The sequence below is a fragment of the Paenibacillus anaericanus genome (assembly GCF_003994475.1).
Classification (GTDB): domain Bacteria; phylum Bacillota; class Bacilli; order Paenibacillales; family Paenibacillaceae; genus Fontibacillus; species Fontibacillus anaericanus.
Genome location: NZ_RZNY01000008.1, coordinates 1 through 207,275 on the forward strand (window position 1 = coordinate 1; position 207,275 = coordinate 207,275).

Here is a 207,275-nt window from a genome sequence, read left to right on the forward strand (position 1 = left end):
ATTCATAAAGAAGGCTGTCGAGACTTTCTCGACAGCCTGAAGCCCTATCTAAGATAGGGCTTTTTGTCTTTTTAATATATGTTTGTTGTCCTGTTGCATTGAGAAAGAGATACTTGATGTAATAGAAAACAAAGTGCTAAAGGACATATACTTTCATCTGAGAATAATACTATAGTAGTACTAACTATAGTTTTCTAGAGGGTGGTATGCTATATGAAAGAGTTTAGTTATGAAAAGTCGGTAAATCTGATTGTCAGTATCATGAGTTGGGTTATGGTCCTCATATTATCGGCCGGATTTTTGATTGAGTATAGTAAAGGTAATCGAACCCTTGAATTTGTCATTTCTATTCTATCTGTAGGCTTTATTTCCGCCATAGTGGGATCTATTTCGTTTATAAAGAATCCGACTAACCGAATTTTACGCTATATCAGCTTTACTGGCTTTTTTGTTATGTATGTATTTTCGCTTATGACTGCAACGACTTCTGTTACCTTTACGTTCGTATTTCCGTTAGCAGCCTTATTTTGTATGTATCTTGATCGTTGGTTTATGACGATTATCTGTTCATTGATTGTTATTCTGAATGGGGCTTATGTAATAAATAGATTCAGAACTACGGATAAGCTAATTATTGGTGAAGTAGCATATAGCGAATTCTTGACAACGATGCTGATTCACGTCTTTGTAGTTATCTTATTCTTAAATAGTCTGCTTGCAGTTGTCTACATATTTAACCGAATGAAAAATGCGATGGATCTAAAAATGAAGGAAGTAGCTCATGCTCGCCTTACAGAACAAATGCTCAATCAGAAAATGAAGGAAACAGGAACTGTTCTTGAAGGTAATTCTAGGAAGGTATATGAAATTGTTCAAGAGCAACATCATTCTTCTCAGTCCGTGTTCTCGGCCATTCAAGAAATTAATCAGGGTGCTAATCAGAATGCGATATCCATTCAAGAGCAGACGGATTTCGTCCAATCGATCCAGTTAAAAGTGAAGCAAACATCACAGCTCTCCAATCTGATGGAGCAAGAAGCTGATTTGACGGCACAGAATGCTTCTGACGGTCTGGAGCTCATTGATCGTCTGCAGGAAAAGTCGACCGAAGTAGAAGAGAATACGGTGATTGCATCTGACTTGATACATTCATTACATAAGCAAACAGTACTTATCCAAGAAATATGCCAACATATTTCGAGTATTGCACATCGCACCAATATTTTGTCGCTTAATGCTTCAATCGAAGCTGCGCGTGCGGGTGACGTGGGTAAAGGATTTAACATTGTCGCCCAGGAGGTTCGTAAGTTAGCTGAACAGACGATGACGTTATCAACGAATATCGAACAGATTACTTCAGATTTAGCTAATAGTTCTCTCGATTCCGTTCAGGCGATGGAGAAGTTACAGGTGATCAATATTGATCAATCCTCACTTGCCAAAGAAAGTGGAATGATGTTCCATACGATCAACCAACATTTACATAGTGTGAAAGAGCAAATATTTTCTGTACACTTCAATATTAAAGATATTTTGGATGCCAACTTCAAGATGAATGAAGCGATATCTAATATCTCGGCAGTGTCCGAGGAGACGCTTGCTAACACAGAAGAAGCAGCGGCTATTATGGAGTCTCATGCGAGAGGGGCCGAGCGAACCGAAGTATTAGTGGAAGAATTGCTTCATACCTCAGCTGACTTAATAAAATTAAACAATTCTTAGAAAGTTAAAATTAGAAAAGTTAAAGATTAGAGGCTATTTCACTCGCTGAAATAGCCTCTTTCATATTTCAATACTTCCTCGACGTCGTCCATTTGGAGTATGAGAAGATGAATCTCGGTTCCATGACGCTTTGCGATACTAGGGAGATGGATACCGATTACAGGGGTGGAACCTGGTTGGCGTACCATATCCTCCAGAAGTACCGATACCCCGGTAACATCACCAAATTCCTCGGCTTCAAAAGGATCGAACGGACTTGATAGAGGAATATATAGTGTTCTGGACCAATCCAATTCACCCGGGTGAACTTGAATAATTAATTGTAATGGTCGCATCGCTTCTCCATAGAAGTCTGAATATGCTGCGATCCGCATGATTTATAGAGCCTCCTTACCAGACAGTTGATGCGATAATTGCGCCAGAACACGATGGGTTTCATTTGTCCACATAGGTTCTTGCTGCTTCTGTTGACGTTGCCGCTTGCTGGCCTCCTGCGCTGCTGCGATCAAACTTCCTTGGAGAACTCGGCGCTGAATTTGATCCAGTCTTTGCTCGGCGAGAGATAGAGGAACATGAAATTTATCGGCAAGGTAAGGAATCGCTTCGTTCCGCTGATCTGGAATATTCAATTTAGCAACCAAATAAAAGGGGATAGCCGCATATAAGACAAACTGATCCGCCTCAATCTCCTGAGCGCTTTTAAAGAGAACAGACATATTTCGCTGATCCCCTGCATGCCGGAGCACATGACACAATTCATGAAAAAAGATGACCCGCGCGGTAACATCATCCGCATGTTTGTTTAGGAAGATCACCCCATCTTCGTTATCGGAGAAAGAGGGGCATATATCATAAACGAGTGCCACTTCAAAGGCTTCAGCAATTCGTTCGATGTCATGGTTGATGGTGGTCATAATTCCACGAGCTAAAAACTTTGTATTGATCCATTGTTCCAAAGGGGTTTCTTTATAGTAGGAAAATAACATAACAATCACCTCTTATGAGAATGTATGTTCTATTTTTGTTTGAAAATAAGGGCCCTTGAAGTAAGGGCCAAGTTGTTTACTCTTAATTTTATATATTCGCCAGCACTTATGTAATGTCCTGCTTGTGATTTTAATTCTTCTTGTTGTCTCTTTCCAAAAGCTTCTTCTTCTGCACACGGTAAGCCTTTAGCGCTGCTTCCATCATGGCAATTTCATCTGCTGTATAAGACTCTGGGCCACCATAGAAAGACATGCTTGTCGCCTTCTCGTCTGAAGGAGAGGGATCTTGCGTACGCCCAAGCAGATAATCCCCGTTCGTATCTAGCGCATCGACAATTCGTCTTAACGATTCAGGATCTGGTTTTCTATCGTTGGTTTCGTATCTGGACAATTGTACGATGGTTAAGTCCGCTTTGGTAGCTAGATCCTTTTGGGTCATATTCTTTTTTTCCCTAAGATATTTGATTCGATCGCCCAAAGTTTCCATAACCGCTCCTCATTTGTCGTTTGCATAAATATATCATATCATTACCAGATTGGTAAAGCGATTAGGTTACCGAAACGGTAATTATTTTGGTTGACATTACCAAATTGGTAAAATATAATCGGAGTATCTTACCCGTGAGGTTGAGGTAAGCCTAGCCTTTATTTTTCTCTCACTTGGTTCCACGCTGAACTTCGGTGAGTGGACGAACACAAAGGAGCAAAGTAGCAAAGTTGCAATGTAGCAATGTAACAAAGCGGCAAAGCGGCAAAGCGAAGTCGCTAGCCGGACATCAGATACCTTATTTTCAAGAAAGATGCCCTTTTGGGAGGTTTATCGGACATCAGTTCCGCTATTCGGTGATATAGCCCCCTTTTTGCCACCATTTCTGGTCAATAACGGATCCTATGTCCGCAACAACACGAAATATGAGGCATTTCAGGTAATTAGCGTACTCCAGGTCCGGCTAAGCTAGTGACTTTATGAGGGCCAAAGTCAGATCGAGTCATTCTAAGTTAGCTCAAGTCGGCTAAGTTCAAAGAAAATTCAAACCAAGTACAAACCAAGTACAAACCAAGTACAAACCAAGTACAAACCAAGTACAAACCAAGTCATTCAAAATTAGTCCAAGGCAGACCAAGTAAAACCAACGCAGAATAAGGCAGTCCAAGCTATCCCAAGTTATCCCAAGCCAGTCCATGTTAGCCCTAACTATCCATGAACCACGATCGAGTCTCGTTACTGTCTGATCAGAAGGTAACCCAAGTCGCAGAGGTATTCCAATGTTTATTATATGAGTGAGCCGACAAAGAAAGTGTGCTTTTCGAAGTAAGCGGTAGAGTGCTAAGAATAGAAATTTTTTTGCTCTCGAGGTTACCAATTTGGTAATATTACGACTTTATGTAGATAGCGAGCGGAGGGAATATGATGAAGAAACGTAAACACCCTATACAAATTGTTTTCAATACAATACCTATAGACCATGCAGCAACACGGGCAGCCGTAGAGGAGCGCCTAGAAGAGGTTCGGCAGTACAGACAAATAGGATTTATCCGTCAGGAAGCTGTGATCACTGCAAGCTACGAGCCCAAGTTCCATGGACCAACAAATGCAATCAGTAAACCGACGGAGACAATCGCGATTAGGAACGTAGATAAGGAAGCGGAATTACGTGAAAAGTCAGAATTGCTCGATAAGGCGATGAGTAAACTGTCGAGCCCTCAAAAGGAAGTCATCGAAAGAAGCTTCTTAGATAATGAAGGCGAGTACGATTTCATCAGCTGCGGAGAAATGGGAATCAGCGACCGCACGTATCGCCGGATTAAGGCGAGTGCAATTCAGATATTGGCTGCGGCCATGAGACTTGAAGTGGTTGTGTTGGATGAAGAAATGGAGAGTTGCGAGCACTCAGTCGGCTAATAGCCGGCTTTTTTTTGTGGGAAAGAAAGTATGTGAGTATTGAAATGATAGGTAAGGATTTTCGTCTAAATATGCTTGTCCTTCTATTGTCCGAAACATGTCAGCGGCTTGTCCGTTCATTAGACTTTACCCATGTTAAATTTGTATTGTGGGAATCGGACGAAGCGAGAGAACACAGCTTACTGAAGCCGGGTAGCCACGGTACAGTGAATACGGAACTAGTAATCATGAGCCACGGATAACGGATCACTAATAACGAACTAAGGATTACGGAACCAAGGATCATGAACCAGAACACAAATCAAGGATCATAAACAAAGGATCACGAGTCATGAACCACGACTCACTGTCCAGGATCACGAACCACAGATCACAAATAGAAAATGCAAAAGTCGCTGATACTCTCGGCGGCTTTTTTTGTTGGGGGAATTCATTTGAGGAAAAAGAATAAGCTCCTGTCACCAACTACCGAATGGATACAGCCGGAGTTTTGCAAGGGTTGTATTTGGGGGCGGTGGGAAGGGACAAAGCAATTTTGTAGTCGACCGCGATGCGTGTTGGATGTAACAAGAGCTGGAAAGGAGGTGAATACCATTGTTGAAAAGAGAGAATCGTCCGCGTGAAAAACTGACACAGATGCGATATTGGGATACGACAAGGGAACGGGACAAAGAACCTGTCAGCATACCCCAGAGGTCTTGCCATGAGTAGCTTAATTGAATCAACTCAGAGTACGGTTGACTCTTGGCTCACAGCAATCTGCGCATGGACGCAAGATGTTGTTGGGAGCGAATGGTCTCTGTATAACGGAGTTTGGCCGACAAGTTACATCAAGCCCGCGATTATGTGGCGGGTAACTGGTATGGATGTACGAGTGCTGGGGTTATCGTCTTATGAGATTGAAAAGCGGTTGACGGCAACAGTTCTTGCAGATGATCCAACGGATCAGAATGCAGTAATTTTACAGCTAATTGAGGAACTTGGAGCAGCGGTCAAAATACCACTTCATGCCGCAGAACGGCGCTTTCTTAGCATCAGCGAGCCGAAGGGGAATTTGAACGCTAACGTTAACACAACCGGCACGGCAGAGGCGCAGATAACGGTCACTTGTACTCAGCGAACGGGACGACGTCCTGTGAAGGAAATTTCATTGATGCAATCCGTAAATTACAAATCAAATATGAGGTGAGGAACTTGGCAGAACGAAAGGGATTTTTTAAAGGGGCAGCTAAGGAAGTAAGCATTACGTCCCCGGCCTACTCGGTCACGGAGATTACGGCGAACGCTGAAGTTATTGCAGGTGTGAAATCCGAAGTGATGGCTGGCGCTTTTCATGGTATCGATACAGAGGTGCTGACGGTTAAGGAAGCAAAAGATTTGGTACAACAATTCCTAGAAAAGAAGGTGAAGTAACATGGCAGGAGGCAATTGGAGTTTGACTAATCAACCGGTGTTACCCGGTCTGTACATGAACTTTGTAGGTGCGGCGGAAACTGCGATTCAATCGGGAGCAAGAGGTGTAGTTGTTGCCCCGGTAAAAGCACATTGGGGACCGATCGGGCAATTTGTTGAAGTGGCAAATGAAACAGCGATTAATGAATTGTTTACAAGTGATGAATCCGATGGAGCGACGGCTTTTACAACGCTGTACCTTGCTTTATTGGGCGGAACTAAGAAGCTACTTGCATATCGGTTGGCAGATAATTCAGCTACTGAGGCCGTAGTTACATTGAAGAATACAGCGGTGACCCCTGCGGACGCCTTAATTGTTAGAGCAAAATATAAAGGTGAACGTGGCAATGATTTCAAGGTGACGATTCAACCAAGCCTTGCAGTAGCTAGCCTGAAGGAATTGAAACTGTACGAAGGCAATACGCACTTACGCACGATTGCTATTGGAGATGGCACTGTTGAATCTACGGTTGCAGCAATCAATGAAGACTCCGGTAACAAGTGGATTGTTGCGGAGAAGGTTGGTACCGGGACCTTGGCAGAGGTGTCAGGTGTAGTGCTCGCCGGGGGTGAAAGTGGGATCTCAGGTATCACGAATGCTGATTATATTGCGGCAACTGAAGCTTTTGAGACACAAGACTTTCATGTTCTAACACTCGATGGAGTCAGTGATGCGGCACTTCGTACCAGTCTGGTTGCCTGGGTGAAACGTGTACGTGGAGAGGGCAAAGGTATTATTGCAACACTTGGTGGGCCTAAGGCAGAGGATATCGCTGCGGATGCAGTGAGCAAAAGTATCGCTCGTAGTATCGCTACTGATTTCGAAGGCGTTATTAATGTTGGTACGGGCGGGAAAATGAACGGCAAGGAATACTCATCTGCTCAAGTAGCAGCTTGGGTAGCTGGATTGATTGCCGGACAGGCGCTCAAAGAATCGACGACTTATGCGGTGACGCCATTTGAAGACGTTACGCGTCGTTGGACCCGATCTGAACAGGAACAAGGAATTCAGAACGGTGTATTTTTACTGGTACATGATGGACGTAGAGTTAAAGTACTACGTGGAGTGAACAGTTTGATCACACCTCGTCAAGGTCAGAACAATGGATGGAAGAAAATCCGGAAAATTCGGGTTATCGATCAGATTAATTCTGATTTGCAGCGTCAGGCTGAGGACCATTATATCGGCAAAGTAAACAACACAGAAGAGGGCAGGCTTGCGTTGATTGCCGCAGGGAAGCAATATTTGCAGACGTTAGCGTCTGAGAGTGTAATCGAAGCAACGGGTTTCAATGTGACGTTGGACTCGCGGTTTTATGGTAATGCTCCACAATTTCAACCCGCTGATGATCAGGTGTTCCTGGCATGGACGGCGGATGCTAGTGATGTTATGGAACAAATTTTTGGCACGTTCAACGTGCAATAAATAAGAGGAGGAATAGTCAATGGCACAATATCTTGATCCTGGTCGCGTAATTATGGGAACGTTCGGTCAGATTTTTATCGAGGGAATCTGGCAGTCTAATTTGAATCATCTGGAAGCAAATGTAGAGGCCGACAAACGGGAGCTTAATCTCGTTGGCACAGAGTACACCGTATTCAAGCTGGGTCGTAAAAAGGGAACCGGCACGATGAGTGGGTACAAAGTGACTTCGGAGATGATTAGCAGAGGTTTTCAGAAATTTAACATTATTCATAAACTTGAGGACCCGGAAGCTTACGGCTTTGAGCGCATTCAATTGAACGGTTGTATGGTCGATAAGATTCAATTGGCGAATTGGACAGCGGGTGAAGAGGTCGTTGAGGAAACGGCGTTTACTTTTGAATCCTATGAGTTGCTTGACCCGATTGTTGCATCTTAATTTGAGGAGGAATGTTAAATCATGAGTCAACATGAACAATTTAATGAACAGGATATTCTGGACGGTCTCTTCGAGACGGCAGCTAATCTGCCGGAAGAGGCTATTTTTATTGGGCGGCTTAGTCTGCGAGTCACATTGCGGGGTCTAACATCAAGTAAGGTGGATGGAATTCGTGAGCGCTGTACGGTGCGCAAGACGACCAAAGGTCAAGTGACAGAGAAAATCGACAGTGAGTTGTTCAACGCTGCGTTGATCAAAGAAGCTACCGCTTTCCTTGAGGTCATTAAAAAAGCGAGCGAAGGTGCGGAGCAAAGTGTGAAGCTGAGCGGTTGGGGCGATGATCGTCTTACGAGTCGGTTGAAGCTATCCGGTGGCGAAGAGGCTATACGCCGACTTCTGCTAGCGGGGGAGCTTGACGCTGTGGGCGACAAGGTGCTAGAAATCTCCGGCTTCGGGGTGGATATCGAAGACGTAAAAAACTAATAAGCTCCGGTGGCATGACGACTTTGCTATTCCATATGTGGAGTAAGCATAGTCTACGCCCCGGGGTGTATTGGTCACTTCCCAAAGGCGAGCGCTTGCTGTTAAAAGCTTTTTCAATGAGGGAGCTGGAGATGGTATCCTCTCCTTCCCCTTCAGGCTCTAATAGGGTGCCGCGCGGAGAAAGGAGGTAAGACATGTCCGATAATGAAATTTACGAATTAGATGTTGAGATTGATAGTCGCGACATTGATAAGACAGCGAAGAAGCTGAGAAGTTTGGACAAGCTGCTACAACAAACGCAGCGACGTGCAACCGTTTTTGGCAAGACAAAGATGGCTCCCAAGGCAACTCTTGATGATAGAGTAACGCCGAAGGTCACTAGAATTAGAGACAACTTGATGAAACTAGATCGAATGAGGGTTACGCCAGTTGCAACTCTTATCGATCATGTGTCAAGCAATGTTGGAGGCATACGTGCTTCTTTGGCCTCATTAACCCAAACCCGCTGGAGCGTAGCTGTTGATGGGGTTTCCTGGAACACCGTGATCGGCAAGTCCTTTGACGATTGGATGGGTTCAGAAGGTCAAACCACACTGAAGAAGATTTCGTCAGCTATTGGAACTGCTCTGGGGAATGGTCTGCGAGGTTTTATTATGCAGGCGTTGGGGTTGGTGGATACGCCGAAAGAAGTTAAGTACACACGAGTGGTCGATTATCTGGAAAAGGGTTCAAATCCGTTGGAAGAAGAATCGCCTTATGCAGAAGCGGGCCGGCTAGCTGGAGAAACCTTCTTTGAGTCTTTTCTAAGTGCGCTTGATCCTGATCAGATTGCTAGTAAGCTTGGAAACATCGAGTGGAACAATTCAGGTGGGGATGGTGGTGGCGGAGATACTGGGGGTTGGAGTAAGGTCTTAGAGATTGTCGAGGATGTAGCTGTTGGAGTGGTTACGAACCTTGCTTCAGATAAGATAGGTGATTTTACAAGGAAAAGAAGAAGACAAAAGAGGAAAGAAAAATCTTCTAATCCTTCGAATGGATCAGGAGATAGTAATGATGATCCAACCAAGTCTTCAAGCAGAAAGAAGGTTGAGGACAGTAAGAAAACAAAGACACCTGCTAATCCGTCTTCTCCTGACAAGACCAAGCAACCGAGTTTGTGGGAGAAGATAAAAGGAAGGGTATCAAGTAATAAGACCAAAGCTGAAGAAAGCAAACCAAAGATACCTGAAAAGTCACCTGCTATTCCATCTTCTTCTGACAAGATTAAGCAGCCGAGTTTGTGGGAGAAGATAAAAGGAAGGGTATCAAGTAATAAGACCAAAGCTGAAGAAAGCAAACCAAAGATACCTGAAAAGTCACCTGCTATTCCATCTTCTTCTGACAAGATTAAGCAGCCGAGTTTGTGGGAGAAGATAAAAGGAAGGGTATCAAGTAATAAGACCAAAGCTGAAGAAAGCAAACCAAAGATACCTGAAAAGTCACCTGCTATTCCATCTTCTTCTGACAAGATTAAGCAGCCGAGTTTGTGGGAGAAGATAAAAGGAAGGGTATCAAGTAATAAGACCAAAGCTGAAGAAAGCAAACCAAAGATACCTGAAAAGTCACCTGCTATTCCATCTTCTTCTGACAAGATTAAGCAGCCGAGTTTGTGGGAGAAGATAAAAGGAAGGGTATCAAGTAATAAGATCAAAGCTGAAGAAAGCAAAACAAAGACACTTGAAAAGTCACCTGCTAATCCGTCTTCTCCTGACAAGACTAAGATTAAAACAACGCGGCCGAATTGGTGGCAGAAGGTAAAAGATGGGGCATCAAATAGTAGCAAGTGGGTAGGAGAAAATATTAAGAAATTACCGAAAAAGGGTAATGGTCTAACTAAATTGTTAGGGAAATCTAGCAAGTTTATCAAAATGCCGGGCCCTCTGAGTTTATTGATGGGTGTAGGCAATATAGCGACAGCAGGTTCAAAAAAAGATAAGTTTAAGGCCGCTGCTTCCACAATTCTAGGTGGGGTAGGGGGGGTTATTGGTGGCGCACTAGGTACGTTTGTAGCGCCAGGGATAGGAACTGGAGTAGGTGCCGTCGCAGGTTCTTCCGGTGGTGATATGCTAGGTGAAAAATTGGGTGGAAAAATATATGAATGGATCTATGGCAAAGAAGAACCAGTAAAAGTAAAACCTAGTGAATCTAGTATGAAAAAAATAGCAGAAAAACCGGATTTTAACGCAATGAAATCGGATAGGATATCTGATCGACAAGATTTCCTCTCGGTAGGTCCTGAATTGAACGCCCCCATCTACAACCTAATGGAATATGGTAATGGAACTTCATTACAACAAAAAGATACATCTAACAACTTTTATATATCCGATGGTGCTGTAAATCTAACTGTACAAAAAGATGAGATTGATTATGATCAAATTGCTAATATGGCAGGATTACAATTTGCGAATGCAGTAAAGCATTCAATGCAGAACTTAAAGGAGTGAGGGAATAGCTATGGAAATCCATTTAATCGATTCTGCGGGTAAGGACTTCTATTTCCCCGTCAATCCTGAAGAGGTTAAAATTTCTCGGGGAAAGGGATATGAGACAGTCAATATCATGGCTCTTGGAGAATTTGACTTTATAAGCGGGGAGAAGGTGAAGGAGATCACCTTCTCTTCTTTTTTTCCATTAGAGTATGACGCAGGATATTGTCAATATAAGCAGATCCCCAACCCGAAGGATGCAATGAACCAATTAACAGCGACAATGAACAGCCAGACACCAGTCCGACTGCTCATTGTTGGTCCTACTGGAAATGTGATTAATGCTCTCGTTATGATCGCGACACATGATAGCATCTTTCGTGGCGGTGAACCAGGAGATATTTATTATGATCTGACCGCTCGAACTTGGCGGAAGCCGAGGATCCACGTTAGAGCGGGGGCTGACTCAAGTACGAAAAAAGGTGGGACAACGGCTACAAGTCGTCCTGATACGAAGAATACCGCAAAAACTTACACAGTCAAATCAGGAGATAGCCTCTCCAAGATCGCGAAATTGGAACTTGGTGATTGTTCGAAGTGGTCGAAAATTTATAACCTGAACAAAACAACCATCGGACCTAATTCCAATCTGATCAAGCCAGGGCAAAAGCTGGTGTTACCGTCATGAGTTACGAGGTTGTACTTGAGGATAAGTATTATTTACGGGAGCTCATTGAGAGTATTTCTTTGAAGGATTCTCTGGATCAAATTTCTTATGAAGCGAGCATTCAGTTAAAAGTTCCGAGCGAGGGGCTTTCCATTGCCCCAGGGCAGAATATTCGAATCAGTGGGGTGCCTTATTCCGGCACAACAAAGGTTCATTTGCTTAATCCTGGGGTCGTTTGGGCATGCAACAGTAGTAATAAGAGCACGAAGCATATCAATCTCCAAGTTTATGATAAAACGATCTATTTGGTGAAATCTGAGGATGAATTTCTTTTCCCGGCGAAAGGGACTGCGAGTCAGCGTCTGAAAAAGTATGCGAAAGAGTGGAAAATACAACTAGGAAATGTTCCTGATACTAAAAAGGAGCTGAACAAAGCGACCTACCGGGCTCAAGCAATCTACAACATGATCACGGCTGATCTGCGGGAAACGGTTAAAGCTGGGGGAGAGATGTACATTCCTCGTATGACCCCGGCAGGTCTGGAATTGTTCAGAATCGGTAGCAACACTACGGTATGGAAGTTGGAGGCTATTGAAGAGGTTAGTCAGCTTCGGACACTGGAAGGTGCTATTACCAAGGTGAAAGTCATTGGCAGTGGGGATGAATCTAAGCAGACTAGCGAGGATCTACCATCTCAATTTCTAGCGGTGGTAAAATCCGCAGATCTTATTCCTAAGCTAGGAACACTACAGAAGATCGCTCAAGATGGAGACATTAAGACAGTGGCAGCTGCAAATAAGCTGGGAAAAGCAATGTTAACAGGTATTCAAGAAACGTTCTCGGTAAGTGGACTGGACATTAACACACTTCGTGCTGGGGACAAAGTTGAGCTTAGTGGTATGGGGCTGATTGTGATGTCTGTGAGCCATGAACTTGGTGATTCTGGTCATATGTCGCTGGAGTTGGGTTCAATGGAGTATGTGAAAAGGAGGTATTTCCTGAATTATGGCTGATCCATATAAGACACTAGCTGTTTCAATTCGGGACCAAATTGCAGGGTATACTCAAACTGCTTTGTCTGGACTTACAACTGAACTCGGGACGATAACTACGACGGGGCTCAAACTGGACCATTTTAAACATGAAATTCAAGACTACCTCGTTGCTGACTTTCCAGTTACCTTGCACTTGCCCGAGTTTCATCTTCTTGGAACGACGACATCTCCGATTGATGTGGAGGGTAATCCGGCCGGGGCATCTTCAACTTCTCAGCGTATGCGTTTTGATTTCGAGGCCAAAGAACTTGAGGGAGCGCGAGCCGATCTTGCTGCTGGTCTACTTTTGGGAGACCGAGTGGTTGTTCTCAATTTAAATGGTGGTAATGATGTCATCGTGATGTGCAAGGTGGTGAGTAAGGATGGCTAGTTTATTTCCGGTGGATACCGAATGGGCTGTAGAAGAAAATAGTGATGTGGAAAGTTCGGAGATTGGGTTTGGACGCAGTTGGCTGTTTGATTTTGAGGCGGGAGATTTTGTTATGACTCCGACCCGGAAAATATCAGTTGCAGCAGATACAGCAGCGTGGTTGATGTGGTGTCAAAAAGCGGTACGTACCCCTCGGTATCGGCATCTTGTTTACTCTCGTGACTATGGTCAGGAGTATGAAGACTTAATTGGCAAAAGATTCAGCCGAGCCGTACTGGAGTCGGAGATCGAACGAATGACGACAGAGACGTTAATGGAGGATTCAAGGACAGCTTCCGTTGATAACTTTACTTTCGATTGGTCTACGGATAGCTGCTGGTTCACATGCAGACTACGAAATATCCGGGATGAGACGAAAACTTTGGAAGGGAGTGTGTCAGTATAATGGCGGACTTGCCGATCTTTTTGCAAGATCAGAGTGAAGAGAAAATTATGCAGCGTATGCTGGACCGAGTGCCCGCGGATATTGATAAATCCGAGGGTTCTTTTATTTGGGATGCTGAGGCTCCAGTAGCATTTATGTTATCGGAAGCGGCGATTTGGGCGCAGCAAGTGCTGCAGCGGGGTTTTGCTAGTTCTTCGTTTGGAGAGTATTTGGACCTGAGAACCGCAGAGCACGGAGTTGTGCGGCGAGCAGCAGTGGCAGCAACAGGACTTGTTCGGTTTAAAGGGACACCGGGGAAAATAGTACCTGCAGGTACCATTGTCGCAACTCCAGCGGATGAAGTAACAGGAGAAGCATCGACAGAATATGAAACAGTTGCTGCCGTGATTTTAAATGAGAATAGTGAGGGTGTGGTGGCTGTTCGTGCTATCGTACCCGGGAAAACCGGAACAGTGCCTGCAGGTGTAATTACCGTAATGTCCAGTCCGATCAATGGCGTGACAGCGGTGACGAATCTGGAAGAAACCAGGGGCGGGGCAGATATCGAATCGGATGATTCTTTGCTTGAGCGATTCTATTCTCAGGTTCGTAACCAAGGGACTAGTGGAAATAAAGCTCAGTATTTAAAATGGGCCGGGGAAGTTGCCGGTGTAGGTGGAGTACAGGTGAATCCGCTCTGGAATGGACCAGGGACGGTGGGGATCTATTTGCTCGACACCGAGAAGCGCGCTGCCAGTGCGGAGATTGTTGCTGCCGCTCAACAGCATATTGATCCGTCGCAGGATGGGCAAGGGGAAGGAACTGCTCCGGCAGGGCCTATTGTTTCTGTTCAACCCGCACAAGAAGTACACATCAACATCAGTGTGAAATTGACATTGGTGAGTGGGGCTTCATTGGCGGATGTTGAGGCCCTTATTTTTAACGGAGTAAAGGGGTATTTGAAACAGTTGGCATTCGTCGATCCTTTTGTAAGATTTACCCGTATCGCAGCAGTCTTGCTCGATATTCCAGCGATCATTGATTATTCCGATTTGACTGTAAACGGTAAGGCGGATTCGGTCACGGAGATTCATCCCGGTCAAGTTGCTGTACTGGGGACGGTGGATATCCATGAATGAGGCTCTACTAGCAAGCGAACGCGGGCGCGAACTGTTCTCGTATCTTCCGACTTACTATGAGAGTTCTCGTATTATACAGGCGGACATGAACACCAAGGGAACAGAGATGGATTCGCTTTTTGGGACACTTAATGAAACTTTGCAGCAATTTTTTGTTCAGACAGCCACTTGGGGTTTGGATCACTGGGAGTATGAACTTGGGATTCAGAGTGATCAACGGAAGCCGATTGAACAACGCAGGGCATTGGTAGAATCAAAGCTACGCGGTAGCGGGAAATTTTCCGGACGCCTAGTCAAAAATGTAGCCGAAGCCTACGACGGTGGCAAAGTAAGCGTATCATTCCAGCCGCAGGAATGGAGCTTTACAGTTGAGTTCATCGACACGGTGGGAATCCCTCCTAACTTGGATGATCTGAAGGCTGTGATCGAGGAGATCAAGCCAGCGCATATGAAAGTGGAATATGAATTTAGTTATATACTTATCCACGATATCGATAGCGTTATGAAGTTAAGTGAAATAGAAGAGATCCCATTATCTAAATTTGCAGGAGGTGGTCCATTTGGCCAGTAACACCCCTAATTTAAACTTACTAAAGAAAGACCCAGTGACGGACGGAAACGAAACATTTAACATCGACGAGATGTTGAATCAGAACTGGGACCGCATTGACCGAAACGCTGGAGAGTTAGCCGAGATAAAGTCCAGGCTAGACAACGCAGACCGGGGTAGCCTGACTCTACAGCCAGGGCTGCAAGTTGTTACCTCCTCCCGTGACACAAATGTCCGCATAGGTAGTATTCAAGGTAAAACGAGAATAAACCTAGTGGGAAACGCGGGGGATTGCGAAGACGCCGCAGCCTGGAAGCCACAGGGGTCTGTAACGGTAACAAAGGACGCTACCTTTAAGACGAGCGGATCAAGCAGCTTAAAATTAACTTCCACGGTTGCGAGTACTGCGGGCTATACCCAAGTAAAGGTAGCTGTAGATCCTACAAAATACTACATGCTAGCCGCTGACCTCTATAACGTGTCTATGGACCTGATACGACTATCAGCCATTAAAATAGCGGACGGTGCCACCATCAAATCTGAGGATACAGGCATCAACTACGCCGATAAGAACAAGTGGAAAACCCTGCACTTTATCCTGGGCCCAACGGAGCTAGCCGGGCTTACCGCGATCTATGTAGAAATTACGGGCCAGCTAGGAGCTCCAGCGGGTAATTACGGATATTTTGACTCCGTGCGCATGTATGAAATTACACAGACCGAGGCCGACCTAATCACCAGCAGCCAGAAGCCTATCCCTTTTTACCCTGCGGGGATCAAGGGCGTAGAAAATCCTTACGTCCTGGGGTACGGGAAAAACATAGCGCCGCCTTTTGCGGAGTGGACGAAAAACTATGATGCGGCTAAAACGAGCCTTAAAATTATCGACGCCTACACGGTCGCCCTAACGGTAACGGGGGGCGTAGCTCAAGGGTTACAGTGGTTACTGCCTGCTCCAGGCACCGCCGCTGTCTATTCTGTACTCCTTACGGGTTATGTGTCCAGCGTAAAGCGGCCTAGTATCGCCTATTCCCTGCTGGACAATGAGGGGAACGAGATAGCCTTTTTCGTAACAACCCCAACGTCTGACGGAAGGTCAACGATAAATATACCTTACAACGCAGCAGCAAAAAGCCTCGTAATCTCCATTAGGGCTAGCCAGGATACGGGCACAGGCACGTTTACGTTCAGTGAACCCATGCTAACCCTGGGCTCCGTGCAGCAGCCGTTCGTACCCCGGGAGGATTCGCTGCTAACCTATCAAACTACGCTGTACTCAAACCCAGTGGACGGCAGCGACGCCGACGTATTGATAGTGCGAGAGGGCCGGGCAGAGAAAACCGGGAAGTGGAAAAAGGTCGTGCTGAACAGGGATACGCCCCTGGTCACTATACAAAAGATGACCGGGTATAAAAAGATGGCTATGAATATCCCCGGTATCACTAATAATGCGGCTTTAATAAAATATAACGGCGCCTCGCTGCCCCGGGTGGATGGCGGCGTCACAGACTACGGCGCTGATAAATACCTAGCAATTACAGCAAGCAGCCTGCTGGAGATAACCGTAGCCAACGCAGACAGCGGGTGGGGGCCCGATTACACGCCATCGACTACGGAAGCTATTGCCTATCTATTAGGCTGGGTACTGTTAGCACCGTCGGGTTCTATATGGGACGGAACACTTGCTGCAAACCAAAAACGGTGGTATGCCTCCCAATCTACAGGTGCGGTATGGGCTCCGTCTGCGGGAAATGCGTTTACCGCACTTACAGTGCCCGACACTTTAGCCCCAGACGGATACACGCCATACGAGCTCCTTTTCCGCCTAGCGGCAGAGACAACCGAGGTCATAACCCCGGAAGGCTCCCTTATGCTGCATGAAGGCCAGAACCTGGTAGAAGTGGGCACGGGGTTAGTGTGGAAGGAACGAGGTACCATACTATCCGACAACCCGAAGTACAGCTGGCTGAATGCGATAAACGCAGGCAATGAGTACCGTCTTAAAAACAAAACAGTGAGATTACACGCTGCTTATAAAAACGAACAAAAAGACCCTAGTTGGCGGCTTATGTCTCTTACGTTCAACGGGGAGTTATACGCCTACGCTGAGATTGATAACATGAATAAAGATACTTCGGCAATCTACAGCCTTTCATACTTCAAGCTGGACGCTTCGCCTGCTGTGCCGATCCTGGGCAGCGTAGCGAAGAATGAACGGGCCGTGCTCACGGATCTCGTGACCGAGGTAAAAGAGCTGGGAGCCCGGCCTATATCGGTATCTGCTCCAGCAGTAGGCCCTGTCAACCTGGATCTAGCGGGTTACGCTAACCTCTTGCCTAACTCCTCGGCGCTGCTAGGCAATGCAGGGTGGACGACCTTTGGTACGGCGCCTGTACCTTCTACAGCATACGGGGAACGAGGCGCCTACTGGGCATTCCCTGGGACTACAGGAAACCATACAGCAGCTAGCCAGCTTGTAGCCATGCAGGCGGGGATAGTTCATACCCTAGCCGTGGACTTCTACACCTGGGGTATGGTTGCGGCGGACGCTCAACTCCGTGTGGATATAGTAGATCCTGCAACACAGACAGTCATAGCGGCGTATGTTGTGGCAGATGCTAATAAAGGGTGGCACCGTAAAACAGTGACCTTCTCACCGCCTGCGGGGGTTGCTAACGGCCGCTTTATTGTAAGGATGATAAGCTATAACAGAGGCAACGGTGAGGCTGTAGTTTCCCGGATCATGTTAAACGTGGGCCCGGTAGCTGCCCCATGGAATGACGAGTCGTCGGGATTGCTACTGGATTTGAGGCAGGTGCATAAGCTCACGCAAAACAGCGGGACGGTTTTAGCTATCCCTCCCCCTTTTGACATTAACACTCTCGTAGCTACGGGGTTCTATAACGGTACTCAGCTTACAAACAACCCCCTAGGAGCGGGGGGGCTTAATGCTTGGTGGTATATAGAGGTGTTAAACCACTCTGCTCAGCCTGGTGTATACGCTATACAAAAGGCCTATTTACTGAATGACGTGAACAGTAAACCTACGTTCTATATGCGGGTATTGGCTGGTGGAGCTTGGGCAGCCTGGAGCGCAGATCTTTTTCAATCTGGCGTTGATGCTAAAAACGGCATTGTGAGTGCCATTAACGCCAAAGGTGGGGCAGCACTCACAACAGATACATGGGCGGTACTGGCTTCCAAGATCGGCGCAGGTAGTACGAGGAGAGCCACGGGGACTATAACCGCCTCCTCCGGGGCTACAACGGCCTTTACCACGGAAACAGGCGGTAGCGTGTCATTCCCTTATGTGTTAATCAACATGGCGCTCATTCCTTTCACAGCGGCGAAGATTGAGATATTTATTGACGACGTACTGGTCGCCTCAACCCCTACCGTCTGTAGGAGAGCGGACTTCTACCATGCCAGCGCTACCGAGTACGGGAACTGCGCATTTCAAAGCTATAAGCTGCGCTTATTTATGGGTAGCGGCTCTGTGTTTTATCCCGTATCCGTGCTAGGTAAAGTTTACACGTGGGTAGCTTACGAAGGATAAAAAGGAGGAATAGCAATGCAAGTAGGACGAGACATTTTTTACGACAAGATTACAGGAATAGTCATCCTGGACACAGGCGAGTATGACGAGGGGGTTCGCAGACCTACTGTGGACGAGCAAATAGCAATCTACAACGTGCTATCTTCCCGCAGCCGTGCCTCATTTGACGTTGTATCCCTGGAGTACCAAGAGCTGCAAAACGACTTTAGGCAGTGTGACGGCTACCACGTGGACGACACGACGAAGCAGATCGTATTCCGCTATCCGGGAGGGGCTCCAGAAGATCCGCAGCCGTTCCAGCCTTCCCTGTCCGCTAAGATGACGGAGCTAGAGGACGGTTTCGGGGCCTTGCTGCTGGAGAACGCCACGGGCCAGGCCACAATCGCAGGCCTGGAAGGCGTCGTAGCGGGTTTGCTGTTCGAAGTTGCTATGTTGAAAGGGGGCAAATAATCCATGTGGTACAACACGATTAAGAAGTATTACGACAACAAGCACCCGCAGTACACCGATGAAAACTTGAAGACGTTTGTAGTAGCTAAGATGCTAGCAGAAGCTGAGTACAAGGAGATCACGAATATTATATACGTAATAGAACCAACGCCAGCATAGGCGTTTTTATTTTGCCCTCGGAACCGATCCGAGGGTTATTCACTTGGAAGGGAGATGAGGGGATGGAGGTATCTATTATTGCTGCAATGGTTTCTGTGATTGGAGTCATAAGCGGTATTTTAATTGGGTGGTCTGGTCGTTCAAGATCGATTAGGCAGGACACTCAAGAAGAAGCCAGAACTGATGCAACGGTTCGCTCAGATATCGAATACATCAAGTGTGGTGTGGAAGATATTAAGTTTGAACAACGGGCACAGGGTAAGAGATTTGACGAGATGGCTGAGCGTGTAACACGTCTAGAAGAGTCGCAAAAATCACTTAATAAACGGGTGGATCGCTTGGAAGGAACCGAAGGGAGATGATGAAATGCAAGCACGTAAACAGGGTAACACCCAAGGCATCGACGTATCCCACTGGCAAGGACCAATCGATTGGCACAAGGTCGCCGCAACCGGCATATCCTTTGCTTTTATCAAAGCCACTCAGAATAGCATTGACAAGCGTTTTCTCGAAAACGTCAAAGGTGCTAAGGCTGCGGGTCTATTAGTAGGTGCATATCATTATATAGACGATTCGGTTACAAATGTGGATCAAGCAAAGGCCGCGGCTCAAGTATTTTACACAGCCATACAGGCTGCTGGTGGTATTAAGGTGCTTGATCTCCCACCAGTAATGGACTATGAGTCCAATAAAAGTAACTTAAACAAAGTGGTTATTACTCTAGTCGCTAAGACATTTTTAGAAGAAATTTACCGACTGACAGGTGTTAAACCAATGGTCTACACTTATCCGTCGTTTATAAGTAATTTTAGTGGTCTGAATCATTATCCTCTGTGGATTGCTCGTTACAGTGCAACTCAAATACCGGTAGATGCTTCGGGTTGGAGTCGTTGGACGTTCTGGCAATACAGTGACGGTTCAGCAGGTGGGTTACTCCCGAATGGCACGCGAAAAGTTGACGGTATCAACGGACCTGTTGATTTAAATGAATTTGACGGCACACTTGAAGAGTTGAAGCAAAGATTTATGAGTCAATCATCCGGAAAGGATGACTACACAGTGGCAGGAAATCTACAGCGGGATATTAACGTAGTGAGCACATGGGCAACTAATGATTGGATTGAGGCGAAGGCAAATGGTTATCTTGATGGTAAGCGTCCGGGGGCCCCGATTACAAGGGAGGAGACAGCCATCGTCGTCAATAAACTACGGAGGAATCTTCTTCAGTTGATCTCGGGGAACTCGGCACAGATCGACCAACTGTATCAAAGACTACTTGAAATCGAGAAAGGAGATCAATAATCATGAACAAGCAAAGATGTCGTAATTACGCATTATGGATCAGTGTTGTGTCTCAAGTGCTATTGTTAATCCAACTTGTTGGACATCTGACTGGAGCGTTTGATTTAACGGATGTAATGAAGCAAGAGATGCTAGCAATCGTTGATGTAACCCTCGGTCTGTTAGCGACTTTGGGGATCGTATCGAATCCAACGAAGCCAAATAGCGGCGGATATAATTTGTGAAAATAGAGACTGCTCGATTCAGTCAGGTCACCTTGCTCTGCGATCAACAAAAAGGAGCATCCTTTGCTCCTTTTAAATCCCTCCCTTTTACTCAGTTTCATTTATAAATCTAACCTAACTCATCTCCTACTACTACCTAACCCCATCCCCAGTCATTAGATCTTTATACTTGAGCACCTTATCGCCCTCGTTTTCATTTAATTCATTTCCAGAAAACTGCTCTGTTATTAAACCCTCAGTATCTAATATCTGTTTGAGTTGTTCGGAAACACCCTCCATTTTCTTATCTAGAGTAGTGAGATCTCCAAATTATCTATCCTTCAAAATCACCATCTATTCTGACTAAAACAACCTGGTCTCTTCTTGATAATTCAATAGGATATGGAAATTTAGAACGATGCGATTTAATGACTTTATTCTGACTGTTCATAGTCCCTCTAATAAGAATAAATTTAAAATTCTGGATATAAACCTTATGAGTGCTTGTGACCAGCAGACTTATATGCAGATCGTAGCGGAGAGGAAGGATTTGTCCTGAAGAAGCGGAGCGTTCGCCTTTGCCTCCGAATTTTTACCGCTATAGCGATATAATCAAACAAATTTGGAGGCAACAGTGATCGTAAGGATAATCCGTCCGCGTAGCGGTCACCTATTTATTTTATTTTCAAATATCACCCATTGAATAAAGAACATAAGTTCGCATATAATAAGAACATAAGTTCCTATATGGAGATGATGTTGGTGGAAAAATACATTGGGCAAATGGTTGAGATCATTTATATGGATCGGGCCGGAAAGATTACGCAGCGCCGAATTGAGGTTCATGCGGTACGTGGAGGCTTAGTTCGTGCTACTTGTCTGAAGACCAAATCCCCGCGGGCGTTCCGAATTGATCAAATATTGGCGTGTTTCCCCGTAAAAGGTGGTGGACGAAATGCTTCCTGATCTGGAACGCAAGCTTTTGCGTATCCTCTATAACTTTTCAAGTAAACGTCGCCGTATGCCGGAGATGGGCGAATTGGAACGTATGACAGGTAGAGGAAAGAATGACGTTATTAGTGGTTTGAATATGTTGGAGCAGGAACAATATATTTGTTGGCCGGATAAACCGTATCTTCATAGTATCGTTGTATTAGAAGGCTGGGAGCGAGGCAAGCCGGTTAGATTGTGGTACTAAGAGAATAAGGATCGAGATTCATTTGTCTGTGCCGGAGAGTACTATACGAGGGGATTATACAAGAAAATCCCTATCCGTTATATAGAAGTAATATCTCTCCGGCGCCAAAATACATACAAAATTCCCCTTGCCTTTTTGAAGTAGCGCATATACAATAATCACATCATCACTTGTACGTACAACATATAATTTATAGGCGAAAAAATGCATATGTATGTACAAGTTAGCTTTGCTTCATTACTATTTTAGGAGGCGTTGGATTAATGAAATTGAAACCGTGTTCATTTTGGTTTGTAACAGGCAGTCAGCACTTATATGGTCCAGAGACACTTGATCAAGTGGCAGAGCATTCACGCACGATCGTCCAGCAAATGGGTAAAGACCCTGTGTTCACGTACCCAATTATTTTCAAGCCAACGGTGAAGACACCGGACGAAATATACAACCTGATTATTGAAGCGAATAGCGACGAGACTTGTGCGGGTATTATCACTTGGATGCATACCTTCTCTCCAGCAAAAATGTGGATCAGAGGTCTTTCGCAATTGCAGAAGCCAATGCTGCACTTCCATACTCAATTTAACCGGGATATCCCTTGGGAAACGATGGATATGGATTTCATGAATCTCAACCAATCTGCACACGGTGACCGGGAATTTGGCCATATTGGTGCACGGCTTGGTATTGCCCGCAAAATTGTAGTAGGCCATTGGGAAGATGGAGAAGTACGGAGCAGTATTGCAGGCTGGATGCGCACGGCGGTTGCTTATGCAGAGAGTCGTGGTCTGAAGGTAGCACGCTTCGGAGACAACATGAGAGAAGTTGCGGTTACCGACGGCGACAAAGTAGAAGCACAGATCAAGCTCGGCTGGTCGGTTAATGGCTATGGTATAGGCGATCTGGTACAAGTACTTAATGAAGTAAGTGATGAAGAAGTAAAAGCGCTACTGAATGAATATGCAGAACAATATACGATTACCAAGGCTGGTTTAAGTGAAGGTCCAGTTCGTGATTCTATTGCGTACCAGGCGAAAGTTGAAATTGCCATGAAACGTTTCCTAGAGGCTGGGAATTTCGGAGCGTTTACAACGACGTTCGAAGATTTGCACGGGATGAAACAATTGCCGGGTCTTGCGGTGCAACGGTTGATGGAACAAGGTTACGGCTTTGCGGGTGAAGGCGATTGGAAGACGGCAGCCCTGACGCGTGTACTCAAAGTACTAGCTAACAACAAGAGCACTTCTTTCATGGAAGACTACACGTACCATTTTGAACCGGGCAACCATATGATTCTTGGATCGCACATGCTTGAAGTATGCCCTACGATTGCGGCTACAAGACCAACGGTTGAGGTTCACCCATTAGGCATAGGCGGCAAAGAAGATCCAGCGCGTATTGTCTTTGACGGTCAAGATGGACCAGCGGTAAATGCATCTCTTGTAGATATGGGACATCGTTTCCGCTTGCTTGTTAATGTTGTTGATGGTGTGAAAGTGGAGAAAGCATTGCCGAAGCTCCCTGTTGCACGTGTACTGTGGAAACCGCAACCGTCCTTGCGCGAATCAGCTGAAGCGTGGATTTTGGCTGGTGGTGCCCATCATACGGTTCTGTCCTATGCGATCAATGCCGAGAATTTGATTGACTGGGCTGAGATGGCGGGTATTGAAGCGGTAATTATTGATAAAGACACCTCAGTACAACGGTTCAAGAATGAGCTGCGCTGGAGTGATGCTGCCTATCGTTTACGGTAAGTTGAGATACCGCTAACGTTCTCCGGCCTATGGTACAATATGGTGTATAAAAATAGTGCATTGGCTGAGGTGAATGATGAATAATAGGCGGATTCCAAAATATATGCAGTTAAAAAATGAATTGCTGTCGTGGCTTCAATCAGGACGGCTGAAACCCGGCAAACAATTCCCTTCGGAGAATGAGATTGCGGAGCAATTCAGTCTAAGTCGTCAAACGGTGAGACAAACTTTCGGTGAGTTGGAGAAGGAAGGCTGGTTAGAGCGGATTCAAGGTAAAGGAACCTTTGCTAGGAATCCTCTACGACGCGATGGTGAACAGGTTAAGACGATCGGGATCATCACAACGTATATTTCAGACTATATTTTTCCACATATCGTAAGGGGTGCAGAGGCTGAGCTGCGGAACCAGGGATATCGCCTCCTTCTTTCTAGCACGGATAACAACAAAGAGAAGGAAATGGAAAGCCTACAATTGATGACGAGTCAACCGCTTAGCGGCCTGATCATCGAACCAACCAAGAGTGCAGAGGGTAATCCGAATCTAGGATATTTTCTGGAACTGCAAGAGAAAGGCATTCCATATCTGATGATCAATGAGAAGTATCGTGAATTGGAATGTCCATGCCTTAAGGTAGACGATGAGATGGGCGGTTACAAAGCGGCACGTCATTTATTGGAGAATGGTCATAGATCTATCGCTGGTTTTTTCAAAAGAGATGACCTACAAGGTGTGAATCGACTTAAAGGTTTTCTGACGGCGCATCGGGAGTTTGGGGTTACGGTTTCTCCTCAGAGAGTAGTAACTTATACGACGGAGCAAAAGAGTGATCTTCCTATTCAAATTGCGAAGGAATTGCTCAGCGTGGGAGTAGAGGAACGCCCTACCGCTTTTGTCTGTTATAACGACGAATTGGCGATGAATCTGATGGAGGTCGCGACGCAGAATGGGTTATCTATCCCTGAAGATGTGTCTTTCATCGGATTCGATGATTCCAGTCTGGCTGTGGCTTCGGGAACGAAGCTGACCACACTAACGCATCCCAAGACCGAGATGGGTGAACTAGCAGCTAAGCAATTGATCGAAATGATCCAGCAGGGAGCTGTATTGGGAGATACGGTGTTCCAGCCGGAATTAATACAACGCGAATCGGTATTTACCCGAAAATTATAGAGGGAAAATCAGAGGAAGGAAGTGGCCGGTAATGCTAGAGGCGCTTAAACAACAAGTGTTGGAAGCAAATTTAGAGTTGCCCAAATATGGGCTGGTTACTTTTACATGGGGAAATGTGAGTGGAATTGATCGAGAGAGCGGTTTGTTTGTAATTAAACCTAGCGGTGTGCCTTATGAAGATTTGAGAGCAGAGCAGATGGTTGTTGTAGACCTAGAAGGCAACGTGGTTGAAGGAGATTTACGTCCGTCTTCAGATACTCCGACTCATATGGTGTTGTATAATTCATTTCCCGATATTGGGGGTGTTGTACACACGCATTCTCCTTGGGGCACGAGTTGGGCGCAGGCTGGACGTGCGCTTCCGGCTTATGGAACGACGCATGCTGATTATTTTTACGAAGAGATTCCGGTTACTCGTCCTATGACGAAGGAAGAGATTAATGGAGCTTATGAGCTCGAGACGGGGAATGTGATCGTAGAGCGTTTCGCTGATATCGATCCGAACCAGGTACCTGGAGTTCTCGTTCATGCCCATGCACCATTTGTTTGGGGAAAAGATGCCCACAACGCCGTCCATAACGCCGTAGTTCTGGAAGAGGTAGCTAAAATTGCCGCCCGGATGTTGCAACTCAACCCAGATACCGCTCCCATGGACCAAACACTATTGGATCGCCACTTCCTACGTAAACACGGCGCCAATGCCTATTACGGACAGAAATAGTACTATTATTAACGTGTTCCGTACTGGTTGAAAGTAGAAGTTTCTACAGAGCGTAGCGAAGAGGACGGAATTATTCTGAAGAAGCGAAGCGTTCGCCTTTGCCCTCGGATTTCTACCGCTATAGGCGGTTTATAATCAGGAAATCTGAGGGCAACAGCGATCGTAAGAATAATCCGTCATCGTAGCGGTCTGTCAGAGTTGTACGTACAATTTACCATCATTCATTTGGAGGGAATCACATGGGCACAAAATATACCATCGGCGTAGACTATGGCACCCAATCAGGGCGCGCCGTATTAGTCGACTTGGCGAATGGCCATGAAGTTGCGGATCATGTTACGCCGTATCCACACCATGTTATCGACGAGCGGCTACCCGTGTCGGGCATTAAGCTGGAACATGACTGGGCGTTGCAACATCCTGACGACTATTTGGAAGTACTACGAAAATCCGTTCCAGCTGTTATTGCGGAATCAGGGATTGATCCTGTTGACGTGATTGGAATTGGAATCGATTTCACAGCGTGTACGATGTTGCCGATTGATGAAGCAGGAGAGCCTCTTTGCTTCGATGCGGAATTGATTGATCAGCCGCATAGCTGGGTGAAGTTGTGGAAACATCATGCTGCACAACCCGAGGCCGATAAGATTAATCAAATCGCTGCTCAACGTGGCGAAGCTTTCCTACCGCGGTATGGCGGGAAGATTTCGTCGGAATGGATGATTGCGAAGATATGGCAAATCCTCGATGAGGCGCCAGAAATTTATGAACGTACCGATCTGTTCTTAGAAGCGACCGATTGGGTTATTTCGCAAATGACAGGAAACGTCGTACGAAATAGTTGTACGGCTGGCTATAAGGCAATTTGGCACAAACAAGATGGATTCCCAAGCAAAGAATATTTCAAAGCATTAGATCCACGATTGGAGAACCTGGTTGATACCAAACTACGCGGTGAGGTTATTGCACTCGGTACCAATGCGGGTGGACTTACAGATAAAATGGCTGGAATCATGGGTCTCAAACCGGGCATCGCCGTTGCAGTTGGGAACGTGGATGCACATGCAGCAGTTCCTGCAGTTGGTGTTGTAACACCGGGTAAACTGGTCATGTCGATGGGAACATCGATTTGCCATATGCTGCTGGGTACAGAGGAGAAACAAGTCGAAGGCATGTGTGGTGTAGTAGAGGACGGAATTATTCCTGGATTATACGGATATGAGGCTGGGCAATCGGCCGTGGGTGATATTTTTGAATGGTATGTTGAAGAATCACTTCCAGCTTACGTGAAAGAAGCAGCTGCAGCAGAGGGACTTGGCATTCACCAGTGGCTGGAAAGAGAAGCTGCGACTTACAAACCTGGGCAAACCGGATTACTAGCGCTTGACTGGTGGAATGGTAACCGTTCCGTTCTAGTTGATACGGATTTAACAGGTCTCATTCTCGGTATGACCTTATTAACCAAACCACAAGAGATTTATCGAACATTGCTTGAAGCAACCGCTTTTGGTACACGCAAAATTGTAGACGCTTTCCACTCTAACGGAGTAAGTGTTGATGTGCTGTACGCATGCGGAGGATTGCCACAAAAGAACCATTTGTTAATGCAAATCTACGCGGATGTAACGAATCGTGAGATTGTTATTGCTGATTCCAAGCAGACGCCTGCACTTGGGGCGGCTATGTTTGCAGCGGTAGCAGCAGGGCAAGGCGCTGGCGGCTATGATACGATCATCGACGCTGCCGAGAAAATGGCACGGGTCAAAGAAGAGACATTTAAGCCGATTCCAGCTAATGTCGAAGTCTACGACAGTTTGTATAAGGAATATAGCCAATTGCATGATTATTTCGGCCGCGGCGAGAACGATGTCATGAAACGACTCAAGAATATCAAGAAGTCCTCGGAGTAGAGAGAGCTATAGAGTTGAATAAAAGAAAACTGATATAGCGGAGAGCGCGAAATGATTCTGAAGAAGCGAAGCGTTCGCCTTTGTCCCCCGAATTTTGACCTTGCAAAATGATTCAATGAAATTCGGGGGACAACAGCGATCGGAAGAACTTTTCGTGCTCGTAGCCTAATCATAATCAATAGTTCAACTCTATTAAGTTACCATAGATAGTCGAACAGACGGAGGAGGAACTGTCATCATAAATACTTTGGAAATGGCACAGTTTGAAGAGATCGTGCTGGAATCAGGTGCGCTTCAGCAAGTTGCACCTTATTTGAAGAAACGTGGTTGTCAGCACCTTATCATCGTGGCAGATAAGAATACGTATGAAGCAGCGGGCAGATCGCTAGAACAGAGTTTACTTGGAGAAAATGAACTGAATGTAGAGTTATGTCTCATTAATCCCAATGAAACAGGCGATGTTGTGGCGGACGAAATATCACTTGTTCAGCTCATGATTGAGGTGAAACCAGGGATTACGGATGGTTTGATTGCTGTTGGTTCCGGTACCATCCATGACATCGTGCGTTTTGTTAGTCATAAGACGGGGATTCCTTTTATTTCGATTCCAACGGCTACATCTGTTGACGGATTTACATCTGCTGGAGCACCTCTCATCGTGCGTGGCGTGAAAAAGACGTTTCCGGCCGTGCCACCCGTTGCCATCTTTGCTGATCTAGATATACTTACCAAGGCTCCGCAACCTCTTGTAGCTGCAGGGTTTGGTGATATGCTTGGCAAATACACCGCCTTGTTTGATTGGAAGTTTTCTCATCTTACAGCGGGCGAACCCTACAATGAACAAGCGGCAATCATCACGGAACGTGCGCTCATCTCCTGTGTAGAGCATGCTCATGAGATTGGAAAGCGCTCTGAGCAGGGTATCCGCATCTTAATGACGGCTCTGATTGAATCAGGTATTGCTATGCTGTTGTTCGGACAGTCTCATCCAGCTTCTGCCGCAGAACATCACGTTTCACATTATTGGGAAATGGAGTACTTGCGACGCGGAAATAGAGCGCTGCTGCATGGTGCGAAGGTAGGCGTGGCTTGTGCTGAAATTTCGCGTGTATATCATGATGCGGTTGAACGTGGAGTTTTCCCAGGACAAGAGCCAAGTGTGCTCCGTGAGTTCGAGGGACAAATCACCGCGTGGTTGGCTGAGGTTCCTTCGGAATCACTTATCCGCGAACTATTGAGGCAGGCAGGTGGGCCAACGGATCGGCGGGAACTGGGGATTGACGATGAATTGTTAGAACGTAGTCTTGCTGAAGCTCACAAGGTCCGCGATCGACGCACCTTGCTGCGGGCACTAAATGAGGCTTGAACTGAATTCCTAATAAAAGATAAAGAGGGACCCCAAAGCCATGAACATGACTTTTAGGGACCCTCTTTTTTTATAGGTCTCCAACCAACTCAAATAACTCCACTATTAAAACCGTCTCGTCTTTCAATTCAACGTTAATATCTTTCCACGCTAATCGGTGATCTTCTTGAAATTTATTTACGTCGTCCCCATCTCCTTCTCCTCGCACAAGTCTTAGATCGGGATTACCGAAGGTAGTCTCAAATACTTCGATCAGTCTAACATTACATCTGGGTATACCTTCTTTATCATAGACGGTTAAAATTTCACCAACGGGTTCATATGTTTCTAGTAATTCTTTTTCTGAATATTCCTCTTTGGGAGCGCATGTAGCTGTCTTTTCGCCGTTAAGGATTTGTTGGATTAACATCTCACCTATCCCATTGTCATTTTCCCAACCAAAAATCATTTTATATTTACTTTCTTCAACTTCGGACATTTGAAACCTCCACACTTATCATATTTATCACTTGGACGAGCCCGGCGTTATGCTGCTGCTTCCTTTTCTTTTCTCCTCATCCCGGAACCCCGTGGGTGTTTGGCCAGTTACCTTTTTGAACAACATCGAGAAGTATTTATCATTGCTATATCCGACTCGGGCAGCGACTTCGTGCACAGGACAGCTACTCTCTGTTAACAACCGCTTAGACTCTTCAATTCTACGACGAATGAGATAGTTGAAGGGAGAGTCGCCTAGATCTCTTTTGAACAGGTGAGATAGGTAATGCTGGCTGACATAAAGCGTGTCGGCGATATCCTTTAACGAGATGTTTTGCGTGTAATTTTTATCGATAAAATCCTTGGTTCGAATCGTAATTTCATTCTTGCCTTGGAGGGATTGGAACTGGTGCTTCACATCAACAATTCGGTAGATTAGCGTAATGAGGGACATGAGCAAGTTGTTGCTCAGTGTTTCGTAACCAAGCACTTGGGAGTCGCATTCCTGCAGCATTTCAGATAAATAACTCTCTACTTTAAAAGCATACTTTTCGCAGGAAATAACGGGATCGACAGATGGAGGCAATAACATGCCTAATGGAACGCCTTCGATATGTAAATTATCGACGCCACAGTAGAACACCTTGAAGGGTCCGCCGCTTGAGGAACGCTCTTCGTGCTGGATACCGGGATTATAAATGGCCATATCGCCTTGATTCAATGTATAGGTCTTGCCGTTAATGTTAAATTCACCGGTTCCTTCAACAATGTAGATCATTTCACAGAAATCATGAATTTGTGGGGCTGCATAAAAGGAGTACTCATCGACCACTTGTCCGGCAAAAAGTAATTCTGGTGTCTTTTTGAAGCGGAAGCGGTCACTCTTGCTGTGGGGAATTTCGATCTTAGGCACGGTGGTTCCTCCCGTTCAATAATACTTCCATTATATATCATAGTGGGGAGAGACAACAGAATATAGGTCGTTAATTCGAGGTATTCTTAGGGAATCTAGTATTTTTCTGTTGTTTTGCGATGAGTGAGAAAGGGTAAATATAAGAGAACTGTCATCTCCCAAAAATAAACATCATAAGTACCATACACAAGGAGGAAGTTCATTATGCGATTAAAACAGCCATTTTTAAAAATCACCATTGCTGCTGCATTGACGAGTATAGTTGGTATGGGAGCCGTTATATCCAGTTTGAGTTTTCTGCCTGTGAGTCACGCCGCAGCTGCAAGTGTAACTGTAACTGAAGTAGCTTCGGAGCAAGCTTTGAAAACCTTGAACAGCTTCTATAAACCCGCTCTGAAAGGCCAGTTTCCTGGTTCCGTCAGCGGTCTTACCGTAGGGAAAAGCACTCGTAAGGACGTGTCCAAACTGATTGGAGAACCGTATGAGAAGGGTGATAACTCGGACGCTTTTGATATCTATCATGCTGAGATGGGTAATCCAGGTTATGCATTTTCGTTTAGGTTGGACAAGATTCGCGAAATGCGCTATTTTGGTACGAATGTAGAGCGAGGAACCAATATCGGAGGCATCACCATGAACATGTTACGTAAGAATTGGTATGCCCCTGAGTCCACAACTACCATTAAAAATGGCAAGGCCAAACAAACGAAAATTACCTATCTCCGCGGCCATTATAAATTGGAGTTTATATTTAACAGCAGCACTGAATTGGATCATATTAATTTGAAGCATTCTTAATCAATTTAAGGAATTCCGAACTTCACACGCGAGATTTGTATATCATCAGGCCGGTCAGAGCTTCTGACTGGCTTATTTTTATTGAACTAAGAAATGATCACTTATCAAAAAGGTTCACTTTATGGACTATTTGTAGGCGGGCAAACAACAACATAGTGGGTTATCGTTTCCGGTTCCTCAATTTAGTATAGGAGTATAATATTCGAACTCCAAGGAGGAATTAACGACTATGATTGAAAGCACTTACAGATGGAAAGATGGATTTCCTAAGATAGGGATAAGACCAACGATAGATGGAAGAAGAAGAGGCGTGCGTGAGTCGCTTGAAGTACAAACTATGAACCTGGCAAAAGCCGTAGCGAGATTGCTATCAGAGCAGCTTCGTTATCCGAATGGAGAGCCGGTTGAGTGCGTAATTGCAGATACATGTATTGGTGGTGTTGCAGAAGCTGCTGCTGCCGCTAAGAAATTCAATACCGCAGAGGTTGGTCTGACAATTACAGTGACACCTTGCTGGTGTTATGGAACAGAGACGATGGATACCGATCCAAGTCTGCCTAAAGCCGTATGGGGTTTCAACGGTACAGGTAGACCGGGAGCTGTGTATTTGGCGGCGGTGTTGTCAGCTCATGCACAAAAGGGACTGCCTGCTTTCGGTATTTATGGCGAGGACGTTCAGGACGAAGGAGATGACCGCATTCCGGCTGATGTGCAAGAGAAACTGCTACGGTTCGCTCGGAGTGGACTTGCAGTAGCATGCATGAAAGATCAAGCGTATTTGTCCATGGGCTCCGTATCGATGGGGATCGCGGGTTCCATTGTGAACGACCAATTTTTCCAAGAATTTTTGGGTATGCGCAATGAATACATCGATATGAGTGAGTTTACTCGCCGTATGGAAGAAGGAATCTATGATCCCGAGGAATATGAGAAGGCCTTTGCTTGGGTGAAGGAAAATTGCAAAGAAGGATCAGATAACAATCCTGAACATCTGCAAACATCCCGTGAACGTAAGGATTGGGAATGGGAAATGGTTGTAAAAATGACGCTGATTACGCGGGATTTGATGATCGGTAACCCACGCTTGGCTGAACTTGGTTATGGAGAAGAAGCGCAAGGACACCATGCCATTGTCTCCGGCTTCCACGGTCAACGCCAGTGGACAGATCATGCTCCAAATGGTGATTTCATGGAAACGATACTTAATTCCTCATTCGATTGGAATGGCAAACGTTCTCCTTACATGGTGGCAACCGAAAACGATAGCCTGAACGGAATCGGCATGTTGTTTGGTTATTTGCTCACGAATACAGCGCAAATTTTCGCCGATGTTAGAACCTATTGGAGCTCGGATTCAGTAGAACGGGTGACTGGACATAAGTTGGAAGGTCGTGCAGCTAACGGAATTTTACACTTGATCAATTCAGGATCTGCAACGCTGGATGGCACGGGAGAACAAATGAAAGATGGCAAACCTGCCATGAAGCCTTTCTGGGAAATAAGTGATGAAGAAGTAGAGAACATGCTGAAGGCTACCCAGTGGCGTCCAGCATCTGTCGAGTATTTCCGTGGCGGTGGATTCTCCACTGACTATCTCACACGTGGGGAAATGCCGATGACTATGGCACGCCTCAACTTGGTGAAGGGACTTGGTCCCGTGCTGCAGATCGCAGAAGGCTATTCCGTAGAATTACCAGAGCTTGTACACGAAACATTGGATAATCGTACAGACCCAACTTGGCCGACCACTTGGTTTGTGCCGAATCTGACAGACAACGGCGCATTTACAAGCGTGTATGACGTAATGGACAATTGGGGCGCTAATCACGGCGTGATCAGCTACGGTCATATCGGAGCCGACCTGATCACTCTAGCTTCCATACTTCGTATCCCAGTTAGCATGCACAATGTGCCCAAAGAAAAAGTATTCCGTCCACGAGCTTGGGGACTGTTCGGAACAGAGCAAGCCGAGAACGCCGACTTCCGCGCCTGCGCCAACTTCGGACCTCTCTATAAATAACCCCCGCATGTGGGGGTTGCACTTTTTTTCGTAATTTCAGCAGTGGTGAAAACCTAGCGGAGCGGGCCGTTTGAATCTGGAGAAGCGGAAGCGTTCGTCTTTGCAGTGGGATTATTACCTAGCCAGGTGTAATTAATTCAAATAATCCCACTGCAACAACGATCGAAGGATCAAACGGCCTGCGCAGCGGGTACTTTTCACCATACTTTCATTTAAGCTACAAAAAAGGGGAGACAACATCATGCAAAATATGGATACACGCCAAGAACTATGTAAATACGCCCGCAAAATCGTGGACAACGGCTTAGTCGTTGGTCCAGGAGGAAACATTAGCGCCCGGGCGGGAGACAAAATGTACCTATCACCGAGCGGTTTTGCTCTTGAAGATATCGAGCCAGAACAATGGGTTGAAGTGGATATCCCTACAGGTGAAATTACTGATAACGGCTTTCGGCCATCATCAGAGGTGCTGATGCACTTATATGGATACCGGCAGAAGCCAGATATGGGAGCCATGGTTCATACTCATCCTTCACATTGTATTGCGTTCACTTTAATAGAAGAGAATTTGCCAATGATGTTCCCGGATCAAGCGGCACTCGTTGGTAGAACAGCCTTTATTCCTTATTTGATTCCAACAACTGACCTGTTAGCCGATGCAGTTGCTGCGAAGGTAAATGAGGCAAGTTCGATTCTACTTGGAAATCATGGTCTAGTAACAACGGGTCGCAACTTGAGGGAAGCTTATTACCGCACACAGGTTGTAGAGGAGAGTGCGAAGATTTACTTAAGCGCGAAGGCTGCAGGAACTCCGGTTCCGTTGACAGATCAGGAGGTTGCGGACATCGCAGCACTAGAGAGTGAAGATTACCGAATTCAACTCCTACAAAAAATGAAGTAATACTTTTTGATAAAAAAGGTGGTGCGGCTTCATGAATAACACCGCTACGGTGCTTGCATTTGATATTGGAGCTAGCAGTGGACGGGCGTTGATTGGGCAAATTGTTCAGCAGAATAGTGGCGAGCCTGGTCTGCTGACGATCACGGAAATTCATCGTTTTCCGAATATCCCTGTCCAGATCGGCAATCATTTACATTGGGACACGGTGATGTTGCTTCAAGAAGTGAAAAATGGCATTCGCAAGGCATTTCAAGCCGGATATACACCGGAGAGTTATGGTATTGACACTTGGGGCGTCGATTTTGGATTGCTGGATAGCCAAGGCGAGTTGCTCGGTATTCCATATCATTACCGTGATCCGCAAACAGAAGGTTTAATAGAAGAGCTGAATGAAAAGCTAGGGCGGGAGCGTTTATTTCAGGAAAGTGGCTTGCAATTCATGCCGTTTAATACAATTTATCAATTGTATGCCATGCTAAAGGCGGGTTCTCCGAAGCTGGATATTGCGGAGACGCTGCTGCTTACACCGGATTTATTGCATTATTTTCTGACGGGGGAAAAAGTGTGCGAGTTTACAATGGCGACGACAACGCAGTTATATGATGCGGGTCAAAACGTTTGGAACAAGCCGCTTATGAAGGAGCTTGGCTTATCGCCTTCCTTATTCTTGGATCCCATTGAACCCGGTACAGTCATCGGAACTCTTAGTGAAGAGGTATGCCGGGAGTTGAAGGTGCCGTCTATCAAAGCTATCGCTGTTGCTTCCCATGATACGGAGTCAGCAGCAGCAGCTGTGCCAGCGCATAGCACTGATTTTGCCTATTTGGTGTGCGGAACATGGTCACTACTAGGGACTGAGCTATCTGAAGCACTGCTTCTCCCGGAGGTGCTGGAGCATAACTTTTCAAACGAAGGTGGCGCTTTCGGTACATTCCAGCTGCTAAAAAACATCATGGGCCTATGGATCTTACAGGAATGCAAGCGCAGATGGGAATTGAATGGAGTTAACTTGTCCTTCCCTGAGATGGTGAAACTTGCCGAGGCGGCAGAGCCTTTCCGTAGCTTGATCGACCCAGATGATCTGCGTTTTATGAATCCAGCGGATATGGTAGAGACGATAGCTGAATATTGCCGGGAGAGTGGGCAACTTGTACCGGAGACGGAAGGGCAGTTTATCCGCTGTATTTTGGAGAGCCTTGCACTGCGTTATCGTGAGGTGCTGGAGAAAACAGAGGTGTTGGCGGGCCGTTCGTATGCTGGATTGCATATGGTTGGTGGCGGCATTCAGAACGAACTACTCTGCCGATTTACTGCGGAAGCCATTGGCCGACCTGTATGGGCCGGACCGATTGAGGCTAGCGCTATTGGTAATATGCTACTGCAGTTTGTGGCAGGAGGACATGTACAGCATAAAGAAGAGGGCATTGAACTTGTGAAACGCTCATTTCCATTAGCGGTCTACCATCCAGAAACCCCAGAATTATGGTCTGCTGCGTTCCAAAAATATGTACAGATTACAGGCAGATAAGGCGTCTAGTTGGCTTCTTAAGGTACGATAAATGTACTGCTGAGCTCTACGCAAAGAATCAACTTTTACGGGAGGGCTATGTATGCTAAAAGGAATTTCTAACTTGATATCACCAGAATTGATCAAAGTTTTGATGGAAATGGGTAACTCCGATGAAATAGTATTTGCCGATGGCAACTTTCCAGCAGCCAGTCATGCCCAACGCCTTGTGCGTTGCGACGGGCATGGAATACCAGAATTGCTGAACGCAGTGCTCCCGCTGTATCCTTTGGATACCTATGTGGATCGTCCTGTGTCGCTGATGGCCGTAACGCCCGGAGATACGGTAGAGACACCGATTTGGCGGCAGTATAAGCAAATTGTGAGTGATCATCACCCGGTAGCAGATGTGTTTGAGGAAGTGGAACGGTTCGCTTTTTATGAGCGGGCGAAAAAAGCATATGCGATCGTATCGACAGGTGAAAGGGCGCTTTATGCTAATATTATTTTGAAAAAGGGTGTTATTACGCAGTAAAACATAACTGAATCATTAAAGTTTAAAACACAGCGGCAGCTCCTATGAGAAATGCTACTGTGTTTTTTGTGTGGATTTCTATTGAGTGAACCCCTCATACTTTTCCGCCACCATTCACTGTTAATCGGGGATATAATATAAGATTATACAAAATGTTCAAAAAAGGTTACTAATTCCTTTATGCAATTTGTATTAGGTATGATATGATATGTCAGTTGAAATTTATTGTATCGGAGGCTTCATTCTTCATGTCATCGCAGTCTTATCAAAACGTGAAAATTGTTAGTGCGGATCCTAGCGCTATCGGCCTGTTTGGACTGGCCATCGTCACACTTGTGGCATCTTCACAAAAGCTTGAGATTACTTCAGGATTGAGTTATGTCATTCCTTGGGCTATATTTCTCGGGGCTTTTGCACAATTGTTCGCTTGCATTCAAGATGCTAAGCACAACAATACCTTCGGCATGACCGCATTTGGCGCATACGCCTTTTTCTGGTTTGCCATGGGGACCAGTTGGTTGATCAAACTCGGTGTATTCGGTCCTGAACTGGCGTCTACTATCGATGTGAAACAAATGGGCTTCGCTTTTCTTGGGTACTTAGTATTCACCTTGTTCATGACTCTTGGGGCTATGGAGACGCATAAAGTGTTGTTTACCATCTTTGTGCTCATTGATTTCTTGTTCCTTGGATTGACACTAGACTCTTTTGGAGTAGGTGGAGGAGCTTTCCATACTGTAGCGGCTATCGCTGAGTTAGGAATTGCAATTATGTCGCTATACGGTTGTGGCGCTGCTGTATTGAATACACATTTCGGTCGTGTCTTTTTACCAGTAGGGAAACCGTTTGGAATATTTAAGAAATACTAGGATCGACATAAGTTAATATGAAAAAAATATGTAACAACAAGGGGGGCTTTCATGAATTTGAAAGTGCCCCCTTGTTATTTAAGAGAGAATTATAACGTTAGTGAATTGAATATTTCCCCAATGATCCCCTGTAATTGATGAACACCTAAATCTGCATTTGTCATAATGACTGCACCAGTCCCCTTATATGGATACGCCACCAGCATACATTGAAATCCTACACCCCAACCTAGCGAAGAAATTTTAAGTTCTTGTTCTGCACCATCTAGAAACACCCCAAGTCCAGTCCACTCTTTACATCCTTGAGAAGTAATAAATTCCTTTGCCTTACTTTGAGATAGTCCCAAGTTACTTCTACCTTGTAAGGAATTCATTAATTCCACCACCAAAATGGCTAAATCTGAGGGTGTTGACCACAATCCAGCAGCTGCGGGAAAAGGATATATCGGATACTTGCTATCAACCACATGTCCATTTTTGTTATGTCCACAAGAAAAATCATCGTTTATTACTTCTGATATGTACTGCACAACAAATGTGCTGTTATTCATATTTAACGGTCTAAATATATGTTCTGTTACCATAACCTCAAAGGGCCTTCCTGAAGCATCTTCTATCAGTTGTTGTATGATACAAAATCCAGCATCTGAATATTGAAAGTCACTCCCAGGTTCATACTGAACTTGAATTGCTTCTTTACAATAAGCGGTTTTCCCCTCTAATAATTCAACCATGGTAGGAATCCCTTGCGTAGAATCAAATTCACCAAAGCTTCCTTCAGGATCGATGATCCCCGATTGATGACTTAGTAATGTTCGAAGGGTGACTTTTTTGTCCAGAGTAAATTCATTCGTGGGAACCTTCCAAGAAGTAAGCCTATTATTTATATCTTCATCTAAATCGAGCATACCTAATTCTATTAACTTCAAAACTAGCATTGAAGTTATAAATTTACTTATTGAACAGGCATGAAAAATTGAATGATTACTTACCCTGTTATTGGTTCCTGATTCAAGAACACCAAAGCCTTCAGCTGTACTAATTTGACCATTGCCTATTAGAGCTATGCTTAAGCCAGATACATTATAAAACTTCATACGTTCATCCATACTTATATTCAATTCCATACTAAGCTGTCACCACCTATTTTTTACAATATTATAGAACATTTGTTCTCATTTAGCAAATAGATTTGATACGATGGTGACAGAATAGATAATTTAGAAGGCAAGATATTGTTACTGCGGCATGAGTTTTGACATACAAATTGCCCGTCCGATAGAAGATGACGATAGTTGCATCTATTGGACGGGTAATTTATATGGTGAAGTTCGGCTCAATCTAAAAATCAGTGGTTTACAAAGCGTAACGCTGCTTTACACCGTAGGGGCTGTCAACCGCTGATTTTGGTTTTGAGCCATTATGTCGATAACGATTTGCTGATTTTATTTATTCTTTTATTCTGAGAATCTGTCAAATCAACTCTTCGTTTTTCTAAAACTTCTACAAAATCTTTGGAATTATCAGCCGTAATACATATCATCATTCTCTCAGCGTGTTGAGGGACCTCTTTCGACCTGCAAGTAGCTAAATGCTGCATTAGAAATGGAAATACTTCTTCCTGATATAGTTCATTCGCTTTGCAGAGCTTCGCAAATACAGTGATACTGTTATCTACAGTAATAACACTGCCCGCCTCATAGGCTTTTTTAACAATATCCAGCTTACTATATATTTCATCAGCACTTAAGTCAGCTATCGTTGCCAATGCTGTCATGCTTCCCCAAGCTAAACGATTATTTTTTGAGAGTAGAAGAGAGATGAACTCGTTCGTATAATCGGCAATCAATTCAGGTTTTCTACTACCGATTTCATAAAGTACTTTAATACAATCATTTGCGATAGCTATTTCTTTGCTCTTTAAGCCCTGCACGATTTCCTCGATGCCTTTAATATTGTTAGTCTCACAAAGCTCAACCGCTAACTCAATATTAGGCTCCTCGTCATTTCGCCCCAGGCTACTCGCTAATTTTGTTAACATATTCAAAAAACCACCTGTTCATAAAGGGTTAAGATGCCACGTCCTTCTTTTCATTACTCCCTCATACTTAGAAATGCGGTGAAAAGGCAGCGTAGTGGGCCGTTTGGGTCTGGAGAAGAGAAGCGTTCGTCCTTTGCCGTGTGATTGTAACCCCTTAGGGAGTTATCCAGTAGAAAACAATCACACGGCAACAACGATCGAAAGATCAAACGAGCAACGATGCGTCCCATTTTCATCTTTCACCTACTTATTAGAATTTCGCGAAATGCCAATGGAGCGTCCTTTTTTTCCTTGCTCCCTTACAATTAGAATTGCGGTGAAAAGTCAGCGTAGTGGGCCGTTTGAATCTGAAGAAGCGAAGCGTTCGTCTTTGCCGTGTGATTGTAACTCAATAGGGTGTTATCAAATAGAAAACAATCACACGGCAACAACGATCGAAAGATCAAACGACCAATGAAGCGCCCCATTTTCATCTTCCACCTACTTATTAGAATTTCGCGAAATGTCAATGGAGCGTCCTTCTTTGCTTCCTCCCTCATACTTAGATTTGCGGTGAATAGTCAGCGTAGTGGGGCGTTTGAGTCTGAAGAAGCGAAGCGTTCGTCTTTGCCGTGTGATTGTAACCCCTTAGGGAGTTATCCAGTAGAAAACAATCACACGGCAACAACGATCGAAAGATCAAACGGCCTACGAAGCGCCCATCTTTTCACCGCAATTCTAATACACCACTTCGATATTTTTACGCCCCAACAATTCCAACCACTCCGCAGATGGCTTACGATCTGTGATTAGATAGTCGATTTGATCCAAATCTGCTAGCTTAACGAAGGCAGTTTTATCGAATTTGGTATGGTCAGCGAGCAGAATGATTCGGTCGGCATGGCTCAGCATATATTTCTTCAACTCACACTCGGGCTCGTTGGAATCCGAGATTCCTTTATCAAGCGACAATCCCTTGCAGCCAATGACAGCGGTATCCACATTATATTTCTGCACGGTATCATGTGCAGTTGGTCCAACTAGTGACAAAGAGCGGGAACGGAGTGAACCACCTGTGGAGATGATGTTCAAAGCCGAACTAGCGAATTCGTGGAGGATGTTAATTGAATTCGTGATGACGGTTAGGTTGTTTTTGTTATTTAGCGTTTTCATAAATTCAAATGAGGTGGAGCTAGGATCAACCATTAGCGTATCGCCATCATTGATGAGGTCCATGGCTTTCAGAGCTATTTCTCGTTTCATATCCATGTTAATTGTATTACGTGTTGTATAGGGAAGGTCTTCGTTAGTATGTCTGTTCAGCACGGCTCCGCCATATGTACGGCTTAAAATACCTTCCTTCTCCAACTTTTCGAGATCACGACGGATCGTCTCTTCCGTAACATCGAACATTTTACTTAAGTCAGATACAAGCACGCGCTTGTCCTGATGGATCAGGTCGATTATTTTCTGTCTTCTTTCTGGAGCCAACATACTCATCACCTCATATTTATCTCACGTCCTGTAAAGCTCAAGACTGTTTTCTCTATCATAACGATAAAACAGTTTTGTTGGCAACTGTCACAAACAAAACAACAAACAAAATAAAACAACATCAAATATCTTTATTATGTTGACAACAAAGATTAACGAAGGTAGGATGAAATTGTAAATAGCAGTTATTAATCAATTATCAAAATATGTGATGAACTAAAGATGACATGGGAGGCTTATTGAGAATGAGTACACGTGTATACTATGTTCCGTCAATTAACATTATGGGCAAGGGATGTCTGGGTGATATCGGCCCGTACATTCAGGAGTTGAAGCTACGGAAAGCACTTGTTGTAACTGACAAGTTCCTCATGAAATGTGGGATTGCGGCCAAAGTACTTACTATATTGGACGGAGCGGGCATTCCATACGTTATCTATGATGATGTTAAGCCAAACCCGACTTGCAAAAATGTACATGATGGCGTTGATTTCCTGATAGCTAACGATTGTGATTTTCTCGTATCCATTGGTGGAGGTTCACCGCAGGACACAGCGAAAGCAATCGGGATTATTGCTACAAATGGCGGTCATATTACACAGTACGAAGGAGCTCATAAGTCAGCCAATAAGTCATTACCGATCGTTGCGATCAATACAACTGCCGGTACTTCAAGTGAAGTAACTGTTAACTATGTCATTACCGATGAAGATCGTAAGGTCAAAATGGTAATGGTCGATAAGAACAGTTTGGCCACCATCTCGGTTAATGACCCTGAACTAATGGTCGATAAGCCAGCCGACTTAACTGCTGCTACTGGAATGGATGCTTTAACCCATGCGATTGAGGCGCTCGTTACACCGGGAGCATATCCCGTAACGGATGCAACGGCATTGGCAGCTGTTGAAATTATTTTTAACTACTTACCACGAACCGTGAAGAACGGACATGATATCGAAGCTCGGGAACAAATGGTTTATGCTATTTTCCTAGGCGGACTTGCTTTCAATAATGCGGGTCTAGGGTATGTGCACGCGATGGCGCATCAACTTGGCGGAGTATACGACCTACCTCATGGTGTGTGTAATGCAATGCTACTTCCATATGTGGAAGAGGAGAACGCTAAATATGTACCAGAGAAATTCCGCAATATTGCCAAAGCGATTGGATGTGAAGTTGCTGGAAAATCAGATAAAGAGTGCGCCGACTTCGTTGTCGAAGCGATCAAGGCTCTCTCGAAAGAGGTTGGGATTCCCTCTAAACTATCGGAGCTTGGTGTGAATGAGGTTGATTTGGATCTATTAGCTGATAATGCAATGATAGATGCCTGCGCGCCAGGCAATCCGTTCATACCAACGAAAGAAGAAGTTATCACTTTATTCAAAAAAATACTGTAGAAGCTATAAAGAAAATACATTTAGAGGAGAAAACCTATTATGAGCAAATTGACTATTGAAGAAACAACAGGTTATATAGCACAGACAGAAGCGCCTTTTATTAAAGAAATGGCAGAGATCACTTACCATATGTGGAACCTAGGTTGGGACGAACGTAATGGCGGTAACATTAGTTACCTGTTAGATGAAGCAGAAGTTGCCAAGTACATTCACATCGGGCAGGCAGATCGGAGTATCAAGCTCTCTTTCCCTGTTCAGGAACTAGCGGGTAAATACTTTATCGTCACGGGTTCAGGTAAGTATTTCAGAAACGTGATCTCTGATCCAGAAGCCAACTTGGGTGTAATTCGGGTATCCGCAAGTGGTGATAGCGTAGAGGTACTATGGGGACTTCGTGATGGAGCTGTTCCTACTAGTGAGTTAGCTTCGCATTTTATGAGTCACATTGAGCGCCTAAAAGTAGATCCTTCCCACCGCATCGTGATGCACTGTCATGCAACAAATGCTCTAGCAATGACGTTCATTCATGATCTGGATGAGAATAAGTTGACCAAGACGTTATGGGAAATGTGTACGGAATGCCTCGTTGTGTTCCCAGACGGTGTCAGCGTAATTCCTTGGATGGTGCCAGGTAGTAATGAAATTGGCCGAGCAACTGCTGATAAGATGAAAGAGCGCCGCGTAGTAATTTGGCCACAACATGGTATTTTCGGTACAGGTTCGACGATGGATGAGACTTTTGGTCTAATTGAAACGGTAGAGAAGGCAGCGCAAATCTATATGCTAGTCGCTCATCATGAGATCAAGCAAAGAATTACGGATCAGGAGCTTATCGATTTGGCGAAGGCATTCGGAGTAACTCCAGTACGGGGGATCTTAAAAGGGTAATTGTACTTTTACCGGGAAAACCTCCCGATAATTTGTTAGAATATCTATCATTACAACAATTAACTGGAAATAATCCAGGTGTTTTAATCAAGTTTGCCTCGTTATTGTACAAACTTTCGAATTACATGGAGGAAATCCATTTAAGTTATTATTTGAAGATAAGTAATTCATATTAGCTGGAGGTTTTTCTGTTAGTTTAGGACCGTGTGTGGCTTATGCGCATAGGGTCCCATTTTTATGGTCACAAGCATCGTGACAATGGACAAGAAGTGTTGCAATTCAGGAGTGGGAGTAAAACGTCCATATATATAAAAACAGGGTTCTCCATCAATATAGTGGAGGACCCTGTTCATCATCTTATAACTCATGCACATCATACAACACTCGAGCCAACAGATCTTGGCTGTAGTTACCGAAATTTTTACCGTAAATGGTCAAGCCACGTTTATTAATGGGGTTGTCGGTGACTGCGATCCGGAAGGTCAACTCACTTTTATAATCTAATTGGATTTGATCCAAAGTGACATCCGAAATTCGGCACCCGTCGATGAAACTTCCTTCATTATTGATACGGATGAGCTTCAGCATTCCATATTGATTCAGGTGAGGTGGCCACCAGTCTGGATTGAAGGTCCCCCTCGTATCTCCAAAGTCTCCTGGACTCGTCCAGAAACCTATCTCAATTCCATTCACATAGAAATAAATGTCTGATGGATAGTTGTCAGAGAAGCCGGGGGCTTCTGAGCCAAGCTCCATAGAAAATTGAATTTCGCGGAAAGTTTGGTTAGGCTTAAGATAGTTAGGGATGCGATACTCCAGAAATCCATCAGCCAACCAAATAATCTCCGAATCGATTCGTTGTGGATCAGCAAAATACCTAGGATCATCGAAATCACCGATAATACTGTCTTTGGTAGCCAATCCACAGGTAGGAATGGCTTGATAATTGCTGAAATGTCCAACTTGGATTTCTACCTCATATAAGTTCTCAACAGCTTTGCTGCGGAGATCGACCATGAGTTTGTCTTTGTTCAAATAACAAATTTTCTGAATGCCATGTTTGCCAACTGAAGTATTTATCTCAATTAATCCGCTCTCTTCGAGCTTCTTGATGTGCATGGTTATCGCCCCATTACTAATTTTCAGTTTCGTGGCGAGATCATTTAAGTTAAGCGCTTGATTCTTTGCTAGTAATTCGAGGATTTGAATTCTTACTTCTGAACTTAATGCTTTGAAAATATCAATACCGCTCATCAAATCCTTAATATAGATCATGTAAGATAACCTTCTTCCAATAGGAAATATGTATTTTGTTTATTTTAGATCATTATAAACCAATTGAGTCATTAAAGGAAGTATCAGATCTAAAAATGTAAAATAATTTCAAATAATAGTTAAAAATTGCATAATTACAAGCTTTGTATTCACATAAACCTAAATCAAATTACCAAACGCACTGATGTTTTTCCTATAAAAGGCTAATAAACGAGCTTTTTCATGCTAATTTCGACTTTTGTTTATATAAATGTGAAAAGGTTTAGATTTATGTTTACAATCTAGGTTCTTATATGTTATTTTATACTTGTAAACGTATTCATTCAAGTATTTTTAAATCAATTCATAATTATTTGAAATGGAAGGTGATGGATTTGTCGGCAGCAGCATCTAGAGCAAGGATGATCGTAGACAAAGCTTTTAAGATCGCCGAAGTGGATCAACGGATTTATGGTTCGTTTATTGAACATCTGGGACGGGCAGTTTATGGGGGCATTTATGAGCCTACGCATTCCACTGCGGATAACTTCGGTTTCCGCAACGATGTCAAACAGTTAGTTAGAGAATTGAATGTACCAATTATACGTTATCCAGGTGGTAATTTCGTATCTGGGTACAATTGGGAGGATGGTGTGGGACCGGTAGATCAGCGGCCCAAACGGTTAGATCTAGCTTGGAGAACGGTGGAACCAAACTTTGTCGGAACTAATGAGTTTATGAACTGGGCTAAAGAGGTTGGTTCTGAAGTCATGATGGCTGTCAATCTCGGAACTCGCGGGGTTGATGCGGCAAGAAATCTTCTAGAATATTGCAATCACAAGGGCGGGAGTTATTGGAGTGATTTGCGCCATAGCCATGGATACGAACAACCGCATGGTATCAAAACTTGGTGTCTCGGAAATGAGATGGATGGTCCTTGGCAAATCGGACAGAAGACTCCTCAGGAGTACGGTAGATTGGCCTATGAGACAGGTAAGGCGATGCGTCTCGTAGATCCAAGTATTGAACTCGTATCTTGTGGAAGTTCAAGTACGGGAATGCCAACGTTCCCAGAGTGGGAAGCAGTTACACTCGATCATACTTACGAGGTTGCTGATTATGTTTCTCTTCATCAATATTATGGTAACAGGGACAATGATTCGGCTAACTATTTGGCTCGGACGATGGATATGGAGCATTTTATCCGTACGGTCACAGCTACTTGTGATTACATCAAGGCCAAGAAACGCAGTAAAAAAACAATGTACCTCAGCTTCGACGAATGGAATGTCTGGTATCATTCTAACGATGCCGATACTCAAATCGAACCTTGGAGCGTAGGACCACCGCAATTGGAAGATGTATATAATTTTGAGGATGCACTGCTCGTGGGAAGTATGCTCATTACGTTCCTACGTCATGCCGATCGGGTAAAGATGGCATGTATGGCTCAATTGGTCAATGTCATCGCTCCAATTATGACGGAGAATGGCGGACGGGCCTGGAAGCAGACGATATTCTATCCGTATCTACATACTTCGATTTATGGTCGCGGAGTCTCGCTTCAGCCGATCGTAGATTCGCCGGTATATGATGCTCAGGATTATACGGATGTGCCATACCTTGATAGTGCTGTGGTCTATAACGAAGCGGAAGAAGAAGTTACTATCTTCGCTGTTAACCGTAATCTGCAAGAGTCGCTTGATCTAGAGTGTGATGTTCGTGGATTTGAAGGATATCGTCTAGTTGAACACATTGTACTCGAACATGAGGATTTGAAAGCGGTTAATACAGCGGCTGAAGAGAAAGTTAAACCCCATTCTAAAGGGACTGCCATTTGCAAAGATGGCTACGTTAATGCGAGATTATCAAAGGCTTCATGGAATGTTATTCGGTTGAAAAAAGAACAATCTAATTAATTTACTAGAACAGCTGATGATGGTTGTTCGATCTCCCGAAATAAAGAGGCTTCATAAGCTATGCACAACATGATAACGCTTACAGATTGTTAAATGAATGAGTAGATAGATGATGTGAATGTGACTGTATGCGAAGTGTGTAGATAAAACTAATGAAATTCCAGGGAGGGTTTAAGTATGAAGAATAAAGGTGCTATTTTATTAATTATCATGTCAATGATATTGGTGTTATCTGGATGTGGGAAATCATCAAACTCATCATCAGGTGGAGAGAAATCGGTCCTTGATGCTGGAGCTGGAGAGAATGCAACGGAATTGTCCTATTGGACATTCGTAGAATTGCACGGACAGCATTTTGAGAAAATGCTAGAGAAATGGAATGTAGCTAATCCAGATCGCCAAATTAAGTTGAATGTTACCGTTATGCCATATGATGATATGCACAATAAATTGTCGATTGCCCTTCAAACGGGTGTAGGTGCTCCTGATATTTCAGATATTGAGCTTGGAAAATATCCAGACTTTTTAGCTGGGACACCACAATTAGAATCGTTAAATGATGTGGTAGAGCAGTACAAAGAATCGATAGTTCAATCTCAGTTGGATCTTTATAGCAAAGAAGGAACAGTATACGGGTTGTCTACACACGTTGGAGCAACTGTTGCATTCTATAACACTGAAATTTTAGACGAAGCAGGAGTCAATTATAAAGATATTGTTACATGGGATGATTTCAAAAAAGCCGGAATTCAAGTATATGAAAAAACCGGAAAATATATGGGAACAGCGGATACAAGTGCAGTATGGCAAGAATCATTACTTCTAGCACAACAAGGAGCAGATCTTACAGATGATTCTGCAAATCCGATAGTTAACTCTCCAGAAATGATCAAAGCTTTGACTATGTTAAAAGATTTGAAAGATAACAATGTTATTTCTACTATTGCAGGAGGACAGCCAGATACTGAGGAAGCCTATGGTGAATATAACGCCGGAAATTATGTAACTGCATTCATGCCTTTGTGGCAGATGTCTAGATACACAAACTATATGGCTGAACTGTCTGGAAAGATCGCGATTGCTCCACTACCCGTGTTTGAAAAAGGAATGCCTAGATCATATGGTGGTGGCGGAACTGCAACTGTTGTAACAAAAACGGCCAAAGATGTTCAATTGGCGAAGGAATTTATCGCATATGCCAAATTATCATTGGATGCAAATATTGAGATTTGGAACACACTCGGATTTGACCCAATCAATATGTCTGTTTGGGACATGAAAGATGTAACACATAATCCAGAAAATCAATTCGTGAAGTATTTTGTCAACAATCCATTTGATGTCTTGAATGAAGTGAAAGATGAAATCATGTTGATTAAGTCTACTTCTGCTTCCCCTACGATTAACAATGTTCTTTGCACAGTTACATTAAATGAAATCTTTGAAGATGGTAGGGATGTTACGGAGGCGTTAAATGCGGCTCAGGAGCAAATCGTACAGGATCTTAAATAATTAAGCATTAAGATGATAAAATGATGAGCTACTCTGACTGGGTAGCTCTCTATTTTAAGAAAAAGGAGTAAAGAGATGCTAAAAAAATTCTTATACTCACAAAAGGTTGCTCCTTACGTGTTCGTGCTACCGTTCATCTTAGTATTCATTATATTCTGGCTGTATCCACTCGGTAATTCGTTTGGGATGAGCTTTCAAAAGACCACGCTAGGTCAGGAAGCCCAGTGGGTTGGCTTCGATAACTATTCGAAATTGATGGGTGACGGTATCTTTCTAAAAGCGGTAACTAATAGCGTAATCTACATGATCATGACATTAGCTATATTAATACCGTTTCCTATGTTGTTTGCAGTTTTGATTAATAACAAATTTATGTGGGGAAGAGAATTCTTCAAATCAGCGTTTTTCTTTCCAGCACTGACTTCCGTTGTCGTAGCCGGTACGATTTTTAGATTGATGTTCGGCGAAATGGAAGGTTCTTTGATCAACAGCTTTCTAGGACTGTTTGGCATGGAGCCGATGAAATTTTTAAAGGGGCAGTTTACGGGTTATATCGCTCTGATCGCATTGGCTACATGGAGATGGACCGGAGTTAATATGTTGTATTTTCTATCTGGATTAAAAAATATTCCGGACGATTACTACGAAGCTGCTTCGATTGACGGGGCATCTGCTTTTCAAAAATTCACAAGAATTACAATGCCTCTATTAAAACCTACAACAATTTATGTATTAACCATTAGTATTTACGCAGGTTTGGCTATGTTTATTGAGAGCATGATGTTATGGAATGGTAACAATTCGCCTAAAAATATCGGTCTTACCATAGTCGGTTACTTGTACCGGCAGGGGATTGAGAAGAATAACCTTGGGTATGCCGCTGCTGTAGGTATTGTGTTGCTAGCGATCACCATGATCATTAACTTAACACAATTAGCATTCTCTGGCATGTTTAAGAAGGAGGATTAAATATGAATAAAAATATTGCGCTTAAAATAGTCCTCTTCATTTTCTTTGGTATAGTGGGTTTCCTTATACTGGTTCCCTTTTATGCGATAACGATAGCGTCATTTAAACCCGGGGCAGATTTAATCAGAAATGGACTAAATCTAAATTTTGATCTTTCTGCTATGAGTTTTGATAACTTCGTATTTTTATTTACTGGAGATCATTCCTATTTCACATGGTTTTTCAATTCAGTTCTATTAACAATAGTTCAAGTAACCTTAACGTTATTTGTTAGTGCAACAGTGGCTTATGGTTTTTCGGCCTATGAATTCAAAGGTAAAAATCTCTTGTTCATCTGTGTATTACTAATTATGATGGTACCTTTTGAGATTTTGTTGTTACCACTATATACATTGACTAATAATATCGGCTTGATGAATTCATATTCAGCCATTGTTCTACCTGGGATTGCCAGTGCCGCAACGATCTTCTTCTTTAGACAGTATTTAAGAGGAATTCCGAAGGAAATTATTTCGGCCGGCAGAGTAGATGGAGCTTCAGAATATGGAATTTATCTAAAATTAATTTTACCCGTGATGAAGCCATCATTTGCTGCTATGGCCATTCTAAATGGGATGAACAGTTGGAATAACTTCCTATGGCCGTTTATGGTACTGAGTAGTGGCAATAAGTTTACGCTTCCTATTGGACTCAAGACATTACTCACTCCTTACGGAAATAATTACGATCTATTGATCGTAGGCTCATTTTTCTCCATCGTACCTATCTTTGCTTTATTCATCGCTTTTCAAAAGTACTTTATTGATGGGATGACGGCTGGTGCAGTGAAAGGTTAAGCAAATTGCATAATTATATAAAATATATGAGTGGAGAGCGAGGACTGCTGAAATGACCAACATGAAACTAAATGCAAATGAGAAAAAAGGTGCGATTAGCCGTTACTTGTACGGACAATTCGCCGAACATTTGGGTAGATGTATATACGAAGGGATATGGGTAGGTAAAGAATCACCTATTCCAAATATAGAAGGCATCCGCATCGATGTACTAGAGGCACTCAAGAAATTGAACATTCCAGTACTACGCTGGCCTGGTGGTTGTTTTGCAGATGAATATCACTGGATGGACGGCATCGGTCCAGATTCACAACGGGCGCGTATGATCAACAACAATTGGGGTGGAGTAGAGGAGAACAATCACTTCGGTACGCATGAATTTTTGAGATTATGTGAACTGCTTGAGACAGAAGCCTATATTAGCGGTAACGTTGGCAGTGGCACCGTTCGAGAGATGCAGCAATGGGTTGAATACATGACATTTGACGGGGAATCCCCGATGGCTAATCTACGTAAAGAGAATGGTCAGGATCAGCCATGGAGCTTAGAGTTCTTTGGAGTTGGGAATGAAAACTGGGGTTGCGGAGGGAATATGCGCCCTGAATATTATGCGGATTTATACAAGCATTACTCGACTTACGTCCGTAATTATGGTGATAACAAAGTGTATAAGATCGCCTGCGGGGCGAATTCGGATGATTACCACTGGACGGAAGTGATGATGCGTGAAGCAGGCAGACTGATGGATGGTCTCAGCTTGCACTATTACACTTTGCCAACAGGGAATTGGGTTGGTTCAAAAGGATCATCGACTGATTTCGAAACAAACGAGTGGTTTTCAACCATGAAAAATACTCTTTATATGGAAGAATTGATCGTCAAACATTCAAAAATTATGGATAAGTATGATCCAGAGAGCAGAGTAGGGCTCATTGTCGACGAATGGGGAACTTGGTTTGATGTAGAGCCTGGGACGAATCCCGGGTTCCTATATCAGCAGAATACGCTTCGGGATGCACTCATTGCTGGGATCAACCTTAATATTTTCCAGAAGTATAGCAAACGCGTGAAGATGGCAAATATCGCACAGGTTGTGAATGTCCTACAGGCCATGGTCTTGACCGAAGGTGACAAAATGCTACTAACACCAACCTATCACGTGTTCGACATGTACAAAGTTCATCAGGATGCTGAATTGCTGGATGTAGCTTTTGAGAGTCCGTTGTACACATATGGTGCACAATCCATTCCACAACTAAGCATATCAGCTTCAATCAATGCGGAGGGAATCATTCATATATCGGTCTGCAATCTGCATCATGAAGAGAGCGCAGCGGTACAGTGCCATATTATTGGTGCGGAAGGAAGACGGGTATCCGGCAAGGTGTTGACACATTCAACACTGAATGCACATAACACCTTTGATCAGCCTAACGAGGTTGCTCCGGTGAATTTTGAAGGTGCGTCGCTGTTGGATGGACAACTTCAATTTGAGTTACCTCCCGCTTCCGTTGTCGTGCTGACTTTGGAATAAAGATCGAGGTGAACGGAAATGGAACGTCTCGAAGGCTGTAAAGGCTGTACGGAGAGCGTCAAGGTAACACCAGAGAAGCTCGAACGGCTGATTGCCATCGCGGTAAAAGGGAGGACGGCGGTATCTGATCAGGAGTATGACCGCAGAATGGATATGTGTCTAAGTTGTCCCGCTTTACAATATGGTACAACTTGCCGATATTGCGGCTGTCTAGTTGCAGTTAGAGCTCGGCTTCAAGATTCCATCTGTCCTTTTCCAGTCGTACCGAGATGGTGCTGACCTACAAAATTGTCATGACATTAAAGGAGAAACCAATATGGATATAAATAGAGAATATAACAATCCGCTAGTGGAGCAGCGGGCAGACCCATGGGTCTACAAACATAGTGACGGCTATTATTACTTTACTGCTTCCGTACCAGAATACGATCGAATTGAGGTTCGCAGGGCTGATACGCTTGAGGGTTTGAGAGAGGCAGAGGCTGTTGTAGCATGGCGAAAATACGAATCAGGACCACTAAGCGCAAATATATGGGCTCCAGAAATTCATTATATTGATGAGAAATGGTACATTTATTTTGCAGCAGCTAGAACCACAGAGACAAAGGAAGGACTCTTCGATCACCGCATGTTTGTTCTGGAGAATACTTCCGCTAATCCCCTTGAAGGTACTTGGCAGGAAAAGGGTCAGATTCACACGAAGTGGGAATCGTTTGCTCTGGATGCCACCACTTTTGAACATCGTGGGATACTGTATTATGTATGGGCGCAGAAGGATCCAAATATTGAAGGTAACTCTAATCTGTATATTTCAGAGATGAGCAATCCTTGGACATTGACCGGAGAACAAGTGATGATCGCTACACCTGAGTATGATTGGGAAGTCATTGGTTTCAAGGTTAATGAAGGGGCAGCTGTTCTGAAAAGAAATGGTTGTATCTTCATCAGTTTCTCGGCGAGTGCAACCGATCATAACTATTGTATGGGATTACTTACAGCGGATGAATCTGCTGATTTGCTAGACCCGCGTTCATGGGTGAAATCACCGGGTCCCGTATTTCAAACGAATGTGGAGACGGGCCAATATGGGCCAGGACATAATAGTTTCACGGTATCTGAGGATGGACAAGATGTGATCATCTACCACGCTCGTAATTACAAAGAGATTACGGGAGATCCACTTTATGATCCGAATCGCCACACCAGAGCGCAGATTTTTCATTGGAATGAAGATGGGACTCCTAACTTCGGCATTCCAGTGAAAGACGGGGTACGTGCATTATAATTTTGTATTATTCAGTTCATACATGAATGGAGCCGACTCTTAACAGAGCCGGCTCTTTTTGGTTTGGCTACAGATTTAGCACCCATGGAAGAAATTATAGTGTAAATATATGGATTGACAAATTTTACGAAAAGGATTATTTTAACATTAAGTAATTATTGAATGTTGAGAAACTACACTAATATATAGTGATAACTTAATGAGGAAGGTGAGATAAGATGAAAGACATGCTAACTAAAAACATCACATTTGCCTACAATGAAGCGATGGAACTGATTATAGCCATGGGGATGGTTGCATGTGAAGAGCAAATGGAAGAGGTAGCCAATGAATATAAGTTCGAAATGGACCCACTCGCGTTAGAATTCCATAATGAAGCCCGGGAGCGGCTATCCCCTCATACACTCAGAGAGCTAGAGTTCTTCTTCAAGTATAACTTTCTACACAAAGCCTTAGATTTTGGATTCTATACATCTATATGTAATTGTCCAAAGATCCAATCTGCCGAAGAGTGGATATCGAAACTGGATCAAACTCCAGCAGAGGACATTATGTTCGGAATGGTATACGGTGTGTATCATGACAAGATGGATGAGCTGCTGCAGGGACGGAATTGGGACTATTGGGCGGAAGTGAAAAGCGATATACCGGCACTAATTGAGTTGGTGAAAGTTACAGAACCACAGCCGGAAGTTGCTGGAGCAATTGGACCACTTCTAGAATGTCTCAATCATCCACCGGAAGCCAAGCTGCGATATATGCAATTGATCCGTCAGTTTTATAAGGATGCATATAAGCCTTGGGCGAAACGGATTAAAGAGCTATCGGAAGCATCTGTGCTTCATTATGGCGACTCTTTTATGGTCGATCCAGAGCAATTTATCCGCGAAACGAATAAAAGTGAGCCAGCTATCTATGATATACCAACAACGTTTCATATTAGTTTTTTGTCACAAATAAATAATCATTTTATCTACTCAGAAGGCGGTACATATGCTTGGGTTCTTTTTGGTATTCATAATGACCGTGTATTTGGACCTGCTGCCGATCGTGAGAAGGTAGAGTTATTCTTTAAAGCCCTCTCCGATAAAAGACGAATGGATTTTGTCTCATTACTACGGGAACGACCATGTTATGGAGCTGAACTCGCCGCTGAACTTGGTATTACGCCCGCGGCAGTAAACTATCATGCTAACTTCCTATTCTTTCTGGATCTCTTAGAAATGAAGCGTTCGGATCATCGGATGTATTACCATTTGAAAACAGATCGATTGAGGGAGCTTCTGGCATTGACGTCCAAGGTTCTGCTGGATGAATAAGATGGAGAACCATAAGAAGAATAACCCTACCGCATCTGAAACTTTGAAACAATTAATTAGTTTAGGAAAGCCCTACTGGGGACGTTACTTCATTCTTTGTATTATTGTCGCTGTTCTGTCTCTGACTAGTGTTGCATTAGCAGAATCCTTGCGCCGGATCATTAATGCGACGGTGGATGGAAATATGTCGGGTCTCGTCTCTGGTGGTATTTTTGCCGTCGCAGTGGTTGTTGTTGAAGGAGCCGGTAATTTCGCCAAAACGTATCTATCAGGTATGTTGGAATTTAAATCTGTAGCTAAGCTACAGGCCTCTGTATTATCGAAGCTAATGAAGGTCCAAATGGAGGACGTAGAGCAGTATCACTCTGCGGATCTGATTAGCCGTATCAATGATTCAGCCCCAGCGGCACAAACAGGCATTAACGAGAAAACGATAGATATGTTCGGAAATATTTTGAAGATGGTCTTTATGCTTACGTATTTATTGTCCCTTCAGTACATGTTAACTTTGGGAACCATACTTATTTGCGCCTTGATTCCTTTGATTATGGTCCCATTTACTCGTAAACTTCGAGCTATGCATGAGGCGAGACAACAAGTAGCAACTGAGCAGCAAACATTCATTCAAGATGCTATCCAGGGAGCAGAAGTCGTTCGTTCATTTTCGTTGGCAACGAAACTTAAGGAGCAATTTTTGAACCGAGCCAAGGATCACCTGCGGATTCATTTACGAGTCACAAGGCTCGAAGCGGTGGGATATAACTTGCCCTTTGCCGTGATTCTCGGTGGTTTGTTATATGTTCTATCATTTGGTGGTTATCTCGTAATTAAAGGAAATCTTGATGTAGGGGCAGTCGCTGCCTTTCTCATTAGCTTCGAACAAATTTCTCAACCTGTAGCTCGGCTTTCCAGTCTGTGGACTGAATTGCAATCGTCTATGGCACAGAGCAATCGCTTATTTAACATTCTTGATTTGGAGGAGGAAGGGAAGGGCATAACGCCACAAAGTCAGGATTATAATCCTGTATTTTCTGATGGGTTTCCTTCTATCATCTTTGAGCAAGTAGGCTTCCGTTATGGGGAAGGAGCGAATGTTTTGAAAGGGCTCTCTTTTGAGATTGCGCGGGGAAAAGTTACGGCATTTGCAGGTCCAAGTGGTAGCGGTAAGAGCACGATTCTAAATCTCCTTATGTCTACATATCAACCCAATGAAGGAATGATATATTGCGGAGATACATCGCTCCGGGACATTCATCCTAAGGATTGGCGTAAAGGGATTGCTTATGTATCACAAGATCCTTATTTGTTCACGGGTACGCTGTTTGAGAATATTGCTTGGGGCAGATCAGGTGCAACACGAGAAGATGTTATGAGTGCTGCGCGCGCTGCGGGAATTCATGATTTCATCATGACGACACCGCAACACTATGAGACGCATATTGGTGAACGCGGACTTACCCTGTCTGGTGGTGAGCGACAACGAATGTCCATCGCAAGAGCATTTGTACGTGAGCCGAGCTTATTGATCTTGGATGAACCAACAGCTGCGCTCGATAGTCATAATGAAGAACTCGTCCAACAAGCACTTAAAGAGCTTATGCATGAAAGGACGACCGTGGTTGTAGCCCATCGTTTGTCGACGATTCGGGATGCTGACCTCATCTATTATCTAGAAGATGGAGCAGTCGTGGAGTCTGGGACGCACAATGAACTCATGACATTGGAAGGGAAATATACGGATATGGTCTCTAAAAGTATGGATAAAGGTACTCTCCATTCTCAGAGAGAAGAGGTAGGGGCATGAATACTAGTAATTCTAATCGTCTCTCTTTTGGACATATACTACGAAGATTATTACAATTTGTACGTCCGTATCGGATCGGTTTCATTGTCGCCATGCTGCTTCTGATTGCCAAATTAGTTATGGATGTAGGATTCGCTACGGTTCAGCAATTATTTGTTGATACCATTACTAGTGCAGATATGAGTGCTCTACTGCGGTTGACTATGATTTGCGGTATTGCATGTTTACTCATTTTGGTTTGCCTTATGCTACAACATTACTTCCGGTTTGTGGTCCATTTCCGAATGATCTGGGAGCTTCGAGCCAATTTATTTGATAAAAGTAATCGACTGCCTTTTCGTACCCTTCAGTCCATGCATTCGGGAGACTTATCTTCTCGAAATAATAAGGATGCGGAAAAGGCCATGAGCATGCTTGAGAGTGTTGTATTTGATCTCGCGTACAATATTCTGTTGTGTCTTGTCTCGTTTTTGTATTTGGCTCGCATGGACGTATGGATCGCACTTCTGGCGTTGGGATCAGGTCCAGTCGTGTTTCTCTCAGGTCGTTTCTTCGATCGTAGACTACGGGTATTGTCGGTGGATATTCTTACAAAGGAAGGAGAGCTTAGAGGATTATTGCAGGAAATATTGCAGGGAATGAAGGTTGTTCGAGCGTTTGGTTTGGAAGGGCCGCTACTTGAACGCTATGTAGAGCGTCGTGAGCAGTTAAATATCCTGCAGCGTAGAAGGACGATCTTATCTGGACTTTTATGGCAGTCGTCTGCCTTTGTTAATAGTACAGTCATGGTAGCTTGTGCCGCTTTGATCTCTTATTCTGCGTTACAAGGAAATACAACATCTGGAGGTGTATTGGCCTTCGTCATATTAATGGGGCGTGTGCAGTGGCCTTTTGTACACATGTCGCAGACTTGGGGCGGTGTACAGGATGCCTTAGGAGCAGCGGATCGTGTGTTTGCTGTTCTGGATATGCCAAGTGAGAACGATGCAAGAACAGTAGAGAAGACGACTCCACGTGAGATGACAGAGAAAGACCATTCAAAGGTAACACAGAAGTGCTCAAGTATGCCTTCGCGGGATCAAACTGCACTGAGCATACAGAATGTCTACTTTAAACACCGTTCAGTTGATGGGGGAGAATCTCTGCTCTTTAAAGGAATTAACCTACATATTGAACCTGGTGAGACGGTCGCTTTAGTTGGGCCGAGTGGTTCAGGGAAATCGACATTAGTACGGCTATGCTGTGGCTTGTATGAACCGGATGAGGGGAGTGTATCACTTTTCGGTTCATCTCTTCATGAGCAATTAGAGGAGACTCGTGCGCTTACGACTTATGTTCCGCAGAACCCCTACTTATTCTCTGGTACGATTCGTGATAATATTGCTTTTAGTTCTGATGGGGCCTCGGAGGAGGATATTAGGGAAGTAGCCCGGCTTGCCGGAGCTGAGGAATTCATATCCAAGCTACCAGAGGGCTATAATACCATACTTGGTGAACATGGATCGACCCTGTCCGGTGGACAACGGCAACGTTTGGCAATTGCTCGTGCTTTCTTGCGACAAGCACCGCTGCTGCTCCTTGATGAAGCAACGTCTGCTTTAGATAACGAATCAGAAGAACTTGTGCAACAGTCGCTGGATTTACTCATGCAGGGACGGACGACACTAGTGATTGCGCATAGGTTATCTACGGTAAGGAATGCATCACGAATTATTGTATTAGATCAGGGAGAAATTGTTGAAGAAGGTACTCATGAAGCATTAATGGTACAAGAGGGAATGTATGCGAAATTGTATAGTTTACAGTTTCAAGAAAATACAGGTGAAGAAGAAGTTGAATTCGTCAGTTAGTACCACTAGCAACATAATCAATATATACGGGGTACCCTCCTTTTAAGGAAGGTAGCCCGCCTATTTGTGTCAGGCAATACATCAAAATAGTGCAACAAATGAACAGAATAATGGTTGTTAGATCATAGTGATGAGGTATAATTATAATGAAAACGCTTTATTGTCGGAGGGCAGAGTAGTTTTGTTCGCTAGAAAGTAGCCTTATATTTTTTCCGGCAGGAGGAATAACCAATGATAAAAGTGCTGATTGTAGATGATGAACCGAAGTTAAGAGAAGGTCTACGGTCTTTTATAGACTGGGAATCTCTTGGTTATACCGTGGTAGATACGGCGGCGAATGGTAACGAGGCTTTGGTTAAATTCGAACAGTATAAACCAGATCTGGTCCTAGCAGATATTCGTATGCCAGGAATGAACGGATTGCAACTGATCCAGAAATTACGCGAGATCGACACCGATTTACACATATTAATATTGAGTGGTTACGCTGATTTTGATTATGCGAAACAGGCTATTACGCATCGAGCGGACGGCTATCTGTTAAAACCGGTGGATGAAGATGAACTAATCAGCTACTTGAACAAAATTAAAACGGAAATTCAGAGTGAGCAAGTCAATGAACAGTGGCGTAATGTCACCAAAGTCTGGACCCGTGAGGCGCTGATTCTATCTGTATTGAGTGAACCCAAGGCTGAGGACGAGGATGCCACCGTTCTTAGCAAGAAGGCCGAAGAACTGGGGTTGTTGTGGAAACATTATCAGGTGTTATTGATCTCGGTTCAATCCCAGGATGAAACGGATACGAAAACTCTAACTATGCTTAAAAGAAGATTAATGGAAGCCTTTGAGGATACCGGGCGCGGGTGGGTATTTTATATGCATTCTCAGATGGGGGTATTGCTAAAGGAGCCGCTGCTAAGTGTGGAAAGGGAGGCAATATATAAGGAGATAGAGTCCCTAGTGATTGATACAGGTGACTATTTTAGTGTTGCATTAGGACAGAAGGTGAGCACCTTTAATGAGATAGGACAATCGTATAGTGATGCTCGTGAGCTGATCAAACTTCACTTTTTTCTAGATAATGGAATGATACTCTGTGCTGACTCTCTATCTAGTGCAGAACATAATAATGAAGATTGTGTGGATATAAATGCTCATACATTTAGTGATCAGATTTATTACGCTCTGGACATCGGGAATCAAGAGGTTATGAAATCATTGGTTCATCGGGCGGGGCAGTTCTTGGTCTCCGAGGGATATAATGAAATGGAGATCAAACGGCGATTTGCAGAGATATTAACCTCTATTCATGGAAAAGTATTGAAGCAGTCTCCTGAACTTCAGAGCCGTAGTAAAGAATATGCTGATTATCTAACAGAAATTTATGGAGTTCGAACGATCCGATCGTTGTTTGAAAAAATTGATTTCTTTCTGCTACAGATGATGAATCATTTGCGAGAAGGGGGCAAACAGCGAGAAGTCAAGATTATGTTAGATCTCATCAATCGGAACTTTGGTGATAACCTTAAACTGGAGACACTGTCGAGTGTCCTGAATTATAACAGTGCATATTTAGGGAAATTATTTAAGAATGAGACAGGTGAATATTTCAATACTTATCTTGATAAAGTACGGATGGAGAAGGCCAAAGCACTATTGGAAGAGGGCTTCAAAGTCTACCAGGTTGCCGAAAAAGTAGGCTATACGAATGTGGATTACTTCCATAGTAAATTCAGAAAATATGTAGGAACTTCCCCTTCAGCCTATCGTAAAGAAGTAGCTAACGCCTAAAGATTAAGATTTAAGCGGGTGTCCCGAAGTCAGGAATTGGCTCGGGACGCCCTTTTTCTCTGTCTGGTCGGATAAGGTCTAACAACATTTCGTACACATAGCGTCCTACCACAACAATCACTTAACGTTTCTGCTTTATAATTTTCTATATTTTTATATGAAAACAGGACTAATTATGTGTGTAGGAAGGTCGGACTAGTAACGTTATGATAATCTTGGGTGAATTTTAATAGCGCTTTCAATTTTATAACTACACAGAGATGAGGTATTTATATGCAGGATACCAAGAACACTTTTCTTTATCAGAATCACAATCTTCCATTGGAAGATCGCGTGAATGATTTGATCTCCCAATTTACGCTAGACGAAAAAATTGAGCTTATGTGTCAATATCAGACGGAGATTCCACGGCTTGGTGTGAAAAAATATAAACATGGCACGGAAGGCGCACATGGGATTGCTTGGCTCGGCGAAGCTACTGTTTTTCCTCAGAATACAGGACTCGCTTGTACTTGGAACCCAGAGCTCATGCACGAAATCGGCTCAGTGATCGGTGATGAAGCGCGGATTTATTTCGGGCGTGACCCAGCCATTAATGGATTAACTGTGTGGGCTCCAACTGTAGATATGGAACGTGATCCACGTTGGGGACGTACAGAGGAAGCATATGGAGAGGATCCTTATTTGACGGGGAGATTATCTACAGAACTCGTTAAGGGAATGCAAGGTGATCATCCTTTTTATTACAAAACAGTAGCCACGTTGAAACACTTTTACGGTAACAATAACGAAATTGACCGGGGGACTGCGTCCGTAAGTATTGATCCTCGGAACAAGTGGGAGTATTACTTAAAAGCATTTGAGCCTGCTTTCCGTGAGGGCGGGGCTGGCTCGATGATGACGGCGTATAACGGCATCAATGGAACACCATGCAACCTGAACAATGAAGTGAACGAGATTGTTAAGAGCCAATGGGGGATGGATGGTTTTGTGGTCGGCGATGCCGGTGATGTCCTCGGTACAGTCATGGATCATGGATATGTCCAGTCTTATGCTGAAGCGGTTGCTAGAACGGTTAAAGCAGGAATAGATAGTATTACAGATGATCAGGATATATCGTTTCGGGCGATTCGAGATGCGCTGGAGCAAGGCCTACTGGCAGAAAGCGATTTAGATCATGCGCTGCGAAATACTTTCCGTGTACGTTTCCGTCTTGGTGAATTTGACCCAGCTGAGGTTAATCCTTACAGTCATGTGCCAGAATCCAAACTGTGCGCACCTGAGCATGCAGAATTGTCATTAACTGCAGCGCGTGAAAGTGTAGTGTTACTGAAGAATAACGGTCTTTTACCGCTGCGAAAAGATGGTGGGACTATAGCTGTCATTGGACCGCTAGCAGATGAAGCATTCACGGATTGGTATAGTGGAACGCCTCCATATCGAGTTACTCCGCTACAGGGAGTGAAGGAGACGGTCGCCGGTAGCCTTGTTCATTACAAGAGTGGGTTAGATCGAATTGTCATTCGCTCTGTAACAACTGGGAAATATGTCGGTGTGGCAACCGGAGAGAAGGCAGCACTCGTGGCTGACCGCGATAACATTCAAGAAGCTGAAGTGTTCGAACGGACGGATTGGGGTTGGGGAAGTACTACGTTACGCTCACTCAATCTTGGTAAATTTATTACAGAGACAGATGAAGGTATTTTGACTGTAACGGCCCAAGATGCTCGGGGGTGGTTTGTCAAAGAGGTATTTAGTTTTGAAGATACTTCTACTGGGGATTCTTTCTACATGAAGTCATGGGAAGGTAAACGTCTTTCCTTGAATGATAAGCAAGAGTTTACCCTCCATGCTGGAGATGAATCTAGTGATACTGGTGAAAGCTTCTACATTGAAGTGGTTCAGGATGGGATCAAAGAAGCGGTGAACGCGGCCAAATCTGCGGAGACTGCTGTTGTGATTGTTGGTAATAATCCTTTCATTAATGGTAAAGAAACAATAGATCGCCCAGACATTACGCTACCTGCTTACCAGCAAGAATTAATTCAAGCTGTGTACAAAGCCAATCCGAACACCGTCGTTGTTATCGTTGGAAGTTACCCATTTGCCGTAAATTGGGAGAATGAACATATTCCATCTATTATATATACCTCACATGCAGGCCAAGAGTTAGGTCATGCCGTGGCAGATGTGTTATATGGCGACTATAACCCGGCTGGAAGATTAAACATGACCTGGTATTCCTCCGTATCCCAGCTTCCAGCTTTGATGGATTACGATATTATCGAGGGCAAACGGACCTATCAATATTTTGACGGAAAAGTATTATATCCATTCGGACATGGATTAAGCTATACCAACTTTGATTATAGCGGACTGTCTCTAAGTCGGTCTGAGGTAAAAGAAGATGAGTGTGTTAGGGTATCTGTGATTGTACGAAATACGGGTGAAATGGATGGAGATGAAGTTGTACAGCTGTATGTGAGAGCAAATGCTTCACGAGTCAAGCGGCCATTAAAGACACTCAAGGGTTTCAAACGTATACACCTTCATGCTGGTGAAGAGGAAACCGTTGTATTCGAGTTGAAGACATCTGAACTCGCTATATGGGATGTAACCCGTGATCGATATTGCGTTGAGAGTGGGATCTATACTGTAATGATAGGTTGTTCCTCTGAGGATATTGCTGTGGTTGCTACAATCCCTGTCGCTGGAGAAGTTATTCCACCACGTTGTTTGGACGAAGCGGTTAGGGCTGTTAACTATGATAGTTATAGCCGTGTCTATATTGATGAATGCCGTGAGGGCGGGGAGAGTGTACGCACGGTGGATGGGAACGGGTGGATCTCATTCCATGATGTTGAATTCGGAAATGGGGCGTCCAAGTTCGAGGCCAGAGTATCAGGCCATATTCTTGGTGGGGAGATAGCTATCTCGCTAGATTCCGGTACTTCTGAAGAACAACAAATCATTGCAACTTGCCAAGTTCCACCAACAGGTGGCAGGCAAGCATGGACGACGGTATCCCTCCCTGTGGAGGGATTGCCGGGTCGCCGCAATTTACGCCTAACATTGAAAGGTGAGGTTCAAGTCAGCTGGTTCCGCATGGTATAAAGATAGTTTTTGCGGAATTCCGAAGGTGAAGAATTCATCGTTTTTCGGAATACACGGATGAAATAACTGATGTTATCGTATCCCACTTCAAGTGCAATATCGGATATTTTTTTGTCAGGCTGCCTGAGTAGTTCGACAGCCTGACGTATCCGATAGGAATTGATGTAATCCATCGGAGTTTGCCGAGTCATCGATTTAAAGAATCGACAGAATTGCCCTTCACTCATCGGAATAAGAGCAGCGAGCTCAGAGAGCCGAATGGGATTTTCATAATTTTGCTGAATATAGAGGATAACCGTCTTCAACCGGTCAATCTTGGAGGACTGAATCCGATTGTTTGAAATACGATTGCAGGAAATTTGATGACGCGTGATCTCGGATAACATCAAGTACAAATGACCTTTGATAGCGCCTTCATAACCTGGAGAAGCAGTACTGCAATTATTCATGATCGATGTGATGTGATTCAGAAGAGATATTTCACATTCAGCTTCACTCTGAATGAGCCGAGGAAAGGTCGATTTTCGCTCTTGAAGCGGAAGTACTAGATTATCTTGCACTGCATCGTAATGCGCACTCGCTAGAAAATTGACATCAAATACGAGTGAAAAAAACGAACAACCTGTCTTTCCGAGGGCATGAGCGGCATGGATATCCCCTCCATCGATAAATACGGCTTGTCCAGCGCGTACAGGGAAATAGTCTGTGTCGACTTGAAATAGTGTCTCTCCTTCAATACAGTAGAAAAACTCAGCTTCGTCATGCCAATGACAGTCAATTACATGCTCTCCAGGTCCATATTGGAACCAGTATTTTCCGAATGGGAGATGTTCATCCCCATGACTACGGCTTTCTTTTAAAGAGCGACGCAGAGCTTGATCCATGTTCTTCACCTCATCAATATAGTGTTATAAAAACATCTAATTATGTAAGTTTGTTAATAATGTAATCAGTATAATGCAAGTATAAAACGTATTAGTTATTATCACAACATGAGAAAAATGAAAGGTGGTTTTTAATATGAAATTTACTGACGGCAACTGGTTGGTTCGTGATGAGTATACGCTTCTAAGTGCGGTTCAACCCCATGACTTTACTATTCAGAATAATACTTTGACAGCTTATGTATCCGGTGCACCTCTTCACGGGCGGGCAGATACAATCAATGGTACACTGCTTACCGTTCAATTTCATTCCCCGCAACCAGGTGTCATTGGCGTGAAACTGATTCATTTCGCAGGTGTGCTTGAGCATGGACCAGCTTTTGAGTTGGCACATGGTGAAGGTGGCGAACATGTCGAAATTACTGAGAATGACGAGTATGCTGAGCTTAAAAGTGGAAACTTAAGTGTCCGTGTTTCTAAAGGCACTCATTGGTCAGTAGATTTCTTCCGTGGAACAGAACGACTTACGGGCAGCGGATTTAAATCGATGGCGCATGTTACGGAAACAGGCGGCAACATTTATATGCGTGAGGAATTGGATCTAAGTGTGGGTGAGTTGGTATATGGGCTTGGGGAGCGCTTCACTTCCTTTGTCAAAAATGGCCAAATCGTAGATATCTGGAACAAAGACGGTGGCACTAGCTCCGAGCAATCTTATAAGAATATTCCCTTCTATATAACTAATAAAGGTTACGGAGTATTTGTGAATGATCCAGGTGCGGTATCCTATGAAGTAGCATCTGAGAAGGTCAAGAAGGTGCAATTCAGCGTTCCAGGTGAATCAATAGAATATTTCATTATTGATGGACCAGAGCCAAAAGATGTCTTAAATAAATATACCAATCTTACAGGTAAACCATCACTTCCTCCAGCTTGGACTTTTGGTCTGTGGCTGTCGACTTCATTTACAACGAATTATGATGAAGCTACGGTAAATTCATTCGTAGATGGAATGGCGGAGAGAGATCTGCCATTACATGTATTCCATTTCGACTGTTTCTGGATGCGTGAGTTCCAGTGGACAGACTTTAAATGGGATGAGAAGGTATTCCCAGATCCAGTTGGTATGTTGTCGCGGCTTAAGGAGAGAGGCCTCAAGATTTGTGTATGGATCAATCCTTATATCGCTCAACGCTCCCGTATGTTTGAAGAGGGGAAACGTCATGGCTATTTCGTAAAAAAGGCTAATGGTGACGTATGGCAATGGAACATGTGGCAACCGGGCATGGCGCTTGTAGATTTCACTAATCCTGCTGCATGTGAATGGTTTGGAAGCTATCTCAGAGATCTGGTAGATATGGGTGTTGATAGTTTCAAGACTGACTTTGGTGAAAGAATCCCAACGGATGTTGTTTACCATGACGGCTCGGATCCGGTGAAAATGCATAACTATTACACGTATCTGTACAATAAGGTTGTCTTTGAAGTGCTAGAAGAAAAGCTAGGAAAGCATGAAGCAGCATTGTTCGCCCGTTCTGCTACAGTTGGTGGGCAGAAATTCCCCGTTCACTGGGGTGGAGATTGCTATGCCGATTATGAATCGATGGCGGAGAGCCTAAGAGGCGGATTATCCCTAGGTTTAACAGGTTTTGGATTCTGGAGCCATGATATTGGTGGCTTTGAGAATACTGCACCAGCACATGTATTTAAACGCTGGCTTGCGTTTGGATTGCTATCAAGCCATAGCCGACTACATGGGAGTACTTCTTATCGTGTACCTTGGGCTTATGATGACGAAGCGGTTGATGTAACAAGAATGTTTACGAAACTCAAATGTAGTCTAATGCCATACCTCTATGATACAGCTGTTCAAGCAACAGAGCAGGGTATCCCAACCATGCGCGCGATGCTGTTAGAATTCCCTAATGATCCTGCAGTAGAAACATTGGATCGGCAGTATATGCTAGGTGACTCCATACTCGTTGCTCCAGTATTTAGCGAAAGAGGAGATGTAACCTACTTCTTACCGGAAGGACAATGGACGCACCTATTGTCTGGCAAGACAGTAGAAGGCGGAACATGGCGTAAAGAGAACTATGATTTCTTGAGTTTGCCATTGTTCGTTCGTGAGAACTCTATTCTTGCTATAGGGGCGAATGATGTCCGTCCGGATTATGATTTTGCAGACCATGTGGAATTGAAATTGTTCCAGCTTCAAGATGGTGCAACCGTTTCTCGTAAGGTTCGAAATGTAAAAGGAGAAACGGAGCTAGAGGTTACTGCCGTACGTAATGGCTCCCAAGTAACTCTACATGCTGCAGGAGTAGGTAAACCGTTCAACGTTTCACTTCATGGTGATGAGGCAATTGCTTCTATTCAAGGTGCGAACCTCTCGGATCAAGGCGTGGTCGAAGTTGCTGCTTTCTCAGAAAAAGTTGAGCTTCAGATAACATTGAAATAATTGTCGTTGCCCTGTCAAGACAAGTAATCTAATATACTACTATACCGTGTCAAACGGTGTCGAAATATCCCCTCTGTTTAGGAAAGGGGATATTTTCGTATTTTTAGATAAATGTGGTGCGGTATAGTGGAAAGGTTAGAGATACGGGGGAGGCTTCAAAGTGATAAAACGATTTATTATGAAAACGAACAATCTTAAGCTGAAGCATAAACTGATCATCAGTTATATTATTGTAGTGATGATTCCGGTGATGATTGTGGGTGGCGGGGTAGTGAGTTATTTTCGTGACCAGGCTATGAACCGCGCCATTGATCAGACAAAGAATAACGTAGAGAAAATCAAAACTCAGCTTGGAAATATGCTGCGTATCCCGATGGATGTCTCGAATACCTTAATGCTCGATAAGGATCTGGAGAGGATGGTTACCACACGGTATGAGAGTGTTCTAGAACTGACAAAGGCATATTTGGAATATGATGAGTTTCCGCGTTTTAAACGCACTTATAGGGAAATCGCCGGAGTCCGATTTTATTATGACAATTCGACCTTGATTAATAATCTTGAGCTTGTCCCCATAGATGATAAAACGAAAGAAACGGCCTGGTACCAGCAAGCGATGAAAACGAAAAGCGTGAGTTGGGCTTATATCAATGATGATGAAGTCATTCCTATACAAAAGCTCAGTCTGGTGAGACAATTGCCGTTTCCCGCCCGTCGAACAAGTGGAATTTTAATCGTATCGCTAGAACAAGAAGAGCTCAACAGGATGCTGCGGCAGGAACCGTTTGAAACTTTGATTGCCGATGAACGAGGGTATGTAGTGGCTGCAAAAAATCCTGCATTCGTAGGCAAGACGCTCGAAACGCTTGACTATGAAGTTGATTTAAGCCAACAGGAGAAAGGAAGCCATAAGGTAAAAATTAACGGAGAACATTCATATATGATCGTGGATGAACTTGTTCCTGAATCTAGTATAAACGGTTTGAAAATTGTTTCGGTTTTCAGTACGAATGATATTGTCAAAGATGCTAATCGGGTGAGCTTGATCGGACTCTTCATTATTTTACTTGTACTTTTAGTCGCTTTAGTTTTTGTATATATAGTCTCTTTCCTAACAAGCAACCGGCTACTTCGTTTGAGCAGGCATTTGAACCGGCTGGCACTTGGGGATCTGAATGTAGTATCCAGGATCGACGGTAACGATGAGATCGGGCAATTATCTCGGCAGTTCAACTATATGGTCGAGAGTATCCGGACGTTAATGAATCAAGTTGTGGAGAAAACTGAACAGAATACGGCACTGGAGTTGGCCCAGCGTGAAATTAAACTGAAGATGATGGCCAGTCAGATCAATCCGCATTTTTTATTTAATGCTTTGGAGTCAATCCGGATGAATGCCCATATAAAAGGTGAGCAGGAGATTGCGAATATCGTCCGGTTGCTCGGACAATTAATGCGCAAAAATCTGGAAGTCGGCAGGGAGAGGACACCGTTAAAAGAAGAGATGGAAATGGTGCGATCCTATCTGAAGATTCAGAATTTTCGTTACGAGGACCGATTGCATTATGAACTGAACATCGATCCAGGATCAGATACTATTCTGATTCCCCCATTGATTATCCAACCTTTGGCTGAAAATGCAGTGGTTCATGGGGTTGAAGATAAAGAGCATGGGGTGAAAGTGGAAATAGATATTCAGAATAAGGGAGAAGTCGTGCAAGTCAGGGTGCGGGATAACGGAATGGGTATGTCACCTGAACGGCTTGCTGAGGTAATACATTCGGTTTCAACCCCGGATGAACTGGAGAACAATCGGATTGGGTTGCGAAATGTCCATCAAAGACTCGTCCTGTCCTACGGAGAGGAACATGGCTTGAATATCACCAGTGAATATGGGAAAGGGACGGAAATTTTGTTTACGATTCCGATCAATGTCTAATTATTATATGGTTTTTTCTAGAATCTATTGGGTATTTCAAATCCCCTCTCTGCTTTATCATAGAGTTATAGCAGAGAAGGGGGGATTGGACACATGGAAACGCTCTCAGCAAAACCCGATACTAGAAATGTAAGCGTAACCCCAAAACCGCCGAAAAAGCGGAAGCAAGGATTTTGGCAGAGTATAGTTCGGCAGAAATATTTATACCTGATGTCCTTACCATTTGTAATTTGGTTGTTCGTATTTAACTATTTACCAGTCTGGGGATGGACGATGGCGTTCCAGAACTATAAGCCATCCAAATCGTTTTCGGAACAGAAATGGGTTGGAATGAAGAACTTCGTAGACTTGTTCCACGATGAAAGATTTTACCTGGTATTAAGAAATACGTTGGCCATGAGTATTTTGGCCATCATATTCGGATTTATCGTGCCGATCTTTTTCGCGGTGTTCCTGAACGAGTTGAAGGGTTCTATGTTCAAGAAAACCGTTCAGACTGTATCTTATCTGCCTCACTTCGTATCATGGGTCGTTGTGGCAGGTATCATTACGAAGATGCTCTCGATTGACGGTGGGATTATAAACGAAATCTTATTGTCATTGAATATCATTAATGAGCCTATTCAGTTCATGGCTCAGGGGAAATGGTTCTGGGGGATTGTAACCGCTTCCGATATATGGAAGGAAACTGGCTGGAACGCGATTATTTACTTGGCTGCGATCACCGGTATCGATAAGGAACTTTATGAAGCCGCTCGGGTTGACGGGGCGGGGCGCTTCAAACAAATGTGGAATATTACGCTTCCGGGAATCCGGACTACGATTTCCGTCCTATTGATCATGTCGATCGGTCACTTGATTGGTATCGGCTTCGAGAAACAGTTCCAGCTGCAGAATGCGCTGGTGACGGATTATTCCGAAGTGTTGGATCTATATGCGTTGAAATACGGTATTAATATCAGCCGTTTCTCATACGGTACAGCCATTAGTATGTTTACCTCAGTTGTAAGTATCATTCTGTTGCTTACGGCAAATGGCATCATGAAGAAAACGACGAAAGAAAGCATCATGTAAAGGAGGAGACTAACGTGGCAGTAAAAGCATTCAATTCAACAAGATCTGAGAAAATATTTGACATCTTCAACATCATTCTGATGACAGTAATTCTAATCATCACGTTGTATCCCTTCTTGAACGTGCTGGCGATCTCGTTAAATGATTCAACGGATACCGTTCGAGGTGGCATTTATTTATGGCCACGCGAGTTTACGTGGGAAAACTACAAAACGATTTTCGGTTATACAGGCTTGTTGCAAGGGTTTAAGATCACGATGTTGCGGACGATTGCCGGTACCATACTCGGCTTGATAAGCTCATCTATGCTTGCTTATACTTTGAGTCGTCCGGATTTTAAATCACGTAAATTCGTTTCTATCTTTTTGGCTCTGACGATGTATTTCTCCGGAGGGTTGGTTCCTACTTACATGCTCATGCGGCATCTGGATCTGATCGGAACGTTCTGGATTTATATTCTGCCTAGTGCAGTTAGCGCTTTTAACGTATTTATCATCAGATCGTTTATGGACGGATTGCCTTACGCTTTGCAAGAATCGGCAAAACTCGACGGTGCCAATGATTTCAAGATTTACTACAAAATCATTCTTCCGCTCTGTAAACCGGTGCTGGCGACGATTGCGCTGTTCCTGGCAGTAGGGCAATGGAATTCCTGGTTTGATACTTATTTGTATAACGGAAATAAGCCGAACCTCACTACATTACAGTTTGAATTGATGAAGGTGCTAGCCAGTACGAACCAAGGTGCAGCAATGGCAAACGCGAACGACTTGGCCAATCAGATGGCCCAGGTATCGCCGGATTCGATCAAGATGGCGATTACAATTGTCGTAACAGTTCCAATTCTACTCGTATATCCTTTTCTACAAAGATATTTCGTATCTGGCATGACTTTGGGTGCCGTTAAGGCTTAATACTAAAGATTTAGAATGAGCAGTTCCGCCGGCGTACTAAACTACACGTACGGCGGGCTGCTACCAAGTAAGACCCTTTTATTAGGCAAACTTTGAAAGCCCTTACTTTGTGGTGGGTTCAAGAATAAACGCGCTTTTATTAATAGGGTTTTACTTATAAGGAAGGTATATGCAGGTTTAGCCTGTTATACGATATAGATTTATCATTTGAAATGAGGGGGAACTAGAAATGAAGTGGACAACTCCTAAAACCTTCGCTGCTCTTTTGTTGACAAGTGCGTTACTTGTAAGCGGTTGCGGCAACTCTGGCAACAATGACAAAAACAGTGCGGCAGGCAACACAGGCAACACAGGAAATAAGGGAAATTCTAGCCAGACAGAACAAAAAACGGAGGACATAAGCCCAATCAGTTTTAGCTTCTTTGGTGGGGATTCCAGCCCGAACTGGAACGGCATGAAGGATGATGTCGGTAAAGTAATTACCGAGAAAACTGGTGTTACCCTGGAAGCGGAATTTGATGTAGGCGCTGGCGGCGGCGAGAGCAAGGTTGCTTTGATGGCCGCAAGCGGCGATGTTCCGGATCTGATTTTCGCTAAAGGTGAGCTGTCTAAGCTGATCGATGCCGGACTCATCGTTGATATGACTGATTTGATTGAGGAGCATGCTCCAAATATTAAGAAGGTTATCGGCGATAACATGAACCGTTTGAAATACAGCAATGAAGATCAAGCCATCTATTCGCTCGTTACGAACATGGGTGTCGACAACCAATACTTTGATGCGACAGGCGGTTTTGAAATCCAGCATCGCGTATTGAAAGAACTCGGTTATCCGGAAGTTCGCACGTTGCAGGATTATGAAAAAGTATTGAAAGATTATTATGCCTTGCATCCGACCATCGACGGACAGCCTACGATTCCGCTGACCTTGACTGCGGATGACTGGAGAATCATGATCACGGTTACCAATCCAGCTTTCGCAGCTACTGGCGCTCCGGACGATGGAGAATATTATGTCGATCCGACAACTTATGAAGCTAAGCTTCATTACAAACGTTCAGAAGAGAAAGAATACTTCCGCTGGTTGAACCATATGTACAATGAAGGATTGCTCGACAAGGATACTTTCGTACAGAAGGAAGACCAATACAAAGCAAAAATTGCCAGCGGCCGCGTGCTTGGGTTAATTGACCAAGAGTGGGGCTACATGGATGGGGAAAATGCTTTGAAAGCTGCAGGTAAAGACGATGCTACTTACGCCCATTTCCCTGTTACGTTGAGCGAAGACTATGTTGATCATTCCTTCCAACCTGCTGGGATTGATGGATACGGTATCGCAATTACGACGGCTTGCAAAGATCCGGTTCGCGCTATCAAGTTCCTGGACTGGTTGGCTTCCGATGAAGGCCAAGTTCTCAGAAACTGGGGGATTGAAGGCAAACATTATACCGTTGAAAACGGAAAACGTGTAATTCCGGCTGAGATTACTGAAAGAAGAATGAACGATACAGCGAACTTTACTAAGGAAACAGGTCTTGGTAATCCAGCTGGATTGTATGCTGTGATGAGTGCGCGTTATGGCGACGGTGTTAAAGACTCCACAGATAATTACTATACGATCAACTTCCCAGAACAAATCGTAGAACTCTATTCAGATGCTGAAAAAGAATCGTTGAAGGCTTACAATGCTACAACTTGGAAAGATTTATTCCCGCAAGAAAGCGATTTTGAAGCTAAGGAATGGGGCGCGCTGTACAACATGCCTGTTCCAACAGACGGCGATTATCAAGTAATCGCTAAGAAAACGCAAGATATCGTCCGCAAGCGTATTCCAGAAGCTATTCTTGCCAAAACGTCTGACTTCGACAAAATCTATGACGCCTTCCTAGCTGATCTGGATAAAGCCGGCGCAGTAAAAATGGAAGCCGAATATACTGAGCTTGTTAAAGCGAGAGTATCGTTGTTTACAGGCAAAGACATTAAATAATAGTTTTAAAAAAACTTATAGCAAGAACAAAGAAAAGGCCCGTGTTTTTATTCGGGTCTTTTCTTCTAACTTGTACGGAGTGGAGGTAAGAGAGATGGCGGGTACGAATCATGAGAAAGCAAGATGGAAGTTATGGTACAATCAGCCCGCTTCCCGCTGGGAAGAAGCTCTGCCAGTCGGAAACGGGCGGATTGGCGGAATGGTTTACGGTGGTGACCGTTCGGAGGTAATAGCGTTAAACGAGGATACTTTATGGTCGGGATTTCCGCGCGACACCCAAAATTATGATGCCATCCGTCATTTAAGCCGAGCTAGGGAATTGATATTTTCCGGGAAATATAAAGAGGCGGAGTCAATTGTAAACTCTAAAATGCTAGGCTGCCGAAGCGAGTCTTATCAGCCATTGGGAAATCTGAAGGTGGAGCACCATGGAGAGGTTGCGTCAACAGAATATTATAGAGGCCTGGATTTGGAAACCGGAATTGCCGAGTCACGTTATTCCCACGGAGCTGCAAGCTACACCCGGGAAGTGTTTGCAAGCACGGTGGACCAGATTTTGGCTGTCCGGTTTGCATCACCTTCGCAAGATTATATGAACCTTTCTCTTTCCCTCGATACCCCGTTACGACATACGATCAGCGAAACTTTAACAGACAATGGGCTGAAAATGAACGGAAGGGCACCAAGCCATATTGCCGACAACTATTTGGGGGATCATCCTCAATCGGTACTGTATGAGGAGGGGTTAGGACTTTCCTTTGAGGCTCAAATCCTGATTTTGCATGAAGGTGGAACTCTTGTCAGGGAATCGGGGGTTGTGAAAGTCAAAGGGGCAACCTCGGTGACCGTGCTGCTTGCAGCGGCAACCGACTTCGCAGGGCATAATGTCATGCCAGGAAGTGGTTCAGAAGATTCACTTACCGAGAAATGTACAGCTGTTTTGAATGCTGCCGCCCAGTTGGGATATGAAGAGCTGCGAAATCGACATATCCAAGATCATGAAAGTTTATTTGGGCGGTTGAGTCTTGAATTGGGACAATCTGACAGCACTGCTCTGCCAACTGACGAGCGTCTAGCCAACTACAAGGCAGGGAAAAAGGATCCAGACTTGGAAGCTCTATATTTTCAGTACGGACGCTATTTACTGATGGCGAGCTCCAGACCGGGAACGCAGCCTGCTCATCTTCAGGGAATATGGAATCCGCATATGCAACCACCATGGAATAGCAATTATACGACAAATATTAATACAGAAATGAACTACTGGCCTGCAGAGGTTTGTAATTTAAGCGAATGCCATGAGCCATTGTTCGGGCTCATCCGAGATTTAAGCGAAACTGGAGCAAGAACCGCGCGCATTCACTACGGAGCCCGGGGCTGGACCGCACACCATAACGTTGATTTGTGGAGGGCGGCTACACCGAGCGACGGAGATGCCAGCTGGGCGTTTTGGCCAATGAGCGGCGTATGGCTTTGCCGCCACCTATGGGAACACTACGATTTCACACGGGATAAAGGCTTTTTGCGGGATACGGCATATCCATTGCTGAAGGGTGCCGCGGAATTTTGTCTGGATTGGCTTGTACCGGCACCCAATGGGACGCTGGTCACAGCACCTTCGACTTCGCCGGAGAATAAATTCCTGACGGCGGACGGAGAACCTTGCAGTGTGTCCGCAGGTTCCACAATGGATTTGGTTTTGATCCGGGAGCTGTTCACTCATTGCATTCAAGCCGCATCCATTCTTGAAATCGACCTCGAGTGGATTTCTCAGCTGGAGGAAGCGATGGAGCAAATGGCCAAGCCGGAAATCGGGCCGGACGGGCGCTTGCTGGAATGGAGCGAAGATTTTGCGGAAGCTGAACCGGGTCATAGGCATGTTTCGCATTTGTATGGATTATATCCAGGAAATTCGATATCGCCGACTCGGAGTCCTGAACTTGCGGAAGCGGCACGTAAATCACTGCAAAGTCGAATTAGCCAAGGGGGTGGACACACGGGATGGAGCTGTGCTTGGCTTATCAATTTGTATGCCCGTCTAAGAGACGGCGAAGCAGCCCACCACTTTGTGAATACGCTTCTGTCTCGTTCGACGTATCCCAACTTATTTGATGATCATCCTCCTTTTCAGATTGATGGTAACTTTGGAGGGACAGCCGGTATAGCTGAAATGTTACTACAAAGTCATTTGGACGAGATAGAATTACTCCCAGCTCTCCCCAAAGCTTGGCCTCAAGGTAATGTTAGTGGACTGAAGGCGCGCGGAGGATTTGAAGTAGAAATAAACTGGGAAATGGGACACCTAGTCACAGCTATGATCACAGCCACTCGCAGTGGTTGGTGTTGCATTCGTTACGGGAAAACAGCACTTGAAATTTGCAGCCCGGATGGTTCAATTATTCCAGAAGGTCAACGCTTTTGGACGGAGCCGAATCAAACTTTTTTCATCAGTTGATAGTATTGATGTCATCAGTAAACCTTTCCGTGTTGGTTAGCAAGAGAACGCCGCAAGGTGGTATCTTTTAGGAAGCATTAATGTTGAGAAGGGTTACACTCTCAAACTAATGAAGCCGCCTAAATTGCTGGGGCGTCATTCCGGTATGTTTACGAAATGTAGCTACAAAATGGCTGGTATCACGGAATCCAGTTTGACTCGCTATGGAAGCGACTGTGGCAATGGGTTCGCTCGCCAGCCGTTCTTTAGCTTTGTGAATCCGCATTTGTACAAAATACGTATAGGGTGCTAGACCAAACGTCAGATGAAACAGTTTGCTTAAATGACGGCTTGATATGCCTAACACGGCTGCAAGATTATCTAATCCGATGTCAGGGTTACCGTAGTGCCTTTCCATCCATTTTATTAATGGGGTTAACTTCTCCATGTTTCGAGATATGGATATGTGATTTCCTTGACTCAACTTGCTCATTTGTCCCAGAAAACGGTAAGCATCCACCGAGATATCTAACCCGAACATATCAGATTCATCATCCATTTTAGATAACATGCCACTTAGAAGAGAGACAAATGGCGAACTTGGTTCCCAGTAGAAGATGGCGGGCTCATGAATGCCGAAGGATGAAAGGATAGATGCAGAAGCATCTCCCCCAAAGGTTAAGTAGAGGGTACTCCATATATTATTTGAGGAGGACTCGTAAATATGTGGTAGTCCTGGTGGGAGTAGCACACCACTGTATGGCGAAAGTTGTACCGTTTCATTGTGATAAGTAAGCACTCCCTCTCCATCCTCAACTTGTAACCAGTGATACCAAGGATACCCTTGGGAACGTATGATTTTTTCTTGACTGGGGTTGTAACCGATGCTCTCTACAATCAGTGGTAGCCCAGGATTTCCTGTCGGTGAAAATACGAATCGACGCAGTGCTTTCATAGGAATTTATCTTCTCCTTTGAGGTCCATATTATTATATGTAATGTCCCTAATATTATATATAACATGAAATGATTACGAATTAGAATGGTAATATAATTATACTTCATAAAGGATGTGTTCATAGTGATCAATAATAAATTACCAAAGATATGGTATGGCGGAGATTATAATCCTGAGCAGTGGGATGCCGAAACGTGGCAAGAAGATAATCGGATGTTTAAGCTTGCTGGTATTGATGTAGCAACGCTGAACGTCTTCTCATGGGCGATGATCCAACCGGATGAAGAGACGTATGATTTCTCATTTCTAGACGCAACGATGGATCGGCTATATCAAGATGGAGTCTATGTTTGTTTGGCTACCGCCACGGGTGCGCACCCAGCATGGATGGCGAACCGCCACCCAGATGTGCTTCGAGTAGATGTGCAAGGTAGAAAGCGGACATTTGGCGGTCGCCATAATTCTTGTCCCAACAGTCCCACCTATAGAAAATATTCCGCGAGACTAGCTGGAAAATTAGCTGAAAGATATAAGGATCATCCGAGTCTATTAATTTGGCATATATCCAATGAGTATGGAGGATATTGTTATTGCGAGCACTGTGCTGCCGAGTTCCGTGTATGGCTGCAAGAGCGGTACGGTAGTTTGGAGAAGTTGAATAAGGCGTGGAATACCCGTTTCTGGGGACATACCTTCTATAGTTGGGAAGAGATTGTTCCCCCGAACGAGTTGAGTGAAGAGTGGGGTGGCGGGCGTACGAATTTCCAAGGGATCTCTTTGGATTATCGTCGATTCATGTCACACAGCCTATTGGAATGTTACAAGCTAGAGTATGAAGAGATTAAGAAGCACACGCCAAACATTCCTGTGACAACGAATTTGATGGGAACCTACCAGGAACTAGATTATTTTGAATGGGCGAAGTACTTAGATGTAGTTTCTTGGGATAATTATCCATCCCTCGATACCCCTATTAGTTTAACAGCTATGACACATGATCTCATGCGCGGAGTTAAGAACGGACAACCATTCATGCTGATGGAGCAAACACCAAGCCAGCAAAACTGGCAACCCTATAACTCGCTGAAGCGGCCGGGAGTGATGCGGTTGTGGAGTTATCAGGCAGTGGCACGGGGCGCGGATACCGTCATGTTCTTCCAACTACGCCGTTCGATTGGAGCTTGCGAGAAATACCATGGTGCGGTTATTGAGCATGTGGGCCATGAACATACACGGGTGTTCCGTGAATGCGCAGAACTTGGAGCAGAGTTAAGCCTATTGTCCGATTCGATCCTTGATGCCCGAATTAAAGCCAAGGTAGGGATCATTTTCGATTGGGAGAATCGCTGGGCAACAGAGCTATCAAGTGGACCAACCATTGCATTGAATTATGTAGACGAAGTGCACAAATATTATGATGCATTGTTCGAATTGAACGTAGAGAGTGACATGATTGGTGTTGAAGAAGATCTTAGCAATTATGACATCGTTATTGCACCAGTGCTCTACATGGTGAAACCCGGCTTCGCCAAAAAAGTGGAGGCATTTGTAGCCGCAGGCGGCACTTTTGTTACAACTTTCTTCAGCGGCATTGTAAATGAGAGTGATCTTGTAACCCTTGGTGGATATCCGGGAGAACTCCGTTCCTTGTTGGGCATCTGGGCAGAGGAAATTGATGCACTGTTCCCTAATCAAAAGAACGAAATCGTATTGAAGCAGTCATGGGGAGCCTTGGATGGAACTTATGAATGTAGTCTAATGTGCGATCTCATTCATAGTGAAGGAGCGGAGGTGCTGGCGGAATACGGTAGCGATTTCTATCAAGGACGTCCAGTCATTACAGTGAATCAATTTGGTGCTGGTCGTGCGTATTATATAGCTAGTAGTCCAGATGCTTCATTCTTACAGGGATTCCTCTCTAACCTATGTGATGAGAAAGGGATCAAACCGTTAGCGAAAGCTCCATCAGGAGTGGAAGTGACACGACGCGTTAAGGACGGATTGGCTTATTTATTCTTGTTGAATCATAATGCGGAAACTGCTGTAGTAGAAATTGGAGATGAGCAGAAAAAGGATATGCTCACTGGTGAAATGGTAACGGGTTCTGTTTCATTAGCAGGTCGTGGAGTCATGATTCTTGAAGGCAATGAGGCGTAAGTAAGAGTTCACTACAGAAAATATAGGATGCAGGATGACAGAAGGTACTCGCTTTGGCTATTGTAGCAAGGTGGGTACTTTTTTTACTCGAGGAGGGATACGAAATAGACAATGCAATTAAACTGCATTTGGACGACGGTGATCTACAAGCCGTGATAAAGGCTGCTTTTGAAAGTAGTACCTCTATGTTGTCGGCTTGCGAATTAAAGGATGGCTGGTTCAATTCCGCTTATGCGATCACTTTGGATAATGGCAACAAGGTAGTATTGAAAGTGGCCCCAGTTAACGCTACGTCTGGGGTAATGCGTTATGAGCGCAATATGATGAAGGCAGAAGTTGAAGTTCTTAATTTACTTAAGCAGACCGGAAGAATCCCCGTACCAGAAGTTTTCCATTACGATGACAGTAGCTCAATTATTGATGGGGAATTTTTCATAATGGAGTATCTTGCAGGGGAACCGTACAACAAGGTAAAGGAAACTCTCTCTCCGTTGCAACGGGAAGCAATAGAGTCCGAATTAGGCAGACTGAATCGACTGATTAATGAAATTAAGGGAGAGCAATTTGGCTATTTTGCTCTGGAAGAAGGACAAGGTAAGGAATGGTCTAATGTATTTATGGCAATGGTATCGGGTTTGCTTGCTGATGCCAAGGACGCAAATGTCACACTTCCAGCTGAAGCGAAGGATATAATGGAAGCTATTGAACGGCATAGATCTAGCCTGGAAGAGGTTAAGGAGCCTTGCTTGGTACATTGGGATTTATGGGATGGGAATGTCTTTGTGGATAACGGGAAGATTACAGGGTTAATCGATTGTGAGCGGGCACTTTGGGGCGACCCATTAATGGAATATTATTTCCGTTCGCTGGCGAATTGCCCTACGTTTGTGAGGAGTTATGGGATAAGTGAAATGACACCGTCGCAGAAGAAACGGTTAATGATGTATGATTTATATCTTGATCTAATCTTACATATAGAGTGTACGTATCGTCAGTATAGCGACCAGAATCATATGAACTGGGCAGCGCAAAATTTACAGCAGAGCTGGGAACGATTTAAGTCATTAGCAATATAAAATAAGGCTGCCGAGAACTGTTATTTATCCTGACTTCGGACAAGAGGATTTGTCGGAGTCGTCGGACCGGACAATGCCATTGTTTCAGGAGCAAAAAAGCTTGTAAAGTTGGATACCCAGCTTTACAAGCTTTTTTGCTCCTATATATAGTTGATTTCAGAATAAATCCAACTAAGGAGCTGTGCTATATCGCCAACTTTTTGAGTGAAACTTGTGTAAGAGAATTCATCCATCAGATCTGAAGCTAGACGCGAGGCATGCTGCGATATTGCGAAGGGGGCATTCCCCGTTTGTTCCGGAAGATGCGGCTTAAATAGAAGCCGTTCTCGTATCCGCACAGTTGCGCAATTTTGTCGATACTAAGCTCAGTTTCCAGCAGTAATTTGCTAGCCTTGTCCAGGCGGAGTCGAGTCGTATAATCGGAAGGAGTCATTCCATAAGCCGCACGAAAACGTCTCGTTAACTGCACTGGGGTAAGCTGCAGCGAGAACGCTAAGCCCTTCATATCGATTGGACCGAATGCATTGGCGGTGATGAATTGGGCAGCCTTACGTATCTCAATATCAGTTGTCATTCCATTTAACCCTATTTCCTTCGGTACATTCCTCTCCAGCTCGTATAAACGCCATATATCGCTTACCAGGTGTTGTTTTCTCTCTAATGCGGTTTCATCCTGTTCCAACGCAAGCAGTCGCAGGTAACGGTAGTCGGAAAATAGCCGTTCGATGTCCGTGATCATCAGTTTGCCGGTCAATGACCGCCTCTCCTCAAGAGAAGGCTCCGAATCCCACGTGAAATGAATAAAGTGAAAAGTCAAAGGTTCAAGTGTTCTTCTATGAAACCAGGTATTTGGTGGGCAGACCACCAAGCTACCAAATCCGGCTTCACCTTCTTGTTCTTCTATGCGGTAAGTGAATCTGCCTTCTTCCACAGCGAACATTGTCCAGTAGGAATAAATATCCCGGTCGAGAGCAAATGTTTCTTTCTTGATCCAATGAAGATGCGTCACCAGCCGGATCGAAAAGTCGCTTCTCATTATATCGCCACCATTAAATGAAATAAAGTATATAGATTATCGTAACATGATGCATGGAGTTTGGAAATACGCAAGTATATGATGAAATCACGGATATTGAATGCTATTATAAGGAGATGTTCAATCATGAGGCAGGAAGTTATAACGTCGGATATTACAGTTGTAGGCGGCGGCCTGGCGGGAGTGAGTGCTGCTGTCGCTGCAGCTCGTTTGGGCAGGACTGTATCGCTTATTCAGAATCGTCCGGTGCTAGGTGGAAATTCAAGCAGCGAGGTACGCGTTTGGGTTTGTGGAGCTACCGCCCACGGAACGAACCGTTATGCGCGCGAGACCGGTATTATGGGTGAAATGTTCGTAGAAAATCAGAACCGAAATATCGACGGGAACCCGTATATTTGGGATATGATTGTGCTCGAGACTGTGCGGGCAGAGCCCAATATTCGCTTGTTTTTGAATACCGATGTCCATGAAGTGGAAGCCGAAGGCGATGCGGACAGCAGGGTTATTCGTTCTGTTACCGGCTGGATGATGGGTTCAGAGCGGCGTATTCGTTTTGAAAGCAGTATGTTCCTAGATTGTACGGGCGATGGACTGGTCGGATTTCTGGCCGGGGCAAAGTACCACGTCGGCCGCGAGGCGAGGGACGAGTACAATGAGGACTGGGCACCGCCAGTTGCGGATGATATTACATTGGGGAGTACGATGTTCTTCTATACGAAGGATGCTGGCCATCCTGTCAAGTTTACGCAGCCAAGTTTTGCGAAGGATATATCGAAGACAACCATTCCACTGAACCGCGTCATCCGCAGCGGTGATAATGGATGCGCTTATTGGTGGATCGAATGGGGAGGGGAACTGGATACGGTTCACGACAACGAGCAGATCCGCGACGAGTTATGGGCAGTGATCTATGGTATATGGGACTATATTAAAAATTCCGGCAACTTCGATGCCGACAATATGGCGCTGGAGTGGGTGGGATCCATCCCGGGGAAGCGCGAGTATCGCCGTTTCATTGGAGATTATGTACTTAACCAAAATGATATCGTGGCTCAGCGCGAGTTTGAAGATGGCGTGGCCTTCGGCGGATGGTCTATCGATTTGCATCCTCCGCAAGGGATGTATTCGACAGAAAGCGGCTCCAAGCATTTACATGCGGACGGGGTGTACCATGTTCCATTCCGATCCCTATATTCCGTCAACGTAAACAATTTGATTATGGCCGGCCGTGATATCAGCGCATCTCATGTGGCATTCGGAACGACCCGTGTTATGGCGACTTGCGCCGTTATCGGTGAGGCTGCGGGTACCGGTGCTGCATTATGCGCGGAGAAGGGAGTTTCTCCACGCGAGCTCTACCGGACCCATTTGCGAGAACTTCAACAAACACTGCTTCGCCAGGATGCGTCTATCATCGGTTTTCGCAATGAAGATTCGGCTGATTTGGCGCGAAGTGCTAGATCAACGGCTTCCAGCACGTTGATGCAGCTAGCTGTGGAGAAGCCGGCCGAATCGTATCGGCTAGCTTCCGATATCGGCTTGCTCCTGCCGGTTGATCCGGAGCTGACTGGGATTGATTTACTAGTCGATGCGGAGGAGAACACGACACTGGAGCTGGAGCTATGGGATACCGGACGAGGTGAGAACTATGTCCCACATACGATACAGACGATTGCTTCGACTCCGGTAACGAAAGGTGCGGGACAGTGGGTGAGGCTGCTCCTCCATTGGAAGCCTGATACTCCACAGAACGCTTTCCTCATTGTCAAAGTGAATGAACGGATTGTCTTACATCTGTCCGATGAGCCGCAATTTGGGGTACTTGCGTTCGAGAAAGGACCACAACCTGTCGTTTACCCGGACCTGGGGGATCAACAGCCAGATCAGCCGGTTGTACAGTGGAATATGCGCCCGTTTGTCCGCAAGCCGATCTGCTTCCGTCTTCTCTCGCCGACACAAGCATTCACTCCAGATAAAGTGATCGACGGATATCATAGGCCGTATGCGGGTCCACATCTGTGGTCGTCAGTATTCCTGCGGGAAGACACGCCGGAGTGGCTGGAGTTGAGTTGGTCGACACCAGTTAATATTTGCACGATTCATCTTACATTTAATGACGACGTGAACGAGGACTTGATTAATCTTCATCATCACCGCACATCGTTCGAGACAATTCCCGAACTGGTCAAGGATTACCGCGTGCAGATTTATATGAACGGCGAATGGATCTCCGTCGCCGAAGGTCGGAACAATCGGAAACGCAAAGTGGTGCATACACTGGGTCGGCCGGTTACCTCCAACCGTCTCCGCGTAGTGGTGGAAGCGACCAACGGTTGCCCGCGCGCGGAGATTGTCGAGATTCGCGTATACGAATAATAGACAACGAGGTGTAGGCGCAGTTCAGTAACAACTAAGATTCGTTATATAAATCTACAAGTTTTATATCTACTAGCTTCGTTTTTGCCCGTGATATAATCGAATGAATGATGAACAATAAACCAAGCCCGCAATGGGTTAGGCAAAAAAACCTCTTGAACAGAGGTTTTTTTTGCCTATTCGAGAAATCCGGCAATTATTCGGTTGAATGAATACATGTCTTAGCACTCTTCGTAAAATGAGAAATTCGACTACTACTATTTTGAGGAGTGGATCCTACACGATGCTAAACTGGCGCTATTTGCTTCCGAATACCTTGAAGTACAGGCTTATCGTAGCTTATATCACCCTTCTGATGGTTCCATTGTGTGTCGCTATTTTTTATTTATTCCAGCATTTTGAATCGATTCGCCAGAAGGATATGATGGATCGAATGTCCGAGCGTATGCAACAGGTGCATGTGTCCTTGACGGATATGATGGCATTTGCCTATAAGGCGAATATCATGCTGAGCCAGGATGAGAGCCTGATCCAGATTATGCACGATCCGGACAAATATGACCCCCTTGAACGAAAGAAAGTGATCGAGAGCAAAATGTTTGGAATCAACAACAGCTTTTTCTTTCATCAGACGGAGCTGTATTTTAGGTTCATCGACCTTAAAGGTAATGTATATACCTCCTATGCTCCTAATAGCCAGTTGACCAATGAGCTGAAAGATTTACAAGATTGGCAGAGTAAGCTACAAAGCGGGGCTCATTCATACCGCTGGGTGGCGGATGATTGGAATGATGTGAACGGCAGCCAAGGAAACAAGTTTCTGAGCCTGTACACCGTTCTCGATGACCAACTGCGGGGAAATTTCGGACTTGCGCAGATTAGCATCAACATACAGGAATGGTTCCGCAGCACTTTAAAGGATAGCCCGGTTAACCAGGATTTAACCATCTTTACCGGACAAGGAGAGACCGTTCTGCAAAGCAAGAAAACAGACTTCAGCATGTATATGATGCAGAGGATTATGTCTCTCCAGGCACAGGAAGGACACTATGAGGATAAACACTCCTCTTCCCTCGTCAATTACAGCTATCTTGAGGAGCTGGACTGGTATGTGGTGAGTCAAATGCCACTAAGCGAGCTGCAGCAGGAAATTCGGCAATTAAGGTTTATCGTTTTTCTCTTTTTGACCATTCTGGTCATTGTCTTCGTGCTGGTGACGATCATCCTGTCTGCCCGGATGACGGAGCCGTTATATGTCCTAGAGCGCAGCATGGAGGAGGCGCTGGACAAGAAGCTGAATGTCAAAATTACCATCGGTAAGGATGCAACAGCCGAGGTGCGCTCCCTTGGTGAGAGCTTCAATCGGATGATTGATGATGTTGTCGCGCTTATTAACAAGCTTAAGCTGGAAGAGCGGCAAAAGCAGGCGGTTCGTTTCCAAATGCTGCTCTCTCAAATGAATCCACATTTTCTGTTGAATACCTTAAATACGGTTAAATGGATTGCCAGAAAAGAAAAGCAGAAAGAGATTGCAGACATTTGCACCTCTTTGGGGCTAATACTGGAGGCAAGCCTAAACTCGGAAATTGAATTGATTTCCCTCAAAGAAGAAATAAAGCTGTTGCGTTCTTATGAATCCATACAGGCTTTTCGCTTTCGGAATCATTTCGTCATTATTTATGAAATGGATGAATCGGTTCAACACGCTCTAGTTCCCAAGCTTAGTCTACAACCTCTGGTAGAGAATTCCATCGTTCATGGCTTTGACGTGGCTGACGGGTGCGGCACGATTTGGGTGAGAGTCAGAGCGGAGGGAAGCGAGCTTATTCTGGAGGTGGAGGATAATGGTATTGGCATGGAAGCAGCCGCTCTCAAACCGGGAAGACGAAGCGGTCATGGCATCGGACTGAGCAATCTGAGAGAAAGGCTACAGTTGCTTTTTAAGGAGGAAGGCTCCATGGAATTTATATCCGATGCGGAAGGGACCCTGATCCGATTTCGGTTACCTTTGCTGATTGCGACGCCTTATTCACAGGAAGGAGACGGTGGGTATGTGGACGATTTTACTGGTGGAAGATGAAGCGTTTGTCCGTGAGGCCATCCGGGAAACGGTGGATTGGGAACGCCACGGATTTTGCGTTGTAGGTGAGGCAGGGAACGGCAAGGAAGCTCTCGCGGCTATTATGAGTCTTAAGCCTGACGTCGTGATCGCTGATATTGTCATGCCGGGGATGGACGGGATTGAACTATTGAAAGAAACACGGAAGGCGGGAATCCGCAGCCGTTTTATTATGCTGACGGCCATGGGCCACTTTGATTATGCCCGGGATGCCCTCCAGTACGGGGCTTTTAACTATCTGTTAAAGTTGTCCTTAAATGATGAAGTTCTGTTGGAGAGCTTGGGGCGTATTAAGGGATCTTTGCTTGAGGAACTCAGCATGGCTGGAGAGGCGCTTTATCCTTATTATCATCGTATCTGGTCAGGCATTCGGGGAACGGTCGCGTCGGCCGATAAAGATCAGGCCGGAACGATTGCGGCAGCGGAGAAATTCCGCAGTTTGAGCCTTGATATTGTTACCGTTTTAAGCGGAGCTACCCCTTCTGCTGCGGAACAGGCAGGTATCCAAACCGAGGAGTATCAGTTGGTTCAAGCCTTCTATGAGGGGGGGCAGACAACCTTCTTTTGCTGGAGCTTTCAGAAGACGGCAGAGTATGTGAGCTGGAACAAGTCGAACTGTTCCATTGGACTAGCGGCTGGTAGCAGTCTGACTCAGCTGTCTCAGGATTGGCGCTCTGCGCTGAATCAGTTGAACGGGGAGTGGTACGGTTGTAAGGCAATTCCGGTGAAGGAGCGACACGAGTTGCCACCTATCGCGGAGCTGGAAGCCGAGCTGATCCGCTGCTTTGAAGAACGCGACGAACTCAAATGCGCCGAGGTGACAGCTCTGATATGGGACAGCATGGAGATATCGGCTTTTTCCCATATGGAAGTGAAAATGTTCGCTGCGCATCTTCTTCATATGCTAGTAATGCTGGCAGGAAGGAAATCGGAGGACCGGCAAGAAATCAACTCGGCCACCAACCATGAATCGCTGCTTGTCTATGTACAGCATGCCATACTTGAGCTGATCCGGCAGATGAGAGAGGAAAATGTAAGTTTTACAGATCATCCCGAGGTGAATCGAGTGATTCAATATATGCTGGAGCATTACAAGGAAAATATCAAGGTTGCGGATTTAGCTAAGCTGGTATCCATTAACGTGGATTATTTAAGCACCGTGTTTGGCAAAAAAACCAGACTGACGCCGATCGCTTATTTGCAAAATATCCGGATCGAGCAGGCGAAGCGCTTGTTGCTGCATTCCAAGCTAAATGTGGAAGAAATCGCTTTTCAAACGGGTTTTGCCGATGATGCGTACTTCATTAAGGTATTCAAGCGTATGGTTGGGCAAACGCCTAGCTCCTTCAGGCGGGAGAATAACATCTAAGTTTTGTACTATTAATCTGCAAGTTTCAACCCTTATGAGACAAGGGGCGGCTTGGTATAGTTGGGGTGAATCAAACATCCAATTTAAGGGAGGTTGCAGGTAAGATGAGAAACAGAAGATGGATGATTGCAGGGCTGGCGCTGCTTGTGGCGGTGCCTCTGGCACTTGCTGGCTGCGGTGCAAAAGGCGGTAATCAAACGGGGGGAACGTCTCCTGAGGCAAGTACGGCCAGCAGTGACCCGATCAAACTTACCCTGTGGGGAGCGGTACCATCTGAGAATGGTCCCCAAGAAGTTGTAGACAACTGGAATAAACAGAATCCGGACATTCAGGTAGAGTATGTGCGTTTCGTCAATGACGATGCGGGCAACCTGAAGCTGGATACGGCGCTTATCTCTAGTCAGCCCGTGGACATGTACGTGAACTATGATTTCAGCCTTTACGAGAAGCGGATCAAAGCAGGCAACGCGCTGGATCTCAGCAAGTTCTCCGACTACAACGTGGACGATAAAATGGGAGAAGGAGCTGCGTTATGGAAAGTAGACGATAAGTATTATGGTCTGCCGACCCAGAAGGGCTTATCCTTTGTCTGGCTGAACAAGGATATGCTTGATGCCAAGGGACTACCAATTCCGACGGAGTGGGGGCTAGATGAGTTCAGAGATTATGCCGCCCAGCTCAAGTCTGACAAAGTCTGGGGATTGGCGCAAAGCGATTATTACTTCAATGTGCCTATCAACGGTTCTTTGCAGAAGCAAAGCTTACAACTGACAAAGGCCGATGGAACCTCTGCTTTTGACAACCCGCTGACGGTTAAGACGCTTCAGGTTTATTTCGACATGATGTTCACCGATAAGAGCTTGATGCCTCATACGGAGCAAATTACTTCGAAGCCTGCCTTGGACCAAATGTTTGTGAAGGGAGAAACGGCAATGTTGTTCTCTACAAACCAGATATTCCGCACGACGAACAATGTGCAAGAATTTCCACGGACATTCAAGGTCGCGGCGGCTCCGGCTCCCAAGGTGAACAAGGATCAGAGCGATTATATTAACGCCGGCGGCTTGGGTGATGTGATATCCATCAATCCAAGCACCAAGCATCAGGAAGCTGCCTGGAAGTTTATCCAATGGTATGCGGATGGGGGCATGCTACCGATGGCGGCAGGCGGAAGAGTACCTTCCTCCAAGGACTTCCCGGTCGATGAGGCTGTCGCCCTTATGTTCAAAGGCGTGGAAGACACTTATGATCTGGATTCAATCAAGCGGGTCATGTTCGGCGATTTGCCGCTTGGCTTAAGCCGTCTGGACCGGAAGACAGGGACTGAGCAGCAAGCAGTCTATGACAAAGCATTTACCCAGAAGCTGACACCAGAGGAAGCCGCGAAGGAATTGGCACGGATACACAACGATAATTTGAAAGCGTTATCTAAATAGCACCATCAGCCAAGGAGGGGTGGGGAGGTTAGTATCACATCCCTCTGTGGCTGCAAGCTGGATGAAGCTACTACTACATTATATAGAGAGAAAGGCGGTGACCGATCGTGAGTTGGATGAAGCGGCAGAGGCTGATTGGTTATGTGTTTATCGCTCCCAATCTAATCGGAATGATGGTGTTTATGCTCGTTCCGGCCCTGTTTTCCTTTTATTTAATGTTTACGGATTGGGTATTCGCTAGTGGGCAATCCCCGCACTTCGTTGGATTGGATAATTTCAGGATGATGGTGAGAGATGATTTATTTGTTGTATCGGTCAAAAACACTTTATTGGTACTGATTCCTGTACCGATTTCTATTATGCTCGGATTTCTGATTGCAGTCATGCTCAATAATCGTACTTATTTGCAGAAGACTTTACGAGCGTTTTTTTTCGCACCTTATTTTACCAGCGGTATCGCTATCGCTTTCGTCTGGATGGTGCTATTTCAGCCTACTAACGGTCCAATAAATGCCTTTCTACGATCCATAGGCGTATCGGATCCTCCACTATGGTTTGCTTCGCCGGATACGGCGATGTATGCGGTGCTGATCATGATGACCGCCGGCGGCATCGGCTACAACATGATCATTTATTTGGCTGCACTGCAGGAGATGTCTTCCGAGCAGCTGGAAGCTGCCAAGATGGATGGAGCAACATTTGGGCAGTTACTACGCCTAATTATATTTCCATTGGTTAGTCCGACGACTTTTTTCTTGATGATCACGGGCTTTATCGGCTCTATCAAGGGGTTTGGCATGATTTATGCGATAACTCAAGGAGGGCCAGGCAATAGTACGACCGTTTTCTCTATTTTCGCATATAAAAAAGCCTTCAACTTCTATGAAATGGGTTACGCTTCGGCCGTCTCATGGACCATGTTCCTGATCATCCTTTGCATCACGGTTATTCAGTGGGTTGGCCAGAAAAAGTGGGTCCATTATTAACAGAGGGGAAGACGCACAAATGGATACGAGAAATATCAGAATAATCAGAGAACGGGTGATTAAAAGCTTCAATACGATCATCATGACGCTAGCCAGTCTACTGCTGCTGTCGCCAATGATCTGGATGATCAGCACCTCGTTTAAGAAACCGAAGGATGTCTTCACTTATCCGATTCAATGGATTCCGCACGATCCAGTATGGACCAACCACTTTAAGGTATGGATGACGGGAGACGAATTTGCACTCTTCTATTTCAATTCCCTGAAGATTTCTATAATTTTGATGATTGGAGCTCCTTTGCTCGCTGCCTTTGCGGCATATGGCTTTAGCCGTATTCCGTTTAAGGGGAGGGACGGTATCTTTTTACTATATCTATGTCTGATGATGATTCCACCACAAGTACTTTTTGTACCGAAATTTATCATGTTTGATTGGATGAAAATTTACAACACCCATTGGGCGCTCATTCTTCCGGGCTTGTTTACGGTGTTCGGCGTCTTCATGATTCGGCAATTTTTCATGAGCATTCCCCACGAAATATCTGAAGCGGCTTTTATTGATGGTGCCGGTCATTTTCGGATTTTCTTTCAATTATTTCTGCCACTTTCCAAACCGGTACTGGCAACCTTCGCTATTATTGATTTTACTTGGACTTGGAACGATTATGAGAACGCTTTGATTTTCCTGTTGGACAAAAAACTGTTCACGGTACCACTTGGCATGCAAAATTTCATGCTGGAAGCAGGAGTGGACTATAACATGATGATGGCTGCAGCTACAGCGGGAGTCGTGCCGTTACTCATCGTCTTCTTCCTGGGCCAAAAATATATTATTCAAGGGTTCTCAAGTTCTGCTGTCAAAGGATAAACGATTAATATGACCATTAGAGGAATTGAGCGCTGATTCTGGCCTGTGCCTCTGCTTACTCAAGATAAATTTTCCAGACTTTTAAGGTGTGAAATAAACAAAATGAGCTTTTCATACCTTAGAATTTTTTTTGAATAATAACACGTGCTATAAGAGGGGACTTGAAACATGTTTTGGACTGAAGAGAAGCTTGAGCAACGCTTAAATGAGTTGGATGAGTACCGGTATCGAGACTTGCGCCCGATTGGGGAATGGATGTTCACGCCCGATTTAGACAAGATGAACGGCGCCAGGCCGCCGGCAACCCCGAGCTCCGATGCAACGATACAAATCGGTGACCGCTGGAAGGGTCGTGATCTATATGTTTGGTTAAGGCAACGGGTTACGATCCCGTCCGAATGGTCGAAACATACGGTAGTCGGGCGATTCGATTTCGGAAGCACGGGGCCGGGACATAATTCGGGCTTCGAATCGCTGCTTTATGTGAACGGCTCTCCATATCAAGGTGTCGATTCCAACCATATGGAAGTATTCATGCGACAGGAATGGGCCGGAACCGAAGTCGACCTTTGTTTTCGGTTGTGGTCCGGATTGGAGGGAGGCGGAATACCACAGGAGCAAGAGCATCAGTTCAGGAAGGCGGAGCTTACTGTGCTGGACGAGGCTGCTGATGACCTCTACTTTACGGGTCGGGGTGTACTGAATACGGTCAAGGTACTTGAAGAGCATCAGCCGGAACGATTCGAGCTGCTACAGGCACTGGACTACGCCTTTAAGCTAATCGATTGGTCTAAGCCCGGATCGGAGGCGTTTTACAATTCGATCCGGCAGGCAAGAGGCGCGCTGCGTGAGTCAGCGGCGTCGTGGAAGAAGACGAGTCAGGTCGCAGTGCAATGTATCGGCCATACGCATATCGACGTTGCGTGGCTATGGAGGCTGACGCATACCCGCGAAAAAGCGGCGCGCTCTTTTTCCACCGTCCTAAGGTTGATGGAAAAGTACCCGGAATACGTATTTCTGCAAACGCAACCCCAACTGTACGAATACATCAAGGAAGACTATCCGGACATCTACGAAGACATCAAACAACGCATCAAGGAGGGGCGCTGGGAGGCGGGCGGCGCCATGTGGCTAGAGGCCGACTGCAATCTAACCAGTGGAGAATCACTCGTTCGGCAAATCCTGTACGGGACTCGCTTCTTGCAGCAGGAGTTCGGTGTGACCTGTAGTTACTTATGGTTGCCCGATGTATTTGGCTACAGTTGGGCATTACCGCAAATTTTAAAGAAGGCCAACATCGATACATTCATGACGACAAAGATCAGCTGGAGCCAGTACAACCGAATGCCGCACGACACCTTTATCTGGCGTGGTATCGACGGCTCCGAGGTGCTGACGCATTTCGTGACGACGCCGGAGGTTCCCGAATCGACGGTATGGTGGTATACCTACAACGGGTTGATCGAGCCGTACTCCGTCAAAGGAATTTGGGATACGTACCGCGACAAAGGCTTGAATCGTGAGCTCCTGCTGTCGTATGGCTACGGTGACGGCGGCGGCGGAGTCAACCGCGACATGCTGGAGATGCGGCGCCGTCTGAACGAAATTCCCGGCCTGCCCCACGTGAAAACGGGCCGGGCGGGAGACTATTTCGCGAGGTTGCAGGAGACCGTAGAGAAGACGGACCAGTACGTGCATACGTGGGACGGTGAGCTATACCTGGAATACCACAGGGGAACCTATACGAGCCAGGCGTATAACAAACGGATGAACCGGAAGCTGGAGTTCCTGTACCGGGACGCGGAGTGGCTGCAGTCGTTGAATGGGGTTGTTGGCGCTGGATGGAAGGAATATCCACAGCAGAAGCTGTACAAGGGCTGGAAGACGATTATGCGGAACCAGTTTCACGATATTATTCCGGGCTCATCCATTCCGGAGGTTTACGAAGATACACGGCGGGAGTATGCAGAAGCGGAAGTGTGGGGACTGGAGGCCCGGAAGGATGCTGCCGAAGCGCTTACTACGGTGGATCCTATGGCTTGGACGGTGTGGAACAGCGCCTCCTATGCGCGCACCGAGTTGGTTCGGATACCGGCCGAGTCCGGCATGGAATCGGGCCACTGGATCGCCGCGAATGGCAGGGAACTTGATGCCGTAAAATTAGATGATTTCTGGAAGGTCTGCGTTACCGACGTGCCTCCAGCGGGGGGGCTGACCATTCGTTTCGAGCCGTCTCCGTTGGACATGAAGGAAGCACAGCCGAAGTTCACCTATGAATGCCGCAAGCTCACAACGCCATTTTACGTGCTGGAATGGAACGAGTTCGGGCAGTTGACGCATCTATACGACCGTAAGGCAAAGCGTGAGGTTATCGCCGAGGGAACGTGCGGCAACGTGCTTCAGGTGTTTGAAGACAAACCAAAAATGTTCGACGCATGGGATATCGATTTGTTCTACCAGGAGAAACAGCGCGAAATCAGGCAACTCGAATCGGTTGCCTTGATCGAGAACGACGCGTACAGCGCAGTTCTGCGTTTCGAGTGGCGGTATATGGATTCGCAGATCGTTCAGAACTTGACCGTTTACGCAGACAGCCGGCGCATCGATTTCGCTTCTAGGGTCGACTGGCGGGAGAAGCAGCAGCTGTTGAAGGTCGCTTTTCCGGTACAGGTCCGCGCTACGGAAGCGACGTACGACATCCAGTTCGGCAACGTCAAACGTCCGACGCATTGGAATACGAGCTGGGATTATGCGCGCTTCGAGACGGTCGCGCATCAATGGGTCGATTTGTCCGAGCGGGGCTTCGGGGTTAGTCTGTTGAACGACTGCAAATACGGTCATGACATTAAGGACAACATCATCCGGCTGACCTTAATCAAATCCGCTACGTATCCGGATCCGAATGCGGACCAAGGTCTCCATCAATTTACGTATTCGCTGTTTCCTCACTCCGGAGATTGGGTGGCGGATGGTACCGTACGAGAAGCCGCTTCGCTCAATCAGCCGCTAACACTGCTTAAAGGTTTCGCCGCCTTGTCAGGCAAATCGATGCTGCAGCTCGATGTGGATCATGTCATAGTTGACACGGTGAAGAAGGCGGAGGACAGCGACCAGGTTGTAATCAGGCTGCATGAATATACGGGTGCGCGTAGCAACGTTATTCTCTCCAGCGATTTCCACATCGTTTCGTGGCAGGAAACCGATTTGTTGGAACAGCCGATTATCCCGCTTCAAGAAGGTCCACATATCTCCTTTGATATAAAGCCGTACGAAATCAAGACATTCCTTATTGATATGAAACCGTAATGAAAGGGTAGAGGAGAAGAGCTATGCCAATTATCGATATGCCATTAGAACAATTGAGAACCTATCAAGGAACTAATCCACGCCCGGCGGATTTTGATGAGTATTGGGAACGGGCTCTCGCGGAGATGCGCGCAGTTGATCCGCAGGTAGAGCTTGTGCCTAGTAGCTTTCAAGCGCCAAATGCGGAATGCTTCGACTTGTATTTCACCGGTGTGAAGGGGGCGCGAATTCATGCGAAATATGTACGTCCCATGCATACGGAAGCCCCTCATCCGGCTGTGGTAATGTTTCACGGATATTCCGGTCATTCCGGCGATTGGGGCGAGAAGCTGGTCTACTCCTCGCTAGGCTTCTCTGTGCTTGCCATGGATTGCCGCGGTCAGGGAGGAAGCTCGGAGGATGTTGGTGGCGTGAAGGGAAATACCCATCACGGACATATTATCCGTGGTTTGGACAATCATCCGGATGAACTGCTATTCCGCCACATATTTTTGGATACGGCACAATTAGCCGGAATAGCGATGGAACTGCCTGAAGTCGATCCTGAGCGCGTTTATGCAGCGGGAGGATCTCAGGGAGGAGGACTTACAATAGCTTGTGCTGCGTTGGAGCCAAGGGTGAAGAAGTTGGCTCCGATCTACCCTTTTCTTAGCGATTACAAGCGCACATGGGACATGGACTTGGATCAGGAAGCTTATGGGGAGCTGCGTACATATTTCCGCTATTATGATATGTTGCATGAGCGTGAACATGAAGTGTTTCAGAAGCTCGGATATATTGATATACAGTTTCTGGCTGAACGGATCAAAGGAGAAGTTATAATGTCCGTTGGATTGATGGATACAATATGTGCGCCGTCAACGCAATTTGCAGCCTACAATAAAATGAATACGAAAAAGAAACTTGTTATTTATCCTGATTTCGGACATGAGTATTTGCCTGGGTCGTCGGATCGGACAATGCAATTTTTTCTAGAGTAAAGCTAAAAAGCTTGTAAAGTTGGATTCCCAGCTTTACAAGCTTTTTATTCTCTATTATCTTTCGTTTAGCTACGCTCCAATATCGTGTTCAGCGTAGTCCGATCCAATCCGCGAACGAGCTTGATCAGCAGTTCCTTAGCTGCGGCGTAATCGTCCGTATGGATAATGGAAGACGAGGTGTGAATATAGCGAGAGCAAATGCCGATGACTGCGGATGGAACACCGATTCCGCTTAAGTGAACTTGTCCAGCATCCGTTCCACCTGGAGAAACGAAATATTGATACTTGATTTTATGCGTGTCAGCTGTATCTTGAATGTACTCCACCAATCCCCGGTGTGTAAGCATGGTTGGATCATAAATCCGTAGCAATGCTCCCTCACCCAATTTACCGAAGACTTGTTTGTTTCCAGTCATATCATTTGCCGCGCTCGCATCCAGACCAAAGAAAATGTCAGGTTGAATAAGGTTTGCTGCAGTCCGTGCACCACGAAGTCCAAGTTCCTCCTGTACAGTTGCCCCGGAATACAGAATGTTAGGTAATTTCTCCTGATGCAGTGCCTCCATCAACTCAATAGCAAGTCCAACACCATAACGGTTATCCCATGCTTTGGCCATAATTTTCTTCGGGTTGACTAATGGTGTGAATTCACAGATGGGAACGATTTGTAACCCCGGTTTAATACCACAGCTTTCTGCTTCTTCTCTACTATCTGCACCGATATCAAGATACATGGTCTTAATATCTACAGGCTTATTACGCTGAGACTCATCAAGTAAATGAGTTGGAATCGAACCTACAACCCCAACAACGGGTCCTTGCTCTGTAATAACTTGCAGTCTTTGTGACAATACAGTCTGACTCCACCAGCCACCAAGTGGTTGGAAAGATATCATTCCGTTATCGCTAATTCCTGTTGTCATAAATCCCACTTCATCCATATGCCCAGCAACCATTACTTTGGGACCCTGTTCATCTCCCCGGAGCACACCAAATATACTGCCTAGCCGATCTTGTACGAATTCTTCAGTGTAAGCTGACAGCTTTTCTTTGACTGAAGCACGAAGCTCACGTTCAAAACCCGGAGCTGAAGGGAATTCTGTTAAATGTTTAAAAAGCGCTAATGTTTGTTCATTCATATGTTGTTCTCTCCTCTCAGTACATTATAGTATGTACCACCTTTTATGGATTGTCCATGAACCTTTATATGCGTAACGGACACGCACTGATGCACTACCTAGATACATATACTACAGCAAGTTTTAAGGTAAAATAGGGAGGCAAAGTATGATGGAACGATACTCGAAGGACTGGATTATGATCCTTCTTCTGTTTATTTTACTGGTTATTATTCTTCTATGTCTATAATGGTAAACGTATGAGAATTAGAGTTATCCAAACAGTGAGTTTCCTTTTCCATGAGAGGGAGTCACTGTTTTTTTATGCGTAGAGAGTTGTACTTGCGAGGTTTCTATATGGATGATTTACCAAACATAACAAACATGAAAATGACAAATAATGAATACACAGCATTCAGAAAAAACGTAATTTGAGCAGGGGGATGGTCATATGCCCAATAAATCGAAACCTGGGTCGCGGTTAAAAATGAATTCAGTGTTGCTGACGGATCAGGACTATAAGCAAATCGCCGATAAACATAGTCCCAAAAAAAATATCTGGGGTAATTGTTTAAAGGCTTTTCTAGTTGGCGGATTTATCTGTTTAATTGGACAATGTATTACGCAGTTATTCATGACGTTTGCGGGTATGTCGTCTAAGGAAGCTGGAAATCCAACGGTTGCTATCCTGATCATTATTTCTGTGATTCTGACCTCACTCGGTGTATACGATAAAATCTCTCAATGGGCAGGTGCTGGTTCAGCAGTACCGGTCACCGGATTTGCCAATTCAATGTGCTCTTCAGCATTAGAGTCGCGACCTGAAGGATTAGTGTTAGGTGTAGGGGCTAATATGTTTAAACTGGCTGGGTCTGTCATCGTATTTGGTGTTGTAGCCGCATTTGTTGTTGGTGTAATCCATGTGATATTTGGTTTAGGGGGGGCCCATTAAATATGCTAAAAGGGTCACAAACATGGGAGTTCCCCACGAAACCGATCATTATTGGGGCGGCAACTGTTGTTGGCCCAGATGAGAATGCGGGACCCTTATCCGGAGATTTTGATTTTAGCTACGATAATTTAGAAATCGATGAGAAGACCTGGGAATTAGCAGAACGTAAGCTATTGGAGCATGCTGCTGCACTAGCACTAGTTCATGGGGGGATTGCAAAAGAGGATTTACAGTGTTTTATTGGTGGCGATTTGATGAACCAGATCATAAGTGCGACCTTTGCTGCAAGGAGAATATCTGCGCCTTATCTGGGTGTGTTTGGCGCTTGTTCCACGTCTATGGAGAGCTTAGCTCTCGCTGCACTGCTCGTTGATTCAGGTAACGCAATAAATGTGCTTGCGGGTACGGCTAGTCATAACTGTACGGTAGAGAAGCAGTTTCGTTATCCGACAGAATATGGGTCGCAGAAGCCTCCAACGGCTCAATATACCGTGACGGGATCAGGATGCGCTGTTGTATCTTCGAAGGGTACTGGTCCACGGATTACCCATGCAACAATTGGAAGAATTCAGGATCTAGGAATTAAGGATCCATTTAATATGGGGGCCGCTATGGCACCGGCTGCTGCGGATACGATTATTTCCCATTTTCGCGACACGGGTCGGGGGCCGAAAGATTATGATCTGATTGTAACGGGAGATTTGGCTTCTGTTGGACATGCTATCGTAAAGGAGCTTTTGGACAAAGACGGTGTGTCCATGGAACAGACTGAATTTGGTGATTGTGGTTTGATGATTTACAGCCGAGAGAAGCAGCCGTTTGTTATAGCAGGTGGAAGTGGGTGCGGATGCTCTGCGGTAGTCACTTATGGCCATATCTTAAAAAAAATAAAACGCGGAGAACTAAATCGTGTGCTTATCATTGCAACAGGTGCTCTGTTATCTCCTTTGTCGTATCAGCAAGGGGAGAGCATTCCATGTATAGCGCACGCAGTGGCTCTAGAAAGTGAGGAGATCAGATTATGATTTTTGTATGGGCATTTGTAATTGGTGGTTTGATCTGTGTAGTGGGACAACTGATGTTTGACGTGCTGAAATTAACACCGGCACATACCATGAGTAGCCTAGTTGTGGCTGGAGCGGTACTTGATGCTTTGGGGTGGTATGATCCTTTAGTGAAATTTGCTGGAGCAGGAGCTACAGTGCCAATTACCAGCTTTGGTAACGCCTTAGTTCATGGAGCATTAACCGAGCTGGAAAGAGATGGTTGGGTAGGCGTAATTACGGGGATATTCGATGTCACCAGTGCGGGTATTTCCGCAGCGATCATTTTTTCATTTCTAGCAGCATTAGTCGTCCGACCAAAAGGATAAATACTTAAAAATCGTTACTTTTTATCATATTTAGTGGAGCGCTAAAGTATCTTTCACACTCTCAGATCATGTACAATAGGTTATAGGAAGAAATATACAGCATGAGTGAGTTATCATACACTGTATGGACATTTCTATGGTCTGGGGAGGAAAAATACATGCCCGTTAATGAACAATCTATTCGAACGTTAGCTGCTGTCAGATCCAATTTGGAATCTTGCATCTTGGGGAAATCATTTGAGATCAATCTTCTATTAACAGCGTTACTTGCAGGCGGTCATGTGTTGATTGAGGATGTACCGGGAACAGGAAAAACCCAACTTATTAAAGCGATGGCAAAATCAATGAGTGGTGATTATCGACGTATTCAATGTAATCCTGATATTCTACCCAGTGATATTACTGGGGTGTCTATCTTCCATCCTCATGAAGAACGTTTCGTATTTAGACCAGGCCCAGTGATGACGAATATTCTGCTTACGGATGAGATCAATCGTGCGACCACAAAAACTCAATCTGCGCTACTGGAAGTTATGGAGGAACGTTGTGTTACTGTGGATGGAATAACACATGAACTACCCCATCCCTTCATGCTTTGTGCTACTCAGAATCCGATCGATTTCGAAGGAACTTACATGCTACCGGAAGCACAACTAGACCGATTTATGATGAAATTAGGCATTGGATATCCTGATGAGGGAACCGAGAAGACCATGTTGCATTCGCACAGCCAGGGTCAACCTGTCGACCAGCTTCAACCGGTTACAACGATGGAGGAAATTACGGCGATTCAGTCGCAGATTCGTGAAGTGCATATGAATGAGTCTCTGGTCGATTATTTGTTGTTTATTGTTCGTCGTACGCGCGAACATGAAGCAGTACTATTGGGTGCAAGTCCACGTGCGTCTCTCGCCTTTATGATGGCGGTTAAAGCCTATGCGTTCTTACAAGAACGTGATTATGTATTACCGGATGACATCAAGACTTTAGCTCCATATGTGCTTGGGCATCGCATTTTATTGCGTCCTGACTCACGTATGGATAGCATGAATTCGGGCGTTGTCCTGCAGAAAATTTTACAGCAGGCAAACGTACCGGTGTCAGTAGGACGTTGATCATGCGAGCGGTGATGAGCTCGTTCAAATCAGGATTAACCTCCACTAAATTCTGGAAAGTGGCATCCGTATGGTTAATATGTTTGTTTTATTTATTATTTCAGGGCGGGAAAACATCGTTTATGTTATTTGCCATGGTATCGATCTTGGCTGCCTACTTGGTTATTGGTGGATTTAGCGGTGTTAAGCGTATTAAGGGAACTAGGACGCTATCGCTCGAAGGTGATCGTGGACATCTACAGGCCGGAGATCAAGTTCAGGTGAAACTAGTTCTTAACCTACCACAAATGATACCGCTTCCATATATTGTTGTTCGGGAGTTACTTCGGCGTCATAATGGTCAATCGTGGGCTTTCGAAGATAGCGTGATTCCCCTTAGTCAGGGAAAAGCTTCATTATCGTATCAGACTCCGCCGCTTGAGCGCGGTAAATACGTTTTTTCTTCCACGGAGTGTATATCTAGAGATATTTTTGGCCTAATGGAAAATAAGGGGGAATTTCAGACGGATGGGAAGTTTCATATTCTTCCCCGGACTGTTTTTATTCCTTATTGGCAGTTATACAGTAAGAATTCTCGACTGGCTGGACCAGAGATGGCAACATCGTTATCCCGCAGAGAAGCAACACAAATCAACGGTGTACGGGATTATGTTTATGGTGATCGAATTTCACGGATTCACTGGAACGCTACCGCTAAGACAGGAACGTGGAAATCGAAAGAATTTGAACATGAATCACTTCCAAAGACAATGCTGGTATTGGATGCACACGCTATGAATTATAAGCATTCAGAACAGTTCGAATTGGCGGTCTCTACGGTTACTTCTCTGCTCCAGTATGGGGCCAGGGAGCGGATCAGTATGGGGTTATGTACACTCGGGAAAAATTTTCGGAGTTTTGCCCCAGCCGAAAATTATTTGGAACGACAACAAATGATACACCATATGGTAGATATTCATAACGACGGATTTGGCAAACATAGAGAGAGATTAGAAGCAAACAAGCAATGCTTCCCCTCGGGATCATTCTTCATTCTAATCAGTCCGATGAAAGATGATCAAGCACTCAGTATTATGAACTGGGTGAAAGGTCGACAAATGATACCTTACCATATTCAGATTGGGGTTCCGGGTCATGCTACGGAGACTCGAAGTAGAACCGCTACTTTCCGAAGATCAGAACTCTTATCGGAACGAGGCGTAAAAGGAACTTATGTCTCCTCCCTTCAAGATCTTCCTGCTGCTATGGGAGGTAGGCGTCATGTATAAACAGGACGTATTAAGGAATGTCTTGTGGTACCGTGTTATTAGTATGCTGTGGCTGATGGTCATCGCGATGCAGTGGATTCAATATTCTGAGCCTATCTGGCTAGAGCAGACGTCAACCTTAGTTATTGTAACGTTGATTGTGATCTCTTTGATCGAGATACCGGTACCATTGAAACCTCCTTGGCGGTGGATAATCAAATCCATTGCATTAATTGCAGTTTGGCGTATTGTCCTGACTTACTATGACGTATATGTACCCCAAGGTCCCCTGTTTCCTGATCAGTTTCTGGGGATGGCGCAACAATTCACACCTTATATTTGGTTCTCTTTGTTTGCTTGGGCATTGTTCGAAATTTTGCTCCGCCTGCTCCATGATAGAGTACGAATTTTAATCTTTTTAGGATTTAATCTAGTTGCATTTGCGATATTGGATTCATTTACTTCTACTTATTTATGGGAAAATGTAGCTTGGACAGTATTTGCAGGTCTCGGGTGGTTATTAAGTCTCCATTTTGTCCAGTTTCAGCTTACATATCCGCAGGGCTGGAAACGGTTATTGGAATATCCTTTAGAGATGGTCATAAGCATTGTAATCATCTTTGCTTGTATTCAATTGATAGGTATTAGTATGCCAGTAGTGTCCCCGATACTAACCGATCCTTATACTGCTTGGATTAAAGCCGATAAGCGTTCTGGGGGGGAAGTAGGACTCGTAGCATCGAGTGATTCAACTGCGTTTAGTAATACAATAACGACTGAGGATACCGTATCTGGTTATAGTCGAGACGATGCTAAACTTGGGGATGGCTTTGAATTTAGTTATAACACGGTTATGACAGTAGATTCGCCGGTAAGGTCCTACTGGCGTGGTGAGACACGCCGGAATTACACGGGTAAAGGTTGGAGTGACCTCACAGTTGAGGCAAGAGATTTGGAACATTATGCTCCTGGAGGCATTCTAACAAATGGCTCATCTGGCAAGTTAGAAACACAAACAGTTGAACAGACTTTTACAATGCAAACGGATTATAAGTATCCTGTCATATTTGGTAGCTATGCTATTCAAAGTGTAGAGCTAATAGATGATAGCGAGGATACCAAGGATGTTGGGTATGAAGTAGTTAACCTCCCCGTAAATCTGTTCTGGGCAAATCGAGAGTCAGAGATACACTTGGACACAGAAATCAATGAAAACTCGTTAATAGGCTACCCTAAGAAATATAAAGTAGTCTCCCAAGTCCCGATTATTCCAATCGCGGAACTTCGAAGTGCTAGTTACGAATCACTTTACAGTAATTCGACTGAAAAGGACTACTTACAGATTCCTTCAGGTTTTCCGCAACGAGTAGTGGATCTAGCTGAGGAAATCACAGATGTCGCATCTACCCCGTATCTGAAGATGGAACTGCTTCAGGAGTATCTTCGTGAAAATTATGAGTATACAAACGAACCTGATGTATCTTTGAAAAAGAGTAAGGATTTCGTTGATGGGTTTCTGTTTGAAGTTAAGGAAGGCTATTGTGATTATTACTCTACCGCTATGGTTATGATGGCACGTTCGTTAGGCGTTCCTGCAAGATGGGTCAAGGGATATTCTTCGGGTAGCTTACCTGATTATGAACAAATGCAGCATCTTCCTTGGCAAATTCAGCAATCTATGGGTGGAGAGTACCGAGTAACGGATGCAAACGCTCATTCTTGGGCTGAACTGTATTTCGGAGAATACGGATGGATTCCTTTTGAAGCTACTTCTGGTTATAGCGCTTCGATTCTTACTACGAAGGATGACAGTGAGGAGACGCTTGCTGAGGTCCTGCTAGAAGAGGCCGGCAAAAATAAACAGAAGTCAGGTTTTCTCTCTTACCTTGGTCCCGGTATCCAAAAAGCGATCATCGCTGTAGTGGCGGCAGGTATATTATTGTTAGGAATTTATCGATTCCACGCTGCATTATACTTTGGTTTTCTGCGGTTACGAATGGGTCGTTCATTAACATGGGGAGACAAAATTATCTTTGAAACACAGCGCATCATGAAGAAATTGCGAGGAAGAGGTTGGTCACGGGCCGATCATGAAACCATGAGGGAATCATTCCAACGTTGGACATTAGAACAGCCACAGTTAAGTGAACCTTTGAATCTTCTGCTCCTGCGGTTTGAGAAAGCAAACTATAGTCCAGATGCTGTAACACTTGAAGAATGGCGATCTGTGCAAAATCTGACACGGCAGATTCTAAAGGGATCAAGTAATGCCGTTCGTAGAACATAATCTGCTCCTCAAATTTAATTTAAATTGGAAACGTTCCTGTATGCCTTGCGCTCAGGACGTTTTCTTTTATAAAATAAGAGGAAGTTGGGGATAGATTATGGTATAGTTTGTCGTATGAAACCGAGGTGAACGTATTTGTTTGAGAGATTTATGCCAAAGTTACGCGTGGATAGCGTGTTCGATATTGACTTGGATGATCTTTATGCCAAGGGTTATCGGGGCATCATTACGGATTTGGATAATACCCTGGTTGGAGCTAAAGCCCCATTGGCCACACCTGAACTTATGGAATGGTTACAAAAGGTGAAGGAATCTGGGTTTAAACTTGTCATTGTGTCAAACAATAATATGGATAGGGTATCGATATTTTCCAACCCTTTAAATATCGAATTCGTGCATTCCGCAAGAAAACCATCAAGTTCACCTTTTCGCAGAGCGATGGGATTGATGGGTTTGAGTTCCGACGAAACGATTGTAGTTGGCGATCAAATGATGACTGACGTATATGGAGGCAATCGTCTCGGATTATTTACTGTACTGGTGCTTCCGATTGCGATCGGCGAAGAAGGATGGGGAACTCGTATTAACCGTCAGTTGGAGCGAATTGTGAAACGGAGACTCGGTAAGCATGGAAAATGGCTGGAGGAGGAAAAGAACAAATGACAGAAGAACAGAGCGCAAAGGGCGCTCTAAGCTGTAGTGGCTGTGGCATCCAATTGCAGAGCGAGCAGCAAGACAAACCAGGATATACCCCTGTACAAGCGTTAGAGAAGGACCCCGTTATATGTCAACGATGCTTTCGTATCAAGAATTATAATGAATCCTCTTCAGTAACAGTGGAGCAGGATGAATTTTTGCGACTACTAAGCCAGATAGGTGAACGTCAAGCGCTCGTCATTCACATTGTCGATATTTTTGACCTTCAAGGTAGCGTTATTTCTGGACTAAAGCGGTTCGTGGGTAACAACCCGGTGTTGCTAGCGGTCAATAAGACCGATCTGTTGCCTAAGGTAACGAATTGGAACAAGGTTAAGAACTGGGTACAAAAAGAAGTGAAGGAACTGGGCCTAAAAGTAGAGGATATCATCCTTTGCAGTGCGAAACAGAGCAGTGGCTTCGATCGACTTCTGGATGCTGTGGCAACCCATCGTGATAATCGTGATGTATATGTGGTTGGTGCAACCAATGTCGGCAAATCGACACTAATTAACCGACTCATTCACGATTATAGTGACCTAGACCAAGAGCTTACGGTTTCTCGTTATCCTGGAACAACGTTGGATATGGTGCATATTCCGCTTGATGACGGTGGGTCCATCATTGACACACCAGGGATTATGTATGCTTCACGTTACAGTGAGCTGGTGAGTCCAGAGGATTTGAGTATCATTATGCCGGACAAACCACTTAAACCCGTAGTATATCAATTGAATGAAGGACAAAGCATCTTCTTTGGTGGATTTGGTCGTTTTGATTTCATTAAAGGTGATCGTCAATCCTTCACTTGTTTTGTCAGCGGACGTATTCCGTTTCATCGGACGAAGCTGGAGAGAGCAGATGAACTATTTGCAACTCATGCTGGGGAAATGCTGGCTCCGCCAAGTAGAGAGAATTTGACTAAACTTCCTGAGTGGACCCGTCATGAATTTCGGATTGCCAAAGGAAGTCGATCTGATGTTTTTATCTCTGGACTCGGTTGGATTAAGATCAATGGAGATACCGGAGCTGTTGTAGCTGTACACGTTCCGAAAGGACTAAAAGTGATGGTGCGTCCTTCTTTGATATAGAATACTTGGGTAATTCGCTGTTTACCAAGAGAGCTAGGGGGAGAAACTATGGGTGAAAACGGAATGGGACAAGGCGGACTACCGCTGTTACTGGGTGTAATGGGTGACCCCATTATTCATTCAAAGTCTCCCGCGATACATGGGGCTGCGCTTGCAGCCTGCGGAATAGATGGTAAATATGTGCCTCTACATGTGAAAGCCAATCAGCTGGAGGAGGCCATCAAAGGGATCAGGGCACTTGGATTTCGTGGTGTCAATGTGACTGTTCCACATAAAGTGGAAGTGATGAAGTATTTGGATCACTTGGATGACGGGGCTCGATATATTGGCGCGGTCAATACAATCGTGAACGATGAGGGTCGGTTGATTGGATACAATACAGATGGAATCGGATATATCCGGTCCCTACAAGAGGAAGTTGTTCCTGATTTATCAGGGAAATCGGTATTAGTATTAGGATCTGGTGGAGCAGCACGCGGAATTATTTATGCGTTGCTCCTGCAGAAGCCAAGAAGCGTAGTTGTTGCAAACCGCACGGAACAGAAAGCTAAAGAGCTGGCTACCGATTTATCTCATCTTGGTAACATTGCTGGTTGCGGTATGGATCGCGTTAAGGAATATATTCAAGGTATTGATGTTGTAATCAATACGACTTCTGTCGGCATGTTCCCGAATATCGAGGAGATGCCGATAGATCCTGATCTAATACCTAATGGAATTATTGTCAGTGATCTTATCTACAATCCATTAAAGACTGAATTGCTACGTCATGCTGAATTAAAAGGCTGTCAAATCCATAACGGTCTAGGTATGTTCTTATATCAAGGTGCCTATGCATTCGAGTATTGGACCGGATGTTCCGCTCCGATCGACTTCATGCGTAAGGCAGTTATGGATAGTTTGCATAAATAATAAAGAATGTGAAATTCTATTTTGCTAGTTAAGGAGTTTTGAAAGAACATGTTAAGTGGAAAACAAAAACGTTATTTACGGAGTTTGGCACACGGACTTCAGCCTGTATTTCAAGTAGGCAAGGGAGGAACGAATGAACAAATCATCCGGCATATTTCGGAAGCCATCGAAAAGCGGGAATTGATAAAGATTTCGATTCTGAACAACAATATGGATAACCCTCAAGAAATTGCTGAGGAATTAGCGGCTGGAGCAAATGCTGAGCTTGTACAACTCATTGGCAAAACGATCATTCTTTATAAGGAATCGCGCGATCACAAACAAATCGAGCTACCTTAAGCTGAAGTGGGAGGACGGAATATGAAGAGAGTCGGAATTCTTGGAGGCGCCTTCGATCCGATTCACCTAGGTCATCTGCTGGCTGCAGAAGCGGCCCTAGAACAATATCGACTAGAAGAGGTATGGTTCATGCCTTCTCATATACCTCCACATAAGCATCAAGCAGGTGTGAGCGGAGAGCAAAGGCTGGAGATGGTGAGAGCAGCTACCCAGAACCATCCGGCTTTCAAACCAATCGATATTGAACTGCGATTAGGTGGGGTCTCCTACACCATTGATACGATAAGGGAAATCAGGAAACTACATCCTGAGTTGGAGCTCTATTTCATCATCGGTGCGGATATGGTAAACTATCTCCCTAAATGGGAAGGTATCGAGGAACTGACACAAATGCTTAAGTTTATCGGCTTACAGCGACCCGGTAGCTTTCTAGAGTTGGATACGTTACCGTCCTTCATCCAAGAATCAGTATCTTTAGCGGAAATGCCGCTGGTCGATATTTCGTCAAGCTTAATCAGAAGTCGCCTGGCTGCCGGTAGGTCAGTACGTTACATGGTGCCTGAACAGGTGTATGAATATATGACGAGGAGCGGATTGTATGGAATACACTCGGGATGAGCTAATCGCAGCCGTATCAAGTGGAATGCCTGCTAAACGCTGGAAGCATACTGAGGGCGTTATGGAAACCTCGGTCCTTTTGTGTGAAAGGTTCGGTGCTGATCCACAAAAGGGCGATTTGGCAGCATTGTTACATGATTTGGCCAAATATTGGCCCATCGGGGAACAGGTAGCCGTAGTGCGGGATAACAACCTTAATACTGATTTACTCCAGCACGATAAACAGTTACTGCATGCTGAAGTTGCTGCTTTTGTATCGCGGCGGGATTATGGGGTGGAAGACCCTGAAGTATTGGATGCCATTCGTTACCATACCTCGGGCCGAATTGGTATGACCTTACTTGACAAAATCGTCTGTTTGGCTGATTATATCGAACCGGGGCGGGACTTCCCAGGTGTAGATAAGATCCGCGATTTGGCTGAGCACAGTCTTGATGAGGCGTTGATCGCTGGATTTGATTCTACGATCTCCTTCTTGATCGAGAAGCGCAAAGTCATCTTCCCACTCACAATGCTCGCTCGGAATGACTTAATTCAAGGTCTTAAGCGATAGCACTCCCATATAGTAGCAGGGAATCATCCATGTAATCTACTGAATAGCTGTTATAGTTAGGAGTAGCAGGAAATTCTCCATGTAATATACCGCATAACTGTAATAGGTATGAGTAACAGGAAATTCTCCCACTAAATTTGGCATAACGAGCTATTATGGCGAAATTTTGCTGGATTAACTGGAATTTTTCCAGTTAATTAGGATGTAAGAGTCATATCGTTTATAATAGCGGGAGCTTTTCCCGCTAATGTTTTTGTTTCTACCCAAGTGTTATTTTGGGCAGAATAAGTTTATTATTTACAAGCTCTAATCTTGTGATGTTAGGGGCACGAGGTGTGATTCGGAACTGAAGAAGCGAAGCGTTCGCCTTTGCCATGTGATTATAACCCTTTAGGGTGTTATATAATCAAGATAATCACAGGGCAACAGCGATCGTAAGTCTGAATCATTCCGACTGCCCTTGCTCTTCATAACAATTTTATGAGCGATATCCCTAGGAGGTTGATTAAATGACAGTATCACCAGAACAATTGTTAAATATAGCGATACAATCAGCAGAAGATAAGAAAGCGATGAACATCGTAGCACTCGATTTACAAGGAATTTCATTGATCGCAGATTATTTCGTTGTTTGTCACGGGAATTCAGATACACAAGTTCAAGCGATTGCCACTGAAATCCGGAAGAGAGTCCATGAATCTGGATCCGTAATTCGTGGGATCGAAGGAATGGATTCTGCACGTTGGGTCCTGATGGATTTAGGAGATGTTGTTGTGCATATATTCCATCGTGATGAGCGTGAGTTCTACAATATCGAACGGTTGTGGTCTGACGCCAAAGTTGTGAACAACGTATGAGTCTAATCGCGGGAACCATGGTGTCCCTGCCGATTGACAGGGAAGTATCACCTTATGGCTATTTTTTAAGTGGGGGAACACAGGATGTTCTACTCCATTATTCTGAGGTCACTCATCCAGTGAAACCAGGTCAAACTGTTGAAGTGTTCTTGTATCACGATACAGAAGGTCGACTGGGGGCTACGATGAAGAAGCCTTATTTGACACTGGGTGAGCTTGCTCTCCTAGAAGTCGCTGATATCCATCCGCGACTAGGGTGTTTTCTAGAAATGGGACTCGGTCGACAACTCTTATTGCCGATCCGGGAACTTCCAGAACTTCCTGAACTCCACCCGCAGATTGGTGATCATGTCTATGTAATTATGGACCATGACAAACAAGGACGTCTAAAGGCTAAATTAGCTGGAGAATATGAGTTGTCGCCGCTTACGTTCCATGTTCCTACGACCTGGAATAATCAGTGGTTAGAAGCTACGGTGTACAAGCCATTACAGATGGGGACCTTCGTTATCGTAGATGGTGGTGTCCTTGGGTTTGGTGTCATCGGAATGATTCATTCCTCTGAACGGAGCCGCTTGTTACGACTGGGTGAACGGGTTAAAGTTCGTGTGTCCCACATCCGTGAGGACGGACGAGTAAATCTATCTATGATGCCTCGTAAGGAAGTTGGACGAGATGAAGATTCTGAACGGATCTTGGCCTATTTAGAAGAACGTCCTGGTGGAGGAATGCCTTTCTCCGATGTAACACCTCCTGACCTGATCAAACAGCGTTTTGGCATTAGTAAATCGGCGTTCAAGCGTGCGATCGGTAAGCTGATGAAGGAAGGTAAGGTTACGCAGAAGGAGAGCTGGACCTATCTTGTGAAACCCGAGAATGAGGAGAGCGAAAGCGGAGAATAAGCTCCAGAAAGTGATGTGACAGCATGGCTTCATATCGTAAATTTGCCTATGTATACGACGAACTGATGGAGGATATGCCTTATCCGGATTGGGTTCGTTTTGCACAGACGGCATGGGAACGGCATGGTGTACCGAAAACCGTTGTGGAGCTTGGTTGTGGCACGGGAAGTATTACGATCCCACTTGTGAACTCTGGCTTTGAAGTGACGGGAATTGATATATCAGCAGACATGCTGTCGGTTGCTCGCCGCAAAATGGATAGTACAACGCAGGGAACTCGTTTATACCGTGAGGGTAGCGTCCGCTGGGTACAGCAGGATATGACGGAATGGGAGTCTACAGAGCCTGTTGATTCTGTTATTTCATTCTGTGATTGTATAAACTACCTACTTGAAGAAGAGGATGTTGTTCGTACATTTGCGCGTACCTACGATGGTCTGAAGCAAGATGGCACTTTTCTATTCGATGTACATCATCCGAATACGTTGATCCGGTATGAGGAGGAACAGCCCTTTATTTGGGATGAGCGTTCTGTATCTTATATTTGGACTTGTGAACGGGACGATACAAGGAATGAAATAGAGCATCATTTGACGATATTTGCACGCGAAGAGGAAAACGGGGTAGATATGTACCGGCGGTTTGAAGAGACACATATTCAGCGAGCGTATGATCCGCAGTGGATCAAAAGTGAGCTATTAAAATGTGGATTCCGCGAGGTGAGCTGTTATGCTGACTTCGAATGGACCCCGGCAACAGATGATGCTACTAGATTGTTTTTTGTGGCCGTGAAATAATTATGGTATTATGACAAATAAATGGGGACCAACTACAGTTGGTTTGCCATTTTTTTTTGTTTATTGCACTTATTTCAGTGGATTATGACTTGTATTTGGCGCTTATTGGGACCTAAATTAAAAATAAATAGTTATTGTGTATATAATTCAGTATAATTGAATGTAAGAGATGTTCTGCGGATGAGATTGTTTATATTGATCCATTAATAAAGGGTCATAACTATAGCGTAAGTTTGCGAACGAATTGTAATTGAGTGAATTAACAACATATAAGTTACGGAACGAAGACTAAGAACATATCGAATTAATTACGACCCATTGGGGTCTATCTATATTTTGCCAGAGAGGATTAATCACATAATGAATGAAATAGCTACTACACCTGTAAGAACACGTCGCTCCAAATCATCCCCACCACCCGTCCGAATTTTTTCACTAGGCGGCATTGGTGAAATCGGTAAGAACATGTACGGTATCGAGTTTAAGAATGAGATCATACTCATTGATGCAGGGCTAAAGTTCCCAGATTCTCGTCTATCAGGGATAGACTATATTATTCCGGATATAACTTATTTGGTTAATAATAGTCACAAAATTAAAGGCTTATTTCTAACACATGGACATGAGGATCACATTGGTGCGATTCCATTCCTGCTTCGTCAACTGCAAATTCCGATCTATGGTGGTGCGCTTACCATTGGTTTGGTGAAGGCGAAATTGGAAGAATATCGTCTACGTGGGCAAACTGAGCTTCACGTTTTCCAAGAGAACGATCGGTATACTTTCCAACATTTAAGCGTGCACTTTTTCCGGACAACCCACAGTATTCCCGACGCATTCGGTATAGTTGTGGAAACTCCATACGGATCTGTCGTTCATACGGGTGACTTCAAATTTGACTTCACACCTGAAGATAGACTGGCCGACCTACCCAAGATGGCAAGTGTTGGCGGAGGAGGAGTCTTGGCTTTACTAGCAGATAGTACGAATAGTGAGAAGGAGGGTTTCACGCCTTCGGAACGAAAAGTAGGAGATGCTATTTTAGACTCTTTCCAGAAGTGTGAAGGACGGATTCTATTTGCGACTTTCGCCTCTAACGTTCACAGACTTCAACAGGTTGTAGAGGCAGCGATCTTATGTAACCGAACAATTGCCGTTCTCGGACGGAGTATGGAAAAGGTATTCACAATCGCTCAGGAGCTTGGCTATATCCGTATTCCTGACGGGATGATGATCGACATCAAACAAATTGATCGTTTTGAAGATCAGCAGATTCTAATCGTATGTACTGGTAGTCAAGGTGAGCCTAATGCGGCGCTCAGCCGAATTGCTTCAGGTTCCCATAGAACCGTGCAAATATATCCAGGTGATTCCGTTATCTTCTCCTCTTCACCGATTCCTGGAAATACGCAGAATATTAACCGAAGTATCGATTTATTAATGCGGGCAGGAGCCAATGTGATTTATGGAAATAGCGTAGGTATTCATACCTCGGGTCACGGATGTCGCGAAGATTTGAAGCTAATGTTAAGTTTTATACGCCCTAAATATTTCATTCCTATTCATGGGGAATATCGTATGCTACTTAGTCATCGAAACTTGGCTATCCAGACGGGGATCCCAGAAGAACGCGTATTCATAATGGATATTGGTGATACACTTTCGGTGTATCGTAACCGCGCTAAACGTGGGAGAACTATTCCAGCGGGAGAAGTATTTATCAGCAATGGTGAGATGAGAACCTTTGAGGATGCTTTGCTAGAAGAACGGGGAGAATTGGCCCAAGAGGGAATCGTTATTGTGGTCATGACTGTGGACAAAACAACGCAACAAATTCTATCAGGCCCTGATATTGTGACTAGAGGTTTTGTATATATGCAAGATGCCCGCCCATTATTGAGACGTGCTGAAATGATGTTGAAGCGGAATCTCAATAAACTGAGAGAGCGGCAAGAGTATGATCACGCCGCCTGGACTCGGACCACTTATAAAGTGCTTCGGAGACATTTCACGAAGGAAGTTGGCAGAACGCCTCATATCATGCCTTCAATATTGGAAGTTTAAGTTTCTTGAATTGAATGATATAAAGTTTAGAACAAAGAAGGTCGCCTAATCTTAGGCGGCCTTCTTTGTTCTAGTGATAAAAATTGGAGATATATGTTGAAACTTACGATATACTATAGGTAAATATAACCAATTACACCTAATCGTTCTTGGAGGTTGTTCAATTGACAATGGATATTACGGGAAAGCCCAATGTAATGAAACGAATCATGGTTACTGTATTTCGGGATACTAGGCCGGTTATCTTAATGTCTTTATTGCTAGTGTTTATACTAGCCGTTTATCTGAGAATGGACTTCCTTAATTCTGTCGAGCATAATCTATCTCATGATTCTAAGGGATATGATGTGATGGTCAGACAATGGATTGAGGATGGTGTGTATGCGTACAAAGATACTGAGCCGAATGCAAAAGTAACACCAGGATATCCAGCATTCATGGCTATCGTTTATAAAATGGTGGATTACACCAAACATGATCCGTTTTATATGATTCGGTTGATTCAAGTGTTTCTTAGTATGTTCACTTTATATCTAATCTACCGCCTAGCCAGAAGGCTGGGAGGGGCTGGAGTTGGGCTGGGCGCTGCCGCTATTGGTGCTGTATATCCATCATTCATATGGAGTAATGGAGCCGTTCTTACTGAGGTTTTATGTACTTTTTTCTTAACGTTGTATATCTATGTTCAATTGATTTCTTTGGAGCAGAAAAAGATGTCTTTTGCGCTATTAAGCGGTGCTTTACTGGGACTAACTGTGCTTGTTCGATCTGAATTTCTACCGATCCTACTGGTGAGCCATGGCGTGGGATATTTGTGGCAGAGGAACTTTATGAAGATCCTGAAGTTATTACTCATTTCAGTAGTGGGCACAGCTATTATTCTATCCCCATGGGTTATCCGAAATATGATTACTTTGAACAAGGTGATTATTGCCTCAACTCAAGTGAATCCTTTTGCTGCTGGAACGTACCCTTATAAGAATTATGCTGACAGAATGGTTGAGACGAAGGGTAAAACTCAGATGGAAGTTGCCAAGGAACGGATACGCGTTGGTTTTACAGAGCATACTTTGAAATATGTTACATGGTATACGGTGGGGAAATTAGCTTACATATATGGGAAAATGTTTTCGGGAAGCGGTCATACTCCTTTTTATACGGTCATTCCAATTCTTCCGCAGAACATTCTTCATTGGGGATTGATCGGGTTGTTCCCATTAAGTTTCGTTCGAGGGATTCGCCTATGGAAAAGTCCAGGATTTCTACTAGTTACGATCGTGGTAGCTATGTCCACGCTGCGTTTGTTGTTTGTACCAGAAACGAGATATAATTTCACAGTCATGCCCATGATTATTATACTAGACTGTGTTACGGTTGCTGCAATGATTCAATGGTACTCCGAGAGAAGATTAAATAAGAATATAAATCTAGGTAGATCCGGTGCAACAGGTTAGAGTAAGAACGGGTTTCGACTAGGGTGTATTGACTTTTCGACTATTTTAGATATAATGGTGGGTGAATAAATCGAAATAATTTGCGATGACAAGGAGTAGTAGTTTCGTGATGTCCACCCAGAGAGACGGCGATTGGTGAAAGCCGTTGGGCAGCATAAATGAACTCACCTTGGAGCTTATGATGCAAGCATGTTTGGGAATAAGGAATTTATTTTCCTTAATATTTTCGATTCATGTGTAACATCATCGTTCTCACCCGCGTTAAGGGTGCAAAGTGAGTGGAGGACAAAGCATGTCCGACACTAACTAGGGTGGTACCACGGGAATATACCTCTCGTCCCTAGCGATGATTCGCTATGGATTGAGAGGTTTTTTTTACATTTGAAGGAGGATTTAACATGAGTGACACAACAGTATCTCGCGACTTTTACAATGCACAGTCCATTGAACCGAAATGGCAGGCATATTGGGACAAACATGAAACATTTAAGACTCGGGAAGAATCAGGGAAACCAAAGTTTTATGCGTTAGATATGTTCCCTTATCCCTCAGGAGCAGGGTTACATGTAGGCCATCCTGAAGGTTACACGGCAACAGACATCATTTCCCGTTACAAACGGATGCGTGGCTACAATGTACTTCATCCAATGGGTTGGGATGCATTTGGTTTGCCAGCAGAGCAACATGCTCTTGATACGGGTGAGCATCCTCGCCACTTTACAGTTAAGAACATTGACAATTTCCGACGTCAGATTAAATCGCTCGGATTTTCTTACGATTGGGATCGAGAGATCAGTACGACGGATCCAGAGTATTATAAATGGACCCAATGGATTTTCATTCAGCTCTTTAATAAGGGTCTTGCTTATGTGGCTGAAGTACCTGTTAACTGGTGTCCCGCACTTGGAACGGTACTGGCGAACGAGGAAGTTATCGATGGCAAGAGTGAGCGTGGTGGACATCCAGTTGTCCGTAAGCCAATGCGTCAATGGATACTGAAGATAACGGATTATGCAGAGAGATTGTTGGAAGATCTAGAAGAGCTGGATTGGACAGAGAGCATCAAGGACATGCAACGTAACTGGATTGGCAAATCCGAAGGTGCAGAAGTTGTGTTCGAGATTGAAGGACATGATGAGAATTTAACTGTCTTTACAACTCGTCCAGATACACTATTTGGCGCCAGCTACGCGGTGCTTGCACCGGAACATGACCTAGTTGCTAAGATTATGACGGATGCTCAGCGGGATGCTATTAAGGCATATCAAGAGCAGGCGAGTCGTAAGAGTGATCTGGAACGGACGGATCTAGCTAAGGATAAGACAGGTGTATTCACTGGTGCGTACGCGATTAATCCTGTGAATGGTGCAAAACTACCGATCTGGATCGCAGATTACGTATTGGCTGGTTATGGTACTGGTGCGATCATGGCGGTTCCAGGACATGACGAGCGTGACTACGAATTCGCGAAACAGTTCCAATTGGATATTATTGAGGTTGTATCTGGTGGAGATCTTGCTAATGAACCTTATGCTGGCGATGGCCCACATGTTAACTCCGATTTCCTTAATGGACTTCGCAATGATGAAGCGAAGAAAGTGATGATTACTTGGTTGGAAGAGAACGGTAAAGGCCGTGGCAAAATCACGTATCGTCTTCGTGATTGGTTGTTCAGCCGCCAACGTTATTGGGGTGAGCCTATTCCAATTCTGCATTTAGAAGACGGTACGATGAAGCCAGTTCCTGAAGATCAGTTACCGCTGCTCTTACCAGATGTGGATCAGATCAAACCATCCGGTACAGGCGAATCTCCACTTGCTAACGTATCTGAGTGGGTGAATACAACCGATCCAGAGACCGGCATGCCGGCCCGCCGCGAGACGAATACGATGCCGCAATGGGCGGGAAGCTGCTGGTACTATTTACGGTATATCGATCCTCATAACGATAAGGAACTTTGCTCTCCAGAGAAGCAAGAGCAATGGTTGCCTGTGGATCTCTATATCGGCGGTGCTGAACATGCGGTTCTTCACTTGTTGTATGCCCGCTTCTGGCATAAAGTACTGTACGATCTAGGTGTTGTATCGACGAAAGAGCCATTCCATAAGCTTGTCAATCAAGGAATGATCCTCGGAGATAACAATGAAAAAATGAGTAAATCCCGCGGGAATGTTATTAATCCTGATGAGATCGTTAATGCTCAAGGCGCAGATACTCTACGCGTATATGAAATGTTCATGGGTCCATTGGAAGCAACCAAACCATGGAATGTTAACGGCGTAGAAGGTGTACATCGTTTCTTGGCTCGAGTATGGCGCTTATTTATCACAGAAGATGGAACTCTGAATGCAAAAATTTCAGATGACCAAGGCAGTGATGACTTTAAACGTACTTGGCACAAGAGTATCAAGAAAGTGACGGAAGATTTGGAAGCACTTCGTTTCAATACAGCGATAAGCCAATTGATGATCTTCGTTAATGAAGCTTACAAAACAGACACAATTCCTAAAAAAGCGGCTGAGAACTTTGTGCAAATGTTAGCTCCACTTGCGCCTCATATCGCCGAAGAATTATGGGAACGGCTTGGTCACAACGAAAGTATCACTTACGAACCATGGCCGACCTTTGATGAAGCATGGACGGTTGAGTCTGAAGTTGAAATTGTTGTTCAGGTCAATGGTAAAATCGTAGACCGGACCAAAATTTCCAAAGACCTTGATCAAGCAGCAATGCAAGACCATAGCTTGAATCTTGCTAGCGTGAAGCAAGCTATAGAAGGAAAAACAATTCGCAAAGTTATAGCTGTGCCTGGTAAACTCGTCAATATCGTGGTTGGCTAAGTCATAAGGTAAACTTGCTGCGAATGCTAGTGACAATTTATCAGCCTCGAGTGTTCTGAGCGATGTTGTTAAACGAAATTTCTAGCTTACTGAGGTCCTCATCGTATTTCCGATGAGTGACTTCAATCAAGCTGGGGAACACGCCCTGTAGGCGTGATTCTAGAATCGCTAATCCTTGGGCAGTAACTCCACCAGGGACAGCAACACGTTGTTGTAACTCTTCGAGTGTGAAGCCACCTTCTGTTAGCAATTTGCCGGTACCTACAAGCATTTCTGCTCCCAGGATGGTGGCTTCTCTTCTTGAGATGCCCGTGAGCTCTGTGGCAGAATCTATCCATTGCTGTAGGATGTATGAGATGAAGGCAGGACCACAGCTTGCAATGTCCGAGGCGATCCGTGTTTCCGTCTCTCTAAGGGCAAGAGGAGTTCCCACAGAAGACATGAGTTGTTTCAGTAGGATTCGGTTCTCTGGTTGGATTCGCTTGCCGTAGATGCAGAGTGAAGCTCCACTATGTACTGAATTCGTGATGCTAGGTATGATTTTAGCAACTTTCGATGGGATAAGATTCTCAAGCATTTGGATGAGGACAGGGCTTGTGATAGAGATGACGATTTGATCTGCAGTTAATACGTCACGGATTTCTGAAATGACGCTTGGGAAATCGAGTGGTTTCACACATAGGAATATAATATGGCTCCCTCGCGCTGCTTCAACGTTGCTATGCGTGATATGAAGTCCTGGATGCCGTTTGGCTAACAGTTCTGCTTTATGTGATGAACGATTGGTGGCATAGATGTTGTGCGGTTGTAAAGCACCGGAACGCAGGAAGGCTCCAATTAGTAAACTACCCATAGATCCTGTCCCGATGAAAGTTACCTTCATCCTGATCCCCTTTCCGTGCAAATTGCACATATCTTCGTCATTTATATATGTATGCATCTTGAATGGATCTTCATGACTTTGAAAGACAGATTCTTTTGAGATGGGGTGCATGGGATGAAAAAAGAGTATATGTTAATTGCGGTTGTTTCGGCGATAATTGGGGCTGGGCTCATGTTTGTGGCTGTTGGAGGAAATGGGAACTCGGGCATTGAAGGATGGGTTCCTGTTAATAGCGAAGTTGTATCGGCTATGGAGAAAAATGTTGATGCTGTGGATAATCCACCTGGTAATGCAGTAACTGACGTTGTTAAGCCCGCTGATATAAGCAAGCAGGAGATATCAGATACTGCGACTTCACCAGTGCAGCAACAGCAACAACAGAGCGACCTGATTAACATTAATACGGCGGGATTGGCTGAGCTACAGGACATTCCAGGTATTGGCGAGAAAAAGGCGCAGGCCATAGTTGATTATCGGAATACACATGGTGCTTTCATCTCTGTAAGTGATCTTACAAAGGTGAAGGGAATCGGTGACAAAATGCTGCAAAAAATGAAGCCTCATATTGGGCTTTAAGAACAGGAGACAATTAGGATGAATCATGACACACGTAAAGATTGGGATACGTATTTCATGGATATTGCTTATATGGTGTCGACACGTTCACGATGTAATCGGCGGCATGTCGGTGCTGTGTTGGTTCAAGGTAAGAAGCTGCTCGGAACAGCGTATAATGGGGCACCATCCGGTGTTCCCGATTGTTCGGAAGCCGGCTGTATGATTGCGGAAGAGTACGAATTGGTTACGGTGGATGCCGAGGAGAAGATGATCAAAAAACAGCGCTGCGTGAGAACCATTCACGCGGAGCAAAATTTGCTACTGTTCACGGATCGGATTGATCGTGAGGGATCCAGTGTCTACGTTACGGATCAACCTTGTTGGACATGCGCGAATATGCTTGCGAACAGCGGAATTACGGAAATCGTATTCCATCGTCCTTACCTGAAGGATGCGGAGAAGGTAACTGCAATGATGGATCAGAAAGGGATATCGTTCCGTCGTTTGGATGCATATCAACCTCCACAAGAAGCAGTGGGTAAGGTAGAAGATTAACTATTAATGTTTAAGATGATTGTAATTTAAATCGGAATATAAGATCGATTGGGGAAGAACCTCCATCTGCTGGTAATGGCAGAGGGGGTTCTTTTTTGCGTGTAGATAGCGAGATTTGTAAAAGAGGGGGGTTACATAAGATGAATCGTAGACCGCTCACAGCGGCAGCCTGTTGCTGGATTGTTGGCAGCGGAATGGCCAGTCTATATGAAGGGTCAACACTTTGGTTGTTATGGGCTGGAGTGTCGATGTTCTGCCCGCTTCTGGTGGCGATAAGGTATGTTCCGTGGACACGAATTCTAATCCTCTGGCTGATTTTCTCGTTGGGTGCTGCTTATTGGATATATAACGATGGGAGAAATGTGAGCCACATTCCGGATGCATTGCATGCTGATCGTACAGTACCCATGGTTGATGGGGCGGCGGTTCAAGCAGAAGGGACGATTATTTCTGCGGTAGAAATCGATGGAGATCGTGTTAGTTTTGATATGTCACTTTCAATGATCGGGCTTGTTAATTCTTCAGGAAGTGGCACAAATTCTCTTGCCGAAGAAAGGGCAGCTGCTGGAGAACGAGTGACGGTACAGCTTCGACTTTCCACAATTGAGGAACTTGAGATTGCAGAGAAATGGCGACGCGGGGAGGACATCAAACTGAGTGGTAGTTTGGGACGTCCCGGAACAGCTACAAATTTCGGAGGATTCAATTATTTTGATTATTTACATAATAAGCGGATTCATTGGTTAATAAAGGCTAACGGAGCCTCGGCGGTTGAGAACGCAGCGGGGTCTTTCAATACAGCTACCTTCTTCGGGTGGATTGACAACTTGCGCGCTGGTATCGGAGACATCATTGGGCGATTATTTCCGGGTTGGCAGGCTGGCTACATGAAGGGGCTCATTATTGGATTATCCGATGAATTAGAGCGTGATAAATATGAGCAGTTTACTGGGCTTGGACTGACACATATATTGGCTATTTCAGGTAGTCATGTGGCGATTAATGTGGGTCTCATCTTTGCTGCGCTTAGACTATGTCGGGTAACGAAGGAGAGAGCATTACTTGTTGTCTTCTGGTTTCTTCCTGCTTATGTGTTGATCACGGGCTTCTCTCCATCGGTCATTCGCTCTGGGATTATGTCAATGCTTGGCGTATATTTACTGCAGCGAGGCCTACTAAAGGACGGGTTAAACGTGCTGGCTGCAGCGGCTCTTCTGATGTTAATATGGGAACCTTATTTCTTGCTAAATGTTAGCTTCCAGCTCTCATTCACCGTCACTACGGGATTAGTTCTATTTGTTCCTTTGATGGTACCTTATTTCTCTTGGCTCCCTCAGAAAATTCGAGGGGCTGTGGCTATTACTGTTGCTGCGCAGATTGTTTCTTTTCCACTGACGCTATATTATTTCAACCAATTTTCGTTACTATCGCTAGTAGCTAATTTATGTTTGGTTCCTGTGATCAGTATCATTACGTTACCAGTCGGAACTGCTGCTTTGTTACTCGGTATGATCTGGCTGCCGTTAGGAAAGTGGATTGCATACCCTATAAAATTCCTGAATTCGGCTACGTTTCTAGTAACAGAATGGTTGAATGGACTAAATGGATTTATGACGTACTGGAAGTCTCCCTCCCTGCTGTGGATCATGGCTTTCTACGGGGGCGTATATCTTCTGTTGTACTGTGGTTCTCAAAGGGTCAGACTGCATCAGCATGCCACAGTTACAGCTATGAACGATACGGTTCCGCTTCTACCTCTTCAGGGAATGGAGATGCAGCGTGGCTTCGATGACAGAAGCTTCCGTCTAGCGTGGAAAAGGATAGGAATAAGAGTGACGCTAAGTGCCATGGTGGTCATGCTGCTATATACGGGATATCAACCTGTTAATCGTAAAGGGATAGGTCATGTACAGTTTATAGATGTCGGTCAAGGCGATTGTATTCTCATCACTACACCAAGCGGTAAAAATATATTGGTGGACGGAGGGGGGACTGTGTCTTTTAGAAAACCCAGCGAAAGTTGGCGGGATCGAAAGGACCCCTTTGAAGTTGGGGCTAAGACAGTTGTTCCTCTACTTAAGAAGCGAGGCATTCATTCTCTCGATGCTGTTATTATGACGCACGGCGATCAGGACCATGTGGGTGGATTGCAAGCCGTTCTAGAGCAGTTTCCTGTTCATTCATTGTTGATGAATGGAAGTTTAACTGATTCGAAGACGGTGACGAAGCTGATGTCTACGGCGATTACCAAGGATATACAGATTTACTCCGTTTCACGGGGCATGACACTTAAGCCAGATGAATTGACGACATTCGAATTCTTGTTTCCCTTGTCTGCAAATGAGGGGACAGGAGAAATTCCCTATATAAAAGAACAAAATCATGAGTCGGTGGTATTCCGGTTACAAATGGACGGAGTTTCATTTCTATTTACTGGGGATATGGATGAAGCAGCCGAGCAGGAGATTGTGGCCATGGAAAAAGGTAATCAGGGCGGCGGTAGCGCTATGCTCATAGATGTGATGAAGGTAGCTCACCATGGGAGTAAAACATCGACCTCCGCGACATGGCTTAACTACTGGAATCCCAAGATGGCGGTTATATCCGTGGGTGCCACCAACAGCTATGGACATCCTTATCCCGCAGTAGTAGAGCGGTTATCAGGGCAAGGAGCTAATATCTTGCGTACCGATGTGGATGGTGAGGTTCAAATGGAAGTACAAGCAGGTGAATTAAGAGTACGCCGAAGATTGCCCTAACTGAACGGTAGGAGCGTATTCAATTATCTCTGTATTGGCGGGGGGATTCTGCCCAAAGTGTGTCTGGGTGACTTGACATGTTTTTTTTGGTATCCTAGATGAGATTGATATCATAACATTCCTTTTATACATGAAAAATTCTAATCAAAAAAGAAGATCAAAAAAAGAAACAAGTTTGCAACATATTGTCGGACAATATCGTCTGTAAGGTTGCAAGGAAGGGGGAGCCTTTGTGGTGGAGCATGGACTCATCAGAGCCGCTCAAACGGGCGATCGCGACGCTCTAATCACCCTATTGCGAGAGATTGAAAATGATGTGTACAAGACAGCTTATTATATTCTAAACAATGAGCAAGATGCTCATGATGCAGCTCAGGAGGCACTTATCCGAGTTTATACAAAAATTAATTCCTATGAAGAAAAAGCGCAATTCAAAACGTGGGTGCAAAGAATCGTCAGGAATATTTGCATTGATAAATTTCGGAGAAACAAGCCGACTGTTTCGATTGATGAACATGAACTTGTGTTTGAAGGAAAAGAGAGTGTCGAACGTGAAGTAATGTCCGGCTATATTGCACAGGATATTCGTGAAGCGATCGAGCAGCTCCCAGAGCAGCATCGAACTGTTATCGTTCTAAGATATTTACAGGATTTATCGTATAACGAAATTGCTGACTGTTTGGACTTACCGTTGAATACGGTTAAATCTTATCTCTTTAGGGCCAGACAGCAGCTACAACATTTACTCCAAGATTATCAGAAAGGTGGTGTATCAGGATGATTTGCCCGGAGGTGGTGGAATGGATGCATCGTTATGTAGACCATGATTTGAACGAAGAAGAGAGCCTTCTTCTGTTCGGGCATCTTCGTCACTGTGAGGATTGCGCCGAGAAGTTTGAACTTCTACAGAAGCTATCCGCTCAGTTGGATGAGCTTCCCTTAGTTGTTCCAAAGTATAGTATTGTTGATGCAATTCTCCCTCGATTGGACGCCATTGACCGGGAACGTCAGGAAGAAGAAAGCGCAGCTGAAGAAATGTCACCTGTGGTTTCCCTTCCTCTAGAGTTTGATCCGAACCGTAGGACTCAGCGCAAACCAAGTTCGCGGCGGGGCCGTCTATATAAGACAGGTGCACTAGGAACTATAGCAGCTGCTGTGATTTTAGGGATCTTTATAACCCAATACGAACCGCAAACGATACCTAATGCAGAAATGAAGTCAACGAATCAAAGTAACTCCCTTAGTTTCACTAGTTCGGAGACGGAGAGTTCAAGTGGAGACCAAGCACCTTATGATGGGGCTACTATGGATAAAGTAGTAACTGAGGATTCCGTAGCGGATACCGGTAAAGGAGATAATGCGCTGGGAGGGAATGATGCCCCTGCCGAAGCAAGCTCCCCGACAGAGGTCTCCGAGCCTGTACAACAACCGTACAAAGCGGATAAAGAGGTGCCAGCCGTTAGTGGTGATAAACCCAAGGATTCTAACCGCGAGGCAGCTACGCCTTCCAATAGTGGAGATCAAAAGGATAGCAATCAATCCCTTGGGGCATCCCCCTCTACAGGAAATAGTGAAGATGTAGGATTGGATCCAGAGCAATCGATTAGAAGTTTTCTTTTGGAGAACGATGAGGGGGATGTAGGGACTGCTCCGATGGCTGCAACGAATCATTGGACTTCCCCTAATGGTATCTTTCAAACTGAATTGCTGGACGGACATCTATATTTATATAAAGTAGTTACCCCCGAAGTAGAACGAACTCTAATCGTTGACCAATCGATTGAGGGCAACTGGGTCAATGGAGCATGGTCGCCTGATAGCAAGTCATTCTCTTATGAGGTTGAGCTGAACGGAGAGAAGACTTCATATACAATTGATCCGGAGAAAGCTGCTAACACGGAAACTGTTACTCCATAGATATGAAGTTTGCACCATTTACGGAGATATGGAATAGGTTAAGTATTATAGAGATAAAAATGAATGACCCTGAATCGTCGTATGACCGCTGGCGGGAATGTTTCTAGAGCTTTTCAGCCCGCGTTTATATAGATGTTCCGGGACAGAGGGATCTTTCGCTGTGAGGCGAAAGGTCCCTCTGTCGTGTTACGAGCACTACAATAGATGCATTCGACTAATCCAAAAAATCGAAGTATTATAGTAAGAAGTAATGGGGTCTTAAGGGTGAAACTATATACCTTATGGCAAACGGATTATAGATATAAATGTGGAAGGGGATGCCAAATGGACGCTAAAGCGGCGATCAAGGAAATCAAGCAGGGGCATGTATCCCCGCTTTATTTATGTTATGGTACCGAGAAATATCAGATACAGGAATTTATAGGTGTACTCAAAGAGACGATAGTTGATCGAGATCAACAAGATTTCGGGATAGCCACGTTTGATCTAGTTGAAACACCAATCGAAGTTGTAATAGAAGAGGCAGAGACGTTACCTTTCCTCGTAGAACGTAAACTAATCCTTGTTCGTGATTCGTCACTATTTACAGCGGGAAAAGAAGGCGGCAAGATTCAGCATAAAGTAGAAGCCTTACTATCATATATTGAGAATCCTGCTCCGCATAGCGTGATTGTCTTTGTAGTCCAAGGGGAGAAACTGGACGAGCGTAAGAAGATAGTCAAAACGATGAAGACGGCGGCTACGGTGTTATCCTTCATGCCTCTAGGCGGGGGGGAACTTACGCAGTGGGTTGCCCGTCAGGCAGAGAAGCAAGGATGTACGATTGGACGAGATGCTGCTGAGGCTTTGATTACGGCCGCTGGTGTACAGATGGCTGCTTTGGCTACTGAGATGGACAAGCTATGTTTGTACGCGGGTAAGGGCGGTGTAATCGGTGTAGACGCTATTAATCTACTTGTTGCGCGCAGTACAGAGCAGAATGTGTTTGTGATGGTCGAGTGCATCGCTGGATTGAAGCTGGAGCAAGCCATGGATATTTTCTACGATTTACTGAAACAGCGTGAGGAACCGATCAAAATTGCTGCGTTAATCGCACGTCAGTTCCGAATCATGTTGCAGGTGAAAGATTTGGCTCGTCAGAGCTATTCGCAGCAGCAGATTGCTTCTCAGCTAGGGCTACACCCCTATGCGGTTAAGATCGCGGGCGAGCAGGCCCGTAAATTTGAACCAGCCAAACTTCGAGGGGTACTATCGGAATTGGCTCAGCTCGATTACCAGATGAAGAGCGGGCGAATCGACAAAGTTCTTGGATTGGAATTATTTTTACTAAAGCTAGCAGTATAAATACGTTAATCACCATGTCAGTCATAAATATGTGTTGATTTGATATGGGGAGGAAATTACGTTGAAAAAAATGATGCTCTCTTGTGCCTTGATATTGATATTAAGTTTTATGAGTGTTGGAGTTGTAAGAGCTGATGCGTTACCTAATCTCAAACCGGCCTTAAGTGAGGTTGAAACTGTTAGTAAACAGTTATATGTGATTTGGAGAGACGGGAAATATGGATTTATTGATAGTACAGGGAAAGAAATCATTAAAGCTGTGTACGACGGGGCTGGCTCTGAATATGTACATGCGCAGTCAGTTTATGTAATAGATCAATCCAAAGGGATACAAGTATATTATGATGCCAATGGAAATGAGCTCTTTGAATGTCAGATCAATCAATGTAGCTATTTATCTGAAGGAATGGCTGTATATGAACAGAAGGTTATTCAATCGGACGGAACCTATGTTAAGAGATACGGTTATGTGAATGATAAGGGCCAGCAAGTCGTTGAACCTGTGTTTCATCGTGCATCACATTTTAAAGAAGGGCTGGCCCGGGTGAATATGGGCAAAGCTGGCGGCTACATCGATAAGAACGGAGCACAGGCTATTCCTTTGCGTTTCAGTAGTACGACTGATTTCTCTGAAGGATTGGCTGTCGTTCAATTGACGGTCAGAGGTAAGTACGCTTATATTGATAAATCGGGCAAGATGGTTATTCCCGCTCGCTATACTTATGCCGGCCCTTTCTCGGATGGAGCAGCTGTTGTGAATGTGAATGGAAAGTATGGATATATCGATCGTAAGGGTAAGTATATTCTTACCCCACAGTTTACTGCTGCCCAGCCTTTTTCTGAAGGGTTGGCTTTTGTAGAAAGGAACGGAAAATCTTTCTATATTGATAAACAAGGTAAGAAAAAGATCCTCAATCTTACAGCAGGCGGACGATTCGTAGATGGTCTGGCACCAGCAAGTACCGGCCAGAAATACGGGTTTATTAATAAGACTGGGAAGTTCGTTGTAAAGGCTGATTTGGAATGGGCAGACTCATTTGTTGGCGACTTAGCCTGGGTGTATGTGAAGCTAAATGAGACGCCCCAAGGTACAGATGGCTACATTGAGGGATATATGAATAAGCAAGGTGAACTTATATGGACTGGGGTACGCAATTAGCAAATAAAATCAATATCCTGCACCAAAAAGACCTGAACGAATTCGTCCAGGTCTTTTTAGGCTTAAGTTTATAAATAGCGACTCTTACGCTTGTTGGGACGTAAGGGCGTTTAATTTTTTAGCCAAGCGGGATTTCTTACGGGAAGCTGCATTCTTATGGATCAAACCTTTAGATACGGCTTTGTCCAATTTCTTAGTAGCAGCTGCGAAAGCGGTTTTAGCTACTTCCACTTCGTTGTTCGCTAGAGCAGTATCGGCAGTTTTCACCACTGTACGTAGAGCGGACTTTTGCGAAATGTTAAGAGCGCGGCGCTTGTCGTTCGTTTTTACACGTTTGATTGCTGATTTAATGTTAGGCATTGCATTCACCTCCTGTAAAGCATATATATCAACCCAGATGATTCACAACTTAAAATATTTTATCACGCAGCAGGTTAAAAAGCAATAAATTCATCATAAATCGTAAAGTCTGCATAATCGGTTTGTCTCTCCCACACAATATAGGCAAGTAAGGAAAAGGAGGACAACAAGACATGAATTTGGATTTACGGGAGTATTCGGTTCGCACCGATTTGGCAGTGGAGTCTAAAGCGATTGCAGAGGCCGAGCATGGTGGTCCCGTGCCGGGACTGCATGAGGATATAGATGAACTGGATGGTATTAAGGTTACACGGCTTGATGTTCAGGACGAGGCAGCATCACAGAAGATTGGTAGGGTTAAAGGACATTATATTACATTTGAAGTTCCGGGCCTACGTAGTCAGGATACTGAGCTTCAGGAAAAAGTTTCGAGTGTTTTCGCTAAGGAATTTTCTGGATTCATGAAGAAGCTTGGAATACAGTCTAATGCCAAGGTGCTTATCGTCGGGTTAGGCAACTGGAACGTGACACCAGATTCACTTGGTCCCCTCGTCGTAGAGAATGTCATGGTTACACGCCATTTCTTCGAATTAACGCCAGATCAGGTGTCTCCAGGATACCGTGATGTTAGCGCGATCGCTCCAGGAGTACTTGGTCTTACAGGTATCGAATCAAGCGATGTTGTACAAGGAATTGTTGATCGTACGAAACCTGATTTGATTATTGCGATTGATGCCCTGGCTTCTAGATCGCTGGAAAGGGTCAACACTACCATCCAGGTTGCTGACATTGGTATTCATCCAGGTTCAGGCATTGGAAATAAACGGCGGGGTCTTACGAAGGAAATTTTAGGTGTTCCTTGTATCGCTATTGGTGTCCCAACTGTGTGTTACGCCTCCACGATTGTGAACAATGTGTTTGATATGATGACAGCACACTTCAATGACGAAAGTGGCGGAGATCAAGCTCAGAGCAAGCAGATTATGGGGCTCCTCACCGATTTGAATGAAGGAGAGCGACTAGGTCTGGTAAAAGAAGTGCTGGAACCCCTCGGACATGATCTGATTGTGACACCGAAGGAGATCGATGAATTCATTGAAGATATCGCTAATATTATTGCGACTGGGCTAAATCGTGCACTGCATGAAGCGGTAGATCGAGATAACGTGGCTGCTTACACGCATTAATTAGAGTAGCACCCACCCCTAACAGAACAATCTATGAAGTTCGCAATCTAGCGAACTTCTTTTTTTTGTGAGAATTGGGGTTCTATCTTCCGCAGTAGGTTCATAGATTTGAAATATAGAGATGTTCAAAAAATCATCTATTGATCACGTAGTAATTCAAGAAGTACATTCGGCATCGAATCTGATTCCAACCCTCAAAGTCCGTTGCTCATGTAGGTTTGCCTACATTCCGCTACTCCTTTTTCGGTTCGAAATCACCTTCTCGGTGCTGAATAGTCGATTTTTTGAACTCGTATTAATAGAGATGTTCAAAAAGTCATCTATTGTCTGAAGGAGGACATACGAATATGAAATTCAGAACCTGGAACGTTGGAAAGATGAGACGTAATCTAATGCATGTGCTCGCCATGGGCCAAACGTTTCTGCTACTGTCGGTTCTATCCGTGGTATTTTTTGTTTTGTTAGGGTTTGGCGGTATTGCAGAGAAACACTTCAACACTTCACCTGTTACCTCTATGAAGGGATTAGCGTCTTCCCTGTCGAGCAATTTTTTTATCGGAATGCTAGGTATGGAATTGCCACAAAGTACAACGGAGAAGCAAGCCCCCACCTTTTCGGGAAAACAAATGACTACGTTTGTGTTTCAATTGCTGACGGATATTAATCCCTCTGATCCGAAAAGCCTTGTTGCTCGTGAAGTGCCAGGCTTAGGTGCAGATAGCCCCATACTGCTGCGTACTGGATCGGGGAACGAGACGGTGCAGGCACCGGAGGACTATCGCCCTGGGACTGGAGCGGAAGGAAGTGCACCCGATCATCAGGATCCAGGAGACATTACACATCCAGAGCCTGATGTTGAATCAGGGCAACCTGAACCTTCTGAAGCCCCAGATGGGGGAACGAAGGATCCGGAAGATCCAGCCATCAAACCTGGGAACAAGAATATCTTCATGATCTATCATTCTCATCCACAAGAATCATATAATCCACTATTGGGCAAGGACATCGATAACCCTGGGTCGACAGATCGCAAGAAGAATGTAGGGCTCGTCGGAGACATCCTTTCTAAGGAACTCGAACGTAAAGGTGTTGCTTCTCTCCATGCTTATGAGAACTATGCGGCTACAGTAAGTGGCTATAATTATAATTATTCCTACAAATATACGCGCGAAACGATTAAGCAAGCTATGGCGGAAAACGGTAAGCTGCAATATTTTATCGACATTCACAGAGATTCGCAGCGTCATGAGAAAACAACGACAACGATCAATGGAGAGACTTATGCGCAAGTGTATTTTATCATTGGTCACGGTAACGAGAACTGGCAGAAGAATGAAGCATTTGCGAGTTCCATTCATGATCGTCTAGAGAAGTCCTACTCAGGCATATCACGAGGGATCTGGGGCAAAACATCATCGCAAGGAAACGGGGAGTATAACCAGTCTATATCACCTGAGAGCATATTAATCGAGATCGGCGGGATAGACAATACGAAGGAAGAACTAGAACGGACGACTAAAGTATTGGCCGGGATACTGGCAGATCTGTATTGGGAAAGCCAAAGTGCAGATAAAGCAAGCTCTTTGACCAAGGATAATAAGAAGGTATCCACACCAGAAAAGAAAACTGCAACGAGCAAAAAGTCATAATGGACGAGGTTGGAGAGAAGGTAATTTAGATGGAAGAGAGTGATCTCCATGGCCAAAACGATGAGAAATGGTCTGCTGTATGGCATCCTACTTGTAGTAGGCGTTACCTTTGGGATGCAGATGGCGGAGTCGGGTACACGAACCACTTATGGACCAAGCCTAGATAACGGTGCATCTACCGTTACAGGCCAGGTTGTGGCCCCTGCTGGTCAAAGCGTTGTGCCAGAAAGTACGATACAGCAGAAACCCACTCCATCAGTGGCTCCTGTAGAGACGGTTCAGACGCCGGCTGATTTGTTGCTTCCTCCTCCTCAGCAGCCCCCTGTGGATCGATTAGCAGATAAGACAGCTAAGTTGTTACAGCAGGTATCCAAGAGGGGGATCCATTGGGTAGCTTCGTGGTTTGACTCCTCTACAGAGTGAATGGAAGAGGGAATACAATTAATTCTGGATGCGTAGTTTGTTGAGAGAGATAAATTTGTTATACTAACATTATATTATGATACAAACTGTTAGCGTTCATATGTTTCCCGGAGGGGTTTTCTTTTGAAAAAAATTACGATGCAGCAAATTGCCGATCATTTGGGCGTCTCGAAGTTTGTCGTCTCCAAAGCTCTATCGGGCAAAGGTGGCGTTAATGAAACGACGAAAGAGCGGGTCATTCAAGCTGCTTCTCAACTCGGTTATTTTACGCAAAAGAGCGGATACGTTAAAAATATTGTGCCTACGAGCATTCCCTTATCGACTGATCCTAATCAAGGGACGGTTCTTGTTCTTATGCCCAATATCCGCTTTCAGAACAAGGATTCATTGTACTGGGGCAAAGTATTGGAAGGCATTTCGCGAGAACTTGAGCTCCGAAGTTTGGGTATGATTATCGTTTCAGAGCCGCGGGGAGATCATTTCTTACAAGCAATAAATCCGGAAGGGATATTAGGTATGGTGGGCGTGGGACAGATTGAGACCTCGCTGTTATTAGAAGCGCATCGCACTGGCTTTCCGATGGTACTCGTTGATCATGAAGATTACCTTATTCCTTCCGATACGATATTTGCTAATAACCCCGATGGGATAGCGCGTATTGTGAATCATTTAATTGGTCTGGGGCATAGAGATCTGCATTTTCTTGGTAATGCATCCTTCTCACGGAGTTTTCGTGACCGGTGGATTGGGTTTCGCAGTACATTGGAGGATAACGGCTTGAAGCCGCAGGAAGATCACGATGATATGCTGATGCTTGAAGGTATTGAAACAGGGCAATTTCAAGAACGATTTATAGAATGGGCCCAGCGAAGAATAGACTCGAAGACACTGCCGACAGCTTTGGTCTGTGCTAACGATTTGATCGCAATTACGGTTACAACAGTGCTAAACTCCCTGGGACTGACGGTTCCAGATGACATTTCAGTTACTGGGTTTGATAACATTGATGACTCACTTCGGAGTCAGCCTGCACTCACGACGGTAAATGTTCCGAAGGAGCAAATGGGGCAAAGGGCAGTTAGGATGCTCATGGATCGACTGAGTAACCCAGGAATGGCACAGGAGAAAATATTGATTGCGGTGGATGTCGTCCACCGCGATTCCACGGCTGAGCCGAGTCACTGAGGTCGGAAGGGCCATGTGATGGACAGGATAATCCGTTATCGTAGCGGGTTCCTAGACGAATGTGAGTTGAATTGATAAGAGGCCGCGAGAATAATCGCAGCCTCTTTTTGTATGCAATCGTGTTATTTTACAAGTGATAAATTACGGTTAACTAGCTCAATACGCTGCTGAACGCAGGCGTAAGTACGAAGCGGGTCTTGCGGCGTGTTGATCACATAGTCGAGCAAGCGGTCTAGGGTTGTTGTTGCCACATGAATTCGCGTATCGGAAGAAGCGTAATATATGTACACTTCACCGTTATCGCGGGCGATCACGCCGTTACAGAATACAACGTTAGATACGTCGCCAACACGTTCTTCGCCTTCCGGAGCAATCAAATGACCTCCTGGCGAATAGATGACGCGATGAGGGTCATTTAGGTCAGTAAGGAATGCGTACAACACGTAACGGAGTCCTGCAGCGGTATTTCGTACACCATGCGCAATATGTAACCATCCCTTAGGTGTGCGGATTGGAGCAGGGCCTTGACCGTTTTTAACTTCCTTAATCGTATGATATTGACGCTCATCGACGATGATTTCCTCATCAATGATGGCATTTTCAATGGAGTCTGCGATACCCCAACCGATCCCTCCGCCTGATCCGGTGTCGATGAATCCATCTTGAGGGCGAGTATAGAAGGCGTACTTTCCATCTACAAACTCGGGATGTAGCACCACGTTGCGTTGCTGTGGAGATTTGGTTTTCAAGTCAGCGAGACGTTCCCACGACTTCAGGTCTTTGGTACGAGCGATCCCGCATTGGGCTGTAGCGCTGGACAAGTCGCCTCTTGGAGCATCAGGATCCTTACGTTCCGTACAGAACAGGCCGTAAATCCAGCCGTCTTCATGTTGTACGAGTCGCATATCGTAGACATTAATGTCAGGGTCTTCTGTCTCAGGCATAACTACAGGATGATCCCAGAAACGGAATCCTTCTACACCGTTGTCACTTTCAGCTATTGCAAAAAATGATTTGCGGTCCACTCCTTCAACACGGGCTACCAGATAAAATGTACCGTTTATTTCGATAGCTCCAGGGTTAAATACTCCATTGATTCCAAGTCGTTCGGAAAAGAAGGGATTGCTCTCTGGATTGAAATCATATTTCCAAATGAGGGGAGCATGCTCGGCAGTTAGAAGAGGGTTCTGATAGCGGTCATAGATCCCATTACCAAAAGGGATTTTTTGATTGGGGCGTGCGATAAGTTTCTCGTAACGAGCGGTTAGTTCCGTTTTGCGTTCATTATAAATTGATGTCATGTGTAAACCTCCATATATTTTTTTTATGAATGATGGTTGTGATTACTGTTCAATCGATGTAACATTTCCAAGCATGCTCTCCCGTTATGGTAAGGACATTTCCAGACACTTACTTTGGGATCGTGAGTCAGGGGAACTCCTTGTTGGTTGACAGACCAGTACCACTCACCGTGAATCTGATCGACAATATAATTACGAATAAAGTTCCATGAACGTAGGGAGGCTTCTTCAAACTTGGAATCCCCTGTCAATTGAAAGGCGTTGTAGAAGCCGATCATAGCTTCCGCTTGCGGCCACCAATCTTTATTGCTGTCTGTAATACCACTCTCATCGGCTTCATTCCAGATACCGCCATCTTCGTCTACGCCTTTTACTAAAACAGCTTCAGCCATCTGAACGGCAATATGTTGCACCTGGCTCAAGAGCTCTGAATCACCGAGAACTTCGGCTGCTTCAACGAGTAACCAACTTCCCTCGATATCATGACCGTAGGAGATGTGATGGGACTTGATAGTCCATTCTTCATCGAAGAAGAGACGGAAGTGGAAGCTATCCGGATCGATAATATGATTCATGGTTACTTCAATTAATTCTTTCAGCTTCTCTTTTAAATCAGCAGAAGGCCAAATTCGGTATAGGTTTGTATAAGCCTCAAGAACATGGAGATGTGTGTTCATAGATTTCTTCTCATTCAGGTCCTTATCGCTCAGCGTTAAGTCATCCGTCTGCCGCCAATCTCTGGCTAATGCTTCAACATATCCTTGGTTTATAGAATCGTAACTATGTTTCTCCAGCAGATAGAATAACTCACTGGCTTGATCCTTCAGTTCCTCACGGCCTGTGGCTAAAAAATATTCAGCTAGCGCATATATAACAAAAGCCTGACCGTATACTTGCTTTTTATCCTGCATGGGATTCCCTTGATAATTGACCGTCCAAAATAATCCACCGTACACCGGATCTACAAATTTACTCTGCAGATAAGTATAAGCCCGATCCGCCATCTCCAAGTATTTCCTGTTGTTAGGATACTTGCGGGAAGCTGCGGCGAAAGTCCATAATATTCGGGCAGTTAGTACGAGACCTTTATCAGATTGGTCATCTTTATTCATCGCTTGATCGATATGACTGATAAACCCACCATTTACTTCATCCAGCGTGTGTTCAAGCCAGAAAGACAATATATTATCTTGTAACTCCTCTTCAAGTTGGCGCTTCCAATCTGTATGATTCATTAATTTATTTCACTCTCCTTTACGTCTACGAATTCCCTGGTCTTTGAAACGTAGTGCTCTGCAACAACAGACTCAGCTTCTTTGCCGAAAACACAGTAATCGTCGTTAGTGGGGGCTATTTCCTGAGGATAAAGGACTGCTGGCCAATCCCAGAGCATAAATCCTTGAACCCACGACCTGGCCTCACAAGCACTGAACATCGTACGGTAAAATTCTGCCTGTTCCGATTCGTTGGGATTACCGACTAGCATCCAATCATTCGGAATAGCACTTGAACCTGTCCGACTTGGACATCCTGCTTCCATGAAGAAGAAGGGCTTGTTATATTCCATAACGACAGTCTCTATCCGATCTAACTGTAGTTCCCAATCATGGATGGGATAGTAACCGCTGGATGAAATGATGTCCAAGGCATCCCACCAAGATACGTTATCTTCTTGATATTTATCACAGTTATAGGTGATAAGTCCGGAGTAGACTGCCCTTACCTCCGATATGAGGTTGCGCCATTCTGTCTCACGGCGATCCGTTTGTACCATTTCACAGCCAATGCAGAACATTTCGCATCCCGTCTCTTCGGCGATTCTAGCGTAATGGATGATGTAACGGTTGTAGGAATGGAACCACTGAGACCATTTCGGCTCACAAGGTACATCCTTGTCAAAGAAATTAATATGAGCCCGCCAAGTCCCGTCAGAACAATTGACGATGGGCTTCAAACAGATCTTCAAACCTAGTGATCGGGCTTTATGAATAGCCCATTTCACCTCATCATCACTTACTGTAGGATTCTCCCAGAAGGGGATTTCAGTGGAATGAGCGGTTTTTTGCATCGCTGAGAAGGCTATGGCGGTCCAGTTGACTTGCGTCGTAGCTGACATTTGCTCCATAGAAAATGCAGCAGTAGTGTTGGCCCAAGTGCCACGTTCGCCCATGAATCCCCAGGTCATCCCTGCGATATATCCCTGCAGTTTCATATCATCAACCTTTCTTCAATGGGTATAATTTGTGGTTCAGATAGAGAAGGGTAATAATAACAAATGAACCTTTGTTATTATTTTGTTATATTTGTTATTATAAATATTATTATATAACATAACAATATATAGTTGAGATGAATTTTCGATAATTTTAAGGCATTGCAGAATGTGACTAAGATAGGATGCTAGAAAAAACAAAAAAACCACCGATTGGTGGTTTTTTTGATGAAATGTAAGTTTAGTCGTTAGTTGTTGCGGATTCATCATTCAGTTTGCGAACAGAGTCCCGGAAAATAATCTTACCTTGAACTAGGATTCGACCGGTTTGGCGATTCGGGTTGGATACTTTCTCCATGATTGATTTCACGGCCGTACGTGCCATTTGGTCAATATCAACTTCCACAGTAGTAAGCTGTGGAGTCGAAAGAGTTGCGTAAATATCATTGTCAAACCCGACCACTGAACAGTCTTCAGGGACTTTGAACCCCTTTGAATTGAGACGATCACATAATTCAAAGGCGATCTGATCACAGTTGCATACAAATGCTGTAGGCATATCCTCGGGTAATTCAATGTCAATGTATTTGCCATTCTCATCCCGATCGTTGAGTAGCAACTGATGATCTAAAGTTAGTCCATGCTCAAGTAAAGATTTATAGTAACCTAGAAAACGGTCCTGAATACTGCTTGTTGAATAAATATTTCCAACATAGGCGATTTCACGATGTCCGCTACGAATTAGATAATTGGTTATTTCATATGCGCCATAAAAGTTATCTGTAACAATTGAGTCGATCGCAGCATGCTCATCATAAAAATCCAAAAACAGCTTAGGCAAGTCCATATTCTGAACTGTTTCTATATATTGCTTACTAACTTGTCCCAAGATGATAATCCCGTCTACTTTGTTCTCGCTATAAATTCTTGGGAAGTTTAATAGCTGTTCATCTTCATTACTTAATATGTTCAAAATACCATAATAACCATAACTGTCTAAATGAAGGGCGATTTGTTGATAAACCTTTAAGTAGAAAGACTCGTTAGGTCCGGTAAAGCGCTGAGGAATCATGACTCCAATATTATAGGAAAGTCCATCCTTGATCGATTTAGCGGCAGAGTTGTACCGGTACCCCATTTCTGTGGCTAACTTTTTGATCTTTATTTTTAGGTTATCGCTAACGCCTTCTTTATCGCTTAGGGCCTTAGATACAGTTACACTGCTGACTCCTAGTTTGTTCGCGATATCCTGCATCGTTACATTAGTTCTCATAATTCCAATCACCATCCTGTATAGCTTGATCTCTATGAGATCAGCTAGTGAATTCTCGACAATAGTATACAATTTTATTTTCTAAATAGAAAGGAAACTAATTTTCACACATTATCAAGTGATACTAACTTAACATATGTATACTTATAACTTAATTAATTAATTTAATATTGACAAGTAAGCGTATGCATAATAGACTTTAGAAGTACTTTATCGATAACTTAATTTTGTAAACGAAAGGGGCAGAAAGATGAAAAGGAATAGAACATTATTAGGTTTAATGGCATTGGTGCTCGTGCTTACGATGGTAGCAGGATGTGGTTCGAAGAATAATAATTCGAACGAAGGTGCAAAGCCAACTAACTCGGCCAATACGAGCGAAACCGCCAAACCTGAGGAAACTGCGGCTCCGGAGATCTCCGGTGAAATTACCGTAATTACGCAAAGAACAGATATTGTAGATACAGTGTTCAAAGAGTATGCTACTGAGTTTAACAAAGAATATCCGGATGTAAAAGTGAACTTCCAAGGGTTGTCCGACTACGAAGGACAAATTACCGTTCGAATGAACTCTAACGATTATGGTGATGTTCTGTTGATACCAACTAGTATTCCACTTGCTGATACGGCACAATTCTTTGAGCCGTTAGGTGATTTGGCGGAAATGAGCAAACAATACATCGGTCTGGAAGAGAGAGCGGTTGATGGTAAAGCTTATGGTCTTCCAACGGCTGTTAACTTCTCAGGTATTCTCTACAATAAGAAAGTGTTCTCAGATGCTGGTATCACAACGGCTCCAAGAACACCAGATGAGTTTCTGGCTGCACTGAAAGCGATTAAGGACAAAGGTGACGCTATTCCACTCTATACGAACTATGCTGATGGCTGGCCGTTGACGCAATGGGAAGCTGTACTGACTACTGCGGCGGGTAGCGTTGATTATGTGAACATTGACCAAGTAAATTCGGATGATAATTTTGTTCCAGGTAAACCTCACTATGATCTTTACAAAATCATGTACGACGCTGCAAAACAAGGTTTGATCGAACCTGACCCGACTACGACGAACTGGGATGCTTCCAAAGTCGATATGGCCAATGGGAAAATAGGCGCTATGGTACTTGGATCTTGGGCTATTGGCCAAGTGCAAGCTTTGGCTGCGAATCCTGATGACATCGCTTACATGCCTTATCCTACAAATGCTAAAGAAATTATCATGCCGCTAGCTGACGATTATACACTAGGAATTAGTGTGCACAGTAAGAACAAAGAAGCGGCAAGAGCATGGTTGGATTGGTTCATTAACAAATCAGGTTATCCAACAGAACAAGCAGGTGGAATGAGCCCTGTTGTTGGAGCTGAATTACCTGCTACATTGAAACAATTTGAAGGCACGGATGTGAAATTCGAATTGCAGACACCAGCTCAAGCTGGGCAAGAAGGTTTTGTTGATAAGATCGATAAAGATGCAGAAATCGGTCTGTGGCAGCCGGAATTCAAGAAACGTATTATCGAAGCGGGAATTGGTAACTTGAAAGACTCTTACGATGATATTATGAAAGATTTGAATGATGCTTGGGTTAAATCTCGCGCGAAAGTCGTGAAATAAGTAAGTGTTGAATAGAAGGTGGGGAACGCGCTTGAAGTGCGTTTCCCTTATCTTTCAAATGAAAGATATAGATTTAGATAGAGTAGAGTTAGTTCCTTGGAGGTGTGAGTGGTGTTCAAAAATTTAACTTATAAGACGCAGCGTCGAATCATCATTGTAGCTTTTTCAATTATTCCTGTGGCCTTGCTAATTACATTTGCTTATTTACCGGTTTTCAACATGTTTAAGTACAGCTTCACAAACTGGAACGGATACAGTAAGACTTATGATCATGTCGGCCTTGAAAACTACAAAACGATATTTACGGATTCTAAATATTTTACTGTGTTTAAGGTCGCTTTGTACTATTTTGGAGCAACCTTTGTACAGATGGGGCTAGCTTTATATTTTGCTACAATTCTAAGTTTTAAGACTCGATTCAAGAACTTTTTTAAAGGGGTACTATTTTTCCCTTTTCTTATGAATGGTGTAGCTATCGGTTTTATTTTCCTCTTTTTCTTCAGAGCGGATGGCACTTTAGATACGGTATTACAATTTATTGGTCTTGGGGACTTCACGCAAGGTTGGCTCCTGAATCCAAAAATTATTAACATTTCACTATCTGGCGCTTCAGTTTGGAGATATATGGGGTTTAACTTCATTATATTCTTGGGCGCGATCTCATCGATCGGCAAAGATATATACGAAGCTGCGGATATTGATGGTGCGAATCGTTGGCATCAATTTGTGCATATCATTATTCCTAGTATTCAAAAAATTCTACAGTTAAACCTGATCTTAGCTATTAGTGGTGCGATCAGTGCGTTTGACATTCCTTATATTATGACTAATGGCTCAAACGGCAGTAACACGTTCGTTATTCAAACTGTGACTACGGCCTTTAAATATAACAAATTAGGTATGGCTTCCGCCATGGCTGTGGTGCTGCTTATCATCGTCGTTCTTGTGACGGTACTTCAGAAGGCGCTGATCAAGGAGGATAAATAACATGTATAGACTGAAATATGCCACATCGGGTGTGTTTAAGTATATAACGTTGCTCCTAGGAGCATTCGTTGCGCTTGTACCGATTGTCGTCGTTCTGTTCGCCTCACTGAAGACAAACAAAGAATATGGGTCCACGGGTCCGCTGACTCCTCCTGAAAGTTGGACGAATTTCGCTAACTATACCAAGGCATTTGTAGAAGGAAAGATGTTGCTTGGATTCGGAAATACCGTATTTATTGTAGTTGTGTCAATCATTGGTGCATCATTGATTGGTTCTATGATCGCTTATGTATTGAACCGTTTCAAATTCCGCGGGAGTAAATTGTTAATGGGGGCATTCTTACTGGCTACTTTAATCCCAAGTGTAACGACCCAAGTTGCTACATTTCGGATCATCAATGCATTTCATTTGGTTGATACGCGTTTTGCTCCAATTCTTCTCTATCTCGGGACCGATATCATAGCCGTATATATTTTCTTGCAGTTTTTGGACACGATCTCTGAATCTCTTGATGAATCTGCGATGTTAGATGGCGCCTCTTATTTCACGATTTATGGAAGAATTATTCTGCCATTGCTAGCCCCAGCGATAGTAACCGTCATCATTATTAAAGGTGTTAATGTTTACAATGACTTCTACACTCCTTTCCTTTACATGCCAAGTGAGGAGTTACAAGTAATCTCGACAGCCTTGTATAAATTTAAAGGTCCATATGGCTCACAATGGGAAGTCATTTGCGCGGCTATTATGATTACGATTGTTCCGATTCTAATTGCGTTCATATCATTACAAAAATATATATACAACGGATTTGCACAGGGTTCAGAAAAATAAAAATAATTACGTAATTTGCGGAAGGAGTTTTACATCATGACAGAAGTGAAAATTATTGGAGAAAATCTACCGAATATGCCTTGGCAAAACAAACCGGAGAGCGCTGTGGGTCCCGTGTGGAGACATAGTGATAACCCGGTAATCAATAGAAACCCTGCTAAAGGGATCGCGCGCATATTCAATAGCGCTGTTGCCGCCTATGAAGATCGTTTTGTTGGTGTGTTCCGTGCAGAAACGATCAATGGCCGTCCTCATTTACATATGGGCTGGAGTGACGATGCGCTGAACTGGAAAATTGAAGAGGAACGAATTGAATTTGTTAATGAAAAAGGGCAGCCATTCCAACCGAACTACGCGTATGATCCGCGATTAGTAAAGGTAGAAGGTACTTACTATATTATCTGGTGCACTGATTTCTACGGCGCAGCAATAGGTGTCGCAAAGACAGATGATTTCAGGACGTTTGTCCGTCTGGATAATCCATTCTTACCATTTAACCGTAATGGGGTACTCTTTCCGAGAAAGATTAATGATAATTTCGTGATGTTATCTCGTCCGAGTGACAGTGGGCATACGCCATTTGGCGATGTGTTTCTGAGTGAAAGTCCGGACTTTGTATATTGGGGTAAACATCGTCACGTCATGACCAAAGGTGGTCAAGGCTGGTGGCAATCTGTCAAAATTGGCGGCGGTCCGGCCCCGATCGAAACGACAGAGGGCTGGTTGATGTTCTACCATGGTGTAACTGGAACATGCAACGGATTTGTGTACAGTATGGGGGCGGTGATTCTTGATCTGGAAGAACCATCGAAGGTCAAATACCGCTCTAGTACCTACGTATTAACACCGGAAGAATGGTATGAAGAGAGAGGGTTTGTAAATAACGTGGTGTTCCCATGCTCAACACTTTTTGATGCGGAGAGTGGCAGAATCGCAATTTACTACGGAGCGGCAGATACCTATGTTGGAGTAGCTTATACGACAGTGCAAGAAATCGTGGACTATGTGATTGAGACGAATGAAGTAGTGGCTGATGACGCGGAAATTGGTATTATCTAATTCGCAATAAAGTGTAGACATAAATATTCAAAATAAAAACGGATTATATCTTGCGATTAATCCGTTTTTGTTTATTTAGGAGGAATGAAGTTGGCTAACGATATGACTTTAGCAGAACTGAAGAAATACAGTGGTAGCAGTCCTAGACCGGATTATTACAATGCATATTGGGAGAAGGCTTTACAAGAGTTAGATGGAGTGTCATTAGAATACGAGTTAGTGCCTGCTGATTTCAAGAGTGAACATGCAGAGTGTTACCATTTGTACTTTACCGGCGTCGGTGGAGCGAGAATACACGCTAAATATGTTAAACCTAGCATAATCAAAGAGAAAGGACCTGGAATGGCTTACTTCCACGGCTATGCCTGTGATAGTGGAGATTGGATAGATAAAGTGACCTTTGCTGCACATGGTATTTCGGTACTTGCAATGGATTGCCGTGGCCAAGGCGGCCTTTCGGAAGATAACCTGACCGTTCAGGGAACGACGATTCGTGGGCATATTATTCGCGGTGTGGATGACCCTGATCCTGATAAATTGTATTTCAGGAATGTATTTCTTGATACCGTACAGACCGTTAGAATTCTGATGTCCATGGAACACATTGATCCAGAACGAATCGGAGTACATGGTCTCTCTCAAGGTGGGGCATTAACGATCGCTTGTGCTGGACTAGAACCACGTGTGAAGCTAGCGATTCCTGTTTATCCATTTTTGTCTGATTATCGCAGGGCTTGGGAACTCGATATCACAACATCTGCTTACGAAGAATTGTCCTATTATTTCCGTTTCTTCGATCCACATCATCATCGCGAGGATGAATTGTTCAATAAGCTCGGACTAATTGATATTCAGAATTTGGCAGATCGTATTCAAGCTAAAGTCCTGTTTGTAACAGGTTTATCTGACACAGTCTGTCCGCCGTCCACTCAGTTTGCAGCTTATAACAAAATCACATCCGATAAGGAGTTACTCGTTTATTACGAGTATGGTCATGAGTATTTGCCTCGTCTAAGCGATCGCACATTACAAGAGTTTCTGAAACTGTAAGAATAGTTCACCGTTCTTCTAAATCGGCTTCACGTACAAGTCTATTTAAAAGGAGATAATTAATTGTATGAACAATCTGGTGCAAGCGACGAATGAAAAGACATCATGGCTCCGAAACATGGGTTTTAATCCTTCAAAATCGGTAGGTGCTCGTTTGTTTGTCATTTTTTTTATGGCGACTATGATCTTTGTACTAAGTCTAGGGATTGTATCGTACGAGATGTCAAAGAACACGATCCAGAAAAATGCCCAGCTAACCACGCAACAAACCGTAAGCTTAACAGCAGAGAAGTTGGAACTTTTATTGCAGCGTTATGAGGATTCTCTTCAGCAGTCACTGTTTACCAGTGAACTTCAGGATATGGTCAGGCAAGCCTCGTTAGAGAGTACAGATAGTCGTCAGCAAATTGTTCTCAAGCAAAAAATATCTGCTGAATTAGGTAATTGGGTATTTGCTAATCCAGGAGTTCTCGCTGCATATATCATTCCCAAAAACGATGTCATGGCCAATGTGGTTTCAGGAACAGAAGCCGAAGGGTTTCTGAACGGAGTTAAAGATAGTGAATGGTATGAAACGTTGATGCAAACGAAAAAATCTACATGGATGGCAGGAGAGAAAAGTGATGAGTCCAATTCATCATCTGTATTTCGTTTAGCTAAAACGCTGGCGAATACAGGCATCCCATATACTATTGTGGTGGATATAAGAGCATCTATAATGACGGATGAGTTAAAAAAGGTGGATTTGGGCGATCAATCACTTCTTCAATTGGTCACTCCTGATAAACAGATAATCGCTTCCTCAGATGATACAGAGCAATTTAATTCGGAAGACATCTTTAAAGGGGACGAATTACTGAATAGCCAAGGGAGTATCAAGAGCAACCATACAAACGGAAATGAAGTTCTAACTGTATACAGTACACTCAATCTCACGAATTGGAGACTGGTCAGTGTTGTACCTGTTGCCTATCTAGTACGCGATGTCAGCAAAATACTCTCAACTACATATTTTACGGCCGGGATCGTCGCTCTTATCGCTTTGCTTATCGGGATTTGGATGGCTAGAACGATCGCCGATCCACTTAAAACCATGCAGAGTCTGATGCAAAAAGCGGCGAAAGGGAACCTGAATGTCAGAATGCAGAAGCGGGGCCTGGACGAGATTGGTCAGTTATCATCTTCGTTCAACGACATGATGGAGCAAATTACTTCATTAGTTGAACAGACGAATCAAACGGCCCATGAAGTATTGGAGTCAGCTGGGGAACTTAGTGATGCATCAAGAAAAACGGCCCTATCTGCCAAAGAAATTGCGACGGCGACGGAGGAAATTGCGATCGGAGCTACGAATCTGGCTCAAGAAGCCGATCGCGGGAGCGAACTCACGGATCAAATCTCTAACGAAATGGAACGGGTAAACGCGGCTAATATTGAGATGAGGGAGGCTGCTAATTTGGTCGGGAGATCCAGTGAACGGGGAATAGTCCAACTAGATAAATTACTTGAGAAAACAAATATCACAGAACACTCAACCGGAATATTGTTAGGAAAAGTGAATGCACTGAATGAGACGGTTTCATCTGTCATGAAGATACTTGAAGTCATGCAGAATATTACGAAGCAAACAAATATCTTATCGTTGAATGCTACGATCGAGGCAGCTAGAGCTGGGACTGCCGGCAAAGGATTCAGGGTAGTTGCAGACGAGATTCGCGGGTTAGCAGAACAATCTAGACAATCAATCGATATGGTTGGCCAAATTACCGATGGCATTATGAGTGAAATGAAAGACACGGTCACTGTACTATCCGAAGTATTGCCACTCTACGGACAGCAAGTGAATGCAGTGAAAGATACGAACGAAATTTTTATTTCAGTACAGGGGCAAATGGATAGCTTCCTTAATCGGCTAGAAACCATTACTACATCAATCGAAGGATTGAACGAATCTCAGACCGTATTATCAGAAGCAATGAACAATGTTAGTACAATCGCCGAACAGTCGTCAGCGACATCACAGGAGGTAGCTTCACTTAGTGGGGAACAGGAGAACGTTAGTGAGTTGCTAGTGGAACTATCCGGTAAATTAGAGAATGCCTCCACCAGGCTGAAAGAAAAGTTGAAAATGTTCACGTTGTAACTCGAAATATGTGCATTACATGGTTACTAGAATACATCAATTCCCCTATACAAATTATGGTTGGAATTAACATCCATTATTTGTTAAATGTAAGGGGGTTTATATAGATGTGTACTTAACTAATATTCGAGGGGGATGAAAATGAGATTTGCAAAAAAGAGTATTAGCATTTTTCTAACGTTAATTCTATTATGTTTGGCTGCAATTCCAAGTTTAGGCGCATCCGCAGCGTCTTCAAATCAAGGGCTCTCTAAGACGCATTGGGCTCAGGACAGTATCGACAAATGGGTGGGCGAGGGTATTGTTCAGGGTTATCCTGATGGTTCATTCCACCCTAACGATCAAGTGAGTAGAGCTGAAATGGTTACGATCATTAACAAAATGTTTGGTTATGATATGAAATCGGAAGAAGGCTTCTCTGATGTAGCTAATGGTGTTTGGTACTATGATGCCTTTTCTATTGCCAAACAGGCTGGATATTATCAAGGGTATCCTGGAAATTTGGCTAAAGCTTCTAGTTCCTTAACAAGACAAGATGCCGTTACCATAATTTCGAAAGCGCTATCATTGGAGTCGGGGGATAAAGGTAAAGCTACCTCTTTCTCTGACGCTTCATCTATTAGTTCTTATGCTCTTGAAGCTGTTGCTGCTCTAGGTGATGTGGTGAAAGGTTATCCTGATGGTACTTTCCGCCCAAATCAAACGATTACAAGGGCTGAACTGATGAAAGTGATGGATCTATTGTTGCCGGGATTCTTCTCCTCGGTGGGAACCGTTACTGGGGGTCAGATCAATAATCATGCCATCATCAATCAAGAAGATATTATACTCAAGGACACTGTAATCTCCGGTAATTTATACCTGGCAGCAGGTATAGGTGAGGGTAACGTAACGCTGGATAATGTGACGGTACTAGGAACAACGTTCATTTCCGGCGGTGGAGAGCATTCTATCAAGATCAATAACTCCAAATTGACGAAAGTTGTCGTCAATCGTCTTGCGGGTAAAGTTCGTGTAGTGGTTTCGGGAACTACTACGATGGACCAGGTTGTAGTTGATAGTGCGTCTATTCTTGTACTTGAAAGAGGTGCATCAATTAGTAGTATTCAGTTGAATGCCCCAGCTTCATTACTTATAGCAGACGGTACCACGATTACAAGCGTAGTTATCGGAAGTGAAGCAAGTGGGACAACGATCGATGGTGAGGGGAGTATCACCAGCTTAACCGTTTTAGTTGACGGGGTGAAGGTCAATGGGCAATTAATACCGCCTAATACAACAGTTACTATTAATAAGGGTAAGGTTCAATCGATTGTCTCGTCAGATAATGGAACCGCGGTGATTGGTAACGCGGGTAGTGGATCTGGAGGGGGATCAGACAACTCAGGTGGTGGCACAGTGAGCCCTAGCATCAATCTAGTAGATTCGCAGGCTACTGCAGAGACTAAATCTTTGTTCAGTTATCTGAATGAAGTCCGTGGTAAAAGTGTTCTGTTTGGTCACCAACATGACACGACAGTATCCTTTGCCGGAAAAGATGCTCAAGGTAAAGTGATTTCGGATGTGAAAAATTCCGTTGGTGATTATCCAGCCGTATTTGGTTGGGATACGCTCAGTTTGGATGGACACGAGAACCCACCAGGCGTATCTGGTAATTATGAAGCTAGTCGTAAAGGTCTTTCGGCCGCGATGAAGGAAGCGTATGACCTTGGTGGAATTGTCACTTTAAGTACGCATCCTTACAACCCTGTAACTGGCGGCGATTTTAAAGATACTTCTAATACTGAAGGTGCCACTCAGTCCGTTGTTACACGTATTTTACCAGGTGGGGATAAGAACAGTGAGTTCAAACAATATTTGGACCGCATTGCGAGCTTTGCAAATCAGTTAAAGGATGATAACGGTAAGCTTATACCTGTATTATTCCGTCCTTTTCATGAACAAAATGGTGGATGGTTTTGGTGGGGAGCTTCAACAACTACCAAAAGCGAATATATTGAGCTGTACAGATATACAGTGGAGTATTTAAGAGATACTAAGGGAGTGCGCAACTTTTTATACGTATACTCTCCAAATGGAACTTTTAACGGAAATGAGAATGAGTACTTAACCACCTATCCTGGCGATTATTACGTAGATATCCTTGGGATGGATCAATACGATAACAAGGAAAATGCCGGGAGTGAGGGATTCCTGAACGGTCTTGTTAAAGACTTGAAAATGATCTCCAAGCTTGCTGATCGTAAAGGGAAAATTGCTACCTTATCTGAATATGGATACAGTGCAGCAGGTATGAAAACAACGGGAAACAATGAAAAAGAATGGTTTACAAAAATATTGAAGGCGATTCAAAATGATCCTGATGCAAGAAGAATAGCCTATATGTTGACTTGGGCGAACTTTGGCGAAGGCAATAATTTATATGTGCCATATCACAATGCAGCGACATTAGGTGATCATGAACTTCTTCCAGACTTCATTAACTTCTATAAAGATCCTTACTCAGCGTTTGCAAGTGAAGTCAAGGGTCAGAATGTATACAATCGTCAGGTTACGGTATCTACAAAACAACCATTTATGCATATCGTATCACCGACTAACATTGGTACGGTAACGGAGTCAACTACTATCATTCGGACCAAAGTGCAGAATGTAGTACCGACTAAGGTTACTTACACCGTTAGTGGTTCAACGACAACTGAGATTGAAATGACATTAGATAGTGATGGATATTACTCGGCGCCATGGACACCGGAGGCGAGTCAAAACGGGAAGACAGCAGATATTACAGTGCGAACTTATACGGGAAAAACTACTTTAGAACAAAGCATATCGGTATTTGTCAAAGTTGGGGAATTGTTGATCAAACAGCTTGCATTTGATACACCTGAGAGTATCACTCAGATACAGAACAATGGAACTTATCCATCAACAATCCAAATGGAGCTGGGGCATTCGGTTGTCGATGGTAATGGCAAGCTGGAGATTGGGGTCTCGGACGGCTTGGTAGCAAGTGATACATGGCAAGAACTGAAGCTAGAATTGAAGGCAGAAGCGTTAGCGGGAGTTGATCTAGCTGAGGTTACGCGGGTTAAATTTAATGCGCTAATCCCTGTTGCTGCGCAGAATGATGATAATAACGCTGCAATCCGCGCTGTTGTGATGCTGCCTGATGATTGGGATGGGAAATACGGAATGGACACTACGTATAAATCATTGTCTGACCTTGAACAGGTAGTGATTGAAGGAGTCCAATATTACAAATATGAAATTGCAATTGAACTGGATAACCCAGAGAAATCAGCAGAAGCTACGGGGTTAGCGATTTCATTAGTTGGTAGTGGATTGGTTTCCCAAGATGGCTTGTCCATCTATATCGATGATGTTAGCCTGTATAGTACTTTTACAGCTCCAGTGGTTGACGTTTCTCTTGTTGATGATTTTGAGTCTTATGATGGAAGTAACGATGCATTAGTGGCGAAGTATCCAAAAGCAGGTGGAGATGATGTCAGCGTAGCGTTGAACGAGGAATATAAAGGCGCTGGCGATTATGGTATGAAGCTGCAATACGACTTAAGTACAGCGGGATATACGGGGATCGGAAAAAGCCTAGGCTCCGTGAACTGGTCAGATTATAATGGTCTCCAATTATGGGTTGATTCTGACGGATTATCCTATGCAAAGGATGGTCAAAGTTTAAAATTGGTTATACAAATTGTCATGAACGGCAGCTATTATGAGGCATATCCAGATTTGAATCCTAACAGCTCTGGAGAGTTAACTATTCCTTTTAGTGAGTTTGTAGTTAACCATGGTTCCGGTGGACCAATCAATAAAGACAGTCTCAAAAAGGTGCAGAGTTTTAATATCTATGTGAATTCGATGGATGGTAGTGGGCATAAGGGTTCGTTGTATCTCGATGAGATTCGTGCGATGTACGACAGTTCTCTTCCTGTAGTCCCAGACAATGGTGAAGGATCAGAAGGACCTGGGCATGCGCCGGGTGTTCTTTATGAATTCAAATCTATCGTAGATATTGCGGGCTGGAAGATCGAGAGTAATACAGCCAAAGCACAAGCTCCAACGTATGCAGATTCAGAACAGGTGCTAAGTACTTCATTTGCTTTGGAAAATACGGGTGAGAATGTGGATGGAGTTTCAAATGAAGCATTTGAACTAGTTGTGTATCCGTCGAGTTTGGATTTGTCAGGACTCGACAGTATCAGTGCGCAAATTAAATTGACCAAGGGCACAGCGAAGGCACGTCTATTCTTTAAGTCCGGATCAGCTTGGAAATGGCATGATAGTGGTACTTTGTTAGAAATTGGTTCCAACGGATATACAACAGTGACTATTCCCTTGAGTGCTCTTGAATCAAAAGATCTCAAAGACATAGGAGCCATTGGAATTAAAATCGAAGCTATCTCCAACGATGGGGGTACAGCGGAGTTGTATTTAAAAGATGTTACTTTAGCTGGGGTTACCCCGGTTACTCCAGTCGTTAAGTACGATTTTGAAACTGATGCTGAAGGGTGGACAGCAACTTCGGGCTCTACAGCCACACAAGCTGTGTATACAGAAGGCGGAGTATCATCAAATGTCTTGAAGGTGGATTTCTCTTGGAAAGCAAGTGATGTTGATCCTTGGATTGCAGCTTCTAAAGTCGCTAATTTGGATCTTAGTGGTTTCTCCAAACTCAGTGCTAAGGTGAAGATTGTATCCGATGTTTCGAACGTTCAAGCTAAGGTGTTTATTAAGATGACGGAAGCTTGGACTTGGAATGCTACCGACTCAGCTATCACGGATGAAGAGGGATTCACACTTTTTGAGATTGACCTTACGAAATTTAAGGTAGAAGATCTAAAAATCGTTAAAGAGATAGGAATTCAGTTCGTTACTCCAAACGGAACGGAAGGAACCGCTACAGGGTATATTGACGAAGTTTGGGCGACGAAGTAAGGCAGTATAAGTAACGCAGTAATTATTTTGTCAAAACCTCTGGAGCTACACGACTCCGGAGGTTTTCATGTTGATACCACTATAAGATGATTCCAACCAAAAATTTCTAGCCGTTCATAATTATTAGCCAGCATTGCCGCCCTTCCCTTCAACTGATATAATGAATTGATTGTACTTCAATGGATTTGTGGTGGGGGTAAGGATGACGGATATCAGAGCGAGACAACAAAAGATTCGAAATTTCAGTATCATTGCACATATAGACCATGGTAAATCGACACTAGCCGACCGTATTCTGGAATATACGGGGGCGCTAACTTCGCGTGAAATGCAGGAGCAAGTGCTAGATAATATGGACTTAGAACGTGAGCGTGGGATTACGATCAAACTGCAGGCTGTACGTTTGACGTATCGTGCGGATGACGGCGTTGAGTATTTGTTGAACCTGATCGATACACCGGGACACGTCGATTTCACGTATGAAGTATCCCGTAGCCTTGCGGCTTGTGAAGGGGCACTCTTGGTAGTAGATGCGGCACAAGGTATTGAGGCGCAGACACTGGCTAACGTGTACTTGGCGCTAGATAATAATCTAGAGATTTTGCCTGTAATCAACAAGATCGATTTGCCAAGCGCTGATCCTGACCGGGTGAAGCAGGAAATCGAAGACGTGATCGGGTTAGACGCAAGTGAGGCCGTACACGCTTCAGCAAAAGCAGGAATCGGGATTAAGGAAATATTGGAACAGGTCGTTGCAAAGGTGCCTGCACCTACGGGTGACCCTGAACAACCGCTCAAAGCGCTTATTTTTGATTCGCATTATGACCCTTATAAGGGAGTAGTCGTATACGTTCGGGTAATGGACGGGCAGATCAAAGCAGGCTCGAAGATCAAAATGATGGCTACAGGCAAAACGTTTGAGGTTATTGAGGTTGGGGCATTTATGCCGCGCATGACAACGGTAGATGAATTGAACGTCGGCGATGTAGGATTTTTCGTTGCTGGTATGAAGACTGTGGGTGATACCAGAGTCGGGGATACAGTAACGGATGCTAAGAATCCAACAGCAGAGCCGCTGCCTGGTTATCGTAAAATCAATCCAATGGTTTATTGCGGATTATATCCGATCGAAACATCGGATTATAACGATCTTCGTGAAGCATTAGAGAAGCTACAACTTAATGATGCGTCGCTTAGTTGGGAGCCGGAAACGTCGAGCGCACTTGGTTTCGGTTTCCGTTGCGGATTCCTTGGATTACTCCACATGGATGTTATTCAGGAACGTATTGAACGCGAATTCAATATTCCGCTCATTACGACCGCACCAAGCGTTATTTATCACGTAACACTAACAAATGGAGAGACAATTTCAATTGATAATCCATCTAACTATCCAGAAGCGGGTAAGCTCGATTATGTTGAAGAACCGTATGTGAAGGCTTCAATTATTGTGCCGAATGATTATGTAGGTACCGTTATGGAGCTTTGCCAATCGAAGCGCGGCGAGTTTGTCAACATGGAATACCTTGATACGACACGGGTTACCATTATTTATCAAGTTCCGTTGTCGGAAATCGTGTATGACTTCTTTGATCAATTGAAGTCCGGCACGAAAGGTTATGCTTCATTTGATTACGAAGTATCGGGTTACCGGAGATCTAATCTCGTCAAAATGGAAATCCTGCTCAATGGTGAACAAGTGGATGCTCTATCCTTCATCGTTCACCGTGACCGTGCTTACCATCGGGGTCGGATCATTTGCGAGAAGTTACGTCAGTTGATTCCTCGTCAAATGTTCGAGATTCCTATTCAAGCTTCAGTTGGTACGAAGGTAGTAGCCCGTGAGACGGTTAAAGCATTGCGTAAGAACGTTCTCGCTAAATGCTACGGCGGTGATATTTCACGTAAGCGTAAGCTGCTCGAGAAGCAGAAAGAGGGTAAGAAACGCATGAAACAGGTTGGTAGCGTTGAAGTCCCTCAAGAAGCGTTCATGGCAGTATTAAAGATCGATGAGTAATTAGAGATCTCAAGAACATAGAGGGAAAGCCCACGGGCTTTCCCTTTTCCATACAAATAGAAGAAGAAGGAGGCATTACCGTGGACCAAATGTTAAAAAAGGATGGGCAGGCAATGCCGGATAACCACCAGACAGGGAGTACAGCTCCCAGTGCGGTATATATACACATACCGTTTTGCACAAATAAATGCTTTTACTGTGATTTCAACTCTTATGTGCTGAAGGATCAACCGGTGATGGATTATTTGCGAGCGTTGGATCTTGAGATGGAGATGACCGTGCGGGACACACCGCCAGCTCAGATTAAAAGTATTTTTGTAGGCGGTGGAACGCCGACGGTACTAAATCCGCAGGAAATGGAGTATTTCCTCGGTTCGGTGCGGAAGCACTTTGGTGACTGGTCATCGGATATTGAATTTTCAATGGAAGCCAATCCTGGCACGACAGATCTCGAGAAATTAGCAGTTATGAAAGATGGCGGCGTTAACCGAGTTAGCTTTGGTGTTCAGGCGTTTCAGAATGAATTGTTATCGGGAATAGGACGAATCCATAATACTGATGATGTATACCGCAGTTTGGAGAATGCACAGAAGGTGGGCCTGAATAATTTATCCATCGATCTTATGTTTGGATTACCAAATCAAAGCGTAGAAATGTTGGATGAGAGTATTACCAAGGCACTCGAATTAGATTTGCCCCACTATTCTATCTATAGTCTCAAAGTTGAAGAGAATACGTTGTTCCATACGATGTTTAACAAGAACCAATTACCTCTCCCAACAGAAGAAGACGAGCTACAAATGTATCTACTACTCATGAAGCGGATGAGTGCGGCAGGTCGTAACCAATATGAGATTAGTAATTTTGCTAAGCCAGGAATGCAAAGTCGTCATAACATCACCTATTGGCGTAATGAGGATTATTATGGACTTGGTGCGGGGGCACATGGATATGTAGGCCGGCAGCGTCATGTGAATATCAAAGGTGTTAACCCTTATGTTGAAGCAACTAAGGCAGGACTACCTCGTATGCAGCAATTTATGGTTTCAGAAGAGGAAGCTATGGAAGATTTCGTCATGGTTGGTCTCAGGGTACTAGAGGGAATTCGAAGCGCTGACTTTACTTCACAATTTAAAAAGTCGATTGAGGAAGTCTTTGAGAAGCCACTCGAAAAAATGCTAGATGCGGGCTTATTGGAAAGACACGCGGACGGGGGCGGGTATCGCCTCAGTGAGAAGGGAATCTTGTTCGGTAATGAAGTGTTCGCAGAGTTTATTGGCATACTGACGGTATAAAAATAATTGTTTTACTCCCTTGATTATATATACAACATAATGTATATTTATTCGTATTAGTTTGAATTTGGGAGGAATAAAATGGGAACTCCGGCCGTGATTGTATGCAGAAAAGCGAGACTTGAGGACGTAGAGCCTCTTTATATAATGATAGAAGATTATGCTCGTCGTGGAATCATGCTTCCACGTTCGCGTCAATTACTGGAACGGCAGATCTCTGATTTTGTTGTCACAGAAGTTGAGGGCGTAGTCGTAGGCTGTGGATCATTGTGCAGGCTAGGAGATGAACTGGTAGAAATACGTTCATTAGGCATTTCTGAAGGGCACAAGGGGCGTGGGCTTGGTTCTATGCTTGTTGACCTATTAATAGAGGAAGCAAGAAATCAGAAAATCCCTAAAGTAATGGCGTTGACCTATGAAGTTTCGTTTTTTCTGAAAAATGGATTCACGGTCGTTGAGAAAGATATTTTCCCTGAGAAAGTTTGGACCGACTGCGTAAACTGTGCAAAACAGCATTGCTGTGATGAAATAGCTGTCCTTAAGATACTGGACTGACTTGACAATCGTCAGGTCGGTTTGGTATTTTTGTATTAGTGATTAGCACTCGTTAGGCATGAGTGCTAAATAATCGGCTTAAGGCCTTTAGGAGGGATAATGATGTTGACCGAACGCCAAAGAATGATTCTTACTGCAATAGTAGACGATTATATTCGTTCTGCGGAACCTGTAGGATCCCGAAGTATTTCCAAACGTGGAGATGTCGGCTATAGTCCAGCTACCATTCGTAATGAAATGGCGGACTTAGAGGAACTGGGTTTTCTGGAACAACCTCACACTTCTGCAGGCCGCATACCTTCCCACAAGGGTTACCGATACTATGTGGATCACATGTCTCCGTTCAATCTGCTTACTCCCGAGGAACTCGTCACATTAAAGACGTCTTTCGCGGAGAAGCTTAACGCAATTGAAGAGGTTGTCCAGCATGCAGGTACGATATTGTCCCAAATGACCAATTACACATCCATCTTGCTGGGTCCAGAGGTTTTTCATACATCGTTGCGCCATTTCGAGTTGATTCCTTTGAACGAGAATACGGCTGTGGCGATCGTCGTGACGAATACGGGCCAGGTGGAGAATAAGACGGTCACCATTCCAGCCGGTGTTTCGGTTTCGGAAATGGAGAAGGTCGTCAATCTGCTTAATCGCAAATTGACTGGGGTACCTATATATAAGCTGAAATCTGCTCTGCACAATGAAATTGGGCAAGAAATGCAAAGACACATCAATCATTTTGAAGGTCTGATGAATATGCTGAGCGAAGTGTTGGACAGTGATGGAACAGATAGTCAAAGACTGTTCCTCAGCGGGACGACAAATATGCTGACTCAACCTGAATTTAGGGATGTTGACAAAGTGAAAAGCATATTGGATCTGTTGGAGGAAACTCCTACGTTACTCAAGATGATGACTTCTGCATCAACGGGCTCCGGGATTCAGGTCCGTATCGGTATGGAGAACGATCATGAAGCCTTTTCCAGTTGTAGCCTTATAACAGCTACTTATGCTATTGAAGGTCAAGCAGTCGGGACGATCGGTATTTTGGGACCAACGAGGATGGAGTATGCACGAGTGATGTTGATATTGGATGTTTTATCCAAAGACTTAACAAAACTCTTGTCACGAGGGCATTAATCTGAATGAATTAATGGGATTATCGTATGTTAAGGAGGTGAGTATCTTGAAGAAAAAAGAACCAGTTCAAGATCAAATGAATTCTAATTTAGGGGAAGATTCTAACGTGAATGATAACATGCATCAAGAACAAACTGAACAAGAACTACAAAATGAAGTAGAAGAAAATCCTGCTACTGAGGAGCAAACGATTGAGGATGCATCCGCTGAGGTGGAGAAGCTTCGGTTAGAGAATGAAGAATCTCAACAACGTGTACTTCGCGTTCAAGCTGATTATGATAACTTCCGTCGTCGTACTGTGAAGGAGAAGGAAGAGTTGGCCAAATATGCATCAAGCGTATTGATCACTCAGCTTATTCCGGTCATAGACAATTTTGAAAGAGCACTTGCCACTGGCAGTGATAGTACCGATAACTCAGCTTTTGTTAAAGGTGTAGAGATGATATTCCGCCAATTGGAGGATGTACTAGGCTCCGAAGGCTTGAAGCCGATGAAATCTGTGGGTGAACCGTTTAATCCAGAGTATCATCAAGCGATCATGCAAGTGGAATCCGATGAGTATGAAGAAGGCATTGTAGTTGAGGAAGTTCAGAAGGGTTACCTTCTAAAAGATAAAGTTCTTCGTCCGGCGATGGTTAAAGTTAGCCAATAGCACGGAATTTTGTCAAAGAGCTACACATAGAACAAACACATTAAAGGAGGATATATTCCAAATGAGTAAAGTAATCGGTATTGACCTTGGAACAACCAACTCTTGCGTAGCAGTTATGGAAGGCGGCGAGGCTGTCGTTATTCCGAATCCAGAGGGCGCACGTACAACCCCTTCAATCGTAGGTTTCAAAAAAGACGGTGAACGCGTTGTAGGTGAAACTGCAAAACGTCAAGCTATCACTAATCCGGATCGCACGATTAGTTCCATTAAGAGACATATTGGTACAAACCATAAAGAAACTGTGGATGGTAAAGATTATACTCCTCAAGAAATTTCCGCTATCATTCTGCAAAAGTTGAAAGCTGATGCAGAGGCATATCTAGGACAAACCGTGTCCCAAGCGGTTATTACAGTTCCAGCGTATTTCAACGATAGCCAACGTCAAGCAACTAAAGATGCTGGTAAAATCGCTGGTCTTGAAGTACTACGTATTGTCAACGAGCCAACAGCTGCGGCACTGGCTTATGGTCTTGAGAAATCAGAAGATCAAACGATTCTTGTATATGACCTTGGTGGTGGTACGTTTGACGTATCTATCCTTGAACTTGGCGACGGCTTCTTTGAAGTTAAAGCGACAAGTGGAGATAACAAACTAGGCGGAGATGACTTCGACCAAGTTGTTATGGATTATTTGGTAGCTGAGTTCAAAAAAGATCAAGGTATCGATCTAAGCAAAGACAAAGCTGCTGTACAACGTTTGAAAGATGCTGCTGAGAAAGCGAAGAAAGAATTGTCTGGCGTACTTACTACGACAATTTCCCTTCCGTTTATCACAGTTGCTGATGGCGTACCTCAGCACTTGGAAATTAACTTGACTCGTGCCAAATTCGATGAATTGACTGCTGGTTTAGTAGAACGTACACTGGGACCTACTCGCCAGGCACTGAGCGATTCCGGCTTAACACCTGCTGAAATCGATCGAATCGTTCTTGTTGGTGGATCCACACGGATTCCTGCAGTACAAGATGCGATTAAGAAATTGACTGGGAAAGATCCACACAAAGGCGTAAATCCAGATGAAGTTGTTGCTCTAGGCGCTGCTGTTCAAGCGGGCGTATTAACTGGTGATGTGAAAGACGTTGTCCTTCTAGACGTTACACCACTATCACTTGGTATCGAAACAGCTGGTGGCGTATTTACAAAAATGATCGAGCGTAACACTACGATCCCTACAAGTAAATCACAAGTATATTCCACATATGCAGATAATCAGCCAAGCGTAGAAATTCACGTGCTTCAAGGTGAACGCGAAATGGCTGCAGGCAACAAAACATTAGGACGTTTCATGTTGGGCGATATTCCTCTCGCACCACGTGGTGTTCCACAAATTGAAGTTACCTTTGATATTGATGCTAACGGTATTGTTAACGTGGCGGCTACAGATAAAGGTACAGGTAAGAGTCAGAAGATTACGATCACTTCTTCCAGCGGTCTTAGTGATGAAGAAGTTGAGCGCATGATGAAGGATGCTGAACTTCATGCTGACGAAGACAAGAAACGTAAAGAGATGGTTGAAGCGAAGAATAATGCCGACCAACTTATCTATAGCGTAGATAAAACTATTAAGGATCTTGGCGATAAAGTGGATGCTTCCGAAACTGAAAAAGCTAATGAAGCGAAGGAAGAGCTGAAGAAAGCTTTGGAAGGCGATAATTTGGAAGAAATCAACGCGGCTTCAGAGAAGTTGACTGAAATCGTACAACAGCTCTCCGTTAAATTGTATGAGCAGGCTGCACAAGCTGGTCAAGCTGAAGCTGGCGGAGCTGAAGGTAATACTGCAGGTCCAAACAAAGATAATGTCGTAGATGCTGAATACGAAGTTGTTGACGAGGATAAGAAACAGGATTAATTCCCTGTCACGGGTACGTTAATTTCTGAATAAGCTTTGGTGAACCGGGAAGGTCAAAGTGCGGGACACTCCGCGCTTTGACTTTCCTTTTGCCGGGTTATGGGAGTAACTCATTCGGCAGGTAACAAAGGATATAACGGGGGTGGAAGAGTGGCTGAGAAACGCGATTATTACGAGGTGTTGGGCCTTGGTAAGAATGCTTCTGATGAAGAGATTAAGAAGGCTTATCGTAAGATGGCCCGTCAGTATCACCCAGACGTAAATAAAGCGGCTGATGCTGAATCGAAATTTAAAGAAGTTAAAGAAGCCTATGATGTGTTAAGCGATTCTGGGCAACGTGCAAGATATGACCAGTATGGACATGTTGATCCGAACCAAGGTGGATTCTCCGGTGGCGGAGATTTCGGCGGATTTGGCGATATCTTTGATATGTTCTTCGGTGGTGGAGGCGGTGGTAGACGCGATCCAAACGGTCCACAACGGGGGAACGATCTACAATATACGATGACTGTTGAGTTTAAAGAAGCCGTGTTCGGTAAAGAGACTGATATTACGATTCCACGGACTGAGAGTTGCGATACTTGTTTTGGATCTGGAGCGAAACCAGGAACGAAACCGGAGAAGTGCTCGGTCTGTCATGGTTCCGGTCAACAAGAAGTCGTACAAAATACTCCATTCGGTCGTATGGTGAACCGCCGTGCATGTAACAATTGCGGTGGTAAGGGACAAATCATCAAAGAAAAATGCGGAACTTGTCATGGTAATGGTAGCGTGAAGAAGCAACGTAAAATCCATGTACGCATTCCTGCGGGTGTGGATGATGGTGCACAGCTTCGCATGACAGGTGAAGGTGAAGGTGGTCTTCGTGGTGGTCCGGCGGGTGATCTCTACATCATCATCCGTGTGAAAACTCATGATTTCTTCCAGCGTGAAGGCGACGACATCTATTGTGAAGTTCCTTTGACCTTTGCTCAAGCAGCGCTTGGTGATGAGATAGAAATACCGACTCTGACTGAGAAGGTCAAGCTTAAGGTACCAGCTGGTACACAAACGGGCACCTATTTCCGTCTCAAAGGCAAAGGTGTTCCGCGGCTTCGTGGTATTGGCCAAGGCGATCAACACATCAAGGTAGTGGTGGTTACGCCAAGCAAGTTGAGTGATGAGCAAAAGGATCTCATGCGTCAGATCGCAGCAATGGATGGAGAACATACTCATGAGCATGAACAATCGTTCTTTGATCGGGTAAAGCGAGCGTTTCGTGGAGATTGACTGAAATAAGACAGATATTATACTAAAATAAAACAAGCCGACATCATGTTGATGTCGGCTTGTTCTTTATCGCTTATTGTATATGTGTTAGTTAATTCGTTTTGGTCGTCTTGGTTGGTTTTTGAAGCGGCGATATAAAGCAACTACTACCATGATAATCAAGAAGATAGCGAAGAGGTTAACAAGCATTCCTAGTACGTTACCCAAGAAGCCCATTCCACCAAACATACCTCCGAAGAGCATCCCTGCAAGCCCACCGATCATAAGACCTTTCATCAGTCCGCCACCGCTAAAGAATCCTCTTCCTTTATTAGCTGCCCCTGTTGATGTTCCTGTTGTTGATTTGTTGTTTGAAGTAGTATCCGATTTCTGTATGTCAGTAGTCTTTGATTTGTTGGGGTTCGTAAATGAACTACTTGGCCCCGATTTGAATCCTCCGCCTCTTCTTTTCGCATCTGTCACATCAGTGGAAGTGAAGGACAAGATCAAGGTGAAGGCCATCATAATCATAAATATTCTTTTCATCATGCTGAATAAAACCCTCCTAGAGTATGTGTCTGTGTCTATTTGAGTATTACGGGAAATAGGACAAATAGTTTCAAATTTTTTATATCGCAATTTTAGCTCATACCTAAGACTAGTGCTTGAAAACAGGAGCGTAGATAGCCGCTACGATGACGAATTATTCTTACGATCGCTGTTGCCCTCAGATTTCCTGATTATTTAACCGCATATTGGGTAGAAATCCGATGGCAAAGCATAGGCTTCCGAAGTAGCTTTCCTGCGGAAAGCTTTTAGGCGAACGCAGCTTATGCTTCCGAGGTAGCTTCCCAAGGGAAGCTTTTAGCTTCTCCAGAACAATTTAGTCCTCTTCGCTTCGATCTACATGATTCCAAGCACTAATTATGGTTTTGAGCCGCAATTATTGATTATTATTTTGAATAATGTGGAGAGTTAAATTACATGCTAAAAGTTCAAGGAACTGCTATATGGCAGCCTCTATTTTATCCTTATATGAAGGAAGGGAAGGATTTAGATGGGTGAGAAAAATATTCTGGCGTATTTCAGAAGTCCGGAGGAAGCGGAAGTTGTTGCAGGTAAACTGAATTCGCTTCGTGCAATCGATGTATCCATTGACCGTTTCAGTCGATATCCTGAAGAAGGTTATGATGTAATGAATTCTATCGCAGGTAGCGGGAGTGGTTTAGCGGCAACCTTTTTACAGCAGACTAGTATTGGAATCCCAGGCGCAGAGATTCTAGCTGCTGCAGATCCGGCAAATAGCGGCATGAGTCATGGCGGACAAGGTGGACCTACGGGTCATGATATTTTGCTGACTGCCGTAGTAGACGAGGAGGTTCATCATCAGGCTCTGCAATTCATTGAGGAGGCTGGGGGACTTATGTAGCTGAGGAGCTTTTTTACTGAGCTATTTGCTGACGTAATGGCTGACCTATGTTGTGTACATTATCTCATTAAAAGCCGCCTACGCGGCTTTTTTGTCACTACATGTATTCTATAGTACAATGGATCTTATGCAAGAATTGCTGAGGAGGAAGACAAAGAGATGATTTGGAGAGAGATGAAGATACATACGACGGAGCAAGCAATGGAGATGATCTCTAACTTTCTGCATGAAGCTGGTGCAGGAGGCGTTACCATTGAAGAACCTGTTGATAACAATAAACCACGGGACACATCCCTTGGAGAATTTTACGACATACCACCGAATGATATTCCAGAAGGAGAGGTCTGGCTTAGCGGCTATTTTCCTGAAGGAATTGATATGGAGGCCGTGATTAAGGAAGTAAGTCAGCGGTCCGAGGAATTGCGAGAGTTTGATATCGATCCGGGTAGCATAATCATTTCAGTGAAAGATGTTAATGATGATGATTGGGCTAACAATTGGAAGCAATATTTCAAACCGCTCCGTGTATCTAGTCAGTTGACCATCAAACCAACCTGGGAAGAGTATACGCCTCAGAGTGCGGATGAGAAGATCATAGAACTGGATCCCGGTATGGCCTTCGGAACGGGAACACACCCTACCACAACGCTCTGCCTTCGGGCACTAGAGGGTATTATTCATGACGGGGATGATGTGATCGATGTCGGAACAGGTTCGGGTATTCTGGCGATCGGTGCATGTCTATTGGGTGCTTCTCGTGTGCTTGCGCTTGACTTAGATCCAGTTGCAGTAACCATCGCGGGAGAAAATGTTACATTAAACAACCTAGAGGAAAAAATTACGGTAGTCGAGAGTGATTTACTGTCAGTTATCACCAAAGGAGTAGGACTTGAGCTTGGCATTACAGTACCTGTCCGGGTGGTTGTAGCCAACATACTGGCAGAAGTTATTCTGTTGTTTCCTGATGATGTCTATCAGGCGTTACAACCGGGAGGATACTTTATTGCGTCCGGTATATATAAGAATAAAGAACAAGTCGTGAGGGAAGGACTTCTAGCGGCGGGCTTCGAAATTGAGGAGACTGCTCGTGAAGAAGACTGGATTGCTTTCGTGGCTAGAAAGAGGTAATTTTCCATGGAGTTTCTAAATCAGTTGCTGCGATATCCAATTGAGCAACTTCCATTCTATTTGACCACTTTAGTTATTGCTTTTACAGTGCATGAGTTCTCCCATGCTTATTTCGCTAATAAGTTCGGTGACCCAACGGCCAAGATGCTTGGCCGGGTAACACTAAATCCGACGGTTCATTTTGATCTATTGGGAATAATCCTACTATTGATTGCTGGATTTGGTTGGGCAAGACCGGTACCTGTTAATCGGGCCAATTTCAGTAAGCCTAGGTTGATGGGGGTTATCGTCTCTGTCGCTGGACCGCTTAGTAATCTAGTACTAGGGGTACTCGGTACATTGATCTATGTTATGTTAGTTCAATTTGGCGTGATAGATGCGATTACTAACGATAAACTACTGGAAGCAATCAAAATGTTCTTTGGTTTATTTACTTTGATGAACTTTTTCTTATTCCTATTTAATCTTATTCCATTGCCTCCGCTGGATGGGTATCGGATTTTGGAAGATCTGCTGCCACGGTCTATGCTTGGCTCGTTTAAGAAGTTTGAACAATGGTCCATGTTTATCTTCTTGTTACTCATAGTCGTTCCACCGTTGCAAAGGTATACGATCACACCACTTTACCAAGCGGCACGATCGATGTATTTGTCCTTCGCTAGATTTTTCCTTGTGTTGTTTGGAGCTTAGAAGAACTATTGGGCTTAGAAGAAGTACTGGTAAGCGAAATATAAAAGTTGTATGATGTATTTTGGTAATTTGAGACAAGGATTGATGACATATGCAACGTTATTTTATTGAACCTGAACATTTCGGGGAACAGTCAGTGAAAATTATCGGTGAGGATGTCCGCCATATTAGCAAGGTCATGCGCTCAAAACCGGGTGATGAAATCATCGTTAGCGATGGGGTATCCAAAGTTGCGTTGGTGGAGATTACAGGTATTGAATCAGAGGAAGTGACTGCTGATATAATCGAGCTCATGAGTTCCTCGGGCGAGCCGTGGCTACAGGTTACTGTGGCTCAGAGTTTACCTAAGGGTGACAAGATGGAAACGGTCATTCAGAAATGTACGGAGATAGGTGCGGCTTCATTCCTTCCTTTTCTGTCGGAGCGGACCGTGGTTCAATACGATCATAAGAAGGAAGAGAAGCGTACAACGCGTTGGCGCAAAATTGCCAAAGAAGCGGCTGAGCAGGCTCATCGTAGTTTAATTCCAGTCGTGGAGAACCCTGCATCTTGGAAAGAGCTACTAGCGGCTATTCCTGCATACGACTTGGTATGTTTGTGTTATGAAAAAGAACAGGGTCAGCAATTGAGGGATGTGCTGAGTCCTTTTGTTATGAAATTAGAATCCCAGGAAAAGTACAAAATACTTGTTGTTGTGGGTCCTGAGGGTGGATTTGCTGAGGCTGAAGTGACTAGTGCTGAAGCTGCAGGTGCGATATCAGTTGGTCTTGGACGGCGTGTGTTGCGGACGGAAACGGCCGCGATGGCCGCCTTAACTTGCATCATGTATGAATCAGGAGAAATGGGGGGAGTATGAGATGCCATCCGTTGCATTTTATACCTTGGGCTGCAAGGTCAATTTCTATGATACAGAAGCCATCTGGCAACTGTTTAAAAATGAAGGCTATGAACAAGTAGATTTCGAGCAGACGGCTGATGTGTATTTGATTAATACTTGTACAGTAACTAATACTGGGGACAAGAAGAGCCGTCAGATTATTAGGCGCGCAGTGCGTCGCAATCCGAATGCTATTATCGCTGTTACGGGTTGTTATGCACAAACTTCGCCTGCTGAAATCCTAGACATCCCGGGTGTAGATCTCGTGATCGGAACGCAGGATCGCGAGAAAATTATGCCGTATGTAGAACAAATTCAGAAGCAACGTCAGCCGATTAATGCGGTACGGAATATAATGAAAACCCGAGAGTTTGAAGAGTTGGATGTACCAAACTTCTCCGATCACACACGGGGGTTTCTCAAAATTCAAGAAGGTTGTAACAACTTCTGTACCTTCTGTATTATTCCATGGTCGCGTGGTCTATCCCGTAGCCGTGATCCACAAAGCGTTGTAAATCAGGCACGTCAATTAGTTGCTGCAGGTTACAAAGAAATCGTCCTAACCGGAATTCATACAGGCGGTTATGGTGATGATCTGGACAACTATGCCTTATCTGATCTGCTATGGGATCTCGATAAGGTAGAAGGCTTGGGTCGTATACGAATCAGTTCGATCGAAGCTAGTCAGATCAATGATCGTATGCTTGAGGTACTTAATGGTTCCGCTAAAATGTGTCGCCACTTCCATATCCCACTTCAAGCGGGTAGCAATGAAGTGCTGAAACGGATGAGACGGAAGTACACGATAGAAGAATTCGAACAAAAGATTGCCAAGATCCGGTCATTCATGCCTGATGTTGCAATTACAACAGACATCATCGTTGGTTTCCCTGGTGAAACTGATGAAATGTTCGCCGAGGGATATGAGGCGATCAAACGAATCGGCTTCTCTGAAATGCATGTATTCCCTTATTCCCAACGCACAGGTACTCCAGCAGCGCGTATGGAAGATCAAGTGGATGAAGAAGTAAAGCATGCACGTGTTCATCAATTGATCGATCTATCCGAGCGTATGCAACTTGCCTATGCAGAGACTTTTGTGGGTCAAGTGCTGGATGTCATTCCAGAACGTGATGAAAAGGGTCTTTCCGGTGAAGGCCGGGTAACTGGCTTCAGTGATAACTACCTACAAGTTCGCTTCGATGCCCCCGACAACCTGACCGGCAAATTGTGCCGTGTCCAGTTGACTGAGGCGGGAGTGAACCTATGCCAAGGCAAATTAGTCCGCGTCCTTGACGACGTGGCTAACGTCACGGCTTAATATTGAACAACAAGGATTTCGCCACCAAGAGGGCTGAAATCCTTGTTGTTGTAAGATGTGGAGCAAGCGTATCCTCGAAGAGGAGAGCGTCAACAAAATTTCCGGTGTTTCTGTTGTAAAGATGCAGGAGCACCACATAGTAGAGCGTGCCCCCAGGGGCGACAAGCGGCTCATTCCCCGTAGTCATCCAGGGTGCGTACGAAAGCAGCAGATCTATCCAACCGGTTTACCTGGTAACCCGGGAGCGTCTAAAGTAAGACGTACCCGAAGGGGGAAAAGCGTTCCACCCACCACGCCTAAGCGCATCCCCGAAGGGGACAGCGAGCAGGAGCGCCTCATTCACTCCAAAGTCACTTAAGCGGGTATCCAAAGGAAAACTACTTCGGAAGCCTAAGCTTAGCCCTTGGGGCCCTCCCTTACAGTAAGGGAGGGTTTGGGTGGGATGAGAACAAATATAGAGGAGAGTGCACAGATGGCATTTAAAGAAATTTCCGCAGGAGGCGTCGTCTATCGCTACGAAGCCGATCAACTGCAAATTCAACTCATTACGGATCGTTATGGCAAGATCTCGTTTGCCAAAGGAAAGATGGAAAACGGAGAAACGATTGAAGAAACAGCGCTTCGTGAAATTTTGGAAGAAACCGGGGTTGTTGGGGTAATCGACAAACCAATTGATATTATAGCTTATACTTACAATCATACTGTTCATGGTGAAGTAGATAAGGAAGTTCATTATTACCTTGTTGAGAGTAAAGGCGGCGAATTACGTCCTCAAATCGAAGAGATTCGTGGAGTTGCTTGGTACGAGCCTAAGGAAGCTTGGGAGAAGCAACTGAAATCAGGGTATGATAATAATGATTTTATTTTGGAAAAAGCTTTGAAGTTACTTGGTGTTGAATTATAATCTACTTCTTCCTAGCAGAAATTTAATGCGTTGTGGGTGGGATTGTGCTCATGTGATCCATTTGTGAGTTTCCCATTCTAGACCAAAGTGGTAAGTAGCAGACGGGTAGTGCTAGCAATGAACAGGTTACATTGAAGATCGTCTGTGTATGAGCAATTTGAGTAGAGGGATCTGAGGAGAGCCATGCGGCGGCTGTTTGCAGTAAAGGAATAAACGGCAGGAACAGCAGGGCTCCAAGTACATTGAGTATGATATGTGACCAGGCGACAAACTTACCGGACTTCGTTCCACCGATGGATGCGATCCATGCTGTTAGGCAGGTGCCCACGTTGGAGCCGATGACCATGGCAATTCCTAGTTCAATCGGAAGAACTCCGGTTCCGACGAGTCCCATTGTCATGGCAATAACGGCGGCGCTACTGTGTACAAGCGCCGTCAGAATCGCTCCGGCGGCGGCTCCCCAGAGCAGGCTGTCTGCTGCATGGCCGAGCAGCCAGCCAATAATGCCACGAGCCTCTAGTGCGGGCCCGATCGATTGCATCCATCTGATTGCAATCATTATGAGGCTAAAGCCGCCCGTTGCCAAAGAGCCCAATTGAACGGGACGAAGAAGATTATACAGGCGGCCACTCTTTATAGGGAGTAGTTCTTCCCCCATGACCGCGGTTGCCCATAGCAGCAAGGACAGAAGGAACAACGGAATGCCAAGACCTGAAATGTCCAGAGCAATGAGCTCGGTAGTTAGACAAGTGCCAATATTACCACCGAGAATGATGCCAAGACTCTGGGCATAGGACAGCAGACCTGCGTTGACAAGGCCGATCGTCATCACTGTCATGGCCGTGCTGCTTTGGAGAACCGCAGTCACACCTGTACTGGTGAGAAGCCCAGTCCAAGGAGTTCGTGTGGAGGCATGCAACAGCTTGATCAGTTTCGGTCCGGCCCAAGCTTGCAGGGCGGTCTCCATGATTTTCATACCGAAGAGAAACAGGGCAAGTCCAAATGTTACGGGAACTATGATTTCACGAAACACTATGGCAACCCTCCTTAATTAAAAATGTACAAGTTAAATATATGTATGCCTAATGACAGGCTTCCATGCAAATTCAAGCTGAAACGTATGCTTACGGGGTAGTTTTGTACGAACCTTATTTATTGAAGCAACGCTTAACAAAACTTTTAGGAGTGAACAATTGTGGGATCAATTATATTACAACGTAGCCGTAGAAAACGGTTGGAACAGGGACATCCTTGGATATTCCGCAATGAGATTGAAAATGTTGAGGGAGAACCTACTCCCGGCAGTTTAGTAGAAGTTCTGGATCATCGGCGGAGATACCTGGCGACAGGATATTACAATCCTGCCTCGCAAATAACGGTTCGCGTAGTATCGTACGCTCCGCTTGAACAAATGGATGTTGACTTCTTTGTGGCTAGATTCCGTGATTGCCTTAAGCACCGGGAACGGTTTGTGAAAGAGGATGCCTACCGGTTTGTCTATGGCGAAGCAGATTTTCTACCGGGACTGACAGTGGATCGCTTTGGAGACGTATTGGTCGTGCAACTACTGACACTAGCGATGGACCAATGCCGCGATATCATAGTACAAGCACTCGTTGAGGTGCTTCAGCCTGTTGGAATTTATGAGCGTAGCGACGTGTCTGTTCGTGAAATGGAAGGATTGGAATTAGTCAAAGGACCTCTTTACGGCAATCCTCCGCGTTACGTTACAATCTCGGAGAACGGTTTGAAAGTTAAAGTCGATATTGAGCAGGGTCAGAAAACAGGATATTTCTTCGATCAACGCGAGAATCGGGCTTCAATCAAGCCGTTAATGACAGGCTGGGGTGAACGCAGCGGTATTACGATGCAAGAGTTGTCAGTGGAAGGTGAAGGAACACGATTAGTACCCGTTAACCAAAAAGGTAAAGAAGTGACGTTTCCATACTGGGACGGAGCTACGGTGCTGGAATGTTTCTCGCATACGGGAAGTTTCACACTTCACGCATGCCAATATGGCGCTAAGAAAGTGACCTGTCTGGATATTTCAGAGCATGCTATCGAGAGTGCGAAACAAAATGTGGAGCTGAATGGTTTTGAAGATCGGGTAGAATTTGTTGTAGCAGATGCATTTGAATATCTTCGCAGTCAGGTTAAGGGATTGAATGAGCGTCAAGCACGTGCAGCTCAGGATGGAAAAGTCGATACTTCCGTGGCTCTAACTGCTGGTGGTGGACGTACTTGGGATGTTGTTATTCTCGATCCTCCGGCTTTTGCCAAAACGAAAAGTGCGGTTAAAGGCGCTAGCAGAGGATACAAAGATATTAACCTGCACGGGATGAAGCTTGTTAACGAGGGTGGATATTTAGTTACAGCTAGCTGTTCATACCATATGAGACCTGATTTATTTCTACAAAGCATCCAGGAAGCTGCTGCTGATGCAGGTAAAATCCTTCGTCTCATTGAGTGGCGGGCGGCTGGTAAGGATCATCCCCAAATCCTTGGTGTCGATGAAGGGCATTATTTGAAATTTGCGATCTTCGAGGTTCGTAGTAAAACAGTCTAAGATGAGCAGGCAGTTTAAATAGTACGTTAAGTTAGAGTGTTTTAAAAATATCGAACAACAGATGCGATGGACTGCATCTGTTGTTTTTTTGTGTCTACATTTTTATTAAAAGTGGATGGATTTCAGCTTCAGTAGAGAACTCAATTTAAAATCATAGTTATTCGGTTGGGATAATGTGAATAAAATCATATCGGGATGTGTAAGAGTTGTATAATATCTAACTCAATAACATAAATATCGAGTTAAGTACTCGGAATACAATGTTTTGAAGTGAACTCGCAAGATCAACAAGAAGGTAAAGGGTTGTGCTTATGAATTTAGACTGGGAGTTTATTGTGGAAAGCTTGCCACTCTACGGTGATGCCATGTGGCTGACAGTGAAGCTTGCTTTCTGGGGAATTCTTTTTTCATTAATTATCGGATTGCTGTTTAGCGTCATTTTGTACTACAAGGTTTCAGTTGTCAGTGGTGTTATTGTCGCATATATTGAGCTTTCGAGGAATACGCCTTTGTTAGTTCAGCTTTTCTTTCTGTATTATGGTCTTCCGAAAATCGGTCTCCATATGAGTGAGATGACTTGTGCGATTGTTGGCTTGACGTTTCTGGGTGGCAGTTACATGACAGAAGCTTTCCGAAGTGGGATTGAGGCTGTAAGCAAGTCGCAGATTGAATCGGGTCTTAGCATTGGATTGTCTAAAGTTCAGCTTGCAAGACATGTTATTCTCCCACAGGCGCTTGCAATTAGTATTCCTTCATTGGGAGCTAACGCTATTTTCTTATTAAAAGAGACTTCAATTGTGGGTGCCATTGCTCTAATGGATTTAATGAATGTGGCTAAAGATTTGATTGGTATGCATTACAAAACAGCGGAATCTTTGACTTTACTCGTTCTGGCCTATCTAGTTCTAATCTTGCCTTTGTCGTTAGTACTGACATGGGTAGAAAGGAAGGTAAGATATGCAGAATTTGGGGATTGAGGTACTGTTTGAAGGTTCCAATATGGAGCGTTTACTGGGAGGTTTGCTCGTAACGATAGAGATTTCATTCATTTCAATTGTTATAGGAACGATCCTAGGTGTCTTTATGGGACTGCTGCGGACGTTGGATTCCAAGCTGTTAAAGTTTATCTTGCGGCTGTATCTGGAGGTATTTCGGATTATTCCGATTCTGGTCTGGCTTTACGTCGTTTACTTCGGGTTTACACCTCTGCTTGATATCAACATTAGCGGGGAGGTGACCTCGATACTCGTGTTCAGCTTATGGGGGGCTGCCGAGATTGGAGATATCGTACGTGGGGCGCTCGAATCTATGCCGAAGCATCAGATCGAATCCAGTAAAGCACTAGGACTCAGCAATGGGCAGATTTATCGTTATATTCTGATTCCACAGGCACTACGTAGAATGCTTCCGGGCTCTATCAATCTGGCAACACGCATGATAAAGACAACATCACTTGTCGTGTTAATTGGGGTTATTGAAGTGGTAAAGATTGGCCAACAGATTATTGAACTTGGTGTAATCAAAGCGCCTACGGCATCCTTTTGGGTATACGGCTTCATTTTTATTCTATATTTTCTCGTATGCTATCCATTATCTAGGCTTTCTAAGCGATATGAGCGCAAATGGCAAAATTGACATAAGAAAGGGACGTTTGTCATGACAGATTCGAAGGAGATATTGCTGGAAGTTCAGCAATTACAGAAGAGTTTCGGAGATAGAATAGTCCTGAATGGGATCGATTTACAGGTGGGTAAGGGAGAAGTGATCGTCATTCTTGGTCCTTCAGGCTGTGGCAAAAGCACGTTCTTGCGATGTCTTAACGGATTAGAATCGGTGCAGGGAGGAGTCATACAATATCGCGGTCAGAATCTAGCTGAAGGAAATGTAGATTGGCCTGAAGTAAGGCAACATATCGGAATGGTATTTCAGAATTATGATTTATTTCCACATATGACGGTGATCGATAACATTCTACTTGGACCGCTACAGGTGCAAAAAAGAGATAAGAACGAAGCGCTTCAGCAGGCTGAGCAGTTATTGGACCGGGTCGGGTTGCTTGACCGTAAAGATGCTTATCCACGGCAATTGTCCGGAGGACAGAAGCAGAGAATTGCCATTGTAAGAGCTCTATGTATGAATCCAGACATCATTCTATTTGATGAAGTAACGGCATCGCTTGACCCTGAGATGGTGCGTGAAGTGCTTGATGTGATACTGGGATTGGCTAATCAGGGAATGACGATGATCATCGTAACTCATGAAATGGGTTTCGCGAAGTCAGTAGGGGATCGTATCGTATTTATTGATCAAGGTAAAATCTGTGAGATTGCGACCGCCCAGCAATTTTTCACAGCACCAGCGACAGAGCGTGCGCAGCACTTTCTGGATATATTTCAATATTAAAAAAAGATAGAAATAGGAGATGAGAGAGATGAAGAAAAGTTTAAGAGTCGTAACCTTGATTATGGCAGTTAGTTTATTATTAGTGGGTCTAACGGCTTGCGGTGCGGGTTCCAGTTCCAAATTCACTTCGATTGAGCAATTTAAAAAGAATGGTAAGATCAAGATTGGGGTATTTGCAGACAAACCACCATTTGGTTACGTGGATTCTGAGGGTAAGAACCAAGGATTTGACGTATATATTGCGAAGAGATTTGCGAAGGATCTGCTTGGCGATGAATCAAAGGTCGAATTCGTATTAGTAGATGCAGCTAGCCGCGTGGCCTACCTGGAATCAAATAAGGTGGATATTATCATGGCTAACTTCACAGTAACCGATGAAAGAAAAGAAAAAGTGGATTTTGCGAATCCCTACATGAAGTTGTCTTTTGGGATCGTCTCGCCCGATAGTGCTCCAATTACTTCGATCGACCAGTTAAAAGAAAAAGGCCAAAAGCTAATAGTAGCTAAAGGAACAACAGCAGAGACCTATTTTACCAAAGAATATCCTGACATCGAACTACTCAAATTTGACCAGTATACTGAAATATTCGCTGCCCTCAAAGACGGACGCGGAGCAGCAATCGCGAATGATAATACAGAACTCATCGCTTGGGCCAAATCCAACCCAGGATTCACGGTCAGCATCCCTGCTTTCGGAGGTCAAGATACTATCGCACCGGCAGTAGCCAAGGGGAACAAAGAGTTGCTAGATTGGCTAAACTCAGAACTTGATACGCTAGGTAAAGAACAATTTATTCACCAGGCTTATAAAGAAACACTAAATGAAGTCTATGGCGAAGGTTATACGGATGAACTTGTGGTTGAGGGCGGGAAGGTCGAGTAAAAGGAAAAATAGGTTGGAAGCGGATGTATATTGAGTAGAGTGATGACACCTGAGAAGGTGTCTTTTTTTGTCTAAATTAATAGGTTTATATCCTATAAATTGGAAGGTGAATGGAAGGGTGGCAGCGAATGTATATTCATCAGGTCAATATGTCGCGCTGGATTGTACTGAGAATGGCGATGTAATTGTAGAGATGCCTAAGGGTTTATGGTGGTGGGGCCTCAAGAATAGAAGAACAATTTATGAAATTGGCTCAGAATAATTTAATCCAACACTAAGGAGTGAGTTTTGTGAAACATATTTTAGCCTTATCAGTTATTTGTCTAATTTTAATTACAACATGTTCTAAGCCGGATATTACGGCTTCCTCGGAGATCCCCAAAGGAAAGTTTGAACTACAACAAGTTGAACTTTTTCCAAATGAAATGAAGATAAATATTCCAAGAGACTTTGAAATTATGACAGATGAGATGGCTGAACTGAAATATCCAAATGGAAATAGGCCTTCACCTATATATACTAATAATGAGGGTTCGGTAAATGTTGCATTTAATTATACTTCAACTGAATTAACAGATAAGGAATTAAAGGATTACTTAAAAAATATGAAAAGCATGTTTGAGAATCTTTATCCATCAGCAACATGGTATGAGAGTAAAATGGTGGAAATCAATAATAAAAAGGTCGGCTATCTTGAATTATTGACACCTGCAATTGATACACAAGTATATAATCTAATTTTCTTAGCGGAGATGAATAATCGATTGTTACTAGTCAACTTTAATTGCACTGAAAGCGAAATGACTGAATGGATACCAACAGCAAAAGAAATTATGTATTCGTTAATTATTGATTAATAATGTGAAGCCTAAGCTCTAAAGGAAATAACTGCGAGGTAAGTCTTCGACCTGGTACCTATGCTGCCTTAAGCCTCTTGGGTTCGTGAATACAACAAGTTATGTGAAATTATTGCAATCTTTTGAAACATTAAAACATGAGGAGCTGAAAAACCATTGAAAAAAATCATAACTGGTGGAATTCTCTTATGTTGTGGAATCATCTTGTATTTAGGAGTTTATATTCCAGCTGCTCATTATGCATCTGAATTAGGAGGATGGTCAACCCCTCCTGGCAGATTAGGAACTGCTTTGGAAGCTACAGGTGGAAAATCAGCTATAAATAACTCGATGATAATGATGATAATTGGTTTTTTTTTATTAGCGTGGGGTTGCTTTAGTGATGAAATCATTAGAATTCAAAAGTTATTTAAACAGGACAACCTTAAAAGAATGAATAGAGAAAATGAATAAAAACTTTATGAGAATAATCAATGAGGGCAACAACACCCCATTAACGCATCGAGCTGACGCTCTCGGTCTGTCGAGGCGTTTCGGGTAAGTAGAAGCAGCAGACAACCCTGCAATGACTATGATAAGAGCTATTTAAGTCGGTGAGGGTTCGTGAACATGACAATGTTATCTGAAACCCCTTGAGAGCGTATCATAACCTTTTCATAACTTTAAGGAGGAATTAATACGTGGATAGAATTTCTAAGAAGGATAAATCACGAATTGACTTTCAATCAACCAGCATCAATTAAATCAATAAATTCAGTAGAAATTGAACTTAAAGTACAGTTCCCACAATCACTTAAAAATCTTCTATTAGAGAGTGATGGTGTTCATGATGAATTCGAATGCGATGTTATATGGCCAGTTGAACGGATACTTGAAGAAAACAAAAATATTCGAATTGAATACTTAGAAGAACGTGAAACATTCAATGATTTTCTACTTTTCTCAGACGCCGGTAATGGGGATCAATTTGCATTCTCAATTACAGATGGAGATTCTGATATGGAAGAGATCTGCGTTTGGAATCATGAAGATGAAAGCAGAGAAATATTAAGTTCATCACTTAATGAATTTATTAAAGGTTGGTTAGAAGGAACAATTGAAATTTAATTATTAACATTCAAGCATTATAAGTATAACTCGAAGAAGAAGGGGCATCGGATAACACCATGTTCACGCTTCGGGCCATTTGGCCCTAGGTATGGCAGGAGTAAGGAAGTGGATTCGGCAGGTGCAGCTCTGCAACTGTAAGTAATTCAGCCGGACACATCCACCCACTTAACCGCATCACGCCGCCCTTCGGGCTTAAGATTTTTGGACATCGTGAACACATCAACGTTAGGCGAAATACCATGAGATAAAAAATATTAAATCAAAGAGGTGCAGAATGGTAGAATTTAATAACATTTGGTTGAGTTCAATTGATCACTTAAACACATTTATTGAATTAACTAAATCAAAAGATAAAAAGCTCATAAAGAAATCATATATATCAAAAGTAAGGATTATGTTTGATCAAGTCCCAGTCGTCTTTTATTCAAAAGGTAATTTATCAATAAATGAACATGAAATTATATTTACATCATTACAACCAAAAAGAGGATTACTTAAGGAATATATTAATTTAAATAACGATTTACATATAAAAATTGAATTTGATCAGATTGAAGAGATAACTAGATATAGGCACTCAAGTCCATTTATAGAATATTACAATACAGAATGGATTCAAATAAAGTACATTAAAAACACAATAAGTGAAGATATCTTAATTTCTCAAGGGGGATATGGCCCCTCCATGAAAAAAATAAAAGAAGGAACTGATGAGATATATAATGAACTAAAATCAAATACATTATGAGAGACTCAGGAAGTCATGGTACATCACATAACACCGTATTCACGCTTCAGGGCTATTGCCCTTTGGTTGTCAGATGTATAATCGTGGAAGAATGCTCAGTCAACAAACACCCCAGCCTAAGATATGAGCTATCTAAGGCTGGGGTGTTTCGTGAATACCTGAACGTTATACGCAATTGCTGGAATCGAAAAACTACAACCATTAGGATGTGTGTATTCGGAAGGAGTAAAACAATGGTACTCTCCTTATTTAAAGCAGGGCTTAATGAAGCTTCTATGATTCACGAGATGCAGATTAAAGCATTCATGCCGTTGTTAAATAAGTATCAAGATTATGAAACCAGTCCTGCTAACGAAACTGTGGAACGAATTATAGATAGATTAAAACAGTCGGTTACAGATTACTATATTATAAATTCCAATGTTCCCGTTGGGGCAATTAGAATTGTGAGAAAAGAAAATAGTACTTTCCGCGTTAGCCCAGTATTTATTCTGCCTGAACACCAGAGAAAAGGCTTTGCGAAAAAAGTTTTTTCGATGATTGAGGATATTTATAACGACGCAGTTGTTTGGGAGTTGGATACAATACTTCAAGAGCAGGGTAATTGTTATCTCTATGAAAAGTTAGGTTATCAGAAGACAGGGGAAATAAAAGAAATTAACGAAAAGATGACAATTGTGTACTATGAAAAACGCTTGATATAACACAGCATTCCTACTGCGGGCATTCGCCCTTGATCGCTAAGAAGCATTTTCAGGGAAGATTATTCAGGCGATACATTCAACCAGCTAAGTCTGACGACCTGTTCCCTTTGGTCGCTTAAGCCGCTTAAACGTCAGGAATGCGCAACGTTAACTGAAATCGATGCAATGGAGGATAATGTGATGGATAAAATATTAATCGAGGCAATTCGTGTCGCGAAGCTAGCTGGACTAAAAATTAAGGAAATTAGAGAAAATGATGGATATGATGAATATTTAAAAAAAGGATATGAACTAGTAACAACGGCAGATTTAATATCAGATAAAATTATAAAAACAGAGATTTCAAAGGTTTTTCCTAAGCACAAATTTATATCTGAAGAAAGTGATATAGAAAATAGTCTTATAATAAAAGAGCCTACATGGATTATTGATCCTATAGATGGAACTGTTGGTTATGCCAATAATCATTATCAGGTAGCTATATCTATTGCTTATGCAATAGATAACATAGTTGAGGTAGGAGTAGTGCATAATCCATTTTTGGACGAAACATTTTATGCTGTTAGAGGTAAGGGGGCTTTTTTGAACAATCATAAAATACAGATTAAAAGCGCCAATACATTAAAACAATGTGTGATTGGAACTGGTTTTCCCCATAATAAAGAAAATGTGGACTATATAGTTGAAACACTAAGATTAGTACTACCTAAAATAAGAGATATTAGGAGACTAGGATCCCCAGCTCTGGATATTTGTTGGGTTGCTTGTGGTCGCTTACAGGGATTTTATGAAGAAAAATTGTCCCCATGGGATGTTGCAGCAGCGAAGTTAATTGCCAGTGAAGCTAAAGCAACTGTGGGGCACTATAGTCTTGAAAATAGCTCAATTCTTCCAAATTGCTTGAATGGTTATAAGGTAATTGTGTCAAGTCCGGGTGTTTTTGAAGAATTGAAAGCAATTTTAATATCTGTTATATAACATTTGATTGTTACATATTTTTCATATTATCTGCAACATCAAGAGCTGAAATGCTCTTATTAATTTTTCGAATGAGTTCTATAAACGGTGCTCGAATGAGATTTAAAGAAGTGAAGAGATAAGAATCATGTTAGTGACTCGAAGAAGGCATCGACATCAGTTAACACCGTATTCCCGCTGAGGATCCTAACGGATCCTTGGTCTGCAAGAGGTTTTTCGATGAGGCTAAGTCAGCAGACAACCCTGCGAGGCTAAGTGGCGGAGCCACCCGGTCCTGACGGACCTTAAGCCTCTCGGATTCGGGAATACAACAACGTTATCTGAAAGCGTGGAGAATTCTATAAAATCAATAATGATAGAAAGGAATAACATATGAATGACTATATGGGAATTGTAATTAAACAATCCTTGAATGATGAGAATGGACTAAAGCCATTTCAAATTAGAGCTAATAGAAGAATTGGTTCATGGGATGTTCTATACGTCAGCGTTGAGAGTAAAGAATTAGATGAGAGCATTAATTGTCTTCAGGCAAGTATGGTCGATAAGTATGAGGACTGTTGGTACAATCACCTTTTTAAGGATGAAGAATTAATTGTTATCTACCAAGATAAATACTTTAAGGTTTCCATTGACCATAAGTCGTGGGATGAGGTAATACAATATGGACTTAATAATGGAATACCTATGGAACAATTAGACTTTAATCCAAGAACAATGAAAGAAACAGATGAATTTTTTAATTTAAAGAGAAATGATTGATAATCCGAAGAAGGCCACGCCATCAGATAACACAGCATTCCTACTGCGGGCATTCGCCCTTGATCGCCAAGAGGAATATCAGAGAAGCTTATTCAGGCGATACATTCAACCAGCTAAGTCTGACGACCCGTTCCCTATGGTCACTTAAGCTGCTTGAACGTCAGGAATGCCAAACGTTATCCGAAACCCCTGAGATTGAGACTTTATGATAATACCAAAAAGAAACTACATTAATATTGGAGAAGAATAATGGACATTTTATTATTTTTATGTTATTTATTGTGGCGAATTTGGGGTTCTATATAGAAATGAAATATATTAAAAAGAAATAAATAATTATTACTTTAGTGACTGCAAATCTCATATTGCTGATTGCTTTATTAACAAGAAATTTGATATTAGGCTTAGTGTTACTATGTGTAGGTTTATTAATTAGTATCGGATATACAATATATCAAAATTTATTTACATCCATGGATAATGAATAATTATTATAAACAATTCAGAATTTACAGGAATGCTTTGAGGGTTTGTCGGGGTAGTCAGGGGCATCGGATAACACCGCATTCACGCATCGATCGCTGACGCTCTCTCGGTCCCCTAGGAGTATGATGCATGGAAGTGAATTCAGGGGACAACCCTGCACAGCCTAATCGCGTCGCGACCGTTCACTTCGTTCACTTAAGGCAGTGAGGGTTCGTGAATGCGCGAACGTTATATGTAATTGGGGCAGTCATTAATTGAGGAGGGATTCTTGATGAACCATTATACACTTTTTCCAATCATAAAGAGATTAGAAGAAAATAGTATAGTATATTCACTTGGTGGTAGTGGATTATTGTATTATTTGAATTTAATTGACTCAATAAATGATTGGGACATAACTGTAGAATGTCCAAAAGATAAATTAATTGAAACACTCGAGGGCTATGATTGGGTAGAGCAAAGAAGTGGAGATTACCCATTTGCTAGTCAGTATAGGCTAAGTATAGCCTCGCTTAACATAGACTTCATTGGATGCTTTGCATTACATACTGAAAACGGAGTGCTTAACTTACCGATTAATCATAATAGGAAGTGGGATGGTATAAATATATCAAGTCCTGAAGTCTGGTATGTGGCTTATTATTTAATGAATAGGAAACCAAAGGCGAGCATGCTCTTAAATTATCTTAAAACTAGTACAGAAAAAGTGAATACTACTTTAATAAATGATCTGATTAAAACCAATATTCTAAATAATGAATTAAGCCAAGAACTTAGCTTGTTAATTCGATGATGGCCCCAACTGCATATAACACCGTATTCACGCTACGGGGCTACCGCCCCTTGATTGTCAGATGTATAATCATGGAAGAAGCTCAGACAACAAATGCCCCAGCCTAAGATAAGAGCTATCTAAGGCTGGGGTGTTTCGTGAATACCTGAACGTTAGGTGAAATTACCGTAGAGCATGAAAGGAGGCAATTCCTTGGATGATTATTATAAATACATACATGATACATCGAAAAGCCTAGAAACTAAGATTGATGAACAAGCTGATGAATTCTGGCAATGGTCAAAGAATCAAAAACAGATTTACGAATGGGAAGCTAACTATTCCGAGTGGGGTTTAATCAATACTTTACTTAGTCGATTAGTACATTCGACAGATTTTACTCAATGGAATCAAAGGACTTTAAATAATATTCTATTTCTCGTGGCTCGCGACAATGAATGTGAGATGTTGGTTGATACATTAAGTGAGAATCCATCGTGTTTAATTTATTTATCAAGAGAAGGACTGAAGTACCAAGATGACAGTGCAAGATGGCAGTTTGCTCATTATCTTTCCAAGACTGAAGAACATCCTGAAGCAGAAGAATTAATTTTGAGATACTGTAGTGACCATGCTGAATATGTAAGACGTAGAGCATTACTTGCATTGGGTTTTATTAAATCTACATACGCTGAAGAAAAAGCGATCGAGGCGTGGAATTCAAACATGGAGTACCCCAAAATTGCTGCATTAGAAACGCTGTATCAAGTTAAATCAACACAACTAGAAAAGTATCTTCAACTGGGACTAAATGATTCATTTGAACATGTAAAGAGAAATTCAGAACGATTAATAAGTCAACTTGAAAAGTAACTCAAAGAAGTCGGTAACTTCACCTAACACCATAATCACGCAGCAGGCCATTCGGCCCTTGGTCCGGATCGGAGTTGAAGATGATTCGAATGGAGTTGACTCAGATACAAGGAAGCGGAATCAGCCGGACACATTCAACTCCCTAACCGCATCGCGGCCGCCTTTTGGGCTTAAGGGAGTTGGACGTCGTGAATACAAAACGTTATCTGAAACCGATGCAAGTTAGATAAAGATCAATAAAGGAAGTGACTAGTTTGGAGTATTCTGACTTGTTAAATTTTAAGGATATATACCTCGAGCAGATATATGAGCCGGAAGAAAACAGCCTTAGGTTACTCTTCAGTCGAAGTAGAACTAGTGAAACTCCTGAAACGATAACAATTGGAGAAATAGAAATTAAAGATATCTATTCGTTAGATGTAGATGAAACAGTACCTTTAATACAAATGGATTTTGAAGGGTATATTGGATATTCAATTAGAAATGAAAGTTACACTTCATGGGATGATTACGAAGAATTTGAAGGGAAAATCTTTAGAATTTATAGTAAATCCAGATACTTAGACTTCATTAAAGTTGGAACGTTTGCATCTGAGGATTACCCTGGCTCATTTAAGCATTATGGCATCTCTTGTCTTAACCATGTCGTGGATGTTGCATCAGTTTCAGAGCCAATTATTAAGGAAGTCCAACGAATTAAATAAGATTATTGAATGTTTCTCAAGAAGGCATCGGCATCAGATAACAAAGTATTCACGCTGCGGTTGCTACGCTCCCTTGGTCTGCCAGAAGGATTTTCGAAGAAGCTGAATCAGGCAGACAACCCTGCACTGGCTAAGTCTTCGACCCGCCGCTACGCGGCTTAAGCCAGTGAGGGTTCGTGAATACCTGAACGTTAGGCGAAACCAGCGAAAGGATTGAGTAAACATAATTTTTTTAATTAGATACCCAATAAACCTTAATTTGATCTTTTCAATGGTTGTTCTAAGTTTATTAAATATCTGGCAAGTAATACAAAGAAATGAAGTGAATTATTTTAATAATGTTGTTCTTGGTATTATATTTGTATCAATAATTATTGTAGCTGTCATACGAAGATTATTTAAACCAAAGACTTTAAGTCTAGATCCGGAATCCATGAGTATCAATAACAAGAGATTAGAAGTGAAAGATATAACGGCGATTTATATTAGTAACAATAAAACGATTGGTATTAAACCAAAAAAACATAGAATAGTTCCAGTATCATTATGTTTTGAATTAATCAAAAATCGAAATGACATTGATCAATTGATTAAATGGGCAAAAACTAAAGAAATTGAAGTTAAATATGGGAGCTTCATGAAGTGGATATAAATTGAATGTGATTCGAAGATGTCGTTGGCATCAGCTAACATTATATTCACGCGGCGAGCCGGCTAACGCCAGCCCTTGGTCCACCTGGGGAAATTTCGAAGAAGTGGATCCAGGCGGACAACCCTGCGAACCTAACCGCGGTCGCGGCCGACAGCTGAAGCTGCCTTAAGGTTCTCGGGTTCGTGAATACGGGAACGTTATGTGCAATTGCCAAACAAAAAAGAGGAATGATAATAATGGACTTTAAACCTTCGAATTATTTATTAGATCATTTTATTTCTGCTGATTTATCTAGCTTAACTGAAAACAATACTATTCTATTTAATAAAGAAAGACAGTGGGTAGGTGCATTTATACTAAATTCTACGCTTAGATATAAATATGAAGAAAAGCAAAGAATATATTTAATGAATATCTTAAGAAGAATAGAATCTACATTTTATCAATATAATACTGGGAGTGTTTTGTTAGATGATTTTTTAAATCACGATAAAGTAAGTATATCTAAGTATTTATCAGCAGTTGTTTGCATTGAAACTTCAATTTCTCACTTGTACCAAGCATACATGCTAGGTAGCAAAATGGCTGGTGAGGACAATAAGCTGTTTGAAAGGAATGATGGTTCTTCTATTGAAAGGTTAAACAAGCTTTATAACGTAGCAAAACATTATGATAGTTCCATAAGTAATGGTAGCTTAGAAGAATTAAATACTATACCTATATGGATAACCAACCAAGGAATTAAATCCAATCAAACCTTTTTAAGTTTTGATGAATTACATGCAATGATGAGGGAAGTAGAATATATAGCTGATGAAATAATAAAATAAAATTCAAATCGCATATTCAAGAAGAAGGCAACAGCACATAACATAATATTCACGCTGCGGACATTCGTCCTTGGCCCGGCATTCGCCGAACACCCGACATACGTCGGGTCGTGAATACAGGAACGTTATACGACAGAATCAAAAACAATAGAAAAGAGGATCATATGATCCTCTAAATGCTAGAGTTTTGCAATTCACTAAAGAGTTGTAGAGCGTCTTTGAAACCTTGTATGTAGATACTTCTTTCTAAGATGGATTGAAGAGAAAATTGAGCGTCTTCGTAAAGAAAAACCGTATGTTGAAGTTGATCGGGCAAAGCATCACGAAGTGTTTTAAAGTATTGATCTGTCTCCGCAGAAAGCTGATTGTATTCCGGATGACATTCCAGAAGCTCAGTATAGAGTAATTCTAGACGTATTCTTATAAGTGGTTCTGTAAGCGATTCTAATGTATTAACCATATAATTTTCCTCCCTCAATTAACTCTATAGAGTTAATATATAACCTTATAAAGTTAATTACAAGGTGAATATTTGACTTTATAGAGTTAAAACTTCGCTTTTCGTTGATGATTATTAATATGGAAGATAAGATAGAGCTATGGAGGGGAAAAGATGAACGTAATCAAGTGTAATATACGAGAACTCATGGCAGAACATCGAATAGATGATATAACCGAATTGATGGTGAGATCAGGTTTAAGTCGTAACTCAATCAACAAGTTATATAGGGAGACGAATATAGAAACAACAAAATTAGAAACACTTTTCAAGTTGTGTGATACGTTTAATTGTAAGTTGTCTGATTTAATCGAATATGTACCAGAAGAAAATAAATAGTGAGAGCCGCTTCGAGAAGAAACTCCATCGTATAACATAATATTCAAGCTGCGTCTCCTTTGGAGCCTTGGTCTGTTGGATGAATCTCGGGGAGGAATTTCAGCAGACAACCCCTTTGGGGTTCATGATTATAGAAACGTTAGGTGAAATCCTGCTAATTCCTAGATGCAAAGAACGAATGTAAAAGTCGAATTCAGTATATTTGGAGATCAATTTGACCCCAATATAGTTACAAATACATTGTTAATTCCTCCTACAAGAACTTGGCTCAAAGGCGATCGTATACAGAGAGAACTATTTAGTAAGGAAACGTGTTGGGAGCTAGCCACAGAGTACGAAGAATCTTTGGATATCAATGATCAGATCGATAAGGTTAAAAATCTACTTCAGGATCGAAAAGATCAAGTAGTAAAATTAATTAGGCAGAACAATCTTGAATGTAAGTTTGAAGTCGTAATTAATATTGAGAATAATGAAACGCCAGCAATGTATTTAAACAAAGATACCATAAAGTTCATCTATGATTTAGGGGCGGAAATTGATTTTGACTTATACATTTATAGCTAAGAATTGATGATAGAAGACATAAAGAAGAGCAGGACATCACCTAACATAATATTCACGCATCGGACATTCGTCCTCGGTCCAGCATTCGCCGGACACCCAGCATACGCTGGGTCGTGAATACAGGAACGTTATGGGACAAGTTCACCAAAGCAAATTAAGATATAATTGATAAAATCAATATATGGAGGAATTATATGAACTTATATGAAGTTGATTATACTAAACCAACAGGAAAATACGCAGCAGCTATTAAAGAATATAATGAATTTTGGAGTCAGGGACTAATTGATTTTTCCAAAGCTTCCAATCCAATTGAAAAGTTTGATGATGAGACGAGGCAGTTTATTTATAACTTCAATTCTAAATTTCCCAATAATGTTGTATGGCATTATCATAGAGATAGAACATCTGTAGATTTAGAAGTAGATGCACTAAGGAAGGTCATTAATTCTGCGAAAAATGAGCATGATATTCAAGATTACATTAAGAAAAATAGAAAGTGGTTTATCCCGGCTTCAATATTTAAAGAGTATAATTTTGGTCACAAAGAGACGTATCTCTTTCCAGAAATGAAGTTAGGAAGTAGCATGCAAGCAGATTATGTTTTATGTGGTAGAAACTCTGATGGATACAGCTTAATCCTTGTTGAATTCGAATCACCGGCTTCAACATTTGTTTTAACTGATGGTTATAAATTATCAGCATCGGCTAATTCTGGCTTAGGTCAGATCAATCAATGGAAAGAGTGGATGGAATCAAATAATACAACATTTTTTAATGAGCATAAATTTACTGAGAAAGGCATAAATGTTCCTATTACAAGGATTCACTATTGTTTAGTGATTAGCAGAAGAAATCAAATGGAGACAAATGATAGAGATAGAAAAAATAGAATAATTATTGAATCAACGAATTTAAATATAATTAATTACGATAGAGTGTGTGATTATGTTTCTAATCTAGATGAAGGATATAGTACTTATAGATAAAAACATAATATCTTCTGGTGAAATCATCCCATAACACGTCGATTCCTACCATTCCCCTCGATGTCGCGGTTTTTGCGAAGCAAGCTCCGCGACACTTTTTCCGCTAAGGCGTTAAAAGAGGGGAATCGCGGGAACGTTATCGGAAATTCTGTAATATGGGAGGAAACTCAATGGAGTCATGTGATGTGAAAGAAAAAGAGTACAGAATGGTTCTGTCTTACATATCTGGGTCACTTAATGAAAATGATATATTTCATATTGAAGAAAAATTAAAAGAGAATGGAATAGAATTTAAATCCATTGATAAGAGTGGGAAGTTCACAGCTTCGCTTGATGAATTCTCCAATGTATATTCATTTTTAATCACTTCAACATTATCAAGTGCTTTATTAACTGGTGCTCTTACCAATGCTGTATGGGATAGTATCAAGTATATCTCACTTTTCACTTTCAAAAAATTCAAAGGTAAGAAATACAATAAAATATCAGATGGGAGGATTGAAGAGAAAAAAGTTACTTATGGGATAGAAATAAAAGCAAACAACGATCACTATAACTTTAAGTTTACTGGGCTGACTTCTGATGAAGTATTACTTGAAGCCTTAGATAAAATCTTACCCCATATAAAATCAAAACCAAATGAATCATCCAAGATTTATACACCTGGATTACCGAACTATATAGTAAGTTATGACGAGAAGTTAAAAATTTGGATTGCAAAAGAAACTAATGAAATTATTAAAGAAAAAATTGAGAATGCTAACTCGAAGAAGTCATGAACTTCCGATAACACCGTATTCACGCTTCAGGGCTATCGCCCCTCGGTTGTCAGATGTATAATCGTGGAAGAAGCTCAGACAACAAACGCCTCAGCCTAAGATAAGAGCTATCTAAGGCTGGGGCGTTTCGTGAATACAACAACGTTATGTGAAAGTTCTGAGATAAAGTCAAATAAGGGAGGGAGAAAGCTATCCTGAAATCAATAGTGTTTCTGATTTCAACATTAGGTCTTTATCTTTTAACAATATATATTCTAGGAATTAGAATCGAAAATATCGGTGAATTTATTAATGAAGTAAAACTTAATTTCTTGCCACCAATATTACTTTTATTAGTTAACTCTATATTATATGGATTTTCTAGGTGGAAGAAGATCTTGTTGATGTTATTGTGGACAATAACTCCAGTTATTCTTTTTTTATTTTCAGTACGATTTCAACCTACAGATCCAGGCGGATTTATGATATTTAGTCCCAATACACTCGAGATTGGATTGCTTATACCGATAATCATTACAATTATACAACTCATTGCATTTTTGATTGTAGCCCTTAAGAAAAAGGAGTGCTAATAGGTTGTATCAAGAAGTCAGAACCTTCACATAACACCATATTCACGCTGCGAGCCATTCGGCCCTTGCTCTGCCCGATGGATTTCGAAGAGGAAATTCAGGCAGACACACCCGCACCACCTAACCGCATCGCGGCCGTCCCTTTGGGACTTAAGGTGGTGGGGCGTCGTGAATACACGAACGTTAGATGAAAGATATGCAAATAAAGAAGGTGAAATAGAATGGAGCAAGAGTTGAATACATTAGCAGACAAAGTTCTTAAATATCTTTGTATCGGATCTAGGTTAGAAGGCATCAATTTCTACGGTCTAAAGATTTTGTTATCAGAATCTGAAGGAAACAGAGATAGAATAGATGGACAGATATATATAAATATTGAAAGTAAGTTCAAGATATTTGATACTGAGCAGTTTGAAATTCCTAAAGCTGAGGAAGAGTTTCCAGATTACAATTGGATGGAAGCTTATACTGAAATATGTAAGTTAAGATTAAAGGAAATAGTGGATGTTAGATTAGACGAAGAAGTACCGAATTTATTCATTTATTTTGATACTGGCGAAGTATTATTTATTTACGGACATCATGATAAGTATGAAAGTTGGCAAGTTGGGGCCTGGTATAAATAATGAATCTTGGGAAGTGATTGCTTGTCCCGGTGATGATATTTGTATTGGAGCGCCGAAAGATATTTAAAATAATTCGAAGAAGGCCTATCCATCATCTAACACCGCATTCACGCTGCGGGCCGTTCTGCCCTTGAATCGCCAGAAGTGAAGAAGCAGGAAGCGGAATCAGGCGATCAACCCTGCAAGGCTAAGTCTTCGACCCGGCGCTGATGCGCCTTAAGCCTCTCGGGTTCGTGAATACGGGAACGTTAACTGAAATCAACGAAAGTTGTATTTAAGATTCAAATAGATACCTATTTCAATCAACAGGATAAGCCTTCTTGATGTTGGTTCTGTTTAGAAGATAGTCAGTACTGGTTTGATGGAAATCGGCAAGTTTAATCAGTATTACTGTGGGAATATCGACTTCGCCGCGTTCGTAATTACTGTAGATTCGTTGACTACAATTTAGATATGCAGCAATTTGTGACTGCGTCAAATCTTTATCCTCACGTAAACTTCTGATTCTTTCGTACATACCTAACACCTCCATTACTAGAATACCTTAGCGAATTATTCGCTATTGATCTTTAGCGATAAAATCGCTAAAATATTCTGTAATGAACTTATTGGAGGGAGAGGTAGGGAATGAATAGCATATTGGAGCAATTATATTTTGGAGAAATTAGACCTGAAGAAGTGATTGTGCCAAAGAACCCTGAATACAGATCTCTAAATAACAAAATTTCCAACTCGAAGGAACAACTCAAGATGAAGCTTTCAGAAAATGATATGGAACTTCTTGAAGAAACATTTGATTTACTTGGGATATCTTCCTCAATATATTCAACCGAGGTTTTCATCTATGGTTTTAAAATGGGTGCTCTAATGTTTACTGAAGTGTTTGCTAATAAAGGATAGCCTAAGAGACTCTTGTTAAAAGTTCGATGAAGTTGGTATAAAGATTATTTCAAGGTCGAAGATATAGTTGTTCAAAGAGGTCGTTGATTTCAGTTAACACCGTATTCGCGCTGCAGGGCTATCGCCCTTTGGTTGTCAGATGTATAATCTAGGAAGAAAGCTCAGACAACAAACACCCCAGCCTAAGATAAGGGCTATCTAAGGCTGGGGTATTTCGCGAATACCTGAACGTTATCCGAAACCCCTGAGATTGAGACTATATAATAATACCAAAAAGAAACTAAATTAATATGGAGAAGAATAATGGACTATTTATTATTTTTTATCTTATTTATTGTGGCAAATTTGGGTTTCTATATAGAAATGAAATATATTATGAAACTTAAAAAAAAAGAAATAATTATTACTTTGGTGATTTCAAACCTCATATTGCTGATTGCTTTATTAACAAGCAATTTGATATTAAGCTTTGTATTACTAGGTATAGGTTTATTAGTAAGTATTGGATATACAATATATGAATTTTTATTTACATCCATAGATAATGATTAATTTTTATAAATAATTCAGAATTTGAAGGAATACTTTGAGGGTATGTCGGGGAAGTCAGGGGCATCGGATAACACCGCATTCACGCATCGATCGCTAACGCGCTCTTGGTCCCCAAGAAGTATTACGCCGAAGAGAATTCAGGGGACAACCCTGGACTACCTAACCGAGTCGCGGCCAGTCACTTCGTTCCTTTAGGGTGGTGGGACGTCGTGAACACCTGAACGTTATATGACATACCTTCTAAACAAAATTAAAATCTACAAGCTTGAGACAGTTATGAAAAACAATACTGATGTGCTAACAACGTTCGTATGATTTTATGCATTTGATGACGTATTTCAAAGATGAAAAATGAATTTTATTTAAGGTAATAGGAGGTGCCATATGGCGAATAGAAGAAAGCGATATATCATTTTAATATTTTTAATTATTTTATTTGTCCTATCAGCTTGTACGAGTACTAAATTTGATTTATACGAAGGAAAGTCTTTAAATATAGCAGTTATTGGAGAACCACCACAAGTAAGAGAAGAGGAAGTTAACTTCAATAAAATCTCATTTGATGATTTGAATAAAGTCGACTTAGAGGACTATGATGCTGTATTTGTTATGAGAGAAAATCTTAATCAAGCAGCAGAAAGCCAATATGCAGATATCTATTCAAATTCACCAATACCATTCTTTTTTATTTCAACTACAAGTCATATACCTTTTACTACAAAGGATATTGAATATGGGGAGACTTGGGGTTGGTCTCCAGGTAATAGCTATGCTGTCGGTGTTCTTAAATCAAATGAAGATGATACATTAAAAAGCTGGGGATTCGGTTTGTATAATGATAAAAAAACCGACGAACATATAGAAGAAGTGTATTCAAAAATTTTTATGACAATAGAAGAATTAGATAGTTAGTTACTGAAAAAAGGAGCAGAGATATGTTCCCTTTTAGTGTAAATTAATAGCTACCTTTTAGCTAAACTATTATTAATCAACAATAATTATTAACAGACCCAATTTTACTAGAAAACTCGAAGGAGGCAGGTACTGCAAATAACACCATATTCACGCAACGGGGCTTACGCCCCTTGGTTGTCTAGATGTATAATCATGGAAGGAGCACAGACAACAAACACCCTAACCTAAGATAAGAGCCATTTAAGCCTGGGGGTTTCGTGAATACAAGACCTTATATGACATACCCGCAAATCCAATTTCACATCTTCCTATGTTATGACTTCTTATTGTTGTAAACAATTGTTACAAAGCATTATTTTTAAAATAATATAATAATTCTTGATTTGAATAATATTGAAGATGATCAGGTAGTAAATTTGTACACGAGGAGGTAAAACTATGACAAAAAACAAATTACTAAGAATGGACAATGTCGGCATCGTTGTAGAATCCCTTGATAACGCAATCTCTTTCTTCGAGGAGATTGGCTTGAGCCTCGAAGGGCGAGCCAATGTTGAAGGTGAATGGGCTGGTCGCGTAACCGGACTAGGTTCTCAGTGCGTAGAGATTGCTACGATGGTTACCCCAGATGGCCACAGCCGACTTGAACTTTCGAGATTTCTCACCCCACCTACTATATCAGATCACCGGACTGCTCCTGTAAACTCCCTCGGTTATCTACGCGTCATGTTTACAGTTCAAGACATTGACGAAATGGTATCCAGACTCAGTAAGTATGGTGCTCAGCTCGTTGGGGAAGTGATTCAGTACGAGGACTCGTATCGGCTCTGCTACATTCGTGGAATTGAAGGACTTCTAATCGGTTTGGCGGAACAACTCGGTAACAAATAAGTAAGTGACGGTTTATAGAAAGACTTTACTGAAATATACATTAATAGAGTAAAAATAGAAACAGTTAGGCAGTGTGAAAGTAACTCGAAGAAGTCGGGTACGTCATATAACACCGTACTCACGCGGCGAACTGACGCCCCTTGGTCCGACCGAAGTTAAGAAGCCAGGAAGCATATTCAGCCGGACAAATCCTGCGAGGCTAAGTCTTCGACCCGGCGCTACGCGCCTTAAGCCTCTCGGGTTCGTGAATACAACAACGGTATACGCAATTACTGCACATCAAAGTGAATATTTTACAAGAAATTTAAATTATTAATTGGAAGTTGAGGGGATTCTAAATATGGATAGCATTATATTTGATTTGGATGGAACGTTGTGGGATTCTTCGGATGTAGTTGTGATTGCATGGAATGGTGTACTAAAAAGATATAAAGAAATCAAAAAAGAAATAACAAAGGAAGATTTACAAGGCATAATGGGTCTTCAAGTAAAGGAGATTGGGAGTAAACTTTTTCCTTATTTAGATGAGGTTACACAACAAAAGATCTTAAAAGAGTGTTGTGATGTTGAGTGTCATTTCCTATCCAACCAAGGCGGAATGTTATACGGAAAGTTAGAGGAGGTACTTAAAGTTTTATCAAAAAAATATAAGTTATTCATAGTAAGTAATTGCCAATCGGGATATATAGAGGCTTTTTATAAATATCATAAATTACATAGGTATTTTATAGACTTTGAGAATCCAGGAAGAACAGGGCTCTCAAAGGGTGAAAACATAAAACTAATCATAGAAAGAAATAACATAAAAAATCCTGTTTATGTGGGAGATACTGAAGGAGATCAAAAGGCTGCAAGATTTGCTGGAATTCCTTTCGTATTTGCAAAATATGGTTTTGGAGAAGTTAGTAATTTTGATTATGCAATTAATAGTTTCGATGGACTTTTAGAATTGTTTTAACTAGCTGTTATTATAAAGGTGAATGAAAGAATGTCCCATATTTTATAATAAGGTCGATTTGATTGTGAATAAGAAGTAAGCAGTAACAACGCACTTTATTCTGGGGGTTAAGATGGACACAAAAGTTAATTGTCAGCATATTTGAACTTGAACCCTGCACTGGCTAAGTCCGTCGGACCCGGGCTTACGCCCCTTAGGCCAGTGAGGGTTCGTGAACACAATAACGTTATATGATAGTTCTGAAATAATAATTAAAGAACCTGACAATTGAAGGAGTGCGAAAGAAGCTTGAAACCATTTTTTAGTGTTTTATTAGTAATTATTTCACATTTTAGTTTCATCTTCTTATTAGGTACCAGAGTAGGTGATTTCACATCTGATACAGCAAAAACTTTTATTATGTTTTATGCAGTGCCTTTCGTTTTTTTAGTAATTAATTCAGTATTATTTTATAGAACAGATAATAAGAAACAAAGATGGATATGGTTTTTATTTAGTGTTATTCCAGGTTGTCTCTTTATAGTTTCCGCTAAGTATCAACCGCGTTCACCGGGTGGATTTAAAATTTTTCCGGAGTATCAACTAGAATTTGGATATATTCTGCCAGCTATTCATTTCATTATTCAAAGCATATTTTTAAAATTTTGGGTTGCAGAGAAAAGAAAATGGAAAAATAATAAATAATCAACTTTATGCCTTTTTAAAGAAGTCAGAACCTTGATATAACACTGCATGCACGCATCGGACATTTGCCTTGGTCCGCAAGATGTGTTTGCGGTGTAGCAGAATTAGCGGACAACCCTGCCGACTAAGTCTGACGACCCGATCTATGCGCTTAAGTCAGTGAGGGTTCGTGAATACAGAAACATTATCAGAAAGGGATGCAGACTAATAAGATGTATATTAACATCATAAAATACATAAATTGAAAGTATATGGGAACACTTGTGCGCATAAGGAGATAAAGGTAAAATATAATATACAAAGAATCTTGGGTGGGCATGGTTTCCCTTCGAAGGGAGGTGAGCAATAGAGGTAAAAGATACAATAACGATTATGTTCCTATTTGGGATGTTTATCCTTGCTCTTTTAACATACATTAATAACAACAAGAGAAAGTAAAAACCCACCCAAAGATTAGTAGCCAAGGGTGGGTTTTCGTTCCTGAACGACTTAGAAGGGAATATACCATCCAAGCCAATTGTACTGACCAAGTGTTAGCGCACTTGGTCTTTATTAAATATATATTACCATAATTGAAAAGATGTATCATAGAACTAAATGTAATTTGAAAACCCCATTAAAAAGACATATTAACATATTAAGAGAGTATTTCGAAGAGGGCATCCCCATCAGATAACACCGTATCTACGCTGCGGGCTGCGCCCTTGGTTCGCGAGAAGTGGGAAGCAGGGAGGTTATTTCAGTTCACAACCCCGCGAGCTCTAAGTCCGTCGGACCCGATGCTTACGTACCTAAAGCCTCTCGGGTTTGTCGATACATAAACGTTATACGCAATTTGTGCAAGAGGGGAAATCTTGAAAGCAATAATAACTAATATTCTATTATTTGAAATTTAATGATCTCTAATTAGAAATGCCCTACTCCGAATTGGTCAAAATAATAGGGGAAGAATCAAAACGAAACTTAACGAAGAGGAATGGCAAGGAGGGGATATTATGCAAGCTTTAGCACAAGAAGATTTCTATAGAGTTAAACTATTACTTGATGGTGGACATCAGCATCCTGAAGTTATTTCAATAATTGAGCTTAATAATCCAGGTTGGATATTTGTGGATCAAATTCTTCAACCAAGAAGTGCATTAGTATGGAGTAAGGGGATTCAAGGATTTTATCTCATAGGGGACCACACAAATGAAACATTTATCCATTCGTTGGATGGCTTTATCTCGAAAAGCGTTGAGCCAAAGATGAAAGCACTTTCCCTAACCCAATTTGAAGTATCGGGTCATCATAGTGAGTGGGATTTTGAAGCAATATTTCCCTCAAGGCAACTTTACCAATTTGAACAATTGGTTTTAGAATTGTTGAATAAACCTGATACATCAAAAAACAATATGATTAAAACAATCAACCTTAAGATAGAAGATTGGGAAAACCAAGATCTGATAAATACAGAATTAATAACAGAAAATATTAATTTGTTCTGGTCTTCGCAAAATGACTTTAAGAAAAAAGGATATGGTTTTGCTGCTATTGATGGATCAGAAATCATTGGTGTTTGTTACTCTAGTTTTGTGACACTGGATACCCACGCTATTGGAGTAGAAACTGTAGCTCGTTATCAAAATAATGGAGTGGGAACGTATTTAGCGACCCTATTAGTTGAAGAAATAATTAATAACGGATTTCGCTCCTATTGGGACTGTTCACTGGATAATGAAGCATCAAGAAAGTTGGCACTTCGCTTAGGTTTTAAACAGGTTCATCGATACATATGCAAGGGTTTTGGAATTTAAATAGATTTAGTTAATTTGCTACGGATTTTATTTTGTTAGTATAGCAAAACGCCCTGAAAATATATTAACAAATTCAATCAAAGAAACAGTAGAGGAGTGAATGCATGAAAAAGAATAAAATAGAAGCGGTATTTATCGATAGGGATGGAACAATTGGAGGGACTGATGAGGTACTTTATCCGGGTACATTTGAATTGTTTGCGTATACTCATGAGGCTTTAAATAGGCTGAAAAAAGAGGGGATAAAGCTCTTTGGATTTACAAATCAACCTGGCATTTCAAAAGGTGAAGCCACAGAGGAATCATTTAGAAATGAAATGATAGATTTTGGCTTTGATGGAGTATACATTTGCCCACATCAACATAATGAAGGATGCAATTGCCGTAAACCCAATCCAGGTATGCTATACAAAGCAGCAGAAGAGAATAAACTAGATTTAACTAGAAGTATAGTGATCGGAGACAGATGGTCAGATATTGTAGCCGGATATAATGCTGGATGTATGAAGGTGTTAGTATTAACAGGTGCTGGACAGGATGCATTAAATAAATATAGACATAAATGGTCAAATACAGAAGTGGATTATATCGCGAGAGATTTCGAAGATGCGGTAAACTACATAATAAATTTCGTGAGTAATATCGAAGAAGAGAAGGCCATCCGATAACATCGCATTCCTACTGCGTACATACGCCCTTGATCGCTAAGAAGAATTTCAATGAAGGATATTCAGGCCCTACATTCAACCAGCTAAGTCTGACGACCCGGACCTGCGGTCCTTAAGCCGCTTGAACGTCAGGAATGCCAAACGTTATGCGTTATTATTGGTAAAGACTTGAATCATGATTAAATTGCCTTATCGGAGGAGAAGTAATGAAATCAACAGGTGTATTTTTATACCCATTGTTCAGTGAATATGAATTGACAGTTGCACTATCCATTTTAAAACAAGGAAACCATCCGATCACTACAATTGGAATAACCTCCGGACCCATTCAAGGAGAATCTGATTTAATTTGCATACCTGATAGAACCATTTATAATACGGATATTTCAACACTTGATAGTGTTTTATTTCCAGGTTGTATGGATATAACAACACTCTATGGCAATAACGACCTTATAGAATTTATAAGGAAATGCACAAGTTCTAAAGAGTTGGTTGTAGCAGCCATTTCGAGTTCTCCCTACTTGTTGGCTAAAGCAGGGGTGTTAAAGGATCGGAAATTTACGATTGGAATGGAATATGAACAACGAAAAATTACCGGGATTTTTGATGAGGAGAATTATTGTAGTGAACTTGTCGTACAAGATCGTAATATATTAACAGCTAGAGGAAGCGGATTTATTCAATTTGGAATTAAGTTAGGTGAATTATTAGAACTGGAATTTGACCCAAAATGGTATCAAGGGCAATCGTAAGCCAATTCAAGAAAGTCAGTACTACGCATAACACTGTAATCAAGCTGCGTCACTAACGCACCTTGATTCGCTCAAAGTTGAAGTGCCTGGAAGTAGAATCAGGCGATTAACCTCGGCGCGGCTAAGTCTTCGACCCGGCAGCTGCGCTGCCTTTAGCCTATGGGATTCGTGAATACAACAAGGTTATCTCAAATCAGCTAAATCTTAGACACTTAAGTAATGAGGTGAACATCTTTGGATGGACACCAGATTATGTTAGGTAAACAAATGAGCAGCGAACAAAATATATACTAGAGGAGGTCATCAGGATGAACAAGCATAGTGTTTATGAAACAAACAGCTTCTATTGGGATACAAAAGGAAATGACTTTTTAGGAGCAATCGTGCTTCCTTTTTATGGAGCATTTGTCTCAGAAGAAAAATGCCAACTTTTTGGTGATGTCTCAGGAAAAAAGATGCTGGAGATAGGCTGTGGAAATGGTCAATCCTTGCAGTATCAGGGGAACCGCAAAGCATCTGAACTATGGGGTATAGATATATCAGAAAAACAAATCGAAAAGGCAACGCAACATTTGACGGCGTGCGGTCTTTCAGCAAAATTGATCTGTTCTCCCATGGAAGAAGAATGTGGCATACCCGTGGATTATTTTGACTTTGTTTATTCGATTTATGCCATAGGCTGGACCACCGACCTTGAGGATACTTTTTGCCGGATCGCTTCTTACCTAAAAAAAGACGGCATATTTATTTTCAGTTGGTCTCATCCAATACATAAATGTGTTGTTGAAGAAAATAATAGATTTGTTTTTAACAAATGTTATTTCGATGAATCTTGGTATTCGGTATCTCCTGATTTTTGTCAAGGCGCGCTAACCCTATCTGATCGTAAACTATCAACCTATTTAAATGCGTTGGCGAAAGCAGGCTTTGTTATTGAACAAATGATTGAAGAAACCGACAATGAAATAATCCAATTGCACGATGAAAATAATGATTTCGTAAAAAGAGCGAAGATGTTTCCTGTAACCTTCGTTATCAAAGCAAGAAAACTTTAAAATGACTGAAGAAGAAGTCCCCAAAATAAGTGAGTTAGTAGCTCGAGGGAGGGCTGACATCAGATAACAATATATTCACGCATCTATTGATTTTGAAGGAGAAGTTGTTAATTCCGAAATCTCTGTGAAGTTTGATGATGACGGATTCTATAATAGCGGGAAAGCTAGAATTGTATTTAAAGATAATCGTATAGATTTTATTGTGGATGATATTGTAATTAGTGATGATAACTTCCCAGGATGGTCATTAAGTAATGCAGTATTAACAAAGGAAAGTAAATAATAATTATTTGGTAACGCTTTGAAGTAGGTAACTTCGCATAACACCATGTTCACGCTGCGGGCCATACGGCACTCGGTCCACCCGAGGCAGTTCGGTGAAATGGAATCAGGCGAACAAACCTGCGAACCTAACCATGGTCGCGGTTGGCAGCTGAAGCTACTTTAAGGTTCTGGGATTCGTGAACACGGAAACGTTAGACGAAATTAACGGGAATAAGACTTACTAAAGCAGAACGTTTGTTCTTCAATATATTGGAATATAATGGTATGATAGTGAAAGACAATTGAATCTTGGGTGGGCATAGTATCCCTTCGGAAGGAGGTGATACTATGGAAGTAAAAGATGCTATAACGATTATGTTCCTATTCGGAATGTTTATCCTTGCACTTTTAACATACATCAGCAATAACAACAAGAAAAAGTAAAAACCCACCCTAAGGTTAGCGCCACAGGTGGGTTCTTTTCCGTCTAGACTCTAGAAGGGATATCCCATCCGAGCCAATTGTTCAGCCGAGTGATAGCAACACTCGGCTTCTTTTAAAAATATGATAACATAATTGGAAAAAGAAGTGAACTAAATGAGAACTGAAGCTCTCGGTTTGCATAAGTATTTCGATGAAGTGGAATCAGCAGACAACCCGCACCGGCTAAGATAAGAGTAATTTAAGGATTTAATTTCATAGAAGGAAGGATATTATGAGAAGCATTAGTGAAATCAAAGCATTTGAAGAAGAGTTTGAAATTCTATTTATACCTAAGTCACGTATTATTGGTAAAGAAGCAAGATGTGGTGGTGCTCTTGGAAATACGGCTCCTGCGTTAGCAGAAAGAACAATTAACTCTATTGATTGGGTTACTCTAAAAAAATTACCCCATGTAATGGATTATGGATGTGGATGGACATGTGATTATGATGCTAGTACAGACACATTCTCTTATATAGTAGGTTTCATTACCCCAGCCGATACACCTGTACCGGAAGGTTTTGTTTATAGAGACGTTGCACAAACACTATGTGCTAAAGGTTTGTTTGGCGAAGATGTTAATAAAACTGTGGAGAGAGCAACAGAAGCTGGTTATATAACAAATTGGCAGTCAAGCCCATGGAACTCAGAGTTTTATATTGATGAAGAAGAACAAAGTCCTCCAAAAGAAGACTGTATTCCGTGCCATTGGCTTGTTCCAGTAAAACAGGATAGATAAAAAGTAATATAGGCTGAGGCTGTGAACATTTAAGATAAGTTGACTATCTTGAAAAACGACCCAGCTTAAGATAAGAGCTATCTAAGGCTGGGTCTTTTCGTGAATACAAGTATTTAGGCAAAATACAAGCTATTGCTATAAGCGATTTGCTAATTCGAGAAGAAGTTCCATCGAATTACAGATGTTTTTTGTCAAAATGGTAATAAAAATTGTATTCAAAAAGGCGAACAAGTTTTCGCTTTGGTGATATAATGGAGTCGTGATGGAGGTCTATTGACGATGAACGATAGAGAGAACAAACGCGACATACACATAGAGAACAACAAGCGGTGGACGGTACGGGATAGACAGTTTACGTTTGCAGAAATTGAGCTGGGGGGGCAGGAGGGGCAGCAGGAAGAACCTGTAAGTAGAGTCGTCATGCCGGCCAACTTGGAGAGGAATCTGGATTGGCAGCAGGATTTCCGTTATGTCTCCCGGGAGCAACAGTTTGTGCAGAAAGGTCGGGAACTTGAACGGGAAACCGTGGAATCCGCGGCCTTTATCCCTTTCCAAACCTATTGGCCCACCTATGAACAAATGCAGCCAGGTCAACTGCGATGGTATCTGTACTGGCGTGAAGAGGTTCGTTCAGGAAGATACCCAGACACGGATCTATCTTATCTGTTTGTGTACCTGTACGAGCTGATTCATGGGATCGGCTGGAATGTGCCGGCGCATGGGTATGCGTTGATGGACCGGGTTTGGCAGGCGTACCGGCAGCGGTATCCGAAGTTAGATGTATATGTACGGGAATGGCTGTATGATTTAGCGCTTGTGTTCGGACTGGACATGCCTCTTACCGAACCGCTTCAGAAACTCCCCCGCAACATGTCACTGGAGCTGAAGGAACTGGAATGGCGACGGAGATTCACGGCCGAGCCGCTGGAACTATCCTGGGATATGCTGTTGCTCCTCCTTGATTATGATGTGGAGAAAAGCCGGTTTTACATGGAACAAGGGCGAAAGGAGCTCCGGGCCTATATACCGAAAGTGCTGGTATTGGTGGATGGTTATTTGGCAAAAACCAGAGGGGCCAGACTCATTGAGCGCTTTAAGCCGAGGGAAAAAAGGGCCAGCAGATTTCTGTTCCGCAGCGCCATATATGATCATGAGATGTACGGACGTACGGTTACGGTACCCACGCTGTCGATTAGTGATGATCTCCCTCTTCGCTCCTATTTGACACAATTGGCTAGACTCACGGAGAACAAGCTGCGGGAGCTTACGGGTTTTAAAGGGAAACTGAGGGGGATCAGCGTCGAGCCGGAGGTTGAGCAGCTTATTACTCGTTTCCTCCATAAGGAATTTAAACAGCGAGAAGCAATGGTTCGTATTCCCGAGATCAAGATCAATTCTGCCAAGCTACGTAAATTGCGTCAGGAATCTGACGAAGTGCGGGACATGCTGCTAATCGGGGATCTCCCGCTTGTCACAGGAGAGGGCAATGATGTAAGACTACCTGCAAACTTTCCAGATCATACACCTCAAGCGAAATCATATGCACAAGCACAAACCAAGTTGGGCCGAAGCTCTTACAAACCTAAACCCTCTAATGGGCTGCAGCAAGCAGAACTGGATTTTGAGCGAGGATGGCAGGTTTTTGAGGAACAGGATTTGACAGGCCATGAGCAGGAAGTGTCTATGGGACTGTTGAAAGATGATCTCTTGAAGCAGGAACAGCAGGAATACAACGACATCACTAGTGAACTTAGTGATTCCATGCAGGTCATGCTGGATACAGCTGGACAACATGCAGAAGTGTTTGCAGATGATAAAGGGATGGATTCGCAGAGTGAGTGGCGAGAGATGTTCGTCCGGTTATCGGCGGGCCACATGGACATGCTGTCCGCAATGCTAGAGGGGAAGAGTGCGACTGTTCGTCAAGGCATCGCAGAGCAAACGGGTTCTATGCCTGAGCTGATGCTTGATGAAATTAATGAGTTATCCATGGAGTGGATCGGTGATTTACTGATCGATGGAGATGAGATTCTAGAAGAGTATAAGGCAGAACTACAAAATATGCTTAAGGGTAGGTAAGTTGATAAGAATGATCTAAGAGGTGATGACGATGAAACAGATGCACATCCCGAAGCGGCTTACTACGGCGTTGGTCAACTCACTGACGGCAGGGGTGGTGCCGCGGATCGGGCTTGAACATATCGCGGTTGGGCGCAAGCTGGAAGTAGCTTCGATCCTGCAGGATATGGATAATATCGCGGAGGGTGGGGCGGCTTTTCGCCTGATTACCGGGCGGTACGGAAGCGGCAAAAGCTTCTTGCTGCAGATGGTACGTAATTACGCGATGGATCGCGATTTTGTGGTGGCGGATGGAGATCTGTCACCAGAGCGGCGACTGGTTGGGACGAAGGGACAAGGATTGGCTACATATCGTGAGCTTATGATGAATTTGTCGACCCGGACGAGACCGGACGGCGGAGCTCTGGAGCCGATGCTGCAAAAATGGATTAGCGCCCTCCAACAGGAGCAGATGCAAGTTCGTGGCTTGCATTCCGGTGACCCTCAGCTGTATGAAGCGGTGGAACTACGTATTTATGCGGTCACGAATGAGATGCAGAACATGGTGCACGGCTTTGATTTTGCCAAGGTTCTAGCTGCATACTGGTCTGGCTACAAGCTCGGAGATGACGACCGGAAAACGGCGGCACTTCGCTGGCTGCGCGGGGAATTTCCCACCAAGACGGAAGCCCGCAAGGAGCTTGGTGTCGGCGTTATCATCGATGATGACAACTGGTACGACTACATGAAACTGTGGGCGGAATTTGCGGTGAGAATCGGGTATAAGGGACTACTGCTTTTTATTGATGAAGGCGTAAATCTATATAAAATAACGAACAGTATCTCGCGTCATAGTAACTATGAGAAGCTGTTGACGATGTTCAATGACACCATGCAGGGAAAAGCCCAGTACCTAGGAATCTACCTTGGCGGTACGCCGCAGTTTGTAGAGGATGAGCGCAGAGGGTTGTTCAGCTATGATGCCCTGCGGTCACGGCTGATGGATGGACGTTATAGCAGCGGTACACGCCGAACATATACTTCGCCGATTCTGAAGCTGGACATGCTATCGCATGAGGAGATTCTGATTTTGCTGCAAAAGCTACGGGATATACATGCTATGCATTTCGGTTATGAAGCGCGGATTACGGACACGCAGATGATTGCTTTTATGCAGGCTGCGGTGGGCCGGCTTGGAGCTGAAGAACTATTGACGACCCGGGAGGTCGTTCGGGACTTTATGGATGTTCTACACATGCTGCACCAGCATACAGAGCTTACTTTTGAGGAATTGATGGGCGAGCGGGAACAGGAATATGTAGCATCTGGCGCTCGAGCTAAAAATGAAGCAAATGACGAACTGGACGACTTTTTGGCGGAGTTTGAGCTATGAGTGGGCATGATGCTTTTTCCCGGTTAGCTCCGTTCATTCAAGAATATATTTACCGCAAACAATGGGACACCCTCCGGGAGGCTCAGGTCGAAGCATGCCGAGTGCTGTTAGACACGCATCATCATCTGCTGATCGCGTCGGGTACGGCGTCAGGGAAGACAGAGGCGGCATTTTTTCCAGCGCTCACGGAATTGTATAACCGTCCATCGGAATCTGTCGGCATTCTCTACATCGGACCGTTGAAGGCGCTGATCAATGACCAGTTCGAGCGGATTGGCGAGCTGCTGAAGGAGGGAGAGGTGCCCGTCTGGCACTGGCACGGCGATGTCTCCCAAACAGAAAAAACCAAGCTCATGCAGCGCCCCCGCGGCGTTCTGCAGATTACTCCTGAGTCGCTAGAGGGACTGCTGATGAATCGGCCAAATGCGATTCCAACCCTGTTCCATGATCTGCGATTCATCATGATCGATGAAGTGCATGCTTTTATGGGCGCGGACCGGGGGATTCAGGTGCTGAGCCAGCTAACAAGGCTGGAACGGATGGCCTCTTGTAAGCCCCGGCGGATAGGATTATCAGCGACGCTGAGCGATTATGATACGGCGGCCCGGTGGATTGGAGCAGGAACCTCGCAGCCGGTGGAAGTGGTTTCGCCGCAAGGTGGACGGAAGCTGAAGCTGTCGGTGGAGCATTTTTCGTTCCCAGATGCCCGTAATGAGCGAGAGGCAGAGCACTTGGAGCTGGCGAAACAGAACTACCACAACTTCATATATGACCACACCCACCAAAAAAAAGCGCTCGTCTTTACCAATAGCCGCTCTGACGCCGAACTGACCACGCTGGAGCTACGCCGAATCGCCGCGAAACGCGAGGAACGCGACGTGTTCCACGTTCATCACGGCAGCATTTCTGCGATGTTGCGGGAGGAGACCGAAGCGGCTCTTCGCTCCGGCCCCGGACCCGCAGTTGCCGCGGCGACGGTGACGCTGGAACTAGGTATCGATCTCGGCGAGCTGGAGCGCGTCATTCAGCTTGGGGCACCGTATAGCTGCTCTAGCTTCGTGCAGCGGCTTGGCCGCTCCGGCCGCCGGGGCGATGCAGCGTCAGAGATGATGTTCCTCTGCGCGGAGGAAGAAGATGAGGAGGCGCAACTGCCGGCCCGTATGCCGTGGACGCTGCTGCGGGCGATCGCCGTTATCGAGCTGTACATTCGCGAACGTTGGGTAGAGCCGCTGGATCTGCGGCAAAAGCCGATCGGGGTGCTCTACCATCAGACGATGAGCACCCTCAAAAGCATCGGCGAGGCGGAGCCAGCCGAGTTGGCGCGGGCGGTGCTGACGCTGCCAGCTTTTCGCGGGATTGAACCGGACGAGTATAAGGGACTACTGCAGTATTTGCTTCAGACCGACCATATCCAGCAAACAGAAGAGGGTATGCTCATCATTGGTCTTGGTGGAGAAAAGGTGGTGAACAACTACCGTTTCTATGCCGTGTTCAAAGATGATGAGGAACATGCGGTTTATAATGGTTCCGAAGAGATCGGCAGCATCACTACCGTACCGCCGCCGGGTTACTGTTTTACCCTGGCGGGCAAACTGTGGAAGGTCGAGGAAGTGGACAGCAAGCATAAATCGGTGTATGTGAAGGCTTCGAAAGGTAAAGTGGACACCCTTTGGCTCGGAGCAGGCGGCGATGTTCATTCTAGGGTGATGCAGAAAATGCGCCAGGTACTAGAGGAGCACACACTGTATCCTTACCTGGCACCTGGTGCGGTGAACCGTCTTGAACGGGCGCGCAGGCTTGCCCGGGAAAGCGGGCTACTCGGTAGCACGGTGATTCCAGCGGGCGGTGATTCACTATTTATTCTGCCTTGGGCGGGAAGTAAGCAGTTTCGTACCTTGGAGCGTCTTTTGAAGCATAATCTGTCCGAATCGATGGGCCTTCGCTCCATTGTCCCAATGGAACCGTATTATATGGTCGTGGCCGGGAAAACCGGTGCAGCGGAGTTGCTGGCAGAAATTCAAGCGGAGCTATCCGCTACTACGGATGCTGAAGCGCTGTTGGATGCCGCGGAGGCTCCATATCTAGGGAAGTATGACGAGTTCATCCCTCCAGAACTGGTGCGCCGGGCTTTTGCCGTGGATGGTCTGGATGTGCAAGGGCTGGCAGAGACGCTGCGGAAGCAAGCGGAAAGATAAGAATAAGGAATGCAACGATGAATTGGAGAAGGCTGATTTATAGATAATTTCTCTATAATATAAGGTGAAGGTGATAAGAGTGGCGACAAAAACGAAAATAATAGCACCGCAACTCCCGGCGGTTTTAGAAGAGGCAGATTGGGAAGATTTGCTGAAGGATGAGGATCATGAGTTGGTAAGTGGGATGATCAGTGGAGCCCATTTTGAGCATGAGGTCATGGAACGGTGTACGCTTACTAAGATGCTGTTTCGCGGCTGTTCCTTTGCGCATACTACGTTTGAGCGGATGGATATGACGGACACGGTGCTGGAAAACTGCGATCTGTCCAATACCGTGATGACAAAGGGCATCATTCACCGCGTACATTTTAAAGATTGCAAATTGATTGGGATCAATTTGTCCAAAGCGAACCTCGGGTCCGTGACGTTTGAAAACTGCGTAATGAACCTGAGTGATCTGGTGGAAGCTTCCATCAAGCAGGTGAAATTTACCGGCTGCTCCATGCAGACTGCGAACTTCTACGGTTGCAAGTTTAAGGATGTAGAGCTTCATGAATGTGATTTGAACGAAGCGGATTTTACGGATACCTCACTCAAGGGAATGGACATCAGTACCTGTACCTATGAACGGATCGACATGCCGATGCAAGCATTGGTAGGGTGCACGGTATCGACCGAGCAGGCCATTGGATTTGCCAAGCTGTTAGGACTCAAAGTGAAATATTAATTTAGAAAGAATAACTTGAGATTAAAGAATAACTTAAGCATCTAAGATGGATTTATAGAGCATTTCTTTTGTAATGAGGAATGTTCTTTATTTTTGCATGATTCTGGAATCTTAACCGCGACGCGGCCGGAAAACCAGGAGGCTAAGGTAAGAGCTATTGCAGCCTCGTGATCCTCCTTAAAGCGGTGAAGGTTTGTGTATGTGAGAGACGTTTAGTCGAAAGATTTGTAATTATATGTAGTTATAAAACATTTGCAGTTTCAATCTTACAATAACTTACGGAGGAAAAGATGAGATGAATTCGATTGATATATTCACAGCTGCAGCAACTGGAGATATTGAAACTACAAAGGCCCTACTATCATCTGGAGTAGATCCAAATTGTGTAAGTGATACTGGTTGGAATTTACTAATTTACGCAGTAGAGAATGATAGAAATGATATGGTTGAATTCCTATTAGACTGTGGGGCGAATGTTAACTTTCAATCTGCAGGCGGATGGACCGCATTGCATCAAGCAGTAGATTTATCTATTGATGGCACAATTCAGACAGGTGGCAAACAAGGGGATGAACCAACAGACATGATCAAATATCTCTTGGATAGGGGGGCAAATCTCAGTTTAAAAGATAATATGGGTAGCTCCCCATTAGATATTGCAAGAACATATAATTCAAAAAAAATAATTAAATTCTTCAATGAGTTTACTCCTAAGTAATAAGATTGTTTAGTTATTCATAGATGACAGATTCTTCGCCTAAAACTGTATTCACGTTGTGGGACATTCGCCCCGTGGTCTCTAAGTAGCATTTCGAAGAGGTGTTTCAGCACAACCGCGAAGAGATTGGCTTATACATATAGACTCAAGGAGAGTGATCGAAATGAATGCAAACACTGACATTGTTGTTCGTGAGTTTATTCCTTCAGGTGAAGATTATATTCAGCTTGTAGAAAGCACTGGATGGAAGGGGATAGTTGAAAAGGGAAGTCAGCAACTCGAAGAAGCGCTGAATAAAAGTTGGTTTGTTGTTTCGGCACTCCACAATGATAAAGTTGTTGGATTTGGCAGGATCATTTCAGATGGAGTATATCAGGGATTTATCTGTGAATTGATCGTTTTGCCTGAGTATCAGAATAATGGAGTTGGCACTAACATTCTTAAAAAATTGTTACTGAAATGCAAGGAAAATAATATTTTGATGGTTCAGCTCTTTGCTGCTGTGAATAAATCTCAATATTATAAGAAGTTTGGGTTTGAAGAGCGTGCACAAGACGAGCCTGGAATGAGATGGATACATAGAGATGTGTTGTGAAAGTATATCAGGCTGCATCCGATAACATCGTATCTACGCTATGGGATTCACCCTTGGTTCGCAAGATGAGGTAGGAAGAGAAGTATATTCAGTTCACAACCCTGTGAGGCTAAGTCCGTCGGACCCGGCGTGATGTGCCTAAAGCCTCTCGGGTTCGTAGATACGACAACAGCACTGGAATATTAAAAGATTTAAGACTACGAATTGAGATGAGGTTTTGTGATGAAGAAGATACTTCTTAATTTCCTGCTAATAACAGTATGTTTAGTTGCTTGTCAATCAAGTGATAATGTTGGTCGAGAAATAGAGGATAATTTAAGTAAGATCATAAATAACAAGGAAGTTGCATTTTCTAGTAATCCAATTGATTATATTGATCAAAATCAGAATGAATACGAAAACATCATAAGTAAAGGTGAAAAGGGGCTAAAATATTTAATTGTAGAGCTAAAAAGTAGTGAAGAAAATGGATTAAAAGAATGGATAATGGCAAAAGCGAGTACTGATATTTTGAAAACCAATAACCCAATAAAAGAATGGTCAACAGGGAAGGAATGGATTAACAAATATTCAGAAAATGATTGAGAATGTAGTTTCGAGGTGGCTGTAATGGGATTCTAGATATATTAGAAGTACAGGGATTTATATGCAGGTAAAGGAAAAGTACTCTGAAGAAAATAAGGTTTATGAAATTAAGGCAATAGGAGTGTTTAATCACTTTTTTGATTATTCATCAATCACTATCCATGACTAAAAGCAGACTGTTGAGGTAGTAATCGAAGATGACCTCGACATCGCCGAAACCAATCAAAACATTATTGGAGTTGAATTAATGGAATCAATTCAATTTAAAGTAGAACACTCACAAGAAGATGATTATGAAATCCTGAATATTTATATTAATGATGAGAACTTAATTGAATTTATTAAAAGATTTGAAATGCAATTTCAACCTAATATTGCTGGTGGATATGAGGGCTTAAACATCAATTTTATTACGGACATTTGTGAACATTTTTCGGGAGAACTTAATGAGAATGATCTATTCAACTATGGCGGTAAGACACAGATATTAGGATGCAATTGTGGTGAGCCCGGATGCTGGCCATTAGTAGTAAAAATAACAGTGAAAGATCAACATATTATATGGAGTGATTTCGAACAACCTCATCGAAGTGAAGAGTCAGAAGGAGGGTTTTGGAACTACTCACAGGTTGCACCATTAGAATTTAATAGAAAAGTATATGAAGAACAATTAAAGAGCATTGAACGTTATCGAAAACCGTATGAAACTCAAGAATGAGAAATCAAGGAGGATACCATGAAAAAACCTCTAGTTAGAGCTGAAGGGATTGTTTCGAATGATGATTTCACCAAATTTTTGGTTCAATGTGATTCTGAAGAATCTTTTTATAGATTTCCAGGTGGTGGGGTTGAATTTGGTGAGACAGCTGCAGAAGCCATCTAGAGATAATTCATTGAAGAATTTGAATTGTATGTTAATGTTGGTGAACTAGCAATAGTTAATGAAAGTTTACTTGAATATGATGGTGCTAAGAGACATAACGTTATTCTTCTATACTGGTGCAAACTAGAAAATACCCATAATCCATTTGAATATCTATGGCACAGAGAGCATGAATCAAGACCTCTTTATCCAGAAGGTGTCTTTGATATATTACTTACTAAGAATGTAAAGAAGAAACATTATCTAATAATAAGTAAGTCTTACTAAGATAAGAGTTATCTAAGCCGGTGAGGGTTCGTGAATGAAAGAACGTTAGGAGAAATCTCCGAGAGCAAGATAAATAATACTTAAAGATGGGTAGGTGGCCTTAGATGGTAGTCTTAATTTGCATTTTTATGTTTTTAGTAGTTCTAGGAGTTATAAGTATTGATGTTTCTTTAAAGAAAAAATTGAAGAATGACGAAAGTATAATTAATAGACTCGACCTAATATTAGGAAAAATAGATAGTGGAATAAATAAGGACAATTCGAAACAAGAGAATAATTAGTGGTCAAAAATCTTTTGAAGAAATTTTAATGACAATAAATTATATGTTAGAGGTAGAGAACTGTGGGCGGATTAAAAAGAGTTGAAAGATAATGAATAAGGGTTATTTAAGGAGTCGGAGACATCACTTAAGACCGTATTCACGCTTCGGGGCAACAGATGTATAATAATGGAATAAGATCGGACAACAAATGACCCAGCCTAAGAAAAGAGTTATTTAAGGTTGGGACGTTTCCTGAATACGCAAATGTTATCTGAAATCAGCGACATCATAATAAAAATCTATAAGCCATTATTAAATAGAGGTTACTCAGCTAACGGACAGTTAAACGTAAGAGGGTTGTTGATATAAATTTTTTGTAATAGGAGGTGTAATTATGAAAAATTTTTTTGGAGTATACTTGGCTATGATATTGCTATTATCTTTGTCCTTAGTATCATGTGACAACAAAGATGGGGTTAAATTTGATAGTGTACAACAAATAGAAAGTGAAGGAATAAATACACCTTTAACAGAATCACAAGAAAATGGGCAAGAAATAGAAAGCGAATTAGGTAAATCTGCTTACAATGTTTCATTCATAAGTGTTCAACAATCGGGCAAGGGTGCATTCGAGAATTCATTCACAACTTCTCCGGAAAATGGTAAAACATTAAATGTATATGTTGAAAATAATGACAGGTCTGGAACCGTGATATTTCAAGTTCTTAAAGGCACACAAGATTTTGGATTTATTGATGTTAGTGCAGGAAAAGACGCTTCAAGAACATTTTCAATGACTGATGGTAGCGGATTGTCTGGAGATTGGAAAGTCTATGTAACTACTAGGGATGGACACTCTTTTGATATCAATGTAACTGCAGGGCAATATTAAATAAATGATTTATATTAAATAGTTATCTCAAAAAGATGCATCCCCTATGATTAAATAACGGATACGAAATTTATAGATAAATAAAGTGAGGGTAGAAAGGCGTGAAGAACTATTAAACCCTCATTAAGATCAGAAGGAATCATTTGTGATGAAACCATTTCGAAAGTACTTGTACAATGTGATATCGATGAGACATTTTATAGATTTCCCGGTGGTACTGTCGAATTTGGTGAGACAACGTTAGAAGCAATTACTAGAGAACTTATAGAAGAATTTGATTTAGCTATAACAATTGGCAGTCTTGTTGTAATTAACGAAAACTTAATCATCATAGATGGAAAGGAAATACATAACTGTACACTGCTTTATAAGTGCAAGTTGCAAACTGGCTCCAATTTTGTTGACCCAAGATGGCATAATGAAATAGAAGGCATAAAACTTACTTGGAAGACAATTGAAGAACTTCAATTAAAACCGTTATATGCTGATGGAATATTAAATGTTTTAAAGAATATGAGCACAGATGAAAAGCATCACATAATAATAAAAAAGAGCTATTAAAGACATAAATGAATGTAGTTCGGAGAGGTGATGGCATCTGATGAGATAACATTCACGCTGCAGGGCTATCGCCGCTAGGTTGTCGTATGTCATGCAACAAGACATTATGACGATAGTAAACATTGTGCTGGGGTTATTGGCAACATTGGGAATCGTATCGAACCTAACGAAGTCGGATAGTTCGGGGTATAATTTATTAACTGACATAACCCCACCGGTATAGGCTAGTGGAGTTATTTTTTTGAATTCCCAAGAGTTTGGAAATTCTATTACCTACACTTAAGAGCCTAATCACTACCACATTATCGACTTAGGCCTAAAAGTAATTAATCGGCATTATTAGATACCGAAACCACGCATACAAGCGCAAGAGACGATTACTAATAAGATGAACAATACAAGGATTGTACCTGTGTTTGTAAAAGCTCCACCAACTATACCGGACATATAAGCACCTCCTTAATTTTAAGTATACGTTATGTTATGAACGCTGCTCTCCCTTTGATTGGGTGATTGTAACTGTATATTGATATCAATAATGTCCTAATGGATTGACTGTTGCACTAACGGGACNATATTGATATCAATAATGTCCTAATGGATTGACTGTTGCACTAACGGGACACGATAGCGCAATGGAGAGATCATAGGTAGAACCCCCAGCTGGTGTTCGCTGGAGGGTCAAATAGCACTCAGCATTGAAGGGCGAATGGTCTATGCTTGAGGTGTCGTCACAGTATATGATTTGAATGAAATATTGGTGACAGGGTAGATAACTTTTTCAAAAGACGCTCTTAAAGCGGTTGACACTCCACAAGTGTAATGAAGAGACATAATCCTTATAAAAACGTGGAAACCGCATAGATAAAGGATTTCACGTTTTTGAAACGAACTAAATATACGTAATACCGTAAGAGCTATCTAAGGCTGGGTCATTTCATGAATGCACAAACGAAGTAAGAATTGAAGTTCCAAGAAGTATTGGAATTAATGCTCTATTCCTGAAGTGATTAACCGGAATTCTTCCAGGAAGATCTATTACGCTCGCTTTGGGTTTTAGTTAGATTAAAATCATCGTTCAAGTGAGGTGGAGTTGAAAATTATGAATGCCAATCAAGATCAGCCAATTCCCTATGCGGTTTTCGAGAATGGTATTCAATTTCTGATAGTGGATATTACTCATCCCCTTTTCAACGCAAGTATTGATGAACAGGCGTATCATTTGAGCTGCCTCAAGTCAGTCCGGAGCATTGAATCATTAAAGAAGATGCCGGGTTTTATCCGGAACATCTTTGTGAAAATGTCTAATGTTGATAATTCCTATCTTAGCGGCATGCGTACCTTGTTGTACAAACTTGGCCCCGACTTAAGCAGGGGGATAAAATTAGGTTTCCGGGACAAGTGGGCGGTGAAGCAAACCTCTTTCATGGGACTTCGGATCAGGCTGAGGGATCTTTGCCGGCGCCAGTCGGAGCTTTTGCAGACCCAGCTCAAACAATTCCCTGAACGGAACCTTTGTTTCTTCAATATCGCTGGGGGGGCTGCCACCGACAGTATCAACACCCTGATTCTAATTCAGGAATCGGACCCAGAATTACTCAAGGGACGAAAGATCGAGATAAACATTTTAGATATCGATACCTTCGGACCCAATTTCGCAAAACGGTGCATCGATGTTTTGATGCAGCCGGGGGAACGCTTCTATGGCTTAGACATTGCCGTCAATATCATTCATTATGACTGGAGCCAATCGGAGGCAATACTAAAGATGAGCTTGGAACGATCCGGCTGGATTCAGCTCTGTTCATCGGAAGGTGGGCTTTTTGAGTACGGTTCGGATTCAGATATCATTGAAAATTTAAACTATTTCTTTACCAACTCCTCGGAGGACGCCCGGGTCACGGGTTCCTTAATTTTCGATCGGTCGCATGTAAATCCGGGATACCTGGGATTTACAGAGTTTATTGGCGTGCAAATCCGATATCTTGGGCTGGAGGGTTTGCAGCGAATATTAACCCAAACCTCGTGGGTTCTGGAAGAGTCCCATGAAATTGATACAATCTATATTCTGTTTTCATTGAAGAAAGCGTGACTTAAGTTACCGAGGTTGAAAAAAGCATATTTCAATTTGAAAGAACAAGTGGTTTGTTGTATTAAAGACGGCATTAACATCCGATAGCGCCGTATCTGCGCTGCGGACTACGCCTTTAGCTCGCAAGGAGTGGTAAGCTGAGAAGTGACGATGAATCTATCCTTTAAGATCATGTAAGCAATGGAATGCAATGAATTTGCTTATTGGAATCCGTTGCGGCACCGGGGGGGGAATCATTGATACGGAAAAAATCAGGTCATTTATACGTTGGGATGAAGTCAGATTATCTCATTTCTTCGATGATACTCTCGGCACAATTTATATTGATTATGTTAAAAAGAATATTAGGTGGTTATTCAATGGTCTAGCAACAAATAAATATAACTGGAGGGATTTCCATGAAGGATATTATACTCGATAATTATTTCTGGCAGGACGAGGTAGTTCGATTGAGGGCTATGCAACCCGAGGATTGGGAAGAACAATATAACAATCGTTTTGACACACCTGCACGTAGGTTACTTGATTATGTAGTTGAATTGCCTCCCACGATCGCTGAAGCCAAAAGTTTTGCAGAAGAATATGCGGATTTTTCCAAGAATAACGAGAGAATCATGTTTACCATTGAAACTTTGAATGGCGAAAGTCTGGGTGGAATTAATCTTTGCGGCATTGACGAGAGAAACGGAACCTTTGGCATTGGCATACAGGTCAATCGGGATCACCGGGGTAAAGGTTATGGCACCAGAGCTATGAGAATTCTATTAAGATACGCCTATTTCGAACGTAGACTGAATAAGTTTAATGTCTCCGTTCTTGAAGGAAACGATGCCTCTGCTGCGATGATGAAGAAATTGGGCTGTGTTCATGAAGGCGTTCGCCGACAAATTATTTATTCCAACGGCCGATATCACGATGAAATTCTCTTAGGCATGACGAAAGAAGAATTTGAACAAATGGAAGGCTAGTGATTTTCAAGACCCTTACTAGGATTGATCACTTGATAATTAAGCATTTAACAAAATAGTGACTACCACCACTTAGTTGCTGGGGCGTTTCGTGCATACAACAATGTTATCTGAAAGGACTTCGATTTGTATAAATACCATATTTTACAAAACACAAGTTCAAAGTCAATATAAGAACACTTGTACGCAGATGTAAATAAAGGTAAAATATAACTACAATTGAATCTTGGGTGGGCATGGTTTCCCTTCGAAAGGAGGTGAGGCCATGGAAGTAGAAGATGCGATAACGATCATGTTCCTTTTTGGAACGTTCATTCTTGCTCTTTTAACATACATTAATAATAACAACAAGAGAAAGTAAAAACCCACCCTTTGATTGGAAGCAGAAGGTGGGTTTATATTCCTTAGTGACTCAGAAGGGAATAGACCATCCAAGCCAATTGTATGGACCAAGTGTTAGCGCACTTGGTCTTTATTAAATATATATTACCATATTTAAAAAGATGTATCAAAGCACTAAAACGCTGCAGGAATTTGCCCTTGGTTCGCAAGATGATGAGGTAAGGAGAGAGGCGGATTGAGCTCACAACTCTGCGTGTCTAAGTCCGTCTGGACTTGGAGCTAAAGTGCCGTAGGGCACAAACGTTATCAGTAATACTCGTATACGAAAATAAAAAGAGGTGAAAAAGATAGTGGGCATAAGAGATTTAATACCTCGTGATAAACATGATTTTGGAAGAGTAGAACAATTAAAGAACCAACCATTAGAGAATCTAAGATTAATACTGTCTGAACTTTTGAAATGGCTACAAGATGGGAATTGGCCAATCTCAAAACCTATTGAAGATATTTTGATAGATTTTAAACATGAATTATTACCATACATAATAGAGATACTAGAGTCAGAGGATGTAGCATGGAAATATTTTGTGCTGAATGGATTAGCACGGAAGTTATCGAATGACTTACTGAAGTAATTAGAAGCACATTTAAGAAGAATCATAACAACGCCGACAAATGATGAAAAGACAGAGGGGATTGATGAAATAGCAATAGAATTACTAGAACGGCTGTGTAAATAATTCAGAGATTAGCCGAAATCATAGATTGTTGAAAAATTTAAAGATATAGCAGATGAATACTCATAGAGGAGAGAAAGAGATATGGAATGTAGAGTTAGGGATGTAAATATTTATTATGAAGTGTATGGGGAAGGTACGCCGATTGTAATGATTCATGGATGGGGCCCGGACCACAGACTGATGAAAGGGTGCATGGAACCTGTCTTCCAAACCATTAATACACCTTGGAAGCGTATTTATTTTGATTTGCCTGGAATGGGGAAGACCAAAGGAGAACAATGGATTACTGGTTCTGATCAAATGCTTGATTTGGTTCTGGACTTTATTGATGCTGTCATACCGAATCAGAATTTTGTTGTAGCAGGAGAATCCTATGGGGGGTACTTAGCTAGAGGAATAATTAATAAACGTCCTTCGATTGTGGATGGACTTCTATTAATTTGCCCTGTCGCAGAACAAGAAACACTTAAAGATAATGGGGCACATTTTGAGGTGTTTGATAGAGATGATATTCTTTTGAACAGTCTAACTCTAGAGGATAGAAATTTTTTCGTGAGTGAGGGAATAAATGCAATACAAAACAAACGGGTATGGGAGAGGTTTAATGAAGAAATCCTTCCAGGTCTAAAAATTGCCGACCATTCATTTTTGGAAAACTATCTAGGGCAGCATGTTTCTTTTAGTTTTAATGTGGATGCCCTTGAAAAACCGTTCATGAAACCTACACTTATGTTGACAGGAAGGCAAGATTCAATTGTAGGTTACAATGCCTTATGGAAGATAATAGAGATGTATCCTAGGGCATCCTTTGTATTATTTGATAGAGCTGGTCATAATCTGCAAATCGAACAAGATACTCTGTTTACAGAGACAGTAAAAGAATGGTTATATAGAGTCCTCTAGAAATGACTCTTCCTCGGCCCACAATTGTAAAAACTACAAACAGAACTAATACATAAATGTGCGGACCCTATTTTTACAAAGTAAAGTGAACTGAGCATAAACGACGATAAACCTACGAAGTAGAGTATATGGGGGGGATTTGTAATGAAGATAGAATTGGCAACAGAACAAGATTATCAGTATATTGTTGAGAGAGATAGACATATTCCAGAATCACTTGTAAGAACGAAGATAAGAGAAAAGGAGATCTTTATAATTAAAGATTCAGAGAAAGAAATTGGTTGGATGAGATATGGATATTTTTGGGACAACATTCCTTTTATGAACATGATATGGATTGATGAAGAATATAGAGGACGAGGAATCGGTAAGGAAATGGTACTGTATTGGGAAGAAATTATGCGTGAAAGAGGATTTGAACTAATAATGACGTCAACGCAATCTAATGAAGAAGCACAACATTTTTATAGAAAGATTGGATATCGTGATGCTGGATGCTTACTATTGGAGACTCAACCGCTTGAAGTAATACTGACAAAGAATCTCTAAGAGTATTGACAACAAACGCCCCAGCCTAAGATGGTCAAGCTCCCCAAATGTAGACATTTGAAAAAGCCCTAAGCTGCAAGCTGGCCCCGGTACTCTGATATTATCCCCTTTAAGTAGACAGTAAAAAGAATGACGTTTATTGTTGATATTTGGAGGGGATTTTTTATGG

At 43.3% G+C, this 207,275-nt stretch carries 191 protein-coding genes, 1 pseudogene and 1 other annotated feature; of the genes and pseudogenes, 167 read left to right on the plus strand and 25 right to left on the minus strand.

What is annotated here, in order from left to right; all coding sequences use genetic code 11:
- Positions 1–213 precede the first annotated feature (213 nt).
- On the plus strand, positions 214–1,722 hold the full coding sequence (locus EJP82_RS11245) for a methyl-accepting chemotaxis protein (protein ID WP_127192157.1): 1,509 nt from the start codon (positions 214–216) through the stop codon (positions 1,720–1,722).
- A gap of 38 nt (positions 1,723–1,760) precedes the next feature.
- Here EJP82_RS11245 and EJP82_RS11250 read toward each other — a convergent pair whose 3' ends face one another.
- From EJP82_RS11250 to EJP82_RS11260, 3 genes are all read right to left on the minus strand, one after another.
- On the minus strand, positions 1,761–2,096 hold the full coding sequence (locus EJP82_RS11250) for a hypothetical protein (RefSeq protein WP_127192158.1): 336 nt from the start codon (positions 2,094–2,096) through the stop codon (positions 1,761–1,763).
- A gap of 3 nt (positions 2,097–2,099) precedes the next feature.
- Positions 2,100–2,708, minus strand: coding sequence for an ImmA/IrrE family metallo-endopeptidase (locus EJP82_RS11255; protein WP_127192159.1), 609 nt, complete (start codon positions 2,706–2,708; stop codon positions 2,100–2,102).
- Positions 2,709–2,838: 130 nt separating this feature from the next.
- The gene (locus EJP82_RS11260) at positions 2,839–3,195 is read right to left on the minus strand and encodes a helix-turn-helix domain-containing protein (RefSeq protein WP_127192160.1); all 357 of its coding nucleotides are present in this window, start codon (positions 3,193–3,195) and stop codon (positions 2,839–2,841) included.
- Positions 3,196–4,116: 921 nt separating this feature from the next.
- On the opposite strand from EJP82_RS11260, the gene EJP82_RS11265 reads away from it, so the two are divergent.
- The 27 genes from EJP82_RS11265 (at position 4,117) to EJP82_RS11400 (ending at position 28,868) form a co-directional block, all read left to right on the plus strand.
- A complete protein-coding gene (locus EJP82_RS11265) occupies positions 4,117–4,611 on the plus strand; it encodes an ArpU family phage packaging/lysis transcriptional regulator (RefSeq protein ID WP_127192161.1) in 495 nt (164 codons plus the stop codon).
- A 32-nt stretch (positions 4,612–4,643) separates the two neighbouring features.
- A complete protein-coding gene (locus EJP82_RS11270; RefSeq protein ID WP_127192162.1) occupies positions 4,644–4,853 on the plus strand; it encodes a hypothetical protein in 210 nt (69 codons plus the stop codon).
- Between the two features lie 461 nt (positions 4,854–5,314).
- Positions 5,315–5,800, plus strand: coding sequence for a hypothetical protein (locus tag EJP82_RS11280; protein ID WP_127192164.1), 486 nt, complete (start codon positions 5,315–5,317; stop codon positions 5,798–5,800).
- 5 nt (positions 5,801–5,805) lie between these two features.
- On the plus strand, positions 5,806–6,024 hold the full coding sequence (locus EJP82_RS11285; protein ID WP_127192165.1) for a YqzN/YkzM domain-containing protein: 219 nt from the start codon (positions 5,806–5,808) through the stop codon (positions 6,022–6,024).
- A gap of 1 nt (position 6,025) precedes the next feature.
- Positions 6,026–7,489 (plus strand): phage tail sheath subtilisin-like domain-containing protein, encoded by a 1,464-nt coding sequence (locus EJP82_RS11290; protein WP_127192166.1) that lies wholly within the window; start codon positions 6,026–6,028, stop codon positions 7,487–7,489.
- A 19-nt stretch (positions 7,490–7,508) separates the two neighbouring features.
- Complete coding sequence (locus EJP82_RS11295) at positions 7,509–7,925, plus strand: phage tail tube protein (RefSeq protein ID WP_127192167.1); 417 nt, start codon at positions 7,509–7,511, stop codon at positions 7,923–7,925.
- Between the two features lie 21 nt (positions 7,926–7,946).
- Positions 7,947–8,408, plus strand: a complete 462-nt coding sequence (locus EJP82_RS11300; protein WP_127192168.1) for a phage tail assembly chaperone — start codon at positions 7,947–7,949, stop codon at positions 8,406–8,408.
- A 194-nt stretch (positions 8,409–8,602) separates the two neighbouring features.
- Positions 8,603–10,894, plus strand: coding sequence for a hypothetical protein (locus EJP82_RS11305; RefSeq protein WP_127192169.1), 2,292 nt, complete (start codon positions 8,603–8,605; stop codon positions 10,892–10,894).
- Positions 10,895–10,904: 10 nt separating this feature from the next.
- The gene (locus EJP82_RS11310) at positions 10,905–11,564 is read left to right on the plus strand and encodes a LysM peptidoglycan-binding domain-containing protein (protein WP_127192170.1); all 660 of its coding nucleotides are present in this window, start codon (positions 10,905–10,907) and stop codon (positions 11,562–11,564) included.
- Positions 11,561–12,556, plus strand: coding sequence for an XkdQ/YqbQ family protein (locus EJP82_RS11315; RefSeq protein WP_127192171.1), 996 nt, complete (start codon positions 11,561–11,563; stop codon positions 12,554–12,556). Before EJP82_RS11310 ends, EJP82_RS11315 begins: the two co-directional genes overlap by 4 nt.
- Complete coding sequence (locus EJP82_RS11320; protein WP_127192172.1) at positions 12,549–12,968, plus strand: hypothetical protein; 420 nt, start codon at positions 12,549–12,551, stop codon at positions 12,966–12,968. The genes EJP82_RS11315 and EJP82_RS11320 overlap by 8 nt, the downstream gene beginning before the upstream one ends.
- Positions 12,961–13,413 (plus strand): DUF2634 domain-containing protein, encoded by a 453-nt coding sequence (locus tag EJP82_RS11325; protein ID WP_127192173.1) that lies wholly within the window; start codon positions 12,961–12,963, stop codon positions 13,411–13,413. Before EJP82_RS11320 ends, EJP82_RS11325 begins: the two co-directional genes overlap by 8 nt.
- A complete protein-coding gene (locus EJP82_RS11330; RefSeq protein ID WP_127192174.1) occupies positions 13,413–14,531 on the plus strand; it encodes a baseplate J/gp47 family protein in 1,119 nt (372 codons plus the stop codon). The genes EJP82_RS11325 and EJP82_RS11330 overlap by 1 nt, the downstream gene beginning before the upstream one ends.
- A complete protein-coding gene (locus tag EJP82_RS11335; protein WP_127192175.1) occupies positions 14,524–15,102 on the plus strand; it encodes a YmfQ family protein in 579 nt (192 codons plus the stop codon). The genes EJP82_RS11330 and EJP82_RS11335 overlap by 8 nt, the downstream gene beginning before the upstream one ends.
- Before the next feature lie 1,468 nt (positions 15,103–16,570).
- Complete coding sequence (locus EJP82_RS11340; RefSeq protein ID WP_127192176.1) at positions 16,571–18,637, plus strand: hypothetical protein; 2,067 nt, start codon at positions 16,571–16,573, stop codon at positions 18,635–18,637.
- A 15-nt stretch (positions 18,638–18,652) separates the two neighbouring features.
- Positions 18,653–19,087: a hypothetical protein gene (locus EJP82_RS11345; protein ID WP_127192177.1), complete on the plus strand. Its 435-nt coding sequence runs from the start codon at positions 18,653–18,655 to the stop codon at positions 19,085–19,087.
- 3 nt (positions 19,088–19,090) lie between these two features.
- The gene (locus tag EJP82_RS11350; RefSeq protein WP_127192178.1) at positions 19,091–19,246 is read left to right on the plus strand and encodes an XkdX family protein; all 156 of its coding nucleotides are present in this window, start codon (positions 19,091–19,093) and stop codon (positions 19,244–19,246) included.
- 62 nt (positions 19,247–19,308) lie between these two features.
- The gene (locus tag EJP82_RS11355; protein ID WP_127192179.1) at positions 19,309–19,608 is read left to right on the plus strand and encodes a hypothetical protein; all 300 of its coding nucleotides are present in this window, start codon (positions 19,309–19,311) and stop codon (positions 19,606–19,608) included.
- A 4-nt stretch (positions 19,609–19,612) separates the two neighbouring features.
- Positions 19,613–20,548, plus strand: a complete 936-nt coding sequence (locus tag EJP82_RS11360) for a glycoside hydrolase family 25 protein (RefSeq protein ID WP_127192180.1) — start codon at positions 19,613–19,615, stop codon at positions 20,546–20,548.
- A 2-nt stretch (positions 20,549–20,550) separates the two neighbouring features.
- Positions 20,551–20,772, plus strand: a complete 222-nt coding sequence (locus EJP82_RS11365) for a phage holin (RefSeq protein WP_127192181.1) — start codon at positions 20,551–20,553, stop codon at positions 20,770–20,772.
- Between the two features lie 738 nt (positions 20,773–21,510).
- Positions 21,511–21,717 (plus strand): hypothetical protein, encoded by a 207-nt coding sequence (locus EJP82_RS11370; RefSeq protein WP_127192332.1) that lies wholly within the window; start codon positions 21,511–21,513, stop codon positions 21,715–21,717.
- Positions 21,707–21,949, plus strand: a complete 243-nt coding sequence (locus EJP82_RS11375; RefSeq protein ID WP_127192182.1) for a hypothetical protein — start codon at positions 21,707–21,709, stop codon at positions 21,947–21,949. Before EJP82_RS11370 ends, EJP82_RS11375 begins: the two co-directional genes overlap by 11 nt.
- Positions 21,950–22,212: 263 nt before the next feature.
- On the plus strand, positions 22,213–23,700 hold the full coding sequence (gene araA / locus EJP82_RS11380; protein ID WP_127192183.1) for an L-arabinose isomerase: 1,488 nt from the start codon (positions 22,213–22,215) through the stop codon (positions 23,698–23,700).
- A gap of 76 nt (positions 23,701–23,776) precedes the next feature.
- Positions 23,777–24,871, plus strand: a complete 1,095-nt coding sequence (locus EJP82_RS11385) for a GntR family transcriptional regulator (protein ID WP_211350092.1) — start codon at positions 23,777–23,779, stop codon at positions 24,869–24,871.
- A 31-nt stretch (positions 24,872–24,902) separates the two neighbouring features.
- On the plus strand, positions 24,903–25,592 hold the full coding sequence (gene araD / locus EJP82_RS11390) for an L-ribulose-5-phosphate 4-epimerase (protein WP_127192185.1): 690 nt from the start codon (positions 24,903–24,905) through the stop codon (positions 25,590–25,592).
- 239 nt (positions 25,593–25,831) lie between these two features.
- Positions 25,832–27,502, plus strand: coding sequence for a ribulokinase (locus EJP82_RS11395; RefSeq protein ID WP_127192186.1), 1,671 nt, complete (start codon positions 25,832–25,834; stop codon positions 27,500–27,502).
- Positions 27,503–27,755: 253 nt separating this feature from the next.
- Positions 27,756–28,868, plus strand: coding sequence for a sn-glycerol-1-phosphate dehydrogenase (locus EJP82_RS11400; protein WP_127192187.1), 1,113 nt, complete (start codon positions 27,756–27,758; stop codon positions 28,866–28,868).
- 70 nt (positions 28,869–28,938) lie between these two features.
- On the opposite strand, the gene EJP82_RS11405 is transcribed toward EJP82_RS11400, so the two are convergent.
- Both EJP82_RS11405 and EJP82_RS11410 read right to left on the minus strand, forming a co-directional pair.
- Positions 28,939–29,346: a hypothetical protein gene (locus EJP82_RS11405; RefSeq protein ID WP_127192188.1), complete on the minus strand. Its 408-nt coding sequence runs from the start codon at positions 29,344–29,346 to the stop codon at positions 28,939–28,941.
- Between the two features lie 27 nt (positions 29,347–29,373).
- Entirely contained in the window at positions 29,374–30,258 is an 885-nt protein-coding gene (locus EJP82_RS11410) for an AraC family transcriptional regulator (RefSeq protein ID WP_127192189.1), read from the minus strand.
- A gap of 204 nt (positions 30,259–30,462) precedes the next feature.
- On the opposite strand from EJP82_RS11410, the gene EJP82_RS11415 reads away from it, so the two are divergent.
- From EJP82_RS11415 to EJP82_RS11440, 6 genes are all read left to right on the plus strand, one after another.
- Positions 30,463–31,056: a YjgB family protein gene (locus tag EJP82_RS11415; protein ID WP_127192190.1), complete on the plus strand. Its 594-nt coding sequence runs from the start codon at positions 30,463–30,465 to the stop codon at positions 31,054–31,056.
- Between the two features lie 229 nt (positions 31,057–31,285).
- Complete coding sequence (locus EJP82_RS11420; protein WP_127192191.1) at positions 31,286–33,076, plus strand: L-fucose isomerase; 1,791 nt, start codon at positions 31,286–31,288, stop codon at positions 33,074–33,076.
- Between the two features lie 241 nt (positions 33,077–33,317).
- The gene (locus EJP82_RS11425; RefSeq protein ID WP_127192192.1) at positions 33,318–33,977 is read left to right on the plus strand and encodes a class II aldolase/adducin family protein; all 660 of its coding nucleotides are present in this window, start codon (positions 33,318–33,320) and stop codon (positions 33,975–33,977) included.
- 31 nt (positions 33,978–34,008) lie between these two features.
- Positions 34,009–35,505: a rhamnulokinase gene (locus EJP82_RS11430; protein WP_127192193.1), complete on the plus strand. Its 1,497-nt coding sequence runs from the start codon at positions 34,009–34,011 to the stop codon at positions 35,503–35,505.
- Between the two features lie 82 nt (positions 35,506–35,587).
- Positions 35,588–36,019 carry an L-fucose mutarotase gene (gene fucU / locus EJP82_RS11435; protein ID WP_127192194.1) on the plus strand — a complete coding sequence of 144 codons (432 nt, stop codon included), beginning with the start codon at positions 35,588–35,590 and terminating at the stop codon, positions 36,017–36,019.
- A gap of 248 nt (positions 36,020–36,267) precedes the next feature.
- Positions 36,268–36,888, plus strand: coding sequence for an acetate uptake transporter (locus EJP82_RS11440; RefSeq protein WP_127192195.1), 621 nt, complete (start codon positions 36,268–36,270; stop codon positions 36,886–36,888).
- Between the two features lie 89 nt (positions 36,889–36,977).
- Here the strand turns inward: EJP82_RS11440 and EJP82_RS11445 are convergent, their stop codons facing one another.
- The 3 genes from EJP82_RS11445 to EJP82_RS11455 all read right to left on the minus strand — a co-directional run bounded on the left by EJP82_RS11445 (position 36,978) and on the right by EJP82_RS11455 (position 40,402).
- Positions 36,978–38,015, minus strand: coding sequence for a serine hydrolase domain-containing protein (locus EJP82_RS11445; RefSeq protein WP_127192196.1), 1,038 nt, complete (start codon positions 38,013–38,015; stop codon positions 36,978–36,980).
- A gap of 293 nt (positions 38,016–38,308) precedes the next feature.
- Positions 38,309–38,929 carry a hypothetical protein gene (locus EJP82_RS11450; RefSeq protein WP_127192197.1) on the minus strand — a complete coding sequence of 207 codons (621 nt, stop codon included), beginning with the start codon at positions 38,927–38,929 and terminating at the stop codon, positions 38,309–38,311.
- A 717-nt stretch (positions 38,930–39,646) separates the two neighbouring features.
- A complete protein-coding gene (locus tag EJP82_RS11455) occupies positions 39,647–40,402 on the minus strand; it encodes a DeoR/GlpR family DNA-binding transcription regulator (protein ID WP_127192198.1) in 756 nt (251 codons plus the stop codon).
- A 245-nt stretch (positions 40,403–40,647) separates the two neighbouring features.
- Between EJP82_RS11455 and EJP82_RS11460 the strand changes: the two genes are divergently transcribed.
- Together EJP82_RS11460 and rhaD are read left to right on the plus strand one after the other, a co-directional pair.
- Positions 40,648–41,799, plus strand: coding sequence for an iron-containing alcohol dehydrogenase (locus EJP82_RS11460; RefSeq protein WP_127192199.1), 1,152 nt, complete (start codon positions 40,648–40,650; stop codon positions 41,797–41,799).
- Between the two features lie 39 nt (positions 41,800–41,838).
- Complete coding sequence (gene rhaD / locus EJP82_RS11465) at positions 41,839–42,687, plus strand: rhamnulose-1-phosphate aldolase (RefSeq protein WP_127192200.1); 849 nt, start codon at positions 41,839–41,841, stop codon at positions 42,685–42,687.
- A gap of 357 nt (positions 42,688–43,044) precedes the next feature.
- Here rhaD and EJP82_RS11470 read toward each other — a convergent pair whose 3' ends face one another.
- Positions 43,045–43,962: an ArsR/SmtB family transcription factor gene (locus tag EJP82_RS11470; protein ID WP_127192201.1), complete on the minus strand. Its 918-nt coding sequence runs from the start codon at positions 43,960–43,962 to the stop codon at positions 43,045–43,047.
- Positions 43,963–44,330: 368 nt separating this feature from the next.
- Between EJP82_RS11470 and arfA the strand changes: the two genes are divergently transcribed.
- The 12 genes from arfA to EJP82_RS11530 all read left to right on the plus strand — a co-directional run bounded on the left by arfA (position 44,331) and on the right by EJP82_RS11530 (position 61,874).
- Entirely contained in the window at positions 44,331–45,860 is a 1,530-nt protein-coding gene (gene arfA / locus EJP82_RS11475; protein ID WP_127192202.1) for an arabinosylfuranosidase ArfA, read from the plus strand.
- A 177-nt stretch (positions 45,861–46,037) separates the two neighbouring features.
- Positions 46,038–47,372, plus strand: coding sequence for an ABC transporter substrate-binding protein (locus EJP82_RS11480; protein WP_127192203.1), 1,335 nt, complete (start codon positions 46,038–46,040; stop codon positions 47,370–47,372).
- Positions 47,373–47,447: 75 nt separating this feature from the next.
- Entirely contained in the window at positions 47,448–48,341 is an 894-nt protein-coding gene (locus tag EJP82_RS11485; protein WP_127192204.1) for a carbohydrate ABC transporter permease, read from the plus strand.
- Positions 48,342–48,343: 2 nt separating this feature from the next.
- The gene (locus tag EJP82_RS11490; protein WP_127192205.1) at positions 48,344–49,177 is read left to right on the plus strand and encodes a carbohydrate ABC transporter permease; all 834 of its coding nucleotides are present in this window, start codon (positions 48,344–48,346) and stop codon (positions 49,175–49,177) included.
- 52 nt (positions 49,178–49,229) lie between these two features.
- Positions 49,230–50,711 (plus strand): alpha-N-arabinofuranosidase, encoded by a 1,482-nt coding sequence (locus EJP82_RS11495; RefSeq protein ID WP_127192206.1) that lies wholly within the window; start codon positions 49,230–49,232, stop codon positions 50,709–50,711.
- 18 nt (positions 50,712–50,729) lie between these two features.
- A complete protein-coding gene (locus EJP82_RS11500) occupies positions 50,730–50,990 on the plus strand; it encodes a DUF6171 family protein (protein WP_127192207.1) in 261 nt (86 codons plus the stop codon).
- A gap of 37 nt (positions 50,991–51,027) precedes the next feature.
- Positions 51,028–51,996, plus strand: coding sequence for a glycoside hydrolase family 43 protein (locus tag EJP82_RS11505; protein WP_127192208.1), 969 nt, complete (start codon positions 51,028–51,030; stop codon positions 51,994–51,996).
- 218 nt (positions 51,997–52,214) lie between these two features.
- A complete protein-coding gene (locus EJP82_RS11510) occupies positions 52,215–53,315 on the plus strand; it encodes an ArsR/SmtB family transcription factor (RefSeq protein ID WP_127192209.1) in 1,101 nt (366 codons plus the stop codon).
- A gap of 1 nt (position 53,316) precedes the next feature.
- Positions 53,317–55,119: an ABC transporter ATP-binding protein gene (locus tag EJP82_RS11515; protein WP_170220173.1), complete on the plus strand. Its 1,803-nt coding sequence runs from the start codon at positions 53,317–53,319 to the stop codon at positions 55,117–55,119.
- Entirely contained in the window at positions 55,116–56,969 is a 1,854-nt protein-coding gene (locus EJP82_RS11520) for an ABC transporter ATP-binding protein (protein ID WP_127192211.1), read from the plus strand. Before EJP82_RS11515 ends, EJP82_RS11520 begins: the two co-directional genes overlap by 4 nt.
- A 231-nt stretch (positions 56,970–57,200) precedes the next feature.
- Positions 57,201–58,760 (plus strand): response regulator transcription factor, encoded by a 1,560-nt coding sequence (locus EJP82_RS11525; protein WP_127192212.1) that lies wholly within the window; start codon positions 57,201–57,203, stop codon positions 58,758–58,760.
- Between the two features lie 273 nt (positions 58,761–59,033).
- Entirely contained in the window at positions 59,034–61,874 is a 2,841-nt protein-coding gene (locus EJP82_RS11530) for a glycoside hydrolase family 3 protein (protein ID WP_127192213.1), read from the plus strand.
- Here EJP82_RS11530 and EJP82_RS11535 read toward each other — a convergent pair.
- Complete coding sequence (locus EJP82_RS11535) at positions 61,847–62,758, minus strand: AraC family transcriptional regulator (RefSeq protein ID WP_127192214.1); 912 nt, start codon at positions 62,756–62,758, stop codon at positions 61,847–61,849. The two genes, EJP82_RS11530 and EJP82_RS11535, sit on opposite strands and share 28 nt — an antisense overlap.
- 136 nt (positions 62,759–62,894) lie before the next feature.
- Here EJP82_RS11535 and yicI point away from each other — a divergent pair.
- A pseudogene (yicI, locus tag EJP82_RS11540) lies at positions 62,895–65,114 on the plus strand (alpha-xylosidase); the annotation flags it as partial.
- A 16-nt stretch (positions 65,115–65,130) separates the two neighbouring features.
- Here yicI and EJP82_RS28835 read toward each other — a convergent pair.
- Positions 65,131–65,211 (minus strand): hypothetical protein, encoded by an 81-nt coding sequence (locus EJP82_RS28835; RefSeq protein ID WP_425464338.1) that lies wholly within the window; start codon positions 65,209–65,211, stop codon positions 65,131–65,133.
- Between the two features lie 186 nt (positions 65,212–65,397).
- Here EJP82_RS28835 and EJP82_RS11545 point away from each other — a divergent pair, with 186 nt between their 5' ends.
- The 5 genes from EJP82_RS11545 to EJP82_RS11565 all read left to right on the plus strand — a co-directional run bounded on the left by EJP82_RS11545 (position 65,398) and on the right by EJP82_RS11565 (position 73,588).
- Positions 65,398–67,158, plus strand: coding sequence for a sensor histidine kinase (locus tag EJP82_RS11545; protein WP_127192333.1), 1,761 nt, complete (start codon positions 65,398–65,400; stop codon positions 67,156–67,158).
- A 93-nt stretch (positions 67,159–67,251) separates the two neighbouring features.
- Positions 67,252–68,232, plus strand: coding sequence for an ABC transporter permease (locus EJP82_RS11550; protein WP_127192216.1), 981 nt, complete (start codon positions 67,252–67,254; stop codon positions 68,230–68,232).
- Between the two features lie 14 nt (positions 68,233–68,246).
- Positions 68,247–69,146, plus strand: a complete 900-nt coding sequence (locus tag EJP82_RS11555; RefSeq protein WP_211350089.1) for a carbohydrate ABC transporter permease — start codon at positions 68,247–68,249, stop codon at positions 69,144–69,146.
- Positions 69,147–69,375: 229 nt separating this feature from the next.
- Complete coding sequence (locus EJP82_RS11560) at positions 69,376–71,133, plus strand: ABC transporter substrate-binding protein (protein ID WP_127192217.1); 1,758 nt, start codon at positions 69,376–69,378, stop codon at positions 71,131–71,133.
- 94 nt (positions 71,134–71,227) lie between these two features.
- Positions 71,228–73,588 carry a glycoside hydrolase family 95 protein gene (locus EJP82_RS11565; protein WP_127192218.1) on the plus strand — a complete coding sequence of 787 codons (2,361 nt, stop codon included), beginning with the start codon at positions 71,228–71,230 and terminating at the stop codon, positions 73,586–73,588.
- Between the two features lie 106 nt (positions 73,589–73,694).
- Here EJP82_RS11565 and EJP82_RS11570 read toward each other — a convergent pair whose 3' ends face one another.
- Positions 73,695–74,522, minus strand: coding sequence for an AraC family transcriptional regulator (locus tag EJP82_RS11570; protein WP_246054052.1), 828 nt, complete (start codon positions 74,520–74,522; stop codon positions 73,695–73,697).
- Between the two features lie 125 nt (positions 74,523–74,647).
- On the opposite strand from EJP82_RS11570, the gene EJP82_RS11575 reads away from it, so the two are divergent.
- Both EJP82_RS11575 and EJP82_RS11580 read left to right on the plus strand, forming a co-directional pair.
- Positions 74,648–76,681 (plus strand): beta-galactosidase, encoded by a 2,034-nt coding sequence (locus EJP82_RS11575; RefSeq protein WP_127192220.1) that lies wholly within the window; start codon positions 74,648–74,650, stop codon positions 76,679–76,681.
- A gap of 53 nt (positions 76,682–76,734) precedes the next feature.
- Entirely contained in the window at positions 76,735–77,757 is a 1,023-nt protein-coding gene (locus tag EJP82_RS11580; protein WP_127192221.1) for an aminoglycoside phosphotransferase family protein, read from the plus strand.
- A gap of 244 nt (positions 77,758–78,001) precedes the next feature.
- Here EJP82_RS11580 and EJP82_RS11585 read toward each other — a convergent pair whose 3' ends face one another.
- Positions 78,002–78,793 (minus strand): helix-turn-helix domain-containing protein, encoded by a 792-nt coding sequence (locus EJP82_RS11585; protein ID WP_127192222.1) that lies wholly within the window; start codon positions 78,791–78,793, stop codon positions 78,002–78,004.
- A 126-nt stretch (positions 78,794–78,919) separates the two neighbouring features.
- Here EJP82_RS11585 and EJP82_RS11590 point away from each other — a divergent pair, with 126 nt between their 5' ends.
- The 8 genes from EJP82_RS11590 (at position 78,920) to EJP82_RS11625 (ending at position 92,233) form a co-directional block, all read left to right on the plus strand.
- Positions 78,920–81,169 (plus strand): FAD-dependent oxidoreductase, encoded by a 2,250-nt coding sequence (locus EJP82_RS11590; protein WP_127192223.1) that lies wholly within the window; start codon positions 78,920–78,922, stop codon positions 81,167–81,169.
- Positions 81,170–81,452: 283 nt separating this feature from the next.
- Complete coding sequence (locus EJP82_RS11595) at positions 81,453–83,249, plus strand: cache domain-containing sensor histidine kinase (RefSeq protein ID WP_170220174.1); 1,797 nt, start codon at positions 81,453–81,455, stop codon at positions 83,247–83,249.
- Positions 83,221–84,657 (plus strand): response regulator, encoded by a 1,437-nt coding sequence (locus EJP82_RS11600; protein WP_127192225.1) that lies wholly within the window; start codon positions 83,221–83,223, stop codon positions 84,655–84,657. Before EJP82_RS11595 ends, EJP82_RS11600 begins: the two co-directional genes overlap by 29 nt.
- 104 nt (positions 84,658–84,761) lie before the next feature.
- Positions 84,762–86,093 carry an ABC transporter substrate-binding protein gene (locus EJP82_RS11605; protein WP_127192226.1) on the plus strand — a complete coding sequence of 444 codons (1,332 nt, stop codon included), beginning with the start codon at positions 84,762–84,764 and terminating at the stop codon, positions 86,091–86,093.
- Between the two features lie 116 nt (positions 86,094–86,209).
- Positions 86,210–87,079 (plus strand): carbohydrate ABC transporter permease, encoded by an 870-nt coding sequence (locus EJP82_RS11610; protein WP_127192335.1) that lies wholly within the window; start codon positions 86,210–86,212, stop codon positions 87,077–87,079.
- A gap of 19 nt (positions 87,080–87,098) precedes the next feature.
- Complete coding sequence (locus tag EJP82_RS11615) at positions 87,099–87,947, plus strand: carbohydrate ABC transporter permease (RefSeq protein WP_127192227.1); 849 nt, start codon at positions 87,099–87,101, stop codon at positions 87,945–87,947.
- 168 nt (positions 87,948–88,115) lie between these two features.
- The gene (locus tag EJP82_RS11620; protein ID WP_127192228.1) at positions 88,116–91,253 is read left to right on the plus strand and encodes an alpha-mannosidase; all 3,138 of its coding nucleotides are present in this window, start codon (positions 88,116–88,118) and stop codon (positions 91,251–91,253) included.
- Positions 91,254–91,276: 23 nt separating this feature from the next.
- The gene (locus EJP82_RS11625) at positions 91,277–92,233 is read left to right on the plus strand and encodes an alpha/beta fold hydrolase (RefSeq protein ID WP_127192229.1); all 957 of its coding nucleotides are present in this window, start codon (positions 91,277–91,279) and stop codon (positions 92,231–92,233) included.
- Between the two features lie 65 nt (positions 92,234–92,298).
- On the opposite strand, the gene EJP82_RS11630 is transcribed toward EJP82_RS11625, so the two are convergent.
- Complete coding sequence (locus EJP82_RS11630) at positions 92,299–93,372, minus strand: M42 family metallopeptidase (RefSeq protein ID WP_127192230.1); 1,074 nt, start codon at positions 93,370–93,372, stop codon at positions 92,299–92,301.
- A gap of 430 nt (positions 93,373–93,802) precedes the next feature.
- Here EJP82_RS11630 and spoVAC point away from each other — a divergent pair, with 430 nt between their 5' ends.
- The 18 genes from spoVAC to leuS all read left to right on the plus strand — a co-directional run bounded on the left by spoVAC (position 93,803) and on the right by leuS (position 113,447).
- Positions 93,803–94,303 (plus strand): stage V sporulation protein AC, encoded by a 501-nt coding sequence (gene spoVAC, locus EJP82_RS11635; protein WP_127192231.1) that lies wholly within the window; start codon positions 93,803–93,805, stop codon positions 94,301–94,303.
- Positions 94,304–94,305: 2 nt separating this feature from the next.
- Complete coding sequence (gene spoVAD / locus EJP82_RS11640; protein WP_127192232.1) at positions 94,306–95,328, plus strand: stage V sporulation protein AD; 1,023 nt, start codon at positions 94,306–94,308, stop codon at positions 95,326–95,328.
- Positions 95,325–95,675, plus strand: coding sequence for a stage V sporulation protein AE (spoVAE, locus tag EJP82_RS11645; protein ID WP_127192233.1), 351 nt, complete (start codon positions 95,325–95,327; stop codon positions 95,673–95,675). The genes spoVAD and spoVAE overlap by 4 nt, the downstream gene beginning before the upstream one ends.
- Positions 95,676–95,833: 158 nt before the next feature.
- Positions 95,834–96,790: an AAA family ATPase gene (locus EJP82_RS11650; protein WP_127192234.1), complete on the plus strand. Its 957-nt coding sequence runs from the start codon at positions 95,834–95,836 to the stop codon at positions 96,788–96,790.
- 2 nt (positions 96,791–96,792) lie between these two features.
- On the plus strand, positions 96,793–98,058 hold the full coding sequence (locus EJP82_RS11655; RefSeq protein ID WP_127192235.1) for a DUF58 domain-containing protein: 1,266 nt from the start codon (positions 96,793–96,795) through the stop codon (positions 98,056–98,058).
- Positions 98,051–100,324 carry a transglutaminase TgpA family protein gene (locus EJP82_RS11660; RefSeq protein WP_127192236.1) on the plus strand — a complete coding sequence of 758 codons (2,274 nt, stop codon included), beginning with the start codon at positions 98,051–98,053 and terminating at the stop codon, positions 100,322–100,324. The genes EJP82_RS11655 and EJP82_RS11660 overlap by 8 nt, the downstream gene beginning before the upstream one ends.
- A 135-nt stretch (positions 100,325–100,459) precedes the next feature.
- Positions 100,460–100,987 carry a YqeG family HAD IIIA-type phosphatase gene (locus EJP82_RS11665; RefSeq protein WP_127192237.1) on the plus strand — a complete coding sequence of 176 codons (528 nt, stop codon included), beginning with the start codon at positions 100,460–100,462 and terminating at the stop codon, positions 100,985–100,987.
- Complete coding sequence (yqeH, locus tag EJP82_RS11670; protein WP_127192238.1) at positions 100,984–102,111, plus strand: ribosome biogenesis GTPase YqeH; 1,128 nt, start codon at positions 100,984–100,986, stop codon at positions 102,109–102,111. Before EJP82_RS11665 ends, yqeH begins: the two co-directional genes overlap by 4 nt.
- A gap of 48 nt (positions 102,112–102,159) precedes the next feature.
- Positions 102,160–103,023, plus strand: coding sequence for a shikimate dehydrogenase (aroE, locus tag EJP82_RS11675; RefSeq protein WP_127192239.1), 864 nt, complete (start codon positions 102,160–102,162; stop codon positions 103,021–103,023).
- 48 nt (positions 103,024–103,071) lie between these two features.
- A complete protein-coding gene (gene yhbY, locus EJP82_RS11680; RefSeq protein WP_127192240.1) occupies positions 103,072–103,362 on the plus strand; it encodes a ribosome assembly RNA-binding protein YhbY in 291 nt (96 codons plus the stop codon).
- 21 nt (positions 103,363–103,383) lie between these two features.
- Positions 103,384–103,980 (plus strand): nicotinate-nucleotide adenylyltransferase, encoded by a 597-nt coding sequence (locus EJP82_RS11685; protein WP_127192241.1) that lies wholly within the window; start codon positions 103,384–103,386, stop codon positions 103,978–103,980.
- The gene (gene yqeK, locus EJP82_RS11690; RefSeq protein ID WP_127192242.1) at positions 103,961–104,533 is read left to right on the plus strand and encodes a bis(5'-nucleosyl)-tetraphosphatase (symmetrical) YqeK; all 573 of its coding nucleotides are present in this window, start codon (positions 103,961–103,963) and stop codon (positions 104,531–104,533) included. The genes EJP82_RS11685 and yqeK overlap by 20 nt, the downstream gene beginning before the upstream one ends.
- A gap of 509 nt (positions 104,534–105,042) precedes the next feature.
- Positions 105,043–105,390, plus strand: a complete 348-nt coding sequence (gene rsfS / locus EJP82_RS11695; protein ID WP_127192243.1) for a ribosome silencing factor — start codon at positions 105,043–105,045, stop codon at positions 105,388–105,390.
- Positions 105,387–106,292: a CvfB family protein gene (locus EJP82_RS11700; protein ID WP_127192244.1), complete on the plus strand. Its 906-nt coding sequence runs from the start codon at positions 105,387–105,389 to the stop codon at positions 106,290–106,292. Before rsfS ends, EJP82_RS11700 begins: the two co-directional genes overlap by 4 nt.
- A 23-nt stretch (positions 106,293–106,315) precedes the next feature.
- Positions 106,316–107,089, plus strand: a complete 774-nt coding sequence (locus tag EJP82_RS11705; RefSeq protein WP_127192245.1) for a class I SAM-dependent DNA methyltransferase — start codon at positions 106,316–106,318, stop codon at positions 107,087–107,089.
- 360 nt (positions 107,090–107,449) lie between these two features.
- Positions 107,450–109,153, plus strand: a complete 1,704-nt coding sequence (gene rnjA, locus EJP82_RS11710; RefSeq protein WP_127192246.1) for a ribonuclease J1 — start codon at positions 107,450–107,452, stop codon at positions 109,151–109,153.
- Between the two features lie 170 nt (positions 109,154–109,323).
- Complete coding sequence (locus EJP82_RS11715) at positions 109,324–110,607, plus strand: glycosyltransferase family 39 protein (protein ID WP_246054062.1); 1,284 nt, start codon at positions 109,324–109,326, stop codon at positions 110,605–110,607.
- A gap of 76 nt (positions 110,608–110,683) precedes the next feature.
- Positions 110,684–110,952: a binding site (T-box leader), on the plus strand.
- Positions 110,953–111,005: 53 nt separating this feature from the next.
- Positions 111,006–113,447 (plus strand): leucine--tRNA ligase, encoded by a 2,442-nt coding sequence (gene leuS / locus EJP82_RS11720; protein ID WP_127192248.1) that lies wholly within the window; start codon positions 111,006–111,008, stop codon positions 113,445–113,447.
- Between the two features lie 40 nt (positions 113,448–113,487).
- Here the strand turns inward: leuS and comER are convergent, their stop codons facing one another.
- Positions 113,488–114,330, minus strand: coding sequence for a late competence protein ComER (comER, locus tag EJP82_RS11725; RefSeq protein ID WP_127192249.1), 843 nt, complete (start codon positions 114,328–114,330; stop codon positions 113,488–113,490).
- 114 nt (positions 114,331–114,444) lie between these two features.
- Here comER and EJP82_RS11730 point away from each other — a divergent pair, with 114 nt between their 5' ends.
- From EJP82_RS11730 to EJP82_RS11760, 7 genes are all read left to right on the plus strand, one after another.
- Positions 114,445–114,906, plus strand: a complete 462-nt coding sequence (locus EJP82_RS11730) for a ComEA family DNA-binding protein (RefSeq protein ID WP_127192250.1) — start codon at positions 114,445–114,447, stop codon at positions 114,904–114,906.
- 18 nt (positions 114,907–114,924) lie between these two features.
- Positions 114,925–115,443: a deoxycytidylate deaminase gene (locus EJP82_RS11735; protein WP_127192251.1), complete on the plus strand. Its 519-nt coding sequence runs from the start codon at positions 114,925–114,927 to the stop codon at positions 115,441–115,443.
- Positions 115,444–115,583: 140 nt separating this feature from the next.
- Positions 115,584–118,202 (plus strand): DNA internalization-related competence protein ComEC/Rec2, encoded by a 2,619-nt coding sequence (locus EJP82_RS11740; protein WP_127192252.1) that lies wholly within the window; start codon positions 115,584–115,586, stop codon positions 118,200–118,202.
- Between the two features lie 232 nt (positions 118,203–118,434).
- Positions 118,435–118,983, plus strand: a complete 549-nt coding sequence (locus EJP82_RS11745; RefSeq protein WP_127192253.1) for an RNA polymerase sigma factor — start codon at positions 118,435–118,437, stop codon at positions 118,981–118,983.
- On the plus strand, positions 118,980–120,119 hold the full coding sequence (locus EJP82_RS11750) for a zf-HC2 domain-containing protein (protein ID WP_127192254.1): 1,140 nt from the start codon (positions 118,980–118,982) through the stop codon (positions 120,117–120,119). The genes EJP82_RS11745 and EJP82_RS11750 overlap by 4 nt, the downstream gene beginning before the upstream one ends.
- Positions 120,120–120,443: 324 nt before the next feature.
- A complete protein-coding gene (holA, locus tag EJP82_RS11755) occupies positions 120,444–121,463 on the plus strand; it encodes a DNA polymerase III subunit delta (protein WP_127192255.1) in 1,020 nt (339 codons plus the stop codon).
- 70 nt (positions 121,464–121,533) lie between these two features.
- Positions 121,534–122,622 (plus strand): WG repeat-containing protein, encoded by a 1,089-nt coding sequence (locus tag EJP82_RS11760; RefSeq protein WP_246054064.1) that lies wholly within the window; start codon positions 121,534–121,536, stop codon positions 122,620–122,622.
- Between the two features lie 84 nt (positions 122,623–122,706).
- Here the strand turns inward: EJP82_RS11760 and rpsT are convergent, their stop codons facing one another.
- The gene (gene rpsT, locus EJP82_RS11765) at positions 122,707–122,982 is read right to left on the minus strand and encodes a 30S ribosomal protein S20 (protein ID WP_127192257.1); all 276 of its coding nucleotides are present in this window, start codon (positions 122,980–122,982) and stop codon (positions 122,707–122,709) included.
- A gap of 173 nt (positions 122,983–123,155) precedes the next feature.
- On the opposite strand from rpsT, the gene gpr reads away from it, so the two are divergent.
- The 4 genes from gpr (at position 123,156) to EJP82_RS11785 (ending at position 127,426) form a co-directional block, all read left to right on the plus strand.
- On the plus strand, positions 123,156–124,169 hold the full coding sequence (gpr, locus tag EJP82_RS11770; protein WP_127192258.1) for a GPR endopeptidase: 1,014 nt from the start codon (positions 123,156–123,158) through the stop codon (positions 124,167–124,169).
- A gap of 347 nt (positions 124,170–124,516) precedes the next feature.
- Positions 124,517–125,818 (plus strand): stage II sporulation protein P, encoded by a 1,302-nt coding sequence (locus tag EJP82_RS11775; RefSeq protein ID WP_127192259.1) that lies wholly within the window; start codon positions 124,517–124,519, stop codon positions 125,816–125,818.
- A 48-nt stretch (positions 125,819–125,866) separates the two neighbouring features.
- On the plus strand, positions 125,867–126,241 hold the full coding sequence (locus EJP82_RS11780; RefSeq protein ID WP_127192260.1) for a hypothetical protein: 375 nt from the start codon (positions 125,867–125,869) through the stop codon (positions 126,239–126,241).
- A gap of 123 nt (positions 126,242–126,364) precedes the next feature.
- The gene (locus EJP82_RS11785; protein ID WP_246054053.1) at positions 126,365–127,426 is read left to right on the plus strand and encodes a LacI family DNA-binding transcriptional regulator; all 1,062 of its coding nucleotides are present in this window, start codon (positions 126,365–126,367) and stop codon (positions 127,424–127,426) included.
- A gap of 122 nt (positions 127,427–127,548) precedes the next feature.
- Here EJP82_RS11785 and EJP82_RS11790 read toward each other — a convergent pair whose 3' ends face one another.
- From EJP82_RS11790 to EJP82_RS11805, 4 genes are all read right to left on the minus strand, one after another.
- Positions 127,549–128,727: a glycoside hydrolase family 130 protein gene (locus EJP82_RS11790; RefSeq protein ID WP_127192261.1), complete on the minus strand. Its 1,179-nt coding sequence runs from the start codon at positions 128,725–128,727 to the stop codon at positions 127,549–127,551.
- 23 nt (positions 128,728–128,750) lie between these two features.
- On the minus strand, positions 128,751–129,962 hold the full coding sequence (locus EJP82_RS11795; RefSeq protein WP_127192262.1) for an AGE family epimerase/isomerase: 1,212 nt from the start codon (positions 129,960–129,962) through the stop codon (positions 128,751–128,753).
- On the minus strand, positions 129,962–130,939 hold the full coding sequence (locus tag EJP82_RS11800; RefSeq protein ID WP_127192263.1) for a glycoside hydrolase family 113: 978 nt from the start codon (positions 130,937–130,939) through the stop codon (positions 129,962–129,964). Before EJP82_RS11800 ends, EJP82_RS11795 begins: the two co-directional genes overlap by 1 nt.
- Before the next feature lie 241 nt (positions 130,940–131,180).
- Positions 131,181–132,212: a LacI family DNA-binding transcriptional regulator gene (locus tag EJP82_RS11805; RefSeq protein WP_127192264.1), complete on the minus strand. Its 1,032-nt coding sequence runs from the start codon at positions 132,210–132,212 to the stop codon at positions 131,181–131,183.
- A gap of 250 nt (positions 132,213–132,462) precedes the next feature.
- On the opposite strand from EJP82_RS11805, the gene EJP82_RS11810 reads away from it, so the two are divergent.
- The 14 genes from EJP82_RS11810 (at position 132,463) to dnaJ (ending at position 153,688) form a co-directional block, all read left to right on the plus strand.
- Positions 132,463–133,821, plus strand: coding sequence for an ABC transporter substrate-binding protein (locus tag EJP82_RS11810; protein WP_127192265.1), 1,359 nt, complete (start codon positions 132,463–132,465; stop codon positions 133,819–133,821).
- Between the two features lie 111 nt (positions 133,822–133,932).
- On the plus strand, positions 133,933–134,808 hold the full coding sequence (locus tag EJP82_RS11815; protein WP_127192266.1) for a carbohydrate ABC transporter permease: 876 nt from the start codon (positions 133,933–133,935) through the stop codon (positions 134,806–134,808).
- A gap of 1 nt (position 134,809) precedes the next feature.
- Positions 134,810–135,643: a carbohydrate ABC transporter permease gene (locus EJP82_RS11820; RefSeq protein ID WP_127192267.1), complete on the plus strand. Its 834-nt coding sequence runs from the start codon at positions 134,810–134,812 to the stop codon at positions 135,641–135,643.
- A 36-nt stretch (positions 135,644–135,679) separates the two neighbouring features.
- Positions 135,680–136,702, plus strand: coding sequence for a glycoside hydrolase family 130 protein (locus tag EJP82_RS11825; RefSeq protein WP_127192268.1), 1,023 nt, complete (start codon positions 135,680–135,682; stop codon positions 136,700–136,702).
- Between the two features lie 90 nt (positions 136,703–136,792).
- Positions 136,793–137,752 carry an alpha/beta fold hydrolase gene (locus tag EJP82_RS11830; RefSeq protein WP_127192269.1) on the plus strand — a complete coding sequence of 320 codons (960 nt, stop codon included), beginning with the start codon at positions 136,793–136,795 and terminating at the stop codon, positions 137,750–137,752.
- 67 nt (positions 137,753–137,819) lie between these two features.
- Positions 137,820–139,895 (plus strand): methyl-accepting chemotaxis protein, encoded by a 2,076-nt coding sequence (locus EJP82_RS11835; RefSeq protein ID WP_127192270.1) that lies wholly within the window; start codon positions 137,820–137,822, stop codon positions 139,893–139,895.
- A 141-nt stretch (positions 139,896–140,036) separates the two neighbouring features.
- Positions 140,037–144,854 (plus strand): glycosyl hydrolase, encoded by a 4,818-nt coding sequence (locus tag EJP82_RS11840; RefSeq protein WP_127192271.1) that lies wholly within the window; start codon positions 140,037–140,039, stop codon positions 144,852–144,854.
- Positions 144,855–145,056: 202 nt separating this feature from the next.
- Positions 145,057–146,871 carry a translation elongation factor 4 gene (gene lepA, locus EJP82_RS11845; RefSeq protein WP_127192272.1) on the plus strand — a complete coding sequence of 605 codons (1,815 nt, stop codon included), beginning with the start codon at positions 145,057–145,059 and terminating at the stop codon, positions 146,869–146,871.
- A 113-nt stretch (positions 146,872–146,984) separates the two neighbouring features.
- Positions 146,985–148,166 carry a radical SAM family heme chaperone HemW gene (hemW, locus tag EJP82_RS11850; RefSeq protein ID WP_127192337.1) on the plus strand — a complete coding sequence of 394 codons (1,182 nt, stop codon included), beginning with the start codon at positions 146,985–146,987 and terminating at the stop codon, positions 148,164–148,166.
- An 81-nt stretch (positions 148,167–148,247) separates the two neighbouring features.
- Entirely contained in the window at positions 148,248–148,721 is a 474-nt protein-coding gene (locus EJP82_RS11855) for an N-acetyltransferase (RefSeq protein ID WP_127192273.1), read from the plus strand.
- Between the two features lie 102 nt (positions 148,722–148,823).
- The gene (gene hrcA / locus EJP82_RS11860; RefSeq protein ID WP_127192338.1) at positions 148,824–149,858 is read left to right on the plus strand and encodes a heat-inducible transcriptional repressor HrcA; all 1,035 of its coding nucleotides are present in this window, start codon (positions 148,824–148,826) and stop codon (positions 149,856–149,858) included.
- Positions 149,859–149,904: 46 nt separating this feature from the next.
- Positions 149,905–150,510, plus strand: a complete 606-nt coding sequence (grpE, locus tag EJP82_RS11865) for a nucleotide exchange factor GrpE (protein WP_246054054.1) — start codon at positions 149,905–149,907, stop codon at positions 150,508–150,510.
- 61 nt (positions 150,511–150,571) lie between these two features.
- Positions 150,572–152,419, plus strand: a complete 1,848-nt coding sequence (gene dnaK, locus EJP82_RS11870) for a molecular chaperone DnaK (protein ID WP_127192274.1) — start codon at positions 150,572–150,574, stop codon at positions 152,417–152,419.
- A 150-nt stretch (positions 152,420–152,569) separates the two neighbouring features.
- Positions 152,570–153,688, plus strand: coding sequence for a molecular chaperone DnaJ (gene dnaJ, locus EJP82_RS11875; RefSeq protein ID WP_127192275.1), 1,119 nt, complete (start codon positions 152,570–152,572; stop codon positions 153,686–153,688).
- Positions 153,689–153,775: 87 nt separating this feature from the next.
- Here the strand turns inward: dnaJ and EJP82_RS11880 are convergent, their stop codons facing one another.
- Complete coding sequence (locus tag EJP82_RS11880) at positions 153,776–154,216, minus strand: hypothetical protein (protein WP_127192276.1); 441 nt, start codon at positions 154,214–154,216, stop codon at positions 153,776–153,778.
- A gap of 508 nt (positions 154,217–154,724) precedes the next feature.
- On the opposite strand from EJP82_RS11880, the gene EJP82_RS11885 reads away from it, so the two are divergent.
- The 6 genes from EJP82_RS11885 to EJP82_RS11910 all read left to right on the plus strand — a co-directional run bounded on the left by EJP82_RS11885 (position 154,725) and on the right by EJP82_RS11910 (position 160,016).
- Complete coding sequence (locus EJP82_RS11885; protein WP_127192277.1) at positions 154,725–155,096, plus strand: hypothetical protein; 372 nt, start codon at positions 154,725–154,727, stop codon at positions 155,094–155,096.
- 159 nt (positions 155,097–155,255) lie between these two features.
- Positions 155,256–156,224: a 50S ribosomal protein L11 methyltransferase gene (gene prmA / locus EJP82_RS11890; protein ID WP_127192278.1), complete on the plus strand. Its 969-nt coding sequence runs from the start codon at positions 155,256–155,258 to the stop codon at positions 156,222–156,224.
- Positions 156,225–156,230: 6 nt separating this feature from the next.
- Positions 156,231–156,914 carry a site-2 protease family protein gene (locus tag EJP82_RS11895; RefSeq protein WP_127192279.1) on the plus strand — a complete coding sequence of 228 codons (684 nt, stop codon included), beginning with the start codon at positions 156,231–156,233 and terminating at the stop codon, positions 156,912–156,914.
- Between the two features lie 91 nt (positions 156,915–157,005).
- A complete protein-coding gene (locus tag EJP82_RS11900) occupies positions 157,006–157,770 on the plus strand; it encodes an RsmE family RNA methyltransferase (RefSeq protein WP_127192280.1) in 765 nt (254 codons plus the stop codon).
- 1 nt (position 157,771) lies between these two features.
- Positions 157,772–159,112, plus strand: coding sequence for a tRNA (N(6)-L-threonylcarbamoyladenosine(37)-C(2))-methylthiotransferase MtaB (gene mtaB / locus EJP82_RS11905; RefSeq protein ID WP_127192281.1), 1,341 nt, complete (start codon positions 157,772–157,774; stop codon positions 159,110–159,112).
- A gap of 472 nt (positions 159,113–159,584) precedes the next feature.
- A complete protein-coding gene (locus EJP82_RS11910) occupies positions 159,585–160,016 on the plus strand; it encodes an NUDIX hydrolase (RefSeq protein ID WP_127192340.1) in 432 nt (143 codons plus the stop codon).
- A 22-nt stretch (positions 160,017–160,038) separates the two neighbouring features.
- Here the strand turns inward: EJP82_RS11910 and EJP82_RS11915 are convergent, their stop codons facing one another.
- Entirely contained in the window at positions 160,039–160,992 is a 954-nt protein-coding gene (locus EJP82_RS11915) for a Na/Pi cotransporter family protein (RefSeq protein WP_246054067.1), read from the minus strand.
- Here EJP82_RS11915 and EJP82_RS28395 point away from each other — a divergent pair.
- The 18 genes from EJP82_RS28395 (at position 160,930) to EJP82_RS12000 (ending at position 175,344) form a co-directional block, all read left to right on the plus strand.
- Entirely contained in the window at positions 160,930–161,067 is a 138-nt protein-coding gene (locus EJP82_RS28395) for a hypothetical protein (RefSeq protein ID WP_246054072.1), read from the plus strand. The genes EJP82_RS11915 and EJP82_RS28395 overlap by 63 nt on opposite strands.
- Before the next feature lie 144 nt (positions 161,068–161,211).
- Positions 161,212–162,582 carry a class I SAM-dependent rRNA methyltransferase gene (locus tag EJP82_RS11920; RefSeq protein ID WP_127192283.1) on the plus strand — a complete coding sequence of 457 codons (1,371 nt, stop codon included), beginning with the start codon at positions 161,212–161,214 and terminating at the stop codon, positions 162,580–162,582.
- Between the two features lie 311 nt (positions 162,583–162,893).
- Positions 162,894–163,559, plus strand: coding sequence for an amino acid ABC transporter permease (locus EJP82_RS11925; protein ID WP_127192284.1), 666 nt, complete (start codon positions 162,894–162,896; stop codon positions 163,557–163,559).
- On the plus strand, positions 163,540–164,217 hold the full coding sequence (locus EJP82_RS11930) for an amino acid ABC transporter permease (protein ID WP_127192285.1): 678 nt from the start codon (positions 163,540–163,542) through the stop codon (positions 164,215–164,217). Before EJP82_RS11925 ends, EJP82_RS11930 begins: the two co-directional genes overlap by 20 nt.
- Before the next feature lie 21 nt (positions 164,218–164,238).
- On the plus strand, positions 164,239–164,985 hold the full coding sequence (locus EJP82_RS11935; RefSeq protein ID WP_127192286.1) for an amino acid ABC transporter ATP-binding protein: 747 nt from the start codon (positions 164,239–164,241) through the stop codon (positions 164,983–164,985).
- A 28-nt stretch (positions 164,986–165,013) separates the two neighbouring features.
- Complete coding sequence (locus EJP82_RS11940; RefSeq protein ID WP_127192287.1) at positions 165,014–165,868, plus strand: cysteine ABC transporter substrate-binding protein; 855 nt, start codon at positions 165,014–165,016, stop codon at positions 165,866–165,868.
- 67 nt (positions 165,869–165,935) lie between these two features.
- A complete protein-coding gene (locus EJP82_RS11945) occupies positions 165,936–166,130 on the plus strand; it encodes a hypothetical protein (protein WP_127192288.1) in 195 nt (64 codons plus the stop codon).
- A gap of 28 nt (positions 166,131–166,158) precedes the next feature.
- On the plus strand, positions 166,159–166,725 hold the full coding sequence (locus EJP82_RS11950) for a hypothetical protein (RefSeq protein WP_127192289.1): 567 nt from the start codon (positions 166,159–166,161) through the stop codon (positions 166,723–166,725).
- Positions 166,726–166,881: 156 nt separating this feature from the next.
- On the plus strand, positions 166,882–167,178 hold the full coding sequence (locus tag EJP82_RS11955; RefSeq protein WP_127192290.1) for a hypothetical protein: 297 nt from the start codon (positions 166,882–166,884) through the stop codon (positions 167,176–167,178).
- Positions 167,179–167,439: 261 nt separating this feature from the next.
- A complete protein-coding gene (locus EJP82_RS11960) occupies positions 167,440–167,832 on the plus strand; it encodes an SMI1/KNR4 family protein (protein ID WP_170220175.1) in 393 nt (130 codons plus the stop codon).
- A 277-nt stretch (positions 167,833–168,109) separates the two neighbouring features.
- Positions 168,110–168,583 carry a hypothetical protein gene (locus EJP82_RS11965; protein ID WP_127192292.1) on the plus strand — a complete coding sequence of 158 codons (474 nt, stop codon included), beginning with the start codon at positions 168,110–168,112 and terminating at the stop codon, positions 168,581–168,583.
- Positions 168,584–168,816: 233 nt separating this feature from the next.
- Positions 168,817–169,287: a GNAT family N-acetyltransferase gene (locus EJP82_RS11970; RefSeq protein ID WP_127192293.1), complete on the plus strand. Its 471-nt coding sequence runs from the start codon at positions 168,817–168,819 to the stop codon at positions 169,285–169,287.
- Positions 169,288–169,467: 180 nt separating this feature from the next.
- Entirely contained in the window at positions 169,468–170,265 is a 798-nt protein-coding gene (locus tag EJP82_RS11975; RefSeq protein ID WP_170220176.1) for an inositol monophosphatase family protein, read from the plus strand.
- A gap of 372 nt (positions 170,266–170,637) precedes the next feature.
- Entirely contained in the window at positions 170,638–171,027 is a 390-nt protein-coding gene (locus tag EJP82_RS11980; RefSeq protein WP_127192295.1) for a hypothetical protein, read from the plus strand.
- A 757-nt stretch (positions 171,028–171,784) separates the two neighbouring features.
- Positions 171,785–172,306 carry a hypothetical protein gene (locus tag EJP82_RS11985; protein WP_127192296.1) on the plus strand — a complete coding sequence of 174 codons (522 nt, stop codon included), beginning with the start codon at positions 171,785–171,787 and terminating at the stop codon, positions 172,304–172,306.
- A 192-nt stretch (positions 172,307–172,498) separates the two neighbouring features.
- Positions 172,499–173,158 carry a HEAT repeat domain-containing protein gene (locus tag EJP82_RS11990; RefSeq protein ID WP_127192297.1) on the plus strand — a complete coding sequence of 220 codons (660 nt, stop codon included), beginning with the start codon at positions 172,499–172,501 and terminating at the stop codon, positions 173,156–173,158.
- Positions 173,159–173,427: 269 nt separating this feature from the next.
- Positions 173,428–173,862 carry a hypothetical protein gene (locus EJP82_RS11995; RefSeq protein ID WP_425464337.1) on the plus strand — a complete coding sequence of 145 codons (435 nt, stop codon included), beginning with the start codon at positions 173,428–173,430 and terminating at the stop codon, positions 173,860–173,862.
- 834 nt (positions 173,863–174,696) lie between these two features.
- Positions 174,697–175,344: a hypothetical protein gene (locus tag EJP82_RS12000; protein ID WP_127192299.1), complete on the plus strand. Its 648-nt coding sequence runs from the start codon at positions 174,697–174,699 to the stop codon at positions 175,342–175,344.
- Positions 175,345–175,516: 172 nt separating this feature from the next.
- On the opposite strand, the gene EJP82_RS12005 is transcribed toward EJP82_RS12000, so the two are convergent.
- Complete coding sequence (locus tag EJP82_RS12005; RefSeq protein WP_127192300.1) at positions 175,517–175,804, minus strand: DUF6809 family protein; 288 nt, start codon at positions 175,802–175,804, stop codon at positions 175,517–175,519.
- Between the two features lie 153 nt (positions 175,805–175,957).
- Here EJP82_RS12005 and EJP82_RS12010 point away from each other — a divergent pair, with 153 nt between their 5' ends.
- From EJP82_RS12010 to EJP82_RS12030, 5 genes are all read left to right on the plus strand, one after another.
- Positions 175,958–176,182 (plus strand): helix-turn-helix domain-containing protein, encoded by a 225-nt coding sequence (locus tag EJP82_RS12010; protein WP_018883096.1) that lies wholly within the window; start codon positions 175,958–175,960, stop codon positions 176,180–176,182.
- 165 nt (positions 176,183–176,347) lie between these two features.
- Entirely contained in the window at positions 176,348–176,749 is a 402-nt protein-coding gene (locus EJP82_RS28840; protein WP_127192301.1) for a DUF4279 domain-containing protein, read from the plus strand.
- 194 nt (positions 176,750–176,943) lie between these two features.
- Complete coding sequence (locus tag EJP82_RS12020) at positions 176,944–177,738, plus strand: Shedu anti-phage system protein SduA domain-containing protein (RefSeq protein WP_127192302.1); 795 nt, start codon at positions 176,944–176,946, stop codon at positions 177,736–177,738.
- A 170-nt stretch (positions 177,739–177,908) separates the two neighbouring features.
- Positions 177,909–178,517 carry a hypothetical protein gene (locus EJP82_RS12025; protein WP_127192303.1) on the plus strand — a complete coding sequence of 203 codons (609 nt, stop codon included), beginning with the start codon at positions 177,909–177,911 and terminating at the stop codon, positions 178,515–178,517.
- A gap of 793 nt (positions 178,518–179,310) precedes the next feature.
- Positions 179,311–179,715 (plus strand): hypothetical protein, encoded by a 405-nt coding sequence (locus tag EJP82_RS12030; RefSeq protein WP_127192304.1) that lies wholly within the window; start codon positions 179,311–179,313, stop codon positions 179,713–179,715.
- 298 nt (positions 179,716–180,013) lie between these two features.
- Here EJP82_RS12030 and EJP82_RS12035 read toward each other — a convergent pair whose 3' ends face one another.
- Positions 180,014–180,232 carry a helix-turn-helix domain-containing protein gene (locus EJP82_RS12035; protein ID WP_127192305.1) on the minus strand — a complete coding sequence of 73 codons (219 nt, stop codon included), beginning with the start codon at positions 180,230–180,232 and terminating at the stop codon, positions 180,014–180,016.
- Between the two features lie 110 nt (positions 180,233–180,342).
- Here EJP82_RS12035 and EJP82_RS12040 point away from each other — a divergent pair, with 110 nt between their 5' ends.
- The 25 genes from EJP82_RS12040 (at position 180,343) to EJP82_RS28650 (ending at position 201,735) form a co-directional block, all read left to right on the plus strand.
- The gene (locus tag EJP82_RS12040) at positions 180,343–180,615 is read left to right on the plus strand and encodes a DUF6809 family protein (protein WP_127192306.1); all 273 of its coding nucleotides are present in this window, start codon (positions 180,343–180,345) and stop codon (positions 180,613–180,615) included.
- A 303-nt stretch (positions 180,616–180,918) separates the two neighbouring features.
- On the plus strand, positions 180,919–181,167 hold the full coding sequence (locus EJP82_RS12045; RefSeq protein WP_127192307.1) for a hypothetical protein: 249 nt from the start codon (positions 180,919–180,921) through the stop codon (positions 181,165–181,167).
- Positions 181,168–181,551: 384 nt separating this feature from the next.
- Entirely contained in the window at positions 181,552–182,079 is a 528-nt protein-coding gene (locus EJP82_RS12050) for a hypothetical protein (RefSeq protein ID WP_127192308.1), read from the plus strand.
- A 441-nt stretch (positions 182,080–182,520) separates the two neighbouring features.
- On the plus strand, positions 182,521–182,973 hold the full coding sequence (locus tag EJP82_RS12055) for a VOC family protein (RefSeq protein ID WP_127192309.1): 453 nt from the start codon (positions 182,521–182,523) through the stop codon (positions 182,971–182,973).
- Between the two features lie 340 nt (positions 182,974–183,313).
- Positions 183,314–183,931: an HAD family hydrolase gene (locus tag EJP82_RS12060; RefSeq protein WP_127192310.1), complete on the plus strand. Its 618-nt coding sequence runs from the start codon at positions 183,314–183,316 to the stop codon at positions 183,929–183,931.
- A 288-nt stretch (positions 183,932–184,219) separates the two neighbouring features.
- Positions 184,220–184,615, plus strand: coding sequence for a hypothetical protein (locus EJP82_RS12065; protein WP_127192311.1), 396 nt, complete (start codon positions 184,220–184,222; stop codon positions 184,613–184,615).
- A gap of 345 nt (positions 184,616–184,960) precedes the next feature.
- The gene (comI, locus tag EJP82_RS28400) at positions 184,961–185,053 is read left to right on the plus strand and encodes a competence inhibitor ComI (protein ID WP_246054069.1); all 93 of its coding nucleotides are present in this window, start codon (positions 184,961–184,963) and stop codon (positions 185,051–185,053) included.
- Between the two features lie 557 nt (positions 185,054–185,610).
- Positions 185,611–186,411 carry a GNAT family N-acetyltransferase gene (locus EJP82_RS12070; protein ID WP_127192312.1) on the plus strand — a complete coding sequence of 267 codons (801 nt, stop codon included), beginning with the start codon at positions 185,611–185,613 and terminating at the stop codon, positions 186,409–186,411.
- Positions 186,412–186,515: 104 nt separating this feature from the next.
- Positions 186,516–187,079, plus strand: coding sequence for an HAD-IIIA family hydrolase (locus tag EJP82_RS12075; protein ID WP_127192313.1), 564 nt, complete (start codon positions 186,516–186,518; stop codon positions 187,077–187,079).
- A gap of 206 nt (positions 187,080–187,285) precedes the next feature.
- Positions 187,286–187,834, plus strand: a complete 549-nt coding sequence (locus EJP82_RS12080) for a DJ-1/PfpI family protein (RefSeq protein WP_127192314.1) — start codon at positions 187,286–187,288, stop codon at positions 187,832–187,834.
- Between the two features lie 308 nt (positions 187,835–188,142).
- Positions 188,143–188,889 carry a class I SAM-dependent methyltransferase gene (locus EJP82_RS12085; RefSeq protein ID WP_127192315.1) on the plus strand — a complete coding sequence of 249 codons (747 nt, stop codon included), beginning with the start codon at positions 188,143–188,145 and terminating at the stop codon, positions 188,887–188,889.
- 612 nt (positions 188,890–189,501) lie between these two features.
- Positions 189,502–189,597 carry a competence inhibitor ComI gene (comI, locus tag EJP82_RS28405; protein ID WP_246054056.1) on the plus strand — a complete coding sequence of 32 codons (96 nt, stop codon included), beginning with the start codon at positions 189,502–189,504 and terminating at the stop codon, positions 189,595–189,597.
- A 271-nt stretch (positions 189,598–189,868) separates the two neighbouring features.
- Positions 189,869–190,375 carry a GyrI-like domain-containing protein gene (locus EJP82_RS12090; protein ID WP_127192316.1) on the plus strand — a complete coding sequence of 169 codons (507 nt, stop codon included), beginning with the start codon at positions 189,869–189,871 and terminating at the stop codon, positions 190,373–190,375.
- Between the two features lie 279 nt (positions 190,376–190,654).
- Positions 190,655–192,454 carry a TerB N-terminal domain-containing protein gene (locus tag EJP82_RS12095; RefSeq protein ID WP_127192317.1) on the plus strand — a complete coding sequence of 600 codons (1,800 nt, stop codon included), beginning with the start codon at positions 190,655–190,657 and terminating at the stop codon, positions 192,452–192,454.
- Between the two features lie 31 nt (positions 192,455–192,485).
- Positions 192,486–193,826: an ATP-binding protein gene (locus EJP82_RS12100; protein ID WP_127192318.1), complete on the plus strand. Its 1,341-nt coding sequence runs from the start codon at positions 192,486–192,488 to the stop codon at positions 193,824–193,826.
- A complete protein-coding gene (locus EJP82_RS12105; protein ID WP_127192319.1) occupies positions 193,823–196,021 on the plus strand; it encodes a DEAD/DEAH box helicase in 2,199 nt (732 codons plus the stop codon). Before EJP82_RS12100 ends, EJP82_RS12105 begins: the two co-directional genes overlap by 4 nt.
- Before the next feature lie 79 nt (positions 196,022–196,100).
- On the plus strand, positions 196,101–196,748 hold the full coding sequence (locus EJP82_RS12110) for a pentapeptide repeat-containing protein (protein WP_127192320.1): 648 nt from the start codon (positions 196,101–196,103) through the stop codon (positions 196,746–196,748).
- A gap of 295 nt (positions 196,749–197,043) precedes the next feature.
- The gene (locus EJP82_RS12115) at positions 197,044–197,466 is read left to right on the plus strand and encodes an ankyrin repeat domain-containing protein (protein ID WP_127192321.1); all 423 of its coding nucleotides are present in this window, start codon (positions 197,044–197,046) and stop codon (positions 197,464–197,466) included.
- A gap of 163 nt (positions 197,467–197,629) precedes the next feature.
- Positions 197,630–198,061, plus strand: a complete 432-nt coding sequence (locus tag EJP82_RS12120) for a GNAT family N-acetyltransferase (protein ID WP_127192322.1) — start codon at positions 197,630–197,632, stop codon at positions 198,059–198,061.
- Between the two features lie 222 nt (positions 198,062–198,283).
- Positions 198,284–198,646 (plus strand): hypothetical protein, encoded by a 363-nt coding sequence (locus EJP82_RS12125; protein WP_127192323.1) that lies wholly within the window; start codon positions 198,284–198,286, stop codon positions 198,644–198,646.
- Positions 198,647–198,893: 247 nt separating this feature from the next.
- Positions 198,894–199,364 carry a hypothetical protein gene (locus EJP82_RS12130; protein ID WP_127192324.1) on the plus strand — a complete coding sequence of 157 codons (471 nt, stop codon included), beginning with the start codon at positions 198,894–198,896 and terminating at the stop codon, positions 199,362–199,364.
- A gap of 18 nt (positions 199,365–199,382) precedes the next feature.
- Entirely contained in the window at positions 199,383–199,529 is a 147-nt protein-coding gene (locus EJP82_RS28160; RefSeq protein WP_211350091.1) for an NUDIX hydrolase, read from the plus strand.
- A 924-nt stretch (positions 199,530–200,453) separates the two neighbouring features.
- On the plus strand, positions 200,454–200,951 hold the full coding sequence (locus tag EJP82_RS12140; RefSeq protein WP_127192325.1) for a hypothetical protein: 498 nt from the start codon (positions 200,454–200,456) through the stop codon (positions 200,949–200,951).
- 141 nt (positions 200,952–201,092) lie between these two features.
- Positions 201,093–201,512 (plus strand): NUDIX domain-containing protein, encoded by a 420-nt coding sequence (locus tag EJP82_RS12145; protein WP_281278192.1) that lies wholly within the window; start codon positions 201,093–201,095, stop codon positions 201,510–201,512.
- Between the two features lie 91 nt (positions 201,513–201,603).
- A complete protein-coding gene (locus tag EJP82_RS28650) occupies positions 201,604–201,735 on the plus strand; it encodes a hypothetical protein (protein WP_281278191.1) in 132 nt (43 codons plus the stop codon).
- 116 nt (positions 201,736–201,851) lie between these two features.
- Here the strand turns inward: EJP82_RS28650 and EJP82_RS12150 are convergent, their stop codons facing one another.
- A complete protein-coding gene (locus EJP82_RS12150; protein WP_127192326.1) occupies positions 201,852–201,959 on the minus strand; it encodes a sporulation protein YjcZ in 108 nt (35 codons plus the stop codon).
- A 655-nt stretch (positions 201,960–202,614) separates the two neighbouring features.
- Between EJP82_RS12150 and EJP82_RS12155 the strand changes: the two genes are divergently transcribed.
- From EJP82_RS12155 to EJP82_RS12175, 6 genes are all read left to right on the plus strand, one after another.
- Complete coding sequence (locus EJP82_RS12155) at positions 202,615–203,604, plus strand: hypothetical protein (RefSeq protein ID WP_127192327.1); 990 nt, start codon at positions 202,615–202,617, stop codon at positions 203,602–203,604.
- 398 nt (positions 203,605–204,002) lie between these two features.
- Positions 204,003–204,572, plus strand: coding sequence for a GNAT family N-acetyltransferase (locus EJP82_RS12160; RefSeq protein WP_127192328.1), 570 nt, complete (start codon positions 204,003–204,005; stop codon positions 204,570–204,572).
- A 265-nt stretch (positions 204,573–204,837) separates the two neighbouring features.
- Complete coding sequence (gene comI, locus EJP82_RS28410; protein WP_246054058.1) at positions 204,838–204,933, plus strand: competence inhibitor ComI; 96 nt, start codon at positions 204,838–204,840, stop codon at positions 204,931–204,933.
- Between the two features lie 331 nt (positions 204,934–205,264).
- Positions 205,265–205,549: a DUF5071 domain-containing protein gene (locus EJP82_RS12165; RefSeq protein ID WP_170220177.1), complete on the plus strand. Its 285-nt coding sequence runs from the start codon at positions 205,265–205,267 to the stop codon at positions 205,547–205,549.
- 186 nt (positions 205,550–205,735) lie between these two features.
- Positions 205,736–206,557 (plus strand): alpha/beta fold hydrolase, encoded by an 822-nt coding sequence (locus EJP82_RS12170; RefSeq protein ID WP_127192330.1) that lies wholly within the window; start codon positions 205,736–205,738, stop codon positions 206,555–206,557.
- A 144-nt stretch (positions 206,558–206,701) separates the two neighbouring features.
- Positions 206,702–207,106, plus strand: coding sequence for a GNAT family N-acetyltransferase (locus tag EJP82_RS12175; RefSeq protein WP_127192331.1), 405 nt, complete (start codon positions 206,702–206,704; stop codon positions 207,104–207,106).
- The last annotated feature ends 169 nt before the right edge of the window (positions 207,107–207,275 follow it).

Coding starts and splice junctions, on each gene's coding strand:
- EJP82_RS11245 (WP_127192157.1), top strand. CDS start 214: ATGAAAGAGTTTAGTTATGAAAAGTCGGTAAATCTGATTGTCAGTATC.
- EJP82_RS11250 (WP_127192158.1), bottom strand. CDS start 2,096: ATGCGGATCGCAGCATATTCAGACTTCTATGGAGAAGCGATGCGACCA.
- EJP82_RS11255 (WP_127192159.1), bottom strand. CDS start 2,708: ATGTTATTTTCCTACTATAAAGAAACCCCTTTGGAACAATGGATCAAT.
- EJP82_RS11260 (WP_127192160.1), bottom strand. CDS start 3,195: ATGGAAACTTTGGGCGATCGAATCAAATATCTTAGGGAAAAAAAGAAT.
- EJP82_RS11265 (WP_127192161.1), top strand. CDS start 4,117: ATGATGAAGAAACGTAAACACCCTATACAAATTGTTTTCAATACAATA.
- EJP82_RS11280 (WP_127192164.1), top strand. CDS start 5,315: ATGAGTAGCTTAATTGAATCAACTCAGAGTACGGTTGACTCTTGGCTC.
- EJP82_RS11290 (WP_127192166.1), top strand. CDS start 6,026: ATGGCAGGAGGCAATTGGAGTTTGACTAATCAACCGGTGTTACCCGGT.
- EJP82_RS11295 (WP_127192167.1), top strand. CDS start 7,509: ATGGCACAATATCTTGATCCTGGTCGCGTAATTATGGGAACGTTCGGT.
- EJP82_RS11300 (WP_127192168.1), top strand. CDS start 7,947: ATGAGTCAACATGAACAATTTAATGAACAGGATATTCTGGACGGTCTC.
- EJP82_RS11305 (WP_127192169.1), top strand. CDS start 8,603: ATGTCCGATAATGAAATTTACGAATTAGATGTTGAGATTGATAGTCGC.
- EJP82_RS11310 (WP_127192170.1), top strand. CDS start 10,905: ATGGAAATCCATTTAATCGATTCTGCGGGTAAGGACTTCTATTTCCCC.
- EJP82_RS11315 (WP_127192171.1), top strand. CDS start 11,561: ATGAGTTACGAGGTTGTACTTGAGGATAAGTATTATTTACGGGAGCTC.
- EJP82_RS11320 (WP_127192172.1), top strand. CDS start 12,549: ATGGCTGATCCATATAAGACACTAGCTGTTTCAATTCGGGACCAAATT.
- EJP82_RS11325 (WP_127192173.1), top strand. CDS start 12,961: ATGGCTAGTTTATTTCCGGTGGATACCGAATGGGCTGTAGAAGAAAAT.
- EJP82_RS11330 (WP_127192174.1), top strand. CDS start 13,413: ATGGCGGACTTGCCGATCTTTTTGCAAGATCAGAGTGAAGAGAAAATT.
- EJP82_RS11335 (WP_127192175.1), top strand. CDS start 14,524: ATGAATGAGGCTCTACTAGCAAGCGAACGCGGGCGCGAACTGTTCTCG.
- EJP82_RS11345 (WP_127192177.1), top strand. CDS start 18,653: ATGCAAGTAGGACGAGACATTTTTTACGACAAGATTACAGGAATAGTC.
- EJP82_RS11350 (WP_127192178.1), top strand. CDS start 19,091: ATGTGGTACAACACGATTAAGAAGTATTACGACAACAAGCACCCGCAG.
- EJP82_RS11355 (WP_127192179.1), top strand. CDS start 19,309: ATGGAGGTATCTATTATTGCTGCAATGGTTTCTGTGATTGGAGTCATA.
- EJP82_RS11360 (WP_127192180.1), top strand. CDS start 19,613: ATGCAAGCACGTAAACAGGGTAACACCCAAGGCATCGACGTATCCCAC.
- EJP82_RS11365 (WP_127192181.1), top strand. CDS start 20,551: ATGAACAAGCAAAGATGTCGTAATTACGCATTATGGATCAGTGTTGTG.
- EJP82_RS11375 (WP_127192182.1), top strand. CDS start 21,707: ATGCTTCCTGATCTGGAACGCAAGCTTTTGCGTATCCTCTATAACTTT.
- araA (WP_127192183.1), top strand. CDS start 22,213: ATGAAATTGAAACCGTGTTCATTTTGGTTTGTAACAGGCAGTCAGCAC.
- EJP82_RS11385 (WP_211350092.1), top strand. CDS start 23,777: ATGAATAATAGGCGGATTCCAAAATATATGCAGTTAAAAAATGAATTG.
- araD (WP_127192185.1), top strand. CDS start 24,903: ATGCTAGAGGCGCTTAAACAACAAGTGTTGGAAGCAAATTTAGAGTTG.
- EJP82_RS11395 (WP_127192186.1), top strand. CDS start 25,832: ATGGGCACAAAATATACCATCGGCGTAGACTATGGCACCCAATCAGGG.
- EJP82_RS11400 (WP_127192187.1), top strand. CDS start 27,756: ATGGCACAGTTTGAAGAGATCGTGCTGGAATCAGGTGCGCTTCAGCAA.
- EJP82_RS11405 (WP_127192188.1), bottom strand. CDS start 29,346: ATGTCCGAAGTTGAAGAAAGTAAATATAAAATGATTTTTGGTTGGGAA.
- EJP82_RS11415 (WP_127192190.1), top strand. CDS start 30,463: ATGCGATTAAAACAGCCATTTTTAAAAATCACCATTGCTGCTGCATTG.
- EJP82_RS11420 (WP_127192191.1), top strand. CDS start 31,286: ATGATTGAAAGCACTTACAGATGGAAAGATGGATTTCCTAAGATAGGG.
- EJP82_RS11425 (WP_127192192.1), top strand. CDS start 33,318: ATGCAAAATATGGATACACGCCAAGAACTATGTAAATACGCCCGCAAA.
- EJP82_RS11430 (WP_127192193.1), top strand. CDS start 34,009: ATGAATAACACCGCTACGGTGCTTGCATTTGATATTGGAGCTAGCAGT.
- fucU (WP_127192194.1), top strand. CDS start 35,588: ATGCTAAAAGGAATTTCTAACTTGATATCACCAGAATTGATCAAAGTT.
- EJP82_RS11440 (WP_127192195.1), top strand. CDS start 36,268: ATGTCATCGCAGTCTTATCAAAACGTGAAAATTGTTAGTGCGGATCCT.
- EJP82_RS11445 (WP_127192196.1), bottom strand. CDS start 38,015: ATGGAATTGAATATAAGTATGGATGAACGTATGAAGTTTTATAATGTA.
- EJP82_RS11450 (WP_127192197.1), bottom strand. CDS start 38,929: ATGTTAACAAAATTAGCGAGTAGCCTGGGGCGAAATGACGAGGAGCCT.
- EJP82_RS11455 (WP_127192198.1), bottom strand. CDS start 40,402: ATGTTGGCTCCAGAAAGAAGACAGAAAATAATCGACCTGATCCATCAG.
- EJP82_RS11460 (WP_127192199.1), top strand. CDS start 40,648: ATGAGTACACGTGTATACTATGTTCCGTCAATTAACATTATGGGCAAG.
- rhaD (WP_127192200.1), top strand. CDS start 41,839: ATGAGCAAATTGACTATTGAAGAAACAACAGGTTATATAGCACAGACA.
- EJP82_RS11470 (WP_127192201.1), bottom strand. CDS start 43,962: ATGATCTATATTAAGGATTTGATGAGCGGTATTGATATTTTCAAAGCA.
- arfA (WP_127192202.1), top strand. CDS start 44,331: ATGGATTTGTCGGCAGCAGCATCTAGAGCAAGGATGATCGTAGACAAA.
- EJP82_RS11480 (WP_127192203.1), top strand. CDS start 46,038: ATGAAGAATAAAGGTGCTATTTTATTAATTATCATGTCAATGATATTG.
- EJP82_RS11485 (WP_127192204.1), top strand. CDS start 47,448: ATGCTAAAAAAATTCTTATACTCACAAAAGGTTGCTCCTTACGTGTTC.
- EJP82_RS11490 (WP_127192205.1), top strand. CDS start 48,344: ATGAATAAAAATATTGCGCTTAAAATAGTCCTCTTCATTTTCTTTGGT.
- EJP82_RS11495 (WP_127192206.1), top strand. CDS start 49,230: ATGACCAACATGAAACTAAATGCAAATGAGAAAAAAGGTGCGATTAGC.
- EJP82_RS11500 (WP_127192207.1), top strand. CDS start 50,730: ATGGAACGTCTCGAAGGCTGTAAAGGCTGTACGGAGAGCGTCAAGGTA.
- EJP82_RS11505 (WP_127192208.1), top strand. CDS start 51,028: ATGGATATAAATAGAGAATATAACAATCCGCTAGTGGAGCAGCGGGCA.
- EJP82_RS11510 (WP_127192209.1), top strand. CDS start 52,215: ATGAAAGACATGCTAACTAAAAACATCACATTTGCCTACAATGAAGCG.
- EJP82_RS11515 (WP_170220173.1), top strand. CDS start 53,317: ATGGAGAACCATAAGAAGAATAACCCTACCGCATCTGAAACTTTGAAA.
- EJP82_RS11520 (WP_127192211.1), top strand. CDS start 55,116: ATGAATACTAGTAATTCTAATCGTCTCTCTTTTGGACATATACTACGA.
- EJP82_RS11525 (WP_127192212.1), top strand. CDS start 57,201: ATGATAAAAGTGCTGATTGTAGATGATGAACCGAAGTTAAGAGAAGGT.
- EJP82_RS11530 (WP_127192213.1), top strand. CDS start 59,034: ATGCAGGATACCAAGAACACTTTTCTTTATCAGAATCACAATCTTCCA.
- EJP82_RS11535 (WP_127192214.1), bottom strand. CDS start 62,758: ATGGATCAAGCTCTGCGTCGCTCTTTAAAAGAAAGCCGTAGTCATGGG.
- EJP82_RS28835 (WP_425464338.1), bottom strand. CDS start 65,211: ATGTTATCTGAAGCTCAACTTTTTCTGAGAAAGCAGCAACTTCGACCA.
- EJP82_RS11545 (WP_127192333.1), top strand. CDS start 65,398: ATGAAAACGAACAATCTTAAGCTGAAGCATAAACTGATCATCAGTTAT.
- EJP82_RS11550 (WP_127192216.1), top strand. CDS start 67,252: ATGGAAACGCTCTCAGCAAAACCCGATACTAGAAATGTAAGCGTAACC.
- EJP82_RS11560 (WP_127192217.1), top strand. CDS start 69,376: ATGAAGTGGACAACTCCTAAAACCTTCGCTGCTCTTTTGTTGACAAGT.
- EJP82_RS11565 (WP_127192218.1), top strand. CDS start 71,228: ATGGCGGGTACGAATCATGAGAAAGCAAGATGGAAGTTATGGTACAAT.
- EJP82_RS11570 (WP_246054052.1), bottom strand. CDS start 74,522: ATGAAAGCACTGCGTCGATTCGTATTTTCACCGACAGGAAATCCTGGG.
- EJP82_RS11585 (WP_127192222.1), bottom strand. CDS start 78,793: ATGAGAAGCGACTTTTCGATCCGGCTGGTGACGCATCTTCATTGGATC.
- EJP82_RS11590 (WP_127192223.1), top strand. CDS start 78,920: ATGAGGCAGGAAGTTATAACGTCGGATATTACAGTTGTAGGCGGCGGC.
- EJP82_RS11595 (WP_170220174.1), top strand. CDS start 81,453: ATGCTAAACTGGCGCTATTTGCTTCCGAATACCTTGAAGTACAGGCTT.
- EJP82_RS11600 (WP_127192225.1), top strand. CDS start 83,221: ATGTGGACGATTTTACTGGTGGAAGATGAAGCGTTTGTCCGTGAGGCC.
- EJP82_RS11605 (WP_127192226.1), top strand. CDS start 84,762: ATGAGAAACAGAAGATGGATGATTGCAGGGCTGGCGCTGCTTGTGGCG.
- EJP82_RS11610 (WP_127192335.1), top strand. CDS start 86,210: ATGAAGCGGCAGAGGCTGATTGGTTATGTGTTTATCGCTCCCAATCTA.
- EJP82_RS11615 (WP_127192227.1), top strand. CDS start 87,099: ATGGATACGAGAAATATCAGAATAATCAGAGAACGGGTGATTAAAAGC.
- EJP82_RS11620 (WP_127192228.1), top strand. CDS start 88,116: ATGTTTTGGACTGAAGAGAAGCTTGAGCAACGCTTAAATGAGTTGGAT.
- EJP82_RS11625 (WP_127192229.1), top strand. CDS start 91,277: ATGCCAATTATCGATATGCCATTAGAACAATTGAGAACCTATCAAGGA.
- EJP82_RS11630 (WP_127192230.1), bottom strand. CDS start 93,372: ATGAATGAACAAACATTAGCGCTTTTTAAACATTTAACAGAATTCCCT.
- spoVAC (WP_127192231.1), top strand. CDS start 93,803: ATGCCCAATAAATCGAAACCTGGGTCGCGGTTAAAAATGAATTCAGTG.
- spoVAD (WP_127192232.1), top strand. CDS start 94,306: ATGCTAAAAGGGTCACAAACATGGGAGTTCCCCACGAAACCGATCATT.
- spoVAE (WP_127192233.1), top strand. CDS start 95,325: ATGATTTTTGTATGGGCATTTGTAATTGGTGGTTTGATCTGTGTAGTG.
- EJP82_RS11650 (WP_127192234.1), top strand. CDS start 95,834: ATGCCCGTTAATGAACAATCTATTCGAACGTTAGCTGCTGTCAGATCC.
- EJP82_RS11655 (WP_127192235.1), top strand. CDS start 96,793: ATGCGAGCGGTGATGAGCTCGTTCAAATCAGGATTAACCTCCACTAAA.
- EJP82_RS11660 (WP_127192236.1), top strand. CDS start 98,051: ATGTATAAACAGGACGTATTAAGGAATGTCTTGTGGTACCGTGTTATT.
- yqeH (WP_127192238.1), top strand. CDS start 100,984: ATGACAGAAGAACAGAGCGCAAAGGGCGCTCTAAGCTGTAGTGGCTGT.
- aroE (WP_127192239.1), top strand. CDS start 102,160: ATGGGTGAAAACGGAATGGGACAAGGCGGACTACCGCTGTTACTGGGT.
- yhbY (WP_127192240.1), top strand. CDS start 103,072: ATGTTAAGTGGAAAACAAAAACGTTATTTACGGAGTTTGGCACACGGA.
- EJP82_RS11685 (WP_127192241.1), top strand. CDS start 103,384: ATGAAGAGAGTCGGAATTCTTGGAGGCGCCTTCGATCCGATTCACCTA.
- yqeK (WP_127192242.1), top strand. CDS start 103,961: ATGGAATACACTCGGGATGAGCTAATCGCAGCCGTATCAAGTGGAATG.
- rsfS (WP_127192243.1), top strand. CDS start 105,043: ATGACAGTATCACCAGAACAATTGTTAAATATAGCGATACAATCAGCA.
- EJP82_RS11700 (WP_127192244.1), top strand. CDS start 105,387: ATGAGTCTAATCGCGGGAACCATGGTGTCCCTGCCGATTGACAGGGAA.
- EJP82_RS11705 (WP_127192245.1), top strand. CDS start 106,316: ATGGCTTCATATCGTAAATTTGCCTATGTATACGACGAACTGATGGAG.
- rnjA (WP_127192246.1), top strand. CDS start 107,450: ATGAATGAAATAGCTACTACACCTGTAAGAACACGTCGCTCCAAATCA.
- EJP82_RS11715 (WP_246054062.1), top strand. CDS start 109,324: ATGGATATTACGGGAAAGCCCAATGTAATGAAACGAATCATGGTTACT.
- leuS (WP_127192248.1), top strand. CDS start 111,006: ATGAGTGACACAACAGTATCTCGCGACTTTTACAATGCACAGTCCATT.
- comER (WP_127192249.1), bottom strand. CDS start 114,330: ATGAAGGTAACTTTCATCGGGACAGGATCTATGGGTAGTTTACTAATT.
- EJP82_RS11730 (WP_127192250.1), top strand. CDS start 114,445: ATGAAAAAAGAGTATATGTTAATTGCGGTTGTTTCGGCGATAATTGGG.
- EJP82_RS11735 (WP_127192251.1), top strand. CDS start 114,925: ATGAATCATGACACACGTAAAGATTGGGATACGTATTTCATGGATATT.
- EJP82_RS11740 (WP_127192252.1), top strand. CDS start 115,584: ATGAATCGTAGACCGCTCACAGCGGCAGCCTGTTGCTGGATTGTTGGC.
- EJP82_RS11750 (WP_127192254.1), top strand. CDS start 118,980: ATGATTTGCCCGGAGGTGGTGGAATGGATGCATCGTTATGTAGACCAT.
- holA (WP_127192255.1), top strand. CDS start 120,444: ATGGACGCTAAAGCGGCGATCAAGGAAATCAAGCAGGGGCATGTATCC.
- EJP82_RS11760 (WP_246054064.1), top strand. CDS start 121,534: ATGATGCTCTCTTGTGCCTTGATATTGATATTAAGTTTTATGAGTGTT.
- rpsT (WP_127192257.1), bottom strand. CDS start 122,982: ATGCCTAACATTAAATCAGCAATCAAACGTGTAAAAACGAACGACAAG.
- gpr (WP_127192258.1), top strand. CDS start 123,156: ATGAATTTGGATTTACGGGAGTATTCGGTTCGCACCGATTTGGCAGTG.
- EJP82_RS11775 (WP_127192259.1), top strand. CDS start 124,517: ATGAAATTCAGAACCTGGAACGTTGGAAAGATGAGACGTAATCTAATG.
- EJP82_RS11780 (WP_127192260.1), top strand. CDS start 125,867: ATGGCCAAAACGATGAGAAATGGTCTGCTGTATGGCATCCTACTTGTA.
- EJP82_RS11790 (WP_127192261.1), bottom strand. CDS start 128,727: ATGACATCAATTTATAATGAACGCAAAACGGAACTAACCGCTCGTTAC.
- EJP82_RS11795 (WP_127192262.1), bottom strand. CDS start 129,962: ATGAATCATACAGATTGGAAGCGCCAACTTGAAGAGGAGTTACAAGAT.
- EJP82_RS11800 (WP_127192263.1), bottom strand. CDS start 130,939: ATGAAACTGCAGGGATATATCGCAGGGATGACCTGGGGATTCATGGGC.
- EJP82_RS11805 (WP_127192264.1), bottom strand. CDS start 132,212: ATGAGAACTAATGTAACGATGCAGGATATCGCGAACAAACTAGGAGTC.
- EJP82_RS11810 (WP_127192265.1), top strand. CDS start 132,463: ATGAAAAGGAATAGAACATTATTAGGTTTAATGGCATTGGTGCTCGTG.
- EJP82_RS11820 (WP_127192267.1), top strand. CDS start 134,810: ATGTATAGACTGAAATATGCCACATCGGGTGTGTTTAAGTATATAACG.
- EJP82_RS11825 (WP_127192268.1), top strand. CDS start 135,680: ATGACAGAAGTGAAAATTATTGGAGAAAATCTACCGAATATGCCTTGG.
- EJP82_RS11835 (WP_127192270.1), top strand. CDS start 137,820: ATGAACAATCTGGTGCAAGCGACGAATGAAAAGACATCATGGCTCCGA.
- EJP82_RS11840 (WP_127192271.1), top strand. CDS start 140,037: ATGAGATTTGCAAAAAAGAGTATTAGCATTTTTCTAACGTTAATTCTA.
- lepA (WP_127192272.1), top strand. CDS start 145,057: ATGACGGATATCAGAGCGAGACAACAAAAGATTCGAAATTTCAGTATC.
- hemW (WP_127192337.1), top strand. CDS start 146,985: ATGCCGGATAACCACCAGACAGGGAGTACAGCTCCCAGTGCGGTATAT.
- EJP82_RS11855 (WP_127192273.1), top strand. CDS start 148,248: ATGGGAACTCCGGCCGTGATTGTATGCAGAAAAGCGAGACTTGAGGAC.
- hrcA (WP_127192338.1), top strand. CDS start 148,824: ATGTTGACCGAACGCCAAAGAATGATTCTTACTGCAATAGTAGACGAT.
- dnaK (WP_127192274.1), top strand. CDS start 150,572: ATGAGTAAAGTAATCGGTATTGACCTTGGAACAACCAACTCTTGCGTA.
- EJP82_RS11880 (WP_127192276.1), bottom strand. CDS start 154,216: ATGATGAAAAGAATATTTATGATTATGATGGCCTTCACCTTGATCTTG.
- EJP82_RS11885 (WP_127192277.1), top strand. CDS start 154,725: ATGGGTGAGAAAAATATTCTGGCGTATTTCAGAAGTCCGGAGGAAGCG.
- prmA (WP_127192278.1), top strand. CDS start 155,256: ATGATTTGGAGAGAGATGAAGATACATACGACGGAGCAAGCAATGGAG.
- EJP82_RS11895 (WP_127192279.1), top strand. CDS start 156,231: ATGGAGTTTCTAAATCAGTTGCTGCGATATCCAATTGAGCAACTTCCA.
- EJP82_RS11900 (WP_127192280.1), top strand. CDS start 157,006: ATGCAACGTTATTTTATTGAACCTGAACATTTCGGGGAACAGTCAGTG.
- mtaB (WP_127192281.1), top strand. CDS start 157,772: ATGCCATCCGTTGCATTTTATACCTTGGGCTGCAAGGTCAATTTCTAT.
- EJP82_RS11910 (WP_127192340.1), top strand. CDS start 159,585: ATGGCATTTAAAGAAATTTCCGCAGGAGGCGTCGTCTATCGCTACGAA.
- EJP82_RS28395 (WP_246054072.1), top strand. CDS start 160,930: ATGCAACAGCTTGATCAGTTTCGGTCCGGCCCAAGCTTGCAGGGCGGT.
- EJP82_RS11915 (WP_246054067.1), bottom strand. CDS start 160,992: ATGAAAATCATGGAGACCGCCCTGCAAGCTTGGGCCGGACCGAAACTG.
- EJP82_RS11925 (WP_127192284.1), top strand. CDS start 162,894: ATGAATTTAGACTGGGAGTTTATTGTGGAAAGCTTGCCACTCTACGGT.
- EJP82_RS11930 (WP_127192285.1), top strand. CDS start 163,540: ATGCAGAATTTGGGGATTGAGGTACTGTTTGAAGGTTCCAATATGGAG.
- EJP82_RS11935 (WP_127192286.1), top strand. CDS start 164,239: ATGACAGATTCGAAGGAGATATTGCTGGAAGTTCAGCAATTACAGAAG.
- EJP82_RS11940 (WP_127192287.1), top strand. CDS start 165,014: ATGAAGAAAAGTTTAAGAGTCGTAACCTTGATTATGGCAGTTAGTTTA.
- EJP82_RS11965 (WP_127192292.1), top strand. CDS start 168,110: ATGGTAGAATTTAATAACATTTGGTTGAGTTCAATTGATCACTTAAAC.
- EJP82_RS11970 (WP_127192293.1), top strand. CDS start 168,817: ATGGTACTCTCCTTATTTAAAGCAGGGCTTAATGAAGCTTCTATGATT.
- EJP82_RS11975 (WP_170220176.1), top strand. CDS start 169,468: ATGGATAAAATATTAATCGAGGCAATTCGTGTCGCGAAGCTAGCTGGA.
- EJP82_RS11980 (WP_127192295.1), top strand. CDS start 170,638: ATGAATGACTATATGGGAATTGTAATTAAACAATCCTTGAATGATGAG.
- EJP82_RS11985 (WP_127192296.1), top strand. CDS start 171,785: ATGAACCATTATACACTTTTTCCAATCATAAAGAGATTAGAAGAAAAT.
- EJP82_RS12005 (WP_127192300.1), bottom strand. CDS start 175,804: ATGGTTAATACATTAGAATCGCTTACAGAACCACTTATAAGAATACGT.
- EJP82_RS12010 (WP_018883096.1), top strand. CDS start 175,958: ATGAACGTAATCAAGTGTAATATACGAGAACTCATGGCAGAACATCGA.
- EJP82_RS28840 (WP_127192301.1), top strand. CDS start 176,348: ATGCAAAGAACGAATGTAAAAGTCGAATTCAGTATATTTGGAGATCAA.
- EJP82_RS12020 (WP_127192302.1), top strand. CDS start 176,944: ATGAACTTATATGAAGTTGATTATACTAAACCAACAGGAAAATACGCA.
- EJP82_RS12025 (WP_127192303.1), top strand. CDS start 177,909: ATGGAGTCATGTGATGTGAAAGAAAAAGAGTACAGAATGGTTCTGTCT.
- EJP82_RS12030 (WP_127192304.1), top strand. CDS start 179,311: ATGGAGCAAGAGTTGAATACATTAGCAGACAAAGTTCTTAAATATCTT.
- EJP82_RS12035 (WP_127192305.1), bottom strand. CDS start 180,232: ATGTACGAAAGAATCAGAAGTTTACGTGAGGATAAAGATTTGACGCAG.
- EJP82_RS12040 (WP_127192306.1), top strand. CDS start 180,343: ATGAATAGCATATTGGAGCAATTATATTTTGGAGAAATTAGACCTGAA.
- EJP82_RS12045 (WP_127192307.1), top strand. CDS start 180,919: ATGGACTATTTATTATTTTTTATCTTATTTATTGTGGCAAATTTGGGT.
- EJP82_RS12050 (WP_127192308.1), top strand. CDS start 181,552: ATGGCGAATAGAAGAAAGCGATATATCATTTTAATATTTTTAATTATT.
- EJP82_RS12055 (WP_127192309.1), top strand. CDS start 182,521: ATGACAAAAAACAAATTACTAAGAATGGACAATGTCGGCATCGTTGTA.
- EJP82_RS12060 (WP_127192310.1), top strand. CDS start 183,314: ATGGATAGCATTATATTTGATTTGGATGGAACGTTGTGGGATTCTTCG.
- EJP82_RS12070 (WP_127192312.1), top strand. CDS start 185,611: ATGCAAGCTTTAGCACAAGAAGATTTCTATAGAGTTAAACTATTACTT.
- EJP82_RS12075 (WP_127192313.1), top strand. CDS start 186,516: ATGAAAAAGAATAAAATAGAAGCGGTATTTATCGATAGGGATGGAACA.
- EJP82_RS12080 (WP_127192314.1), top strand. CDS start 187,286: ATGAAATCAACAGGTGTATTTTTATACCCATTGTTCAGTGAATATGAA.
- EJP82_RS12085 (WP_127192315.1), top strand. CDS start 188,143: ATGAACAAGCATAGTGTTTATGAAACAAACAGCTTCTATTGGGATACA.
- comI (WP_246054056.1), top strand. CDS start 189,502: ATGGAAGTAAAAGATGCTATAACGATTATGTTCCTATTCGGAATGTTT.
- EJP82_RS12090 (WP_127192316.1), top strand. CDS start 189,869: ATGAGAAGCATTAGTGAAATCAAAGCATTTGAAGAAGAGTTTGAAATT.
- EJP82_RS12095 (WP_127192317.1), top strand. CDS start 190,655: ATGAACGATAGAGAGAACAAACGCGACATACACATAGAGAACAACAAG.
- EJP82_RS12100 (WP_127192318.1), top strand. CDS start 192,486: ATGAAACAGATGCACATCCCGAAGCGGCTTACTACGGCGTTGGTCAAC.
- EJP82_RS12105 (WP_127192319.1), top strand. CDS start 193,823: ATGAGTGGGCATGATGCTTTTTCCCGGTTAGCTCCGTTCATTCAAGAA.
- EJP82_RS12115 (WP_127192321.1), top strand. CDS start 197,044: ATGAATTCGATTGATATATTCACAGCTGCAGCAACTGGAGATATTGAA.
- EJP82_RS12120 (WP_127192322.1), top strand. CDS start 197,630: ATGAATGCAAACACTGACATTGTTGTTCGTGAGTTTATTCCTTCAGGT.
- EJP82_RS12125 (WP_127192323.1), top strand. CDS start 198,284: ATGAAGAAGATACTTCTTAATTTCCTGCTAATAACAGTATGTTTAGTT.
- EJP82_RS12130 (WP_127192324.1), top strand. CDS start 198,894: ATGGAATCAATTCAATTTAAAGTAGAACACTCACAAGAAGATGATTAT.
- EJP82_RS28160 (WP_211350091.1), top strand. CDS start 199,383: ATGAAAAAACCTCTAGTTAGAGCTGAAGGGATTGTTTCGAATGATGAT.
- EJP82_RS12140 (WP_127192325.1), top strand. CDS start 200,454: ATGAAAAATTTTTTTGGAGTATACTTGGCTATGATATTGCTATTATCT.
- EJP82_RS28650 (WP_281278191.1), top strand. CDS start 201,604: ATGCAACAAGACATTATGACGATAGTAAACATTGTGCTGGGGTTATTG.
- EJP82_RS12150 (WP_127192326.1), bottom strand. CDS start 201,959: ATGTCCGGTATAGTTGGTGGAGCTTTTACAAACACAGGTACAATCCTT.
- EJP82_RS12155 (WP_127192327.1), top strand. CDS start 202,615: ATGAATGCCAATCAAGATCAGCCAATTCCCTATGCGGTTTTCGAGAAT.
- EJP82_RS12160 (WP_127192328.1), top strand. CDS start 204,003: ATGAAGGATATTATACTCGATAATTATTTCTGGCAGGACGAGGTAGTT.
- comI (WP_246054058.1), top strand. CDS start 204,838: ATGGAAGTAGAAGATGCGATAACGATCATGTTCCTTTTTGGAACGTTC.
- EJP82_RS12170 (WP_127192330.1), top strand. CDS start 205,736: ATGGAATGTAGAGTTAGGGATGTAAATATTTATTATGAAGTGTATGGG.
- EJP82_RS12175 (WP_127192331.1), top strand. CDS start 206,702: ATGAAGATAGAATTGGCAACAGAACAAGATTATCAGTATATTGTTGAG.